At 72.6% G+C, this 227607-nt stretch carries 198 protein-coding genes, 4 tRNA genes, 3 pseudogenes and 1 riboswitch (1 of these 206 only partly in view); of the genes and pseudogenes, 124 read left to right on the top strand and 81 right to left on the bottom strand.

The window, feature by feature from the left end; all coding sequences use genetic code 11:
* Both ilvN and ilvC read left to right on the top strand, forming a co-directional pair.
* Window positions 1-133, top strand: partial view of an acetolactate synthase small subunit gene (gene ilvN, locus HTZ77_RS26455; RefSeq protein ID WP_175592387.1) — the 3' end only. It extends 392 nt beyond the left edge of the window; only the last 133 of its 525 coding nucleotides appear in the window; the start codon falls outside the window, past its left edge; it ends in the stop codon at window positions 131-133.
* A 23-nt stretch (window positions 134-156) separates the two neighbouring features.
* Window positions 157-1140: a ketol-acid reductoisomerase gene (ilvC, locus tag HTZ77_RS26450; RefSeq protein WP_328808791.1), complete on the top strand. Its 984-nt coding sequence runs from the start codon at window positions 157-159 to the stop codon at window positions 1138-1140.
* 104 nt (window positions 1141-1244) lie between these two features.
* On the opposite strand, the gene HTZ77_RS26445 is transcribed toward ilvC, so the two are convergent.
* The 3 genes from HTZ77_RS26445 to sigJ all read right to left on the bottom strand — a co-directional run bounded on the left by HTZ77_RS26445 (window position 1245) and on the right by sigJ (window position 4418).
* A complete protein-coding gene (locus tag HTZ77_RS26445) occupies window positions 1245-2180 on the bottom strand; it encodes an adenosine deaminase (RefSeq protein ID WP_175592385.1) in 936 nt (311 codons plus the stop codon).
* A gap of 706 nt (window positions 2181-2886) precedes the next feature.
* Entirely contained in the window at window positions 2887-3300 is a 414-nt protein-coding gene (locus HTZ77_RS26440; protein WP_175592384.1) for a hypothetical protein, read from the bottom strand.
* Between the two features lie 188 nt (window positions 3301-3488).
* On the bottom strand, window positions 3489-4418 hold the full coding sequence (gene sigJ / locus HTZ77_RS26435; protein ID WP_175592383.1) for an RNA polymerase sigma factor SigJ: 930 nt from the start codon (window positions 4416-4418) through the stop codon (window positions 3489-3491).
* Window positions 4419-4679: 261 nt separating this feature from the next.
* On the opposite strand from sigJ, the gene HTZ77_RS26430 reads away from it, so the two are divergent.
* Complete coding sequence (locus tag HTZ77_RS26430; protein ID WP_175592382.1) at window positions 4680-5861, top strand: NAD(P)/FAD-dependent oxidoreductase; 1182 nt, start codon at window positions 4680-4682, stop codon at window positions 5859-5861.
* Between the two features lie 298 nt (window positions 5862-6159).
* Here HTZ77_RS26430 and HTZ77_RS26425 read toward each other — a convergent pair whose 3' ends face one another.
* Both HTZ77_RS26425 and dacB read right to left on the bottom strand, forming a co-directional pair.
* On the bottom strand, window positions 6160-6978 hold the full coding sequence (locus HTZ77_RS26425; RefSeq protein ID WP_235995172.1) for a CAP domain-containing protein: 819 nt from the start codon (window positions 6976-6978) through the stop codon (window positions 6160-6162).
* A 236-nt stretch (window positions 6979-7214) separates the two neighbouring features.
* Window positions 7215-8756 (bottom strand): D-alanyl-D-alanine carboxypeptidase/D-alanyl-D-alanine endopeptidase, encoded by a 1542-nt coding sequence (dacB, locus tag HTZ77_RS26420; protein WP_175592380.1) that lies wholly within the window; start codon window positions 8754-8756, stop codon window positions 7215-7217.
* 194 nt (window positions 8757-8950) lie between these two features.
* Here dacB and HTZ77_RS26415 point away from each other — a divergent pair, with 194 nt between their 5' ends.
* From HTZ77_RS26415 to HTZ77_RS26395, 5 genes are all read left to right on the top strand, one after another.
* The gene (locus HTZ77_RS26415; protein WP_175592379.1) at window positions 8951-9277 is read left to right on the top strand and encodes a PadR family transcriptional regulator; all 327 of its coding nucleotides are present in this window, start codon (window positions 8951-8953) and stop codon (window positions 9275-9277) included.
* Entirely contained in the window at window positions 9274-9630 is a 357-nt protein-coding gene (locus HTZ77_RS26410; RefSeq protein WP_175592378.1) for a DUF1048 domain-containing protein, read from the top strand. The genes HTZ77_RS26415 and HTZ77_RS26410 overlap by 4 nt, the downstream gene beginning before the upstream one ends.
* Window position 9631: 1 nt before the next feature.
* A complete protein-coding gene (locus tag HTZ77_RS26405) occupies window positions 9632-9958 on the top strand; it encodes a DUF1048 domain-containing protein (RefSeq protein WP_175592377.1) in 327 nt (108 codons plus the stop codon).
* A 368-nt stretch (window positions 9959-10326) separates the two neighbouring features.
* Window positions 10327-11091, top strand: a complete 765-nt coding sequence (locus tag HTZ77_RS26400; protein ID WP_175592376.1) for an ABC transporter ATP-binding protein — start codon at window positions 10327-10329, stop codon at window positions 11089-11091.
* Between the two features lie 35 nt (window positions 11092-11126).
* Window positions 11127-11891: an ABC transporter permease gene (locus HTZ77_RS26395; protein ID WP_175592375.1), complete on the top strand. Its 765-nt coding sequence runs from the start codon at window positions 11127-11129 to the stop codon at window positions 11889-11891.
* A gap of 131 nt (window positions 11892-12022) precedes the next feature.
* On the opposite strand, the gene HTZ77_RS26390 is transcribed toward HTZ77_RS26395, so the two are convergent.
* Complete coding sequence (locus HTZ77_RS26390) at window positions 12023-12574, bottom strand: DUF1707 and FHA domain-containing protein (RefSeq protein WP_175592374.1); 552 nt, start codon at window positions 12572-12574, stop codon at window positions 12023-12025.
* Window positions 12575-12683: 109 nt separating this feature from the next.
* Between HTZ77_RS26390 and HTZ77_RS26385 the strand changes: the two genes are divergently transcribed.
* Genes HTZ77_RS26385 through HTZ77_RS26375 form a run of 3 tightly spaced genes read left to right on the top strand, consistent with a single transcriptional unit; the run spans window position 12684 to window position 16443 of the window.
* Window positions 12684-13196 carry a PadR family transcriptional regulator gene (locus HTZ77_RS26385; RefSeq protein WP_175592373.1) on the top strand — a complete coding sequence of 171 codons (513 nt, stop codon included), beginning with the start codon at window positions 12684-12686 and terminating at the stop codon, window positions 13194-13196.
* Window positions 13193-13873: an ABC transporter ATP-binding protein gene (locus HTZ77_RS26380; RefSeq protein ID WP_175592372.1), complete on the top strand. Its 681-nt coding sequence runs from the start codon at window positions 13193-13195 to the stop codon at window positions 13871-13873. The genes HTZ77_RS26385 and HTZ77_RS26380 overlap by 4 nt, the downstream gene beginning before the upstream one ends.
* On the top strand, window positions 13870-16443 hold the full coding sequence (locus HTZ77_RS26375) for an ABC transporter permease (protein ID WP_175592371.1): 2574 nt from the start codon (window positions 13870-13872) through the stop codon (window positions 16441-16443). The genes HTZ77_RS26380 and HTZ77_RS26375 overlap by 4 nt, the downstream gene beginning before the upstream one ends.
* Here the strand turns inward: HTZ77_RS26375 and HTZ77_RS26370 are convergent.
* Together HTZ77_RS26370 and HTZ77_RS26365 are read right to left on the bottom strand one after the other, a co-directional pair.
* Window positions 16403-17764, bottom strand: a complete 1362-nt coding sequence (locus tag HTZ77_RS26370; protein ID WP_175592370.1) for an MFS transporter — start codon at window positions 17762-17764, stop codon at window positions 16403-16405. The genes HTZ77_RS26375 and HTZ77_RS26370 overlap by 41 nt on opposite strands.
* Before the next feature lie 92 nt (window positions 17765-17856).
* Window positions 17857-18714 carry a hypothetical protein gene (locus tag HTZ77_RS26365; protein WP_175592369.1) on the bottom strand — a complete coding sequence of 286 codons (858 nt, stop codon included), beginning with the start codon at window positions 18712-18714 and terminating at the stop codon, window positions 17857-17859.
* Window positions 18715-18950: 236 nt separating this feature from the next.
* Between HTZ77_RS26365 and serA the strand changes: the two genes are divergently transcribed.
* Complete coding sequence (serA, locus tag HTZ77_RS26360; protein WP_175592368.1) at window positions 18951-20540, top strand: phosphoglycerate dehydrogenase; 1590 nt, start codon at window positions 18951-18953, stop codon at window positions 20538-20540.
* A 334-nt stretch (window positions 20541-20874) separates the two neighbouring features.
* Entirely contained in the window at window positions 20875-20997 is a 123-nt protein-coding gene (locus HTZ77_RS47660; RefSeq protein WP_268960127.1) for a hypothetical protein, read from the top strand.
* 38 nt (window positions 20998-21035) lie between these two features.
* Here HTZ77_RS47660 and HTZ77_RS26355 read toward each other — a convergent pair whose 3' ends face one another.
* Entirely contained in the window at window positions 21036-21851 is an 816-nt protein-coding gene (locus HTZ77_RS26355; protein ID WP_175592367.1) for a class I SAM-dependent methyltransferase, read from the bottom strand.
* Window positions 21852-21890: 39 nt separating this feature from the next.
* Window positions 21891-22574, bottom strand: coding sequence for a C40 family peptidase (locus HTZ77_RS47655; protein ID WP_175592366.1), 684 nt, complete (start codon window positions 22572-22574; stop codon window positions 21891-21893).
* Window position 22575: 1 nt separating this feature from the next.
* Window positions 22576-22720, bottom strand: a riboswitch (cyclic di-AMP (ydaO/yuaA leader).
* A gap of 99 nt (window positions 22721-22819) precedes the next feature.
* Between HTZ77_RS47655 and HTZ77_RS26345 the strand changes: the two genes are divergently transcribed.
* The 7 genes and pseudogenes from HTZ77_RS26345 to HTZ77_RS26320 all read left to right on the top strand — a co-directional run bounded on the left by HTZ77_RS26345 (window position 22820) and on the right by HTZ77_RS26320 (window position 29140).
* Entirely contained in the window at window positions 22820-23866 is a 1047-nt protein-coding gene (locus tag HTZ77_RS26345) for a 3-isopropylmalate dehydrogenase (protein ID WP_175592365.1), read from the top strand.
* Window positions 23867-24052: 186 nt separating this feature from the next.
* Complete coding sequence (locus tag HTZ77_RS26340) at window positions 24053-25150, top strand: branched-chain amino acid aminotransferase (protein WP_175592364.1); 1098 nt, start codon at window positions 24053-24055, stop codon at window positions 25148-25150.
* Window positions 25151-25298: 148 nt separating this feature from the next.
* Complete coding sequence (locus HTZ77_RS26335) at window positions 25299-25943, top strand: DsbA family protein (RefSeq protein WP_175592363.1); 645 nt, start codon at window positions 25299-25301, stop codon at window positions 25941-25943.
* A 183-nt stretch (window positions 25944-26126) separates the two neighbouring features.
* A complete protein-coding gene (gene cimA, locus HTZ77_RS26330) occupies window positions 26127-27704 on the top strand; it encodes a citramalate synthase (RefSeq protein ID WP_175592362.1) in 1578 nt (525 codons plus the stop codon).
* Window positions 27705-27913: 209 nt separating this feature from the next.
* Window positions 27914-28066 (top strand): annotated as a pseudogene (locus HTZ77_RS48790) (hypothetical protein); the annotation flags it as partial.
* Window positions 28067-28082: 16 nt separating this feature from the next.
* Window positions 28083-28649, top strand: a complete 567-nt coding sequence (locus HTZ77_RS26325) for a GmrSD restriction endonuclease domain-containing protein (RefSeq protein ID WP_407940558.1) — start codon at window positions 28083-28085, stop codon at window positions 28647-28649.
* Window positions 28646-29140, top strand: a complete 495-nt coding sequence (locus tag HTZ77_RS26320) for a HipA domain-containing protein (RefSeq protein ID WP_175592360.1) — start codon at window positions 28646-28648, stop codon at window positions 29138-29140. The genes HTZ77_RS26325 and HTZ77_RS26320 overlap by 4 nt, the downstream gene beginning before the upstream one ends.
* A gap of 25 nt (window positions 29141-29165) precedes the next feature.
* Here the strand turns inward: HTZ77_RS26320 and HTZ77_RS26315 are convergent, their stop codons facing one another.
* Window positions 29166-30818, bottom strand: a complete 1653-nt coding sequence (locus HTZ77_RS26315) for a heparinase II/III family protein (protein WP_328808775.1) — start codon at window positions 30816-30818, stop codon at window positions 29166-29168.
* A gap of 163 nt (window positions 30819-30981) precedes the next feature.
* Here HTZ77_RS26315 and HTZ77_RS26310 point away from each other — a divergent pair, with 163 nt between their 5' ends.
* Entirely contained in the window at window positions 30982-32391 is a 1410-nt protein-coding gene (locus tag HTZ77_RS26310) for a hypothetical protein (RefSeq protein ID WP_175592358.1), read from the top strand.
* 14 nt (window positions 32392-32405) lie between these two features.
* A complete protein-coding gene (locus tag HTZ77_RS26305) occupies window positions 32406-33002 on the top strand; it encodes an HD domain-containing protein (protein WP_175592357.1) in 597 nt (198 codons plus the stop codon).
* A 19-nt stretch (window positions 33003-33021) separates the two neighbouring features.
* Here HTZ77_RS26305 and HTZ77_RS26300 read toward each other — a convergent pair whose 3' ends face one another.
* The gene (locus tag HTZ77_RS26300; RefSeq protein WP_175592356.1) at window positions 33022-33387 is read right to left on the bottom strand and encodes an antibiotic biosynthesis monooxygenase family protein; all 366 of its coding nucleotides are present in this window, start codon (window positions 33385-33387) and stop codon (window positions 33022-33024) included.
* 123 nt (window positions 33388-33510) lie between these two features.
* On the opposite strand from HTZ77_RS26300, the gene HTZ77_RS26295 reads away from it, so the two are divergent.
* Together HTZ77_RS26295 and gltX are read left to right on the top strand one after the other, a co-directional pair.
* On the top strand, window positions 33511-34287 hold the full coding sequence (locus HTZ77_RS26295; protein WP_175592355.1) for a fumarylacetoacetate hydrolase family protein: 777 nt from the start codon (window positions 33511-33513) through the stop codon (window positions 34285-34287).
* Window positions 34280-35653, top strand: coding sequence for a glutamate--tRNA ligase (gene gltX / locus HTZ77_RS26290; RefSeq protein WP_175592354.1), 1374 nt, complete (start codon window positions 34280-34282; stop codon window positions 35651-35653). Before HTZ77_RS26295 ends, gltX begins: the two co-directional genes overlap by 8 nt.
* On the opposite strand, the gene HTZ77_RS26285 is transcribed toward gltX, so the two are convergent.
* Entirely contained in the window at window positions 35547-36818 is a 1272-nt protein-coding gene (locus HTZ77_RS26285) for an MATE family efflux transporter (protein WP_175592353.1), read from the bottom strand. The two genes, gltX and HTZ77_RS26285, sit on opposite strands and share 107 nt — an antisense overlap.
* 55 nt (window positions 36819-36873) lie before the next feature.
* On the opposite strand from HTZ77_RS26285, the gene HTZ77_RS26280 reads away from it, so the two are divergent.
* The gene (locus HTZ77_RS26280) at window positions 36874-37422 is read left to right on the top strand and encodes a PadR family transcriptional regulator (RefSeq protein WP_175592352.1); all 549 of its coding nucleotides are present in this window, start codon (window positions 36874-36876) and stop codon (window positions 37420-37422) included.
* Between the two features lie 34 nt (window positions 37423-37456).
* On the opposite strand, the gene HTZ77_RS26275 is transcribed toward HTZ77_RS26280, so the two are convergent.
* On the bottom strand, window positions 37457-39424 hold the full coding sequence (locus tag HTZ77_RS26275) for a M3 family metallopeptidase (protein WP_175592351.1): 1968 nt from the start codon (window positions 39422-39424) through the stop codon (window positions 37457-37459).
* A gap of 154 nt (window positions 39425-39578) precedes the next feature.
* Here HTZ77_RS26275 and HTZ77_RS26270 point away from each other — a divergent pair.
* Window positions 39579-39650 (top strand) — tRNA-Gln (locus tag HTZ77_RS26270).
* A 41-nt stretch (window positions 39651-39691) separates the two neighbouring features.
* Here HTZ77_RS26270 and HTZ77_RS26265 read toward each other — a convergent pair.
* The gene (locus HTZ77_RS26265; RefSeq protein WP_235995171.1) at window positions 39692-40561 is read right to left on the bottom strand and encodes an alpha/beta fold hydrolase; all 870 of its coding nucleotides are present in this window, start codon (window positions 40559-40561) and stop codon (window positions 39692-39694) included.
* Between the two features lie 218 nt (window positions 40562-40779).
* On the opposite strand from HTZ77_RS26265, the gene HTZ77_RS47650 reads away from it, so the two are divergent.
* Both HTZ77_RS47650 and HTZ77_RS26255 read left to right on the top strand, forming a co-directional pair.
* On the top strand, window positions 40780-42084 hold the full coding sequence (locus HTZ77_RS47650) for a sensor histidine kinase (protein WP_328808774.1): 1305 nt from the start codon (window positions 40780-40782) through the stop codon (window positions 42082-42084).
* Window positions 42081-42698, top strand: a complete 618-nt coding sequence (locus tag HTZ77_RS26255; RefSeq protein WP_175592349.1) for a response regulator — start codon at window positions 42081-42083, stop codon at window positions 42696-42698. Before HTZ77_RS47650 ends, HTZ77_RS26255 begins: the two co-directional genes overlap by 4 nt.
* 61 nt (window positions 42699-42759) lie before the next feature.
* Here HTZ77_RS26255 and HTZ77_RS26250 read toward each other — a convergent pair whose 3' ends face one another.
* Window positions 42760-43146, bottom strand: coding sequence for a tautomerase family protein (locus HTZ77_RS26250; RefSeq protein ID WP_175592348.1), 387 nt, complete (start codon window positions 43144-43146; stop codon window positions 42760-42762).
* 66 nt (window positions 43147-43212) lie between these two features.
* On the opposite strand from HTZ77_RS26250, the gene HTZ77_RS26245 reads away from it, so the two are divergent.
* The 4 genes from HTZ77_RS26245 to HTZ77_RS26230 all read left to right on the top strand — a co-directional run bounded on the left by HTZ77_RS26245 (window position 43213) and on the right by HTZ77_RS26230 (window position 44945).
* The gene (locus HTZ77_RS26245; RefSeq protein ID WP_205303534.1) at window positions 43213-43680 is read left to right on the top strand and encodes a MarR family winged helix-turn-helix transcriptional regulator; all 468 of its coding nucleotides are present in this window, start codon (window positions 43213-43215) and stop codon (window positions 43678-43680) included.
* 127 nt (window positions 43681-43807) lie between these two features.
* Window positions 43808-43883 (top strand) — tRNA-Glu (locus HTZ77_RS26240).
* Between the two features lie 20 nt (window positions 43884-43903).
* Window positions 43904-43976: transfer RNA gene (locus HTZ77_RS26235), tRNA-Glu, on the top strand.
* 117 nt (window positions 43977-44093) lie between these two features.
* Window positions 44094-44945, top strand: a complete 852-nt coding sequence (locus HTZ77_RS26230) for a hypothetical protein (RefSeq protein WP_328808773.1) — start codon at window positions 44094-44096, stop codon at window positions 44943-44945.
* Window positions 44946-45022: 77 nt separating this feature from the next.
* On the opposite strand, the gene HTZ77_RS26225 is transcribed toward HTZ77_RS26230, so the two are convergent.
* Window positions 45023-46756: a hypothetical protein gene (locus tag HTZ77_RS26225; protein ID WP_175592347.1), complete on the bottom strand. Its 1734-nt coding sequence runs from the start codon at window positions 46754-46756 to the stop codon at window positions 45023-45025.
* A 116-nt stretch (window positions 46757-46872) separates the two neighbouring features.
* The gene (locus HTZ77_RS26220; protein ID WP_175592346.1) at window positions 46873-47589 is read right to left on the bottom strand and encodes an IclR family transcriptional regulator; all 717 of its coding nucleotides are present in this window, start codon (window positions 47587-47589) and stop codon (window positions 46873-46875) included.
* A 122-nt stretch (window positions 47590-47711) separates the two neighbouring features.
* On the opposite strand from HTZ77_RS26220, the gene leuC reads away from it, so the two are divergent.
* The 4 genes from leuC (at window position 47712) to HTZ77_RS26200 (ending at window position 50388) form a co-directional block, all read left to right on the top strand.
* The gene (leuC, locus tag HTZ77_RS26215) at window positions 47712-49097 is read left to right on the top strand and encodes a 3-isopropylmalate dehydratase large subunit (RefSeq protein WP_175592590.1); all 1386 of its coding nucleotides are present in this window, start codon (window positions 47712-47714) and stop codon (window positions 49095-49097) included.
* Between the two features lie 73 nt (window positions 49098-49170).
* Window positions 49171-49758 (top strand): 3-isopropylmalate dehydratase small subunit, encoded by a 588-nt coding sequence (gene leuD / locus HTZ77_RS26210; protein ID WP_175592345.1) that lies wholly within the window; start codon window positions 49171-49173, stop codon window positions 49756-49758.
* Window positions 49737-49988, top strand: a complete 252-nt coding sequence (locus HTZ77_RS26205) for an SCO5555 family protein (protein WP_175592344.1) — start codon at window positions 49737-49739, stop codon at window positions 49986-49988. Before leuD ends, HTZ77_RS26205 begins: the two co-directional genes overlap by 22 nt.
* A gap of 100 nt (window positions 49989-50088) precedes the next feature.
* Window positions 50089-50388 (top strand): HU family DNA-binding protein, encoded by a 300-nt coding sequence (locus HTZ77_RS26200; RefSeq protein WP_175592343.1) that lies wholly within the window; start codon window positions 50089-50091, stop codon window positions 50386-50388.
* 104 nt (window positions 50389-50492) lie between these two features.
* On the opposite strand, the gene HTZ77_RS26195 is transcribed toward HTZ77_RS26200, so the two are convergent.
* A complete protein-coding gene (locus tag HTZ77_RS26195) occupies window positions 50493-50696 on the bottom strand; it encodes a hypothetical protein (protein WP_175592342.1) in 204 nt (67 codons plus the stop codon).
* Window positions 50697-50753: 57 nt separating this feature from the next.
* Here HTZ77_RS26195 and HTZ77_RS26190 point away from each other — a divergent pair, with 57 nt between their 5' ends.
* Window positions 50754-52007 (top strand): MFS transporter, encoded by a 1254-nt coding sequence (locus HTZ77_RS26190; protein WP_175592341.1) that lies wholly within the window; start codon window positions 50754-50756, stop codon window positions 52005-52007.
* On the opposite strand, the gene cofC is transcribed toward HTZ77_RS26190, so the two are convergent.
* Entirely contained in the window at window positions 51949-52581 is a 633-nt protein-coding gene (cofC, locus tag HTZ77_RS26185; RefSeq protein WP_175592340.1) for a 2-phospho-L-lactate guanylyltransferase, read from the bottom strand. The genes HTZ77_RS26190 and cofC overlap by 59 nt on opposite strands.
* An 82-nt stretch (window positions 52582-52663) precedes the next feature.
* On the opposite strand from cofC, the gene HTZ77_RS26180 reads away from it, so the two are divergent.
* The 3 genes from HTZ77_RS26180 to HTZ77_RS26170 all read left to right on the top strand — a co-directional run bounded on the left by HTZ77_RS26180 (window position 52664) and on the right by HTZ77_RS26170 (window position 55554).
* A complete protein-coding gene (locus HTZ77_RS26180; protein WP_175592339.1) occupies window positions 52664-53374 on the top strand; it encodes a lysophospholipid acyltransferase family protein in 711 nt (236 codons plus the stop codon).
* A gap of 5 nt (window positions 53375-53379) precedes the next feature.
* Window positions 53380-54390 carry an NAD(P)H-dependent glycerol-3-phosphate dehydrogenase gene (locus HTZ77_RS26175; RefSeq protein WP_205303607.1) on the top strand — a complete coding sequence of 337 codons (1011 nt, stop codon included), beginning with the start codon at window positions 53380-53382 and terminating at the stop codon, window positions 54388-54390.
* Between the two features lie 66 nt (window positions 54391-54456).
* Window positions 54457-55554 (top strand): D-alanine--D-alanine ligase family protein, encoded by a 1098-nt coding sequence (locus HTZ77_RS26170; RefSeq protein WP_175592337.1) that lies wholly within the window; start codon window positions 54457-54459, stop codon window positions 55552-55554.
* An 8-nt stretch (window positions 55555-55562) separates the two neighbouring features.
* Here HTZ77_RS26170 and HTZ77_RS26165 read toward each other — a convergent pair whose 3' ends face one another.
* Entirely contained in the window at window positions 55563-55985 is a 423-nt protein-coding gene (locus HTZ77_RS26165; RefSeq protein ID WP_175592336.1) for a DUF3515 domain-containing protein, read from the bottom strand.
* A 30-nt stretch (window positions 55986-56015) separates the two neighbouring features.
* Window positions 56016-56249, bottom strand: coding sequence for an Lrp/AsnC family transcriptional regulator (locus HTZ77_RS26160; RefSeq protein ID WP_175592335.1), 234 nt, complete (start codon window positions 56247-56249; stop codon window positions 56016-56018).
* A gap of 68 nt (window positions 56250-56317) precedes the next feature.
* Between HTZ77_RS26160 and HTZ77_RS26155 the strand changes: the two genes are divergently transcribed.
* The 3 genes from HTZ77_RS26155 (at window position 56318) to thiD (ending at window position 60299) form a co-directional block, all read left to right on the top strand.
* Window positions 56318-57271 carry a thiamine-phosphate kinase gene (locus tag HTZ77_RS26155; RefSeq protein ID WP_328808790.1) on the top strand — a complete coding sequence of 318 codons (954 nt, stop codon included), beginning with the start codon at window positions 56318-56320 and terminating at the stop codon, window positions 57269-57271.
* A gap of 126 nt (window positions 57272-57397) precedes the next feature.
* Entirely contained in the window at window positions 57398-59371 is a 1974-nt protein-coding gene (locus HTZ77_RS26150; RefSeq protein ID WP_175592333.1) for a hypothetical protein, read from the top strand.
* Window positions 59372-59504: 133 nt separating this feature from the next.
* Complete coding sequence (gene thiD / locus HTZ77_RS26145; RefSeq protein WP_175592332.1) at window positions 59505-60299, top strand: bifunctional hydroxymethylpyrimidine kinase/phosphomethylpyrimidine kinase; 795 nt, start codon at window positions 59505-59507, stop codon at window positions 60297-60299.
* Window positions 60300-60423: 124 nt separating this feature from the next.
* On the opposite strand, the gene rpmB is transcribed toward thiD, so the two are convergent.
* Window positions 60424-60609 (bottom strand): 50S ribosomal protein L28, encoded by a 186-nt coding sequence (rpmB, locus tag HTZ77_RS26140; RefSeq protein ID WP_175592331.1) that lies wholly within the window; start codon window positions 60607-60609, stop codon window positions 60424-60426.
* Window positions 60610-60809: 200 nt separating this feature from the next.
* On the opposite strand from rpmB, the gene HTZ77_RS26135 reads away from it, so the two are divergent.
* The 8 genes from HTZ77_RS26135 (at window position 60810) to mutM (ending at window position 69113) form a co-directional block, all read left to right on the top strand.
* Window positions 60810-62354, top strand: coding sequence for a DAK2 domain-containing protein (locus HTZ77_RS26135; protein ID WP_175592330.1), 1545 nt, complete (start codon window positions 60810-60812; stop codon window positions 62352-62354).
* 176 nt (window positions 62355-62530) lie between these two features.
* Complete coding sequence (gene recG, locus HTZ77_RS26130; RefSeq protein WP_175592329.1) at window positions 62531-64729, top strand: ATP-dependent DNA helicase RecG; 2199 nt, start codon at window positions 62531-62533, stop codon at window positions 64727-64729.
* 661 nt (window positions 64730-65390) lie between these two features.
* Complete coding sequence (gene rsmD / locus HTZ77_RS26125) at window positions 65391-65999, top strand: 16S rRNA (guanine(966)-N(2))-methyltransferase RsmD (RefSeq protein ID WP_175592328.1); 609 nt, start codon at window positions 65391-65393, stop codon at window positions 65997-65999.
* A 26-nt stretch (window positions 66000-66025) separates the two neighbouring features.
* Complete coding sequence (gene coaD, locus HTZ77_RS26120; RefSeq protein ID WP_175592327.1) at window positions 66026-66502, top strand: pantetheine-phosphate adenylyltransferase; 477 nt, start codon at window positions 66026-66028, stop codon at window positions 66500-66502.
* 71 nt (window positions 66503-66573) lie between these two features.
* Window positions 66574-67125, top strand: coding sequence for a YceD family protein (locus tag HTZ77_RS26115; protein WP_205303528.1), 552 nt, complete (start codon window positions 66574-66576; stop codon window positions 67123-67125).
* Between the two features lies 1 nt (window position 67126).
* Complete coding sequence (gene rpmF, locus HTZ77_RS26110) at window positions 67127-67306, top strand: 50S ribosomal protein L32 (protein WP_033409409.1); 180 nt, start codon at window positions 67127-67129, stop codon at window positions 67304-67306.
* A gap of 210 nt (window positions 67307-67516) precedes the next feature.
* Window positions 67517-68236 carry a ribonuclease III gene (gene rnc, locus HTZ77_RS26105; RefSeq protein WP_175592588.1) on the top strand — a complete coding sequence of 240 codons (720 nt, stop codon included), beginning with the start codon at window positions 67517-67519 and terminating at the stop codon, window positions 68234-68236.
* A 1-nt stretch (window position 68237) separates the two neighbouring features.
* The gene (gene mutM, locus HTZ77_RS26100) at window positions 68238-69113 is read left to right on the top strand and encodes a bifunctional DNA-formamidopyrimidine glycosylase/DNA-(apurinic or apyrimidinic site) lyase (RefSeq protein ID WP_175592326.1); all 876 of its coding nucleotides are present in this window, start codon (window positions 68238-68240) and stop codon (window positions 69111-69113) included.
* Here the strand turns inward: mutM and HTZ77_RS26095 are convergent.
* Window positions 69031-70212 carry an MFS transporter gene (locus HTZ77_RS26095; RefSeq protein ID WP_175592325.1) on the bottom strand — a complete coding sequence of 394 codons (1182 nt, stop codon included), beginning with the start codon at window positions 70210-70212 and terminating at the stop codon, window positions 69031-69033. The two genes, mutM and HTZ77_RS26095, sit on opposite strands and share 83 nt — an antisense overlap.
* 79 nt (window positions 70213-70291) lie before the next feature.
* Between HTZ77_RS26095 and HTZ77_RS26090 the strand changes: the two genes are divergently transcribed.
* The 7 genes from HTZ77_RS26090 to HTZ77_RS26060 all read left to right on the top strand — a co-directional run bounded on the left by HTZ77_RS26090 (window position 70292) and on the right by HTZ77_RS26060 (window position 80467).
* Complete coding sequence (locus HTZ77_RS26090) at window positions 70292-71197, top strand: LysR family transcriptional regulator (protein ID WP_175592324.1); 906 nt, start codon at window positions 70292-70294, stop codon at window positions 71195-71197.
* A 53-nt stretch (window positions 71198-71250) separates the two neighbouring features.
* Window positions 71251-71529 carry an acylphosphatase gene (locus HTZ77_RS26085; protein ID WP_175592323.1) on the top strand — a complete coding sequence of 93 codons (279 nt, stop codon included), beginning with the start codon at window positions 71251-71253 and terminating at the stop codon, window positions 71527-71529.
* Between the two features lie 190 nt (window positions 71530-71719).
* The gene (locus tag HTZ77_RS26080; RefSeq protein WP_055505123.1) at window positions 71720-71914 is read left to right on the top strand and encodes a hypothetical protein; all 195 of its coding nucleotides are present in this window, start codon (window positions 71720-71722) and stop codon (window positions 71912-71914) included.
* A 184-nt stretch (window positions 71915-72098) separates the two neighbouring features.
* Window positions 72099-75845, top strand: coding sequence for a chromosome segregation protein SMC (smc, locus tag HTZ77_RS26075; protein WP_175592322.1), 3747 nt, complete (start codon window positions 72099-72101; stop codon window positions 75843-75845).
* Window positions 75846-75923: 78 nt separating this feature from the next.
* Window positions 75924-77102: a signal recognition particle-docking protein FtsY gene (ftsY, locus tag HTZ77_RS26070; RefSeq protein WP_175592321.1), complete on the top strand. Its 1179-nt coding sequence runs from the start codon at window positions 75924-75926 to the stop codon at window positions 77100-77102.
* A gap of 341 nt (window positions 77103-77443) precedes the next feature.
* Window positions 77444-79168 (top strand): tetratricopeptide repeat protein, encoded by a 1725-nt coding sequence (locus HTZ77_RS26065; protein ID WP_175592320.1) that lies wholly within the window; start codon window positions 77444-77446, stop codon window positions 79166-79168.
* 3 nt (window positions 79169-79171) lie between these two features.
* Window positions 79172-80467 carry an MFS transporter gene (locus HTZ77_RS26060; protein WP_175592319.1) on the top strand — a complete coding sequence of 432 codons (1296 nt, stop codon included), beginning with the start codon at window positions 79172-79174 and terminating at the stop codon, window positions 80465-80467.
* Here HTZ77_RS26060 and HTZ77_RS26055 read toward each other — a convergent pair.
* From HTZ77_RS26055 to HTZ77_RS26045, 3 genes are read right to left on the bottom strand one after another with little or no spacing between them, the layout of a single operon-like run.
* Complete coding sequence (locus HTZ77_RS26055) at window positions 80403-81191, bottom strand: ABC transporter ATP-binding protein (protein WP_175592318.1); 789 nt, start codon at window positions 81189-81191, stop codon at window positions 80403-80405. The genes HTZ77_RS26060 and HTZ77_RS26055 overlap by 65 nt on opposite strands.
* A complete protein-coding gene (locus HTZ77_RS26050; RefSeq protein ID WP_328808772.1) occupies window positions 81188-82243 on the bottom strand; it encodes a FecCD family ABC transporter permease in 1056 nt (351 codons plus the stop codon). The genes HTZ77_RS26055 and HTZ77_RS26050 overlap by 4 nt, the downstream gene beginning before the upstream one ends.
* Window positions 82240-83274 (bottom strand): FecCD family ABC transporter permease, encoded by a 1035-nt coding sequence (locus HTZ77_RS26045; RefSeq protein WP_328808771.1) that lies wholly within the window; start codon window positions 83272-83274, stop codon window positions 82240-82242. Before HTZ77_RS26045 ends, HTZ77_RS26050 begins: the two co-directional genes overlap by 4 nt.
* A gap of 103 nt (window positions 83275-83377) precedes the next feature.
* Here HTZ77_RS26045 and HTZ77_RS26040 point away from each other — a divergent pair, with 103 nt between their 5' ends.
* A complete protein-coding gene (locus HTZ77_RS26040; protein ID WP_175592317.1) occupies window positions 83378-84370 on the top strand; it encodes an ABC transporter substrate-binding protein in 993 nt (330 codons plus the stop codon).
* A gap of 17 nt (window positions 84371-84387) precedes the next feature.
* Here the strand turns inward: HTZ77_RS26040 and HTZ77_RS26035 are convergent, their stop codons facing one another.
* Window positions 84388-85461: a PLP-dependent cysteine synthase family protein gene (locus HTZ77_RS26035; protein WP_175592316.1), complete on the bottom strand. Its 1074-nt coding sequence runs from the start codon at window positions 85459-85461 to the stop codon at window positions 84388-84390.
* Between the two features lie 240 nt (window positions 85462-85701).
* Here HTZ77_RS26035 and HTZ77_RS26030 point away from each other — a divergent pair, with 240 nt between their 5' ends.
* The gene (locus tag HTZ77_RS26030; protein ID WP_175592315.1) at window positions 85702-86289 is read left to right on the top strand and encodes a sigma-70 family RNA polymerase sigma factor; all 588 of its coding nucleotides are present in this window, start codon (window positions 85702-85704) and stop codon (window positions 86287-86289) included.
* Between the two features lie 4 nt (window positions 86290-86293).
* Here HTZ77_RS26030 and HTZ77_RS26025 read toward each other — a convergent pair whose 3' ends face one another.
* Both HTZ77_RS26025 and HTZ77_RS26020 read right to left on the bottom strand, forming a co-directional pair.
* Entirely contained in the window at window positions 86294-87253 is a 960-nt protein-coding gene (locus HTZ77_RS26025; RefSeq protein WP_175592314.1) for an anti-sigma factor RsbA family regulatory protein, read from the bottom strand.
* A gap of 90 nt (window positions 87254-87343) precedes the next feature.
* Window positions 87344-88192, bottom strand: a complete 849-nt coding sequence (locus tag HTZ77_RS26020) for a DMT family transporter (RefSeq protein WP_175592313.1) — start codon at window positions 88190-88192, stop codon at window positions 87344-87346.
* Window positions 88193-88282: 90 nt separating this feature from the next.
* Between HTZ77_RS26020 and HTZ77_RS26015 the strand changes: the two genes are divergently transcribed.
* The 5 genes from HTZ77_RS26015 (at window position 88283) to HTZ77_RS25995 (ending at window position 92433) form a co-directional block, all read left to right on the top strand.
* Window positions 88283-88858: a helix-turn-helix domain-containing protein gene (locus tag HTZ77_RS26015; protein WP_175592312.1), complete on the top strand. Its 576-nt coding sequence runs from the start codon at window positions 88283-88285 to the stop codon at window positions 88856-88858.
* 142 nt (window positions 88859-89000) lie between these two features.
* On the top strand, window positions 89001-89306 hold the full coding sequence (locus HTZ77_RS26010) for a hypothetical protein (RefSeq protein WP_175592311.1): 306 nt from the start codon (window positions 89001-89003) through the stop codon (window positions 89304-89306).
* Window positions 89278-90102, top strand: coding sequence for a polysaccharide deacetylase family protein (locus HTZ77_RS26005; protein ID WP_328808770.1), 825 nt, complete (start codon window positions 89278-89280; stop codon window positions 90100-90102). The genes HTZ77_RS26010 and HTZ77_RS26005 overlap by 29 nt, the downstream gene beginning before the upstream one ends.
* A 33-nt stretch (window positions 90103-90135) precedes the next feature.
* On the top strand, window positions 90136-90789 hold the full coding sequence (locus tag HTZ77_RS26000) for a DUF2461 domain-containing protein (RefSeq protein ID WP_175592309.1): 654 nt from the start codon (window positions 90136-90138) through the stop codon (window positions 90787-90789).
* Between the two features lie 159 nt (window positions 90790-90948).
* Window positions 90949-92433, top strand: coding sequence for a DUF2079 domain-containing protein (locus tag HTZ77_RS25995; RefSeq protein ID WP_175592308.1), 1485 nt, complete (start codon window positions 90949-90951; stop codon window positions 92431-92433).
* A gap of 99 nt (window positions 92434-92532) precedes the next feature.
* Here HTZ77_RS25995 and HTZ77_RS25990 read toward each other — a convergent pair whose 3' ends face one another.
* A complete protein-coding gene (locus tag HTZ77_RS25990) occupies window positions 92533-95073 on the bottom strand; it encodes a hypothetical protein (RefSeq protein ID WP_175592307.1) in 2541 nt (846 codons plus the stop codon).
* 199 nt (window positions 95074-95272) lie between these two features.
* Window positions 95273-97123 carry a translational GTPase TypA gene (gene typA / locus HTZ77_RS25985; protein WP_175592306.1) on the bottom strand — a complete coding sequence of 617 codons (1851 nt, stop codon included), beginning with the start codon at window positions 97121-97123 and terminating at the stop codon, window positions 95273-95275.
* A 231-nt stretch (window positions 97124-97354) separates the two neighbouring features.
* Between typA and HTZ77_RS25980 the strand changes: the two genes are divergently transcribed.
* Genes HTZ77_RS25980 through HTZ77_RS25965 form a run of 4 tightly spaced genes read left to right on the top strand, consistent with a single transcriptional unit; the run spans window position 97355 to window position 103042 of the window.
* Entirely contained in the window at window positions 97355-98107 is a 753-nt protein-coding gene (locus tag HTZ77_RS25980) for a hypothetical protein (protein WP_175592305.1), read from the top strand.
* A 52-nt stretch (window positions 98108-98159) separates the two neighbouring features.
* Window positions 98160-101843 carry a LuxR C-terminal-related transcriptional regulator gene (locus HTZ77_RS47645; protein WP_175592304.1) on the top strand — a complete coding sequence of 1228 codons (3684 nt, stop codon included), beginning with the start codon at window positions 98160-98162 and terminating at the stop codon, window positions 101841-101843.
* A gap of 55 nt (window positions 101844-101898) precedes the next feature.
* Window positions 101899-102270: an AMP-binding protein gene (locus HTZ77_RS25970; RefSeq protein ID WP_175592303.1), complete on the top strand. Its 372-nt coding sequence runs from the start codon at window positions 101899-101901 to the stop codon at window positions 102268-102270.
* 10 nt (window positions 102271-102280) lie between these two features.
* Entirely contained in the window at window positions 102281-103042 is a 762-nt protein-coding gene (locus HTZ77_RS25965; protein WP_235995170.1) for an alpha/beta hydrolase, read from the top strand.
* A gap of 376 nt (window positions 103043-103418) precedes the next feature.
* Here the strand turns inward: HTZ77_RS25965 and HTZ77_RS25960 are convergent, their stop codons facing one another.
* Both HTZ77_RS25960 and HTZ77_RS25955 read right to left on the bottom strand, forming a co-directional pair.
* The gene (locus HTZ77_RS25960) at window positions 103419-104852 is read right to left on the bottom strand and encodes an aldehyde dehydrogenase (protein WP_175592302.1); all 1434 of its coding nucleotides are present in this window, start codon (window positions 104850-104852) and stop codon (window positions 103419-103421) included.
* Between the two features lie 133 nt (window positions 104853-104985).
* On the bottom strand, window positions 104986-108012 hold the full coding sequence (locus HTZ77_RS25955; protein WP_328808769.1) for a M14 family metallopeptidase: 3027 nt from the start codon (window positions 108010-108012) through the stop codon (window positions 104986-104988).
* A gap of 213 nt (window positions 108013-108225) precedes the next feature.
* On the opposite strand from HTZ77_RS25955, the gene HTZ77_RS25950 reads away from it, so the two are divergent.
* Window positions 108226-109119: a hypothetical protein gene (locus HTZ77_RS25950; protein WP_205303582.1), complete on the top strand. Its 894-nt coding sequence runs from the start codon at window positions 108226-108228 to the stop codon at window positions 109117-109119.
* A gap of 66 nt (window positions 109120-109185) precedes the next feature.
* Here HTZ77_RS25950 and HTZ77_RS25945 read toward each other — a convergent pair.
* A pseudogene (locus HTZ77_RS25945) lies at window positions 109186-110090 on the bottom strand (family 1 glycosylhydrolase).
* Window positions 110091-110181: 91 nt separating this feature from the next.
* Here HTZ77_RS25945 and HTZ77_RS25940 point away from each other — a divergent pair.
* The gene (locus tag HTZ77_RS25940; protein ID WP_175592300.1) at window positions 110182-110820 is read left to right on the top strand and encodes a TetR/AcrR family transcriptional regulator; all 639 of its coding nucleotides are present in this window, start codon (window positions 110182-110184) and stop codon (window positions 110818-110820) included.
* A gap of 21 nt (window positions 110821-110841) precedes the next feature.
* On the opposite strand, the gene HTZ77_RS25935 is transcribed toward HTZ77_RS25940, so the two are convergent.
* Complete coding sequence (locus HTZ77_RS25935) at window positions 110842-111777, bottom strand: aldo/keto reductase (protein ID WP_205303526.1); 936 nt, start codon at window positions 111775-111777, stop codon at window positions 110842-110844.
* A gap of 90 nt (window positions 111778-111867) precedes the next feature.
* On the opposite strand from HTZ77_RS25935, the gene HTZ77_RS25930 reads away from it, so the two are divergent.
* Complete coding sequence (locus tag HTZ77_RS25930; protein ID WP_175592298.1) at window positions 111868-112227, top strand: MerR family transcriptional regulator; 360 nt, start codon at window positions 111868-111870, stop codon at window positions 112225-112227.
* A 60-nt stretch (window positions 112228-112287) separates the two neighbouring features.
* On the top strand, window positions 112288-113700 hold the full coding sequence (locus HTZ77_RS25925) for a penicillin-binding transpeptidase domain-containing protein (protein WP_235995169.1): 1413 nt from the start codon (window positions 112288-112290) through the stop codon (window positions 113698-113700).
* A 347-nt stretch (window positions 113701-114047) separates the two neighbouring features.
* On the opposite strand, the gene HTZ77_RS25920 is transcribed toward HTZ77_RS25925, so the two are convergent.
* The gene (locus HTZ77_RS25920) at window positions 114048-115184 is read right to left on the bottom strand and encodes an RNA-guided endonuclease InsQ/TnpB family protein (RefSeq protein ID WP_175592296.1); all 1137 of its coding nucleotides are present in this window, start codon (window positions 115182-115184) and stop codon (window positions 114048-114050) included.
* A gap of 90 nt (window positions 115185-115274) precedes the next feature.
* Window positions 115275-115568, bottom strand: a complete 294-nt coding sequence (locus HTZ77_RS25915; protein WP_175592295.1) for a hypothetical protein — start codon at window positions 115566-115568, stop codon at window positions 115275-115277.
* 216 nt (window positions 115569-115784) lie between these two features.
* Between HTZ77_RS25915 and HTZ77_RS25910 the strand changes: the two genes are divergently transcribed.
* The 3 genes from HTZ77_RS25910 to HTZ77_RS25900 all read left to right on the top strand — a co-directional run bounded on the left by HTZ77_RS25910 (window position 115785) and on the right by HTZ77_RS25900 (window position 118886).
* Window positions 115785-117080: an ABC transporter substrate-binding protein gene (locus tag HTZ77_RS25910; protein ID WP_328808768.1), complete on the top strand. Its 1296-nt coding sequence runs from the start codon at window positions 115785-115787 to the stop codon at window positions 117078-117080.
* A 70-nt stretch (window positions 117081-117150) separates the two neighbouring features.
* On the top strand, window positions 117151-118032 hold the full coding sequence (locus HTZ77_RS25905; protein WP_175592294.1) for a carbohydrate ABC transporter permease: 882 nt from the start codon (window positions 117151-117153) through the stop codon (window positions 118030-118032).
* Window positions 118029-118886 carry a carbohydrate ABC transporter permease gene (locus tag HTZ77_RS25900; protein WP_175592293.1) on the top strand — a complete coding sequence of 286 codons (858 nt, stop codon included), beginning with the start codon at window positions 118029-118031 and terminating at the stop codon, window positions 118884-118886. The genes HTZ77_RS25905 and HTZ77_RS25900 overlap by 4 nt, the downstream gene beginning before the upstream one ends.
* A 41-nt stretch (window positions 118887-118927) precedes the next feature.
* On the opposite strand, the gene HTZ77_RS25895 is transcribed toward HTZ77_RS25900, so the two are convergent.
* The 9 genes from HTZ77_RS25895 to HTZ77_RS25855 all read right to left on the bottom strand — a co-directional run bounded on the left by HTZ77_RS25895 (window position 118928) and on the right by HTZ77_RS25855 (window position 129126).
* Window positions 118928-119950: a 2-hydroxyacid dehydrogenase gene (locus HTZ77_RS25895; protein ID WP_175592292.1), complete on the bottom strand. Its 1023-nt coding sequence runs from the start codon at window positions 119948-119950 to the stop codon at window positions 118928-118930.
* Window positions 119947-120561 (bottom strand): histidine phosphatase family protein, encoded by a 615-nt coding sequence (locus tag HTZ77_RS25890; RefSeq protein ID WP_175592291.1) that lies wholly within the window; start codon window positions 120559-120561, stop codon window positions 119947-119949. The genes HTZ77_RS25895 and HTZ77_RS25890 overlap by 4 nt, the downstream gene beginning before the upstream one ends.
* Window positions 120558-122009, bottom strand: a complete 1452-nt coding sequence (locus HTZ77_RS25885) for an FGGY-family carbohydrate kinase (protein WP_175592290.1) — start codon at window positions 122007-122009, stop codon at window positions 120558-120560. Before HTZ77_RS25885 ends, HTZ77_RS25890 begins: the two co-directional genes overlap by 4 nt.
* Before the next feature lie 49 nt (window positions 122010-122058).
* A complete protein-coding gene (locus HTZ77_RS25880; protein ID WP_175592289.1) occupies window positions 122059-123546 on the bottom strand; it encodes an FGGY-family carbohydrate kinase in 1488 nt (495 codons plus the stop codon).
* Entirely contained in the window at window positions 123546-124772 is a 1227-nt protein-coding gene (locus tag HTZ77_RS25875) for a sugar ABC transporter permease (RefSeq protein WP_175592582.1), read from the bottom strand. Before HTZ77_RS25875 ends, HTZ77_RS25880 begins: the two co-directional genes overlap by 1 nt.
* A gap of 5 nt (window positions 124773-124777) precedes the next feature.
* Window positions 124778-125599, bottom strand: coding sequence for an ATP-binding cassette domain-containing protein (locus HTZ77_RS25870; RefSeq protein ID WP_205303520.1), 822 nt, complete (start codon window positions 125597-125599; stop codon window positions 124778-124780).
* 45 nt (window positions 125600-125644) lie between these two features.
* Window positions 125645-126730, bottom strand: a complete 1086-nt coding sequence (locus HTZ77_RS25865) for an ABC transporter substrate-binding protein (protein ID WP_175592288.1) — start codon at window positions 126728-126730, stop codon at window positions 125645-125647.
* Window positions 126731-127003: 273 nt separating this feature from the next.
* Window positions 127004-127963 (bottom strand): sugar-binding transcriptional regulator, encoded by a 960-nt coding sequence (locus HTZ77_RS25860; RefSeq protein WP_175592287.1) that lies wholly within the window; start codon window positions 127961-127963, stop codon window positions 127004-127006.
* Between the two features lie 182 nt (window positions 127964-128145).
* On the bottom strand, window positions 128146-129126 hold the full coding sequence (locus tag HTZ77_RS25855; RefSeq protein ID WP_328808767.1) for an ArsR/SmtB family transcription factor: 981 nt from the start codon (window positions 129124-129126) through the stop codon (window positions 128146-128148).
* A gap of 88 nt (window positions 129127-129214) precedes the next feature.
* Here HTZ77_RS25855 and HTZ77_RS25850 point away from each other — a divergent pair, with 88 nt between their 5' ends.
* Complete coding sequence (locus HTZ77_RS25850; RefSeq protein WP_328808766.1) at window positions 129215-130513, top strand: MFS transporter; 1299 nt, start codon at window positions 129215-129217, stop codon at window positions 130511-130513.
* Between the two features lie 51 nt (window positions 130514-130564).
* Here the strand turns inward: HTZ77_RS25850 and HTZ77_RS25845 are convergent, their stop codons facing one another.
* Window positions 130565-131545 carry a LacI family DNA-binding transcriptional regulator gene (locus tag HTZ77_RS25845; RefSeq protein ID WP_328808765.1) on the bottom strand — a complete coding sequence of 327 codons (981 nt, stop codon included), beginning with the start codon at window positions 131543-131545 and terminating at the stop codon, window positions 130565-130567.
* A gap of 127 nt (window positions 131546-131672) precedes the next feature.
* Here HTZ77_RS25845 and HTZ77_RS25840 point away from each other — a divergent pair, with 127 nt between their 5' ends.
* Window positions 131673-132356 (top strand): (2Fe-2S)-binding protein, encoded by a 684-nt coding sequence (locus HTZ77_RS25840; RefSeq protein ID WP_175592286.1) that lies wholly within the window; start codon window positions 131673-131675, stop codon window positions 132354-132356.
* A 52-nt stretch (window positions 132357-132408) separates the two neighbouring features.
* Here the strand turns inward: HTZ77_RS25840 and HTZ77_RS25835 are convergent, their stop codons facing one another.
* Window positions 132409-133071, bottom strand: a complete 663-nt coding sequence (locus HTZ77_RS25835; RefSeq protein WP_328808764.1) for a cysteine dioxygenase — start codon at window positions 133069-133071, stop codon at window positions 132409-132411.
* Window positions 133068-133952, bottom strand: coding sequence for an amidohydrolase family protein (locus HTZ77_RS25830; RefSeq protein WP_175592285.1), 885 nt, complete (start codon window positions 133950-133952; stop codon window positions 133068-133070). Before HTZ77_RS25830 ends, HTZ77_RS25835 begins: the two co-directional genes overlap by 4 nt.
* 181 nt (window positions 133953-134133) lie before the next feature.
* Between HTZ77_RS25830 and HTZ77_RS25825 the strand changes: the two genes are divergently transcribed.
* Entirely contained in the window at window positions 134134-135123 is a 990-nt protein-coding gene (locus tag HTZ77_RS25825; protein ID WP_175592284.1) for a LacI family DNA-binding transcriptional regulator, read from the top strand.
* Between the two features lie 23 nt (window positions 135124-135146).
* Here the strand turns inward: HTZ77_RS25825 and HTZ77_RS25820 are convergent, their stop codons facing one another.
* The 4 genes from HTZ77_RS25820 to HTZ77_RS25805 form a co-directional block, all read right to left on the bottom strand.
* A complete protein-coding gene (locus HTZ77_RS25820) occupies window positions 135147-135638 on the bottom strand; it encodes a hypothetical protein (protein WP_175592283.1) in 492 nt (163 codons plus the stop codon).
* 16 nt (window positions 135639-135654) lie between these two features.
* Window positions 135655-136458, bottom strand: a complete 804-nt coding sequence (locus HTZ77_RS25815; RefSeq protein ID WP_328808763.1) for an ArsR/SmtB family transcription factor — start codon at window positions 136456-136458, stop codon at window positions 135655-135657.
* Between the two features lie 119 nt (window positions 136459-136577).
* Window positions 136578-137501, bottom strand: a complete 924-nt coding sequence (locus HTZ77_RS25810) for an AbfB domain-containing protein (RefSeq protein WP_175592282.1) — start codon at window positions 137499-137501, stop codon at window positions 136578-136580.
* Window positions 137502-137599: 98 nt separating this feature from the next.
* Entirely contained in the window at window positions 137600-137911 is a 312-nt protein-coding gene (locus HTZ77_RS25805; RefSeq protein ID WP_175592281.1) for a hypothetical protein, read from the bottom strand.
* Between the two features lie 711 nt (window positions 137912-138622).
* Here HTZ77_RS25805 and HTZ77_RS25800 point away from each other — a divergent pair.
* From HTZ77_RS25800 to HTZ77_RS25795, 3 genes and pseudogenes are all read left to right on the top strand, one after another.
* Window positions 138623-139495, top strand: coding sequence for a hypothetical protein (locus HTZ77_RS25800; RefSeq protein WP_175592280.1), 873 nt, complete (start codon window positions 138623-138625; stop codon window positions 139493-139495).
* A gap of 289 nt (window positions 139496-139784) precedes the next feature.
* Window positions 139785-139829 (top strand): annotated as a pseudogene (locus tag HTZ77_RS48940) (hypothetical protein); the annotation flags it as partial.
* Between the two features lie 265 nt (window positions 139830-140094).
* A complete protein-coding gene (locus tag HTZ77_RS25795) occupies window positions 140095-140619 on the top strand; it encodes a recombinase family protein (RefSeq protein WP_328808762.1) in 525 nt (174 codons plus the stop codon).
* 167 nt (window positions 140620-140786) lie between these two features.
* Here HTZ77_RS25795 and HTZ77_RS25790 read toward each other — a convergent pair whose 3' ends face one another.
* The 11 genes from HTZ77_RS25790 to HTZ77_RS25740 form a co-directional block, all read right to left on the bottom strand.
* Entirely contained in the window at window positions 140787-144239 is a 3453-nt protein-coding gene (locus HTZ77_RS25790) for a tetratricopeptide repeat protein (RefSeq protein ID WP_175592279.1), read from the bottom strand.
* Complete coding sequence (locus tag HTZ77_RS25785; protein ID WP_175592278.1) at window positions 144236-144646, bottom strand: hypothetical protein; 411 nt, start codon at window positions 144644-144646, stop codon at window positions 144236-144238. Before HTZ77_RS25785 ends, HTZ77_RS25790 begins: the two co-directional genes overlap by 4 nt.
* A gap of 116 nt (window positions 144647-144762) precedes the next feature.
* A complete protein-coding gene (locus tag HTZ77_RS25780; RefSeq protein ID WP_205303516.1) occupies window positions 144763-145035 on the bottom strand; it encodes a hypothetical protein in 273 nt (90 codons plus the stop codon).
* Window positions 145036-145042: 7 nt separating this feature from the next.
* Window positions 145043-145759, bottom strand: coding sequence for a hypothetical protein (locus HTZ77_RS25775; protein WP_175592277.1), 717 nt, complete (start codon window positions 145757-145759; stop codon window positions 145043-145045).
* A 232-nt stretch (window positions 145760-145991) separates the two neighbouring features.
* Window positions 145992-146507: a helix-turn-helix domain-containing protein gene (locus HTZ77_RS47640; protein ID WP_175592276.1), complete on the bottom strand. Its 516-nt coding sequence runs from the start codon at window positions 146505-146507 to the stop codon at window positions 145992-145994.
* A gap of 301 nt (window positions 146508-146808) precedes the next feature.
* Window positions 146809-147765, bottom strand: coding sequence for an alginate lyase family protein (locus tag HTZ77_RS25765; protein ID WP_175592275.1), 957 nt, complete (start codon window positions 147763-147765; stop codon window positions 146809-146811).
* Between the two features lie 76 nt (window positions 147766-147841).
* On the bottom strand, window positions 147842-149971 hold the full coding sequence (locus HTZ77_RS25760) for a DEAD/DEAH box helicase (protein WP_175592274.1): 2130 nt from the start codon (window positions 149969-149971) through the stop codon (window positions 147842-147844).
* On the bottom strand, window positions 149968-150627 hold the full coding sequence (locus HTZ77_RS25755) for a class I SAM-dependent methyltransferase (RefSeq protein WP_235995167.1): 660 nt from the start codon (window positions 150625-150627) through the stop codon (window positions 149968-149970). Before HTZ77_RS25755 ends, HTZ77_RS25760 begins: the two co-directional genes overlap by 4 nt.
* Before the next feature lie 60 nt (window positions 150628-150687).
* Window positions 150688-150761: transfer RNA gene (locus HTZ77_RS25750), tRNA-Lys, on the bottom strand.
* Window positions 150762-150807: 46 nt separating this feature from the next.
* Window positions 150808-151731, bottom strand: a complete 924-nt coding sequence (locus HTZ77_RS25745) for a nucleoside hydrolase (RefSeq protein ID WP_175592272.1) — start codon at window positions 151729-151731, stop codon at window positions 150808-150810.
* Window positions 151732-152007: 276 nt separating this feature from the next.
* Window positions 152008-152400, bottom strand: a complete 393-nt coding sequence (locus HTZ77_RS25740) for an OsmC family protein (RefSeq protein ID WP_175592271.1) — start codon at window positions 152398-152400, stop codon at window positions 152008-152010.
* 52 nt (window positions 152401-152452) lie between these two features.
* Here HTZ77_RS25740 and HTZ77_RS25735 point away from each other — a divergent pair, with 52 nt between their 5' ends.
* Window positions 152453-153160, top strand: a complete 708-nt coding sequence (locus HTZ77_RS25735) for a ferredoxin reductase domain-containing protein (RefSeq protein ID WP_175592270.1) — start codon at window positions 152453-152455, stop codon at window positions 153158-153160.
* Window positions 153161-153237: 77 nt separating this feature from the next.
* Window positions 153238-154011: an FAD:protein FMN transferase gene (locus HTZ77_RS25730; RefSeq protein ID WP_175592269.1), complete on the top strand. Its 774-nt coding sequence runs from the start codon at window positions 153238-153240 to the stop codon at window positions 154009-154011.
* Window positions 154012-154051: 40 nt separating this feature from the next.
* On the opposite strand, the gene HTZ77_RS25725 is transcribed toward HTZ77_RS25730, so the two are convergent.
* Window positions 154052-154327 (bottom strand): hypothetical protein, encoded by a 276-nt coding sequence (locus HTZ77_RS25725; RefSeq protein ID WP_175592268.1) that lies wholly within the window; start codon window positions 154325-154327, stop codon window positions 154052-154054.
* Between the two features lie 153 nt (window positions 154328-154480).
* Between HTZ77_RS25725 and HTZ77_RS25720 the strand changes: the two genes are divergently transcribed.
* Together HTZ77_RS25720 and HTZ77_RS25715 are read left to right on the top strand one after the other, a co-directional pair.
* Window positions 154481-154861, top strand: a complete 381-nt coding sequence (locus HTZ77_RS25720) for a phage holin family protein (RefSeq protein ID WP_175592267.1) — start codon at window positions 154481-154483, stop codon at window positions 154859-154861.
* Between the two features lie 19 nt (window positions 154862-154880).
* On the top strand, window positions 154881-156254 hold the full coding sequence (locus HTZ77_RS25715; protein WP_205303513.1) for an aromatic amino acid ammonia-lyase: 1374 nt from the start codon (window positions 154881-154883) through the stop codon (window positions 156252-156254).
* An 18-nt stretch (window positions 156255-156272) separates the two neighbouring features.
* Here the strand turns inward: HTZ77_RS25715 and HTZ77_RS25710 are convergent, their stop codons facing one another.
* The gene (locus HTZ77_RS25710; protein WP_175592265.1) at window positions 156273-157106 is read right to left on the bottom strand and encodes an alpha/beta fold hydrolase; all 834 of its coding nucleotides are present in this window, start codon (window positions 157104-157106) and stop codon (window positions 156273-156275) included.
* A 72-nt stretch (window positions 157107-157178) separates the two neighbouring features.
* Here HTZ77_RS25710 and HTZ77_RS25705 point away from each other — a divergent pair, with 72 nt between their 5' ends.
* Entirely contained in the window at window positions 157179-157778 is a 600-nt protein-coding gene (locus tag HTZ77_RS25705; RefSeq protein WP_175592264.1) for a TetR/AcrR family transcriptional regulator, read from the top strand.
* Window positions 157779-157830: 52 nt separating this feature from the next.
* On the opposite strand, the gene HTZ77_RS25700 is transcribed toward HTZ77_RS25705, so the two are convergent.
* Complete coding sequence (locus tag HTZ77_RS25700) at window positions 157831-158424, bottom strand: NADAR family protein (RefSeq protein WP_175592263.1); 594 nt, start codon at window positions 158422-158424, stop codon at window positions 157831-157833.
* A gap of 123 nt (window positions 158425-158547) precedes the next feature.
* On the opposite strand from HTZ77_RS25700, the gene HTZ77_RS25695 reads away from it, so the two are divergent.
* Window positions 158548-159459: a phosphotransferase gene (locus HTZ77_RS25695; protein WP_175592262.1), complete on the top strand. Its 912-nt coding sequence runs from the start codon at window positions 158548-158550 to the stop codon at window positions 159457-159459.
* A 24-nt stretch (window positions 159460-159483) separates the two neighbouring features.
* Here the strand turns inward: HTZ77_RS25695 and HTZ77_RS25690 are convergent, their stop codons facing one another.
* A complete protein-coding gene (locus HTZ77_RS25690) occupies window positions 159484-160980 on the bottom strand; it encodes a glycoside hydrolase family 6 protein (RefSeq protein ID WP_175592261.1) in 1497 nt (498 codons plus the stop codon).
* A 202-nt stretch (window positions 160981-161182) separates the two neighbouring features.
* Here HTZ77_RS25690 and HTZ77_RS25685 point away from each other — a divergent pair, with 202 nt between their 5' ends.
* On the top strand, window positions 161183-162094 hold the full coding sequence (locus HTZ77_RS25685; RefSeq protein ID WP_175592260.1) for an SMP-30/gluconolactonase/LRE family protein: 912 nt from the start codon (window positions 161183-161185) through the stop codon (window positions 162092-162094).
* 15 nt (window positions 162095-162109) lie between these two features.
* On the opposite strand, the gene HTZ77_RS25680 is transcribed toward HTZ77_RS25685, so the two are convergent.
* Window positions 162110-165328: a GH92 family glycosyl hydrolase gene (locus HTZ77_RS25680; protein WP_175592259.1), complete on the bottom strand. Its 3219-nt coding sequence runs from the start codon at window positions 165326-165328 to the stop codon at window positions 162110-162112.
* A 193-nt stretch (window positions 165329-165521) separates the two neighbouring features.
* On the opposite strand from HTZ77_RS25680, the gene HTZ77_RS25675 reads away from it, so the two are divergent.
* The gene (locus HTZ77_RS25675) at window positions 165522-166964 is read left to right on the top strand and encodes an acyl-CoA carboxylase subunit beta (protein ID WP_175592258.1); all 1443 of its coding nucleotides are present in this window, start codon (window positions 165522-165524) and stop codon (window positions 166962-166964) included.
* A gap of 25 nt (window positions 166965-166989) precedes the next feature.
* On the top strand, window positions 166990-167214 hold the full coding sequence (locus HTZ77_RS25670) for a DUF5988 family protein (RefSeq protein ID WP_175592257.1): 225 nt from the start codon (window positions 166990-166992) through the stop codon (window positions 167212-167214).
* Between the two features lie 53 nt (window positions 167215-167267).
* On the opposite strand, the gene HTZ77_RS25665 is transcribed toward HTZ77_RS25670, so the two are convergent.
* Window positions 167268-170102 (bottom strand): helix-turn-helix transcriptional regulator, encoded by a 2835-nt coding sequence (locus HTZ77_RS25665; RefSeq protein ID WP_175592256.1) that lies wholly within the window; start codon window positions 170100-170102, stop codon window positions 167268-167270.
* Window positions 170103-170147: 45 nt separating this feature from the next.
* A complete protein-coding gene (locus HTZ77_RS25660) occupies window positions 170148-171968 on the bottom strand; it encodes a 2-isopropylmalate synthase (RefSeq protein WP_175592255.1) in 1821 nt (606 codons plus the stop codon).
* A gap of 343 nt (window positions 171969-172311) precedes the next feature.
* Between HTZ77_RS25660 and HTZ77_RS25655 the strand changes: the two genes are divergently transcribed.
* From HTZ77_RS25655 to HTZ77_RS25645, 3 genes are all read left to right on the top strand, one after another.
* A complete protein-coding gene (locus HTZ77_RS25655) occupies window positions 172312-173334 on the top strand; it encodes a UbiA family prenyltransferase (RefSeq protein ID WP_175592254.1) in 1023 nt (340 codons plus the stop codon).
* Window positions 173335-173758: 424 nt separating this feature from the next.
* Window positions 173759-174505: a sensor histidine kinase gene (locus HTZ77_RS47635; protein WP_175592253.1), complete on the top strand. Its 747-nt coding sequence runs from the start codon at window positions 173759-173761 to the stop codon at window positions 174503-174505.
* 19 nt (window positions 174506-174524) lie between these two features.
* Window positions 174525-175151, top strand: coding sequence for a response regulator transcription factor (locus HTZ77_RS25645; RefSeq protein WP_328808761.1), 627 nt, complete (start codon window positions 174525-174527; stop codon window positions 175149-175151).
* Here HTZ77_RS25645 and HTZ77_RS25640 read toward each other — a convergent pair.
* The gene (locus tag HTZ77_RS25640) at window positions 175127-176089 is read right to left on the bottom strand and encodes an aldo/keto reductase (protein ID WP_175592251.1); all 963 of its coding nucleotides are present in this window, start codon (window positions 176087-176089) and stop codon (window positions 175127-175129) included. The two genes, HTZ77_RS25645 and HTZ77_RS25640, sit on opposite strands and share 25 nt — an antisense overlap.
* 285 nt (window positions 176090-176374) lie before the next feature.
* Here HTZ77_RS25640 and HTZ77_RS25635 point away from each other — a divergent pair, with 285 nt between their 5' ends.
* Window positions 176375-177073, top strand: a complete 699-nt coding sequence (locus HTZ77_RS25635; protein ID WP_175592250.1) for a 4'-phosphopantetheinyl transferase family protein — start codon at window positions 176375-176377, stop codon at window positions 177071-177073.
* Complete coding sequence (locus HTZ77_RS25630; protein ID WP_175592249.1) at window positions 177070-177906, top strand: TIGR03621 family F420-dependent LLM class oxidoreductase; 837 nt, start codon at window positions 177070-177072, stop codon at window positions 177904-177906. The genes HTZ77_RS25635 and HTZ77_RS25630 overlap by 4 nt, the downstream gene beginning before the upstream one ends.
* Here HTZ77_RS25630 and HTZ77_RS48370 read toward each other — a convergent pair.
* Window positions 177887-179323, bottom strand: a complete 1437-nt coding sequence (locus HTZ77_RS48370) for an NDP-hexose 2,3-dehydratase family protein (RefSeq protein WP_328808760.1) — start codon at window positions 179321-179323, stop codon at window positions 177887-177889. The two genes, HTZ77_RS25630 and HTZ77_RS48370, sit on opposite strands and share 20 nt — an antisense overlap.
* Window positions 179324-179451: 128 nt before the next feature.
* On the opposite strand from HTZ77_RS48370, the gene HTZ77_RS25620 reads away from it, so the two are divergent.
* Genes HTZ77_RS25620 through HTZ77_RS25610 form a run of 3 tightly spaced genes read left to right on the top strand, consistent with a single transcriptional unit; the run spans window position 179452 to window position 181894 of the window.
* Complete coding sequence (locus HTZ77_RS25620) at window positions 179452-180048, top strand: DUF1707 SHOCT-like domain-containing protein (RefSeq protein WP_175592248.1); 597 nt, start codon at window positions 179452-179454, stop codon at window positions 180046-180048.
* Between the two features lie 26 nt (window positions 180049-180074).
* The gene (locus HTZ77_RS25615; protein WP_175592247.1) at window positions 180075-181298 is read left to right on the top strand and encodes a class I SAM-dependent methyltransferase; all 1224 of its coding nucleotides are present in this window, start codon (window positions 180075-180077) and stop codon (window positions 181296-181298) included.
* Between the two features lie 20 nt (window positions 181299-181318).
* The gene (locus tag HTZ77_RS25610; RefSeq protein WP_175592246.1) at window positions 181319-181894 is read left to right on the top strand and encodes a dTDP-4-dehydrorhamnose 3,5-epimerase family protein; all 576 of its coding nucleotides are present in this window, start codon (window positions 181319-181321) and stop codon (window positions 181892-181894) included.
* Between the two features lie 15 nt (window positions 181895-181909).
* Here HTZ77_RS25610 and HTZ77_RS25605 read toward each other — a convergent pair whose 3' ends face one another.
* On the bottom strand, window positions 181910-183016 hold the full coding sequence (locus HTZ77_RS25605) for a DegT/DnrJ/EryC1/StrS family aminotransferase (protein WP_175592245.1): 1107 nt from the start codon (window positions 183014-183016) through the stop codon (window positions 181910-181912).
* A gap of 173 nt (window positions 183017-183189) precedes the next feature.
* On the opposite strand from HTZ77_RS25605, the gene HTZ77_RS25600 reads away from it, so the two are divergent.
* Both HTZ77_RS25600 and HTZ77_RS25595 read left to right on the top strand, forming a co-directional pair.
* A complete protein-coding gene (locus tag HTZ77_RS25600) occupies window positions 183190-184395 on the top strand; it encodes a macrolide family glycosyltransferase (RefSeq protein WP_175592244.1) in 1206 nt (401 codons plus the stop codon).
* Window positions 184395-185897 (top strand): AfsR/SARP family transcriptional regulator, encoded by a 1503-nt coding sequence (locus HTZ77_RS25595; protein ID WP_175592243.1) that lies wholly within the window; start codon window positions 184395-184397, stop codon window positions 185895-185897. The genes HTZ77_RS25600 and HTZ77_RS25595 overlap by 1 nt, the downstream gene beginning before the upstream one ends.
* 325 nt (window positions 185898-186222) lie before the next feature.
* Here the strand turns inward: HTZ77_RS25595 and HTZ77_RS25590 are convergent, their stop codons facing one another.
* Window positions 186223-187881 carry an FAD-dependent oxidoreductase gene (locus HTZ77_RS25590; RefSeq protein ID WP_328808759.1) on the bottom strand — a complete coding sequence of 553 codons (1659 nt, stop codon included), beginning with the start codon at window positions 187879-187881 and terminating at the stop codon, window positions 186223-186225.
* Window positions 187882-188037: 156 nt separating this feature from the next.
* Here HTZ77_RS25590 and HTZ77_RS25585 point away from each other — a divergent pair, with 156 nt between their 5' ends.
* Genes HTZ77_RS25585 through HTZ77_RS25490 form a run of 20 tightly spaced genes read left to right on the top strand, consistent with a single transcriptional unit; the run spans window position 188038 to window position 206817 of the window.
* Window positions 188038-188790 carry a 3-oxoacyl-ACP reductase family protein gene (locus HTZ77_RS25585; RefSeq protein WP_235995165.1) on the top strand — a complete coding sequence of 251 codons (753 nt, stop codon included), beginning with the start codon at window positions 188038-188040 and terminating at the stop codon, window positions 188788-188790.
* Window positions 188791-188826: 36 nt separating this feature from the next.
* Window positions 188827-189111 carry an acyl carrier protein gene (locus tag HTZ77_RS25580; protein WP_175592241.1) on the top strand — a complete coding sequence of 95 codons (285 nt, stop codon included), beginning with the start codon at window positions 188827-188829 and terminating at the stop codon, window positions 189109-189111.
* Entirely contained in the window at window positions 189108-189629 is a 522-nt protein-coding gene (gene fabZ, locus HTZ77_RS25575) for a 3-hydroxyacyl-ACP dehydratase FabZ (protein WP_175592240.1), read from the top strand. The genes HTZ77_RS25580 and fabZ overlap by 4 nt, the downstream gene beginning before the upstream one ends.
* A gap of 2 nt (window positions 189630-189631) precedes the next feature.
* Window positions 189632-190696 (top strand): aminomethyltransferase family protein, encoded by a 1065-nt coding sequence (locus HTZ77_RS25570; RefSeq protein WP_175592239.1) that lies wholly within the window; start codon window positions 189632-189634, stop codon window positions 190694-190696.
* A 31-nt stretch (window positions 190697-190727) separates the two neighbouring features.
* Window positions 190728-193037 carry a beta-ketoacyl-[acyl-carrier-protein] synthase family protein gene (locus tag HTZ77_RS25565; protein WP_175592238.1) on the top strand — a complete coding sequence of 770 codons (2310 nt, stop codon included), beginning with the start codon at window positions 190728-190730 and terminating at the stop codon, window positions 193035-193037.
* A complete protein-coding gene (locus HTZ77_RS25560; protein ID WP_328808758.1) occupies window positions 193034-193867 on the top strand; it encodes a nitroreductase family protein in 834 nt (277 codons plus the stop codon). The genes HTZ77_RS25565 and HTZ77_RS25560 overlap by 4 nt, the downstream gene beginning before the upstream one ends.
* The gene (locus HTZ77_RS25555) at window positions 193864-195111 is read left to right on the top strand and encodes an FAD-dependent oxidoreductase (protein WP_328808757.1); all 1248 of its coding nucleotides are present in this window, start codon (window positions 193864-193866) and stop codon (window positions 195109-195111) included. Before HTZ77_RS25560 ends, HTZ77_RS25555 begins: the two co-directional genes overlap by 4 nt.
* Window positions 195108-195977, top strand: coding sequence for an alpha/beta fold hydrolase (locus HTZ77_RS25550; RefSeq protein WP_175592236.1), 870 nt, complete (start codon window positions 195108-195110; stop codon window positions 195975-195977). Before HTZ77_RS25555 ends, HTZ77_RS25550 begins: the two co-directional genes overlap by 4 nt.
* A 17-nt stretch (window positions 195978-195994) precedes the next feature.
* Entirely contained in the window at window positions 195995-196900 is a 906-nt protein-coding gene (locus HTZ77_RS25545) for an ACP S-malonyltransferase (protein WP_175592235.1), read from the top strand.
* A 28-nt stretch (window positions 196901-196928) separates the two neighbouring features.
* The gene (locus tag HTZ77_RS25540; RefSeq protein WP_175592234.1) at window positions 196929-197351 is read left to right on the top strand and encodes a phosphopantetheinyl transferase; all 423 of its coding nucleotides are present in this window, start codon (window positions 196929-196931) and stop codon (window positions 197349-197351) included.
* A gap of 1 nt (window position 197352) precedes the next feature.
* Window positions 197353-198237, top strand: coding sequence for an ester cyclase (locus HTZ77_RS25535; RefSeq protein WP_175592233.1), 885 nt, complete (start codon window positions 197353-197355; stop codon window positions 198235-198237).
* 32 nt (window positions 198238-198269) lie between these two features.
* Window positions 198270-199088, top strand: a complete 819-nt coding sequence (locus tag HTZ77_RS25530; RefSeq protein WP_175592232.1) for an alpha/beta fold hydrolase — start codon at window positions 198270-198272, stop codon at window positions 199086-199088.
* Window positions 199085-199615, top strand: a complete 531-nt coding sequence (locus tag HTZ77_RS25525; protein WP_175592231.1) for a 4'-phosphopantetheinyl transferase superfamily protein — start codon at window positions 199085-199087, stop codon at window positions 199613-199615. Before HTZ77_RS25530 ends, HTZ77_RS25525 begins: the two co-directional genes overlap by 4 nt.
* Window positions 199603-200640, top strand: coding sequence for a right-handed parallel beta-helix repeat-containing protein (locus tag HTZ77_RS25520; RefSeq protein ID WP_175592230.1), 1038 nt, complete (start codon window positions 199603-199605; stop codon window positions 200638-200640). Before HTZ77_RS25525 ends, HTZ77_RS25520 begins: the two co-directional genes overlap by 13 nt.
* Entirely contained in the window at window positions 200637-201614 is a 978-nt protein-coding gene (locus HTZ77_RS25515) for an ABC transporter ATP-binding protein (RefSeq protein WP_175592229.1), read from the top strand. The genes HTZ77_RS25520 and HTZ77_RS25515 overlap by 4 nt, the downstream gene beginning before the upstream one ends.
* 2 nt (window positions 201615-201616) lie before the next feature.
* The gene (locus HTZ77_RS25510; RefSeq protein ID WP_175592228.1) at window positions 201617-202795 is read left to right on the top strand and encodes an ABC transporter permease; all 1179 of its coding nucleotides are present in this window, start codon (window positions 201617-201619) and stop codon (window positions 202793-202795) included.
* A complete protein-coding gene (locus HTZ77_RS25505) occupies window positions 202792-203955 on the top strand; it encodes an ABC transporter permease (protein WP_175592227.1) in 1164 nt (387 codons plus the stop codon). Before HTZ77_RS25510 ends, HTZ77_RS25505 begins: the two co-directional genes overlap by 4 nt.
* A 5-nt stretch (window positions 203956-203960) precedes the next feature.
* Window positions 203961-204917: a dTDP-glucose 4,6-dehydratase gene (rfbB, locus tag HTZ77_RS25500; RefSeq protein WP_175592226.1), complete on the top strand. Its 957-nt coding sequence runs from the start codon at window positions 203961-203963 to the stop codon at window positions 204915-204917.
* Window positions 204914-205792, top strand: coding sequence for a glucose-1-phosphate thymidylyltransferase RfbA (gene rfbA / locus HTZ77_RS25495; RefSeq protein WP_175592225.1), 879 nt, complete (start codon window positions 204914-204916; stop codon window positions 205790-205792). Before rfbB ends, rfbA begins: the two co-directional genes overlap by 4 nt.
* 23 nt (window positions 205793-205815) lie before the next feature.
* A complete protein-coding gene (locus HTZ77_RS25490) occupies window positions 205816-206817 on the top strand; it encodes a hypothetical protein (protein WP_175592224.1) in 1002 nt (333 codons plus the stop codon).
* Window positions 206818-206840: 23 nt separating this feature from the next.
* On the opposite strand, the gene HTZ77_RS25485 is transcribed toward HTZ77_RS25490, so the two are convergent.
* The 3 genes from HTZ77_RS25485 to HTZ77_RS25475 are packed head-to-tail and all read right to left on the bottom strand — an operon-like array spanning window position 206841 to window position 210650.
* Window positions 206841-208010 carry a cysteine desulfurase family protein gene (locus tag HTZ77_RS25485; RefSeq protein ID WP_175592223.1) on the bottom strand — a complete coding sequence of 390 codons (1170 nt, stop codon included), beginning with the start codon at window positions 208008-208010 and terminating at the stop codon, window positions 206841-206843.
* Window positions 208011-208014: 4 nt separating this feature from the next.
* Window positions 208015-208917, bottom strand: coding sequence for an LPD16 domain-containing protein (locus HTZ77_RS25480; protein WP_175592222.1), 903 nt, complete (start codon window positions 208915-208917; stop codon window positions 208015-208017).
* Window positions 208914-210650, bottom strand: coding sequence for a condensation domain-containing protein (locus HTZ77_RS25475; RefSeq protein WP_328808789.1), 1737 nt, complete (start codon window positions 210648-210650; stop codon window positions 208914-208916). Before HTZ77_RS25475 ends, HTZ77_RS25480 begins: the two co-directional genes overlap by 4 nt.
* A 212-nt stretch (window positions 210651-210862) precedes the next feature.
* Between HTZ77_RS25475 and HTZ77_RS25470 the strand changes: the two genes are divergently transcribed.
* The gene (locus HTZ77_RS25470) at window positions 210863-211120 is read left to right on the top strand and encodes a phosphopantetheine-binding protein (RefSeq protein ID WP_205303496.1); all 258 of its coding nucleotides are present in this window, start codon (window positions 210863-210865) and stop codon (window positions 211118-211120) included.
* A 162-nt stretch (window positions 211121-211282) separates the two neighbouring features.
* On the opposite strand, the gene HTZ77_RS25465 is transcribed toward HTZ77_RS25470, so the two are convergent.
* Together HTZ77_RS25465 and HTZ77_RS25460 are read right to left on the bottom strand one after the other, a co-directional pair.
* A complete protein-coding gene (locus HTZ77_RS25465; RefSeq protein ID WP_175592219.1) occupies window positions 211283-212809 on the bottom strand; it encodes an amino acid adenylation domain-containing protein in 1527 nt (508 codons plus the stop codon).
* Window positions 212810-212880: 71 nt separating this feature from the next.
* Entirely contained in the window at window positions 212881-214245 is a 1365-nt protein-coding gene (locus tag HTZ77_RS25460; protein WP_175592218.1) for a condensation domain-containing protein, read from the bottom strand.
* 274 nt (window positions 214246-214519) lie between these two features.
* Here HTZ77_RS25460 and HTZ77_RS46595 point away from each other — a divergent pair, with 274 nt between their 5' ends.
* Window positions 214520-223750 (top strand): type I polyketide synthase, encoded by a 9231-nt coding sequence (locus tag HTZ77_RS46595; protein ID WP_235995163.1) that lies wholly within the window; start codon window positions 214520-214522, stop codon window positions 223748-223750.
* The coding region (locus HTZ77_RS25430; protein ID WP_175592217.1) for a type I polyketide synthase at window positions 223740-227607 on the top strand (3868 nt) is incomplete at its 3' end. The genes HTZ77_RS46595 and HTZ77_RS25430, both read left to right, overlap by 11 nt.

Here is a 227607-nt window from a genome sequence, read left to right as displayed (position 1 = left end):
GCTCGACGCCTTCGTGAAGGTGCTCGAGCCGTTCGGGATCAAGGAGCTCGTCCAGTCGGGCATGGTGGCCATCGGCCGCGGCGCCCGTTCCATCACCGACCGGTCCCTCAGGGCACTGGACCGTACCGCCTGAAAGGTTTTATGCAAGTGACCGAGATCTTCTACGACGACCAGGCCGACCTGTCGATCATCCAGGGGCGTCACGTGGCCGTGCTGGGGTACGGCAGCCAGGGCCACGCCCACGCGCTCTCCCTGCGTGACTCCGGCGTCGACGTGCGCGTCGGTCTTCCCGAGGGCTCCAAGAGCCGCGAGAAGGCGGAGAACGACGGCCTGCGCGTCCTCACCCCGTCGGAGGCGGTCGAGGAGGCCAACCTCACGATGATCCTGGCGCCGGACCACATCCAGCGCCACCTGTACGCCGAGCACGTCGCGCCCAACCTCGTCGAGGGTGACGCGCTGTTCTTCGGCCACGGCCTCAACATCCGCTACGGCCTCATCGAGGCGCCCGAGGGCGTCGACGTCTGCATGGTGGCCCCGAAGGGCCCCGGCCACCTCGTGCGCCGCCAGTTCGAGGCCGGCCGCGGCGTTCCGTGTCTCGTCGCCGTCGAGAAGGACGCCTCCGGCAAGGCGCTCGACCTCGCCCTGTCGTACGCCAAGGGCATCGGCGGCACCCGCGCCGGCGCGCTCAAGACGACCTTCACCGAGGAGACCGAGACCGACCTGTTCGGCGAGCAGGCCGTGCTGTGCGGCGGCGTGTCCGAGCTGATCAAGGCGGGCTTCGAGACCCTGATCGAGGCCGGCTACCAGCCGGAGGTCGCCTACTTCGAGTGCCTGCACGAGATGAAGCTCATCGTCGACCTCATGTACGAGGGCGGCATCTCCAAGATGTACTGGTCGGTGTCCGACACCGCCGAGTACGGCGGCTACACCCGCGGCCCGCGCGTCATCACCGACGAGACCCGTCAGGAGATGCGCCGCATCCTCGGGGAGATCCAGGACGGCACGTTCGCCCGGCAGCTCGTCGAGGAGTTCGACGGCGGCCAGAAGGAGTTCCAGCGCCACCGCGACGAGCTCGCGGACAACCCGATCGAGAAGACGGGCGCCAAGCTGCGCCCGATGATGAGCTGGCTGAAGGCCTAGCCCGCCGCCCGCCGGCGCGGGCCCCGCACGGGGTCCCGCGCCGGCGGACCCGCGTCCTCAGGCCGAGGGCCGGCGGACCCGCGTCCTCAGGGCGATCCGCGTTCTCAGGGTGAGGCGTCCACCGGCACGAACGACGCCTCGAACGAGTTGCGGGCGATCCGGTCGAGCTGCTCGTCCGTCATGCCCAGCTCGTCGCGCAGCGCCCGGTAGTTGTCCTCCACGTACCCGCCGAAATAGGCCGGGTCGTCGGAGTTGACCGTCACCATCAGCCCCTCGTCCAGCATCGCGGGCAGGATGTGGTCGCGCAGCGTGGGCACGACCCGCAGCCGCACGTTCGACAGCGGGCACACCGTCAGCGGGATCCGCTCCTCGCGCAGCCGCGCCACGAGCTCGGGGTCCTCCATCGAGCGGATGCCGTGGTCGACCCGCTCGACCTTGAGCACGTCCAGCGCCTCCCACACGTAGTCCGGGCCGCCCTCCTCACCGGCGTGGGCGACGCGCCGCAGCCCCTCGCCGGCGGCGATGTCGAACACCCGCCGGAACAGCGACGGCGGGTGCCCCACCTCCGCCGAGTCCAGCCCCACGCCGATGAACTGCTCGCGGAACGGCAGGGTCGCGCGCAGCACGGCCTCGGCCTCCTCGGCGCCCCGGTCGCGCAGGAAGCACAGGATGAGCGCGGACGACACCGGGCTGTCGCCGAGGGCCGCGCTCAGCCCGGAGAAGACCGCCTCCAGCGGGACGCCGCGCGTCAGGTGCGCCTGCGGGTCGAAGAAGATCTCCGCGTGGCGCACGCCCTGCTCCTCGGCGCGGCGCAGGTAGGCGGCGGCGAGGTCGTGGAAGTCCTGCTCGGTGCGGAGCACGGCCATGTTGTCGTAGTAGATGTCCAGGAACGACTGGAGGTCGGCGAAGTCGTAGCGGGCCCGGATCTCCTCGGTGTCGAAGGTGGGCAGCTCGACCCCGTTGCGCCGGGCGAGCTCGACGACGAGCTCCGGTTCGAGAGTGCCTTCGATGTGCAGGTGGAGTTCCGCTTTGGGCCGCATGGGACCGAGTAAACCGGACCGGGGGCCGCTGCGATATCGTGCGAACCTCCGAACTGTTGCCCTCTGACCTGCCCTAACATCAAATTTGGGGAATTCGGGGTGTTGCCGAACGCTCCCCAAGGCTCAAGGCTCCAAGGGCAAGGTCCTCGCGAAGGGGGCGCGCTTCGCGCGATTCGACGCTCAGGCGTGCTCCCCAGGGGGCTTCGCCCCCTTCGACCCCCAGGCGGTGGCCTGCCGGCCCCCGCACCCCCGCGACCCCGGCCGCTTACCGGAACCCCGACTCGGAGCGCACGGCGCATCCGGCCGGGAGGCCCATTCCGACACCCGAAGTGCCGAGCGGGCTTGGGGAGCAGTGCGGGGAACCCGTGGAAGGTGCATGGCCCATGGGTCGTGGTCCAGTCGGGCATCGACGGCCAGTCGGTCGCCGAGTACCTCTTCGGGGCGTCTTCGGGGCGTCGAGGGGCGGGAAGATCCGCCGAGAACCGTCGTCCTGTTTCGACGGTCGGCGTCCAGCGGGTGGTCAGGAGGTGTGATGAGGCTCAGGCATGGTGACGGTCGAGGTGTGCGGCGGAGCGGCCTCACCGGACGTGGATGAGTCGTCCGGGCGCGGCCGGCGGTGTCATCGGGAGACCGTGTCACGGTGTCATCGGGAGACCGTGCCATCGGTGGACGGTGCAGCGGGGGACCGTGTCATCGGTGGACGGTGTCAGCGGTGACGGGCGGCGGGACGGCGGACCGGGCACGGGTGCGCCGTGTGCCGGTTCGGGCAGCAGATCATGGCGATGCTCGCGAACCGCCCACCAGTCAGCCACTCGCCCCACACCACGTCCACCCCGCGCGGCAGCGCGTCGGCCGCACCGTCGAGCCGCGCCCGCAGCCCCACCCGGTCCGGCCGGGGGAGGGACCGCTCGACCCGGCGGTACTGGGCCGACAGCCACTCCAGCGCCGGGCCGGGCTCGTCGAAGGTGGCGGCGACGCGGGACGGGGGCCGGGCGAGCCAGTCTCCGGTCAGCATGGGCGGCAGGTCCGACGCGCCGAACTCGGGTGAGCCGGGCCGCCGTTCCTCCTCGCGTTCGCGGTCCTCGCCGTTGCCGATCCAGACATAGGCATGCCAGTGCACCGGCCACCCCCAACGGTCATGGCTCCCACCAGGGGTCATTCCCGTCCGGGCCGCTGATGTCCCATCTCTCCGATCTCTCCGAGGGACCGGCTCTGTCCGAGGGGCCGGCCGGACGATCGGCGAGGGGGCGCCGCTGATCGTGTGAGGCCCTTCCCGCGCAACCGCTCGGGCGCCACCCGCCGGTCCCGCTACGGCCTCACCGTCCACGACCGGAGCTTGTCGGGGTTGCGTACCACCCAGATGCGCGTGATCTGATCGCCTGCGATGTCGAACGCGTACACCGACACGGTGACGCCGTCCTGCTGGGCGATCAGGCCGGCCCGGCCGTTGACCGTACGCTCCAGGATCGTCAGGTCGCGGAACCTGTCCGCGAGATGGACCAGCGAGCGCACGATCCGCTCGACGCCGACGATCGGGTGGAGCACGGTCCCGACGACGCCGCCGCCGTCGGCGATCGCCGTGACGTCAGGGTCGAGGAGCCCGATGAGGGCGTTGATGTCATGGGCTTCCCAGGCCCGCTTGAAGTCCCTGACGATGCCGGCCTGCCGGGACGCCGGAGCCGCGGGAGCCCGCGACTCGCGCACACGGCGGCGGGCCGAGGAGGCGAGCTGGCGACATGCCTCCGGGGAACGGCCGACGATCTCGGCCACCTCGGCGAAGGAGTAGCGGAAGACGTCGTGCAGGATGAACGCGACGCGCTCGGCCGGGGTCATCGCGTCGAGCACGACGAGGAAGGCCATGTTGACCGACTCGTCGAGGGTGACGCGGTCGGCCGGGTCGACGCCGGGCCGCCCGGTGATCCACTCCGTCGGGTCGGGCAGCGGCTCGGGGATCCACGGGCCCACGTAGGTCTCCCGCCGGGCCCGTGCCGAGGAGAGCACGTTGAGGCATATGCGGCTGGCGACCTTGGTCAGCCAGGCGCCGGGAGACACGATGGCCTCCTGCTCCTGCGGCGACATGGCGTACCAGCGGACGTAGGTCTCCTGGACGACATCCTCGGCCTCGGCCAGGGAGCCGAGGAGCCGGTAGGCGAGATTGATGAGCTGGCGCCGCTCGCTCATGATCACGTTCAGCGCGGGATCGAGCGGGCCGCCTCCCGGCTCGGACTGCGTCGTCATGGTGTCGTCGACTCCCTCGGTCGTGTCGGCTCTCCCCCCTCCGACAAGACAGTGCGGCGAACTGTGAGGTCGACGCTTCGCCTCACATTCGGCGGTGCTGTCTTGTCGGATACGCGAGACACCGTCCAGCACGCAGGCAGCCACTCCTGACGGGCATGCGGATCGCCGTCGAGAACCCGCGCCCGCCACTTCGAGACGACGACGGAACCCGTCGGGTCGTGAGCCTCGAACGCCTGCTGCGATCGAGAAGGAAGACCTCTCATGTCCACGACCGGACACCACACCCCCCATAAGATCGTCGTCATCGGCGGCGGTTACGCCGGAACCCTCGCGGCCAACCATCTGCGGATGCGCGCCGACGTCGACATCACCCTGGTCAATCCGCGCCCGGAGTTCGTCGAGCGGGTGCGGCTGCACCAGTTCGTGGCCGGCACCCGCGACGCCACGGTGGACTACGGCACGCTGCTGGGTGAGGGCATCCACCTGGTGGTCGACAGCGCCACGCGCATCGACACCGCCACCCGCACGGTGGAGCTGGCGTCGGGCCGTGCCCTGGACTACGACTACGTCATCTACGCGGTCGGCAGCACCGCGGCGACACCGTCATCGGTGCCCGGCGCGGCCGAGTTCGCGTTGGACCTCGCGGAGTTCGAGCCCGCGCGGCGGCTGCGCGCCAGGCTGGCCGAGCTGCCCTCCGAGGCGGCGGTCACCGTGGTCGGCGGCGGGTTGACCGGCATCGAGACGGCCGCCGAACTGGCCGAACAAGGACGCGCGGTCACACTGGTGTGCGGCCGGACCCTCGCGCCGTCCTTCGGCGCCCCCGCTCGCCGGTCCATGACCACGTGGCTGACCCGGCACGGCGCCACCGTGATCGAGGCGGCCGTGGTGACCGAGGTCCGGCCGGACGCGGTCGTCTTCGCCGACGGTTCGGTGCGCGCGAGCGCGCTGACCATCTGGGCGGCGGGGTTCGGCGTGCCGGAGTTGGCGGCCGCCAGCGGGCTGCGGACCGACGCGCTCGGCCGCCTGCTCACCGACGAGACGCTGACCAGCATCGACGACGACCACGTCGTCGCGGCCGGGGACGCCGCCGCACCGTCGGGCCGGCCGCTGCGGATGAGCTGCTACGCCGCCGGACCGCTCGGGGCGCAGGCCGCCGACACCGTGCTGAGCCGCATCGCGGGGACCGAACCGGCGGTGATCGACCTGGCTTTCACAGGGGCGTGTGTCAGCCTCGGCCGGCGCACCGGCATCCGGCAGCTCGCCCGCAAGGACGACACCGCCGTGAAGGCCTACGTCGGCGGCCGGGTGGGCGCGGCGATCAAGGAGTTCACCACCAACTTCGCGGTGACGAGGATCCGCCGTGAGGCCCGCAAGCCGGGGTCCGTCCTCTACGTCAAGGGCGGCCCGCGGCTGGAGCAGCCGGCCTCCGTTGCCCGGCCTTGAGCGGTGAGGGTCATGCCGCCGAGTGTGCGGAGGAGCCCGCGCCCCCCGTACGCCTCTTGAGGCTCGGCACGAGGCGAAGCGCGCTTCCTGCGGGAAAGGGCGGGCCCGGCCGCGAGTCCGTGTGCGGGGGAGTCGCGGCCGGGCCCGCCGGGGAGGGGAGCGCCGTGGCGGGCGGTGGGAACCGGCGCGGTGACGCGCTCGGTGGAGGCCAGGCGCTCCCTGGCTCGGCGACCCGACGGTCGATCCGTCGATTCGGCGGGGGAAAGATCGGTGGAGGAAAGAGGCGGCGGGAGAGGCGTCAGTGGGCGGCGAAGTCCTGGGTCCAGTACGGGCCCTTCGCCGCGTGCCCGACGCCGATGTGGGTGAACGAGCAGTTCATGATGTTGGCCCGGTGCCCGGGGCTGTCGAGCCAGCCCTGGACGACCTGGGCGGCGGTCCGCTGTCCCATGGCGATGTTCTCGCCCCACGTCCGGATGGGGGTGAAACCGGCCGCCCGGATGCGGTCGCCGGGGTCGGTCCCGTCCGGGGCGGTGTGGTCGAAGAACCCTTGGGCGACCATGGCGGCCGAGTGGCGCTCGGCGGCGAGGTGGAGCTTGGGGTCGTGCGTGAGGGGGCGGCAGCCGTTCCCGGCCCTGGCCTTGTTGGTCAGGGCGACCACCGCGTCCTCGACGGTGGAGGCGCCGCCGGTGGTGGGCGGGGTCACGCGGGCGCAGGACAGGCCGACCGTACGGGAGCGGCTGGTCCGGCCGCTCTCCTCGACGGCGAGGACGTAGTAGCGGGCCGGCGTGCGGACGCAGCGCAGACCGGCCGTGATCGTGCCGTTGGCGAGGACGCGCGAGCCGCTCTTGACGACGCGGTCGAGGCCGGGCGTGACCTTGGTGATCCGTACCCGGAGGCGGGTGCGGTCGCCGCAGCCGGACCTGGTGGCCGTGCCCCGGATCATGCCCTTGGCGTCGAGGAGCGGCTTGGCGGCCACGACGCGGCAGGCGGCCGAACCGGAGGCGCCGGCCGCTCCGGCGGCGCCGGAGGAGACGGCGGTGTCCGCCGTGGCCGGGACGGGGAAGCTCAATGCCGCCAGACTTCCGAGGCAGGCCAATGCCTGGAGTGGTCTGCGCATGATGTCCTCCGATGGGGGGTTAGACACTGCGTCGAACCCGCATTCTGGTGGGTGCGCATCAGGCATGTCAGGAAAAGCGAGACCATACCTGGAGCTCCAGGTGTCCCAATCGTGATCGAAAGCTGTGCGACCTCGGTAAACCTCTGTGCCTGACGAAGCGTCGGGAAACGCCTCAGCCCGAGCCCCGTCCACGCGGAGGGCTCGGGCTGAGCGTCTGGGCTACGGACCGGGCCGGGTCAGCACTCGGCGGGCTTGAGCCAGGAGCACTCGAGGTCCGGGGTGTCCGTCGCGGCCTGGCGGAGCTGCGGGGCGGCGTCCACCGTGGCGGTGCGGGAGAACTGCGCCAGGCGAATGGCGATCTTGTCCTCGATGTCCTTCGGCGAGCCGGACAGGAACTGGTTCAGCATGATCGAGAAGATCAGCGGCTCGCCCTCGGCGCTGGTGACGTACCCCGACAGCGACGTCACGCCGGTCAGCGAGCCCGTCTTGGCGTGGACGTTGCCGGCGGCCGGCGTGTTGCGCATCCGGCTGCGCAGCGTGCCGCCGACGAAGCGCTCGGCGTTGCCGGCGATGGGCAGGGCCTCGTACCAGGTCTTGAACCACGGCTTGCCGCGCACGGCGGTCAGGAGCTGCGCGATCGAGCCCGGCGAGAAGCCGTCGCGGCGCGACAGGCCGGAGCCGTCCCGCATGTTGATCACCTGCACGCCGTTCGCCTTGGCGAAGTCCGTGGCCACCTTGAGGCCGGCCGCCCAGGTGCCCTGGCCGGAGACCTTGCGGCCCATCGCCTTGGTGAGGATCTCGGCGTGGATGTTGTTGCTCAGCTTCAGGAACGGCACCAGCAGCTCGCTCAGCGGCATCGACTCGTGCTTGGCCAGCTCGGCCGCCCCGGACGGGGCGGCGCCGGTCGTGGTCGGGCCGAGCACGCGCACGCCGTGCTTGTCCAGCGCCTTGCGGAACAGCGAGGAGGCGTAGGCGGTCGCGTCGTCCACGGCCACCCACTCCTGGTACGGGTCGGCCACGGTGCCGGTGATGACGACGGTCCGGCTGTTGTGCTGGCGTTCGATGAGCACGTCGGTGGACGAGCCGACCGTCGCCTTGTTGACGATCTTCAGGTAGTCGGTCTCGGGGGTGGTCGAGACCTTGACCTTGTCGCCGTCGGCCGCCACCGAGACGATCACCGAGCCGGCGTCGTAGTCGCGGTCGGGCGCGGCGGTCAGCGCCGAGATGGGCGCCGCGTAGTACGCCGTCTCGTCGTCCCAGGCCCAGTCGCTGCCGAGCCGGGTGGAGTCGAACCAGGTGTCGTCCGCGACCAGCTTGCCCGTGACGAGCTTGATGCCCGCCGCGGCGACCTTGGCGGCCAGCGCGTCGTAGTCCTCGGCCAGCATGGTCGGGTCGCCGGTGCCGCGCAGCACCAGGTCGCCGGTCAGCGCCGAGCCGATCTTGCGGCCGGCGGACAGGACCGTGGTGGGGAAGCGGTAGTCGAGGCCGAGCGTCTCGGCGGCGGCGGCCGAGGTGAAGAGCTTGGTGTTGGAGGCCGGGATCAACTGCTTGCCGGCGTCGGTGGAGTAGAGCTCCTCGCCGGTGGCGGCGCTCTTGACGACCACGCCGGCCCGGGCGATGGTGAGCCGCGAGTCGGAGAGGATCTTGTTGATGTCCTGGGTCAGGTCGGCCACGCCGGCCGACGGTTCGAGCGCGATCGCGGAGGTGGAGGGGCTGGACGCCCACGCGACGGCCGCGACGAGCGCGCCCGCGACGAGGGAGGCTGAGGTGCGCCGCATGGAGTCTCCAAAGAGCTGGGGGTCTCGCCCTGGATCATGGGGCAGCGCGTACGCGGTGTAATCCGCAAATATCCGTATCTTTCGCCGTTCCGGCGAGCGTCATGGAACACGGAGATCAGGCGCTGGCCCACTACTCGGTGGTGCTGTATAGTGGTACTCGGTACTACAAAGTACCTAGATCGAAGAGGACCACGATGCACGACCTGACGGAGATGCTGAAGGGCACGCTTGAGGGCTGCGTGCTGGAGATCATCGGCGGCGAGGAGACCTACGGCTACGCCATCACGCGTCGGCTGAACGAGCTCGGCTTCGTCGACGTCGTCGAAGGGACGGTTTACACCATCCTGCTGCGGCTGGAGAAGAACGGGCTCGTCCAGGTGACGAAACGACCGTCCGGGGTGGGGCCGCCGCGCAAGTTCTACGCCCTCAACGACGCCGGGCGCGAAGAACTCACAACGTTCTGGGCGAAATGGGAGTACCTCTCATCGCGGATCAACAACCTCAGGGAGGGCGGGAGATGAAGTTCTGGGAGACCATGACGGGCAGCGATCTCACCAGGGAATGGAAGGCGTTCGAGGCGCGGGCCGAGGCGTTGCCGGCCGACCACCGGGCGGCGTGGGAGGAGATCAAGGGACACCTTTCCCTCTACGCGGACTTCACGGGCCGGAACCTGATGCCGATTCTCGACAATGCTCTGGCGCTGCTCGAGGAGACGGCATCCGACGGGCAGAGCATTCGCGAGGTGCTGGGTGACGACATCAAGGGCTTCTGCGCGGCGCTGGCCGGCGGAGAAGGGGCCCGGGGCTATCGCGACCGCTGGCGCGAGCAGTTGAACAGGAACGTGGCGAAGAAGCTGGGCCGGCTGGGAGGCTGACGTGGGCATCCGAGACATCATCGAGGGCAAGAAGCAGTGGCGGGCGCACGTGGCGCGGGTCAAGGCGCTTCCGCCGGACTACCAGATCGTCTACAAGGAGATGCAGAAGTACCTCTTCAAGGTCGGACCGATCGACCTGGTCGACGGGTCGCTGCTCACGGGCATCCTCGAATTCTTCGAGGAGGGCGTCGCGGCCGGCAGGGGAGTCCTGGACCTCACCGGCGATGACGTCGCCGCCTTCTGCGACGGCCTGATCAAGGACTCGCGCACCTACGCGGACGTCTACCAGGAGTCCGTCAGCGGGAAGCCCGGCACGGCCGGGAAGTGACACCCGCCGACCGGTGCCGGCGGAGAAGAGCACCGGATCCCCGACCGTCGACAGCCTTCTCACCCGCCCCCACCTGGCCCAGCCCGCACTCTTGAGGCGACCTGCCGCGACGCCGGCGAGGGCCACGTGCAGGTACGAACCCCGATCCGCGAGGTGAGCAGCCTGCCGCGGTGTCGCGTCGGCGGCCGTGTCAGTACGGCGACAGGCCGGTATCAGCGCTTCCGGCGATGGTGGACGCCATGAACAGCTCACCCGGCCCCACCCGCTCAAGCCTCCGCTAGCACCGGGCCCGCGAACGCAACCCCCTCACCAGCGCCGTCGCCCGCGCTGCCGGCGACACCACCCCCACCACAGGACAGGACAGAGTGATGACGACCCAGCAAGCCCCGGCGATCCAGGTGCACGGCCTGGAGAAGTCGTACAAGGAACTGCACGTGCTGCGCGGCGTGGACTTCGAGGTGGCGCGGGGCAGCATCTTCGCCCTGCTCGGCTCCAACGGAGCGGGCAAGACCACTGCCGTGAAGATCCTGTCCACGCTGCTCAAGGCCGACGCGGGCACGGCCCGCGTGAACGGCTTCGACGTCGCCACGCAGGCCGCGAACGTGCGTGAGTCGATCAGCCTCACCGGGCAGTTCGCCGCCGTGGACGAGATCCTCAGCGGGCGGGAGAACCTGGTGCTGGTCGCCCGGCTGCGGCACCTCAAGAACCCAGGAAAGATCGCCGACGACCTGCTGGAGCGGTTCTCGCTGACCGACGCGGGCGGCCGGAAGGCGGCGACGTACTCGGGAGGCATGCGCCGCCGCCTCGACATCGCGATGAGCCTGATCGGCGATCCGCCGATCATCTTCCTCGACGAGCCGACGACCGGGCTCGACCCCCAGGCCCGCATCGAGGTGTGGCAGGCCGTCAGGGAGCTCGCCGACCAGGGCACGACGGTGCTGCTCACCACGCAGTACCTGGACGAGGCCGAACAGCTCGCCGACCGGATCGCGATCCTGCACGAGGGCCGGATCATCGTCAACGGCACCCTGGCCGAGCTCAAGCAACTGCTCCCGCCCGCCAAGGTCGAGTACGTCGAGAAGCAGCCGACCCTCGAGGACGTCTTCCTCACCCTCGTCGGCACCAAGGCATGACGAACACCGAAGCCACGAAGACCCAAGGAACAGCGATGAGCAAGCACTTCTTCGGCGACACCACCGTCCTGCTGGGACGGTCCCTGCGCCACATCACGCGCAGCCCGGACACCATCATCACGACCGCGATCATGCCGATCGCCATGATGCTGATGTTCGTCTACGTGTTCGGCGGCGCGATCAGAACAGGGTCGGACTCCTCGTACGTGAACTACATGCTGCCCGGCATCCTGCTCATCACGGTCGCCTCGGGCATCGCCTACACCGCGTACCGGCTGTTCATGGACATGAAGGGCGGCATCTTCGAGCGCTTCCAGTCGATGCCGACCGCGCGGTCGTCGGTGCTGTGGGCGCACGTGCTGACCTCGCTGGTCGCCAACCTGATCTCGCTGGTGGTCGTGACGCTCGTGGCCCTGCTCATGGGCTTCCGCTCGGGAGCGGGAGTGTCGGCCTGGCTCGCGGTCGCGGGCATCCTGATCCTGTTCACCCTGGCGCTGACCTGGATCGCCGTCATCCCCGGCCTGTCCGCCAAGACCATGGAAGGCGCGAGCGCGTTCTCCTACCCGCTCATCTTCCTGCCCTTCCTCAGCTCGGCGTTCGTGCCCACCGCCACCATGCCCGGCCCGGTGCGCTTCTTCGCCGAGAACCAGCCGGTGACCTCCATCGTCAACGCCATCCGCGCCCTGTTCACCGGGACGCCGGTCGGCACCGACATCTGGATCGCCCTCGCGTGGTGCGTCGGCATCCTCGTCGTCGCGTACGCCTTCGCCATGAGGACCTACCGCCGCAAGATCTCCTAGGTCGGCCGCATGCCTGCGCGTCAGGCCGGCTTCCCCTTCCCCAGCGGTCACCAGGACCGGCTGGTCACCGGTGACGACCGGGGCCGGTCGGTCCTGAACTGTTTCCGGGGGCCGCGGAAAGAGCCCCCCGGTCAGGTGGAGGGCTGCCCCGAGCTGAGCAGGAAGCCGCAGTCGCCGAACGAGATCTCGTCGCCCGACTTGACCCGGGCCGGCCCCACGAGCCGCCAGCCGTTGAGCCGCGTGCCGTTGAGCGAGCCGAGGTCGACCAGCATCCAGCCGCCGCCCTCCTCGCGCCGCAGCTCGGCGTGGACGCGCGAGACGGTGAGGTCGGACAGGACGAGGTCGCACGCCGCTCCCCGGCCCACCACGTAACGGACGCGATCGTCGTCGGGCAGCGCCAGCCGGGGCAGGCGCGGCCGGCGCCAGGCGGCGCGCAGGCCGGTGGTGAAGTCGGAGGCCGAGGCCACCACGTCGGTCACGCGCTGCCGGAACGTCCTGCGCCGCGGCAGGTCGGCCACCAGACGGTCGAGCTCGTCGCGATTGCGGGCACGCAAAGCCTGGTCCACCCGGCCCACGAAGGTGTCGTGGGAGATGCGGCCCTCCACGGCCCGGTCGCGGAGCTCGCCGATCGCGCGATCACGTTCTCCGTCGGAGGCGCGAAACGGAGGATGCGTCGAGCTCATGCCCCGAGTATCGGGCCAGTGCGCGTTCTCTGTCCAGAAACCGCGCATTCCGCGGCTGTTCCGGCGTTCGGCTTGCCGTGACCATACTCAGTATGCATACTCAGTATCCATGTCGATCAGACACGGGCTCCTCGCGCTGCTGAGCAAGGGGCCGCGGTACGGATATCAGCTCCGGGTGGAATTCGAGGCGTCGACGGGGGCGACCTGGCCGCTCAACATCGGCCAGGTCTACACGACGCTCTCCCGGATGGAACGCGACTCCCTGGTCGCCCCTGGCGGCACCGACGACCAGGGACGGGCGGTCTACACGATCACCGAGGCCGGCCGGGAGGAACTGGGGCGATGGTTCAGCACCCCCGTCGACCAGGCCGGCCGGCCTCGGGACGAGCTGGCCATCAAGCTGGCCATGGCCGTCGCCATGGGGAGCGTGGACGTCCAGGCGGTCATCCTGGCGCAGCGCATGGCCGCGATGCGGACGCTGCAGGACCTCACGCGGGCCAAGCGGACCGCGTCGGGCGGGCTCGCCGAACGGCTCGTCCTCGATTCGTTGATCTTCAAGGCCGAGGCGGAACAGCGCTGGCTGGACCACTGCGAGGCCGTTCTCAGGGAGAAGCACTCATGACTGTGGTGAAGCTGCGGGACGTGACACGCGTCCACGGCGATGTACACGCCCTGAAGGGGGTGAGCCTTGACGTCGCGCGCGGCGAGCTGGTCGCCGTGATGGGACCGTCCGGCTCGGGCAAGTCCACGCTGCTGAACGTGGCGGGCGGCCTCGACCGCCCCACCTCGGGCAGCGTGACCATCGGCGGCACGGACCTGGCCGCCGTCAAGGACCTGGCGGCGCTGCGCCGCCGCGAGGTCGGTTTCGTCTTCCAGGACCTCAACCTCATCCCGTCGCTCACGGCGGCCGAGAACGTGATGCTGCCCCGGGAGCTCGACGGGGTGCGCGCGGGCCGGGCGCGGACCGAGGCGCTGGAGGCCCTGACCGAGGTCGGGGTGCGGGAGATCGCCGACCGCTTCCCCGAGGAGCTGTCCGGGGGGCAGCGGCAGCGGGTCGCCATCGCGCGGGCGCTGGCGGGGGAGCGCCGGCTGCTGCTGGCCGACGAGCCGACCGGCGCGCTCGACACGGCGACCGGCGACGAGATCATGCGGCTGCTGCGCGAGCGCTGCGACGCGGGCGGGGCGGTGCTGCTCGTCACCCACGAGCCCCGGTACGCGGCCTGGGCCGACCGGGTCGTCTACCTGCGCGACGGCGAGATCGTGGACGCCGCAGCCGTCCGGCTGGAGAGCGCCCGATGAGCGCGTTCACCGCCGCGCTGCGCGTCTCCCGCAGGGACGCGCGACGCTTCAAGGGGCGCAGTGCCCTGATCGTGGTGATGATCGGCTTACCGGTGCTCGTCTTCACCGCCCTGTTCACCGGCTACCGCACGCTGCAGGTGAGCCCGCTCGAAGGGCTGACGACCCGGATCGGCGCGGCCGACGCGCGGATCTCCGCCGTGGGGTCCACGGACTTCCCCATCCGCCAGGACTTCTCCGGTGACGCCTGGACGCCCGGCGACACGGCGGGCGCGGAGCAGCGCGAGCCGCAGCAGCGGACGACGGACAAGCTCCGCGCCTTCCTCGGCGGCGCCCGGCTGGTTCCGTTCCGGGACACCAACGTGGAGGCGCGCCTGGCCGACGGCTACGAGCGGATGCTCCTGCTCGAGGGGGATCTGCGCGATCCGCTCGCGCGGGGGATCCGCCGGCTCACGGAGGGCAGGTTCGCCGCCACGCGGGACGAGATCGTCGTCGCCCCGGCACTCGCGGACGCGGGCGTGCGCGTGGGCGACACCCTCAAGGTCACCCGGTGGGACCGCCCCCGAAAAGTCGTCGGCATCGCCGAGAACCCCAACAGGCCCGGCGACATGGAGCTCATCAGCCTTCCCGGCTCGGTCCTGCTCAAGGACAACGCCCCCAACTTCTGGCTCGCCGACACGCCCGCCCCGCTCCAGTGGGACGACGTGCGCAGGCTGAACGCCGTGGGGCTGATGGTCTCGTCCCGCGCCGTCATCGAGGCCGGCGAAACTCCCGGTGATTCCTACCTCCGGGACGAGCGGCTGCAGAACGACACTCTGCTCTGGGTCGCCACCATCGTGATCATCGTCGTCATGGAGACCGTCCTGCTGGCCGGGCCGGCCTTCGCGGTGGGCCTGCGGCGGCGCAGGCGCGAGCTGGCCGTGATCGCGGCCCAGGGCGGGTCGGCCGCCCATCTCAGGGCGATCGTGCTGGCCGACGGCCTGGTGCTGGGCGGTGCCGCCACCGTGCTCGGCGTCCCGCTCGGCGTCGGCGGCGCCTGGCTGGCCGCGCCCTACGTCGCGCGGTCGGGAACGCCCCTCGGGCCGCTGGACGTGCCGTGGGGGCAGGTGCTCGGGGTCGCCGCGCTGGGCCTGGTCAGCGGTCTCGTCGCGGCCGTGGTGCCGGCGGTGCAGGCCGCGCGGCAGAGCCCGGTCCAGGTGCTGTCGGGCCGGGAGGGCGAGGTGGGGGAGATCCGCGCCCGCGGCGGCCGGCCCGTCCTGGGTCTCGTGCTGGTGCTGCTCGGCCTGGGGGCGACGGCGGCGGCGCTGCTCGTGACGCACGAGCGCCGGCTCGCGATCGTGATGGCGTCGGTGCTGGTGGTGCTCGGCCTGGTCGCGCTGATGCCGCGGCTGGTCCGGTTCATGGGACGGCTGGCCCCCGGACTGCCCCTGCCGGCCCGGCTGTCGGTGCGTGACGCCGTACGCCACCGCACGCGCACGGCCTCGGCCGCGGCGGCGGTCATGGCGGCCACCATGGCGGCGGTCGCGGTGGGAGTCGGTGTCACCAGCGCCAACGCGACCGACGAGGCGCGCTACCAGCCTCTCATGCCCGTCGGAACCACGCGGGTGAGCACCTTCGACGGGATCGACGACGCGGCCTGGGCCAAGGTCCGGGACGCCCTCAACCGGAAGCTCCCCGGCGTGGAGCTGATCCCCGGGCAGGCGGTGGTCGGCGTCGAGCGGCTCGCACTGACGGCGGACTTCCGGCAACGGGTGTGCCGGGAGGCGGTGTGTCCCGGTGGACGAGTGATGATCGGGGACGAGCGGCTGCTCGCCTTCCAGCAGGGGCGGCACGACACAGGCGCGGCGTCGGCCTTCGCGGAGGGGAAGGCCGTGGTCTTCGACGGAAGGCTCCTGCGCGACGGCGTGCTGGAGATCGAGGTGCCCCTGAAGATGGACTCGGAACGCGTCAAGCGGATCCGGGTGCCGGCCGTGGTGGCACGGGGCGCCGACGCGCGGCAGGGCGGCGCCGTCGTCCCTTCGGCGGTGTTCACCAAGGAGGGCTACAAGCTGGTCGAGCACGAGCTGTACCTCCGGTATCGCCCGGCCGACGAGGAACGGTTCGAGCAGGATCTGCTGGCGGTGGACATGCGCGTGAACGCGCAGGTTGAGCTCGGCCACGTCGACAGAGACACGGAGATGCTCGTGGCCGCCCTCGCCCTGACCGCGCTCCTGGTGCTCGGCGGCACCTTCGCCGCCACCGGGCTCGCGGCGGCCGACATGCGGCGCGACCTCGACACGCTGTCGGCCGTCGGCGGCGCGCGGCGGACGCGGCGGCTCGTCGTGGCGGCCCAGGCCGCTTTCGTCGCGGGGGTGGGGACCCTCGTGGGGCTGGTGGCGGGTCTGGTCACCGGGATCGCGCTGGCCTTCGCCATGAACTCCGCCTTCGTCATGGCCGGCATGGCGGGATCCACCGTGATCGCGGCCCCGTGGCCCTACCTCGCCGCGATCGTGCTCGGGCTGCCGCTACTGGCCGCGCTGGTGGCGGGCGGGTTCACCCGGACGCGCTGGACGCCGGCGCGCCGCCTGGCCTGAGCCGGTACTTCAGCGTCACCAGCACCGCCAGGAACAGCACCAGCGCCGGGACCGCGGTCTCCCCGAGGAGGACCGCGGTCACGGCGCCGTCCGGCTGCGCCACCGGCCGGCCGGCGTCCGACTCCACGAAGCCGCCCAGCGTCAGCACCGCGCCGAAGATCAACGCCCCGAACGAGCTGACCCCGCTCTCGATCGCCGTCCACAGCCCGGTGAACACCCCGGCCCGCCGCCTGCCCGTCGTCTCGGCGTCCACGGCGATCACGTCGGCGAGCATCGAGAACTCCAGGAGCTGGACGCCCGCGTAGCCGAGGCCCACGACCAGCAGCATCGCGTGCGCGTACCCGGAGCCGAACAGCGGCGTGGCGAGGTTCGCCAGCGTGCCGCCGCCGAACAGCAGCCCGGCAAGGATCATCGCGCCGCGCTTGTCGTAGCGCTTGGCCAGCCACACCCAGGCCGGCATGGTCAGCAGCATCGGTCCCACGAACACCGCGAACAGCGTGCTCGTCATCTTCGGGTCGTCCAGGATGTACGCCGCGAAGTACGGCGCCCCGGCCAGCAGCATGCTGACCGCCATCATCTGCAGGCAGCTCAGCGCGAGCAGCCAGACGAACGCCGAGTTGCCCCGGGCCGCGGCGAACTGCTCGCGCAGGCTGCCCGAGTCCGGCTCGGGCGCGCCGGTCATGGGGGCGCGGGCCGTGCCGAAGAACGAGCCGAGCATCGAGGCCAGCAGCACCGACGCGACGGTCACCGCCATGAGCCGGTAGCTGTCCAGGGTGCCGGCGGGCCCGTCGCTGTTGACGATCGCGGGCGCGACGATGCCGCTGAGCACGGTGGCGCCTCCGACGAAGACCATCCGCCACTGCAGCAGCGAGGTCCGCTCGTGGTAGTCGCCGGTCATCTCGGCGGGCATCGCCTTGTACGGCACCTCGAACAGCGCGTACCCGGTGGCGGCGGCCATGAAGCAGGCCCCGACGTACAGGGCGGCCGGCGCGCCGGTCAGCGGCGGCCCGGCGAAGACCAGGACGAACGCGACCGGCAGTGTGCAGGCTCCGGCCAGCAGCCATGGCCGCCGGGGGCCGAGCCGCGAGGTGGTGCGGTCCGACCAGCGGCCGACGAGGGGGTTGATCACCAGGTCCCACACCTTGGGGGCGGCGACCACCGCACCGGCCAGCCACGCGGGCACGGCCAGGAAGTTCGTCATGTAGTACAGCAGCAGCAGGCCGGGCACGGCGTTGAACGTGGCCGTGCAGAACGACCCGACGCCATACCCGAGGCGCACGCCCCTGGACACGGTGGGGACGCCGGTGGGCGTTGCGATCATGCCCCTCATCTAAACCGAGCGAGGGCTTGTTCGGTAGGGCCCACTTTCGCCTCCCGGGCGCGCACTTTCGCCCCCGGGGTGCGTACGTCCGGCTAGTCGATGACGTTCGCGCACACCACGTGCGCGCCGATCTCGATCATGCGGCGCTCGCTGCGCGCGTCGGCCACCCGCGCCATGAGGATCGGCGCCCCGCTGGCCGCGAACTGCGGCAGCCGGGCGCGCACCCCGCGGTGCAGGTCGCGCACCACGTCCTCGGCCGCCGACATGTGCACCTTGACGTGCAGCATGATGCCGGGGACGCCCGAGGCGGTGCGGGCCTCGGAGATCCAGACGTGGTGGACCAGCGGGAAGTCCGCCAGCAGGTGCGCGATGGCCCGCCGCAGGGCGGGCAGGATCGGGTGCGTGCAGCGCCGGTAGCCCGGATCGACCTGCTGCATCGGGCCCGACAGGTGCGGGCGCGGCGCGGGGATCCACGGCATGGGCGGGGACTCGGGGGCCGGCGGGGCCACCTGGGCCAGCGCGGGCGCGCCGCGCGACACCATGGCCATGGCGCCGGTCGCGTAGGCGGCGGGGGCGGCGCCCGACAGGACGGGCGTCGGCCCGCTGCGCGTCGCGGTCAGGAACCGTTGCAGGTCGTCGATCGGCACGGCGGCCGCGGCGGGGCCGGCCGCGTCGATGACGATCTCACGCACGCCCGTGACGCGCTGGATGTCGAGGATGGTGTCGGCGTCGCAGGCCGACAGGGAATGGCAGCCGCGGTGCCGGGCGTAGGTGCCCGGGCCGGTATAACCGAGCAGAACCCGGTCGCCGGCCTGCGTGGTACCCAGGACGACGGACCGGTCGGGCCGCACGGCCACCAGTACTCCGCCGTCGGCCAGGGCCGCGAGCAGGCGGTGCGGGGTGCCGTGCTGGGCGAGCACGTCGGCAAGCGCAGGATTCCCGATGCTCATATGACGAACCATAGGTAGTGGGCCACGGCTTATCAGGCTAATGGCGAAGAAAACTCCTGAGCAAGACAAAGATGGGCGCGACGTGGATGACCTTGGCGCGGGGCGGGTAGGACGGCGCCCGTCTCACATTCCGGGTCCCTCGTGAACGCGTTCACAAGCGCGGATAGACTCTGGGGGACTCCGAGGGGCTCGCCGACGTGCCCCTCCAGCCCGCCGCTCGCCGTAAGGATCCACCCGTGACAAAGCCTGTCGTCCTGGTCGCAGAGGAGTTGTCCGAGGCCGGCCTCGCCGTGCTCGGCGCCGACTTCGAGGTCCGCCACACCGACGGCGCCGACCGCTCCCAGCTTCTGCCCGCGCTCGCGGACGTGGACGCGCTGATCGTCCGCTCCGCCACCCAGGTGGACGCCGAGGCGATCGCCGCCGCGCCCAAGCTGCGTGTGGTGGCCCGCGCCGGTGTGGGCCTCGACAACGTCGACGTCGAGGCGGCCACCAAGGCCGGCGTGATGGTCGTCAACGCGCCCACCTCCAACATCACCAGCGCCGCCGAGCAGACCGTCGCCCTCATCCTGGCCAGCGCCCGCAACACGGCCCAGGCCCACGCCGCGCTCAAGAACGGCGAGTGGAAGCGGTCCAAGTACACCGGTGTCGAGCTCGACGAGAAGGTCATCGGCATCCTCGGCCTCGGCAAGATCGGCCAGCTCGTGGCGCAGCGCCTCCAGCCGTTCGGCGTCGAGCTGATCGCCTACGACCCCTACCTGCCGCCGGCCCGCGCCGCGCAGATGGGCGTCAAGCTGCTGAGCCTCGAAGAGGTCATCAAGCAGGCCGACTTCCTCACGGTCCACCTGCCCAAGTCCAAGGAGACCCTCGGCCTCATCGGCGACAAGGAGCTGCACGAGGTCAAGCCGTCGGTGCGGATCATCAACGTGGCCCGCGGCGGCATCGTGGACGAGGCGGCGCTCTACTCCGCGATCAAGGAGGGCCGCGTCGCGGGCGCCGGCCTCGACGTCTTCGCCAAGGAGCCCTGCACCGACAGCCCGCTGTTCGAGCTGGACCAGGTCGTCGTGACGCCGCACCTCGGCGCCTCCACGCACGAGGCCCAGGAGAAGGCCGGCACCCAGGTGGCGCGCAGCGTGAAGCTGGCGCTGGCGGGCGAGTTCGTGCCCGACGCGGTCAACGTCCAGGGCGGCGCGGTCGCCGAGGACGTCAAGCCGGGCCTGCCGCTCGCCGAGAAGCTCGGCCGCGTCTTCACCGCGCTGGCCGGCGAGGTGGCCACCAAGCTCGACATCGAGGTGCGCGGCGAGATCGCCGCGCAGGACGTGCGGGTGCTGGAGCTGGCCGCGCTCAAGGGCGTCTTCACCGACGTGGTCGAGGACTCCGTGACGTACGTCAACGCGCCGCTGCTGGCCAAGGACCGCGGCGTCACGGTCGAGCTGGTGACCAGCTCCGACAGCCCCGACTGGCGCAACGTGGTGACCGTGCGCGGTGTGCTGGCCGACGGCCGGCAGGTCTCCGTGTCCGGCACGCTGTCCGGCCCGCGGCAGATCACGAAGATCGTCGAGGTCAACGGCTACGAGATGGAGATCGAGCCGACCGAGCACCTGTCGTTCTTCACCTACACCGACCGGCCCGGTGTCGTCGGCGTCGTCGGCCGCCTCCTCGGCGAGCACGGCATCAACATCGCCTCGATGCAGGTGGCCCGGGACGTCAAGGGCGGCAAGGCGCTCATCGCGCTGACCGTCGACTCGGCCATCCCGGCCGACGTGATCGAGCAGATCATCGCCGAGATCGGCGCCGACAGCGGCCGCTCGGTCGACCTCGACGGCTGACCTTCCGCGCCGGACCAGACGGCCGCCGCCGGACCTCGTGTCCGGCGGCGGCCGTTTTTCGTCTCACGATGCGAGATATTAGGACGTCCAACGAGACAGCCCGGTGACCGGAAGGTACATTGGCTGTCAATGCGCCAGGTTCTCGTACTCATTACCTGCCGCGGCGGGGCCTGTTAGGGCAGGCCGGCGACCCGCCGCGGTGCGTGGCGTCGCGTCGGCCGTCAGTCCCATCGCCCGGTCCGTGATCCGGACCGTGCGCCGCAGGCCCGGGTCGGGTTCGCGACCGGGGTCCGGCCTCCGTCCGTACGACGCCCCGCGAAATGAGATGAGTCACATGTATGAGATGTATGCCTGGAACGGCGCCGAAGAGCACGACGACGAGGCGACCGAGGCCCTGCAGACCGCGCTGGACCGCCGCGACAACGGCGGCGCCCCGCTGACCGCCGACTTCAGCTGACCTGAACGCCCGGCCGGGGACCGCCGCACGGTCTCCGGTCAGAAGGCCAGCCGGTAGAAGACGGCCATGTTCCGCAGGGTGCGCGACACCCTGGCCAGCGCGGCCGACAGCCGGTGCGACAGTGACAGCTCGGCGAACCCCTCCATGTCGAACGCGCTGAGCACGGTCACGCACCGGAGCCGGGGACTGATCGACAGCAGGTCCCCGGGGCCCTCGATGCCCCAGCGCATCGTCGCGCCGGCCTTGCGCACGGGCCGGTTGACCACCTGGAGCGCGATGCCGCGACGGTTGAGGGCGTCGAAGACGAACTGGCCGGAGGGGAACCCCTCGGCGACGGCCCGCACGAGCGCGCGCCCCTCCTCCCTGCCGAGGTAGTAGAGCAGCCCCTCGGCCACGACCAGCACCGGCCGGTCGCGCGGAACCTGCTCCAGCCAGCCGAGATCGGTCACCGACGTGCCGATCGTGGTGCAGCCGGGCGGTTCGGGGTAGAGCCGCCGGCGCAGCTCGACGACGTCGGGATAGTCGACGTCGTACCACCGCACGCCGGCGGGCGGCCCGAGCCGGTGGACCCGGGTGTCGAGGCCGCAGCCGAGGTGCAGCACGGTCGCCTCGGGTGTCGTGGCGAGGAAGTCCCGCGCCCAGTCGTCGATGAGGCGCGCCCGCAGCGCCACAGAGGCGGCCGTGCGCGGGCCCACGCCGACGCGGCGGAAGTCGTGGTCGATCCTGGAGACGGTCTCGGCGGCCATGGTGTCGCCGAGGATCGGCCGGGGCGAGCGGGCGTCCAGCACCCGGCCGTACAGGGTGGCGAGCAGGGTCGCCTTCTCCTCGCTGAGATGCACCTTTTCGGCAGCCATACGGATCACGCTACGCCCGCGCCGCCGTGCGGGCGGGGGTTACAGGATCGAGGCGATGGGCATGGCCGGAGCGGGCTCCTCGGTCGCCGCCTTCCTGGCGGCCCAGACCTTGACGCCCTTCGGGTCGGGGCGGACGGCGCCGACGAAGGAGGAGCGGCGCCAGGACGACAGGCGCTCGACCTTGACGACGTCGCCGGTGTGCGGGGAGTGGACCATGTACCCGGGCTTGGAGATCATCCCGACGTGTCCGAGGCCATGGAAGAAGACGAGGTCACCGGGCTTGAGGTTCTTCCAGGAGATCTTCCGGGAGAACGCGTTGTACTGCTGCGCCGCGGTGCGCGGGAGGGTGATGCCGGCGTGCTGGTAGGCGCGCAGCATCAGGCCGGAGCAGTCGTAGCCGGCGGGGGAGGCGCCGCCCCAGACGTACGGGGTGCCGCGCTTGTCGAGGGCGTACTTGAGCGCCCGTTTCCAGGCGGGGAGGGGGGTCTTCTTGTCGCGGGCGGCCTTGACGTCCGCGCCGGTGAGGGTGACGACCGGCGAAGTCAGCCGGGCGGTGGAGGTGTCCTCCTGGGAGCTTCCGGGGACGGAGGAGGAGACGTTCTGGAACGTTCCAGAGAGGGGGAACTGGGGAGTGCTGGGTCGCGTGGAGGCGAGGGAGACACCGGTCGGGGCGGCTACGGCGATCCCGGCAGCGACGGCGGCGAGCATGGCGAAGCGAGACACGAAGGTCCTTCCATACGGCCTACCGGGTTAGCTGACGGGCTCGGGCCTGGAAGCGGCCCTACGGCGGTGACATGCCGATTCGCCCCATGAGGGGAATGGGTCCCCGGCTCCACGCAACCGCTGCGTGGATTCGGCCCGAGGGACTCTAACGAAACGGTCAAAACAGCGCAATCCCCCTCAAAACGGTTGTCCGATCAGTGAGATGGTGTGTTCGGCAGTCGAGACGACCCGGTAAGGTACCGGCCATGGATTCGCGCGACATTCGCCTGGCAGTGATCCCCGGTGACGGCATCGGCATCGAGGTCGTGACAGAGGCGCTCAAGGTGCTCGAAGCCGTCGGCACGAAGATCGAGACCACTCACTACGATCTCGGCGCCGCGCGCTACCACCGCACCGGCGAGACCCTGCCCGACTCCGTCCTGGAGGAGCTGCGCGGCTACGACGCGATCCTGCTCGGTGCGGTCGGCGACCCCAGTGTCCCGCCGGGCATCCTGGAGCGCGACCTGCTGCTGCGCCTGCGCTTCGTCTTCGACCACTACGTCAACCTGCGCCCGGTCAAGCTCTACCCGGGCGTCGAGACGCCGCTGGCCGACACCCGCCCCGAGGACATCGACATGATCGTGATCCGCGAGGGCACCGAGGGCCTCTACGCGGGCACGGGCGGCGTCATGCGCGCCGGCACCCCGCACGAGATCGCCACGCAGGAGTCGCTCAACACCGCCCACGGCGTCGAGCGCGTGGTGCGCTACGCCTTCGCCAAGGCGCAGTCAAGGCCGCGCAAGAAGCTCACCCTCGTCCACAAGACCAACGTGCTGGCCTACGCCGGAGACCTCTGGCAGCGCACGGTCAACCGGGTGGCCGAGGAGTTCCCCGAGGTCACCACCGACTACGCGCACATCGACGCGGCGTCGATGTACTTCGTCAGCCAGCCCGAGCGCTTTGACGTGATCGTCACCGACAACCTCTTCGGCGACATCATCACCGACCTCGGCGCGGCCATCGCGGGCGGCATCGGCCTGGCCGCCAGCGGCAACATCAACCCCGAGCGCACCGCGCCCAGCATGTTCGAGCCGGTCCACGGCAGCGCGCCCGACATCGCGGGCCAGGGCAAGGCCGACCCGACCGCCACGATCCTGTCCGCCGCCATGCTCCTCGACCACCTCGGCCGGCACGCCGAGGCCGCCAGGATCGAGCAGGCCGTCTCCGAGGACATCGTGGAGCGGCTGAGCGGGTGGGCGAGCCGGACGACTCACGAGATCGGTGACGACATCACCGCGCGAGTATCGAGCTAGGGCCGCCCTAGCTCCACCAGCGCCTGGCGGTCCGAACAGGGACCCGCCGGGCGCTTTTCGCATGTTCGGGGGCATAACAACCCCGCTGCCCCCTTGCCATCCCAAATAGCGAGACAATAGGAAGTACGGACTGCCGTCGCGCAGTGCCGCCGGCATCACCCAGTCGTAGAGAGAAGGACCATCGTCATGACCATCGCTCAGAAGCTCAGCTTCGACGTGCAGCTGTCCGACCATGCGCGCACCGCGGCGGAGCGCGAGCAGGTGCTGGCGAACCCCGGTTTCGGTCAGATCTTCACCGACCACCTGGTCTCCATCGACTACACCGAGGGCCAGGGCTGGCACGACGCGCGCCTGGCGCCGTACGAGCCGCTCACCCTCGACCCCGCCACGGCGGTCTTCCACTACGCGCAGGAGCTGTTCGAGGGCCTGAAGGCGTACCGGCAGACCAACGGCTCGGTCGTGACGTTCCGCCCGTACGCCAACGCCGCCCGCTTCAACCAGTCGGCGGCGCGCATGGCGATGCCGGAGCTGCCCGAGGAGACGTTCGTCGAGTCGCTGGAGCAGCTCGTGCAGGCCGACCGCGAGTGGGTGCCGACCACCGAGGGGCACAGCCTCTACCTGCGCCCGTTCATGATCGCCACCCAGGTGGGGCTGGGCGTCAACTACCCGTCGCGCACCTACAAGTACATGGTGATCGCCTCGCCGGCGGCCTCGTACTTCACCGGGGGCGTCAAGCCCGTCTCGGTGTGGCTGTCCACCGAGTACACCCGCGCCGCGCCCGGCGGCACGGGCTTCGCCAAGTGCGGCGGCAACTACGCCGCCGCCTTCGTCGCCCAGCGCCAGGCCGTCGAGAACGGCTGCGACCAGGTGGTGTGGCTCGACGCGGCGCAGCACGCGTACGTCGAGGAGATGGGCGGGATGAACCTGTTCTTCGTCATCGGCGGCAAGCTCGTCACCCCCGCGCTGACCGGCACGCTGCTGCCCGGCATCACCCGCGACTCGATCCTCGCGCTGGCCGACGACCTCGGCCTGGAGGCCGAGGAGCGCCTGGTCAGCGTCGAGGAGTGGGCGGACGGCTGCGCGTCCGGCGAGATCACGGAGGTCTTCGCCTGCGGCACGGCCGCGGTGGTCACCCCGGTCGGCTCGGTCAAGGGCGCCGACCGGTCCTGGACGATCGGCGACGGCACGCCCGGCCCGGTCACCATGCGGGTGCGCGAGGAGCTGCTCGGCATCCAGTACGGCGCCCGTACCGACCTGCACGGCTGGATCCACAAGGTCCTCTAGCCAGGTCACCGCGCGACCGGCCCGCTCCGCCCCGGGCCGGTCGCGTTGCGTGCGCACCCTGGCGGTGGAGCCGCCCTTGACGCCCGATTCAGGGGTTTCTCAGGTGATTCCGGTAAGGTCGCGGCGACCGGATCGAGGGACGGGGCGAATGACGAAGAGGGTGGCGGCCGTGCTGGCCGCCTTGGCGGTGCTGGCCGCGCTCGTGGTGCTGCAGACCGTGGCGGGCGACGGGTCGTCGCGGGGGGTGCGGCTGCTGCGGCAGCCCGACGGCAGCATGGTGCTCGCCGACACCGGCGCCAGCGCGCCGGTGCTGGACCTGTACGAGGACTTCGACTGCCCGGTCTGCAAGGACCTGCACACGCGGGTGGACGCCACGATCCGCCGCCTGGCCGCGGCGGGCAAGGTCAAGGTCGTCTACCACCCGGTCACGATCTTCCAGGACGAGCCCATGCACTCGAACTCCGTGCGCGCCGCCGCCGCGGCCCGCTGCGTCCCGGAGGACAACTGGCTCGCCTTCCGCGACGAGCTCTACGGCATGCAGCCCGCCCCCCACGGCGTGGCCTCCGGCTTCACGCTGGAGGAGCTGGCCAGGGCGGCCCGTCAGGCGGGCGCGTCGGTCGACCAGTGCGTCACCTCCCAGACGTACGCCGAGGACCACCTGAAGCAGAGCGCCAGAATCCGGCTTGAGGGCACCCCCACGGTCGTGCTCGACGGGCAGTTGCTCGGCGCCGAGGCGTTCGACCCGAAGGCCCTGGAAGCGGCCATCACCGGGGGCTCCGGCGTCACGGTGTGACGCCGGGTGTCCATACCCTGAGACCGATGTGCCGAATGGTGAGTCGGTATGGCAGACTGCTGAGCACCATGTTCTACGGTCTGCTCATTATCGGCAGGCGCGCTGGCTGACACAGGGACATAGCCAGCGCGCAGACCTCTCACGTCCGTGAGGGGTCTTTTTGTTTTCCAGGGAGAGGACACCATGGCCGACGACCGGTTCCACGTCTATGACACGACGCTGCGTGACGGCGCACAGCAGGAGGGGCTCAACCTCACCGTCGCTGACAAGCTCGCCGTCGCGCGCCATCTGGACGGACTGGGCGTCGGTTTCATCGAAGGGGGCTGGCCGGGCGCCAACCCCAAGGACACAGAGTTCTTCCGGCGGGCTCGGACCGAGCTCGACCTGAAGCACGCGCAGCTAGCCGCGTTCGGCGCGACCCGCCGGGCCGGTGTGAAGGCAGCCGACGACCCTTTGGTGGCCGCTCTGCGCGAATCCGGCGCGCCGGTCGTGACCCTTGTCGCCAAGAGCCACGACCGGCACGTGGAGCTGGCCCTCCGCACGACCCTCGAGGAGAACCTCGCGATGATCCGCGACACGGTCTCCCACCTTCGTGCGGAGGGACAGCGAGTCTTCCTGGACGCCGAGCACTTCTTCGACGGCTACACGTCCAACCCAGCGTACGCCCTGGAGGTGCTCAGGACCGCCGCCGAGGCGGGCGCCGACGTCGTCGCCCTGTGCGACACGAACGGCGGCATGCTCCCCGACGAGCTGGCCGACGTGGTCCACGCGGCCGCGCAGACCGGGGCCCGCGTCGGCATCCACTGCCACGACGACACCGGCTGCGCGGTCGCCAACACCCTGGCCGCGGTCAAGGCCGGCGCCACTCACGTGCAGGGCTGCGCCAACGGCTACGGCGAGCGCTCCGGCAACGCCAACCTGTTCACCGTGGTCGCCAACCTCCAGCTCAAGCGCGGCTTCGACCTCGTGCCGCCGCAGGCGCTGGCCGACATGACCCGCATCGCCCACGCGATCACCGAGGTCACCAACGTCACGCCCAACTCCCACGCCCCGTACGTCGGCGCGTCGGCGTTCGCCCACAAGGCCGGCCTGCACGCCAGCGCCATCAAGGTCGACCCCAACCTCTACCAGCACATCGACCCCGCCCAGGTGGGCAACGACATGCGCATGCTGGTCTCCGACATGGCGGGCCGCGCCTCGGTCGAGCTGAAGGGCCGCGAGCTGGGCTACGAGCTGACCCCCGAGCACACGAAGACCCTGGTCGAGCGGGTCAAGGATCTGGAGTCCCAGGGCTTCACCTTCGAGGCGGCCGACGCCTCCTTCGAGCTGCTGCTGCGCGACACCGTCCACGGCGAGCGGCGCCGCCACTTCGAGGTGGAGTCCTGGCGGGTGATCGTCGAGCGGACCAAGGGCGGCGAGCTGGTCAGCGAGGCCACAGTCAAGCTGCACGCCAAGGGCGAGCGCATCGTCGCCACGGGCGAGGGCAACGGCCCCGTCAACGCGATGGACAAGGCGGTGCGGCTCGGGCTGGAGAAGCTCTACCCCGAGCTGGCCAAGCTGGAGCTCATCGACTACAAGGTGCGCATCCTGGAGGGAACGCACGGCACGGGCGCGGTCATCCGGGTGCTCATCACCTCCAGCGACGACACGGCCGAGTGGGCCACGGTCGGCGTCGCCGAGAACATCATCGACGCCTCCTGGCAGGCGCTGGAGCAGGCGGTCACCTACGGCCTGCTGCGCGCGGGCCGCGAGACCGGCTGACACGAGAAGGACCCCAGGAGCCCTCGGAGCGTCGGGGGACAAGGGCATGGTCCTCCGCAGGGGGGCGCTTCGCGCCATGGGGCTCCGGGCAGCGCCCTGGGGGGGCAAGCCCCCACACCCCCGTCTGGGGGTCTTCCGACCCCCAGGCCCCCGGTCGTAAGCCTTTGGGTGGTGGTCAAGAGGCATAGGGTGGGGCGGAAGAGGAGGTCATGGTGGCTGCGGTGACTCGACCTAAAGTCGACAGTATCTCGCTGGGTGACTTGGTGGAATTCACTCTTAATGGCCGGATAAGAGTGCCTACGTTCCAGCGCTCATATCGGTGGGAACGGAGTGATGTCACGCAACTGTTCGACAGCCTCCTCCGCGGCTATCCCAAACGTGCTGGTCTGGCAGCGTCCCGCTGCGGCGGGGACGGTGCACATCGGTCATCTGACGATCGATGCGCATGCAGTCGGAGACGCCTATTGGGTGGTGGACGGCCAGCAACGGATCACCAGCCTGGTGGGTGCGCTCACGGCCACAGGCGACACCGTTGACCCACGGTTCCGGATATATTTTGACCTGGCTCGTCATCAATTCATCTCGCTGCCGCGTCGATATCAGCCGGGAGACGATCAGCTGCCCATGTCTCTCGTATTGGATACAGCCAGAACCAATGCGTGGATCCGGGCACGGGTTCATCTGAACGACGAGCAGATCGCATTGGCGGATCAGGTCGTCGCCGCGGTCCGGGACTACAAGATCCCCATGTACATAGTCGCCGGGGAGGATGATCGCGCGTTGCGCGACATCTTCGACCGGATGAACACCTTTGGTAAGCCGCTGAAAAGCGCAGAGGTGTTCAACGCGCTGCATTCGATCGCGGGAGAGCAGAAGCCCGGAGATCTGCGCATGCTCGGTGCGAGCGTGCAGACCTTCGGGTTCGGCGAGATTTCGCGCAGGTGAGGGAGGTCGCCGTCGCCTCCAAATACGAAAAGGCGACCTACGCCGGGCTTGCTCGGTTCATCAATGCGGTGTGCTCGGACGACGTGGAAGAGTATGTGCGGAGGCTGACCGCGATCGTGGTCATGGGCAACCTCGACGCGCATCTCAAGAACTGGACCGTGCGATACCCGGATGGCATCACCGCACGGCTCTCCCCAGCCTATGACTTCGTCTCGGTGTCGGCCTACGACGAGTTCCGCACCGAGGAACTGGCGTTTCCGGTGAATGGCGGCAGGGTGGCGAGGCTCATCACCTTGGACAATTTCCGGCACCTGGCCCGGCGCGCAGGACTGGAACCCGACCACGTCACAGATGTTGTCGTGCGCACTGTGGAGGCGCTGCTTGATGCGTGGCCGCAGGTGAGGGCCGGATCCGCCACTCCCGCCTTCGTCGCCGCCCACATCGACCAGCGCCTGAAGTCGCTCCCCCTGGTCGTGGAAGCGAGACGGTGACGTACCGCTTCCACGAGTACCGTCGTCAGAGCAGGCCGGCCGAGAAGGACACGCCCTCGACCTTGACCTTGCCGCCCGAGCACGACACCTTCGGGTCGTCCGTGCCCGGCACGATCACCGTCAGCAGCGACGCGGCGTCGGGCGACACGACGACGGCCGTCGGCAGCTTGGACAGGTACGTCGGCGACACCCAGCCCAGCTTCCCGCCGCGCTCCACCTTCTGGCCGCCCACCGGACGGCAGGAGGGACCGAACTGGAGCAGCGTCACCCGGAACTTGCCGTCGCCCAGCACCACCCGGCCACCCTCGTTCGAGACGACCTTGAGGGACGGGGCGAACCGCCACAGGTTGCGCACCTTCTTGCCGCCCGCCGCCGTGTCGAGCACCGCCATCAGGTCGTCGCCGTGGTTGACGAGCACCGACCGGGTGCGGGCCGTCCCGTACGCCTTGTCGGTCAGGCGGAACGCCTGCCGGTCGGCGCCGATCACCGACTTGGTCAGCTTGCTGGCCGTGCGCGGCCGGAAGCGCTGCCCGACGACCGTGGGGACGTTGTGCGCCTCGGGGGAGAGCGTCCAGTAGCGGTAGGCGCTCTTCTCGTAGGAGTGGAAGCCGGCGTCCATGAGGATGTCGCGGCCGTGCGCGTAGTACGTCACGCCCAGGTGGTCCTCGTGGCCGTGGAACTTCAGGCCGGGGCCGAACCTGATCGAGTAGTACGCGGAGTCCGGCTTGTTCCAGGCGGTCCGGCCGTAGACGTAGCCGGCCCGGTAGACCTTGACCTCCTGCTTGGGCGTGCCGGTCTCCACCCGCGGCTCGGTCTCGGCGCTGCCGTCGCCGAGGGGGGCCATGTAGCCGTTGGGCATGGTGGAGTGGGCGATGAAGTCCTTCAGGGCGTCGGCCCGCTCGGAGATCTCGCCCGGCACCTTGCGCCCGCAGTCCTTCATGTTGGCGATGGCCACCTGGAGCCGGCCGTACACGTAGACGGCGTAGCGCGGGGCCTGCTCCATGAGCGCGCCCTGGGAGTCCACGTCGAGTTTGACGGTGCCGGTCAGGCGCCTGGAGGCCAGGTTCGCCCAGTCGGAGCGGCCGTAGCGGCAGCCGATGCCCATGAGCGCGATGTCCTGGTCCATCCCGTGGTTGTGGCCCTTCTTGTAGAGCCTCGGGTCGGCCAGCAGCCGGGCGTGGTCGGCCAGGCTGTCCTTCAGCCAGGCGTCCTTGACGTGCATGCTCAGGCAGACGAGCGCCTGCGAGCGCAGGGAGACGGGGTGGTCCTTCCAGGCGTACGACGGGGTGCCGGCGGCGCCGCGCCGGTTGCCCGCCACCCAGTCCTTGGTGATCTCCTTGGCCCGGTCGAGGTAGCGCTCGTCGCCGCTGTTCTCGTAGGCCACGACGAGCGTGCCCATCCAGCGCAGCGACTGGAAGACGAACTCCCACGAGCGGTTCCGGTACGGGCTGGCGGCCCAGTTGATCTTGCTGCCGAGCTTGTACGGCGGCAGGCCGACCAGGGAGATCTCGCCCCGCATGACCTCGTCGGCCGTCGGCGTCGCGGGCAGCCAGTCGCCCTGGCACTGGGAGGTCCGCTTGACCTTCTCCGTCCCGTCCGCGGGCGTGTCGGCGTGCGCTGCACCTGCCAGCCCGCACAGGAGGAGCAGGGAGGTGAGGGGGATCGCGAGGCGGCGCACGCCGGTTTCCTTCCGGACCATGAAATGGGGGGCGGAACATGCTGTCCGAATCGCGATCAACCGGTCAAGTCGGGCGATAGACCGGGTGTCAGATCGTTAGCGGCCCGATAGCTATTCGCCCTTTGTATCCTGTTTGCTCGCCGGGAGGCTGAGGAGGCCGCTGATGTCGTTGGTACGCGCGCACGGGGCGTTCCTCCTTGCCGTGCTCGCCGGGGTCGTCCTGCGCGGCCTCGCTCTCTTCGGCTACCGGCCGGCGATCTGGTTCTGGGCCGACTCCTTCGCCTACCTCAACGCCGCGCTCGACCCGCGCCCGCTGGAGTCGCGCACGTCCGGCTACTCGTTCTTCCTGTGGGCGCTGCGCCCGCTGTCGAGCGTCGAGGCCGTCGTGGTCGTGCAGCACCTGCTCGGCCTCGGCATCGGCGTCATGGTGTACGCGCTGCTGCGGCGCCGCCTGCCCGGCTGGGCCGCGGCCCTGTTCGCCCTGCCGGTGCTCGTCGACGCGTACCAGATCCAGCTCGAACACATGATCATGGCTGATCTGCTGTTCGTGTTCCTGGTCATGGCCGCGGTGACCCTGGTCCTGTGGCGGCCCCGTCCCTCGGCGGGTACGGCCGCCGCGGCCGGTGTCCTGCTGGCCGCCGCCACCGTCACCCGCACGATCGGGCTTCCGGTGATCGCCGTGGTCGCGGTCGCGCTGCTGCTGCGCCGTACCGGCTGGCGCGCCGTCGCCGCGCTCGCGGTGGCCGCCGCGATCCCGCTCGCCGGTTACGCCTCGTGGTTCGCCTCCGTCCACGGCACGTTCGCGCTGAGCCGCGGCAGTACGTTCCTGTGGGCGCGCACGCTGACCTTCGCCGACTGCGCGCGCATCCGGCCGGACCTGCCGCAGCTCTGCCCGAAGGAGCCGCTGGGGCAGCGCCGGCAGCCGCCGGAGTACATCTGGGACGCCGATTCGCCGATCACCACGATCAAGGGCGGCAACGCCGCGCGCGACGAGGGCGCGGGCCGCTTCGCCCGGCAGGCCATCCTCGCCCAGCCGCTCGACTTCCTCGCCGCGGGGCTCGCCGACTCGGCGCACATCTTCAGCTGGGAGCGCTGGGTGTACCCGGTGGACGGGCCGCAGAGCGCCTACTCCTTCCCCGAGCGCATCCCGCCGTTCAGGGACGTGCCCGCCTCCAAGGACCGCACCGCCGCCGAGATCACCACCGACTACCAGGGCGCCTCCGGCCAGAGCGCGGTCGTCGAGCCGTACGCGGGCCTGATCCGCTCCTACCAGGGCTGGGGCTTCCTGCGGGGGCCGCTGCTCGGGGCGCTCCTGCTGGTGGGCCTGGCCGGGGTCGTGGTCAGGTGGCGGTCGCTGGGCGGCGACGTGCTGCTGCCGTGGGCGGCCTCGGTGACGCTGCTCCTGCTGCCCGTGCTCATCGCCGCCTTCGACCACCGGTACGTGCTGCCCGGCGTGCCGCTCGCCTGCCTCGCGGCGGGGCTGGCGGTCGCCCGCCGGACGCCGCGCGCCGACTCCGGCGACGCCGCGCCGTCCCGCTCGGACGCCGCCCAGCCCGCCGGCCGTACCCGTTGAGTCATGATGGCCCCATGAAGCTGAACGACCTGGTGATCCCCGACACCGCCGCCTGTCGCGGCGCGCTGGAGGTGGCGGCCAGATACCACACGCCCTCGCTGCTGAACCACTCCGTCCGGGCCTACCTGTGGGCCGCCGCCTACGCCAGGAAGCAGGGCATCGGCTTCGACGCGGAGCTGCTCTACGTGTCGGCCATGCTCCACGATCTCGGGCTGACCGCCGAGTTCGACAGCCACACCGTGCCGTTCGAGGAGGCGGGCGGGCACGTGGCCTGGGCGTTCTGCGCGGGCGCCGGCTGGTCGCGCGAGCGCAGGCAGCGCGCCCTCGAAGTGATCGTCCGGCACATGTGGGACGAGGTGTCCCTGGAGGACGATCCCGAGGGGCACCTGCTGGAGCTGTCCACGGGCATGGACATCTCGGGCCGGCGCACGGAGCTGATCCCGCCCGGCCTGCGGGAGGAGGTCCTGGCCCGCCACCCGCGCCTGGACATCGCCAAGGAGTTCGCCGCCTGCATCGCCGAGCAGGGCGAGCGCAAGCCGTCCAGCCTGGCGGGCGGGTTCGTCCGGTCGGGGATCGCGGAGCGCGTCGCCCGCAATCCCCTCGACGCCTGACGGCCCCGGGACGCCTCGGTCAGGACTTCGGGCCGGCGCTCTGCACGACCTCGAAGGACCACACCTCCGAGCCCGAGGCGGCCGGCCCCTGTCCGTGGCCGTGCCCCTGTCCCTGCTCCTGCCCGCCGGCGCGGCCCGCGTCGGCGGCGGCCTGGGCGTGGCCGCGCTGGAACGCCATGCCCTTCTGCCAGTTCTGGAAGTCCTCCTCGCTGCGCCAGCGCGTGTAGACGAGATAGCGGTCGGTGCCCTCGACCGGCCGCAGCAGCTCGAACCACTCGAAGCCGTCGGACGACTCGACCATCCCCGCCCGGTTGGAGAACCGGCGCTCCAGTTCCTCCCGCATCTCGGCGGGAACCGTCAGCACATTGATCTTCACGACGGACAACGCGACCCCTCTCGCGGCAGCTCACCGCACCGGGTGCCCCGTCGCGACCCGGTGCCGTTGCCAGGCTAACCCGCCGCACCTCCGGGGGGCGGACCGGCTCGGCGGCGGCGATAGCCTTGTCGGGTGCGTATAGCGAGGTTCTCCACAGGCGAAGGCGTCACGTTCGGCGTGGTCGAGGGCGGACCGGGCGAGGAGTTCGTCTCCGCCATCACCGGTCACCCGTTCGGCGAGGTCCAGTTCACCGGCGAGCGATACCCGCTGTCCCAGGTGAAGCTGCTGGCCCCCATGCTGCCGAGCAAGGTGGTGGCCATCGGCCGCAACTACGCCGAGCACGCCCGCGAGCTGGGCAACGAGGTGCCCGACGAGCCGCTGATCTTCATGAAGCCGTCCACCTCCGTCATCGGCCACGGCGAGGCCATCGCCTACCCCACCTCGCTGTCCCACCGGGTCGACTACGAGGGCGAGCTGGCCGTGGTCATCGGACGGCTGTGCCGCGAGGTCCCGGTCGAGCGGGTCAAGGACGTCATCTTCGGCTACACCTGCGCCAACGACGTGACGGCCCGCGACCTGCAGAAGCGCGACGTGCAGTTCACCCGCGCCAAGAGCTTCGACACGTTCTGCCCGCTGGGCCCGTGGATCCGCACCGACCTCGACCCGAGCGACCTCGCGCTCACCACGACGGTCAACGGCGAGGTGCGCCAGAGCGGCCGCACCAGCCAGCTCATCCACGACATCCCCGCGCTCGTCGCCTACGTCAGCGCGGTCATGACCCTGATCCCCGGCGACGTGATCCTGACCGGCACCCCGGCGGGCGTCGGCCCGGTCGAGATCGGCGACGAGGTCAGCGTCGGCATCGAAGGCATCGGCACTCTGACGAACAAGGTGGTCGCTCGTGACTGATCTACGGGTACGGTTCGCGCCGTCCCCCACCGGCATGTTCCACGTGGGCGGCGCCCGTACGGCGCTGTTCAACTGGGCGCTGGCCGAGCAGGCCGGCGGCCGGTTCGTGCTGCGCGTCGAGGACACCGACGCCACCCGCAACCGGCCCGAGTGGACCGAGGGCATCATCTCGGCGCTCGACTGGATCGGCATCAACGGCACCAACCCGGCGTTCGAGGGCCCCTACTTCCAGTCGGCCTACGAGCCGCAGCACCGCGAGGCCGTGGCCAAGCTGCTGGCCGACGGTAAGGCGTACTACTGCGACTGCACCCGCGAGCAGCTCGTCGCCCGCACCGGCTCCGAGCACCGCGGCTACGACGGCCACTGCCGCGAGCGCGGCCTGACCGAGGGCGCGGTCCGCTTCCGCACCCCCGACGAGGGCGTCACGGTGGTCGACGACCTGATCCGCGGCCGGGTGGAGTTCCCCAACGACGCCCAGGAGGACTTCGTCATCGCCCGCACCGACGGCTCGCCCCTCTACGTGCTGGCCAACGCGGTCGACGACATCACCCAGGCCATCACCCACGTGGTGCGCGGCGAGGAGCACCTGGGCAACGCGGCCAAGCAGGAGCTCCTGTGGCCGGCGCTCGGCGCGACGCCGCCGGTGTGGGCGCACCTGCCGGTCATCGTCAACGAGCAGCGCAAGAAGCTGTCCAAGCGGCGCGACAAGGTGGCGCTGGAGGACTACCGCGAGGAGGGTTACCTGGCCGAGGCCATGGTCAACTACCTCATGCTGCTCGGCTGGGGCCCTGGCGACGACCGCGAGATCATGCCGTGGTCGGAGATGGTGCCGCTGTTCCGGCTGGAGGACGTCAACAGCTCCAGCGCGTTCTTCGACGAGAAGAAGCTGCGCGCCTTCAACGGCGAGTACATCCGGGCGCTGCCGATCCACGTCTTCGAGGAGCGCTGCTCGCCGTACCTCGACGCCGACTGGGACCGCGAGACCTTCAGCAAGGTCGCGGCGCTCGCCCAGACGCGCATCACGGTGCTGTCGGAGATCCGGCAGAACGTCGACTTCCTCTTCCTCGACCAGCCGGTGTTCGACCAGGCGTCCTGGGACAAGGCCATGAAGAACGCCCCGGTCGAGATCCTCACCGGCTACCTGGAGCGCCTCGACTCCGTGAGCTGGGACCCCGAGTCGCTGAAGGAGGCGCTGGAGGAGGTGGGCGCCGCCCACGGCCTCAAGCTGGGCAAGGCGCAGGCCCCCGTCCGCGTGGCGGTCACCGGCCGGACGGTCGGTCTGCCGCTGTTCGAGTCGATCGAGGTGCTCGGCCGCGAGCGGAGCCAGGAGCGGCTGCGCGCGGCGCTAGCGCGCCTGCGAGGCTGACGGCCGCCCCGGCGGCCATCGCCAGCCACACCCCGGTGACGCCGGCGTGCGCGCTCAGCGCGTACGCCAGCGGCACCTGCACGGCGAACCCGGCCAGCGTGGCGGCCAGCAGCCGGCCGCCCCTGCCGCTCGCCTGGAGCACCCCGCCGACGGCGATGAGCCCGCCGAAGGGCACCAGGTAGAGCGTCATCCAGCGCAGGAAGCTCACGGCGGGCTCCGGGTCCGCCGTGAAGAGCGCGGCGACGGGCGCCGCCACGGCGTTCACCGCGAGCGCCACGGCCGCGCCGGCGCCCAGGCCGAGCAGGAGCGGCGAGCCGGCCGGCTCGGAGCGCGCGGTGCGGATCATCGCGGCCTGCCGCAGCGCGTAGAACACCATGACGCCGGCCAGCATGATCTTCTGCCCGATGCCGTAGCCGGCCAGCTCCCGCGTGCCGAACCCGGCCACCAGGTCCACCAGCGCCATGCCCACGGCCGAGCGGGCGAGGAAGTCGCCGGACATCGGCAGCCCGGTCCGCACCACGTCCCACGCGGCCGCCCCGGTGCCGGCGGCGTCCCCGTCGGCGGACGGCGCCCGGGTGAGGCGGCGCGCGGTCGCCAGCGCCACGACCAGGGTCAGCAGCCGGGCCGCCACGGTCGCCAGTGCGGCCCCCTGCACGCCCAGGTCCAGCCCGTAGATGAACAACGGGTCCAGCGCGACCACCAGCACGTTGCAGAGGATGGCGTGCCGCATCGGCCGACGGGTGTCCCCGCGGCCCTTGAGGATGCCGTCCACGACGGTCTGGGCGAAGTACACGGGCAGGCCGCCGAGCGAGATCAGGAAGAAGCCGGCCGTGAGCCGCCAGTCGTCGGTGAACAGCGCGGCCAGCGGCTCGCGCAGCAGTACGCCCGGCACCGCGATCGCGACCGACAGGACCGCCCACAGCGCCCAGCCGGCGCGGACGACGGGCGCGACGGGCGCGTGCCCGTCACGGCGGCCGACCAGCACCGTGACGCCCGTCGGGATCGCCAGGAACAGGCCGTAGGCCAGGTACTCGACGGTGGTGCCCACGGTCACGGCGGCGACCGCGGCCTCGCCCAGCCCGGAGACCCAGAGCAGGTCGATCAGCCCCACCGCCACGACCGCCGTCAGCAGCTCCACGTATACGGGGATCGCCAGCCGGATCATCACATACCTCGATTCGTTGTATATCGATTAGAGGTATAGCGGTACGATGCGGCCCATGGCAAGCGGCGGCGACCTGGCCCTGACGATCCTGGGCTTCCTGAACGAGCGGCCGATGCACGGCTACGAGCTCAAGGCGCGCATCGCGGCGCTCTCCGGCCACCTGCGCCCCGTCAGCGACGGCGCCCTCTACCCGGCCATCTCACGGCTCGAATCGGCGGGCCTGGTCGAGCGGCACGAGGAGGCGGGCGCGGCGGCGGCGCGCCGGTACGTGCTCACCCTCACCCCGGCCGGCCGTGAGGAGCTGCTCGACCGTCTCCGCCGCCCCGCCGACCTCCAGATCAGCGACCAGGCGCGGTTCTTCGTCCTGCTGACGTTCCTGTCGGCGCTGCCGGACCCGGCCGACCGCGCCGCGGTGCTCCGGCGCCGCCTCGACTTCCTGGAGGCGCCGGCCGGCTTCTTCTACGAGGGCGGGCGGCCGGTGCGCGCGGAGGAGGAGCCCGACCCGTACCGGAAGGGGATGCTGCTGGTCGCGCGGGCCATGAGCCGGGCGGAGAAGGAGTGGCTGCGCGAGCGCCTCGCCGGCCTGCCGAGCCCGGCCGCGTGAGGACCCCGCCCCGCGGGGCGGGGTCCTGGACCGGTCAGACCAGGCCGCGGCGCTTCAGCAGCGGCTCGATGGACGCCTCACGGCCGCGGAACTCGCGGAAGGCCGTCAGCGGGTCGGTGGCGCCGCCCCTCGACAGCAGCGTGCGCCGGAAGTGGTCGCCGTTCTCGCGCCGGAGCCCGCCGTTCTCCTTGAACCACTCGACGCTCTCCGCGTCCAGCACCTCGCTCCAGATGTAGGAGTAGTAGCCGGCGCTGTAGCCGCCCGAGAAGATGTGCGCGAAGTAGTTGGTCCGGTAACGCGGCCGGACCGGCGGGAAGGCGATCCCGGCCGCCTCCAGGGCCGCCTGCTCGAACGCCTCGGCGTCCGCCACCTCCTGGCCCGGCTCCAGCTTGTGCCAGGCCCAGTCGAGCAGCGTGGCCGCGAGGTACTCCACGGTCATGAAGCCCTGGTTGAACTGCTCGGCCGCCTTCATCTTCTCGACCAGCTCGGCCGGCATCGGCTCGCCCGTCTCGTGGTGGCGCGCGTAGTTGGCCAGCACCTCCGGCCAGGTGATCCACATCTCGTTGACCTGCGACGGGTACTCGACGAAGTCGCGCGGCACGCTGGTGCCGGAGACGCGCGGGAAGCGCACCTCCGAGAACAGCCCGTGCAGGGCGTGCCCGAACTCGTGGAAGGCCGTGTTGACCTCGTCGTAGGTCAGCAGCGTCGGGCCCGAGGCGGGCTTGGTGACGTTGAGGTTGTTGACCACGACCGGCTTCTCGCCGAACAGCAGCGACTGGTCGACCAGGTTGTTCATCCAGGCGCCGCCGCGCTTGCCCTCGCGGGCGTACGGGTCGAGCGCGAACAGGCCGAGGGTGCTGCCGTCCTCGTTGAACACCTCGAAGATCCGCACGTCCTCGTGGTAGCCGCGCAGCTCCGGACGCTCGGCGAAGGTGATGCCGTACAGCAGGGTCGCCGCGTGGAAGACGCCGTCGCGGTAGACGCGGTCGAGCTCGAAGTACGGCCGCATCGCGCTCGCGTCGAGGTCGTAGCGGGCCTGGCGGACCTTCTCGGAGTAGAAGGACCAGTCCCACGGCTCGATCGGGAACCCGGCCTGCTCGGCCAGCGCCTCGGCCTCCTTGCGGGCGTTGCGTACGGCCGGGCCGACGAGCTGCCCGAGCATCTCCTCGACCGCGTCGACGGTCTTGGCGGTCTGGTCGGCCACCGAGTACGCGGCGTGGTTCGGGAAGCCCAGCAGCCGGGCCCGCTCGGCGCGCAGCGTCGCCATGCGGACCGCCAGCTCGAAGTTGCGCGGCGCCCGCTCGACGCTCAGCGTGTAGAGCCGGCGGCGCACGTCGCGGTCGGTGAGCTGGGCCAGACCCGGCTGGTTGGTGAAGTTCAGCAGCGGCAGGACGTACTGGCCGTCGCGGCGCAGCGACGCGATCCGCTCCTCGTCGAACCCGTCGAGCTCCTTGGGGTCGTCCACCACGAGCGCGGAGTCGGTGGAGGCGCGCATGAGGTTCTGGGCGAACTCGGTGGACAGCCGCGCCAGCTCCTCGTTGAGCTCCCTGAGCCGCTCCTGCTCGGTCTCGGACAGGTCGGCGCCGGCCCGGACGAAGTCCTCGCGGTACTTCTCCAGCAGCCACGCCTCCTCGGGGTCCTCGGTGGCGACCTGCTTGACGCGGGCCCACAGGGCGCGGTTGAGGCGGATGGCGTCGCTGTGCTTCGTCAGCTCGGGGGAGATCCGCTTCTCGATCTCCATGATCCCCTCGGTCGAGGCGGACGCGGCGACGGTGGAGAACGCCGTGGCCGTCCGGGCGAGCAGCCGCCCGGAGCGTTCGAGCGCGGCGATCGTGTCGTCGAACGTCGGCGGCTCGGCGCTTCCGGCGATCGCGTCGACCTCGGCCAGTTGCTCGGCCATTCCCCGCTCGAACGCGGGCAGGTAGTGCTCCTCGCGGATGTCCGCGAAAGGCGGCAACTGGTACGGCAGGGAACTAGGGGCGAACAAGGGGTTCTCGGCCAACGCTCGGGCTCCTCCACATGGTGTTTTGTCCCCCTCAGCTTGGCACGGGGAGGGGCCCGCCGGGCCGCCCGGGGCAATCGTTTTGGTCTTCGCCTCAAGCTGGGCTATTCTTTCGGACGTCGCCGAACGCGCCCCACGGGGCTCGCGGAAGCGGTGGGGTATGGTGTAATTGGCAGCACGACTGATTCTGGTTCAGTTAGTCTAGGTTCGAGTCCTGGTACCCCAGCAGTGAGCAGCGGATGTCTCGGAAACCGAGGCGTCCGTTTTTCATTTCGCCAGCCGATCGAGAATGTCGCTGATCTGCCGGTAAGCCGCCGCCGTCGGCGCGTGGGTAGCCTCCACCGTGTGCACGTCGAACGGATTGCCCGGGGTCGCCGCGTCGGCCTCCCTGATCATCCGGTCCTGCAGCGCCGGCGGGATCGTCCGGTCCCGCGCGTGCCTGATGTAGGTGCGCGGCACCCGTCCCCACGCCTGCGCGCGGCCACGCGCGTCACCGCCCGACACCAGCAGGCTCTCATCGGGCAGCAGCCCGTTCACCAGCGCCAGGAACTCCCCGTCGCTCGCGTCGGCCATGTACGCCTCCTTGGCCGCGTCCAGGAACACCGGGTCGGCCGAGCGCCAGTTGACCCGGATCGCGCCGATCTCCCGCGGGTCGCCGACCAGCGCGCCCAGCACGCTGGAGGCCAGGCTGCCCTCCGCCTCGGGGGTCCCCAGGTACTCCGCCGGCGAGCGCAGCGCGGTGCAGCAGAACGCGGCGTCGTACACGAGCCGGTCGATCAGGTCGGGCACCTCGTCGGCGGCCCTCGTGACGGTCGCGCCGCCCAGGCTTCCGCCCACCAGGATCACCGGGCCGTGCTCCGCGGCGCGGCGCACGACGTTCACGGTGGCCTCGACGTGGTCGTCCAGCGTCACGGCCGACACGGGGGAGGGCAGGGCGGCCAGCGCGGCCAGGTCCTGGGGCGCCTGGTAGGCCCGGTGGAACTGCTCGGCGGCGCCGTGGCCGGGAAGGTCGACGCCGACCGTCCGGTGGCCGCGCAGGGTCAGCTCGGGGTCCTGCGAGGCGGTCCCGTTCGCGCCCGTCACGAAGACGAACGTGGTGACCCGGCGCGGCCGGGCGGTCTCGGTCTGTTCGCTCATGTGACGATGCTCCCCGGGGGCGGAGGGGGCGTACATCGCCCGGGCGGCTCGTCGTCCGGTGGAGGCCGGGCATCCACCGATCGGCTGACCCTGACCCGTACGGACGGGGCGGGCTCGTGAAGATGTCAGGGCTCGCGAGGGCGGCCGGGCGCCTGAGAGGGACCGCATCGAGCGGATCCGCGGGAGAAGGGCCGGAGGGCCGCGAGCGCCTCGTGCACGTGACGATCGCCTACGGCCTGCTCGTCGTCTCCACGGTGGCCGCCGCGCTCACCGGGGACTCCGGGGCCGGCGCGACCACGGGACACGGCGCGGGCGGCTCGCGCAACGTCGTGCTCGCGGTGGCGCCCTGGCTCGCCTCGGTGCCCTGGCCGGTCGCGGCGGGGCTGACGGCCCTCTGGCTGACGCCGCTCCCGTGGTCGCACGCGCGCCGCCACGACCTGCCCGCGCTCGCCGCCGCGCACTACGCCGGCTTCCTCGCCCTCGCCGGGATCCTGGCCGCGCACCACCCGGCCTTCACCCTGCTCGCCTCCGCCGGCTATCCGCTGGCCGTCGCCCTGCTGCCCACCCGGCTGGTCATCGCCGGGATGACGCTCACGGCCGCCGTCATCGTCGCCGCCCAGGCCGGGGCGCGCGACCCCGCCGGGCTGCTCACCGTGATCGCCGGCATCGCCGTCCCGCTGGTGGCCGCCGGCTGGTACGTCAGCGCCGAGAGCGACCGGCGCCGCCGCCTCATCGGCGAGCTGCGCGCCGCCCTGGCCGACAACGCCGACCTGCACGCCCGGCTGCTCGGCCAGGCCAGGCACGCGGGCGTGCTCGACGAGCGGCACCGGGTCGCGGGCGAGATCCACGACACGGTCGCCCAGGACCTCGTCGCGTTGATCGGGCAGCTCGACGCCGCCGGCCGCGCCGACCTGGCCGGTCATGACGCCGACCGCCGGCGCCGCCTCGCTCACGCGTCCGAGCTGGCCCGGCGCGGTCTGAGCGAGACGCGCCGGGCGGTGAGCGCGCTGCGCCCCGGGCCGCTGGAGGACTCCCGGCTGCCCGACGCCCTCGGCCGCATGGCGGACGACTGGAACCGCGGGGCGCGCGCCGGGCTGACGTTCGAGCTGACCGGCACGCCGGTGGCGCTGGCCGCCGGTGTGGAGGACACCCTCCTGCGCGTGGCCCAGGAGGCCCTGGCCAACGTCGCCAAGCACGCCGACGCCACCAGAACGGTCCTGACGCTCTCGTACGAGGACGACACGGTCCTGCTGGACGTCCGAGACGACGGGACCGGTTTCGACCCGCAGGCGGTCACTGACGGCTTCGGGCTGGACGGGATGAGGCGGCGGGTGCGGGGAGTCGGCGGCACGCTGGAGATCGAGTCGGAACCGGGAGGGGGCACGGCCGTCGCGGCGACCGTCCCGGCCCTGCCCGCACGCATGGACGACGAAGCGGGCCAGCCCGTACGCACGGGGCACGAAGCGGGCCGCCCGGCGCGCACGGGACACGAAGCGGGAGGGGAGGCGTGGAGCGAGGCATGAGGCTGCTCCTGGTGGACGACCACCCGATCGTGCGCGACGGCCTGCGCGCGGCGCTGGACGCGGAGCCGGACCTGGAGGTCGTGGGGGAGGCGTCCGACGGGGCCGGGGCGGTCAGGCTGGCGGCCGAGCTGACCCCGGACCTCGTCCTCCTGGACCTGCGCATGCCCGGCATGGACGGCGTCACCGCCATCCGCGAGCTGCGGGCGCTCGGCCCGGCGGCGCCGCGGGTGCTGGTGCTGACCACGTTCGACACGGACGTGCTGACCGCGCTGGAGGCGGGCGCGGCGGGCTACCTGCTCAAGGACGCCCCGGCGCACGAGCTGGTGCGCGCGGTCCGCGCCGCCGTACGCGGCGAGACGGTCCTCGCGCCCGCCGTCGTGGGCCGCCTGGCCGAGCAGGTGCGCAAGCCCGCGCGGGGCGCGCTGAGCCCGCGTGAGCTGGAGGTGCTGCGGCTGGTGGCGGGCGGGGCGACCAACCAGCAGGCCGCCGCGCGGCTGTTCATCAGCCAGGCCAGCGTCAAGACCCACCTCCTGCACGTCTACGCCAAGCTCGACGTCCACGACCGCGCGGCCGCCGTGGCGGAGGCCTACCGCCGCGGCCTGCTGACCGGCTAGCCGCGCTCCGCGAACGTCACGGTCTGCTGACCGGCCGGCCGCGCTTCGCGCACGTCGCCGGCTAGCCGTCGACGATCACGCCTCCGACGGCGGTCCGGCCGGCCGGGGTGGCGACCAGCTCGACCGTGATCGTGTCGCGCAGGTGCGCGCCGAGGACGCCGGCGACGGCGCCGGTGACGGTTCGCACGAGCCGGGCGACGAGCTCCTCGCTGTCCGGACGGGTGAACGCCGCCTCGCGGATGCCGAACATGATCGCGGGCGGCGCCTCCTCGACCGGCTCGCCTCCCAGGCCCCACCGTCCGGCGGGCACGCCGTCGAGGTGGATCACCACGACGTCGCGCGCCCACTCGCCGTACACCTCGACCACCGCCTCGGTCAGCGCGGCGATGAGGGCCGTTTCCTTCCCCCCGAGCTGCGGCTCCAGGACCCGGACCGTCAGATGTGGCATCGTGGACCCTCTGTTCGTTTGTCATCAAATTAGCTTTGACATCAAAGATAATCGGAGAGGAGCTCCATGGTCAACGACGCGGACGGCATGACCACCGACCAGGCCGTGCGGTCGATGCTGCTGCTGATGCCCAGGATCGTCGGGCGGGCCAAGCGGCTGCCCGTCCCCGAGGCGCTGCGGACGCTCGACCTCGCGCCCCGCCACCTGTCGCTGCTGGCCTACCTGCAGTACGACGGCCCGCTCACGGTGAGCGGGCTGTCGGAGCGCCTGGAGATCGCTCCGACGACCGTCAGCCTCATGGTGGGCGACCTGTCGCGCCGCGGCGTCCTGACGCGGCAGGAGGACGACGCCGACCGGCGGCGACGGGTCGTGGCGATCGCGCCGCGGTACGTCGAGCCGATCCGCGAGTGGCTGGCGGGCAGCGCGCTGGCCTGGGACGAGGTCCTGGCCGACCTCACGCCGGCCGAACGCGCCACGATCGTTTGGACGATGCGGGCCTTCGAGGCCGCTCTGGGCAGGCGGACGCACGGCTGACCGTCACGACCGCGCCACGATCTACCGCCCCGCTCCATGCGCCTGATCGCGGTTTGGTTGTGGTCTCGGAGGTGCGGTAGAGTTACGTCCGTCGCCGGGGCAGCCCGGCGGATTGCTTGTGGGACGCGGTCCCGTCGTCTAGTGGCCCAGGACGCCGCCCTCTCAAGGCGGTAGCGCCGGTTCGAATCCGGTCGGGACTACCACAGTCACACAAGTCAACGAAGGTCCCGTCGTCTAGTGGCCCAGGACGCCGCCCTCTCAAGGCGGTAGCGCCGGTTCGAATCCGGTCGGGACTACGTCTTCTCTCACAACGCCCCGTGCGCCTCCGCGCCGGGGCGTTTTTCGTGTTCTCGTTCGATCCGGCTTTGCGAATTCCCGTCACAATCCGTACTCAACTGATAACGTACGGCGATGTGCCATCCATCATCCATGACACGCTGAACGGGCTCTTCAGAGGCCGCCCGGCGTTCGCCGTTGAGATCCTTCAGCGGCTCTACGACCCCGACCTCTCGACGGACACCTATGTCGAGGTCACCACGGGAGAGTTCAACGACCGGCACTCCCGTGACTGCTACGCCGACACGGTGATCACATTGGGGCCCCCGAGGGATCCCGAGCTGGCCGTCGTCATCGAGGTCCAGCTTGAGCCCGTCGAGACGAAGCGGATCGCCTGGGCTCGATACGCTGCCTCCCTGTGGCTGCGGCTCGACTGCCCGGTCGTGGTGCTCGTCGTGTGCCCGACGGACAAGGTAGGGGCCTGGGCCGCCGCGCCGATCGTCACGAAGCTGCCGGGGTACTCGTTGACGCCCCTCGTCATGGGGCCGGACCAGGTGCCGGCCATCACCGACCCCGTCGAAGCCGCCGCATGCATGGAACTGGCCACAGTGTCCGTGATGCTCCACGGCCAGAGCCGCCCCGTCGTGGAGGCGTTCGTCGTCGCGTTGGCAGAGGTCGGCGGCGAACACGCTCCGCAGTACTATGAATACGCTTATGACCTCGCCTCTGTGGGCGTGAAGCAGAACCTGGAGGAGATCATGTCGTCAACGGCGTGGCCGGTCTACAGTCCCTTCGCTCGTGAGCACTTCGGCAAGGGTAAGGCGGAGGGCGAGATCGAGGCCCTGATCACCTTTCTGGAGGCGCGCGGCCTCACCCTGACCGAGCAGGCCAGGCTGCGGATCGCCGGCTGCACCGATCTCGCCCAGATCCAGGAGTGGATCCGTCGGGCCGCCACCGCCGACTCCCTCGACGACGTCCTCGCTCCCTAGGCAGGACCACAGACCGAGAACCGCTGTGCCCCGAGCCGCGAAAGGCGGTCACGGGGCACAGCGGCGCAAGCGGACGGCTACTGGTGCGAGCGGGCCTTGAACAGCGCCCGGCGGGCCGCCTTGGCGACCTGCTTGTCCGGGTGCACCTGGGAGATCAGGTCCAGCAGCTCCTCCACGTGAGCGTGCGGGATCTTCCAGATCACCTCCAGCAGGTTGTTGAGCAGGTCCGGGCCGATGTCGCGCAGGCTGCTGACGAACTCCGAGCGGCCCAGCCCGGCGGAGATGGTCCACATGTCCAGGATCAGCCAGTGGGTGTCGTCCTGGGTCGGCTCGGGCGCCCCCTCGACCCCGAGCTGGCTCAGGTGCGTGGCCGCGTACGGGCGCAGCGACGGCTCCTTCAGCGCCGCCTGCCAGGCCGGTACGGCCTCCTCGCCGAGCGTGCCCACCACGCTGGCGGCCTGGACGCGGATGAGCGCGTCGCTCTCGTCCTCGGCCGCCGCCTCCAGCAGCTCCTCGGCCGCCCGGCCCGGCTCGCGCAGCCGCATCCAGGCGGCGAACTCGGCGTCGGCCTCCTCCTCCGGCAGCTCGGCGCTGAGCGCGAGCAGCTCGTGGGCGCTCATCGACTCGATGGCGGGCCGCGCGTCGATCTCGATGTCGGCGTCGTCCACGAGGTGGATGACGCCCTCGGTGCCGAGCGCCGTCAGGCTGAGCGTCCCGCCGGCCCCCTGTGCCTCGTCGAGGGTGACCATGCCGTAGCCGGTGAGCCACTCGACGGCCGGGGCCAGCGGGTCGCCGGCGGCCTCCCACGCGTCGGAGCCGAGCTCGTCGAGGTCGGCGGCGGCGTCGGCGAGCTCCTGGCGCAGGCCGTCGAGCTCACGCGAGCCGCCGGCCAGCAGCAGCCGCACCAGCACGCCGCGGGTGAGCCCCGCGAGGGCCATGGTCAGGTCGTCGTCGGGCAGCTCCGGGTCGCCGTAGTCGATCGAGTGGAGGCCGAGCATCCAGGCGTCGAGCACGTCCTCGTCGTCGCCGAACGGCCACTCGGACGTGTCGTCCTGCACGGCCACCGTGTTGCCCTCGCCCGGCTCCAGGAACTCCAGGTCGACGGCGAGGTTCCAGACGTTCCAGAGCTGGGGCACGGCCTCGGCGAGGGAGCCCTCGGTCTCCGGCCTGGGCAGGCCGGCGGCGGCCAGCGCCTCCTCCACCTCGGCGTCGGACAGCAGGGTGTCCTCGCCGACGCGGCGGCCGGAGCCGACCCACACGGCCAGGTCGCGGGCCTTGGCGATCAGCGGCACCTCGCGGGCGGCGGCGGCCAGCTCGGCGTCCGGCCGCAGCCGGATCGTGGGCAGGTCGGCGAGCTCGTCCGCGAACGGCTCGAAGTCGCCCAGATCGCTGGTCTCCTCCTCCTCGTCCTCGTCGTCGCCCTCGGCGTCGTCGAGGAGCTCCTCCATCAGCTCGACGAACTCGTCCTCGACGTCGTCGAGCTCCTCCCGCAGGCCGTCCAGGGAGTCGGAGCCCTTGGTCAGCCTCCCGGTCTGGGAGAGGAAGGTGAGGTACGCGTCCACGGCCGGCAGCATGCCGTCGGCGGCGGAGTCCGGGTCCTCCACGACCTTCGGCATGCGGTCCAGGAGCAGGTTACGCAGGTCGGCGCGCTTCCACGTGCCGAGGTCGCTGGAGAAGGCGAGACGGTGCCACAGGGCGGCGGGCCCGACGAGCTCGGGGTCGCTGTCGGGCGCGTTGACCCGCGCCCACAGGATGAACTCTTCGAGCAGCGGTCGCAGCTCAGTGGCGGCTACCTCGATGCGATCTGTCACGCACTCAGGCTAGTGCGCCGACGGCGCACTCGGCCCCCCAAATCCGTGCTTTTGCCGATCATGACGTGCGGCGCTTCATGATCACGACAGCGGCCGGGCCGCCACGCCCATCCTGATCATGACGAGCGGCGCATCGATTCGGTGATCCGCTCGGCGGCGGCCATCACCGGTACGGCGTGCAGGCGTCCGGGCGCCCGCGTGAGCCGCTCGATGGGGCCCGACACCGACACCGCGGCGATGACCTTGCCGCCGCTGCCCCGGATGGGCGCCGACACGCTCGCCACGCCCTGCTCCCGCTCGCCCACGCTGTGGGCCCAGCCGCGGCGGCGCACCGACGCGAGCGTCGCGGCGGTGAACTTGGCGCCGCGCAACCCGCGGTGCAGCCGGTCGGGCTCCTCCCAGGCCAGCAGGATCTGCGCCGCCGAACCCGCCCCCATGGGCAGCGCCGATCCCACCGGTACGGTGTCACGCAGGCCGCTCGCGCGTTCCGCCGCGGCCACGCACACGCGCTCGTCACCCTGGCGGCGATAGAGCTGCGCGCTCTCACCCGTCAGGTCGCGCAACTGCATCAGCACCGGCGCGGCCACCGCGAGCAGCCGGTCCTCGCCGGCGGCCGTGGACAACTCCGAGAGCCGCGGACCCAGGACGAACCTGCCCTGTGTGTCACGGCTCACAATGCGGTGGTGTTCGAGGGCGACCGCGAGCCGATGCGCGGTGGGGCGGGCCAATCCGGTGGCCTGAACGAGCTGGGCCAGCGAGGCCGGGCCGGCTTCGAGGGCATTGAGCACCAGAACGGCCTTGTCGAGTACTCCGACTCCGCTAGAGTTGTCCATAGACCGATACTGCCGTCTCGACATATGAGAAAGCAAGTCGGAGGCGAAGCTACACACCGCGACTGAGCCGCGATGCGGAGCATCGCCGGCAAGCAGCAGTCGTGGAAAAGCAGGAGGAGATCATGGGCCGCACACTGGCGGAGAAGGTCTGGGAGCAGCACGTCGTGCGCCGCGCCGACGGCGAGCCCGACCTGCTCTACATCGACCTGCACCTCATCCACGAGGTGACCAGCCCGCAGGCGTTCGACGGGCTCCGGCTCGCCGGCCGTGAGGTGCGCAGGCCCGACCTCACCATCGCGACCGAGGACCACAACGTCCCGACCGTGCTCGGCCCCATCGCCGACCCGGTCTCCAAGACCCAGGTCGAGACGCTGCGCAAGAACGCCGCCGAGTTCGGCATCCGGCTGCACCCCATGGGCGACGCCGGCCAGGGCGTGGTGCACATCATCGGCCCGCAGTTCGGCCTGACCCAGCCGGGCATGACCATCGTCTGCGGCGACTCCCACACCTCCACGCACGGCGCGTTCGGCGGCATCGCGTTCGGCATCGGCACCTCCGAGGTCGAGCACGTGCTGGCCACGCAGACCCTGCCCGCCTACCGGCCGAAGACCATGGCCATCGAGGTCTCGGGCGAGCTGCCCGCGGGCGTCACCGCCAAGGACCTCATCCTGGCCATCATCGCCAAGATCGGCACCGGCGGCGGCCAGGGCTACATCGTCGAGTACCGCGGCGAGGCCATCCGCAAGCTCTCCATGGAGGGCCGGATGACGGTGTGCAACATGTCGATCGAGGCCGGCGCCCGGGCGGGCCTGATCGCCCCGGACGAGACCACGTTCGCCTACCTCAAGGGCCGCCCGCACGCGCCCTCCGGCGAGCTGTGGGACCAGGCGGTCGAGTACTGGACGTCGCTGCGCACCGACGACGACGCCGTCTTCGACAAGGTCGTCGAGATCGACGCCGCCACGCTCACCCCGTACGTCACGTGGGGCACCAACCCCGGCCAGGGCCTGCCGCTGGGCGCGTCGGTGCCCGACCCGGCGAGCTTCGCCGACCCGATCGAGCGCTCCGCCGCCGAGCGCGCCCTGGAGTACATGGGCCTGACCGCCGGCACCCCGCTGCGCGAGATCGAGGTCGACACCGTCTTCGTCGGCTCCTGCACCAACGGCCGCATCGAGGACCTCCGCTCGGCCGCCGAGATCCTGCGCGGCCGGCAGGTGAAGACGCGCACGCTCATCGTGCCCGGCTCGATGCTGGTCAAGCTGCAGGCCGAGCAGGAGGGGCTGCACGAGGTGTTCAAGGCCGCCGGCGCCGAGTGGCGCGAGGCCGGCTGCTCCATGTGCCTCGGCATGAACCCCGACACGCTCCAGCCGGGCGAGCGCAGCGCCTCGACCTCCAACCGCAACTTCGAGGGCCGCCAGGGCAAGGGTGGCCGCACCCACCTGGTGTCGCCGCAGGTCGCCGCCGCGACCGCCGTCACCGGCCACCTGACCGCTCCCGCGGACCTCTAGCGCGGTCACGGTCAGGCGGCCAGGCCACCTGACCGACGTGCTTCCGTCTGCCGACCTCTAGGAGATCCCGACCATGGACGCGTTCGTCACCCACACCGGTACGGCGGTGCCGCTGCGCCGCAGCAACGTCGACACCGACCAGATCATCCCGGCCGTCTGGCTCAAGCAGGTCAGCCGCACCGGCTTCGAGAAGGGCCTGTTCTCCGCCTGGCGCGAGGACCCCGGCTTCGTCCTCAACGACCCGGCCTACCAGGGCGCCTCGATCCTGGTCTCCGGACCCGACTTCGGCACCGGCTCATCGCGCGAGCACGCCGTCTGGGCGCTGCAGCAGTACGGTTTCCGCGTGGTGATCGCCGCCCGGTTCGGCGACATCTTCCGCAACAACTCCACCAAGATGGGCCTGCTGCCGGTCATCCTGCCGGCCGAGAAGGTCGAGGCGCTGCAGGCCGCCGCCGAGGCCGACCCGTCGCTGCAGGTGACGGTCGATCTGGAGGGCCGCGAGGTCCGCTGGGCCGGCGAGGTCGTCGGCTTCGAGATCGACGACTACACCCGCTGGCGGCTCATGGAGGGCCTCGACGACATCGGCCTGACCCTGCGGCACGCCGACGACGTCGCGGCGTACGAGAATGAGCGGCAGCCGTGGCTGCCGACGACCGTCTAGACGACGACGAGCTGGCGCGGCGGCTGCGCGAGGCGCACCGCCGCGTCAGCGCCGTGCTCACCGGGCTTCCCGCCGACGAGAAAGAGCGGCTGGCGCGGCGATATCTGACGATCTGCGACCTCGCCAAGCGCGATCCGGCACGGGCGGCGGCCCGTCTGGATCTTCTCCTGGCCTCCCTGGACGGCGATCTCGACACGCCACGCGCACCCGAAAGCACGCCGGGTGATTGAGTTCGCCCGCAATCCGGCCTAGTTTCGGGAGAGTAAGGGGTTTCTACGTCGAACTTCGTTAGCTGGAACCCCGAGCCGTAACGGGGGGAGCACAACTTACATGAACAAGCGAGAGCTCGTCGATGCCATCGTAGAGCGCGTCGGCGACCGGAAGACGGCGACCGAAGCGGTCAACGCGATCATCGACGTCGTCCAGAAGGCCGTGGCCGGCGGAGACAAGGTCTCGATCACCGGTTTCGGTGCGTTCGAGATGGTCCACAAGCCGGCCCGCTCGGCCAGGAACCCGTCGACCGGCGCGGAGATCAAGGTCGCCGAGAGCTGGGGGCCGAAGTTCCGGCCTGGTTCGGACTTCAAGGAGCTGGTGAACGCCGGCGGCAAGAAGGCCGCGAAGAAGAAGTAACGACGTCGCACCCGCCCGGTCCCCGTCTCGGGGGCCGGGCGCTTCGCGTTTGCGGGGACTGCGCGGTCGCGGGGGCTGCGCGGTCGCGGGGGCCCGGCGGCGGATCACTCCGGCACGGGGAACGTGGACAGCGTCACGTAGCTGATCTCCCCGTCCGTCATCGCCAGCCGCACCCGCTGCCCCGAGCGCAGCAGCAGCAGCGGGCCCGCGTCGAAGGCGTGGGCGCCGAAGGACAGCACGGTCCCGTCGTCCAGGAAGACCGTGCCGGAGCGGGTGACCTCGTCGAAGGTGCGCACCGTGGCCTGCACGCGCACCAGCCTAATCCGTTTGCCATCGGGAAGCGGAACCCCCGAGGATCGCTACTTATGCGTTCGAACCCCGACTTCCGGCGCTTCGTCTGGGCGAACGGCGTGACCCAGATGGGCACGCAGGTCACCATCGTCGCGCTCCCCCTGGCCGCCGTCCTCGCGCTGGACGCCGGAGCGCTGGAGCTCGGCCTGCTCTCGGCAGCCCAGATGGTCGCCTTCCTGCTCGTGGGCCTGCCCGCGGGCGTCTGGGTGGACCGGGTCCGCCGGCTGCCCGTCCTCGTCTGGTCCGACCTGGTACGCGGCCTGGCGCTCGTCACGGTGCCGCTCGCGGCCTGGGCGGGCGTGCTGACCCTTCCACAGCTCTACGCCGTGGCGCTGATCCTGGGGTTCGGCACCGTGTTCTTCGACGTGGCCCACATGAGCCTGCTGCCCGCCGTCGTGCCCGAGGACCGGCTCGAACGCGGCAACAGCGCCCTGGAGGTCACCCGCAACGTCTCGCTCCTCGCCGGCCCGGGCGTCGGCGGCTGGCTGGTCAACCTGCTCACCGCGCCCGTCGCCCTGCTCGCCGACTCCGTCAGCTATCTCGCCTCCGCGCTGCTCCTGTCCCGCGTACGAGCCGAGGAACGCCCCCCGGAGGCCGCGGAGCGGCCGTCACGGCACGGGCTGCGGCGGGAGATGGCCGAGGGCCTGGCCTTCGTCGTCCGGGAGCCGGTGCTGCGCCGCGTCGCCGTCGTCGGGGCGCTCGTCATGGCCGCCAACAGCGTCTGCGCGGTCGGCTTCCCGCTCTACCTGGTCAAGGAGCTGAAGATCGGCCCCGGCGCGTACGGGCTGCTGCTGTCGGCCTCCGCCTGCGGCGCGCTGGCCGGCGCGGCGCTGGTGCCCCGGCTGACCGCCCGCTTCGGCACGGGCGCCACCCTGTACGGCTCGGCGGCGCTGGCCACCGTGGTCTACCTGCCCGCGCTGGCCACCGGCCCCGGCTGGCGCCTGGCGTTCCTGCCCGCGGCGGGGGCGCTGTTCGGCGCGGCGAGCTCGGTGTTCGGCGTCACCCAGCTCAGCCACCGCCAGCGGGTCACCCCCGCGCACCTCCTGGGCCGCGTCAACGCCGCCATGCGCTTCGTCATGTGGGGCGCGTTCCCGCTGGGCGGGCTGCTCGGCGGAGCGCTGGGGGAGCGGACGGGCGGCTACGCGGTGTTCGCCGTGGGCGTCGCCGCGCTCGGCCTCTCCCACCTGGCGGTCGTCACCGCGCCCCGCATCAGGACGGCCACAGCTCCGCCACCACGGCCGCGGTGTGCCGACCGAGACCCAGCCTGACGGCGGCGCGCAGGTCGTCGGGGGTGTCGACGTCGCGGCGGACCGAGTCGATGCCGTCCAGGCACAGCTCCTTGGCGCCGACCGCCAGGTGCTTGGCCCGCGACTCGCCGCCGAAGCGGGGCGTGAACGGCTGCCCCGGCCGTACCCCGTAGAAGGTGGTGCCCACGTCGAGCGCGTCGGGCACGAACGCCTGGTCGAACTCCGCCGCCGCGGCCAGCGCCACGGCCAGCTCGGCGGGCCGCAGCGCGGGCAGGTCGGCCTGGAGGGCGCCCACGGGGTCGCCGGGGGCCAGCCGTACGGCGTGGGCCGCCCCGGTGCGCAGCGCGGTGTTGAGCCCGCGGTCGGGGTCGTGCACCACGTCCGCGCCCAGCGCGGCGAGCGGCCCGGCGGCGGCGGGGTCGGCGGTCACGACGACCACCCGCGCCACGGCCGGGCACTCCAGCGCCGCCGACACCGTGTCGCAGGCCACGGCGACGGCCAGCCGCGTGCGGTGCGGGCCGGTCGCGGCGGCCATCCGGGTCTTCGCGGCGACCAGTGTCTTCACCGGGATGACCAGTGACCAGCGGTTGCTCATAGGGTTAAGCATCGCGCCTCGACATCCCGCGCGGCCAACCGGGAGACTTGGGGCGCACACCACGTTCGGGATGGAGGAGAGCATGAGGCGCCTCACGCGGCCGTCGCGTTTCTGGGAGTCCCTGGCCGTGGTGATCGTGAAGCCACTGTCGCGGCTCCTGATCAGCCGCGACTGGCGCCACGGGGAGCGGATCCCCCGCCAGGGCGGGGTGATCATCGCCGCCAACCACCTGTCGTGGACCGACCCCGTGCTGTTGTCGCACTTCCTGTACGACCAGGGGCGCTGGCCGGTCATCCTGGCCAAGGCGGGCCTGTTCCGGGTGCCGGTGCTCGGTCACGCCGTGCGCTCGCTGTGCGCGATCCCCGTCGAGCGGGCCAGCAGCGAGGCCGTCCGTTCGCTGCAGGTGTCGTCGCAGCGGCTGCGCGACGGCGGCGCGATCCTCTTCTACCCCGAGGGCACCTGCACGCGTGACCCCGACCTGTGGCCGATGGTCGGCAAGACCGGCGCCGCCCGGCTCGCGCTGGAGAGCGGCGCCCCCGTGATCCCGGTCGCCCACTGGGGCGCGCATGAGCTGCTGCCGTACGGGGAGAAGAAGCCCAGGCTCTTCCCGCGCAAGACGTTCCGGGTGTCGGTGGGGCCGCCGGTCGACCTGTCCGGATACGCCGGCCAGCCGGCGCAGGGGCAGGTGCTGCGCCAGGCGACCGCCGACATCATGGCGGCGATCACCGTGCAGCTCGCCGAGCTGCGCGGCGAGAAGGCACCCGAGACTCCCTACGATCCGGCCGGGCGGTGACGACGATGACGAAGGCGGCGGTGTTCGGCACCGGTTCGTGGGGCACCACGTTCGCGATGATCCTGGCCGAGGCCGGCAACGAGACCACGCTGTGGGGGCGCCGGCCGGAGCTGGTCGAGGCGATCGACCGCACCCACACCAACCTCGACTACCTGCCGGGCGTGGCGCTGCCCGCCTCGCTGCGGGCGACGACCGACCCGGCCGAGGCGCTGCGCGGCGCCGACTTCGTGGTGCTCGCCGTGCCGTCGCAGACGCTGCGCGCCAACCTGGCCGCCTGGCGCGAGCACATCCCGCCGGACGCCGTCCTGGTCAGCCTGATGAAGGGCATCGAGCTGGGCACGACCAAGCGGATGAGCGAGGTCATCCGCGAGGTGGCGAACGTCCCCGAGGAGCGGGTGGCGGTCGTGTCCGGCCCCAACCTGGCCAAGGAGATCGCCCAGCGCCAGCCCGCGGCCGCCGTCGTGGCGTGCACCGACGAGGCCGTGGCCGAGCGGCTGCAGAAGGCCTGCCACCTGCCGCCGTGGTTCCGCCCGTACACCAACCACGACGTGGTGGGCGTGGAGCTGGGCGGCGCGGTCAAGAACGTCATCGCCCTGGCCGTCGGCGTCTCCGCGGGCATGGGCATGGGCGACAACGTGGGCGCCATGCTGATGACCAGGGGCCTGGCCGAGATCTCGCGCCTGGGGGCGGCGCTCGGGGCCGACCCGCACACCTTCGCCGGGCTGGCCGGCATGGGCGACCTCGTGGCGACCTGCACCTCGCCGCTGTCGCGCAACCGCACCTTCGGCGAGCGCCTGGGCCGCGGCATGACCCTGGAGGAGGTCGTCGCGGCGACCAAGCAGACCGCCGAGGGCGTCAAGTCGTGCGAGTCGGTGCTGGAGCTGGCCAGGAAGCACGACGTCGAGATGCCGATCACCGAGGTCGTCGTGGGCGTCGTCCACGACGGCATGTCGCCCAGCGAGGCGGGCATGCTTCTGATGTCCCGTTCACCCAAGCCTGAGCGGTATGGGGTCTGACCATTACGGACATCACCGGCGTGCTTGGCTCGCTGTGGTGGGAACACGCCGGTAGATTCGGACGTCATGAGCAAGCCACGCGTCGCCGTCGTTTTCGGGGGTCGCAATTCCGAGCACGCCGTCTCCCTCATGGGGGCGGGCAGCGTGCTGGAGGCGATCGACAAGGACAAGTACGAGGTGGTCCCCATCGGGATCGCCCAGGACGGCAGGTGGGTGCTCGCCGCGGCCGACCAGCGGTTCGCCATCGAGGAGGGTGAGCTGCCCAGCGTCGACACCTCCGGCGCCGCGCTGGCGCTGCCGCCCGGTCAGGGCTCGATCGTGGCCTACGACCCGGGCAGCATCCCGGTCGAGCTGGGCGCGGTGGACGTGGTGTTCCCGGTGATGCACGGGCCGTTCGCCGAGGACGGCACCATCCAGGGGCTGCTGGAGATGGCCGGCGTGCGCTACGTCGGCTCCGGGGTGCTGGCCAGCGCCGTCGGCATGGACAAGGCGTACATGAAGACCGTCATGGCGGCGGCCGGGCTGCCGATCGGGCGCTACCTGGTGGTGCGCGACCGCGACTGGCGGCTCGACCGCGAGCGGGTGCTGAAGGAGGCCGAGGAGCAGCTCGGCTGGCCGGTGTTCGTCAAGCCGGCCCGGGCCGGCTCGTCCCAGGGCATCTCCAAGGCGTACGACCGGGCGACGCTCGCCGAGGCGGTCGAGGAGGCCCGGCGGCACGACCCCAAGGTGCTGATCGAGGCGGCGGTGACGGGACGCGAGGTCGAGTGCGCGGTGCTCGAGTCGCTCGGCGACGAGCCGCCGCGGGCCTCGCGGCCCGGCGAGGTGAAGGTCGAGGGCGGCCAGGAGTTCTTCGACTTCGAGGCCAAGTACTACCCCGACCAGATGTCGCTGACCGTGCCCGCCGACCTGCCCGGCGAGGTGGCGGAGGAGCTGCGGGCGATGGCCGTGCGGGCGTTCGAGGCGCTGGAGTGCGAAGGGCTCTCGCGGGTGGACTTCTTCTACACGCCCGAGGGCCGGATCGTCTTCAACGAGATCAACACGATGCCCGGGTTCACGTCGCTGTCGGTGGCGCCGCAACTGTGGGCCGCGTCGGGGATGAGCTATCCGGAGCTGGTGGACCATCTGGTCCAGCTGGCCCTGCACCGACCGGCCGGGCTGCGCTGAGCAGGGGACTACTTGGGCGTGACCTGGCTGATCGGGCCCGAGAGGTCGGCGAGCACCTGGGGCGCCACGTGCGTTCCGGCGATCGTCGCCTCCACGTACAACGGGGCCGCGACGGCGGTGAAGAGCGTGGGCTTGTCGGGGTCGGCGAACCAGCCGACCCCGTCGATCTCCTGGAGCTGGTCGGTCGGCGCCATCCGGGCCGGCCGCGGCACCCCGCACCGCAGCGCGATCTCCCCGTCGCCCCAGACGGCCACGTACGGCGACTCGGGCACGGACGTGCCGCGTCCGGCGCCGTCCAGCGTGCGGGGCAGCAGCCCGGACAGCCGCTGACAGGCCGTGGCCGCCTCGCCCTGCGGGGCGGGCGGCTCGACCTGGACGGCGCCGCACGCGGCGAGCGTGAGCAGCAGCAGCGAAAGGGCGGCGGCACGCATGGACGGCGAGTTCTCCCGGAAAGATCTACCTCAGATGTGCACGATCGGGCATGTCAGGGTCCGCGTGATCCCCTCGACGCCCTGGATCTGGGCCACGACGAGTTTGCCCAGTTCGTCGACGTTGCGGGCCTCCGCCCGCACGATCACATCGTACGGTCCCGTCACGTCCTCGGCCTGCGTGACCCCGGGGATGCCGGAGATCTCCGCTGCCACGCTCGCCGCCTTGCCGACTTCGGTCTGAATAAGGATGTAGGCCTGCACCATTACGTCCTCCCGGGCGATTGGATCACGCCGAAGGGCCACCGTACCCTGTGTGGGTCAGGAGGTGTGTCATCAGAGTCGGAGATCTCGGCGAATTCGGAGCGGTAAGTCGTATTTCCGGACGTCTGCCGCAAGGAGCCAGTGTTCTGCTCGGACCGGGCGACGATGCCGCCATGGTGAGTGCGCCGGACGGGCGCGTCGTGGTGTCAACGGACCTCTTGCTCGAGGGTAGGCACTTTCGCCGCGATTGGTCCAGCGGCTACGACGTGGGCCGCAAGGCCGCGGCGCAGAACCTCGCCGACATCGCCGCCATGGGCGCCGTTCCGACGTCTCTGGTGGTCGGGCTGGGCATGCCGGCGGATCTGCCGGTCGGCTGGCTCGACGCGCTGACCGACGGGTTCCGCGACGAGTGCGCGGTCGTGGGGGCGAGCGTGGTCGGCGGCGACATCGCACGCAGCGACCTGGTGGTGCTCGGCGTGACGGCCCTGGGCGACCTGGGTGGGCGGCCCCCCGTGACCCGGTCGGGGGCGCGTCCCGGCCAGGTGGTGGCCGTGGCGGGGCGGCTGGGGCACGCCGCGGCGGGCCTGGCCCTGCTGGAGGCCGGCCGGCACGTCCCGCGTGACGCGGGGCCGCTGTTCGAGGCGGTGGAGGCGCACCGGCGGCCGTGCCCGCCGTACGCGTGCGGGCCGGAGGCGGCGCGGCTGGGCGCCACCGCGATGCTCGACGTCAGCGACGGGCTCCTGCAGGACCTGGGGCACCTGGCGCGGGCCGGCGGGGTGCGGGTGGAGCTGGACCCGGGCGCCCTCACGGTGGGTGAGCCGGTGGCCGCCGCCGCCAAGGAGCTCGGGGCCGATCCCGTCGACTGGGTGCTCACGGGCGGTGAGGATCACGCGCTCGCGGCCGTGTTCCCGGCCGACGTGGAGTTGGGGGACGCCTGGCAGGTCGTGGGGGCCGTCGTGGAGGGCGAGGGCGTGGCCGTGCGGGGCCGTGACGTGGGTCGCGGCGGCTGGGATCACTTTCAGTAACGAGATGTCCCGATTTGCAGGAAAATTTCCCACTATGAGATGTGACTCACGGGAATGCTGGGACAAAGTCGTAGCGAAGGTGTTATGAAGATTGGCGGCCATCGTAACCGGCAAGAAAGGGCTGCCATGGGCCGCCACACAGGTGGAGCCGACGACGCGAGCGAACGGGGGAACGGCACGTCCGACGATTCTCACGACGAGGACTTCGGGCTCGCCGACCGCGCCGCGCAGTGGGCCGCCGCGCCGGATCCGACCAGCAGGAGTTCCTTCTGGGACTCCGATGACGAGCGGGCCGAGCAGCCCGGCTGGCCGGAGCTGCCGGACCAGGCGGGCGTGACGGGCCAGTGGGCGCCGATGCCCCAGCGGGACCCCGGTGCGGCCGTCCGCCCGCCGGAGAAGTCCCCGTTCGAGACCACAGGTGCCTTCCAGCCGCCGCCCTCGCGGGCCCGCGCCGGCTCCGGGCCGGCCGTGGAGCAGCCGTTCGAGACGACCGGCGCCTTCGCGCGCCCTCCGCACTGGGACGAGCCCGGGCAGGGCGGCGAGATCGGCGACAGCACCCAGACCTTCGGCATGCCGCAGGACTTCGGCGGCGACGGCCCCGCGGGGCCGAACGCCTTCGGGGCCTCCGGTCCACGTCCCGCGGGCGGAGACGGGCCCTCGGGCCCGCACGCGTTCGGCGGTGAGAGCCCCTCGGGGCCGCCGGTGTCCGGCGGTGACGGACCTTCCGGCACGCGCGTCTTCAGCGGGAGGGGCGCCCCCATCCGCCGCGCGTTCGAGGACGGCAGGCCCTCCTCGACCCCGGGCTTCGTGAGCGACGACCCGTACGGCGGCGATCGGCCGTCCGGTCCCCAGGGCTTCGGCGACGACGGGCCCTCGGGGCCCCACGCCTTCGGCTCGGCCGAGACCCACGTGTTCGGCGAGCGGCCGCAGGCGTTCGGACCCGCCGAGCCCCAGGCGTTCGGTGACGGGCCGCAGGGGCGCGGCGGCGACGCCACGCAGATGTTCGGCCTCGACGGCGCCGCCGCCGAGCAGACCCGGGCCCAGTCCCCGGAGGCGCCGCCGGAGCCGGGCGACATCAAGGTGTTCGGCACCCCGACCATGGTCGACGCCCAGGCCCCCGCGTGGGCGGAAGGCGCCGACAACGGCTTCCTGGGCTCCGGCTGGTCGGGCGGCGACGAGCCCGGCGGCGACCGGGACGGCGGGAGCGACGACGACCCCGCACCGCGCCGCCGCGGGCGCCGCAAGCCCCCGTCCGACGACGCCGACCCGTACGCCGACCCGCCGGCCAGGAACCGGGGCCGTCTCGCGCTGCTCTCGGTGGCCGCCGTCGCCGTCGTGCTCGGCGGCACCGTGGCGGGCGTGAAGCTGATGAGCGGATCGTCGCAGCCGTCCGGCTGCCCCGCCGACGGCTGCGCCGCCGTACAGGCGACGAACCAGCCCGGCCCGCAGGGCTCCCAGCCCGCCACGGAGGAGACCGAGGAGCCGACGGAGGAGGAGAGCGGGGAAGCGTCGCCGACGGACGAGCCCACGGCCGAGAAGACGCAGACCGCCGGCACGCCGGGCCCGCAGACCACGACGAACGTCCGCGCCCCGCGCCGCTCCGCCACGCCCGAGCCGAAGCCGAGCAAGACCAAGAAGGCGGCCAAGCCCACCCAGGAGCCGCTGCCGACTCCCACCGAGGAGACCGCGCTGGAGACCCCGTCCGAGGAGCCCAGCACGATCACGGTCACCCAGCCCGCCGACAACGCGACGGGCAACCCCGTGCCCACCGCGACCGAGACGACGGGTCCCAGCGGGGGCGGTTCGGTGAGCGTCGGCTTCGACGTGGTCCGCCAGCGGCTCACCGGCTACACGGCCCACCTCGACGTGGTCAACTCCTCGCCGCAGGCGATCAAGTCGCTCACCGTGTCGGTGCCGGTGAAGGGGCGGGTGCTGAACCTGACGGGCGCCGAGTACACGCAGGACGGCGATCTGCTGATCATCGACCTGCCGGACACGCTGGCGGAGGGCGACTCGACCGAGATCACCTTCACGGCGACCGGCCGCGCCGCCGAGCCGGAGAACTGCGGTCTCGTGGGCGGCGACTGCGCCGTCGGCTAGCGCCTCGGGGGCGGGCGCCGATCACGGCGCCCGCCCGCGCCAGGGTTGAACGCCCCGCCCGCACGATGGTTGAAGGCGCCCGCCCGCACGACGGGGGAAGGCGCCCGCCCGCGCGCGATGGTTGGATGGGGGCATGACCGCTACGACCCCTCCGCGTGTGCTGACCGTCGCCGGATCCGACTCCGGCGGCGGGGCGGGCATCCAGGCCGACCTCAAGACCATGCTGGCCCTGGGCGTCCACGGCATGAGCGTGATCGCCGCCGTGACGGCGCAGAACTCCCTCGGCGTCCAGGGCTACTGGGAGCTGCCCGCCGAGGCCGTTCGCGCCCAGCTCGACTCCGTGCTCGGCGACATCGGCGCGCAGGCGGTCAAGACGGGCATGCTGGCCTCGCCCGAGCTGGTCGAGACCGTGGCCGAGAGGCTCGGCGCGTACGAGGCGCCGGTCGTGGTCGATCCGGTGGGCGTCTCCAAGCACGGCGACTCGCTGCTCGCGCCCGAGGCCGTCGACACGGTGCGCACGCGGCTGCTGCCGGTCGCCACCGTCGTCACCCCCAACCTGTGGGAGGTCGAGCAGCTCACCTCGGTCAAGGTCGAGGACGAGGACGACCTGCGGCGGGCCGCCGACGCGATCCTGGAGCTCGGGCCCGCCTGGGCGCTCGTCAAGGGCGGCCACCTGCCGGGCGAGCCGGTGGACCTGCTGACCGACGGCACGCGTGAGTACCGCTTCACCGCCGAGCGGCTCGACAACCGCCACACCCACGGCACCGGCTGCACGCTCGCCTCGGCGATCGCCTCCCACCTGGCGATGGGCGAGGACGTGCCGGGCGCGGTGGGCAAGGCCAAGGAGTACGTCACGGGCGCGATCCGGCGCGGCTTCCCGCTCGGCGACGGCATCGGCCCGGTCGACCACGCCTGGCAGTGGCGCTGACCGGCCTCACCGGCCCCCGGGCGCGCGGCATGACGGCTCGCCCGGGCATGACGCATGATGCGTCCGGGCATGACGAAGGCCCGCCGCTCGGCCGGGAGCGGCGGGCCTGTCGAAAGGCGCGAAGCTAGCGGGAGACCTTGCCCGCCTTGATGCACGAGGTGCACACGTTCATCTTCTTCGGCGTGCCGCCGACGACCGCGCGAACCGTCTGGATGTTGGGGTTCCAACGACGACGGGTGCGGCGGTGCGAGTGGGACACGTTGTTGCCGAAGATCGGGCCCTTGCGGCAGACATCGCAGACGGAAGCCACGGTATCGCTCCTTAAAACAGTCGATGTAGCCCTGTCCGCTGATGCTTGTCGGGCGGAGGGCATGCCGGGACAACCGGCCAGCCAGACGAGGATATCCGATCCGCGCCACCAGGTGCGAACTCGCGCCACTGGACGAGGACGGATGCGGCGATATCCTCCTTCTTTAACCGTAGCGCACTCGAGAGGGCGGAGCGTCGCGTATGGAGGTTCTCGACCCGCCCCGTGTACGCCGCTGGGCCCGTCTGGCCGCGGACGCGCTGGGCAGGTCGCGGGCGGAGATCGACGCGCTCAACGTCTTCCCCGTCGCCGACGGCGACACCGGCACGAACCTCCACCTGACCATGCTGGCCGCCGCCGAGGCCGTCGAGGCGCTCCCCGACGACGTGGACCGCGCGGTCGTCTGGCAGACGCTCTCGTACGGGGCGCTCGTCGGCGCGCGCGGCAACTCCGGCGTCATCGTCAGCCAGGCCCTGCGTGGCCTGGCCGAGGTGCTGAAAGACGGCTCCGACCTGCGCGCCGGCCTGGACAGGGCCGCCTCGCTGGCCCGGGACGCGGTCGCGCGGCCCGTGGACGGCACGGTGCTGAGCGTGCTCGCCGCCGCGGCGGGGGCCGTGCGGGACACGGACGGCGACCTGGCCGCCGTCGCGCGGCGGGCGGCGCGCGAGGCCCGTGCCGCGCTCCGCCGCACCCCCGAGCAGCTCGACGTGCTGGCCCGCAGCGGCGTCGTGGACGCGGGCGGCGCCGGGCTGGCGATCATCCTGGAGTCGCTGGCGACCGCGGTGACCGGCGACTCCGGCGAGCGTTACGAGGTCCCCGCGCCGACGTCGCGCGTCTCGCCGATGACCGAGGTGGGCGCGGGCTACGAGGTGATGTACCTGCTGGACGCCGACGACGCCGCCGTGGCCAAGCTGCGCGAGGAGCTCGACGCGATGGGCGACTCGCTCGTGGTCGTCGGCGGCGACGGCCTGTGGAACGTCCACGTCCACGTGGACGAGGCTGGTCCCGCGGTGGAGGCGGCGCTGCGGGTCGGGCGGCCGTACCGGATCAAGATCACTTATCTCGCCGGGCGGACCCACCGCGGCGACGCGGGCCGGGGCGTGGTGGCCGTCGCCGCGGGCGACGGAATCGCGGCGCTGTTCGAGGAGTGCGGCGCGGTGGTGGTACGGCGGGAGCCGGGCACCCGCCCGTCGCTGCCCGCGATGCTGGCCGCGATCAGGCAGGCGGGCGGCGAGGTCGCCGTGCTGCCGAACGACGAGGGCGCCGAGGCGGTCGCCACCGCCGCCGCGGAGATCGCCAGGGAGGACGGCGTCGTGGTCAGCGTGCTGCCGACCCGGGCGACCGTGCAGGGGCTGGCGGCGCTGGCCGTCCACGACCCGCTGCGCCGCTTCGACGACGACGTGGTGGCCATGACCGGGGCGGCCGGGCACACCCGCCACGGACACCTGGTGGTCGCCCGCAGCGAGGGCGTCACGAGCGTGGGCGTGTGCCGGCCGGGCGACGTGCTGGGGCTGATCGACGGCGACGTGGCCGTGATCGGCCGCGAGCTGGGAGAGGTGGCCGTCGCGGTCGTGGACCGGATGGTGGCGGGCGGCGGCGAGATGGTCACGCTCGTGACCGGCGCGGACGCGCCGGGGAAGCTGGCGGAGGAGGTGGGCGGGCGGCTGCGCGCCACCCGGCCCGACGTGGATCTCGTCGTGTACGCGGGGGAGCAGGGCGGCTACCCGCTCCTCATCGGCGTGGAGTGACCCGTACCCGCTCCTCGTCGGCGTGGAGCGCCCCCTACCCGCTTCTCATCGGCGTGGAACGACCCGGCGGCGGCCTTCGCCGGCCCGGCCGCGATCCCCGTGCCACGCGACCCGACGGCGCCTCCCGGGGCCGTGGCATGGGTTCCTGTCGGTCTCAGGCGGTAGAACATAGTGCCGTGAGCCGATTCGACGAGCCCCTGGCCAAGGCGCTCGACCCGAAGACCGCCAAGCTGCTGCACAGCGTGCTGGGCCTGGAGACGGTCGGCGACCTGCTGCGCCACTATCCCCGCCGCTACGCCGAGCGCGGCGAGCTGACCGCGCTCGACGCGCTGGAGGTCGACGAGCACGTCACCGTGGTCGGCGAGGTGAGCCGGCTCATGCGCAAGCCCATGCGCAACCGCGGCGGCACCTGGCTGGAGGTCGAGGTCGTCGACGCCGCCCGTAACAAGATCTACCTGTCGTTCTTCGGCAAGGGCTCCCACGTCGCCGAGTCCCGGCTCAAGCCGGGCAAGCGCGGCATGTTCGCCGGCAAGGTCGGCCTGTTCGGCTCGCGGACCCACCCGCGCTGGCAGCTCACGCACCCCGAGTTCGAGCTGTTCGAGGAGAACGAGGCCGGCGCCGAGGAGTTCTCCGCCGCGCCCGTGCCGATCTACCCCGCGGGCAAGGACCTGACCCCGTGGGTGATCAGGCGCGCCATCGGGGTCGTGCTCGACACGCTCGGCCCGCTGGCCGACCCGCTGCCCGCCGGCCTGCGCGCCCGCCACGGCCTGCGCGACCTGGACGAGGCGCTGGAGGCGATCCACCGGCCGAAGGACTTCGGCGACGTGCAGCGGGCCCGCGACCGGCTCAAGTTCGACGAGGCGTTCGTGCTCCAGGCCGTGCTGCTCCAGCGCAGGCAGGCGGCGACCGCCTGGCCCGCCAAGGCGCGCCCGCGCCGCGACGACGGCATCCTGCGCGAGTTCGACGCGCGGCTGCCGTTCACGCTCACGGAGGGGCAGGCCGCGGTCGGCGAGGAGGTCGCGGCCGACCTGGCCCGCGAGCACCCCATGCACCGGCTGCTGCAGGGCGAGGTCGGCGCGGGCAAGACCGTGGTCGCCCTGCGCGCCATGCTCCAGGTGGTCGACGCGGGCGGCCAGGCCGTCCTGCTCGCGCCCACCGAGGTGCTCGCCCAGCAGCACCACCGCTCGATCACCGCGATGCTGGGCGACCTCGCGCAGGGCGGCATGTTCGGCGGCACGGCGGTCACGCTGCTCACCGGCTCCATGGGGGCCGCCGCCCGCCGCGCGGCGCTGCTCGACGCGGCCTCGGGCACGGCCGGCGTCGTCGTGGGCACCCACGCCCTGCTCCAGGAGCACGTCCAGTTCGCCGACCTCGGGCTGGTGGTGGTCGACGAGCAGCACCGCTTCGGCGTGGAGCAGCGCGACGCGCTGCGCGAGAAGGCGGGCGGCGGGCGGCCGCACGTGCTCGTCATGACCGCCACCCCGATCCCGCGCACGGTCGCCATGACGGTCTTCGGCGACCTGGAGGTCTCCACGCTGTCGCAGCTCCCGTCCGGGCGCGCCCCCATCACCACCCACGTGGTGCCCGCCGCCGACAAGCCCCACTACCTGGAACGCACGTGGGAGCGGGTGCGTGAGGAGGTCGCCCTGGGCCGGCAGGCGTACATCGTCTGCCCGCGCATCGGCGACCTCGAGGGCGACGAGGGCGACCTGGAGGGCGGGGCCGGACAGGCCGGCGAGGGGGCGTCGGGGGAGGAGCGGCGGCCGCCGCTGGCCGTCCTCGACGTCGCGCAGCTCCTCTCCGAGGGGCCGTTCCACGACCTGCGGCTCGGCGTCCTGCACGGCAAGCTGCCGCCGGAGGAGAAGGACGCGGTCATGCGGGCGTTCAGCCGGGGAGAGCTGGACGTGCTGGTGGCGACGACGGTGATCGAGGTCGGCGTCGACGTGCCCAACTCCTCCGTCATGATCATCATGGACGCCGACCGGTTCGGGGTCTCGCAGCTCCACCAGCTCCGCGGCCGGGTCGGCCGGGGCGGGCTGCCGGGGCTGTGCCTGCTGGTGTCCGACTTCCCGGAGGGCACGCCCGCGCGGGCGCGGCTCGACGCGGTGGCCGCCACCCTCGACGGGTTCGAGCTGTCGAGGGTCGACCTGGAGCAGCGGCGGGAGGGCGACGTGCTCGGCGCCGCGCAGTCGGGGCGGCGCTCGTCGCTCAAGCTGCTCCAGCTCCTGCGTGACGAGGACGTGATCGAGGCCGCCCGCGAGGAGGCGGCGGGGCTGCTGGCCGACGACCCGGAGCTGAAAGAGCACGAGGCCCTGCGTGCCGAGATCGACCGGCTGCTGGCCGACGAGCGCGCCGAGTACCTGGAGAAGACGTAGCCGCGTCCCTCTGCGACGAGACGCGCCCGGCCCGTCCCCCCGCGCCGTGCGACATCCGGGGTGCGGGCCCGAGCGCGGCCCCCCGCGCTGGGGGCCTGGCGTGGGACGCCCGGATGCGGAGGCGGGTGAAGGGCCCCGACTGGGCTGGAGCGCCAGGGAAGCCGCAGGAGCTCTGGGGCGCGCGCTCGAAGGCCGGAAGGCGATGGAGCCGAGAGGCCGACCAAGGCCGGAAGTCCGGGAGCGGCCGGACAGCAGAAGGCCGAGAAGGGCCGGCAACGGGCAGGCCCGGGGTGGCGGAAGGCCGGGGGCCGGACAGCGGAAGGCCGAAGGTGGCAGGCAAAGGGAAGGCGCGGGTGGCGGAAGGCCGGGTGGCTGGAAAACGGAAGGCCGGGGGTGGCCGGGAAAAGGTGTTGGGCCCAGCCGCGGGGACGGCCTCCCCCCGAATGCCGTCCCCGGCTGGGCCCACCCCTCGGGTCAGGTGCCGAGGGAACCGGCGTGCGGAAGGGCTCACGACCACGCCGGTCGGCCTTCTACTGGGTCACCTCGAAGGCCGCAGCACCCATCATGCGTGGCCGGTGGGGGCATGTGAATCACCCTTGCGTTCTCGAGGCCGACACTTGTCCACTCTTGACCTGCGCCGACGTGCGCGAGAATGGCTCACATGACTCGGATCATCGCGGGGAGCGCGGGCGGGCGACGTCTGGCGGTCCCGCCGGGGCGCGGCACGAGACCGACCAGCGACAGAGCTCGCGAAGGCATCCTCTTGACGCTCGACTCCCTGCACGGCGTGCGGGGCGCCCGGGTGATGGACCTGTACGCCGGGTCGGGGGCCGTCGGGCTGGAGGCGCTGTCGCGAGGAGCCGAACGCGCGGTGCTCGTCGAGTCCGACCCCAAGGCCGTCCGGGTGATCAGGGCGAACGTGCGGGAGCTCGGCCTCACCGGCGCGCACGTCGTGGCGGACAAGGTCGAGCGGTTCCTGAGCCGGCCGGCAGAGGACGCCCCGGGGCAGGGTGGCCAAACTCACACCGGGGGGCCGGAGCCGTACGACATCGTATTCGCCGACCCGCCGTACGCGGTGTCCGACGAGGAGGTCGCGCGCGTCCTGGAGCTGCTGCGCGATCACGGATGGCTGGCCGGGGACGCGTTGGTGGCGTTCGAGAGGGAGACCCGGGGAAAGGCCCTGGTATGGCCGGATGGTTACGTTGAGGAGAGGGTTCGCCGTTATGGCGAAGCGTCCGTTTGGTACGGTCGCGCCGCCGGTAATCCGTAGACCTGCCCCATGACCAGGGAGGCGTCTTGCGCCGCGTTGTCTGCCCGGGGTCCTTCGACCCCATCACCAACGGCCACCTCGACATCATCGCCCGGTCCGCCCGGCTGTACGACGAGGTGACCGTGGCCGTGCTCATCAACCTGGAGAAGAGCAGCCTCTTCACGGTCGACGAGCGGATCGAGATCCTGCAGGCCGTGACCAAGGACTTCCCGAACGTCAAGGTGCGGAAGTTCCACGGGCTCCTCGTCGACTTCTGCAAGCAGAACGACATCCCCGCCATCGTCAAGGGCATCCGCGTGGTCAGCGACTTCGACTACGAGCTGCAGATGGCCCAGCTCAACTACCGGCTGTCCGGCGTCGAGACGCTGTTCATGCCGACCAACCCCGAGTACTCGTTCCTGTCGTCGAGCCGGGTCAAGGAGATCGCGCGGTACGGTGGGGACGTGTCCGGGCTGGTCCCCGACATGGTCCACAAGCTGCTCGTCGAGCGGCTCAGGGGCTGACCGCCACCTGGTATCCTTTCATTTCGGCCTTGTACGACGGCGACAGTTCCGCCATGCCTAGCGAGAGCAGGATGACTCAGCACCTCGACCCCCGCTCGCCTTGGGTGATCTCCACCCACGACCTGGGAAAGCGGCCGGGCACGATGCGGCAGATGAGCCTCACTCTCCCGGCTCCGGCAGATCTCGGCGTCGACATGATCGGTGTCCGCAAGGACGCCGAAGTCGAGCTGGAACTCCGGTTCGAAGCAGTGATGGAAGGCGTGCTCGTGTCGGGCACGGCGCAGGCCCCGCTGACCGGGGAGTGCGCTCGGTGTCTCGACCCGTTGTCCTCGGACATCGAGGTCGATCTGCAGGAGCTGTTCTTCTACTCCGACGAGGACGCCTCCGAGGACGACTCGCTGCTCGACGGGGAGCTGCTCGACCTCGAGCCGACGTTCCGCGACGCGGTGGTGCTCGCACTGCCGTTGAGCCCGGTCTGCCGTGACGACTGCCCGGGGCTCTGCACCGAGTGCGGGATCAAGCTGGCCGAGGCCGGAGCGGATCACCGGCACGAGAAGATCGACGCTCGCTGGGCGTCGTTGCAAGGTCTGGTTTCCGAGAACGATAACGATCAGGAGAAGTGACGTGGCCGTCCCGAAGCGAAAGATGTCGCGGAGCAACACCCGCGCCCGTCGCTCCCAGTGGAAGACGACTGCTGTCGCCCTGGTGAGCTGCCCGCAGTGCCGTTCGCCCAAGCAGCCGCACATCGCGTGCCCCACCTGCGGCACCTACAACCGTCGTCAGGTCATCGAGCCGTCCGCCTGATCTCGCAGTTGACGTGATGCCGACCGGGTGCCATTGTGCCCCGGTCGGCGTGAACGTCTCAGTCGCGTGCGGCGGCGGCTCGCCCGCGGTCGTGGTGGACGCCGGGGCTCTGTACCCCCGACGCCCACCACGTTTTCGGGCATCCTCCGCAGCCGTCGCGCCAGGTGAAGGTGTCCGAGGAGGAAACCCGTGGGCGCAGGTCCCAAGCCGGTGGCCGTGGAGGTCGCCAGAGCAGAGCTGGAGCGAGTGCTGTCGATCAGCCTCGATCCCGACATTCTCGAGCGGGCGCTGACGCACCGCTCCTACGCGTACGAGAACGGCGGCCTGCCCACCAACGAGCGCCTGGAGTTCCTCGGCGACTCGGTGCTGGGCCTGGTGGTCACCGACACCCTCTACCGCAACCACCCCGACCTGCCCGAGGGCCAGCTGGCCAAGCTGCGGGCCGCGGTGGTCAACATGCGCGCCCTGGCCGACGTCGCCCGCGGCCTCGGCCTCGGCCGGTTCCTGCGGCTCGGCAGGGGCGAGGAGGGCACCGGCGGGCGTGACAAGTCGTCGATCCTGGCCGACACCCTGGAGGCGCTGATCGGCGCCGTCTACGTCGACAAGGGCCTCGACGAGGCGTTCCGCGTGGTCCATCTGCTCTTCGACCCGCTGATCGTCCGCTCGGCCTCGCTCGGCGCCGGGCTGGACTGGAAGACCTCCCTGCAGGAGCTCACCGCCTCCGAGGCGCTCGGCGTGCCCGAGTACCACGTCGAGGAGAGCGGGCCCGACCACGCCAAGTCGTTCACCGCCGAGGTGCGCGTGGGCGGCGAGTCCTACGGCTCGGGCAACGGGCGCAGCAAGAAGGAGGCCGAGCAGCAGGCGGCCGAGGCGGCCTGGACCCGCATCCGGGCCCGCCGCGAGCAGCGCGAGAGCCAGCCGGCGGGCTAGGGTGCCTGAGCTGCCGGAGGTCGAGGTCGTCCGGCGCGGCCTCGCGCAGTGGGTCGCCGGGCGCGAGATCGCCGCGGCCGAGGTGCTGCACCCGCGGGCGGTGCGCCGGCACGTGCCGGGCGCCGAGGAGTTCGCCGCGCGGCTGAAGGGCCGGGTGCTGCTGTCCGCCGAGCGGCGCGGCAAGTACCTGTGGATGCCCCTGTCGGGCGCCGAGGAGGCGCTCATGGCCCATCTGGGCATGAGCGGGCAGCTCCTCGTCGTGGATCCGGACTCCCCGCTGGAGAAGCACCTGCGCCTCCGGCTCGCCTTCACCGACGGCGGTCCCGAGCTGCGCTTCGTCGACCAGCGCACGTTCGGCCACGTCATGCTGACGCCGATGGAGGGCGGCGTGCCCGCGCCGATCTCGCACATCGCCCCCGACCCGTTCGAGGAGGCGTTCGACGACGACCGGTTCGCCGCCGCCCTGCGCCGCAAGCGCACCGAGGTCAAGCGGGCCCTGCTCGACCAGAGCCTGATCAGCGGCGTCGGCAACATCTACGCCGACGAGGCGCTGTGGCTGGCCCGGCTGCACTGGGCGCACCCCACGCAGTCGCTCACCCGGCCGAAGATCGCCGAGTTGCTCGCCGGGGTCCGCGAGGTCATGGCGGCCGCGCTGCGCCAGGGCGGCACGTCGTTCGACAGCCTGTACGTCAACGTCAACGGCGAGAGCGGCTACTTCGAGCGCTCCCTGGAGGTGTACGGCCGCCGCGACCTGCCCTGCTCGCGCTGCGGCAGCGCCATCATCCGCGACGCGTTCATGAACCGTTCGTCGTTCTCCTGCCCGCGATGCCAGCGACGGCCGCGGCAGCCAGCGACAGCCCCGCGCCGAGCCACATGACGGCGGGGGCCGACGCCCCGTCCACCACCCGCCCGCCGGCGAACGCGCCGAGCGAGATGGCCGCGTTGAAGACCGCGGTCAGCATGGCCATGCCCGCCTCACCGCCGCCGGCCCGGACGATCCACATCTGCAGGGTCACCGACACGCCCCCGTAAGCCACGCCCCAGAGCACGAGCAGGGCCGTCGCCGTGCCGATCGAGCCGGGCGCGGCGGCGAGGACCGCGGTCGCGACCCCGATGAGCAGGGCGAGCGTCACGAGCACGCCCCGGGGGCGCCGGGCCGCCCGCGCGCCGGCCGCGAAGTTGCCCGCTACACCGGCGACGCCGTACCCGAGCAGGACGGCGCTCACGGCCGTGGCGCCCGCGCCCGCCGCCTGCTCCAGGAACGGCCGGACGTAGGTGTAGGCCGCGAAGTGGCCGGTCACCACGAGGGCGGTCACGACGAGCACCACCCTGAGCGGACCCGTGCGCCACACCCGCCACAGGTCCGACACGCGCGCGGCCCGCTCGGCGGGCAGAGCCGGCAGCAGCCGGGCCAGCGCGACGCACAGGAGCACGGCGAGCAGCGCGACGGCCGCGAACGCCGCCCGCCAGCCCGCGACCGAGGAGACGAGCGTCCCGGCGGGCACGCCCAGCACGGACGCCACCGCGATGCCCGACGCGATCGTCGCCGCGGCCCTGCCGACCAGCGGTTCCGGCACCAGCCGCACCGCCAGGCCCACCGCGAACGCCCAGAACCCGCCGATGCTCACCCCCGTCAGCACCCGCGCCGCCAGCATGATCGGGTAGACCGGCGCCAGCGCCGCCAGCAGGTTGGCGGCGGCGAGCAGCGCCATCAGTCCGCACAGCACCAGGCGGCGGTCCAGGCGCCGCGCGGCCAGCGTGATCAGCGGCGCGGCGACGGCGGCGACGAGGCCGGGGGCGGTCATCATCAGGCCGGCCGTGCCGTCAGAGACGCCCAGGTCGGCGCCGATCGGGGTCAGCAGGCCGACGGGCAGCATCTCGCTGGTGACAATGGTGAAGGTGCCCGCCGCGACGGCGGCCACGGCGAGGGGGCGCGCCGTCTTCACGGGGGCGGGATGGGAGACAGTGGTGGTCATGACCCAAGCCTTCGACCCTGGCGCCGGGGGAACAATGACGGGACGCTCAGGCAAGGTTTAGCTGGACTAAGGGGTGAGGATGGAGTTCAGGGAACTGGAGTGCTTCGTGGTGCTCAGTGAGGAGCTTCACTTCGCGCGGGCCGCCGACCGGCTGTACCTGTCGCCGGGCCGGGTCAGCCAGCTCGTACGGGCGCTGGAGACGCGGATCGGCGCCCGGCTGTTCGACCGGACCAGCAGACGGGTGCGGCTGACGCCGCTCGGCGAGCGTTTCCTCGCGGACCTGCGACCGGCGTACGACGGGCTGCGCGACGCGGTGGACCGGGCCAGGGCGGCGGCCCGCCAGGTGACGGGCGTGCTGCGCGTCGGCTTCCTCGGCACGCCGACCGACCTCGTCACCGCGTCCGTACGGGCCTTCGAGGCGCTGTACCCCTCGTGCGAGGTGCGGCTGGTGGAGGTGCCGCTGTCCGACCCGTTCGGGCGGCTGCGCGCGGGGCTGGTGGACGTGACGTTCACGCTGCTGCCGGTGGACGAGCCGGACCTGGAGACGGGGGCCGGCCTGAACCGGGTGCCGGTCAGCCTGGGCCTGCCCGCCGGCCACCCGCTCGCGGACCGGCGCGCCGTGGACGCGGAGGAGCTGGCCGGGCTGCCGCTGATCGAGCCGGGCGGCCCCGCGCCGCGGGCCTGGCGCGAGCTGGTCGCGCCCGAGCGCACCCCGGCGGGCCGGCCCATCCGGCGAGGAGGTACGGTCGCCACCAGCCAGGAGGGCATCACGCTGGTCGCGCTCGGCCGCGGCGGCATGCTGTTCTGCACGCCGACGGCGGCCTACCACGAGCGCCGGGACGTGGTGTTCGTGCCGGTGACGGGCCTGCCGGCGTCGGTGCTCGGGCTGGCGTGGCCGCGGGCGGGGGCGACGGCCGCGGTACGCGCCTTCGCCGAGGCGGCCGCGGGCGTGGCGGGTCCGGAGGCGTGCCGCCAGGTGGCGTGACGTGTGCCGCGCGTGCGCCGGGCGGCCGGTGAGGTGTCGGGGAGGGGTGGAGCGTGGAGGAGAGCGTACGGCTGACCGCCTGGGTCAGGGGACGCGTGCAGGGCGTCGGCTTCCGCTGGTGGACCAGGGCACGGGCGCTGGAGCTCGGCCTGGCCGGCTGGGCGCGCAACACGGACGACGGGCGTGTCGAGGTGGTCGCCGAGGGGCCGCGCGAGGCGTGCGTCAAGCTGCTGGAGTTGCTGCGGGGTTGCGACACGCCGGGAAGAGTCGATGGAGTAGTGGAGAGGTGGAGTGAAGTCCGAGGTGGTTTGGGGGGTTTCAGGGAGCGGTAGCCGCTTTCGCTAAACCGCCCAAATGGGGTATAGTTATATGCCGGGAGTGCCCCGCGAGGGGCGTGGCGGTCCGTTCGACTTGACCGCCCACACTGCCGGTGCGACTCTTGTTAAGTACCACGCGCACCCCTCCCGCGGAATATGAAGTGCGCGAACCAGTCTGGTCACTCAGCGTGGAGGACCCTTTACCATGGCGAAGGCTCTACTCGGCCACGTCGGTGGTCCTGACCCTCGAATGGTCTCGGAGATGCGGCGTCTGCAGCAGCGGATCCGTGACCTGGAGGCAGAACTCATCCGACTTCAGGCTCAGAATGACGCTCTTGCGGCGCAAACCCGCGATGAGGCGCTCAGCCGCATGCAGGAGCGCGAGCCGGCACTCACCTGAGAGTGATCGGAACGCAAGATTGAGGGACGTCTCGGCGAGGCGTCCCTTGTTATTTGCCCTCATTCGGAATGTCTTGACACCCTCTTTCCGGCTTCCCGCGATGACGCCACCGTGGTGGCCAGCGACGGGGCGCGCGGACCAGTAGGCTTTCCCGAAGTCCGTTCAGGGAGAAGGGGGCCGGCACTTGCATTTGAAGACCCTCACCCTGCGCGGCTTCAAGTCCTTCGCCTCCGCCACCGCCCTGCGCTTCGAGCCGGGCATCACCTGCGTGGTCGGTCCCAACGGCTCGGGCAAGTCCAACGTCGTCGACGCCCTGGCCTGGGTCATGGGCGAGCACAGCGCCAAGTCGCTGCGCGGCGGCAAGATGGAGGACGTCATCTTCGCCGGCACCTCGTCCCGGCCCCCGCTGGGCCGCGCCGAGGTCACGCTCACCATCGACAACACCGACGGCGCGCTGCCGATCGACTACACCGAGGTGACGATCAGCCGGCTGATGTTCCGGTCCGGGCAGAGCGAGTACGCCATCAACGGCGACACCTGCCGGCTGCTCGACATCCAGGAGCTGCTGTCCGACTCGGGCATCGGCCGCGAGATGCACGTCATCGTCGGTCAGGGCCAGCTCGACGCCGTGCTGCACGCGGGCCCCGAGGACCGCCGGGCGTTCATCGAGGAGGCCGCGGGCGTCCTGAAGCACCGCAAGCGCAAGGAGAAGGCGCTGCGCAAGCTCGACGCGATGCAGGCCAACCTGACCCGCGTCCAGGACCTCGCCACCGAGCTGCGCCGCCAGCTCAAGCCGCTGGGCCGCCAGGCCGAGATCGCCCGCAAGGCCGCGGTGATCCAGGCCGACCTGCGCGACGCGCGGCTGCGGCTGCTGGCCGACGACATGGGCATCCTGCGCGCCACCCTGGAACGCGAGGCGGCCGACGAGGCCGCCGTCCTCGCCCGGCGCGCCCAGGTCGAGACCGAGCTGGCCGAGGGTCAGCAGCGCGAGGCCGCCCTGGAGACCGCCGAGGCCGAGGCCCAGCCGCGGCTGAGCGCCGCCCAGCAGACCTGGTTCCGGCTGTCGTCGCTGCGCGAACGCCTGACCGGCCTGGAGCAGCTCGCCGCCGAGCGCCACCGGCACGCCCTCGACGCCGCCTCCATCGAGCGCCGCGGCCGCGACCCCGAGGACCTCGAACGCGAGGCCGGCGACATGCGTGAGCGCGAGCTGGTGCTGCGCGCCGAGCTGGAGGCCGCGCAGGAGCTCCTCGACGGCGCGGCCGAGCGGCGCGCCGAGACCGAGACCGAGCTGGCCGCGGAGGAGCGGCGGCTCGCGATGGCCGCCCGCGCCGCCGCCGACCGCCGCGAGGGCCTGGCCCGGCTGCGCGGCCAGGTCGACTCCGTGCGCAGCAGGTCGCGCGCGGCCGAGGAGGAGATCGGCCGCCTGACCAAGGCGGTCGCCGACGCGACCGAGCGCGAGCGGCGCGCCCTCGACGACCTGGAGGAGCGGCGCAGCGAGGAGCCCGCCGCCGACCCGGCGCTGGCCGAGGAGCTGTCCACCGCGCAGGCGGTGGTCGAGGAGGCGCGCGCCGCGGCGGAGGAGGCCAGGGCCGGCGTCGAGCAGGCGCGGGCGGCGCTCGGCGGTCCGCGTGAAACGCTCCAGGCCGCCAAGGCGCGGGTCGGCACGGCCCGCGCCGCCGACCAGGAGGCCCAGCGGGCCGTGGCCGCGCTGCGCGCCCGCGCCGAGGCGCTGGAGCTGGGGCTTTCCCGGGGCGCCGACGGCGGCGCGGCGCTGATGGAGACGGGCCTGTCCGGGGTGCTGGGGCCGCTGGCGGCCTCGCTCCAGGTCACGCCGGGCGCCGAGGCGGCCGTCGCGGCCGTGCTCGGACCGGTGGCCGAGGCCGTCGCGGTCGAGTCGGTGGGCACGGCCGTGGAGGCGCTCGAACTGCTCCGCCTCAAGGAGGCCGGCCAGGCCACCCTCCTCGTGACAGGCTCCGCGAACGGCACGGCAGGGTCGCCCGAGGACATGGCGGGGGCTTCCGGTGGCGGCTCCATCGGGGTCGTCGGCGGCGTGGCGGAGCGTGGGGCGGCGCCCGAGGGCGGGGAGTGGGCGGCCGACCTGGTCGGCGTGCCCGCACCGCTGAAGGCGGCCGTCGCGCGCGTGCTCGACGGCGTCGTCGTCGTCAACGACCTGGCCGCCGCGCGCCGCCTCGCCGAGGCGCACCCCGAGCTTCGCGCCGTCACCAGGGGAGGCGATCTGGTCGCCGCGCACCTGGCCAGCGGCGGCTCCGAGGGCGGCACGTCCGTCCTGCAGGTGCGCGCGGCGCTCGACGACGCCCTCGCCGACCTGGAGGAGGCCGAGGCGCGCGCCGGGCGGACCGCCGCCGGCCTCGACGAGGCGCTGGCCGCCGAGCAGGAGGCGCAGGCGGCCGTGGAGGCGGCCCAGGCGGCCGTCACCGAGGCCCAGAGCGCCGCCGACACCGCCCAGGCCGCCGTGAGCGCCGCCCAGGGCACGCTGGACCAGGTCAGGGCCCGCCAGCGCGAGGCCGACCAGCGCGGCGCCGACGCCGCCCGCCGCCTCGCGCAGCTCGAAGCCGCCGCCAAGGCCGCCCACGACGAGGCCGAGCGGCTGGCGCGCAGCGTCACGGCCGCCGAGGAGGCCCGGGCCGAGGGCCTGGAGGAGCTGGCCGAGCTGGAGATGCGCTTCGCCGAGGCCGAGTACGCCCAGGAGCTGGAGACCGAGCCCACCACCGACGCCCGTGACGAGCTGGCCGCCGCCTGCCAGGCGGCCCGCCAGCGGGAGATGGAGGCGGGCCTGCAGGTCCGCACCGCCGAGGAGCGTGTCAAGGGCATCGAGGGCCGCGCCGACGGCCTGCTGAGGGCCGCGCAGCGGGAGCGCCAGGAACGCGCCCAGGCGGCCGCCCAGCGCGCCCGGCGGCGCCGTCAGGCGGCCGTGGCCGAGGCCGTCACCCGGGGCGCGAAGCAGGTGCTGACCGCCCTGAGCGCGTCCGTCGAGCTGGCCGCGCGCGAGCGCGACGACGCCGACCTCGCCCGCGTCGCCGTCGACGCCGAGCTCAAGCAGGTGCGCCTGCGGGTGCGCGAGCTCACGGGAGAGCTGGACAAGCTGGTCAACCGGGCCCACGGCAGCGAGGTGGCCCGCACCGAGCAGCGGCTGCGCCTGGAGCAGATGGAGCAGCGGGCCATGGACGAGTTCGGCGTCGAGACCGAGACGCTGATCGCCGAGTACGGGCCCGACGCTCCGGTGCCGGGCGAGCCGCCCGTGCCGTACGTGCGGGAGGAGCAGGAGAAGCGGGCCCGCGCGGCCGAGCGGCAGATGCAGCAGCTCGGCAAGGTCAACCCACTGGCGCTGGAGGAGTTCGCGGCGCTGGAGGAGCGGCACGCGTTCCTCAACTCCCAGCTCGAAGACCTCAAGAAGACGCGGCGCGACCTGCTGACCGTGGTCAAGGAGGTCGACGACCGGGTGCAGCAGATGTTCGCCTCCGCCTACGAGGACGTGGCGCGGGAGTTCGACCAGGTCTTCGGCCGGGTCTTCCCGGGCGGCGAGGGCCGGCTGGTGCTCACCGACCCCGAGGACATGCTGACCACCGGCATCGAGGTGGAGGCCAGGCCGCCGGGCAAGAAGGTCAAGCGGCTGTCGCTGCTGTCGGGCGGCGAGCGGTCGCTGACCGCGGTGGCGTTCCTGGTGTCGATCTTCAAGGCGCGGCCGTCGCCGTTCTACGTCATGGACGAGGTCGAGGCGGCGCTCGACGACACCAACACGCAGCGGCTGCTCACGCTGTTCGAGGAGCTGCGACAGAGCTCACAGCTCATCGTCATCACCCACAACAAGCGCACGATGGAGATCGCCGACGCCCTCTACGGCGTGTCGATGCGCGGTGACGGCGTGACCCAGGTGGTCAGCCAGCGCCTGCGCGAGCGCGAGCCCGCCTGAGGCGCGAGCCCCACCTGACGCGCCCGCCGCGCCGCCCTGGGCATGAGCACGACAGTCGATCTGGAAAACTGACATCTTGTGGATGGTTACCTCGGCGTCATAGTCATCGTGGTCGTCGTCGCCCTGCTGGCGGCGGGCGGCCTCTTCCTGCTCTTCAGGCCGGGCGGCAAGTCCGCGCCGCCGGTCGAGCCGCCCGAGACGGCGCCCCTCCCGCAGGAGGAGAAGGAGCGCCCGAAGACGGGGGCCGAGGAGGGCGAAGGAGCGACCACCACGCTCCCCCCGCCGGTCAAGCCGGCCGAGCCGATGGTCGTCAAGCCCGAGGTGGAGGTCCCGCTCCCGTCCGCGGGCCGGATGGTGCGGCTGCGGTCCCGGCTGGCCCGCTCGCAGAGCGCGCTCGGCCGCGGCCTGCTCGACCTGCTCTCCCGCGACCGCCTCGACGACGAGGTGTGGGACGAGGTCGAGGAGCTGCTGATCAAGGCCGACGTCGGCGTGGCGCCCACCCAGGCGATCGTCGAGGAGCTGCGCACCAAGGTCAAGGTGCTCGGCAGCCGCACCCCCGAAGAGGTGCGCGCGCTGCTGCGCGAGCAGCTCCTCATCCAGGTCAACCCCGACCTCGACCGCACCCTGCACGTCCAGCCGCACGGCGAGCGGGCCGCGGTGGTGCTGGTCGTCGGCGTCAACGGCACCGGCAAGACCACCACCACCGGCAAGCTCGCCCGCGTCCTCGTCGGCGACGGCAAGAAGGTCGTGCTCGGCGCGGCCGACACGTTCCGCGCGGCGGCGGCCGACCAGCTCCAGACCTGGGGCGAGCGCGTCGGCGCCGAGACCGTGCGCGGCCCGGAGGGCGGCGACCCGGCCTCGGTGGCCTTCGACGCCGTCTCCAAGGGCATCGAGGACAAGGCCGACGTGGTCATCGTCGACACGGCCGGCCGGCTGCACACCAAGACGGGCCTGATGGACGAGCTGGGCAAGGTCAAGCGGGTCATCGAGAAGAAGGCCACCGTCGACGAGGTGCTGCTCGTCCTCGACGCGACCACGGGCCAGAACGGCATGCGCCAGGCCCAGGTGTTCGGCGAGGTGGTCAACATCACCGGCATCGCGCTGACCAAGCTCGACGGCACGGCCAAGGGCGGCATCGTCATCTCGGTCCAGCGGGAGCTGGGGGTTCCGGTCAAGCTGGCCGGTCTCGGCGAGGGGGCCGACGACCTGGCGCCCTTCGATCCCGAGGTCTTCGTGGACGCGATTATCGGGGAATAACGGCCGCATTATTTTCGGATACGGCCATTCCTGTTATGGCTATTTCCGAAAATTGGACAGGAAATTTTACTTACCCGGAAAAGCCTTGATCGCCCACATCGGCATGTGTTCACATGAACCGGTCATCCGAGAGATCGCCCCGCGACGGTTCGCGCCGGTCTCGTCATGCTGGTACACGAGAGGCACCCCGATGAAGAAGGTCGTCGTCCACAAGCCTGGAACCGTGAAGCCCTCCGGTGCGGCCGCTCCGCGGCACGTGGGCTGATTCCCGCCCGGTCGGCGTCCCGTGAAGGGACGCCGGCCGCAGCGCGACCGGAGACGGATCACGGAAGAAGGTTCGGGTGGAATCCATCGTCCTGGACGCCGACCGCAGGCTCCACGGCCCCTACACGTTCGCGGCCGCGCTGCTGGACCGCCTCGTCCCCGAGGCGCTGCTGGACCGCCCCGTCCCGGGGGCGCTGCTGGACCGCCCCGTCCCGGGGGCACCGGGCCGCGGGCCCGACCTCGTCGCCGCGTACGACATCGAGATCGGAGTCGCGGCGCCGCAGCTGAGCATTCCCCGGCGCAGGCGCTCCCTGGCCGAGACGCTGCCGAGGGCGCAGCGCATCCTCATCCCCGGCGCCCGCCGCACCTTGAGGATCGCGAACGGTCTGGCCGAGTTCGTCCGCGACCATCTGACCCGCACCCGTCCCCTGACCGTCACCGTCGACAACCTCGACGAGGCCGATCCCACCGACGCCGAGCTGGTCGAGGTGCTGCGCAGGCGGGTGGACCCCGGCCTGCTGCGGATCGTCCCCGGCCGGTCCGCGCCGTCGGGCGGCCCGGTCGACGCCGACTTCGACCGCTTCCGCGACGAGGGCTTCCATCACGCCATGGCCGAGGCCGGCCTGGAGGCGCTGCGCGGCATGACGTACGAGGGCGACCCGGACGGCTGGCGGACCCTGGTGCAGCGCGTGGGCGGCTCGCTGGAGGCCGTCGAGCGGGAGGACGAGGCCCGTGCCCTGTACGACCGGGCCCGCCGCCTGACCGTCGACCCCAAGCACCGCGCCACGATCGCGTACGCCACGGCCATGCTGCTGGTGCGCCACCACGACCTCGCCCGGCGCGACCCGGAGGAGGCCCTGTCCTGGGCCAACGAGGCCGTCACGATCACCTCGCTGCTGCCGGACCCCCGCGAGCGGGCCTTCCACCTGGGCTTCGACCTCAACGGCAAGGCCCTGGTCGAGGTGCGCAGGGGCAACCTGGACAACGCCCTCGACCTGGTGCGCGAGGCCATCGACCTGGCCGAGGAGCACCTGGCCGGCACGCACCCGATCCACCGGCTCGTGCTGTACGCCAACCGCGCCCAGCTCCTGGCCGCCACCGGCCGCACGCAGGAGGCGCTGGCCGACTACGCGATCGCCATCGGCGCCGACCCGGGCTACCCCGACTACTACCTCGACCGCGGCACCCTGCTGCACAAGCTGGGCCGCCACGAGGACGCGCGGGCCGACTTCGAGGCCGCGATCCGCCTCAGCCCCCCGTTCCCCGAGGCGTACTACAACCGCGCGGAGATCCGGTACACGACCGGCGACCTCGACGGCGCGCTCGCCGACCTCGACCACACGCTCGACCTCGACCCGCGCTTCGCCCCGGCGTACGTGAACCGGGCCGGGCTGCTGGCCGCGGCGGGCGAGCACGCCGCGGCCCGGCGCGACGCGGAGCGCGGGCTCGCCCTCGACCCGCGCAGCCCGCACCTCAGGTGCGTGCTCGGCCAGGTGGAGGCGGCCGAGGGGCGGCGGGCGGAGGCCGTGGCCGCGTTCGACGCCGCCCTGGAGCTCGACCCGGACCTGGTGGCGGCCTGGGCGGGCCGGGCCGCCGCGGCCTACGAGGAGGGCGACCACGCCGCCGCCCTGTCCGACCTCACGCGGGCGCTGAAGCTGGAGGAGACGGCCGAGCTGCTGTTCAACCGGCATCTGGTGCACAACGCGGCGGGCCGGCCGGACGAGGCGCGCCAGGACCTCCTGCGGGCCGCGCGGCTGGCTCCAAGAGACCCCGACATCCGGCGGGCGCTCGCGGAGGCGTGAGTCGTGGGCCGGTCCTACTGGCTCCTGCTGACCGGGTTCCTGGCCTCGTCGCTGGGCACGTGGATCTACCGCCTGGCGCTGCCGCTCCTGGTCTACGACCTCACGGGGTCGCCCCTCGGGACCGGCCTGGTCTACGTCATGGAGTACGTGCCGTACCTGCTGCTGGGGATGGTCGGCGGGGTGCTGGCGGACCGGTACGACCGGCGGCGGCTGCTGGTGCTGGGCGACACGGCGTCCGCGGTCGTCACGCTGGTGCTCGCCGCGATGGTGGCCCTGGGCGTGGGGCGGCTGTGGCCGATCTACCTGGTGGCGCTGCTGCTGGCGTCGGTCGATCCGCTCTACCAGCCGGCGTTCCGGGCGCTGGTGCCGTCCCTGGTGCCGGCGGAGCGGCTGCCGCAGGCCAACGCGCGGGTCCACATCGGCGAGCACGCGGTGAGCATGGCGGGGCCGATGGCGGGCGGGGCACTGGTGGTGGCGTTCGGCTACCAGGTCGCGGTGTACGTGGACGCCGGGTCGTTCCTGCTGTCGGCGCTGATGATCGCCCTCATCGGCGGGCGCCTCACCGTGAAGGGGGGCGCGCGGAAGGGGGCGACGGCGGACGCGGGGGAGAGGCGGAAGCGATGGTCGATGGCGGCCGACCTGCGGGAGGGGCTGCGGTTCCTCCTGCGCGGCGACCGGGCCGTGCTCACGACCGCGATCATGTCGTCCGCCTGCAACTTCGGCGTGTGGCTGCTGCTGGCCGACCTCGTCTACTACCTCAGCTCCTACCACGGGTTCACGCCGGGCCAGATCGGCGTCGTCTACGCCTTCCAGGGGGCGGGCGCGGTGGCCGGGGCGCTGCTGGGCGGGTGGCTGATCCGGGTGTGGCCACCGGGACGGATCATGACCTGGTCGCTGGTGGCCGGCGGGGCGTCGATGCTGCTCATGACCGTCGCCCGGGGCCCGGTCCCGATCGGGCTGGCGTGGACGGGGCAGTTCTCGGCGGCGGGGACGATGATCGTGGCCACGGCGACCGTACGGCAGCGGCTCATCCCCGACCACCTGCTCGGCCGGGTCCTGGGCACGGCCCGGATGATCGCCTTCGCGTCCATCCCGCTGGCGGCGCTGGCGTCGGGGTTGTTCGAGGCGGCGGCGCGCGACGCCTACGCGATCATGATGTTCGCCGGCCTGAGCTGGGCGGTCATCGCCGTCGCGGTGGCCCGCTCGCCCCTGCGGCGGCTGACCGTCGAGGACGTCAGGGGCGGGACAGCGGCCGGATCGGCACCACCATCGGAGTCCCCGCCACGGGATCGGCGATGACCTTGGCGTCCAGCTCGAACACCTCGCGCATCAGCTCCTCGGTCAGCACCTCGTGCGGGCTGCCCGCGGCCACCACGCGGCCGCCGCGCATGGCCACCAGCCGGTCGGCGTACCGGGCCGCGAGGTTGAGGTCGTGCAGGACCATCACGATGGTCCTGCCCGCCTCCTGATGCAGGTTCCGGACGAGCTCCAGCACCTCCACCTGGTGGGCCAGGTCCAGGAACGTGGTGGGCTCGTCGAGCAGCAGCAGGTCGGTGCCCTGGGCGAGCGCCATCGAGATCCAGGCCCGCTGCCGCTGGCCGCCCGACAGCTCGTCCAGGGGGCGCTCGGCCAGGTCGGCCAGGCCCGTCATCTCCAGGGCGAGGGCCACCGCGCCCTCGTCGTCGGACGACCACTGCCGGTACCACGTCTGGTGCGGATGCCTGCCCCGCGCGACCAGGTCGGCCACGGTCAGCCCCTCGGGCGCGGTGGGCGCCTGCGGCAGCACGCCGAGCACCTTGGCCACCTCGCGCGTCGGCATGCCGTCGATGCGCTTGCCGTCGAGCAGCACCTCGCCGCCGCGCGGCTTGAGCAGCCGGCCGAGGGCGCGCAGCAGCGTCGACTTGCCGCACCCGTTGGGCCCGATGATCGTGGTCACCGTGCCCGCCTCGATGCCGAGGTCGAGCCCGTCGACGACGATCCGGTCGCCGTAGCCCAGCGTGACACCGGCGGCCTGGAGCCTCATGAGCGTGCCCTCCAGATGAGGTGGATCAGGTACGGCGCGCCGAGCACCGCGGTGACGATGCCCACGGGCAGCTCGATCGGGGAGAACGCGGTGCGCGCGATCAGGTCGGCCCCGGTCGCGAGGACGGCGCCGGTGACGGCCGACGACAGCAGCGGCGGCTGGGCGCAGCGCACCACGCGCAGCGCGATCTGCGGCGCGGCGAGGGCCACGAACGCGATCGGCCCGGCCGAGGCCGTCGCCACGGCCGCCAGCAGCACGGCGGCGAGCAGCATGAGCGCCCGCGCCAGGTTGACCCGGACGCCGAGGGCGGTGACGGTGTCGTCGCCGTAGCGCAGCGCGTCGAGCGAGCGGGTGCCGAGCAGGGTCAGCGGGACGAGCACGGCCAGGGCCAGCCCGACCGGTACGACGTGCTCCCAGCCACGGCCGTTGAGCGAGCCGCTGATCCACACCATGGCGCGGCCGGTGTCGTTGACGTCGCCGACGGTCAGCAGCCAGAACTTCACGTTGGTGAACACGGCCGCCACGCCGATGCCGACGAGCACCAGCCGGTAGCCGTCGAGGCCGCGCCGCCAGGCCAGCGCGTACACGATCGCGGCCCCGGCCAGGCCGCCGAGCAGCGCGAGCGCGGGGATGCCGAGGGCGGAGAACAGGCCGCTGACGCCGCCGTACGCGCTGCCGCTCATGACGACGCCGGCCACCACGGTCACCGACGCGCCGGTGGTGACGCCGAGGATCTCCGGGCTGGCCAGCGGGTTGCGGGCGATGGACTGGATGATCGCGCCCGACAGGGCGAGCGCGGCGCCGACGAGCGCGCCGGTCAGCGCGCGCGGCAGCCGCAGCTCCATCACCACGAAGTGCTCGGGCACGGACGGGTCGAACGTGGCGCGCACGACGTCGGCCAGCCCGAGGGGCAGGTCGCCGAGGCGCATGTTCAGGGCCATCAGCAGGGCCAGTGCCAGCAGGCCGCCCACGGTGACGGCGACGCCGCGCGGCCGCACCCGCCAGGACAGGCCCGCCACGCGCAGCGGGACAGAGGCACGAGTCGTCGTCACAGCCGCACCGGCTTCCTGCGGCGGACGAGCGCCACGAAGAACGGGGCGCCGATCAGCGCCAGCACCACGCCGACCTCCAGCTCGCCGGGAGGGGCGACGACGCGGCCGATCACGTCCGCGACCAGCAGCAGCGCCGCGCCGATCAGCCCGGAGTACGGCAGCAGCCAGCGGTGGTCGGTGCCGGACAGCGGGCGGGCCAGGTGCGGCACCACGAGCCCGACGAACGCGAGCGACCCGCAGGAGGCCACCGCCGCCCCGGTGAGCAGGGTGACGGCGGTGACGCCCACACCGCGGGTGAGGGCGATGTTCTGGCCGAGGCTGCGGGCCACGTCCTCGCCGAGGGACAGCGCGTTCAGGCCGGGCGCGTTGACCAGCGCCAGCACCAGCCCGACCACGATGAACGGCAGCACCTGCCAGACCACGTCCGGGCCCCGGCCGGCGACGGAGCCGGCCTGCCAGAACCGGAAGACGTCCATGGCCTGCTCGTCCAGCAGCACGAGCGCGGAGGTCAGGGCGTACAGGAAGGCGCTGACGGCGGTGCCGGCCAGCGCGAGCGTGACCGGCGTGGGCCCGCCCCGCCCGCCGACCATGCCGAGCGCGAACACGGCCACGCTGGCGACCAGCGCGCCCGCCAGGCCGAACCAGATGTAGGCGAGCAGGCTCTGGGTGCCGAGCAGGATGATCGAGGCGACCATCGCGAACGCGGCGCCCTGGGTGACGCCGAGCAGGCCCGGGTCGGCCAGCGGGTTGCGGGTGTGGCCCTGCATGAGCGCCCCGGCCACGCCGAGCGCGAGCCCGGCCAGCACGCCGAGGGCGGTCCTGGGCACGCGCAGCGAGCGGATGACGATGTCGTTCTCGGTGCCGGTGGGCGCGGTGAGCGCCGTCCACGCGTCGGCGAGGGGCACGGCCTTGGCGCCGATCGTGACGCTCAGCACCACCGCGACGCACACGGCCGCGAGCAGGGCGGCGAGCACGAGGCCGCGGCGCCGGCGGATGCCGTGGAGGCGCGGCGCGACGGCGGTTGCGCTCACGTGGTCCCCTTCCGGCAGTTGCCCGTCCCGCTGAAGTATGCCAGCTTAGGCAGGGCTAACCTAAATAAGGGTTGCCTAACTTTTTACCCGGGAAGGGGTTTCGATGAGACGGTTGCGCGCGGTGGTGGCCGCGATGCTGGTGGCGGGGCTCGCCGCCGCCTGTGGTGCGGGCGGCACGGGGTCCACGGCCGCCGGCTCCTCGGAGACGAGCCAGGCGGGCAAGCCGTTCCGCACCGTCAAGCACGCGATGGGCGAGACGAAGATCCCGGCGCAGCCCAAGCGGGTCGTCGCCCTCGACCAGAGCTTCGTCGACGCGGTCCTGACGCTGGAGACCCCGGTCGTCGGCTACACCACCTACCGCTCCATCGAGACCAAGCTGCCCGACTACCTCGGCACGGTCGCCGGCCAGTACGGCAAGGAGGCCGTCCCGGTCGGCACGCTGGAGCAGCCCAGCCTGGAGAAGATCCTGGCGCTCAAGCCGGACCTGATCGTCTCGGCCAAGGTGCGCCACGGGGACCTCTACGACAAGCTCTCCAAGATCGCGCCGACCGTCTTCAGCGAGACCACCGGGGCCATCTGGAAGGACAACGTCCGCCTCATGGGCCAGGCGCTCGGCAAGGAGGAGCTCGCCGAGACCAGGGTCAAGGAGTACGAGGCCCGCGCCGCGAAGATCGGGGAGGAGATCAAGACCAAGGAGGGCGGGAAGCTGCCCACCGTCTCGATCGTCCGCTTCGCCGGCGAGCCGACGGCCCGCCTGTACGTCGAGAAGTCCTACTCCGGCATCGTCCTGAAGGACGTCGGCTTCCCGCGCCCGCAGGGCCAGCCCACGGTCACCGACTCGATCGTGGTCGACGTCAGCCAGGAGCGCATCGCCGACCTCGACGCCGAGCACATCTTCGTGGCCACCTACGGCGACCCCGAGGCGACGAAGTACAAGGACAAGTTCGTCGCCAACCCGCTGTGGGGCAAGCTCAAGGGCGACAAGCACGAGGTCAGCGACCAGACGTGGATGACCGCGGTCGGCATCCAGGGCGCCCACGCGATGCTGGACGACCTGGCCGGGTTCTTCTCCGTCGACCCGGCCAGGGCGGCCTGAGGGGTCCGATCCCCGGGTCAGCTCGCCAGGAAGCCGCGCAGGTCGTCCAGGTGCGGGTGGATGTCCAGCCCCTGGGCGGCCAGCCAGGCCGGCTCGCAGTACGTGCCCCGGTACCGCTCGCCGCCGTCGCAGATGAGGGTCACGATGCTGCCCCGCTCGCCGGCGGCGCGCATCTCCCGGATCAGCTCGACGCAGGCGGCCACGTTGGTGCCGGTCGAGCCGCCGACGTCGCGGCCGGTCACCTCGCGCACCCAGTGCATGGCCGCGATCGAGCGGGCGTCCGGCACGGCCAGCATGCGGTCGATCACCGACGGCTGGAACGACGGCTCCACCCGGGGCCGGCCGATGCCCTCGATCCGCGAGCCGCGCGCGGTGACCGAGGCGTCGCCCGACACCCAGGACGGGTAGAAGGCCGAGCCCTCCGGGTCGGCCACGGCCAGGCGGGTGGAGTGGCGCCGGTAGCGGATGTAGCGGCCGATCGTGGACGACGTGCCGCCGGTGCCGGCGCCGACGACGACCCAGGCGGGCACGGGGTGCGGCTCCATCGCCATCTGGGCGAAGATGGACTCGGCGATGTTGTTGTTGCCGCGCCAGTCCGTGGCCCGCTCGGCGTAGGTGAACTGGTCCATGAAGTGGCCGCCGGTCTCGGCGGCCAGGCGGCGCGACTCGTCGTAGATCGTCGTGGGGTCGTCGACGAGGTGGCACTTGCCGCCGTGGAACTCGATGAGGTGACACTTCTCCGGCGAGGTCGAGGCCGGCATCACCGCGATGAACGGCAGGCCGAGCAGCCGGGCGAAGTACGCCTCGCTCACCGCCGTCGATCCGCTGGACGCCTCGACGATCGTCGTGTCGGGGCCGATCCAGCCGTTGGCCAGGCCGTACAGGAAGAGCGAGCGGGCCAGGCGGTGCTTGAGTGAACCGGTGGGGTGCACCGACTCGTCTTTCAAGTAGAGGTTTACCCCCCACTGCGGGGGCAGCGGAAAGACATGAAGGTGCGTGTCACAACTCCGGTTGGCGTCGGCCTCCACTGTGCGGATGGCCTCCGCCACCCAGTGGCGCGTCCTCGTGTCGTGACGATCCACAAAATCCATGTGCATACGCTATCTCATGTGACTCCGGCCACTTTTTCCGCAGAATTGGGTGGATAGTGTTATGGTACTGAGACAAGTCCAGCCGTGGACGTGATAACGCACGCCGCGAGCAGATGGACTTTCACCTCTCTGACCAGGCGTAACCGTTAACGCGGCCCTTACGTGGGTGTTGACACCATGGATTTGCTGCGGGCCGACCTGTGCCGAGATGGGATAGCGCTAGGGGGAAACTTGATCACTATGACCGAAGAGCAGCGTCAGGACTGGTTCGAGCGCGATGTCGTGCCCGTGACGTCGCAGCTGTTCGCCTCCGCCATGCGCCTGACCCGTAACACCGCCGACGCCGAGGACCTCGTGCAGGAGACGGTGGCCAAGGCGTACACGTCCTACCACCAGTTCCGCGAGGGCACCAACCTCAAGGCGTGGCTGCACCGCATCCTCACCAACAACTTCATCAACGACTACCGCAAGCGGCAGCGCTCGCCCAAGCTCTCGGCGGCCGAGGAGATCGAGGACTGGCAGCTGCACGCCGCCGAGTCGCACTCCTCGACCGGGCTGAAGTCCGCCGAGACCGAGGCGCTGGAGCGGCTGCCCGACAACGTGGTGATGAACGCGCTGCGTTCCCTGCCCGAGGACTTCCGCGTGGCCGTGTACCTGGCCGACGTCGAGGGGTTCGCGTACAAGGAGATCGCCGAGCGGATGGGCACCCCCATCGGCACCGTGATGTCCCGCCTCCACCGGGGCCGCCGCCAGCTCCGGACCATGCTGGAGCCGTACGCCGTGGAAGAGGGCGCCTTCCGTCCTCCGGCCCAGCGCACGGCGGCCTGATCCCTCACCCCGTCCCCTGCCGCCCGCCCAGGCGCATGTGGAGCCGCACGCGCAGCGTCCCGTCATCCGTGCGCAGCTCCACCAGGTCGCAGAGCTGGCGGCTGATCCAGAGCCCGTATCCTCGCGAGGATTCGGGCTCCGGCGGTATGTAGCCCGGAAGCGGGTCCTCCAGCGCTCCGCCCGGGTCGGCGAGCTCGCAGATCAGCTCCCGCCCGTTCACCCACATCGTGATCGTGCCGTGCCCGGCGCCGTGCTCGACGCTGTTGGCCGCGATCTCCGACACGCTCAGCACCAGCGACGCGGCCAGGTCGCGGTCCATCCCGGCCGCCCGCGCGTAGTCGCCGACCGTGTGCCGCAGCCGCCGCAGCTCCGGCGCGGTGAACCGCACCGACTCCACCTGCCCGCTCGGGCCGGGCAGCGGCTGGTCGTCGCCGGTCAGCACCAGCTCGTGCGGCTCGACGAAGCCCGGGCTGGGCGTCTCGCCGTACGGGCCGAGCAGGTACGGGTGGGTGAGCGGGACGTGCGCCCGGGCCTCCTCCGGCACGCCGTGCGGGCCGTAGAGGCAGAGCAGCTCGGCCGCCGCGCCGCCGAGCGCCGCGTTGATCACCGACTCGTAGCGGATCCACTCGCGCATCTCGCGCTCGGCGCGCCCGGCCCAGGGCGGCTCGCCGATCACCAGGGTGCGCCGGCCCAGGGTGTACTCGTGATGGGCCGCGAGCGCGCGGTGCGGGTGGGCGTACCAGGAGCCGTGGGCGCGGCTGTCGAGGCGGCCCGCGTCGTCGCCGAGTGCCTCCTGTAACAGGGCGAGCCGGGCGGGGGTGACGACCGCCAGCACCCGCCTGCCCTCACGCAGCGCGCCGCGCACGCGCGGCAGGAGCAGCCGCAGGAAGTCCTCGTCCGAGTCGTACGGCACCGCGACATGCCTGAGCGACTCACCGTCGGGTCGTGCCCGGTCAGGGCGCACGGCCGAAACGTAGCAAGCGCTTGCCACCTGTGCAACGGCCCAGGCCACGCGGGGGTCGGAAGTGTCATGCCGCCGGTGTCCCGGCCCCCGTCACCCGGCGGAGGAGGCGAAGGCGATGAGGGAGACCGCCGCGAGGGCGCAGGTCACGCCGGTCACCTGGATGGGGCGCAGCCGCTCCCCGAGCACCTGCCGGGCCAGCAGCAGCGTGCTGGCCGGGTAGAGCGCGACCAGCACCGCCACCAGGCTGACCAGCCCCTGCCGCTGGGCGAGCAGGTAGAGCACGTTGGCCAGCATGTCGAGCACGCCCGCGGCGGCGATCACGCGCCACGCGCCGCTCCCCGGCCGCAGCGCGCGCCGCGTGGCCAGGGCGAGCAGGGCCACGGCCGCCACCGACGACAGGCGGGCGCCCATGAGCGGCCACAGCCCCGAGTCGTCCGGCGCCAGGTCGAGCAGCACGAAGAACCCGCCGAACCCCGTGCCGGCGGCCAGCGCCGTCAGCACCGAGCCCCGGGAACCGCCGCGCCGCGCCGGCGACCGGTCCTGGCTGACGAGCAGGACCGAGCCGAGCGCCAGCACGACGCCGGCCATGGCCAGCGCCTGTGGGCGCTCGCCCTTGGCCAGCCCCCACAGCACCGGCAGCGCCGCCGAGGTGACCGCGGCGACCGGCGCGACCACCGACATCACGCCGGTGGCCAGCGCCCGGTAGAACAGCACGAGCCCGCCCGCGCCCGCCAGGCCCGCCGCGAGGCCCCACAGCAGCGCCGGGCCGCTCGCCAGGCCGGGCAGCAGCGGCAGCATCCCGGCGATCAGCGCCAGGCCGGCGAGCTGCGAGAGCACCACGACCGCCAGGACCGGCGATCGCCGGGTGGCCAGCCCGCCGAAGAAGTCGGCCGTGCCGTACACCACGGCGCACGCGGTCGCCAGGATCACCGCAGTCATGTGTTCTCACCGTCCAGTCCATTGTGTTGCACTCCCAGTACAACACATAAGGTGCACCAGACTGCAAATCGATATCACTACACTGCACTCATGGAAGATCCGGAGACGATCACGCAGGCCATCGCCAACAACGTGCGCGCCCAGCGCTCGCACCGGGGCCTGACCCTCGACGCGCTGGCCGCCCGTTCCGGCGTCAGCAGGGGCATGCTCGTGCAGGTCGAGCAGGGGCGGACCAACCCCAGCGTCTCGACGCTCACCCGGATCGCCTCCGCCCTCGGCGTCACCGTGGCGCGCCTCGTCGAGGTCTCCGACGTGCCGACGGTGCGGATCGTCGAGGAGGCCGACGTGGTGACGTTCGACCAGGGTGACGTGCGGGCCCGGCTGCTGGTCGGCGCGGACGAGCCGATGATCCTGGAGCTGTGGGACTGGCGGCTGGCCCCCGGCCGTCACCACGACGGCGACGCCCATCCGCCCGGCACCCGCGAGATGGTCACCGTGCTGGAGGGCGAGATGACCCTCACCGTGTACGGCCGGAGCCACCTGGTCCGGGCCGGCGCGGCCGTCCTGTTCACCGCCGACCGCCCGCACCGGTACGCGAACCTGGGCCACGCGGAGCTCCGGCTGATCATGGTGGTGGCCGAGCCGCGCGAGGCTCCCGACCACTGATCGGCCCCGGCCGTCCCGATGACGCCGAACGGCCTCCTCGTCACGCTGCGGAGCTGCATGATGACGACATGTCATTGTCGGCTGTGAGCCGTGGGTGGGTACATCCCTGTGTGTGCGTCCGATCGCCGGCAGGGGGTGACGCGTGACCGAGGCCCGCGCGGCGACGGAGCGGCTCCGGGCCGAGCTGCGCGTGCTCGGCGTCACGACCGCGTACGAGATGGGCGACGACGTCACGCTGCCCGTCTGGATCGGCCTGGTCGTCCGCTACCGGGACGGGTTTTACCGATGGCAGGAAGGACCGGTCAAACGTCGGCATTTGGGTACGGATGCGGTCGGATGTGCCATAAGGGTGGCGCGTCGCTTCACAGAACTCCAGGCTGATGTCCCACTGTGGTGGGATGACCTGGTCAAACAGTCGCGTGGGAACCTGGCGCAGGACTACCCGTGACCTGACCGTGGCCGTGCTGCTCACGGCGACGACGGCGACGCTGGCGGCGGGGTGCGGCACCACGTCCACGACGCCCGCCGCCGCCCCGCGCCCGCCCGTCGTCGCCGACCCCGGCGTGCTCGCCCGCCGCCTGGCCGCCGTCCAGCCCGACTGGCCCGCCCGCCGCGTGGTCGACTGCAAGCGGCGCAAGTGCGTCGCGCTCACCTTCGACGACGGGCCAGGCGAGTACACCGGTAGGCTGCTCGACATGCTGCGCGAGCGGCACGTGCGGGCCACGTTCTTCGTGCTCGGCGAGATGGTGGCCGCCGACCACGCCGGGTTCACCCGCCGCATGGTGGAGGACGGGCACGAGCTCGGCAACCACACGTGGAGCCACCCGCCGCTGACCGCCATGTCCGACGAGCGGCTCAGGAGCGAGCTGGCCGACACCGAGGCCATCGTGCAACGCACCACCGGAGTGCGCATGCGGCTCATGCGGCCGCCGTACGGGGCGACGGACGCCCGCGTCGCCGACCAGGCCCGCCTGGAGGGGCTGGCGCAGATCCTGTGGAGCGTCGACACCCTCGACTGGCGCGACCGCGACCCCGCGATCGTGGCGCGGCGCGCCGGCGCCGCCGCCCCCGGCTCGATCGTGCTCATGCACGACATCCACCCGACCAGCGTCGAGGCGGTGCCCCGGGTGCTCGACACGCTGGCGAGGAAGGGCTACCGCTTCGTCACGGTGTCGGAGCTGTACGGCAGGGCGCCGCTGCCGGGCCGGACGTACACCGGCGCCGAGAACCCGAAGGAGCGGTGAGGGGTTGTCGGTGGGGCATGGCAGGCTGGCCCCATGGGTTTCACCGGCTTCCCCGACGAGGCGTTCGTCTTCTACGAGGGCCTTGAGGCGGACAACACGAAGACGTACTTCACCCGGCACCGCCATCTCTACGAGGAGGCGGTGCGGGCGCCCATGCTCGCGCTCACCGACGAGCTGGCCGCCGAGTTCGGGCAGGCCCATCTGTTCCGGCCGCACCGCGACGTCCGTTTCGCCAAGGACAAGTCGCCGTACAAGACCCACCAGGGCGCCTTCGTCGACCGCATGCCGGGCATCGGGCTGTACGTCCAGATCGGCGCCGACGGGCTGTTCACGGCGGGCGGCTGCTACACGCAGGCGCCCGACCAGATCGCCCGCTACCGCGCGGCGGTCGCCGAGGACCTGTCGGGCGAGCCGCTGGAGGCCGTGGTCGCCTCGCTGCGCGCGGCCGGCTACGAGCAGGGCGGCGACCGGCTGAAGACCCGGCCCCGCGACTATCCGCCCGACCATCCGCGCATCGACCTGCTCCGCCACCGCTCGCTGCACGCCGGCCGCCGCTTCCCGCCGGAGCCGTGGATCCACACGAAGGAGGTCGTGGAGCGGGTGCGCGAGGGCTGGCGGGCGTACGCGCCGCTGGTCGACTGGCTGGCCACGCACGTACGGGGGAGCGAGCTGCCGCGCCGCCGCTGACCGGGCCCGCCACCGTCGCGGGGGCGGGATGATGAGGGATGTCAGAATCCGTCACGACTTGTCGGACTTCTCGGAGAGGTGGCGGCGTCCGGTGGCATGGGGACGGGGCGGCGTGACGGTGACGAGCGGCGGCGTCAGGCGGCGGGGGAGCGGGGCGGCGTGACGGCGACGGGTGGCGGCGTCCGGGCGGGGGAGCGGCGGGATCAGCGGGATCGGCGGATCCTGGCGGCGATCACCGTTGTGGCGGCCCTGCTGTACGGCGCGGTCTCGTTCGTGCGGTTCGCGGGGTTCCGGGCCGGGGCGTACGACCTGGTGATCTTCGACCAGGCGGTCCGGTCCTACTCGCGGCTCGGCCTGCCGGTGGCCGTGATCAAGGGGGTCCACAACGACTTCGGGCCCGGGTTCACCGTGCTCGGCGACCACTGGTCGCCCGTCCTGGCCGTGCTCGCGCCCCTCTACTGGATCCATGACGGCCCCGCCACGCTGCTCGTCGCGCAGGCCGTGCTGCTGGCGGCGGCGGCCGTGCCGCTGTGGGTGTTCACCCGGCGCGCCCTCGGCGTCCGCGCCGCGCACCTCGTGGCTGTCGCGTACGCGCTGTCGTGGCCGGTCGTGGAGACGGCGGCGTTCGACTTCCACGAGGCCGCGTTCGCGCCCCTGCTCACCGGCCTGCTGCTCGAACGGTGGCAGGCCGGGCGGCGCGCCCACGTCGTGCTCGCCGCCCTGGCGCTGCTGTGCGTCAAGGAGGACATGGGGCTGCTCGTCGCCGGGTTCGGGGTGGTGCTGCTCGGCCGGCGCGGGTGGCGGGCGCTGGGCGCGGCCCTGGTGGCCGGCGGGCTCGCGGCCACGTGGCTGGCCTCGCAGGTGCTGATCCCGCTGTTCGGGGGACGGGCCGACTACTACTGGGCGTACGGCGCGCTGGGGGCGGACGCGGGGGCCGCCGCCCGCACCGCGGTCACCGACCCGCTGGCCGTGGTGGCGCAGCTCGGCAGCCCGCCCGTGAAGCTGCTCACGCTGGGCCTGCTGCTCGGCGTGACGCTGCTGGCGGCGCTGGGGTCGCCGATCCTGCTCATGGCGGCGCCCCTGCTGGCCGAGCGGATGCTGGCCAGTTCCTTCCCCAACTGGTGGGTGCCGGAGTACCACTACAACGCGTTCGTCGTGGTCGTCGTCCTCGCGGCCGGGGTGGACGGGATCCGTCGCCTGCGCGACCGCCTGGAGGCGCGACGGGCGCCCTGGGGCGCGCGGGTGGCGCGGGTGTGGGCGGTCGGCGTGATGGCGTTCGCGGTCGCGACCGTGCCGTTCTTCGCGCTGGCCGACCTGGCCGACCCCGCCTCTTACCGGCGTGACGCGCGGGAGAGCGCCGCCGCAGCCGCCGTGGCCGCCGTGCCGGACGGGGCGCTGGTCGAGGCCGCCAACAACCTCGCCCCCGCGCTGTCCGGCCGCGCCACCGTGCTGCTGTGGGACCGCACCCCGCGCCGGGCGCCGTGGGTGGTCGCCGTGGTGGACCGCCGCACGTTCCCGTTCCCGGACGTGGAGGAGCAGCGGGCCCGCGTGCGGACGCTGCTCCAGCAGGGCTACCGGGTGCGGTTCTCCCAGGCCGGCTACGTGGTGCTCTCCTCGGGGACGGGTCAGCCCGCGGCGGGTTAGGTGCCGCCGTCATCGGGGACAGGCCGGGCCAGGTGGTGCCGTTCTCGGGGGCAGGTCGGGCCAGGTGGTGCCGTTCTCGGGGCCAGGTCGGCCCGGGCGCTACTTGGACGTCGAGGTGGTGGTGACCTGCTCGTCGCCCTGGAGGATGCGGTCCACCGTCTGCCCGGCCGCCGAGGTGGCGGCCGCGGTGACCGCCGCGATGATCACCGCGAGCAGCGGCGTGGCCAGGCTGCGGACGCTGCGGATGTTGCGCACCCGCGCCCACGGCTCCCCGGCCAGGTGCATGAGCCGCCACTCCCAGTACAGCCCGAGCCCGATGCAGACCAGCGCCACCTCGCCGCCCACGATCGCCACCACCTGCACCTTGTCCAGCCCGCCGATGTCCGGCTCGACCAGCGCCGACAGGTAGCCGGACAGCTCGGTGGCCAGGGCGGCGGCCATGAGGTAGAGGGCCTTGGTCATGGGCTGGGTGCCGCGGATGCGGGGGTAGAAGTACCCGAACAGGAACCCGAAGGCGGGCAGCGCCAGCAGGTAGCGCGTGTCGAACACGAAGCTGCTCAGGTCCACCCCGTTGGGCCGGCCGTACAGGAACGCGAACGGCAGGCTCAGCAGGAGGCTGACCACGAAGCCGTACATGCCGTTCACCCACGGCGGGCATCCCGCGGCGGTGGCGAAGGCGGTCTCCGGGTCGCGTCCGTGCAGGCGCAGCGCCTCCTCCAGGGACTGCCGCCGCTCGTCGAAGTCGTCCATCGTCATCTCGCCCGCGCCGATCTTGCCCCGGCCGATGCGGTACAGCTCCTGCTCGGAGATCAGCAGCAGCCGCTTGTGCAGCGCGGCCCTGATCAGCTCGCGGTGCTCGTCGGCGGAGGTGGGCTCGACCACCGACGGGTGCGGGGTGACGAGCAGCCAGCGCGCCGCGAGCCAGGCGACGATCGAGGTGATCGACAGCAGCGGCAGCGGCACGTCGCTGTCGGCGATCGTGATGCTGCCGCGCGGCGTCAGGTACAGCACCATCAGCCCGGAGATCATCGTGCCCTCGGCCGCCGGCAGGCTGATCGCCTGGATCGCGCCGCCGAAGCGGCGCAGCCGCAGCACCAGCAGCCCGAACCCGAGCAGCAGCAGGCCGAGCACGCCCCGCATCAGCGGGCTCAGCGGCAGGTCGCCCAGCTTGGGCTCCACGCCCGGCGTGGCGAGGGGCAGGCTCCACGACCCGGCGTCCAGCCACTCGGTCGGCCAGCCCTGCACCAGGAAGCTCGCGACCACGGCCACCACGACCGCCCGTCTCGACCACTGCCGCGTGGCCACGGCGACCGCGGCGATGGGGATGAGCGCCCAGCCCAGCGACAGCACGAGCCGTACGCTGTCGGGCGGGTAGACGCCTTCGGCCAGCGCCCGGGCCCACAGCGCGAGCGCCAGCAGGGCGAGCGCCGACCCGGCGGCGAACGCGGCCAGCCGTACCGCCACCATGCGGATGCCGAGGTCGGCGCTGAAGCCCACGGCGGAGCCGGCGGCAGCCAGCGCCGCGATGGCGGCGCCCGTCAGCAGCGTGCGGCCCGGCAGCTGCTCGTGCAGCCACGACCATGACAGCATGCCCACGCTCAGCAGCACGCCGAGGCCCGTCACGCCCAGCACCTCGCGCACCGTCCACGGCGGGCTCGTCGGCAGGACCCGCCCGGCGTGCCAGACGGCCAGCGCCGGCACCGCCCCGAACAGGATCACGTACGCGAACGGCGTGAACTCCTTGACCACGAGCGGGATCAGCAGGGTCGGCGCGGCCAGCGCCAGGCCGATGGCGAACTCGCGGTTGACCGTCTGCCGCCACCAGGCCAGGCCCATGGCCCGCAGGACGTACCAGGCGAGCACCACCGCGGTGCCGATGCCGAGCGCGGTCGCCCACGAGAAGTCGTCCTCCTCCTCGCGGTCGGGGAACCCGTAGGAGTCCTGGGCCAGGGTCACGCTCACCGGGTAGTACCCGACGGCGAACTCCAGCCGCTCCGGATCCTCCCGCGACGGCCGCACGCCCTGCACGCGCAGCGGCGTCCACTCGCCGGGGAACACGGTGACCGCGCGCCGCAGCACGATCAGCGGCCGGCCCGTGGGCGTGCGGAAGGCCAGCTCCATCAGCTCGCCGGGCTGGAGCTGGCGCAGCATCGTCACCCGGAACTCGACCGTGGTGTGCCCGGCGGAGGTGGTCAGGACGGGCGCGAGCCGCTTCGTCGGGGCCAGGACGGCGCCGAGCACCTTGATCGCGCCGAACCCGTCGTCGGTGAAGCGCTGGATGCCGCCGGGGAACTCGCTGCCCTGCCGCAGCGTCGCGGCCAGCTCGTCGGCGGCGCGCATCCGCAGCCGGTGCGTGATCGTCACCTTGACCTGGCTCTGCCGCTCGTCGATGCGCCCGGCGGGCACGCCGGTCAGGTCGGCGCGGCCCGCCCGGCCCAGCACGACCTCGGTGGTGGCCTCACGCTCGGCCGCGAACTCGCCCGCGGTGCGCCCGGCCGTCAGCTCCCACGTGTCGGGGACCTCGGGGCCCGCCGGACGCGTGGGCGCGACGACCGGCCGGGCCGCCACGACGCACCAGAGGATCGCCGCCAGCGAGACCATGGCCAGCCCGAACGCGACGACGATCCGGAGCTTCCCCACAGTCTGGATGATCCACGGGCAGGGCCGGATGTTCTCCGCAGTGGGGTAACGGTGTGGTCACACCTGTCCGAACAGCCGGAGAACCCGGCTGTCAGGACGCGGGTGCGGGCCCTGCCGACCGGCCGGACGCGTCCACGTCCGGCCAGGTCACGGCGTCAGTTGCGGTCCGCCGACGCCGGGCGGCGCCTCTGGTGGGGCGTCAGGCGCGCTTGGCGCGGGCGGCGGCGCGGCCGCGGGTGGCGGCGTCGAGGACGACCTTGCGGATGCGCACCGCGTCGGGCGTGATCTCCACGCACTCGTCCTCGCGGATGAACTCCAGGGCCTGCTCCAGCGACAGCACGCGCGGCGGGATCACCTTCTCGGTCTCCTCGCTGGTGGAGGAGCGCATGTTGGTGAGCTTCTTCTCCTTGGTGATGTTGACGTCCATGTCGTCGGACCGGGAGTTCTCGCCGACGATCATGCCCTCGTACACCTCGGTGGTGGGCGAGACGAACAGCGTGCCGCGCTCCTGGAGGTTGAGCATGGCGAACGCGGTGACCGGGCCGGAGCGGTCGGCCACCAGCGAGCCGTTGTTACGGGTGCGCAGCTCGCCGAACCACGGCTCGTAGGAGTCGAACACGTGGTGGACCAGGCCGGTGCCGCGCGTCTCGGTGAGGAACTCGGTGCGGAAGCCGATCAGGCCGCGCGCCGGGACCACGAACTCCATGCGGATCCAGCCGGTGCCGTGGTTGGTCATGTGCTCCATGCGGCCCTTGCGGACGGCCAGGAGCTGGGTGACCGCGCCGAGGTACTCCTCCGGGCAGTCGACGGTCAGCCGCTCGACCGGCTCGTGGACCTTGCCGTCGATGTCCTTGGTGACCACCTGCGGCTTGCCCACGGTCAGCTCGTAGCCCTCGCGGCGCATCTGCTCGACCAGGATGGCCAGCGCCAGCTCGCCGCGGCCCTGCACCTCCCAGGCGTCGGGGCGGTCGGTCGGCAGCACGCGCAGCGACACGTTGCCGACGAGCTCCTTCTCCAGGCGGTCCTTGACCATGCGCGCGGTGACCTTGGCGCCCTTGACCTTGCCGACCAGCGGCGAGGTGTTGGTGCCGATGGTCATCGAGATGGCCGGCTCGTCGACCGTGATCAGCGGCAGCGGGCGCGGGTCGTCGGGGTCGGCCAGCGTCTCGCCGATCATGATCTCGGGGATGCCCGCGATGGCGATGATGTCGCCGGGGCCCGCCTCCTCGGCCGGCTTGCGCTCCAGCGCCTCCGTCATCAGCAGCTCGGTGATCTTGACGCGCTGGATGGAGCCGTCGGTGCGGCACCAGGCCACCTGCTGGCCCTTGCGCATCACGCCCTGGTGGATGCGGCACAGCGCGATCCGGCCGAGGTAGGAGGAGGCGTCGAGGTTGGTGACGTGGGCCTGCAGCGGGGCGCTCGGGTCGTAGGTCGGGGCCGGGATCGTCGACTTGATGATGTCGAACAGCGGCTCCAGGTCGCCGGAGTCGGGCATGCCGCCGTCCTCGGGACGGTTGAGCGAGGCCCGGCCGGCCTTGGCCGAGGCGTAGACGATCGGGAAGTCGATCTGCTCCTCGGTCGCGTCGAGGTCCATGAAGAGCTCGTAGACCTCGTCGACGACCTCCTTGATGCGCGCGTCGGGCCGGTCGACCTTGTTGATGCACAGGATGACCGGCATCTTGGCCGACAGCGCCTTGCGCAGCACGAAGCGCGTCTGCGGCAGCGGACCCTCCGAGGCGTCCACGAGCAGCACGACCCCGTCGACCATCGACAGACCGCGCTCGACCTCGCCGCCGAAGTCGGCGTGGCCCGGGGTGTCGATGATGTTGATGGTCATGCCGCCGTGCTGGACCGCGGTGTTCTTGGCGAGAATGGTGATGCCCTTCTCGCGCTCGAGGTCGTTGGAGTCCATGACGCGGTCGTCGACGTCCTGGTTGGCGCGGAAGGCCCCGGACTGCCAGAGCATGGCGTCGACCAGCGTGGTCTTGCCATGGTCGACGTGCGCGATGATCGCGATGTTCCGCAGGTCGTCGCGGCTGTTCAAGGGCATGATGACGTCTCGCTCTGTGTCGGTGGGGGCCGCCGCGCGATGTCGCGGCTCAGTCAAGTCTAGTTGATCCCTGGTCATGGCACGTGCGGACGCCCTGCCGAGGACGTAAGACGCCATCATGGACGAACCTGGGCAGGCCCGGCGCGTGACGGGCGCCGTCGGCCAGAGGTACATAGCGGGATGCACAATTGTGCGCATGCCTCAGCCGTCTGGGGTCCCTACATTGTCGCCATGACCTGGACGGAACTGGTTATGGGGGCCGCGGCCGAGCACGACGGCGACCCGACGATGACCGACGTCCGCACGGGCGAGGTGCTGGCCCGCAGCGTGTTCGCGCGCCGCGTCGCGCGCGTGGCGGGCGGACTGCGCGCCCGCGGACTCCGCTACGGCGAGCTGGTGCTGATCGACCTGCCGGTCGGCATCGAGCTGGCCGTCGCGGTCCACTCCGTCGTCTGGGCGGGCGGCGTGGCGGCGCTCCACCTGCGCGGACCCGCCCGGATGATGATCGCCCAGCGCCTGCACGGCCCGGTCAGGGGCGACGTGGAGCACGTCTTCACCATGGAGCCGTCACCGGGCGCGCAGCCGTTCACCGACCTGGAGGGCGAGCGCACGGTCGACTTCGGGCCGCTGTGCGGCCCCGCGCTGGTCCTGTACAGCGGGCGGACGCTGCGGCTGGAGGAGCTGACCGGCCACCTGCGCGAGATCGACGAGGAGTTGCTGCTGGAGGAGTGGGACACCGTGCTCGCCGCGGTGAGCGACGAGCCCGACCCGTTCAAGGGGCTGTGGGTGGTGGACATCGCGATGACCGCGGGCTCCAGCGTGGTGATCGCGCAGGATCCGTCGGTCCTCGGCTGCCGCATCCTGATCGCCGAGCACGCCGTCTCGGTCACGATCGCCTCTCCCGACCTGGCCCGCAAGCTCTCCGCAGATCCGGACCTACACGTTCTGGACGAAAGAGCGATCGTGAGGTCCCTCGGCCTCTGAGAAGTGCGACACTGTGGGAAAGTGTGATCGTTCCGTGACGCAGGGTGACCACATGCCGCAGCCCCCCATGCACAACCTTCCCGCCGAGCCCAACCGATTCGTCGGTCGCGAACGCGACCTCGACGACCTGTGCGCGCTGCTCGGCGCCGTACGCGCTCACGGTGGCCCGGGCGGCGTACGCGCTCATGGGGGCCCGGGCGGCGTACGCGCTCATGGGGGCCCCTCGGCGGCGGGGCCCGTGGGCACGGGGGCCGGCGGGGCGCTTCCGGTGCCGCGTCAGGCCGGCGGCGACCGTCACGGGCGGCGCGATGTGCCGGAACAGGGGGACGCGGTCGACCGGCTCGCGTTCGACCGGGGCGTGCCGGAAGAAGACGGGGTGGACCACCGGCGCGGGGAAGGGGCCGGCTGGGCGCGACTGGTGACGCTGTGCGGGGTGGGCGGCATCGGCAAGACCCGGCTGGCGCTGCGGGTGGCCGCCCGGCTCGTGGCGAGCCGCCCCGGAGGGGTCTGGCTGGTCGAGCTGGCCCGGGTCACCCGGCCCGAGCTGGTCGAGGGCGAGATCGCCAGGGTGCTGGGCGTGCGCGAGGAGCCCGGCCGTCCGCTGCTCGACACCGTGACCGCCCGGCTGGGCGACACGCGCTGCCTGCTGGTGCTCGACAACTGTGAGCACCTGATCGACGCGTGCGCCCGCGTCAGTGCCGAGCTGGTGGCCTCGTGCCGGCACGTGGGGATCCTGGCGACCAGCCGCGAGCCGCTCCGCATCACGGGGGAGATCGTCTGGCGGGTGCCACCCCTCGACCTGCCTCCGGCCGACGCCCTCCTCTCCCGCGTCCCGGCCTCGCCCCCGCCGGCCGTCGCCCACGCGGCCTCTCTCTCACCGGCGCTGGCCGCCGCGGCCTCCGCCTCATCCGTCCTCGGCAGGCTCATCGCGGGTCCCGCGGGGCCGGGGGCGGACATCACGTCGAACGACGCCCTGGCACCAGGCGCCACGCCGAACGACGCTCTGTCTCGAAGCGCCACGTCCGCGGACGCCCGGTCACACGGCGCCACGTTCGCGGACGCTCTGCTGGAGGGCGCTCTGGCGGAAGGGGCTCCGTCCGAGCAGGACGCGTTCTCCGGGTGGGACGCCGTCCCCGCCGGGGTCGTCCTGTCCGGGGTCGGCTCCAGCGATGAGGCGTCCCCGGCGGGGATCCTTCGTCCTGAGGGAGACGGGCCGCCGGAAGGGATGCCCTCGTTCGGGCTCGACGAGCCTTGGGCCGGGCAGGACGAGATCGGCCCGCTCCGGGCCGGGGCGTGCGCGAGTGGCCTGGAGGATGCCCCGCGGGCGGTGAGAAGCGCCTGCGACGCCGAGGCCGTGCGGTTGTTCCGGGAGCGGGCCGCGGCCGCCGGGGCCCGGCTCGGCCTGGAGAGCCTGCCCGACGTGGTGCGGCTCTGCCGGGCCCTCGACGGCCTCCCGCTCGCGCTGGAGCTGGCCGCCGCCCGTACGAGCCTGCTCACCCCCGGGCAGATCGCCGACCGCATCGACGACCGCTTCTCCCTGCTGACCACCGGCGGACGCACCGCCCCCGAACGGCAGCGCACGCTGCTGGCCACGATCGAGTGGAGCCACGACCTGCTGTCGCCGCGCGAGCAGGTGCTGCTGCGGCGGCTGTCGGTGTTCGCCGGAGCGTTCGACCTGGAGCTGGCCGAACGGGTGTGCGCGCAGCCGCCCATCTCCGAGCCCGAGATCCTCGACCTGCTCGGCGGGCTGGTCGACAAGTCGCTGGTGCTGCGCGACGACGGCCGGGGCCGCTACCGCCTGCTGGAGACCATCAAGAGGTTCGCGGCGGGCCGGCTGCGCGAGGCGGGTGAGCGCGAGGTGGTGCGCGCACGCCACCTCGAGGTGCTGTGCGGGCTGCAGGAACGCCACTTCTTCGAGGAACTGGTCGAGCCGCGCCTGCCGTGGGCGCGGCGGCGGGCCGCCCTCGACGCCGGACGGGCCCTGGCCGACGACCAGCGGGCGGCGCTCGACTGGGCGATCGAGTCGGGCGACGCGCGGCGCGGGCTGTGGCTGTGCTTCCACAGCACGAGCCTGCTGCCCGTCAGCGGCCCCACCGAGGTCGTCGGCTGGGTGGAACGGCTGCTCGCCCTCGACCTGGGCGAGGTGCCGGACGAGCAGGTCGCGCGGGCCAAGGCATATCTCGCCTACGGTCTGGAGGCCCGCGACGAGCTGGTCCGGGCGCTGGAGCTGGTCACGGAGAGCATGGGGCGGCTCGGCGACGCGGGGCCGTTCCCGGTGGGCGTGATGCACAGCCTGTGCGTCATGGTGCTGCTGCGCCTGGGACGGCCGGACGACGCGCTGAGTTACGCCCAGGAGGGGCTGGCGCTGGCCCGTGCGGCCGCCGACCCGTGGAACGAGGCGGCCGCCCTGGCCGGTCTGTCCGCGGTCGCGCTGGTCCGCGGCCGGTTGCGCGAGGCGCAGCGCCACGGCGAGGAGGCGTTCCTGCGGGCCCGCGAGCACGGCCACCGCTGGATCATGGCCCGTACGGCGGCGCAGCTCGGCGCGGTGGCCGAGGCGCGCGGCGACCTGGTGACGGCCATGACCCACTACGAGAGGGCCGTGCCGTGGCTGCGGGAGCTGGGCTGCGGGCCGAGCAGCGGGGTCGATCTGTCCCGGTGTCTGGCCAGGATCGGCCGGGTGGCGGCCATGCTGGGCGAGTACGACGTGGCGCGGGAGCGGCTGGCGGCGAGCCTGACGCTCAGCACGCGGGCCGGCGAGCGCCGAGGGGTGGCCCGCTGCCTGGTGGGGCTCTCGGTGCTGGCCGAGGCCGAAGGCGACCTGGAGGGCGCGGTGCTGGCCGCCGCGGCGGCCGCCACGCTGCGCGCCGCGATCCGCCAGCGCTCCACCGGCACCCGGGTCGAGGAACTGCTCACCCGGGCGGGGGCCAGGTTGGGCGAGGGCCGTACCGCCGGGTTGTGGGCGGGGGGCCGGGAGGCCGATCCCCTCGACGTCGCCGCACTCGTCCTCGCGGGCCGGGGAGAAGCGCCACGGTCGGGGATGAGAAGGGTCCGGTCCGCCGGCTCGGCGGACGGGATCGAAGTGATCGACCCAGGTGTGGCAGACGTCGCGGCTGAGGGCGATCCTGTGACCGGTGAGGTGGTGGCCGACGCCGCGGGGATGCCCGGGGTTCCAGGAGGCTGGAGCGCGACGGGGTCCGAAGCGGCCGGGGTGCCGGTCGTGGCCGCACCTGGCGCGGCGAGGCTGTCGATCGCGGCGGCGCCTGGCACGGCCAGGGCGCCGGTCGCGACGGTTCCGGCGGGACCGGGCGGACCGGGTGGGATGGGCGGATCGAGTGGGCGCGGCGGGCCGGGAGGACAGAGTGGCGGACCCGGCGGGCCCGGCAGAGTGGGCGGTGGGCCGGGCGGGCGCGGTGGGCCGGGCGGACTGGGCGGTGGACCGGGTGGATCGGGTGGATCGGGTGGGGGGGACGGCGGGTCGGGCGCGTTGGGTGGGGTGGGCGGGTCAGTGGGGCCGGTGTCCGTCGCGCAGGTCCGGCGGATGCTGCTGACCGCCCGCGAGCAGGAGATCGCCGCGCTGCTCACCCGTGGCCTGTCCAACCGGGCCATCGCCGCGGAGCTGGTGATCAGTCCCGCGACCGTGGCCCGGCACATCGCCAACATCATGGACAAACTCGGCTACAGCTCGCGGGCGCAGATCGCGGTCTGGGCGACCCGGCACCTGGGCACTTCTGCATAGCGATCTGCATAATCCTCCTCATGCACGGCCGGCGGCCGGCACCTACCGTGGCGGCATGGAGGAGCGCATCGTCATGGTCGACTGGGGCACCGGCGTCGGCCTGACCGAGGAGCAGCTCGACGAGCGGTCGGCCGCGGCCTCCGTGCAGTTGCGGCGCCGGGGCGTGCGCGCGGGCGACACGGTGGTCATCTGCCTGCCGGTGGGGCCCGACCTGCTGGTGGCGACCGACGCGGTGATCGCCGCAGGGGGAGTGGCCTGGCCGGTGCCGGTCGAGCTCGACCCGTGGCAGTTGCGCCGGCGCATCCTCGCCAGCCGCGCCCGTGTCATGATCTCCGATCTGCCGCAGGCCATGGACGCCGCCGACGGCTCCCACGTGCGGATGGTGGTCAGCGTGGCCGACCTGGGGAGCGACGGCGGCGGGTCGTAGGCTCGGCCTCATGCCGCTCGCGCCCCACTTCCCCGTCATGCTCCGCACCGAGGACGGCGTCCGCATCGACGCCGCCCACACGCCTCCCGCCGCCGGAGCGGGCGACGAGGTCGGGATCGTGGTGGCGCACGGGTTCACCGGGTCGTGGCGGGATCGCACGGCGCGGCGCATCGTCCACGTGCTGAGCGGCTACGGCGGCGTGATCGCCTTCGACTTCCGCGGCCACGGGCGCTCCGGAGGCGAGACGACGGTCGGTGACCTGGAGATCCTCGACGTGGAGGCCGCGGTCCGGCACGCCCGGGTGGTCGGCTACCGGAGGATCGCGCTGGTGGGCTTCTCGATGGGCGCGTCGGTCGCGGTGCGCCACGCGGGGCTGCGCGGTGGCGTGGGAGCCGTGGTCTCGGTGAGCGGCCCGGCCCGGTGGTACTACCGGGGCACCAAGCCGATGCGCCAGGTCCACTGGGCCATCGAGCGGCCCCTGGGCCGGTGGGCGGCGCGCGTGGCCAAGCGCACGCGGATCGCCCGGGGCCAGTGGGACCCGATCCCGATGCCGCCGTACGAGGCCGCCGCGCTCATCGCGCCGACGCCGCTGCTGGTCGTCCACGGCGACGCTGACGCGTTCTTCCCGCTGGAGCACGCCCATCAGCTCCACGACGGCGCGCGCGAGCCCAAGGAGCTCTGGATCGAGCCCGGGTACGGTCACGCGGAGTCCGCGGCGACCCCCGAACTCATCCATCGAATCGGAAAGTGGATCACAACGAACCTTTCGTGAGTAATACGCGTCTACCTAGAGCGGATGGAAGAAATCCGCCGGGAGAAAGTCCTTGGGGAAGGAAACCGCCTTAGGCGGGGTCCGTAGGACATACTTCTTGTATCCGGGCGGTTGCTCACAGTGATCCACATCCAGTGGCTCGCAAGCGTGGACATTTCTGTGGTTGGTCCAGCCGCAGAGCCACGGTGCGCACCTCTGGTGGCCTCCGTTCAGGAGGCCTCCACAGGTTGCTGTATGCACCTATGGTGGCTCGCGTTCAGCGAGCCTCCACAGGTAGCTGCGTGAGCAGCACCTAGCGTTGCGGGGGCGCGCTGGGTGCTCGCCGATCCCGGTGGGGCTCCGGCACTGCGGTGCCGGGGCCCCACTGCTCAGGCCCTCAGCCCAGCCGCATGATCGACTTGTGCTCCAGGTAGCCGGTCAGTCCCTCCGGGCCCATCTCGCGCCCGACGCCGCTCGACTTGTAGCCGCCGAAGGGCGCGTTGGGCTCCAGGGTGAAGCAGTTCACCCCGTACGTGCCGGTGCGCACCTGGCGGGCGACGTCCATGCCGTGCTCGGTGTCGGCCGTCCAGACCGAGCCGGCCAGGCCGTAGTCGCTGTCGTTGGCGATGCGGATCGCGTCGGCCTCGTCCTCGTACGGGATGACCGACAGGACCGGCCCGAAGATCTCCTCGCGGGCGATCCGCATGTCGTTGCTCACCCCGGCGAAGAGGGTGGGCGCGACGTACCAGCCGCGGTCGTACGGCCGGTCGAGCCCGCCGACGACCAGTTTGGCGCCCTCGTCCATGCCGATCTTGATGTAGCCCTCGACGCGGTCCTGCTGACGCCGGGCGACCAGGGGGCCGATGCCGGTGGCCGGGTCGGCGGGGTCGCCGACCTGCTGCCCGGACACCATGCCGGCCACGGCCTCGACGACCTCGTCGTAGCGGTTGCGCGAGGCCAGGATGCGGGTCTGCGCCACGCACGCCTGGCCGCTGATGAGCAGGGAGGCGATCCCCAGCATGCCCATGCTGGAGGCCAGGTCGGCGTCGTCGAGGATGATGGCCGCCGACTTGCCGCCGAGCTCCAGGCTGACCCGCTTGAGCTGCTCGCCGCAGATGGAGGCGATGCGGCGGCCGGCGGCGGTCGAGCCGGTGAAGGCGACCTTGTCCACGTCGGGGTGGGAGACCAGGTGCTCGCCCGCCTCGCGGCCCGCGGCCACGATGTTCAGCACCCCGGCCGGGACCCCCGCCTCCAGCGCCATCTCGGCCAGCGGGTAGGCGTCGAGCGGCGTCTCCGGCGCGGGCTTGAGCACGACCGTGCAGCCCGCCAGGAGCGCGGGCGCGATCTTCGTCATGGCGACGAGCTGCGGGACGTTCCACGGCACGACGGCCGCCACCACGCCCACCGGCTCGCGGCGCACGGTCGTCGGGCCGAACATGCCGGGCCGCTGCTCCTCCTGGGCGAACGTGCGGCCCAGCTCGGCGTAGAACTGGAGCGTGCCGAGCGGCTGGGGCACCTGCGCGAGGTGGGAGAAGGTGATGGGGCAGCCCATCTCCTCGGTGATCAGCTCGGCCATCTCGTTCTGCCGGGCCGCGTAGATCTCGGCCAGCCGGCCGAGGACCTCGGCGCGCTCGGCGAAGGTCATGCGCGGCCAGGGGCCGCGGTCGAACGCCTCGCGCGCCGCGGCGACCGCGCGGTCCATGTCGGCGGCCGTGCCGTCGGGCACGCGGCCCACGACCTCCTCGGTGTGCGGGGAGATCACGTCGATCGTTCCGGTGCCCGCTGGGGCCACCCACTCGCCTCCGATGAACAGCGTGTCGTGCTGGCGCATGTCGTGAGCCTCCTGCTTGACCGGATGCTTGGTTGGGAAAAGGGGGTGCCCAAGCCGACCGAACCATGTTCTGTGCGCGGGCGCAAGAGGGGTGCGGCGCCGCCGCCGCACCCCTCCGTGACGCCTCGTCAGGTCAGCGCGGAGCGCCGATCAGGTGCTTCAGCGACCGCTTGACCACGTCGGTCCGCTCGGCCTGCGTGGACAGGCTCTCCACGCCGAAGCCGAGGTAGACGGTGTCCTTCGTGGTGATGCCGCCGCCCTCCTCGAACACCTGGTCCGTGCGGAACCAGTTGTTGATCGAGGGGGACGAGCCCTCCGGCGGGCCGGCGACCGTCCAGCCGCCGAGGTCGCTCTCGAACGACGTCTGCTCGGCCGCCGCGCCGTCGAGCGTGAGGGTGAAGTCGTCGAGGAAGACGCCGGCGCCCTGGGTGCCCCAGTCGCTGATGTACGAGATCGACAGCTCGACCTTCTTGCCCGCGTACGGCGTCAGGTCGATCTTCCACTGCTGCCAGCCCGACGAGTTGCCCGTGGCCGCATGCCACGCGCCGGAGGTGCCGGTCGGCTCGCACTTCGGGCCCTGGTAGCGCTGGGTGAACGGGTGGATGGAGCGCCAGCCCGCGCCGCCGCTCGGCGGGGCGCAGCTGCTGCCGGTGGACTGGCTCGTGTGGCCGTTGGCGTCGGGCAGCGTGGTCCAGTCGTCCTGCCCGGCCGTGTGGGCCTCGACGGTCAGGAAGTCCCAGCCGGGCTCCGTGTCGTAGGAGGTCCAGAACGACAGCTCGCCCGACGTCTTCCCGGTCAGGTCCACGGTCTTGGTCAGCCGCTTCCAGGAGACGTCCGCGATGCCGCTGTAGGCGTCCCAGGAGCCCGTGTGCGGGTCGAACGGCCCGCCGGGCCGCGCCCACTTCAGCGGCGCCGAGCTCGCGAACAGCGGGAACCGGTCGGCGGGCAGGATCGCCGAGGTGGCCACGAATGAGTTCGTGTGACTGGGCGCCAGCGTGCCCGTGAAGCCGTCGAACGTCCCGGCCACGCCCCTGAGGCCGAACGGCGTGCCGGTGTTCTGGTCGGCGCCCGCGTCGTCGAAGAACACGTACGCGCCCAGGTAGTACTGCTGGAAGTCGTTGAACACCTGGATGCACGGCGGGTCGTTCGGCGTGGTGCACTCCGGCTGCGCGGGCTGGTCCGGCTGGTAGTAGTACGAGCCGTTGGCGTTGGCCGCGTACGACGGGTACTTGCCGGCGTGCAGCAGCTTGCCGCCCTCGTTGAGGTAGTCGCGCACGGCCAGCTCGGTGTCCACGCCGCCCTTGGAGGTGGTGCCGGGCGTCTGGCCGACGCTGCGCGGGATGACGTCGTCGCCCGTCTCCCAGAGCACGGCCTTGTAGTGGCTGAGCACGCCGAGCGGGTGCGGAGCCCTGCGCCCCAGCTTGTCCATGTCGTACACGTCCGAGCTGTAGCCGGCCTCCTCCAGCGCCTTGACGTACGTGGCGGCGTACTTGGCCTCGGTCGCGCCCTGCACCGGGCTGATGCCGGTGACGTCCTCGGTGGCCAGCACCAGCACGTCGCCGCCGATGTCGGAGGCCACCTTGTACGTGAAGTCCGCGCTCCTCCTGCCGAGGGCGGTGAACCAGACCTTCACGCTGTCGCCGGGTTTCGTGCCGGTGATCCTGGCCCGCAGCCGGTGGTAGTAGCGGTCGTATCCCTTGCCGTACCGCTCGCCGCCCTTCCACTCGCCGGTGAGCGTCACCTTGGCGCGGCCGCCGTTGACCTGGTAGTTGAGCAGGACGGGACCTAGCCTGCGCTTGGCGTTGACCTGGACCACCTGGTCACGGCCGTAACTGGTGTCGAACGGGTCGAGCACGAAGTCGGGCGTGGTGTTGCCCAGGTGGCTGACCGGCTCGACCGGGTTGACGGCCGACTTCGCCACGTCGAGCGCGAACGGCAGGTTCTTGTCGAACTCCGCCTGCACCAGCGCCTCGTCGTCGGGGAAGACGAAGCCGCAGCCGTCGCAGCCCTCGTCCAGCTCGGGGGTCCAGGACAGCGTGCCGTAGCGGGAGTGCGCCTGGTCGTTGGTGTCGCCGTTCGTGGTGTACAGCTCGGCGCCGAGGTCGGGGTCGAAGCCCGGGACGGCCGGTCTGGCGTCGTCGCCGGACAGCGCCTCGTAGATCGGGTTGTCGGCCGTCTCCGTCGCGATCTGGAAACCGATCGGGTAGAGCAGCAGCGGGCCGAAGGAGTGGTAGTTGAGCTGCATCTCGAAGCCGACGCGCCTGAGCAGGCCGTCCATGGCCTTCGTCTCCGGCTCGCTGGCCGGTCCGGTGCCGCGGTAGGTCTCGCTGCTCGGGATGGAGGAGGAGCCCTCCTCGTCGTAGTGGAAGTTCGTGGGGAAGTTGCGGTTGGGGTCCACGCCGTCCCCGGTGGTGATCCTGCCGTCGCCGTTGTTGTCGCGCAGGTTCTTGCGCCACAGGCGGTTGCCCTCGGTGAAGGTGAAGTCGTAGCCGTCGGGGTTGGCCACGGGCACGAACCACAGCTCGGTCCGGTCCAGCAGGCTCCTGAGCGACGCCTTGTTGGCCACCACGTACTTCAGCAGCCGCATGTCCACCTCGGTGGCGATCCACTCGCGGGCGTGCTGGGTGGCCGAGTACAACGTCGAGGGCTTGAGCCCGTCGGGCAGCGTCCTGGCCAGCGTGCTCACCTTGACGGCCAGGATGTCCTGGCCCTTGAGCGACCGGCCGATGGACTGGATCTTGACGATGTCCTTGTTGGCGGCGGCGATGGCCTTGAGCTGGTCGGCGATGCCGCCGGGCTCGGAGTAGGACTTCCAGACGGTGTAGCCCCCGGCGGCCTGCGCGCGGGCCGCCTCCAGCTGGGTGCGGCCCTGCGGGTCGCGGACGGGCTCCGGCTTGAGCCCCAGCTTGCGCAGGCCCGCCAGCTCCTCCTGGGCCGCGGTGAGCTCGATGTGCTCCTTGCCCGACGCGGCCTTCTGCTGGACGACGTCGAAGCCCTTCTCCCTGAGGCTCTGGGCGGTTCCGGGCGGACTGTCGAGCTGGTAGAGCTCGATGCGGTCCGCCGGGGGTAACGGGTCCACCTGCGCCCGGGCCTCCAGGGCCACGAGGGAGGTGCCCAGGCCGAGGAGTGCGGCCACGAGTGCGGCTGAGGTTCGAGACACGGCGTGCCCTTCGTCGGAGACGAATTCCTCGCCATCTCAAACCGGGGCTGAGCTCCCGACAAGACCCAAATCTTTATCCCGCCCTTAGAACCGACAAACCGTGATTTATCGCGATATAGGTCGCCAAAGGTGTGCCGGTTCGGTCGTTCAGGTGACAGTCATCAAGATCATCTTCTATAGTTTCGGACCGTCTATGAGGGGAGGACAGGCGTGATGGTCGGTCGCGTCGCCCTGTTGGCCGTCCTTCTCTCCGGCCTGCTCTTACTCCCCCTGCCGCAGGCCGCGACGGCCGCCCCCAACCCCGCCGAGCTTCGCAAACTCACCAAGCAGGCGCAGGAGCTGAACCAGCGCTACCGCGGCCAGATCCAGAGCCTGGAGGAGATCAAGCTCCAGGTGAGCAGGGCCGTCAAGACCTCGGGCGCCCTGAAGGCCCGGCTCGCCCGCGCCAGGGCGGACGTGGCCGCGATCGCCCGCAACACGTACGTCATGGGCCCCCTCGACGGCGTCGGGCTGCTGGGCTACGACGGCGACCCGTCGACGGCGCTCGCCCAGGCGGCGAACATGAGCTACATCGCCGCGGAGCGCGCCGGCCGGGTCCGCCAGGTCGAGAAGCTCATCGAGGACGCCAAGAAGGCCGAGGTCGCGGCCGACGACAAGGTGGACAAGCTCAAGCGCGAGATCAAGGTGATGCAGGGCAAGCGCCGCGACATCGAGCGCCTGCTCGCCAAGTACGGCTTCCAGCAGCCCGGCGGCGCCGAGGGCCTCACGCCGCGCATGATCGCGGTCCGGGCCGCCATCATGGCGAACTTCCCCATGCCGTACGGGGTCGGCTGCCTGCGCCCCGGCGACCCGGGCGAGCACGGCAAGGGCCGGGCCTGCGACTTCATGATGTCCAGCGGCGGCCGCGCCGCCAGCGGGGCCGACGAGGAGCGCGGCGACGCGCTGGCGGAGTGGCTGATCCAGAACGGGTCGAAGATCGGCGTCATGTACATCATCTGGAAGCAGCGCTACTACGACATCCGGTCGGGCGGCGGCTGGGACCCCATGTCCGACCGGGGCGGCGTCACCGCCAACCACTACGACCACGTCCACGTGTCGGTCTTCTGACCGGGCCGCCGGCGACGGGCGGCGCGGGGGCGGGGCCTCGCCGGACGGCCCCGCCGTGAGGTGCCGCTACGTCCGGAGCGCGGCGGCGATGTGGTCCCGGTACCAGCCGTACGACGCCTTCGGGGTGCGCTCGCCGGTGGCGAAGTCGACGTGGACCAGGCCGAAGCGCTGGTGGTACCCCTCGGCCCACTCGAAGTTGTCCAGCAGCGACCAGACGAAGTAGCCCCGCACGTCCACGCCCTCCTCGCGGGCCTGCTCCAGGGCGGCGACGTGGTCGCGGAGGTAGGCGACGCGCCCCTGGTCGTCCACGCCGTCCGGGGTCAGCTCGTCGGGCTGGGAGCAGCCGTTCTCCGTGACGTACACCGGAGGCAGCGCTCGCCCGTACCGCTCGCGCAGCCCGGTGAGCAGCTCGCGCAGCCCGTCGGGCACGACCGGCCAGCCGAAGGCGGTGGTCGGGTACCCGGTGTCGCCGGCGTCCGTGAACGGCAGGACGTCGTCGGCCGCGGCGGCGGCCAGGTCCTCCTCGGACCCCGAGGCGGGCCAGACGGGCGTGCAGTTGTTGGTGATCAGCACCCCGCGCGCCCCCGCCGCCCGCAGCGCCTGCGCGGCCAGGCCGTGGCCGAGGAGCTGGTGGTGGGCCACGGTCAGCGCGGCGTGACGTCGGCCTCCAGCAGCCCGTCCACCAGCCGCTCGTAGAAGTCGAGGCCCTTGGGGTTGACCGCGCCGGACCCCTAGGGCAGGACGCGGGTCCAGGCGATCGAGAAGCGATAGGCGTTGACGCCCAGGCCCGACATGAGCGCCACGTCCTCGCGCCACCGGTGGTAGTGGTCGCAGGCCACGTCACCCGTGTGGCCGTCGCGGACGCGGCCCGGCTCGTGGACGAACGTGTCCCAGACGGACGTGCCTCGGCCGTCCTCGGCGACGGCTCCTTCGATCTGGTAGGCGGCCGTGGCCGTGCCCCACGGGAACATCGCGGCGTCTCAGTGTTATACGAGTGAGGCTCATGTTAACTGACGGCAAAGCGAGATCCTCTACCTGCCGGTAATGAGCCAGGATGGGGGCATGACCAGTACCTTGCGGCGCCGTCCCGCCCAACGCCGCAGCCTTGAGCGGGTCGAGCGCATGCTCGACGAGTGCGCCGTGCTGCTCGACGAGGTCGGTTACGAGGCACTCACGACCAAGGAGGTCGCGCGCCGGGCCGAGGTGCCGATCGGCACGTTCTACCAGTTCTTCCCCGACAAGCAGGGGCTCGTGCGCGCGCTGGCCCGGCGCAACCTCGACGCGTTCCTGCGCCGGATCACCGAGCGGCTCGCGCACACGACCGTCGACCACTGGACCGACCTGATCGACCTGGCCATCGACGAGTTCGTGGTCATGAAGCGGACAACGCCCGGGTTCGGGGTGGTCGACTTCGGCGAGGTGCTGGTGTCGCCCGGCGGCCCGGCCCTGGAGGGCACCAACCGGATGCTCGACTCGGCGCTGGAGAACAACGCGATCGTCGCCGACCGGCTGCGGACCCTCGCGCGCGAGCGGCTGGGCGCCCCCGCGGGCGAGGGCTTCGACCGCGCCCTGCTCGTGGCGGTGGAGGCCACGGACGCGGTGCTCAAGCTGGCGTTCCGCATGGACCCGGCCGGCGACGCCGGCATGATCGCCGAGTGCAAGCTGCTCGTCCGCCGCTACCTCTCCGACCACCTGCCCTGACCCGCCCCGGGGCGGGTGCGGCTAGCAGGCGGCGTCGAGCCGGGCGCGGACGTCGTCGTCCAGCTTGACCTCCGCCGCCCCGATCGCCTCGTCGAGCTGGGCGGCCGTGGACACCCCGACGATCGGCACGTGCCCGTCGGCCGTCAGCCAGGCCAGCACCACCTGGTTGACGGTCACGCCCAGCTCCGCCGCCACCTCGCGCAGCGTGGCCAGCCGCCGGTCCGTGCCGGGGTGGTCGTAGCTCTCCGGCAGCGGCCGGTCCGGGCGGGTGTAGCGGCCGGACATGAGCGTGTTGTACGCCCACAGCGTCAGGTCCGGCTCCGAGCGCACGTAGTCCAGCATGTCGTCGGTGGCGAGCTGGTGGCCGCCCTCCGCCAGCCGCGTGAACGGGCGCGGCCGCAGGTAGGTGTGGCGGAGCTGCGCGTACGTGCAGCGGACCCAGCCGTGCGCGGCCGACATGGCGCGCGCCCGCTCCAGCCGCCAGGCCGGCATGTTGCTGGCGCCCAGCTCGCGGATCAGGCCCCGCGCGGCCAGCTCGCCGAACGCCCCGAGCGTCTCCTCCAGCGGCACGGACCGGTCCTCGATGTGCGACCAGTACAGGTCGATCCGGTCGGTGCGCAGGCGGCGCAGACTGCCCTCGACGCCCCGCGCGACGGCCGCCGCCGACAGCCCTTCGGCCGAGTCCAGCGTGGTGTCACCCGGCACCGTGGGCCGGGCGCCCACCTTCGTGCTCACGAAGACCTCGTCACGGTTGCCGCGGGCCGCCATCCACGCGCCCAGCGTCAGCTCGCTCTCGTCACCCGTGCGGCCCTCCATCCAGAACGGGTAGTTGTTGGACGTGTCCAGCATCCGCCCGCCCGCCTCGAAGAAGCGGTCGAGCAGCGCGAAGGAGTCCTCCTCGCTGACCGCGGTGCCGAACGGGATGGTGCCGAGCACGAGGTTCAGTCCAGTCGTCATGGTCATGACTGTCCGGCCTGGAGTGCGCTCCATGTCAAGCGGGGGCTGGAGCTTGACCTGGAGTCGGCTCCAGGTGAGATCCTGGGCCGCGTGACCGTCTACACGCCGGCCGAAGCGGTCGAGGAGACCGGCTTCACCCTCGACACCCTGCGCTACTACGAGAAGATCGGCCTCCTGGAGCCCGTCGAACGCAACGCGGCCGGTCAGCGCCGCTTCAGCGAGGAGGACCTGAGCTGGCTCGGCATGATCCGCTGCCTGCGCGACACGGGCATGCCGATCGCCGAGATGCTGCGCTTCGCCGAGCTGGTGCGGGCGGGCGAGCACACGATCGCCGACCGCATCCGGGTCCTGGAGGAGCACGACCGCCGCGTGCAGGCGCAGATCGCCAACCTCGCCGAACGCCAGCGCTACATCAACCACAAGATTTCCTACTACCGCAGCGTCCTCTAGCCCGCCCTTGGGGCCGTGGCTGCTAGACCAGAAGCCATGGCCGGGCCCGGGGCGAGACGCATGAACATCCCGCTGCGGCGCGCCAGCCTGGCCTGCGCCGCGCTGCTGTTCTCGCTGCTGGCCAACCTCACCTATCTGCAGGCGTTCGGGCGGAGCGACCTGGAGGGCGACCCGCGCGACCAGCGGGTGCTGCTCGCCAAGCTCGGCCGGCCCCGCGGCGACATCATCACCCACGAGGGCGCGGTCGTCGCCACCAGCCGCCGCGCGGACGCCGAGCCGTACGGTCACCTGCGGGTCTATCCGTACGGCGAGATGTACGCGCACGTCACCGGCCACGTGTCGCTCCGGCGGGCCACCGGCGTCGAGAGGGCGCGCGACGCCGTCCTGTCGGGCAGCGACCCGAAGGTGCGCATGCGGGCCCTGGTCGAGGATCGCGCCTACGGGGGCGCCGACGTCCGGCTGACGATCAGGGAGCCGGTGCAGCGGGCCGCGTACGAGGCGCTGGAGGCCACGGGCCGGCCGGGCGCCGCGGTGGCGCTCGACCCGGCGACCGGCGCGGTCCTCGCGCTGGTCAGCTACCCGTCCTACGACCCGGCCGCCTACGCGCCCGGCGACCCGACCGAGGAGGCCGCCACGGACCGGCGGCTGCGCGGCGACCCGCGCCGGCCGCTGCTCGACCGGGCCCTGCACCGCGCCTACCCGCCGGGGGCCGTCTTCGAGCTGGTCACCACGGCGGCCGCGCTCGGCTCGGGGGAGTACACGGTCGCCTCGCGGGTCGGCGCGCCGGCCCGGCTGCCGCTGCCGGGGCCGCCCGCCTTCCTGACCGCCGCGGCCGGGCGGCCCTGCGGCGACGGGCGGCCGCCGCTGGCCTACGCCTTCCAGCTCTCCTGCGACACCGCGCTCGCCAACCTCGGCCTCCAGCTCGGCCCGGACCTGCTGCGCGACCAGGCGGAGGCGTTCGGCTTCAACGCCGACGACCTCGCGCTCCCGCTCCAGGCCAGGACCGGCACGTACCCGGGCGACCTCGACCAGTCGCGCGCGGCGCTGTCGGCGATCGGCCGCGACGAGGTCCGGGCGAGCCCGCTGATGCTCGCCATGCTGTCGGCGGCGGTGGCCAACGGGGGGCTGCTGATGCGGCCCTACCTGGTGGAGGAGGTGCGGCTGCCGGACGGGTCCACCACGGACCGCGCCGAACCGGCGCCGTACCGGACGGCCATGCCGCCGCAGCCGGCGGGGCAGCTCGCGGCCCTGATGACGACGACCACGGTGCCGGGCGGCCCGGCGGCCGGGGTGGCGCTGCCGGGGATGGAGGTGGCGGCCAAGACGACGACGTCGGGCCACGGCCCGTCGGCCTGCACGGCCTTCGCCCCGGCGGACGCGCCGGAGGTGGCGGTGGGGGTGGTGCTGGAGTCCACCACACCGTCCGCGGCCGCCCCCCTTGCCCGCGCCATCCTCCGCGCCGCGCTGCCGTAGAGCTCTTCTTCTTGTGATTCTTCCTTCACGGCACAGCCAACTGCTTTTTCTTCCTTCACGGCACAGCCAACTGCTTTTTCTTTCTTTACGGCACAGCCAAGGTCACGCGCACGCGCCGACGTCGGCCGGGCTCTGTCATGGCCGGTCGTGAGGGCTCACGGGGTGCTCGCCGTGACGACGCGCACTCTTGGCCGGAGACCGTGGTTACGCCGAGGGGGAGGAGTGCCCATCGTGATGTTTTGACGCGCTCCCTGGCCTGAAGGCGGGGGATCCAGTCCGCGCCGCACGTGCGGCACCTCTGTGGCTTCCTGTTTCAACGGATCTTGCCCTCCGCTAAGCGGCGGGTCTTACAGTCCTCCGCAGGCGTTTAGGCTGTCCGCCCGCCCGGCGGCCAGAATGTTGATCGCCGCGTTCACATCGCGGTCGTGCACGGCCCCGCACAGGCAGGCCCACGACCGCACGTCGAGCGGCATCGCCTCGGCCAGCGCCCCGCAGGCCGAGCATAACTTCGAGGAGGGGAACCAGCGATCCACACGCACGAGGGTGCGGCCGTACCGTTTGGCCTTGCTTTCAAGCATGCCGGTGAACATCGCCCAGCCCGCATCGTGCACGGACTTCGCCAGCCGAGTGCGGGCCAGACCCCTGACGCACAAGTCCTCCATGACCACCGTTTGATTCTCACGGATGATCTGCGTGGAGAGCTTGTGCGTGAAGTCGCGGCGGGCGTCGGCCACCCGGGCGTGTGCGCGGGCCACCTTCACCCGGGCCTTGCTCCGGTTGTTGCTGCCCTTGGTCGTGCGGCTGAGAGCTTTTTGTGCCTTCTTCAGCTTCTTCTCCGCGCGGCGTAGGAAACGCGGAGAGCCGATCTTCCGCCCGTCCGACAGCACCGCGAAACGCGTGAGGCCCAGGTCTATGCCGACCTCGCCGGTCGTCTGCGGCAGCGGGGCAGCGGCGGTCTCGACCACAAACGATGCGAAGTAGCGCCCGGCCGCGTCCTTGATGACCGTCACCGAGGATGGTTCGGACGGCAGAGGCCGCGACCAGCGTACTGGCACGTCCCCGATCTTCGGTAGGCGCAGCTTGCCACCCGTCGTGACGGCGAACCGGGCGTTCCTGGTGAACCTAATCGCTTGCCGGGAGTCCTTCCTCGACCGGAACCGAGGGGCGGCCATCTTCGGCCCTTTGCGCTTGCCGGACAGGGAGGCGAAAAAGTTGCGGTAGGCGGTGTTCAGGTCCGCCAGCGCCTGCTGCAACACCACCGCAGACACCTCGCACAGCCAGGCGCGTTCCGGGGCCTTCTTCGCCTGCGTGATGACGCGCTTAGACAGGTCGCCGTCCGAGACATACGGCAGGCCGTTGATATGTGCTTCGCGTCGCATGCGCAGCCCGTCGTTGAAGACCGTCCGCGCGCATCCGAACGTCCGAGCCAGCGCGACGTGCTGACTGGCGGTCGGGTAGAGGCGGAAGGTGTACCGGAGCAGCACACCATGATCCTTCCGTTGGTCTATGCCCGAAGGCAGGAACATCGGGACTGGCAGCTACTGCGTTTTTGTTGTGCGCACCTACTCGGTTCGTTACTGAGTTCTCGGCAGCAACCGCTCGGGGGTGGGGCCCTGCTCGAACAGCGCTGTCAGGACTCCCGTGGTGGCCAGCAGCCCGAACGCCGTGAAGACGCCGCCGAGGATCTGCAGGATCATCGTGACCGTCGTGTCGCGCGGGCTGGCCCGCCACGCCATGGCCAGGGCCTGGCGGACGAGGGAGGGTAACCGGCGGGCGATCGTGAGAAAGCCCACCTGGTTCATGGTGTCGGAGTGGGCGTACCAGTCGGCGGTGGAGACCTCACCGAGTTCCAGGGGCTCGTCCGGCATGAAGGGAGTGTGCCCGCGGGCGCCGACACTTTCCCCTCCGGGCGCCAGGCCGGTGAATCGCGTCACGTTCCTCATGGTCCGGATGGGTATGCGGAGCTGTTACCACGCACGCCTTGACGGCTCGGAGGCCGAAGTGGGTTGATTCCTTCTGACAACGTTGTCAATCAGACGGCGTCGTCGACACGCGTTCTCGGGGGATTCTCGAAGGGACGGTGCATGATGCGACGTAGGTGGACGGCCACCGTCGCGATCACTTTGGCGAGCGTGCTCACCCTGGCGGCCTGTGGCGGCGGGGGCAAGGGGGCGCAGCCCTCCTCAGGAGGGGGTGACGCCAAGAAGCAGGTCGAGGTGTTCTCCTGGTGGACAGGCCCGGGAGAGGCCGACGGACTCAAGGCGATGCGGCAGATCTTCGAGCAGAAGAACCCGTCGTACACGTTCTTCGACGCGGCGGTCGCGGGCGGCTCCGGCGACAAGGCCAAGGCGCTGCTGCAGTCGAAGCTCCAGGCGGACACCCCGCCCGACACCTTCCAGGGCCACGCCGGCGCCGAGCTGCAGGGCTACATCAAGGCCGGTGACCTGGAGGACCTCAACTTCCTCTACGACGAGCTGAAGCTGCGCGACGTGTTCCCGGCGCAGCTCGTCGACCAGATCAGCGTCCAGGGCAAGGTCTACTCGGTGCCGGTGAACATCCACCGGTCGAACGTCCTGTGGTTCAACCCGTCGGTGCTGAAGGAGGCCGGCATCGCGGGCGCGCCCAGGACGCTGGAGGAGTTCGTCGCCGACCTGGGCAAGGTCAAGGCCAAGGGCAAGATCCCGCTGTCGATCGGCTCCGAGTGGACGGTGACCCACCTGCTGGAGAGCGTCCTGCTCGGCTCGCTCGGCACGGACGCCTACAACGCGCTGTTCAAGCCGGGCGCCGACTGGAGCTCCCCGCAGGTCACCAAGGCCCTGGAGACCTTCAAGACGGTCATGTCGTACGCGGGCGACCCGCAGGACGACTGGCAGCCCGCGGCCAAGCAGGTGGCCGACGGCGAGGCCGCGTTCAACATCATGGGCGACTGGGCGTACGGCTACTTCCACAACCCGCCGGACGGCGGCCTGGGCAAGACCTCGAAGACCGACTTCGACTGGGCGCCCTCGCCCGGCACCGAGGGCACCTACCTGTGGCTGTCCGACAGCTTCACCCTGCCCAAGGGCGCCAAGAACCGTGACGGGGCCGTCGCCTGGCTCAAGGTCGCGGCCGGCAAGGAGGGGCAGGACGCCTTCAACCCGAAGAAGGGCTCCATCCCGGCCCGCAAGGACGCCGACCAGTCGCTCTACACCGACTACCTGGCCGACGCCCTGAAGGACTGGTCGAGCGACAAGCTCGCCGGCTCGATCCAGCACGGCGTGTCCGTGAACCAGCCCTGGCTGGCGGCGATCACGGAGGCGGTCGGCCTGTTCATCGGCAGCAAGGACGTGGCCGCGCTGCAGAAGGCGCTGGCCGACGCCGCCAAGGCGAACGCCCAGTGAGCCGCGGGCACGGCGGGCGCCGGTCGGGTGCCCGCCGCGGCCCCCGGATGACGTTCTGGAGGGATTCGCCGTGAGGCGGGCACGCACCTGGCTGCCGGGCCTGCTCCTGGTCGCGCCGTCGATCGTGGCGATCGGCGTGTTCGTGTACGGGATGCTGGGCTGGAACTTCCGGCTGGCCATGACGGACAAGCACGACGAGGTGTCCGAGGGGACGTTCGTCGGGCTGGACAACTTCGTCGGCATCTGGGACCAGCCCAGGTGGCACCTGTCGGTCGATCACGCGATCATGTTCACGGTCGTGTTCGTGCTGGGCGCGCTGGTGCTCGGCTGGTTCCTCGCCTTCCTCATGGAGAAGGGCATCCGCGGGGAGGGCACGTTCCGGGCGATCTACCTGTTCCCGATGGCCATCTCGTTCGTCGCCACCGGCATCGTGTGGCGGTGGCTGATGAACTCGGGCATGGGGGAGCGGGCGGTCGGGCTGAACCGGCTGTTCGACGCGATCGGGCTGCCGCAGTGGCAGTGGTTCCGCGATCCCGACTGGGGCATGGCCGCGATGGCGTTACCAGCAATCTGGCAAATGTCGGGATATGTCATGGCGTTGTTCCTGGCGGGCTTCCGGGGCGTCCCCGAGGAGCTGCGCGAGGCGGCGCGGGTGGACGGATGCGGCGAGTGGGGCGTCTACCGGCACGTGGTGCTGCCGCTGCTGCGCCCGGTGACGCTCTCGGCGCTGATCATCCTCGGCCACATCTCGCTCAAGGTGTTCGACCTCATCGTGGCGGTCTCCGGCAAGCAGATCATCACGGACGTGCCGGCGGTGTTCATGTGGGTGGCGGTCTTCGACTCCCACGACCCGGCCAAGGGCGCCACCATCGCCTCGTACATCGTGCTGAGCGTCGCGATCTTCGTCATCCCGTACCTGATCTGGTCCGTGCGCAAGGAGAGGCGCTCATGACGGCGGTCGCCCCGCGGGGGCGGGTGTTCACCGGGGTGCGGCTGGTGATCCTGGTCGCGTTCGTGGTGGTCTTCCTGATCCCCGTGTACGTCCTGCTGGTCACCAGCTTCAAGCCGCTCACCGAGGCCGACCCCGGCCAGGCGTGGAACCTGCCGGTCACCTGGACCGCGGAGGCGTGGCGGGTCGCCTGGGAGAAGCTGGCGCCGGGCCTGTGGAACAGCGTGCTGCTGGCCGTCCCCGGGTCGCTGCTGTCGTGCGCCCTCGGGTCGATGAACGGCTACGTGCTGTCCAAGTGGCGCTTCCCGGGCGCGGACGTGCTGTTCACGCTGTTCCTGTTCGGCATGTTCATCCCGTACCAGGGCGTGATGATCCCGCTGGTGCAGCTCCTCGTCGGCCTGAACGAGCTGACCGGGCTGCAGGGCGTCTTCTACGGCGGCATCCCGGGCCTCGTGCTCGCGCACGTGGTGTACGGCATCCCGATCTGCACGCTGATCTTCCGCAACTACTACGTCACGATCCCCGACGAGCTGATCGAGGCGTCGCGGGTGGACGGCGCCGGCATGCTGCGGACGTACTGGTCCGTGGTGCTCCCGGTCTCCGCGCCGGCCATCGCCGTGGTGGTCATCTGGCAGTTCACGTCGCTGTGGAACGACTTCCTGTTCGCGGTGTTCCTCACGGGGCCGCAGAGCTGGCCGGCCACGGTGATGCTGAACAACATCGCGGGCGCGCAGGCCACGCCGTACAGCCAGCAGATGGCCGCGGCGATCCTGTCGTCCATCCCCACCATGCTCATCTACGTGCTGCTGGGCCGCTTCTTCATGCGCGGCCTCATGGCGGGGGCGCTCAAGGGCTGACCGTGTCCCCGCTGCCGGGAAGGAGCGGGGACACCGGGCCGTCAGGACGTGGCGAACGACGGGTTGGCGCAGTGGGCCAGGGGCTCGCCGCGCACGTAGCGGGCCACGTCGGCCGCCACGATCCGGGCCGCCTTGATCGCGGTCTCCTTGCTGGCGCCCGCCAGGTGCGGCGTCATCACCAGGTTGGGCGTGGTCAGCAGGCGCGACCCGGCCGGGATCGGCTCCTCGGGGAAGACGTCCAGGGCCGCGCCGAACAGGTGGCCGGAGTCCAGCGCGTCGCACAGGGCGTCGTAGTCGAGCAGCGCCCCCCGGGCGCAGTTGACCAGCACCGACCCGGCGGGCATCAGTGCGATCTGCGCCGCGCCGATCATGCCGGTGGTCTCGGGCGTGGCCCGCGCGTGCAGGGACACGAAGCGGGAGCGCGACAGCAGCTCCGCCAGCTCCACCTTGCCGGGCACGTCGTCCACGTACGGGTCGTACACCAGCACCTCGGCGCCGAACCCCGCCAGCATGCGGCTCACGCGCCGCCCGATCGCGCCGTAGCCGACCAGGCCGACCGTGCTGCCGTCCAGCTCCGGCCCGACCATGTCGTAGCGGTAGTAGTCGCCCCGCCACACGCCCCCGGCCAGGTCGGCGTGCGTCTGCGGGACCCGGCGCGTGGCCGCGAGCAGCAGGGCCAGCGTGTGCTCGGCCGTGGCCACGGCGTTGCGGCCGGGCGCGAACGTGACGGCCACGCCCGCCTCGGTGGCGGCCTCCAGGTTGGCGTTGACGGGGCCGCCGCGGCTGACGCTGAACAGCCGCAGGGCGGGGCTCGCGTCGAGCACGCGCCGGGTCAGCGGCGCCATCTGCGTGACGCACACCTCCACGTCCCGCAATGCCCCGATCAGCTCGTCCTCCACGTCGGAGGCCTCTTTCACCTCACCCACCGGGCCGAACGGGACGACCGGCCACGGCAGCGTCAGCTCCCGGATGTCCAGGTCGCCGGGCACCTCGCGCTTGAGCGCGTCGATGAGCAGGCTGTTCTTGACGAAGTGGTCGCCCGCGGCGAGGACTCGGATGGTCAACGGTCGGCTCCAATCGGAGAGTTGAACTGCAGCATGGCGACCTGCCCGTCCCGCAGGCGCAGCTCCGTGACGGCGCAGTTGCCCAGGCTCGGGAACAGCCGGCGGTAGGAGCCGAGCGGCACCCCGATGAGCCGGCACAGGGCGAGCCTGATGGCGGTCGTGTGGGCCACCACCAGCACCCGGCCGTCCGGCTGCGCGGCGCGGACGTCCTCCAGCGCGGCGACGAAGCGGTCGGCCACGGCGGCCGGGTCCTCGCCGCCGGGCAGCGGGTGCGCGGCAGGGTCGGCCTCGAACGCGGCGCGTGCCTCGGGGAAGCGCTCGTGCATCTCGGCCGAGGTCAGGCCGTCACCCTGGCCGAAGTCGATCTCGCGCAGCCGCTCGTCCACGCGCAGCTCCACCCCGGCGGCCGCGGCGCTGGGCGTGGCGGTGATCACCGCCCGGCTGAGCGTCGAGGCCCAGACGCCGGTGAGCCCGGCGGTGGCGGCCCAGGCGGCCAGCTCGCCGGCCTGCTCGCGGCCGCGCGGGGTCAGCGCGACGTCGCTGAGTCCGGCGTAGCGGTTCTCGGCGTGCCAGACGGTCTCGCCGTGACGCACCAGAACGAGCCGAGTCAATGGGTGCTCCTCTTGCGGGCGTGGGCGGCGGCCGTGGCGGGCAGCCAGCCGCGGGACTCCAGTTCGCCGACGAAGCGCAGGTAGTGCTCGCGCAGGTCGTCGCCGCCGTCGGGGTGGACGATCTCGCGGGTGCGGACCATCCCGTCCGTCGCGCCGGGTCCGGCGGCCAGGGCCGCCATGCCGAGCGCGGGCTCGGCGTTCTCCCGCAGGGTCACGGGACGGCCGAGGACGCTCGCGCGCAGCCGGTTCCAGTAGGCGCTCCTCGTGGCGCCGCCGGTCAGGATGATCTCGCCGTCGACGGGGGCGCCGAGCAGGTCGAGGTAGTCGAAGCAGAGCCGCTCGACGTACGCGGCGCCGCGCAGGATCGCGGCGTAGCGGTCGGCGTCGTCGGTCACCTCGCCGAGCGTGAAGCCCTCCGCCTCCGGCGCGGCGAACGGGAACCGCTCGCCGCGCGAGACCAGCGGGTAGATGGTCGCGGCCGGCTCCCTGCCGCCGGGGCCGAAGCGGCGGGCGGCCTCGGCGGCGAGCGCGTCGAGGTCGCGGCCGGGCAGGTCGCGCGCCAGGACCCCGGCGCCGGTGCTGGACGCGCCGCCGGGCAGCCAGGAGCCGTCGGGCGCCCGGTGGGAGTAGACGACGCCGAGCGGGTCGTGGACCAGCTCGGGGGTGACGCCCTTGAGGACGAGCGTGGTGCCCATCACGGAGTTCCAGCTTCCCGGCCGCAGGGCGCCGGCGCCGAGCTGGGCGGCGCAGCCGTCGGTGGTGCCGGCGACGATCGGCGTGCCCTCCGGGATGCCGGTCTCCTCGGCGGCCTGGGCGCACACCTGCCCGATCACGGTGCCCGGCCGTACGACCGGGGGCAGCATCGCGGCGGGGACGCCCAGCGCGTCGAGCACGTCGTGCGGCCAGCGCTCCTCGACGAGGTCCACGCCGGTCTTCAGCGCGTTGCTCAGGTCGGTGGCGACCTCGCGGCCGGCCAGGCGGCGGTTGACGAAGTCGCTCTGGTGGGACAGCCGCGAGCCCTCGGGGGCGTCGCGCAGCAACCACAGCAGCTTGGGCAGCGCCCAGGTGGCCTGCATGCGCCGGTAGCCGAGCTTCTCCCACACGTGGGCGCCCGCCGCGTTGACCCGGTCCACCTGGCCGGCGGCGCGGCGGTCGTCGTACATGAGGCCGGGCGTCAGCGGGCGGCCCGCCCGGTCGGCGAGCAGGATGGTGCCGGAGGTGGCGTCCACGGCCACGCCGCTGACCCGCTCGGGCGGCACGCCGTCCAGCGCCTCGCGGGTGGCCGCGGCCAGCTCCTGCCACCACTGCTCGGGGTCCTGCTCGTGCCGGGGCCCGTCGCGGCGGCTGGTCAGCGACCGGCCGGCCGCGCCGAGCACCTGTCCGTCGGCGGCCACGGCCATCGCCCGCACGCTCTGCGTTCCGAGGTCGACGCCGATCCACACGCTCATGCCGTGCTCCCCGTCCTGCCCGTCATGTCCGTCGTGGGGTGCGCCACCGTCATGCGCCGCCCCCCGTGCGGGCGCGCATCTCGGCCAGCAGCGGCCACGATCCCGCGGTGGTCTCGCGCAGGGCGAGGAAGTCCTTGTACGCGGTGCGGTACGCGCCCGGTTCGGGGCGCACGGCGTCGCGCAGCCGTACGTGCCGGTCGGCGGCGGCCTCGATGTCCGAGGCGGCGCCGGTGGCGGCCAGGCCGACGAGGAACGCGCCCCGGGCGCCCACCTCGGAGTCGGCCGAGCGGAGCACGGGCACGCCGGTGACGTCGGCGATCATCCGCACCCACAGGTCGCTGGCCGAGCCGCCGCCGCACACCCGCAGCTCGCGGGCCGGCGCGCCGGAGGCGGCCAGGCAGTCCTGGACGACCAGCGTCAGCCCCTCCAGCACGGCCCGCGCCAGGTGCTCGCGGCCGTGCTCGAACGACATGCCCAGGAACGCGCCCCGGGCCAGCGGGTCGGAGAACGGCGCCCGCTCGCCGGCCGGCGAGAAGTACGGCAGGAACGCCAGCCCGGACGCGCCCGGCGGCGCTGCGGCGGCCAGCTCGCCGAGCTCGGCGGGGCCGGCCAGGCCCAGCATGCGGCACGCCCACTGCAGCACCTCGGTCCCGGCGAAGGTGGGGAAGGCCCGCAGGTAGCCGCCCGGGACGGCGATGGTGATGCCCACGGCCGGGCCGTCCAGCTCGGGCTCGGCGACGATCGTCTCGGTGCACAGCGTGGTGCCGAGGATGCTGCACGCCTGCCCGGCCCGCACGGCCCCCGCGCCGATCGCGGTGGAGACGATGTCGTACGGGGCCATCACGACCGGGGTGCCGGCCGGCAGCCCGAGCGCGCCGGCCGCCTCGGCGGTCAGGCCGGCCACGCGGTGCTCGTCGTCGCGCAGCTCCGGCAGCAGCCGCTCCGCCCACTCCAGCTCGAACAGCCGCAGCAGGTCGGGGGAGTAGGAACGCGCCCGCAGGTCGAGGAACGGGGCGGAGGCGTCCGACTCGTCGGCCGCGAGCTCGCCGGTCATGCGGGAGAAGATCCACCCGCCGCAGGTCAGGAGCGCGGCCGAGCCGGTGATCCGGTCCGGGTCGTGCTCGTTCAGCCAGGTCAGGATGGCGTGCGGCAGCCCGGAGGCCGCCGACGAGCCGTTGCCGCGGAAGGCGCGTTCGGCCAGGCCGGAGCGGTTCCAGCGGTCCACCACGGCGACGGCGCGGGCGTCGTTCCACAGGATCGCCGGGCCGGTCGGACGGCCGTCGCGGTCGACGAGCCAGGCGCCGTCGCCCTGCGCGGTGAGGGCGACGAAGCCGACCGGCCCGTCCACCTGGGACGCGACCTCGCGCACGGTGTGCGCGACCGCGTCCCAGACGTCGTCCATGTCCTGCTCGGCGTGGCCCGGCAGGGGCCGGGACACGCGGGTCTCGCGCCGGGCCACCGCGACCTCGGCGCCCTCCTCGTCGTAGCCGACCGCCTTGATCACCGTGGTGCCGGCGTCGACGCAGATGACGGCCATCAGGCCCTTCCGTGAGAGGTGCGCGACTTGCGCGCCACCGAGTCGACCACCACGGCCAGCAGCAGCACCACGCCCGTCACCACGAACCGGATCGAGGAGTCGAGGTTGAGCAGGGTCAGGCCGCTGGAGATGGACTGGATGACGATGATGCCGAGCAGCGCGCCGAAGGCGGTGCCGCGCCCGCCGAACAGGCTCGTCCCGCCGATGACCGCGGCGGCGATGGCGTTGAGGTTGACGTCGCCGGTGCCGCTGCTCTGGTTGGCCGCGGCCAGCCGGGCGGCGGCCAGGATGCCGCCCACCGCGGCGAACGTCGAGCAGAGCACGAACACCGAGGTGTAGACGGCCCTGACGTTGATGCCGGCCCGCCGGGCCGCCTCGACGTTGCCGCCGACCGCGTAGACCGACCGGCCCCACTTCGTCCGGGACAGGAAGTAGTGCATGATCAGGACGAGGGCGACGAAGAAGACGAACATCCAGCCCACGCCGCGCGTCTGGCCGAGGTACCAGACCACGAACAGCAGCACGACGAGCAGCGCCGCGCTCCGCAGCGCCAGCACGGGCACGCCCCTGGCCGACAGCCCGGCGCGCTGACGCTCGCGGGCGTGCAGGTAGCCGCTGACGAACAGCCCGCCCGCCGCGAGCACCGCGAACGTGTACGACAGCCACGCGGGCACGAAGTCGAGCTGGGCGAAGGCCACCAGCCCGGAGTCGAACGGCAGGTTGATCGACCCCTTGGTGCCCAGCACGTAGAGCTGGAGACCGAGGAAGGCGAGCAGGCCGGCCAGGGTGATGACGAAGCTCGGCACCCCGAAGCGGTTGTAGAGCTGCGCGTACACCCAGCCGATCACCGCGCCCATGATCACGGAGGCGGCGATGGCCAGCCACACCGGCAGCCCCTGCCCGACGAACAGGACCGCGAGCACCGCCGCCGACAGGCCGCTGACCGAGCCGACCGACAGGTCGATCTCGCCGACGAGCAGGACGCACACGATGCCGAGCGCGATGACGCCGACCGCGGCCGACTCCAGCGTGAGGTTGACCAGGTTGGCGCTGGACAGGAACACCGGGTTGAGGATCTGCAGGACGGTCCAGATCACGATCAGGCCGACCACGACGGGGATCACGCCCAGGTCGCCGCCACGGGCGCGCTCCACCACGTCGGTGATCGCGCCGCGCAGCCCCTCGCGGCTCTGCAGCCGCTCGTCCTGGCGATCGGTGGTGACCATGCTGTTCACGACGAGAGCCCTTCCTTGCTGCGCGCCTGCCGCTGGGACACCACGTTGTCGGTGGCGCCGGTGATGGCGGCGATGATGTCCTCGGTGGAGACGTCCGCGACGTCGAAGACACCGTTGTTGCGGCCGAGCCGGAGCACGGCCACGGTGTCGGCCACGGCCTTCACGTCGGCCATGTTGTGGCTGATCATGATGACGCCGAGCCCGTTCTCGCGGAGCCGCTCGACGAGGTTGAGCACCTCGGCCGTCTGGGCGACGCCCAGGGCGGCCGTGGGCTCGTCGAGGATGATGACCTTCGGGTCGCCGAGCAGCGAGCGCGCGATGGCGACCGTCTGACGCTGGCCGCCGGACAGCGACGCCACCGGCACGCGCACGCTGGGGATCTTCGCGGAGAGCTGCCGCAGCAGCTCCCACGAGCGGGTCTCCATCGCCACGTCGTTGAGCCGGAGAGGGCGCACCTCCTGGCCCAGGAACAGGTTCTGGATCACGTTGAGGTTCTCGCACAGGGCGAGGTCCTGGAAGACGGTGGCGATGCCCAGCTTGTGCGCCGCCGCCGGCGTCGGGATGTGCACCTCGCGCGACTCGAACGTGATCGTGCCCGAGTCCGGCGGGTGGACCCCCGACAGGATCTTGACCAGGGTGGACTTGCCGGCGCCGTTGTCGCCGACCACGGCCACGACCTGGCCGGCGGCCACGTCGAGCTCCACGTCCGTCAGCGCCGCGACGGCGCCGAAGGTCTTGCGGATCCCGCGCAGCGACAGGACGCTCTCGGCGCGCGGGGCGTCCGCCTGCTGGCTGTCTGCTTGCCGGATGGAGGACAAGGGGTCTCCTGTCGGTCTACTCGATGCCGAGCCGTACGAGGTGGGCTACTTGATGCCCAGCTCGGTGCAGCCCTTGGCGTACGCACCTGTACACACGTCCGACGCCTTCATGATCCCGCTCTGGAACAGCACCTCGTTGATGTTCTGCCGGGTCACGACCGTGGGCACGAACAGCTCGGACGGGGTGTTGTAGAGGGTCGTCTTGCCGGCCGGCTTCTCGCCCTTCATGAACTGGAAGGCGACGTTCGCCGACGCCTCGGCCACGATCTTGATGGGCTTGGAGATGGTGTTGAACTGGTCGCCGGCGATGATCCGCTGGGCGGCGGCCACCTCGGCGTCGTTGCCCGTGACCGGCGGCACCTTCACGCCCGCGGCCTTGAACGCGGCGATCGCGCCGCCGCCGGTGCCGTCGTTGGCGGCCACCACGCCCGCGATCTGGTCGCCGAAGCGGGTGATCTGGCCGCTGACCCAGGTCTGCGCCTTCTCGGGCTGCCAGTCGGGGGTGTCGTACTCGGCGAGCAGCTTGAAGCCGCTCGGGTCGATCGCGCTGTGGATGCCCTTCTTGATCAGGCCGGCCGCGGCGTCCGTGGGGGAGCCGTTGACCTCCAGGAGCCCGCCCTTGGCGTTCTCCTGCTTGAGGTGGTCCACCAGCGACTGGGCGATCATCGCGCCGATCTTCTCGTTGTCGAACGAGACGTAGTAGTCGGCGGGGGTGGCCGGGATGGGCCGGTCGTAGGCGATGACCGGCACCTTCTGGGACTGCGCCGTCTTGACGATCGTGGCCGCGGCGGCGGAGTCGACGGGGTCGATCACGAGGGCCTTGACGCCCTGTGCGAGGGCGGAGTTGGCCTGCTGCTGCTGCTTGGCGGCGTCGGAGTCGGCGTTCTGGTAGATGACCGTGCAGCTCGGGCAGAGCTGCTTCATCTTGGCCTCGAACAGCGGCTTGTCGGCCAGCTCGTACCGGGTGGAGGCCAGGTCCGGCATGAGGAAGGCCACCTTGGCGTTCTCCACGCCGCCGCCACCTGAGCCGGTGCCGCCGTTGGTGGAGCCCGAGCCGCAGGCGGTCAGGGAGACGCTCGCGGCGATTGCCGCCGCGGCGAGCGCGGAGGTCCGGATCTTGGCTCTGTTCACGGGTCGCTTCCTCACTTGCTAGGTCCTCGCGGAGCCGGTCGGGTCGGGATCCCGGCCACGCACGGAGCGCTCACGGTCGGCGCCGTGCTGTGGTGCGTTTCACGCTAGCGCGACCTCGGAATATTTGTCCAGCAAAAGTGTTCACGGTATTTCCATGCGTTTGACCTGCGGTTCACCTAGGAAGGTCGGCTGAGGGCATGGCAAGGCGCGCGCATGGCAAGGCACGGAGGCGTGCCTTGACGCGCGCGTCGAGGGCAGGAAGGGAACCGTGGATCAGCGGGTGGCGGCGAGCAGGCTCTCGGCGGTGAGGGCGTCGGTGACGAGCTGGTTGAAGTACCCGCCCTTGGCGCCGGCGACGATCGAGACGACCTTCTCGGGGCCGGCCGCCACCGCGATCGAGAACGGGATGCGGCGCAGCTCCTCCAGGCCGGTGGCGACCAGCCGCTCGCTGCCGGGGAAGCCCACCGTCTCGCCGTCGCGGTCGTAGAAGCGGGAGCAGACGTCGCCCACGGCCTGGCGCAGGCTGTCGGCGTAGCGGGGCACGAAGGCGGGCGTGACCTGCCGCATCAGCGGGGGCGAGCCCACGCCGACGATCGCGCACTTGGCGTGCGCCCACAGGTCCATGACCCGCCGGACCGACGGCTCGTGCTGGAGCGAGGCGAACAGCTCGGGACCCGGCAGCGCGGGCGCGTAGAGGTAGCTGGGCATGCCGCCGACCCGCTCGGCGAGCAGCCGGGTGGTCTCGTTGGTCTGGAACCAGGGCTGCGGGTCCTCCTGGCCGCCCACGGCCGGCGCGATCGTCACGCCGGGGAAGTGGCCCAGGCTCTCGCGCGCGCACTCGTACACCGTGCTGCCGGAGGAGACGAGCACGGTGTCGCCGGCCGTCAGCCCGACGCCCGCCAGCGCCCTGGCGAGCCCGGGGGCCAGCCACGGGCCCAGCGCCGGGCCGCTGACCTTGGGGACCAGGTAGACGCGCTGGAGCCGCAGGGCCTCGGCCAGCTCGGCGGCCAGCGGGCCCTCCTCCAGGGTCGCGGGGCGGTGGACGCGGATCTCGACGATGCCGTGGCGGCGCGCCTCGGTGAGCAGGCGGCTCACGGTCGCCCTGCTGACGCCCAGCCGCTTGGCGATGTCGGCCTGGGTCGCGTCCTCCAGGTAGTACTGGGAGGCGGCCGCGTACATCAGCTCCTGAGGGAACCTGGTCTGGGCCTCCGGTGCGACGTCGGCGGCATTCATGCGCGCGGTCCCCCTGGGTGCGAGATCAACTGCGAGATCAGGTGCGTGAACACGTGTGCAGAACGGATGCGCACCGACTATACCTCCGCACACTCCGAGAAAAGGCTAGCGAGCCCCGGACCTCGGCGTGACCGGCACCTGCGAACCCTGAGGACGGCCTCAGCAACGCGACGGGCACGGGGTCAGGGAAGCGACCCCGCGACGAGCGCGTCTCCCAGGGGCGTGCGCGTGTAGAGGACCGAGCGGCCGGAGCGCGTTCCGGTCACCAGACCCGTGCCGCGCAGGGCCGCGAGATGCCCGCCCGTGGTCCCGACGCTCTGCTCCAGCAGGGCCGCGAGGTGCGTGGTCGTCGCGGGCACGGCCAGCTCGGCCAGGATGCGCGCGCGGCTGCGCCCGACCAGCGCCGCGAGCCCCGCGTCGGCCGGCCGCGGCTCCACCGCCACGCCCCTCGCCGGATAGATCAGCGCGTACGGCCACGCCTCCTCCAGGTAGGCGCCCACGTTGCCGGTGAACACCGACGGCAGGAACAGCAGCCCGCGCCCGCCGAGCCGGTGCCGCTCGTCGGCGCCGCTCCTCATCTCGATCTCGATGCGGCCCTCGCGCCAGCGCACCTGCGAGCTGAGGTCGCCGAGCGCCGCGGCCCAGCCGTACGTGGCCAGCCGCCCGGCCCGCTGGATCACGTCCCGTTCCAGCGCCGCGTGGAAGCGCGGCCAGGAGCGGGAGACGATCTCCCGCCACAGGGCCTCGAAGGCGTCCGCCAGCGCCCGCACCACCTCGGGGCCGAGCAGCAGCTCCCGCACCCACGCGGGCACCGGCGGCCGGCCGGCCAGCACCGCCGTGATCTCCGCGTGGGCCTGCGCGACCGGCGTGGTGCGCATCGCGGCGAGCTCCGTCTCGAACGGCACGCTCATCCCGGCGGGCGGCGGGGCGACGAAGTCGACGTTGTCGCCCCGGTTGCCGGTGATCGCGGCCGTGGCGCGCAGCGCGGGGCAGGCGCGTTCGAGCTCCAGGTACGGCCCGCGCCACCGCTCCACCCAGCGCCGGTGCGGTCCCGCCGCCACCCGGCCGGACAGGACCCACTGGGCGTGCATGGTCTCGATCAGCGGCGAGATGGCGAACCGGCTGGCGGCCACGTCCTGGGGCGTGACCTCGATGGTGAACACCTTTCGGTTATATCCGAAACGTTCGCCCGGGATCGTCCCTGGTCGCCACCATCGGGACGGTGAAGAGACGTGTGAAGACGGGGGTGCTGTGAGCGGGCGTGGGGCGACGTTCAAGGAGGTGTTCGCGGTCCGGGAGTTCCGGGTCCTGTTCGGGAGCTTCGCGCTGATGATCGTGGGCGACGCGGTCAAGATGCTGGCGCTGTCGGTGCTGGTGTACGCGCAGACCGGGTCGCCGGGGCTGTCGGCCGCCGCGTACATGGTGGGGTGGCTGCCCTACATCCTCGGCGGGCTGTTCCTGCTGTCGCTGGCCGACCGGCTGCCCGCCCGGGGGCTCATGGTGGCCGGCGAGGTGGTGCGGGTGGCGGTGTGCCTGGCGCTCGCGTACGGCGGGCTGCCGGTGTGGGCGATGCTCGCGCTGGTGCTGCTGACGGGGCTGTTCTCGCCGGTGTTCGGCGCGGCGCGCAACGCGATGCTGCCCGACGTGCTGCCGGGGGACGCGTTCGTGCTGGCCCGCTCGCTCATGGGGGTGACCTCGGCGGCGGCGCAGATCGCGGGGCTGTCGCTCGGGGGAGCGTTCCTCGCGGCCACGGGCCCGGAGGGGGCGCTGGGGGTCACGGCGGTGCTGGCGGCGGTGGCCGCGGTGGTGCTGCGGCTGGGCCTGCCCCAGCGGCCTGCCCGGAACGTGACGTCCGCCGTCCGGAGCGAGCGCGGTGCCGGGGCGGTGCGCTCCACCGTGCGCGTGAACGGGCTGCTGGTGCGGGACCGGCGGGTGCGCGGGCTGCTGCTGGCGAGCTGGCTGCCGCCCGCGTGCCTGGCCGGCGCCGAGGCGATGATCGTGCCCTACCTCGGCGGGCAGGGCCGGGCCGGCGCGGTGCTGGCGGTGGCGGCCGTGGGCATGGCGGCCGGGGAGTTCGCGGTCGGCCGGTTCGCGGGGCCAGGGCTGCGGGAGCGGCTGTCGCTGCCGCTGGCCGTGCTCCTCGGGCTGCCGTGGCTGGGCTTCCTCGCCGGGCCGGGCGCGGGCTGGGCGGCGGCGCTCGCCGCGCTCGCCACCGCCGGGCTGGCCTACCAGCTCGGGTTGCAGCGCCGGTCCCTGGAGGCCGTGCCGGAGGGGGTGCGCGGGCAGGCGTACGGGCTGCTGTCGGCGGGGCTGATGACCGGCCAGGCGGTGGGCGCGGCCCTGGTGGGGGCGCTCGGCGAGACGTTCGGGCCGAGGGTGGCGATCGCCGCGGCGGGCGCGACCGGCATCGCGGCCGCCCTGGCGCTCATTCCGGTCTTCCGGTCCGGGCGCGAGGAGCCCGGGGAGGCTCCCACGGGGGACGCCACGCAGGGGGTGACGGAGGCCGGTGCGGAAGCTGTCGCGGACGGTGCTTCGGGGCCCGCGCACTAGGTGCCGCAGACTGTGTCGCGGAGGACGTCGGCGGGGCAGGGGATGGGGAGGTCACGGAGGGAGTTCGCCCGAGCCGCGGGGGATGAGGCGTACCGGGAGCGTGACGTGGCGCGACGGGGCGTCGTCGCCCGACAGGCGCCGGAACAGCAGCTCCGCCGCGATCCGGCCCATCCCCGCCGGGTCCTGCGCCACCACCGTCACGCCCGGCGCCAGCAGGTCGGCCAGCTCGAAGTCGTCGAACCCGGCCAGCGCCATCCGCCGCCCCTCCAGGGCCCGCAGCGCCGTCACCGTGACGCGGCCGTTGCCCGTGAACAGCGCCGTCGGCGGCCGGTCCAGCAGCAGCATGCGCTCCAGGTCGGCCCGTACCGAACCGGGCGTGGGCGTCCGCATCGCGACCAGCCGCTCGTCGTACAGGTGGCCCATCGCGGAGCGGTAGCCGTGCAGCCGCCGCGCGGCCGTGAAGATCGACGGGTCGTCGCCGAGGAAGGCGATCCTGCGGTGCCCGTGCGCGAGCAGGTGCCGGGTCGCCAGCTCCGCGCCGCCCGCGTTGTCGCACAGCACGGTGTCCACGTCGAGCCCCGGCTCCGGCGGCCGGTCCGCGAACACCGCCGGTGTGCCCGCCTCCAGCTCCTGGCGCAGGTACGAGTGGTCGTGCCCGGCCGGGACCATGATGAGCCCGTCCACCCGGCGCGCGCAGAACGTGCGCACCAGCTCGCGCTCCCGCGCCGGGTCCTCGCTCGACGAGGCGCTCAGCAGCAGGCAGCCCTCGCCGATGACGACGTCCTCGACGGCCCGGCCGAGCGCCGAGTAGAAGGGGTCGGCGAGGTCCTCGATGACCAGGCCGACCGTGGACGTGCGGCCCGCGCGGAGCACCCGGGCGCTCTCGTTGCGGCTGTAGCCGAGGCGGTCGATGGCCTCGCGCACCCGTGCGGCCGTGGCCGGGTGGACGCCGGGCTCGTCGTTCACCACCCGGGACACGGTCTTGAGCGCCACCCCGGCGGCCGAGGCCACGTCCTTCATCGTCGGTCTCACGCCAGGATCATGTCCCATGCCGGTGAGGCAGACAACGTTGTCACCCAGGATGCCGGGTTGACCTTGACGAGCGGACCCCTGATACCTTAGGTAAGGCTTACCTATTGATTCCGGGAGTGTGGGCGGCGTGGTGGCGACCGAGGTGCGCGACGTGACCGGGGTGCTGGAACGCCTCGCGACCGAGCGGAGCGGGGTGATCGGCGTGCCTCCGGGGCTCGTCGTCACGCCCGACGCGACGTGGACGCCCGCGACCGAGCTGCTGCGCCAGCCGTACACGCTGCTGGGAGAGCTCGTCGACCAGACGGCGGCCCGCTGGAACGCCCCCCGCCACGTCGGCGCGGCGCTGTTCTGGAAGACCTACGGCTACTGGCACACGCTGCCGATGGCGCTGGCCTGGGCGCTCGGCGGGCCGATCCCGGTCATGCCGCTCGCCGAGACGTACTTCAAGGTCTCCGAGGCCGGGGTGACGATCGGCGCGTCCCGGGTGCGCTGGGGCTCCGGGCCGGAGGCGATCCGCGAGGCGCTGGAGGAGTCGCAGGCGCCGCTGGTGCGGGTCCTCAGCGGGATGGCCAAGGTCGGGGAGCGCACGCTGTGGGGCTCGACCGCCGAGGCGTTCGCCCACCCGCTGACCCTCATCGAGCCCGGCGACTACATGGCGCTGCTGCGCGAGATCGGGCGGCCGGTCGACGGGCTCGTCGAGCCGGCCGGCGACGCGTACTTCCGCAGGACCTGCTGCCTGTGGGTGACCCTACCGGACGTGGAGCCCTGCGGAAGCTGCTGCGTACTGAAGCCGCGCCCCGGATCCGCCTGATCCGCCCGACCCTTCTGACCCGGCCGATCCGCCTGGTCCGGGGCGCCCGGCGTCAGGCGACGGCCTCGTCGGCGAGCGCGGCGGCCCCGTCGGACCTGGCGACGGCCTCGTCCGCCGGCGGCGCCATGTCGTCGAGGGGGCGCAGCTCGTCGGCGTAGCTGACCGAGACGCGGCGCATCACGCCGGTCCCGTCGATCGAGTACTGCCCGAGCCGCCACAGCGGCGGCGAGTAGGCGTGGATCGAGACGCTGCCGTGCGTGGCGCCGGTCAGCCGGTGGATGTGGTCCGGCCCGAACGAGAACGAGCGCCCCTCCGGCACCACCGTCTCCAGGTGCTCGCCGCCGATGCGCGGGTTGCACTCCAGCAGCGCGCCCCGCACCACGTGGACCGCGCCGGACGACACGTCGTGGTCGTGCCAGCCCGTGTCGTCCTCCGGACGCCAGCACAGCAGCCACACGTCCACGTACGCGTCCCGGTACAGCGAGGCGTAGTGCCGTCCGCCGTCCTCGGGGAAGTCCACCTCGTGCTCCCACTGGTCGGGGCTGGCGGCCAGTGTGTCGACCAGTGTGCGCAACTCGCGCCGGTCGAGCGCGCGCTCGGGCAGGTCGGCGCAGACACCCCCGTCCTGGGTCTGGCGCGCGTTGCCGTGGTCGATGTCCGGGTTGCCGGGTGCGGCGGCGACCGGGCCGATGGTCGATTCGGTGCCCTCGTTCACGTACGAGTCTCCTTTCTGGCGAGCAGACGACGGGGGTTGGTGACCCGGATGGCGTGCGCGGCGGCCTCGCCGAGGCCCGGGTCGGGTGCGGTGGCGTAGGGGGCGTCGGAGCCGTTGACGACGACGTCGACGCCGAGCTCGCGGACGATCGCGTCGATCGCGCGCGGGCCGTACGAGGAGGTCTCCACGAAGAAGCCGGGATCGACCCGGCCGCGACCGCCGCCGCCCCGGGCGATCAGCCGCTCGGAGTGGAGCGGCGCCAGACCGGCCAGCAGCGCGAAGCACACGCGCAGGCCGGGGTGGCGCGGGCGGACGACCGCGTGGAAGTAGTGCCAGGCCGTGTGCATCTGCTGCACGTACGGCACGACCGCCGGCCACCACGACGGCGCCTCGGCCGGCTGCGGCGCCTCGCCGGCGCGTGGCGGGGCGGCCGGGCCCGGGTGGACGAACAGGGGCAGGTCGCGGTCGGTGAGGACCTTCAGGAGGCGGTCGTCGGGCAGCGCCGTGGCGGGGATCTGCAGCCCGGCGAACCCCCGGTCGAGGTCGCGCGCCAGCCGCTCGGGGTCGGGGTCGCTGTGGCAGGTGGCTGCCCACGCGCCGTACGGCTCGCCGAGTCCGAGCGCGCCCTCGTGGTAGGCGTCGATCAGCGGCCAGGACTCCTCGGGCGGCAGGAACTCGATGCCGAGCGGGCTCGACAGCGACACCAGCGCGAGGTCGAGCCCCGTGGTGTCGCGGGGGCCGTGGTCGGCCGGGTTCACCTCGTACGGGGGTTCGCCGTCGAGGTGGAGGGTCCAGCCGTCCAGGTGGGGAGGGGTCGTGCGGGCGCGCAGCGCCTCGATGAACTCACGCGTCCACAGATGCTGGTGCACGTCCACGGCCACGGCTGATCGCCTCCTCCCTGCATTTCCTACTGATAATATAGGTTACTGATCGCATGTTGTGTGACGAAGGGGGTGAATCGCTTCAGTGATACGGTTCAGTGAACCGCTTCACCTCGCTGCTGTCAACGGGTGTTCGTCAGCGATACGGGTTTCTGTCGGCGGCACCCAATAGGCTGATCCAATGCCCCGGAAGAGAGCGACGATCCGGGAAGTGGCCAAGGCGACCGGTCTGTCGCCCGCGGCCGTTTCCTACGCGCTGCGCGGCCTGCAGGTCTCGGAGGAGACCATGGAGCGGGTGCGCGCGGCGGCGGCAGAGCTCGGCTACGAGGCCGACCCCATCGCCCGCGCCCTGGCCAGCGGGCGTACCGGCATGATCGGGCTGCTGTGCGGCTCCCTGGAGGACCTCTGGCAGCAGTCGCTCGCCGTCGGCATCAGCCGGGGTCTGCGGGAGAAGGACCGCTACGCCCTCATCCTCGACGCCGTCGGCGACCCGGCCCGCGAGCGCGCGCTCGCCCAGCAACTACGCGACCAGCGGGTCGACGGCATGATCGTGCAGCCGCTCGACCCGGCGGCGGCGTTCTGGCCGGAGCTGTGCGAGTCCGTGCCCGTCGTGGCGATCGGCGACTCGCTGGCCGGCACGGCGGCCGAGGTCGTCTTCGACAACCGCAGCGGTGTCACGCTGGCCCTGGAGCATCTGCGCGAGCTGGGCCACCGCCGGATCGCGGTGCTGACCCCGACCCGCCCCAGCACGCCCGACCGGCCCGCCGACGTCCACGTGACGGCCGAGGCCGAGCGGCTCGGGCTCGACATGGAGGTGTTGACCGCCGCCCACGGCCTGACCGCCGCCACCGAGGCCGCGCACCGCGCGCTGCGCCCGGGCGGTCCCACGGCGGTGTTCTGCTTCTCCGACTCGATCGCGTACGGCGTCTACGCGGCGGCGCAGGAGCTCGGCCTGTCGATCCCCGGCGACGTCTCGGTCATGGGCTACGACGACCACCCGATGTCCGGGCTGCTCACGCCGGGGCTGAGCACCGTCGACTGGAACATCGACGGCATCGTGAAGGCGGCGGTCCGGCTGGTGTCGGCCGCCGCCGACGGGGGCGCCCGGCGCCGCCGGGTCGTCCAGCGGCCGACGCTCAAGGAGCGCGGCTCGGTCCGCGACCTGGGCTGACAGCCCAGGTCGCGGACGGGCGGTCAGGCTCCGTCCCCCAGGAGGGCCAGGAGCTGTTCGGTGTGGCCCGGCAGCTCGACCTCCGCCAGGCCCGTGACGAGGTCCCGCAGCGGCACGGGCTGATCGACCAGGACCGTGCCGTTGGACAGGAGCAGCGTGGGCACCGGAGTGCCGAGTTCGGCCTCGCCGAGCGCCGGTCCGCCGAGCGCGCACAGGGCCTCGCCCTGGCGGCGGACGCGGTCCCGGAGGCCCGCGCCGCCACCGCTCAGCGCGATGACGCGGCCGATGGTCCACGTGTCGAGCGCCATGCGGTTGTCGTACGTCGTGTTGGCCCCCGAGGCCACGGAGGCGGCGGCGGCGATGGTGGCGGAGGTGACGAGGGCGACGTGCGCCAGGATCTGGTCGGCGTCCCACTCGCCCGGCGGCGGGCCGGGGCTCGGGTCGCCGGAGCCGGCCACCGTGGCGGCGGCGTCGAGCAGGGCGCCGTAGGCGTCCCGCAGGGGGGTGGTGTCCATGGGTCCTCCTCCTGGTTCAGTGGTGCGCGGGGGACATGTCCCACGGCGCCTGGGGGAGGACCTCGCCGGTCTCCAGCAACGACTTGAGGTTCGCGCACACGGCCGGCCATCCGTGCGAGATGCCGCCGAACATCTCCATGTTGGCGAGGTTCTCGTGGGTCACGGTGAGGCGGACGATGTCGTGGTGCGGTTCGACGAGGAAGGTGACGACCGACGGCTCCCTCGGTGACTCGGGGGCGTCCTCGAAGGTGATGACCAGCCGTGTCGGAGGCTCCGCCTCGATCACCTTGCCGACGACGTCGACGGCGCCCGATCCGTCGACGCGGCGGTGCTCCCAGGTCGAGCCCGGCTGCCAGTCCGAGACGTTGGCGTGCCCCCAGTAGCGCGCCGTCAGGTCCGCGTCGGTCAGGGCGTGCCACACCTGCTCCGGGTTCGCGCGGATGTAGGTGACGTAGACGTAGGTCGGTACGGATGCGGGTCCGTCGGTCATGGCGTACTCCTCTGCCTGGTTCTTGATGGCGCTGAGGGCCCGCAGGCGGGGCCGGTCGAATCCGGAGATCCAGCGCTCCTCGATCTCGTGGATGGGCATCGGGTTGAGGTAGTGGAGCCGTTCCCGTCCGCGCCGCACGACGGTCACGAGGCCGGCCCGCTCCAGGATGTCGAGATGCTGCGTCGCCGACTGGCGCGCCATGTCCAGGCGCTCGCACAGCTCGCGCAGCGTCTGGCCGTTGTGCTCGCGCAGCCGGTCGAGCAGGAGCCGTCTGGTGGGATCGGCCAGCGCTCTGAAGACCGGGTCCATGTCACTCGCTTCGTGGCTCACACCTCGATTATGCAGGTATATGCCTGCATAAAGTCAACCGTGCGGCCCTGACGTGCGCCTCCAGGGCGTGGAGGCGCACGTCATGGGCCGTCGGTGTGACTCAGGGAGCAGCGGGACGATCAGGGAGCGGTGGGGCGGAAGGTGCTGTCGGCGCGGAAGGCGGAGGTGTCCTGGTCCTTGTCGAGCCAGAGCTGGTGGTGGCGGTGCCGGACGAACCGGCCCGGGTAGTTGGCCGACTCCAGCCGCAGCCGCCCGGTCCCCGCCGCCCGGGCGTGGAAGGTGGCGTCGCGCTCGAACAGCGTCGTCCCGTCGTCGCCGTCGAAGCGCAGCCGGAAGTCCCTGTGCCGCAGGTAGCGCCCGTCCCCGTCCACGAACGAGAACCCCTCGGCGTCGGCCAGGCCCGGCACGACCCGCAGCGTCACCGCCTCGCCCAGGACGGCCGGCGCGCCGGAGGCGCCGATCCCCTCCTCCGGGAAGTTGACCGACAGCAGCCGCCGGGACGTGCCCGCCTGGAGGAGGGCGCCGCCGGCGGCGGGGGCGGCGCGGGTGTAGAGGAGCGTGCCGAAGCCGAGCTGGTCGAACCCGCCGCTGTTGGGCCCGTAGTCGCCGCCGCCGCCCTCGGCGCGCACCCGCTCTGCGTACGCCTTGGTGTACGGCACCGCCAGGCCCCGGCGGTTGGCGTAGTGGTTGTACAGCAGCTCCCACACCGGCCGGTCCTGGCCCCGGGAGGCGTCGGAGATCACGGTCTGCTCACGGCGGGCGCAGTTCTGGCCGGTGCCCCAGGTGTAGGTGGAGAACGGCACGCTCTGGCCGAGGTTGTACCTCGCGACGTACTCGGCGGCCTTCATGATCCGGTTGTCGGCGTACCCGTAGAGGTCGAGCCCCTGGTTCCAGGCCAGATTTCGCGCAGTTCTTGTCCGATGAGCAGGCTGCGCGGTTCGCCTCGTTTCAGGGGCCGCCTTCGCGTGCTCATAGCCGGGGTCACGGTCACGGTTGCCCTCGATGCCCACCCCCGAGTTGAGGGTGCCCGCGGTCTCGGACACTACGGGCACCCTCAACCTGGCAGACCCGGCCGATGTGGAGAAGGCCGCCGAGCGCGCCAGCATTGCGTCATGCAGGCATAGCAGCGGCCGCCGCGACGCTATTCGTCCACGTGCACGAAGCCGATCCAGTTGATGTACCACTCGTTGTCCTTGGCTCGGGCGGGGGTTAGCGCGGAGCCGTCGCTCCACCGCACGTAAACCCGAAAGCCGTCGGGCTTGGGGAAGTAGACGGCGCTGGGGCCGACCAATGCCCACTGTTCGGACTTGCCGCCGATGGAGGTGAAGTAGAAGGGGGTGGTCGGGAACCGTGCGTCGCTAGTGTCGACGTCGATGTAGATGCCGTGGCCACCGTTATAGGGTTTCCACCCTTCTCCGCGAGTAGTTGCGCCGGCACGAATGCGTTGGGCCATGAGAAGTCCTCTCAGCAAGAGATGTCGTAACGCTAAGTACCCTATCCGCCACTCAGTGTAACCATTGGAGATTTATGGCCTCTTTGCGGGGCAGACCCAGAACGCCAAGGCGGCAGGGTGGCCCAGCGGCAGGGCTGCCGCCGGGCCGAGCCGGGCGGCCCTGGATAGGCGCGACGCAGACCAGGCGGGACAGGGTCAGCGGAGCGGTCATCATGAGCCATCCACAGGACCGCCGGGGCGCCCTGGCCACCGTTGAGCGACTGACAGCGGTCGAGGAGCCCGCGGTGCACGACTGGAACGGCGGTTATACGCAAGGTGTAGCCCGTGCCGCGTCGTACGGTCACTCCCTGGTCGAGCGCGGCCCGCTCGACGTCGTCCAGTCCAGCGGCGTGGAGGAAGCCGGCGACTTTACGCAGGTTCACAAATGCGCGCCGAGCGCTTGGCCCATCGCATCGCCAGGAGTCTCCCCAGCCCGGGGCCGGGAAATGAAACTTGATCGCATTCTGCCGTTACAAATTCATGAAGCTGCAATGACCAGAAATGGACATACAGTTGGGTATCCACTGTGCACAGCCCGAATCTCTCATCTCTAGAGGATCCAGGTGGACAAGCCACTTCACGACGTTGCTGGCCTGAGGGCAACTTCATGGCGTCAGCGCGCTCTTGCCTATATTGCAGAACTACAGCATCAACTCGACGCCCTTAGCTGCGATGTCATCGAAGACGGGAGCTAGCCAGCATCTGTCTGCAGCACGTGAAGCCGCTGCATCCCTTCGTGGACCGATAGCTGGACTTTTTGGCTACGCCACTGAACGAACGTGGGCCAACATTCACAAGGCGGAGGCTGCCTTGCTCCGACTGCTCCCTCCCGAGGAGCTCGCCTGGTGGGGAAACGATATCCTTGCCCGCGCCGAAATGCATCTGCCTCCATCCGATCCACGAAGGATCAAACTGAAAGAGCGTCTGGGCTCGGACGGCAAACTCAACGCAGGAGATCGCTATCTGGCTATAAGCGTCCTGCAGGCAGCCAATATCGCTGATCAGCTAGAGAAGGCCAGAGTTCGCAGCTTCCGAAATATAATCACCATCACCACGGCGGTCCTCACCCTAATAGCTCTGACCCTTGGCGTAATAGGACTTGCTGATCCCACCCTCATAAAGCTTTGCTTCAATGACCCCCAGACAGGGCCGGCGTGCCCCATCGGGAGCAGGCCAGTCAAGTGGGATATTCTAATAGTGGAATTGATGGGCCTATCCGCAGCAGCCCTGGTAGGCGCCATTGGCCTTCGACTCATTTACGGAACATCCACACCCTTCACACTTCCGATAGTTCTAGCTTTTCTCAAACTTCCGGCTGGGGCCATATCAGCTGTTATAGGGCTGCTGTTGATTCAAGGCCGCTTCATACCAGGGCTGAGCAATCTCGACACTAGTGCTCAGATCCTTGGCTGGGCTGCAGTATTTGGTGCAGCGCAACAGGCGATCACCAGATTGGTTGATGCCCAAGGACAGAAGATTCTTAGCAGCGTTGGAGATCCTGCGCCCGAGCCTCCAACAGCTAGCCCGGTAAAAGTGACTACATAGCTCCATGGCCTGGCTCGGCAGATCGGTCAGATGGCTGAGCTGTTCATCGGTTCTTTGTCGATGCGGCCGCAGGGCTGCGCGCCGGTTTCGTCCTCACAGTGGGGGATGAAGCACGCCCGTCAGGCGCGCAAGCTCGTCCGCGACCAGTTCGCGCAGGTCGCCATTCGCAAAACTCCTCGCAGAACTGGAGGGTTGTGCGAGGAGGTTCTGCGAGAATCGGCGGGTGGAGCTGACACCGGAGGAGGCCGCCGCGGCGGTCGAGCGGTTTGACTGCCCGAGTTGCGAGGTGATGGCCCCCTCTCCGTGCCGGACACGGGGTGGGAAGGTCGCCTCCAAGTACCACACCGCGCGCTTCATCCTGGTGCCCGCGCTGCGCGAGCTGCTGGAGGTGGCGGTTCCGGCCGGTCGCCGCCCGGGTGCGCGCTGGCAGGCGCTGGCCCCGGTGGCGGCCGCCGAGGTCGCTTCGTCCGCCCCGGCGATCCGGATCGGATACGCGCGCTGTTCGACCAAGGACCAGGAGCTGGACAGCCAGCTGTTGGCGTTGCGCGCTGGCCGGGTGCACGCGGATCTTCGCCGAGAAGATCTCCACGCGGATCAAGGTGCGGCCCGAGCTGGATGCCGCGCTGGCGTTGTGTCGGGATATCAAGTCGGCCGCACCCGGCCAGACGGTCGTCTTCACCGTGCACGAGCTGAAGCGGCCCGCGCGCAACGCCGCCGAGCTGATGGCGCTGGCCGGCGGGCTACAGGCGGCCGGGATCCAACTGGAGCTGCTGACCGGCCCATTGACCGGCGTCTACGACCCGAACGGGCTAGGCGCGATGCTGTTCGCCGTCCTGGCCGTCTCCGCCCAACTCGACCGCGACTACATCCGCGACAAAACCCTGGAGGGACAGCACGCGGCCGCCGCACGCGGCCATCACGGCGGCCGCCCGAAGGTCATCGACGACGACATGCTTACCCTCGCCCAGGCGCTGAGAGCCAAGGGCATCCCGATTCCCGAGATCGCCGCCAAGCTGAAGATCACCACAGGGAAGAACGCCGGCCGGGCGCCGTCGGTCGCCTCGCTATATCGCGCGCTGGCCGATGCCGGCCAGTGCAGCATCTCGCCGGACACGTCCGGCTGAGGCTCGAGACCCGCGGAGCCAGGGGCGAGTCAGGCGCGGGGGCGCGGGCTGTGGGTTGACGGCCTGGGCGACGGCGTAGTGCAAACCCATCGCAGCTACTGCGGCGATCGCGTCCGAGTTCCTGGGTTGAGTAATTGCAGCGCTCAGGCCTTGGTGGCGGGCAGCGGTTACTTCATCTCATCGGGGACGTCCTCGCCGGTGACCTTGCGAAACTCCTCGCTCACCCCGTCGACGTCTGCGACATAGGCGTGATGAAGCAGATCGGCGACGCGGTAGAGGATGCCTTGCGCGTACTCGGGCAGATGCTCCCCGGCGATGAACGCCTCAACCAGGGGGGCAATCGCCTCACGGAACCGGGCTCCGTCGACCAGCACCTTCCCAAATGCGGTGAGGCTCTGAATGTAGTCAGGTAGGTAGGCGTCGCGGTTGAGTTCGACCAGCTCGCCGTACAAGCGGACGGCTTCCGCAATGACCGTCACCGCCTCATCGCGCTGCCCGGTCTCGGCCAGCAGGTGCGCGTGGTTGTTCAACGAGGCGGCCAGGTTGGGCAGGTAGGCAGCGCGGTTGAGCTCGACCAACTCCCTATGCATGCGGACGGCTTCCCCGCAGACCATCACCGCCTCATCTCGTGCCCGTCGCCGAAACTTTCCCCGCCACCATGACCGCCACCCTGTCCCTGCTCGCCGTCCAGGGCGCTGCCTGGTCTCGGCCAGCAGGGCGGCGTGGTTGCTCAACGAGCCGGCCAGGTCGGGTAGGTAGGCGTCGCGGTTGAGTTCGACCAGCTCGCGGCGCAGGCGGACGGTTTCCTCGCTGATCGGTACGGCCTCGCGTCGCTGTCCGGTCTCGGCCAGATGGGCGGCGTGGTTGTTCAACGAGGTGGCCAGATTGGGTAGGTAGGCGTCGCGGTTGAGCTCGACCAACTCCCTATGCAGGCGGAGGACTTCCTCGCTGACCGTCACCGCCTCATCGCGCTGCCCGGTCTCGGCCAGCCGCAGAGAGTGGTTGTTCAACGAGGTGGCCAGATTGGGTAGGTAGGCGTCGCGGTTGAGCTCGACCAGCTCGCGGCGCAGGCAGACGGCTTCCTCGCTGATCAGCACCGCCTCATCGCGCTGCCCGGTCTCGGCCAGCGCCAGAGAGTGGTTGTTCAACGAGGCGGCCAGGTCGGGCAGGTAGGCAGCGCGGTTGAGCTCCGCCAGCTCGCGGCGCAGGCAGACGGCTTCCTCGCTGATCAGCACCGCCTCATCGCGCTGCCCGGTCTCGGCCAGCAGGGCGGCGTGGCTGTTCAACGAGGCGGCCAGGCCGGGCAGGTAGGCATCCGGGTTGAGCTCGGCCAACTCCCTTTCCAGGCGGACGGCTTCCGCAATGATCGGCACCGCCTCATCGCGCTGCCCGGTCTCGGCCAGCCGCTTCGCGTGGCTGTACAAGGACACGGCCAGGTCGGGCAGGTAGGCAGCGCGGTTGAGCTCCGCCAGCTCGCGGCGCAGGCAGACGGCTTCCGCACTGATCGGCACCGCCTCGCGTCGCTGCCCCGTCTCAGCCAGCAGGTTCGCCCGGTTGTTCAACGACACGGCCAGGCCGGGCAGGTAGGCATCCGGGTTGAGCTCGGCCAACTCCCTATGCATGTGGACGGCTTCCGCAATGATCGGCACCGCCTCATCGCGCTGCCCGGTCTCGGCCAGCAGGGCGGCGTGGCTGTTCAACGAGGCGGCCAGGCCGGGCAGGTAGGCATCCGGGTTGAGCTCGGCCAACTCCCTATGCATGCGGACGGCTTCCGCAATGATCGGCATCGCCTCATCGCGCTGCCCGGCCTCGGCCTGCAGGTTCGCCTGGTTGTTCAACGAGGTGGCCAGGTCGGGTAGGTAGGCGTCGCGGTTGAACTCGGCCAGTCGGCGCCATCTCCGGGTCGCCTCCTGGCCTTCGGCCAAGGCGCGGATATGCAGACCGGCGTTAGACAGGTGGCGCGCCAGCTTGTGGTGAATGTAGGCGCGAGCAACAGGGTCGGCATCGGGCAGTCGATACTCGGCCAGCCGGACGGCGAGCGCGGCGATCCCGATGTCCAGGTCGATGTGCCGGTGGCCGGGCAGGATCGCTTCGATCTTCTCCAGCAGCGCCGGGTCGATGTCGTCCAGGCGGGCCAGCCTCGCCAGCGCGGCACCTCCTGCGTGCAGGGCCAGTTCGGGGCGGGCGGTAAGTAGCGGATACAGCTGCCGTTGGGCCAGGTGCGGCCAGCGGCGGGAGGCTTCGATCAAGGTGATCAACCCATGTCGGATCCACACCGGCACGCGACCGCTGCCGGCACCTGGCTCGCTTGCTTCACCTGGTGCGGTCAGTAGCCGGGCGGGAGCGAGTGCGGCCCAGGAATCGGCCGGGAAATCGTGGGAATGGCGGGGTGTGGACAGAGCGAGAAAGTCTTCTCCTAGCCGGTCGGGATACAGCGGTTCCAGCACTGTAATCTCGCCGTCTCCTGCAACAGGCGGCGCAGATTGAGCCGTGCCGAAGGTCTCGGAGGGCGGGTAGCACACGGCGTGATCTTTTAGGAGTTGCCCGGGGTGTTCGCGCGACTCGATCGCGGCACCTTCCACAGCCGCCAGGCCGTCGGCATGCCCGAGGCGGCCGGTCAGCGTGGCGGTGTAGACGAGCTGACCCATCGCGTCCGGTGAAGTCGCCAGCGGCTTCTCTCGGCGATCGTGCAGCGCCTCCCAGTGGTCTCGCTCGCGGGCCAGCAGCACCTGCGACACCTCTACGGGGTCGGAGGGCGGTCCCTGGCCGCTGCCGGCGGTCAGGACCGCGGCCAGGGCTGCCATTTGTACGGTCAGCACCAGGCTGTAGGCCTCGTGCCACTCCAACGCCTCCGGCGGGTCGACCTGGCGCGCGTCCGGCCGCTCCAGCAGGTCGGCGAACCGGTCGCGGGCCGCGGCGAACAGGCCCTGGCGGGTGATGCCCGCCTCGCTCTCCAATGGCTTCAGCTCGCGCGAGGTCGCCGTTACGTGCAGGTCACGCTTGATACGGCCGCGCAGGCTCTGCCACCAGGTGCCGGAGGGGCGGGCCAGCAACAGCACCCGCACCGGCAGCCGCCCCCCGATCAGCGTGTCGCCCAGCAGGGTCAGTAGATCGCCGGTGTCCCACCGCTCGGCATAGTCCACCACGACCAGCACCCCGGCCGCCCGCTCAAAGTCCGGGACGGCGAAGGCCTTGGGGGCAGAGCGGTCACGCCGGTGGTGGGCCGACAGCACCACCCACCCCTCGCCCTGCCACACCTCGGCCACCCGGCCGGCCAGCCGGGTCTTGCCCTGCCCACCCGGCCCGTGAATCAGCTCGACCGCGACCCCCTCGCGCCCGGCCACCCTTGCCCCTGCCCTGTCCCGCCACGCGTGTAGTTCCCCCAGCAAGGCGTCACGGCCTGTGAAGTCGACCACCGCGTTGGCCGCCCGCAGCAGATCACTCGGCTGCTCCCAGTCCTGCGCCTTAGCCGGCGGAGGCGCAGGGGAGGGCCATGACGCCCACCGGTACGGCTCCCCATCCTTGTAGATGATCTGGTTGCCAGCGGCTTGGAAGACCTGGGCCAGCCCCGTGGCGTGCGCCTGTTGGCTCACCCGTTTCAAGCCGCGTTTGGCGCTCACCGCTTGTTGATGTCGCGGCCGGCCTGATACGACCGGCCACTCTCGGTGGTCTTCGCCCGCTGCCGTACCCGGGGCTGCTTCCGCCCGTCCGGGCTGGCGCTGCTCGCCGGGTCGTCAGGTGCCGAAGACGGCTTGGCCTGTCGCTCGTTGATGTCGCCGCCGGCCTGATAGACCTCGCCGTTCCCGCCGACCTCGGCCTCCTGGTCCACGTCGACGTCGACGGCACGACGGTCAGCGATCAGCCCATACAGCGCGACCGCTAGGCCGGCCAGGGCGACAAACAAGCCGAACACGCTGGCCAGCTTGTCGGCGTCGTCCAAGCCGACTCGCCACAGGTAGATACCCAGCCCTGCCAGGGCCGCCAAGGCGACCAGGCTGCCGGTCCAGATTAGTACGCGCCTGCGCATATCGGCATGATGGACCTCATCACAAGATCACACAACGCGCATGTGTGCTAACGCATCGAAAACGCCTGTTCACCCGAAACCGGTCGCCTCCCGAGCACCAACCCCAGGCGATGGGTTCAGGCAGGCTTTCTTGCGATGATCGGGAGCCGGGCATCCATGTTCAGCCTGACCTCGCCGTAGGGGCGCACGTGCTGCCAGAACAGCGGGGTCAGGCCGCGCCGGTCGGCCGGGGTGAGCAGGCCCGCCCACTGCTGGTCGGCGAGCACGTCCTGCAGCCGAAAGGTGGCCGTGGCCCCGCGACGTCCGACGACGAACATGTGGTCGTCCATGGTGCGCTCGCGAGGGGCTGCGTGCCGGGTCAGGCATGCCTCGATCGCCGAACTCCTCATAGCACCATCAACGATCGCACTCCCGCGCCGTGTCCACACCTGGTGCGCGAGAACCATCTGAATTGCGCGCGGCGCGTTCGGCCCGAGCACGCGCCCGGGCGCGAGCCAGCGACATCACACGCTGGCTCGCTTCCTTCTCACCGCGCTCCGCGTCCTGAGCCTGCACCTGCTGCACCAGCACGTGCATCTCGCGCTCGACGGCCGCACGCGCGATCGCCTCCTCCGCCGCCGCATCCGCCACCCGCTGCCGGCGAGTCCGCTCCTGCTCGCGCTCGCGCATCGCCGCGGCGGCGATCTGCGCCTCCCGCTCCTGGCGGCGCCGCTCCACCTCCGCACGGGCCCGCCTGAACGCCTCGTTCGGCCCCTCCGGCTGCCGCACCGCGACAGGCGCAGGAGCCAGAGCCTCCTCACGGCTCATTCGGGGCGCGGGCGCCACCAGCTCGACGCCGGCCGCGGCCGCCCTCGCCTCCCATTCACGCCTGCGCGCAGCCTGCTCCGCCCGCTGTTCGGCCAAAGCCGCCGCCACTCGCTGCGAGCGCGACGGCAGGACCTCGCCGTCCTCGTCGAGCCACGCCGACAGGCGATGCCGGACCCAGCCCGGGACATGCCGCAGCTCGCTGGTCGACGACCACGCGTAGGTCCACACGCTGTCATCCGCCCGCACGTCGAGGGCGTGCAGCACGTCAGCGACCGTCCATCCCGCCTCGAAGAAGGGCTTCAGCATCCACCGCAGATACCAGGCCGTCATCCGGCGCAGCGGCAGCGACTCCTGGCGAAGCCGCTCGCAGGCCCGGAGTCGATCTCGTTTGGTCCTCGCCGTCGCGTGCAGGGTCCAGGCAGGCGAAATGCGGGAATGATCACGAGAGGAAGGACCTGCCTCGCGTGTGCGCGTGGGACTTCTTGTTTCTCTCCTCAGGAGAGAAACGGAAGGGGGTTCACTTGTGCTGTCGTGCAGGTCAGCAGGTTGATCGTTCTTCGGTTTCGCGGGGGCGCCGAGGCGCGCACAGCACCCAGACCGCCGCCCTGTTGCCGTAACCGTCGTCGTCCAGGCCCGCTTTCGTGCCCTTGCGATAGCGGACGGTGGTGCCCTCTTCGACGACGCCGAGCCAGCCGCGTTCTCTGAGCCAGCGGACCCAGCGCTTCACGGTCGCCTTGCCCAGGCCGGTCCGCTCCATGATCTTCGCGACTGTCGGCCGCGAGCACATCGTCCTCCAGTCGGCCGCCCAGCAGATCACGTTCGCAATCCGAACGAGATTGGAGTAGCCGTCCACGCGCAGGTCCAGGACCTCCAGGTCCTCCTTCAGCGCACGCAGCCACTCCTTCTGCGCGCCGGCTCGGCGCATCCCGCGCGGCACCGCCGCCGCGATGAGCGCCCTCGAAGGCCGCATTGCAAGATCCGACGTGTTCGACACGCCGGTGAACACGGTCCAGCGAACGCCGTTTTGGCGCTGCTGGCCGGGCGTTTTAGGCACGGGTGTCCGACACGCCACGGTTCCTGATTCCGGGCATGCTGGCATGACCCCGTGGCCGCCAGCTATCATGGCGAAGCCTCTACTTCCTGAAAGAGGTCATACAAAGAGCCGACGAGGCACCAGCCAGGCGCCGGGTCGGTGAATAAGCCGGACGATCCTCCTTGTCGCTCAGCTCACTAGGCGGCCAAACCAAGGGAGAGCTGAGGAACGTAGTGGATCGCTCGTCCTGAGAAACGCCCCGCCCTGCGGGGCTTTCTTACTGTCTGGGGGTTGTCTCCTTCATCGCGTGCTGGCCACTGGTCTAGGCAGCCGCCATCTCGTCGTTGCGGTCGAGCGGGAGTGCCTCCTGGGCATGGGTCTCGACCTTCTTGTTGGGCTTGAGGGCTGCGGCGAGGATGCGCTCCACCGTCGCGGCGAATTCGGCGATGGTGCCGAGCAGGCCGACGCCCATCATGGTGTGCCCCTGGTCGCGCCCGCTCTCCTGCCACTGGGCGAGCCCGCCGGGGTGCAGGAACGGGATCGCGTTCATGATCGACCCGTTGCCCTTGCCGTTCCTGACGTAGTCCACGGCCCGGTCGAACATCGCCCGGTCGTCGCAGAAGACGCCGATCGCCATGATCGAGGCGATGGCGCACAGATCCCAGTTGGCCCAGTAGTTGGTGATGCAGGCGCCGTTGTGCCGGGTCAGGAAGCTCTCGTTCAGGGGGTGGAAGACGGTGCGGAGCATGGTCCGGAACCGCTCCGCCTCGAACCCGGGACAGCCGCGCATCAGCTCGGCGGCGTTGGCGAACTGGTAACCGTAGATGCCGGCGGCGAGGAACCGGTCGGCGTTGCCGGTGATCGTCCTGAGCGTGGCCGACCAGGCGTTGAGGATGGCGCTCGCGGTGTCGGCGTGCGCCCTGTCGCCGCTGACGCGCCAGCGCAGCGCGTTCTGGTAGGCCGCGTGGACGTCGTTGTAGAGCTGCGGATAGTTCTGCCCGTCGCCGCCGCGCACCACGGTCGCCAGCGGACGCGGCTTCCAGGTGCTCCTCGAACGCCCGTTGGCCACCAGCTTGTCCCACCCGGCCTTGTACGGCTGCGCCCCGGCCCGCACGGCCGCCGCGATCCGGTCGAAGTCGGCCTGGGTGTGCAGCAGGCCCGGATGCCTGAACGGCGCCGCCGCCCGCTCCCCGGCCCACGCCCGGCCGCCCAGCGCGGGCAGCGCGGCCACCCCCGCCGCCGCCTTCAACAGGTCACGCCGGCTGGTCTGGAGACCCATGTCAGTCCTTTCGTCAAGACGAGACTCAAGACGAGCTCTCGGTCAGGAGACGGGCCGGGACCGCCGGCATAACGTTTCAGAGCGCGAGACGGCGCTGTTCTTCCTCCACGATCTGCCGGGCCAGCGCCTGCTCGGAGATGTCGACCGCGTCGGCGGTGGACTCGGCCAGGTCGCTGCGCCGGGCGTAGGCGTCGAACAGCTCCGCCTTGGCGCCCAGGAGGTCGAGCATGCGCTGGTCGACGGCGTCCACGGACAGCAGACGATGCACCTGCACCGTGCGTACCTGACCCATCCGATGCGCCCGGGCCACCGCCTGGTTCTCCATGCTCGGCTTCACCTGCGGCTCACACATGATGACCACCGAGGCGGCCTGGAGGTTGAGTCCCACCCCGCCCGCCTGGATCTGGCTGAGCAGGACCGCGTGCCCCCTGGCCCGGGAGAACGCGTCCACTTCCTGCTGGCGACGCGCCGGCGTCAGGGCGCCGGAGATCGGGCCGTGGGCGCGACCGTCCAGCGCCGTCCGCACGACACCGAGGACATCGCGGAAGTAGGAGAAGACGATCACCTTGAGCCCGTTGGCCTGAGCGTCCGCCACCAGTTCCAGCAGCCGCTTGAGCTTGGCGGAGGTGTCGGGGCGGGCGTAGGCGGCGCGCCGCATGGCCATGAAGTTGCCCTCCGCGACGGCCTGACGGTAGGCGGCGAGGTCGGCGCCGCTGAACTCCACCCACTCCTCCACGTCGACCCGGCCGGGCAGCTCCCGCAACACGTCCTGCTGGTTGCGACGCAGGTACACGGGCGCGACGGCCCGGCGGAAGGCGTGCGCCCCGGCCACCACGTCGCTGCCGCGCAGCTCCGCGGCCAGGCCGGGCTGCAGGTACGCGACCAGCGTGCGGAACTCCTCCACCCGGTTCTCCATCGGCGTGCCGGTCAGGAACAGCACCCGTTCGGTGCGCCGGCACCACGCGGCGACCGCCTCGGCCCGCCTGGTTCGCGGATTCTTGACGTAGTGCGCCTCGTCCACCACCAGGAGGCCGACCTCCGTCACCGGGAGGCGGTGCAGGCCGTCCAGGGTCGCCACGGCGACCCCGCCCCGCCGTACCCACTCCTCGCGAGCCGCGTCGCGGCCGGGGCCGTGGAGGGGATGGACGGCCAGGGTGCTGCGCGATTCGATCTCCCGCACCCAGTTGACGAGCACGCTCGTCGGGCACACCACGAGAAAGTGCGTGGCCCCGCGCGCCTTCAGATGGGCCAGAACGGCGATGGCCTCGACGGACTTCCCCAGGCCCATCTCGTCCCCGAGGATCACCCGGTGCTGGGCCAGGGCGAAACGGGCGCCGAAGGACTGGTAGCCGCGCAACGACACCCGCCGGTGGGTGTCGTCGAGGTCCTGCGCGCCGACCTTCGCGAGCAGATCGTCGGGCAGGACTCCTTCGTCGGCCGCGACCGGTTCGCCCGCCACCTCCGCGAGCAGGCCGTAGTACTCCGCCGATCGGTGCTCGAAGTCCGACCACGCCTCGAACTCCGACGCCGCGGGCCGCAGCAGGTCCGCGGTCGCCTGGGCGAGCAGCAGCCTGGTCTCGCGCGCGTCGCCGAGCAGATCCGCGAGCGACGCCAGCGCGCTCTGGGCCTGTCCGCGCCGCTCACCGCCCGCGAACAGCATCCGCAGCCTGCTGCGCGCCGGTCTCGCCTCCTGCAGCAGCCGGTCGAGGCGCGTGTCCAGCGTCCGCGCCGCCTCCAGGGCGCGGGCCAGCTCGGGGCCGACGTTCACCAGCCGGTGCAGGGCGATCACGAGCTCGCCGCCGTGCCGGTCCTGGTGCTCGATGTCCAGCCGGATGCCGACCGCCTGCTCGACGGCCGTGGCGATCTGGCGGGCCGCCGCGTGCACCTGGGCCGCGGTCTGCGCCCCGATCCCCGGCAGCAACTGCAGCCGGTACGGCGTGGCGTCCAGGACCTGCAGCACCGTCGCGTACCCGGAGCGCTCCAGCGTGCCGATCCGTAACCGGCCGCCGGTGACGTCCTTGATCCGGCTGACCGGGATCGAGGCCAGCTCGGTCCGGGACAGGTCGGCCCGCACGTCCGCCAGCGCCCGCCGCACCGCCCGCAGGGCCTCGGCGTGCTCCCCGAGCAGCGCCCGGGCGTCGCCGAGAAGGAGACCGGCGTCCGCGCACAGCGCCCTGGCCTGTGCGGCGGTGAAGGAAGGCGTCATGCGGCCAGGCCCGCGTAGTGCGAGTCGACCGCGGGCTGTCCCGTGTAGTTGGGGCCGGCTCGGTCATCGGCGCCGACGAAGGTGAAGGGCAGCCCGGCCTCCCGCCGGCCCGCGCAGCGGATCCGCTTCGTTCGCGCGTCGTAGTCGAGGCCGGCGGCCCTCAGCGCGTGGGTCAGGCGCGCTCCGGCGGGCGCGCCGTTGTCGCGGCGGATGCTCCGGGCGTCGAAGTTGGCCACGAACAGCCCGTCCGCGGTCAGCCACCCCGCCGCTCGGGCGATCACGCCGAGCTTGTCGCCCACGTAGTGCAGCCCGTGTACGGACGTGATCAGGTCGAAGGACCCCGCCGGCTCCCAGGCGGTCACCGACGCGGTGGTCAGCCGGAGTCGTGGCGGGCGCGACGGGCCGGCGAAGAAGTCCACGAGATCCACGCCGACGATCTCCAGCTCGCCCGCGACGGCATGCGCGGCCTCGAAGAGCGCGAGGCCGGTGCCGCAGCACAGGTCGAGCCATCTGGCGCCGGGCCGCGAGGTCAGGAAGGCGGCGATGTCCAGGCCGAGCTCCCGGTCGTAGCCGCGGAGCCGGCGCTCGCGATTCATCCGGTTGTTGGCCACCACGGCCGAGCGCTCGAGCGCCTCGTGGTCGAGGAGAGGGGGCAACCGAGCCTCCGACATGAAGAAGACCCCAGCCCGAATCTCACGAGCTGGGGTCTTCTGCTGTGCGCCGCCAGGGACTCGAACCCCGGACCCGCTGATTAAGAGTCAGCTGCTCTGACCAACTGAGCTAGCGGCGCCCGCAACAGGTGTAACTGTAGCAGCCGCCGCGCACCACCCGCACACTCAACCGAGGCGGGAGGCCAGCCGGGTGTACGCGTCCAGCATCACGTCCCAGAACCTGTTCACGTCCAGGGACGTCGCGACCAGGGCGTTCGCGCCTCGATCGGCCACCTTGAAGTCCGTCACGGTCATCCCGGAGGTGTAGAGGCCGGCGGTCTCCACCCGGACCACGGCCGGGACGCAGGTGAACAGCGACGGGTCCAGGACGTAGGCGACCGCGCAGGCGTCGTGGATGGCGGGACCGCCCTCGGCCGTGACCACGCCGTACGACGTGGCGGCCGGCACGAGGAGGTCGGAGAGCCGGCCCAGGGGGCGCATGCGCTCCAGGACGTCCGTGGTGACCAGGGCGGTCAGCGTGACGTCCAGGCCGAACATCTTCACGGTCCAGCCCGCGCCGAACACGATCGCCGCGGCCTCCGGGTCGGCGAGCATGTTGAACTCGGCCGCCGGGTTGGTGTTGCCCCGCGTGTACGAGCCGCCCATGATCACGAAGTCGCGGGCCCACTCCACGACGCGCGGCTCCTTGCGCACCGCCAGGGCGATGTTCGTCAGCGGGCCGATGGCCACGAGCGTGATCTCGCCGGGGGCGGCGCGCAGGGTGTCGATGATGAAGTCCACCGCGTGACCGTCCTCGGCCGGGCGGGTGGCGGGGGGAAGCACGGCGTCGCCGAGGCCGGAGCTGCCGTGGACGGTGGCGGCGCGCACGTCGTGCCGCAGCAGCGCCCCTGGGCTGCCCGCGACGACCGGCACCTCCCCGAGGTCGAGGAACTCCCGCAGGGCCAGCGCGTTGGCGGTGGTGAGGGAGAGGTCCACGTTCCCGCCGACCGTGGTGATGCCGGCGATCTCCAGGGACGGAGAGCCGGCGGCCAGGGCCAGAGCCAGGGCGTCGTCGATGCCGGGATCACAGTCGATGAGGAGTTTTGTCACGGATGCACCTTATGGGGCAGGCCGGTGACGAGAGATCCCGGGCATGAGTCGGGGCCGGGCAGTTCCCCCAAACCTGCCCGGCCCCGATCGAAGGCGGTCCAGGCCGACGCTTCCCCCAAAACGCCGGCGGTCCCGCACTGCGGACCACGGTCCCCCTCCGCGTCCGCTCGGTAAAGGCTCTTCCGGCCAGTCGGCGTACCTTCTGACCTGCCTCGACACTACCGAGAGGAATGCAACGGACGCGTCATAACGGGGTCGAATATCGGCCTAATACGGCTATGAAAGCTCCAACCGGACCTCCGTTCCCTCCTGCAGGGAACGGCTGACCGTGCAGTACTTCTCGTGCACCCGCTCCGCCACGGCTCGGTAAACCGCGTCGGCCTCCTCCGACGGCAGCTCGACGTCGTAGGTGATCGTCACCGGCCCGAGGAGGTTCGGCTGGACCTTCTCCGACTCGACCGTCATCGCCAGCCGCACCAGCCGGTGTCCCCGCTGGGCCGTGAGCGGCTCCACGGTGACGATGTTGCAGCCGCCGACCGCGGCCAGCAACAGCTCGACCGGCGTGAAGACACCGTCCTCGTCGCCGCCGCCCATCCGGACCTCGGCGCCGCGGGCGTTCGTCGCCCTGAATCCGCCGTCTTCGGTCCGCTCAACACGCACGTTAGCCATGATTTAGACCCTACTCAGACACCTCTCATGTTCGGCACGCATCGTTGATCCCATGGTTGGTAAGGCGAAGACGGATCAGTGGCCCATCCTGTTCTGGTGCGGGGTCGCCGTGGCGGAGTTCGGGGCGATCCAGCCGGGTCTGGGGTTCCCGTGGCGTCCGACGGCCTACGCGATGGCCGGTCTGCTGGTGGCCCTGGGACTGCTCGCGGTCAAGGCCGCGGACCTGGTCCGGTCCGAGACGGCCCGGCAGCGGCTGCGGCTCGCGACGTACCTGGCCGGCGTGCTGGTGCCGGTCCACCAGCTCAGCTCCACCGCGTACGTGACGCCGCTCAGCCGCACCGGCTCCCTCATCCTGTACGGCATGGCGGCCGTGATGGCCGTCTGGCACCACGCCACGCCGCCGCCGGCCAAGGGCGTGCTGGTGGTGGCCTCCGGCCTCGGCACCGCCCGCCTGCGGGCCCTGCTCGCCGAGCGGGCCGAGCGCGCCGACGACACCGTGGTCATCTACCGCGCCGAGCGGATGACCGACGAGCTGCGCGCCCTCCAGGACGAGTACGGGCTGACCCTGGTCGTCGGCGACGAGCACGACCCCCGCGCCAAGGAGCGGGTCAGCGCCTCGGGACTGCGGCGGCAGGTGCCCGACATCGGCGCCCGCAGGGTGGTCGTGGCGGGCCCGCGTCCCTTCCAGCGGTACGTGCGCGGCGCGCTGTCCCGCCTGGCCGTCCCCGGGGCGCGCATCCGTACGGCCCAGACGATCTGACCCGCCAACGGATCACTTAGGGCGGCATTACGCCCCATGTGGGACGGTGGCAGCCGGATGGCGAGCAAGGAGGCAAGGTGACGACTTTTCCCGGTGGCACCCGTGTCGAGATGATCGCCGGCATTCCGGTCAGCGTGGACATCAGGACCCCGCTGCCCGTACGGGAGCTCACCCCCCTCCTCGACAACGCGTTCGCCTGGCTGCGCTGGGTGGAGACCACGTTCCACCCCTCGCGCGAGGACAGCCAGATCGGCCGCCTGAACCGCGGCCAGACCATCGAGCAGGTGCCCGAGCTGATCGAGGTGCTGCACCGCTGCGACGAGCTGAGCGAGGCCACCGGCGGCTGGTTCGAGGCCCGCCGCGACGGCGTCGTCGACCCGTCGGGCTACATCAAGGGCTGGGCGCTGGAGCGGCTCTCGCGCGCCCTGGCCAACACCGGCGCGGGCGACCATCGCATCGACGCGGGCGACGACATCAGGCTGCGCGGCTCGGCCGCCCCCGGCCGTCCCTGGGAGGTCGGCATCCGCGACCCGCGCACCGGCCTGGTGCGCGCGGTGGTGGCCGCGCACGACCTCGGCATCGCCACCTCGGGAGGCTCGCCGGTCGTCGATCCCCGAACGGGACGGCGGCGCACCGGTGTCGACGCGGTCACCGTGATCGGCCCCGACCTGGGCGTCGCCGACGCCTACGCCACCGCCATGTACGCGATGGGCCCCGTCCGCGCCCGGCGCTTCGCCGCCGAGACCGCGGTGCGGAGCCCGTACCAGAGCATGATCATCGAGGGGGACGGGCAGGAGTACGCGACGCCCGGCTTCGCCGCGCACGTCGCGCAGCCCAGCCTGGCCGGATAGCCGGCCGGGCGCCCGCGCCCGGAAGGCGCGGGCGGCCCGGCTAGGCGTCCGGGTGCTTGGTCAGGTATTCGATGTAGATGGGACGCAGCGCGTCCCCCAGCTCACCCTCACCCGCCGCCAGGGCGTCACTGAGCAGGGCCGAGACGCGGCTCAGGTCGGCGGCCGTCTCCTCCTCGTTGCCCGTGCTCGCCTCCGCGGCCGGGATGACCTTCAGCAGGTTCCACAGGAACCCCAGGTCCCCATGGCGCACGGCGTATCGGACGGCGCGATCGTGCAGCTCGCTCGCGGGCAACGACTCCAGGCCCTCGGTGTTCATCTCATCTCCTCCCTCGGGCCCTCCTTCCCTCTGCGAGCAGCCGATAACGGGCGCACCGGCCACCGCGCGACGACGCGTCGTGATCGCCGGGCGCGTAGGGTCGAAGCACGTCGGCCTACCGGGGCGCCTGCCGGAATGGGAGGATCTTCCAGCGTGAAGTTCATCATCAGGACCCTGGCGGCCGCGGTCGCCCTGTGGGTCGCCATCCAGTTCCTGGACGGCATCCAGATCACCACCGCCAAGTACACCCCCCAGTACTGGGGCACGCTGCTCATCGTGGCGCTGATCTTCGGTCTCATCAACGCCATCGTGAAGCCGATCGTCAAGACCCTCGGCTGCGCGATCATCGTCCTCACGCTGGGCGTGTTCCTGCTCGTCATCAACGCGGCCATGCTGCTGCTGACGAGCTGGATCGCCGGGCAGCTCGACATCCCGTTCCACGTGGACGACTTCTACCCCTCCGCCTTCTGGGGCGCGATCATCATCAGCGTCGTGAGCTGGATCCTCGGGCTCATCCTCCCGGACGGCGACTGACCTCGTGGAGCGCGCTCCCGTGATCCTCGACGGAGCCGGGCTGAGCTGCGGCGACGTCCACGCGGTCGCGCACGGCCGCGCGGAGGTCGCCGTCGGCCCGGCCGACCGGGCGCGCGCCGCGTGGGCCGCCGCCCGGGAGCTGACCGGGCCGGTGTACGGCCGGGCCACGGGCGTCGGCGCGAACAAGGACGTGGCGGTCGAGCACGGCGGCCACGACCTGCTGCGCAGCCACGCCTGCGGAGCCGGCCCGCTCGTCGCGCCCGAGCGGGCCAGGGCCATGCTGGCCGTCCGGCTCAACCAGCTCCTGGCGGGCGGGTCGGGGGTGGACCCGGCGGTGCTGCCGGTGCTGGCGTACGCGGTCAACGCCGGGTTCACGCCGCCGGTGCGCACGTACGGGGCCATCGGCACCGGCGACCTGACGGCCCTGGCGACGACGGCGCTGTGCCTGCTCGGCGAGCTGCCCTGGCACGGCCCTGAACAGGGCACCGGCCAGGATGCCGAGCAGGGCTTCCAGCAGGGCTTCCAGCAGGGTGAGGCGGGGGCGGCGCCGGTGTTCGCGCTCGCGCCCGAGGACGCGTTGCCGTTCATCAGCTCGGGCGCCGCCACCCTGGCCGACGCCGCCCTCGCCTGCCATCGCCTGCGCGAGCTGCTCGACGCGGCGGTCGGCGTCGCCGCCCTGTCGTTCGCGGCGGCCGGCGCCTCGGCGGAGCCGCTGGCCGCGGCCGTCCAGGAGGCCCGCCCGCACCCGGGGCAGGCTGCCGTCGCCGAGCGCCTGCGCGCGCTGCACGCCCCCGGGCCGTCCGCGCGCGTCCAGGATTCGTACGGCTACCGCGCGTTCGCCCAGGTCCACGGGGCCGCACTGGACGCCCTCGGCCGGGCCGAGCGTGCCGTCGAGACCGACCTGAACGCCGCCACCGAGAACCCCCTCGTCTCCGGATCCCTCGCCTGGCACAACGGCAACTTCCACTCGGCGCCCGTCGCCCTGGCCCTCGACGCGCTGCGCGCCGCCCTGGTGCAGACGGCGCAGCTCGGCGCGGCGCGGCTGGCCACGCTGATGGACCCGGCGTACACGGGCGGGCTGCCGTTCCTGGCCGACCGTCCCGGGGCGTCGGGGGCGATGATCCTGGAGTACGTCGCCCAGGACGCCCTGGCCGAGCTGCGCCACCTGGCCGGCCCGGTGACGACCGGCACGGCGGTGATCTCCCTGGGCACCGAGGACCACGCGGGGTTCGCCACCCAGGCGGCCCGGCAGGCGCTGCGCTGCGTGGAGCCGTACGAGATCGTGCTGGCCTGCGAGCGCGTCGCCGCGACCCGGGCCCTGGACGGCCCCGCCCCGGACCGCCCGCTGACCGGCGACCTCGACGCGGCCCTGTCCGTCCTCCGCGCCCCCTGACGTGAAGGGGGAAGGAGCTCACTCCTCCAGGAAGTCGCGCAGGGCCTTCACCAGCGCCTCCGGGCGGTCCTCCGGGATGAGGGTGTAGCTGTCGGCGATCTCGACCAGCCGCGCGTCCGGGAACAGCTCCGCCAGCCCGCGGCCGTGCGCGCGCGGCATCAGCCGGTCCTCGGCCGCCCAGACCACCAGCACCGGCCGGTCGAAGCCGCGCATCCGCTCCGCCCAGTCGAGCAGCACCTCCTTGGCCGGCGTGGACCGGATGTAGGCGGCCAGGTCGCGGCGGATCGCCGGATCGGTCGCGGCCGGCCGGAACCAGCCGTCCATCACCTCGTCCGCGACCGGCCGCTTGCTCATCCATCCCCAGCCGCCGGGGGCGCGGCGCATCGCGCGCAGGCGCAGCGCCTTCATGGTCAGCCAGAGCCCGCCGGGGATCCGCGCGGCGGCGGCGATGGTCCGGCCCGGCAGCCCCGGCGGGTAGTTGTCGAACGCCTCGCACGCCGTCAGCACCAGGCGGCCCACCCGCTCGGCCCGGCCCTCGGAGACGAGCACCTGCGCGCCGCCCCAGTCGTTGAGGACGAGGGTCACCTCGCGCAGGCCGAGCCGTTCCAGGAACTCGCCCACGAGGAGCGCGAGGCCGCGCAGCGACAGATCGGCGCCGGGCCGCATCGGCCGCCGGTGGCTGCCCAGCGGCAGGGTGGGCAGCACGCACCGGTATTCGCCCGCCAGCTCCGGGACGACCTTGCGCCACACCGTGGAGTCGATGGTCAGTCCGTGCAGGAAGACGACGACGGGCAGGTCGCCGCCGGTGTCCGTGTACTCGATCACTCCCGCGCTCAGCTCGATCTCCGGCACGTCCGCCTCCGCTCGTCGGGGTCCCCGCGATGATCGTTCTTGATAGATCGCTCTAGCGATAGAGTAACGACCATGAACGCGGGGCCCGCGACGGGGAGACCGTCCACCAAGGAGCGCATCGTGACCGCCGGCGCCGAGCTGTTCCGCCGGCAGGGCTACACCGGCACCGGCCTGAAGCAGATCGTGGCCGAGGCCGAGGCGCCGTTCGGCTCGGTCTACCACTTCTTCCCCGGCGGGAAGGAGCAGCTCGGGGCGGAGGTGGTGCGCACCTCCGGAGCCGCGTACGGCCGGCTGTTCACCGCCGCCATGGAGACCGCGCCCGACCCGGTCACGGGCGTCCGCGACTTCTTCACGGGTGCGGCGCACACGCTGGTGGAGACCGGCTACGCCGACGCCTGCCCGATCGCCACCCTCGCGCTGGAGGTGGCGAGCACGAACGAGCCGCTGCGCCAGGCCACCGCCGAGGTCTTCACCGGGTGGATCGCGCTCGGCACGGCCGCGTTCGCGAAGGCGGGGGCGGGGGAGCGGGAGGCGCGCGAGCTGACGATCGCGCTGCTGTCGGCGCTGGAGGGCGCGTTCGTGCTCGCCAGGGCGCTGCGCAGCACCGAGCCTCTGGAGGTCGCCGGGGAGTCGGTCGCCGCGCGGGCGTCGGCGCTGCTCGCCGCGCCGTGACCGGGCAGGGGCGACGTCTCGCCGTGACCGGGCAAGCGTGGCGCCTGGCCGGTCAGGCGTCCGCGGCGGGGGTGTCGGCGGCGGGGGTGTCGGCGAGGGCGTCGCGGACGGTCATCAGGGCGAAGCCCAGCAGGTTGGTGCCCCGCCACGTCGACGGGGACGCCGCGCGCTCGTCGCCGGCCGTCAGGCCGATGCCCCACACCCGGTCGTTCGGCGCCGCCTCCACCAGGACGCGGCCGGCCGTGCCCGCCAGGAAGCGCCGCAGGTCGTCGTGCTGCCCGAACTTGGCGAGGTTGCCCTGGACCACGATGGCGAAGCGGCGGGCGTTCCACCGCTCCTCGTCGAAGTGCCGCACCGTCCGGCCGAGCTTCTTGGCCTCGCCCGGGTGACCCGCGGCGAGGATCGCCTCCGCCGCCTCGTCGTCGCCGAACAGCCACGCCTTGTGGGCCATCATGTAGTGCTCGGCCGAGGCGAACGTGTGCCCGCCGGAGGTGAAGGTGACCGGCCACCACTGCGACAGGCAGCCGGGGCCGACGCCGCCGTCGCGGGCCGGGCGGTGGCCCCAGAAGTAGAGGTAGCGCAGGGCGCGGCCGGCCTGCTCGGCGGCGACGGCCTCGTCGAGGGTGCGGGGGAGGGGACCGGACATGGCCCACACCGTGACACATCCGCGCGCCGGTGGTCGAGCCGATATCCGGCCGGACGGGACGAGCCCGTGCCGCCGGTGGAAATGCGCTGGCGGGCGGCGGACGGGGTCTGGTTGCGTGGAGGCATGGGGACGACGACGCGGCGGAGCTGGAAGGAGCTGCCCGCCGGGCTGCGGCGCGAGGTGGCGCGGCGGCTCGGGGGCGAGATCCGGGGGTTCGGCGACCGGCCGGGCGGGTTCTCGTACGGCGTGCTGGGCGTGGCCGAGTTCGGCGAAGGCGCAGGCGAGAACGGCGGCGGGCAGGTGTTCGTCAAGGCGGTGCCGAGCGAGGACGGGGACGGCTACCGGGAGGAGGCGGTCGTCGCGCGGGCCCTGCCCGTCACCGTGCCGAGTCCTCGGCTCCGCTTCGCGGTGGAGCGGGACGGCTGGGTGCTGCTCTGCTTCGGCGTCGCGCCGGGCCGGCCGCCGCACGAGCCGTGGCTGCGGCACGAGCTGGACGCGGCGCTGGACGCCCTCACCCTGTGCGTACGGGAGCTGACGCCGTCCCCTCTCACGGAGCTGCCCACGGTCGCCGGGCGGATGGCCGGGCGGTGCGAGACGTGGCGGTCGCTGGAGGCGGCCGGCGTCACCGGTGACACGCTGCTCCACTTCGACCTGCGCCACGACAACGTCCTCGTCGCGCCCGACGGCGTCGCCAGGGTCGTGGACTGGGGCCGGGCGTGCCTGGGGCCGGGCTGGGTGGACCTGGTGTGCCTGCTGCTCCTGTCACGGGCGGACGGCGTGGACCTGGAGGAGACGTTCCTGGCGCATCCCCTGGGGAGGGGCGCGCCGCCCGGCGCGGTGGACGCGTTCCTGGTGGCGCTGGCCGATTACTGGACGCGCACGGCCGCGCTGCCGGGGCCCGCGCACGCCCCGCACCTCCGGGACCGCCGTGAGCGGTCACGCGCGGCCACGATCGGCTGGCTGCGCCGGAGGTGGGGCACGAGAGGCGCCCGCCCGTCAGGGGCGGGCGCCTCGAAAAGGGGGCGCTCGTCGTGAGGCGAGCCCGAGCCCGGGAGGGCGTCAGGTGCCGTCGATGAGGCGGACGGCGATGGCCGGGCTGAACTGGCCGGCCGGGACGCCGGACGCGATGCCGCAGTTGCCGTCCGAGTCGCCGGGCACCTTCACCCACAGCAGCATCTCGGCCGCCCCGCCGGCCTGGGCCGGGACGCCGAGCTTGCGGCCGGCCGGGTTGCACCACTCGCCGTTGGAGCCGTTGCCGTTGCGGCTGGTGTCGATGACGAACGTGGCGGTGCCGCCGAGCGCGGAGTCGACGGCCTTGGCGTAGGTCGCCGACTCGCTGGTGGTGTAGTAGTTCGAGACGTTCACCGAGAAGCCGCGGATGTTGCGCACGCCCGCGCTGGTCAGGCGCGTGGCCATGGTGCCCGCCGCGACCCAGCCGGAGTTGCCGCCGTCGAGGTAGGCCCACGTGTTGGTGGCCTTGTCGCGGAACTGCTGCGTGGCGTACGTGAGCATGCGGTTGCGCTCCTGGACGGCCGCGTCGCTCATGCAGTTGAAGTCGCCCAGGCTGTCGGGCTCGATGACGACGACCGCGGGACGGCTGCCGATGCCCGAGGCGAACGCGGAGATCCACGTCTTGTACGCGGCCTCGCTCCCGGCGCCGCCGCCGGAGTGGCCGCCGCAGGCGTCACGCCCGGGGATGTTGTAGGCCACGAGGACGGGCAGCTTGCCGGCCTTGTCGGCGGCGGCCACGTAGGAGGAGACGGCCGAGCCGATGTCGCTGTTCCAGTTGCCGAACCAGCGGGCGATCGGCTTGGAGGAGATGGCGGAGCGGATGCGGGCGGCGCGGGAGTCGCCGGAGTTGTTGCGCACCCAGGTGGCCGGGTTGGAGTCGGGGTCCACGTAGAAGCCGTCGGTCTGGGCGAGCGGACCGGAGCCGGGCTTCGGGGTGGTCGTGGCCGTCGTGGTGGGCGTCGGCTTGGGAGTGGCGGTCGGCTTCGGGGTGCTCGTCGGCCTGGGGGTCGCGGTCGGCGTGGGAGCCGGGGTGGAGGAGGACGCCTCGGTCAGGGAGACGTTGTCCACGGAGAAGGTGAAGCCGGCGTTGCCGCCGAGCTGGAAGGACACCTGCCCGCCGGTCGTGGCCAGGGTCGAGGTGAAGGGGAAGCTGTAACGCTTGCTCGTGGTGCCGAGCGAGAAGGTCTTGGTGAGCGTCCGCGTGTACGGCGAGGCGGCGAGCTGCACGGTGGTGACGGCGCTGACCGGGGCCGAGGCGGAGGCGTCGAAGGAGAGCGTGTAGGCCTTGCCCTTGGCCAGGGTGATGGCGTTCTGGCCGACCATGGCGTCCCAGGCGTTGGCGGTGCCGCCGGTCACCTTGACCTGGAGCCTGCCGCCGCTGACGGCCATCGAGGTGTCGGCGGAGTTCCACCAGGGCGTGGTGCCGCCGGCGAAGGTGCCGTTGACCACGAGCTCGGCCGCCGCGGAGGCGGGGGTGGCGGCGGCGGCCGTGGCCACCGTCGCGGCCGAGGCGGTGATCGCCAGCACGCGGGTTAACAACCGCATCTATTCGTCCTTTCGGGCGATGCAATAACGGAGATCCAACTATCACAGGAGATCAATGATCATGTGACGAAATGTCGGAACATTGGTCAGGATCGCGTAGCTGGGGGCGGGCCGCACGTCAGGGGTATATACGCTGGCCAGTAGGGGTTCATGCGACTCGGGTGGGTTGGTAGGAAGAATCGACCTTGAGGAGGTTCCGCGCATGGATCTCGTACCGCTCGAACTCGAAGCGCTGGACGCCCGGGTCGCCGCCCTCGGCGGCGACCGATGGCTCGAACGCCTCCACCGGGGCACCCGCTGGGCCGAGGGCCCCGTCTACTTCCCCGCCGGCCGCTTCCTGGTCTGGAGCGACATCCCGAACGACCGCATGCTGCGCTGGGACGAGCTGACCGGCGCCGTCGGGCCGTTCCGGGAGCCGGCCGGCTACACCAACGGCAACACCCTCGACCGCGAGGGCCGGCTGGTCTCCTGCGAGCACGGCGCCCGCCGCGTGACCAGGACCGAGCACGACGGCCGGATCACGGTGCTCGCCGACCGGTGGGAGGGCAGGAGGCTCAACAGCCCCAACGACGTGGTGGTGCGCTCCGACGGCTCCGTCTGGTTCACCGACCCGCCGTACGGGATCCTCGGCCACTACGAGGGGCACCGCGCCGAGCAGGAGATCGACGGCTGCCACGTCTACCGGATCGACCCGGTGACCGGCGGGACGCGCGTCGTGGCCGACGACTTCGCCCGGCCGAACGGGCTCGCGTTCTCCCTGGACGAGAGCCGCCTCTACATCGCCGACACCGAGCGCAACCACGTGCGCGTCTTCGAGGTCCACGACGACGGCGGCCTGTCGGGCGGCAAGGTGTTCGCCGAGCACACCGGCAGAGGCGGTTTCGACGGGCTGCGGCTCGACGAGGAGGGCCGCGTGTGGGCGGCCGTCGGCGCGGCGCTGCACTGCTACCACCCCGACGGCGCGCTCCTCGGCCGGATGATCCTGCCGGAGGAGGCCTCCAACCTCGTCTTCGGCGGCCCCAAGCGCAACCGGCTGTTCGTGACGGCCACGACGTCCGTCTACTCGATGCTGCTGAACGTCAGAGGAGCCCGCCCGGTGTGGGCGGGCTCCTGACCGGGCTTCTCGGAATCAGGCGAACGCCCAGGCGAACAGGTGCAGCTCCCCGTCCTCGGGCGTGGAGAACGTCACGCTCCTGACCGTCTTGGCCGGGTCGAGCGCGATCGGCTGCGCCGCGAACACGTGCGTGCCGATCGGCTGCAACGCCCACGAGCCCCAGAAGAGCCGGAACGGCGCGCTGGCCACGATCTCGTTGCCGAACGCGGGCTGCGCCCCGCCGAAGTCCAGGATCCACTCGCTGAACCCGAGCTTCCCGGTGCCGGTCGAGCCGTCGGTGTAGGTGATCGTCACCTCCGTCTCGGGCCACCCGTTGACCCCCGCGCCGAGGAAGGCCAGCTTGGTGGCCCCGGCGGGCGCGGCCATCTCGATGGGCTGGGTGCCGGGCCGCAGGTTGTCCACCTGGCCGGGCCTGCGGTTGGGCCAGGTGAAGGAGAAGCCCTTCCAGGCGACCGTGGCGCCCGGCTTGAGGCCGGCGTCGGACAGCGAGTGCGCCGGGTAGCTGAAGCCCGGCCCGTCGATGTTGGCCTCGTCGGGCCCGGCGGCGTCGCCGATGCCGGCGTTGTTGTGGTACCAGGCGATCGTGCCGCGCTTGGCCACGTTGAGCCGCGTGCTCGCGGTCAGGTCGCCCACGGCGACGGGCACGGTCACCAGGTCCAGCCCCGTGCCGGCGGCCACGGAGATCCGCACCTTCACCGCCGCGCGGCCGCCGGCCGGCACGCTGAGCGTCCCGCTCGCCGGTGACACCGTGATGCCGGCGGGCGGCTTGGCCTGCCAGGTCACCGTGGCCGCCGCGCCGAGCGACTGGACCGACAGCTCCGCGTCCACCGCGCCGCCGGGCTCGACGGGCGCGGCGCCGGGGGTGAGACCGGCGAGGTACGGCTTGGAGCCCTGGCCGAACGACGGGGGCGCGTTGCGCGGGTCGGCGCCGAACGCCGGGTTGGGCGACGCGCCGAGCGTGAAGTCGAGCCGCCCGCCCTGGGTCGCGAACGACTCGGGCAGCCACGCCCTGCTCGTCGCGAAGCCGTTCACGCGCAGCGTCTGGATGTAGCGGTTGGCCGCGTTGGGGGCGCTGACGACGATGTCGCCGGCCGGCCGGGAGACCGTGACCTTGTCGAACAGCGGCGTGCTGACCAGCAGCTCGGCCCGGCCGGGGATGGCCGGGAACAGGCCCATGGCCGACCACACGTACCAGGCGCCCATGGTGCCGAGGTCGTCGTTGCCGACGAGCCCGTCGGGGCCGGACTTGAACAGCTCCTGCTGCACCCGGCGCACCAGGTTCTGCGTCTTGTACGGTTGCCCCGCCCACGCGTACAGCCACGGCGACTGCAGGGCGATCTCGTTGCCCAGGTAGGCGTACGGCTCGCGCGGTCCCGCGTTCAGCTTCTTGAAGTACTCGTCGAGCCGGGGGACGACCTTGCCCAGGCCGCCCATCGCGGCGAACAGTCCCTGCGGGTTGTGCGGCACCATCCAGTGGTACTGGGCGCCGTTGCCCTCCATGTAGACGTCCGGCGCGGCCGGGTCGAAGGGCGCGGTGAACGATCCGTCGCCCGTGCGCGGCTGGATCCACCCGTTGCCCGGGTTGTACAGGTTCTGCCACGACTGGGCGCGCTTCATGAACTCCGTGGCCGTCGTCTGGTCGCCGAGCCGGCCGGCGAGCTGCGCGATCCCGAAGTCGGCGACGGCGTACTCCAGCGTGGACGACGGGTCGGACGGCACGTAGCCCTTGGCCATGTAGTCGGCGTTGCCGGGCCGCTCGTCGTACTGCGCCTCGGGGTGGCCGATGTCCTTCGCGCCGACGCGGCGGGCGGCCTCGGCCATCGCCTTCAGCGCCGGGCCCGCGTCGAAGTCGCGGGCGCCGAAGGCGTACATGGTGGACAGGATGCTGTGGTACGGGTCGCCGACCATGACGCCGGTGACGGCCGTCTGGTGCGACCAGCGGTCCCAGACGTTGCCGATCGCCTGGGCGTTGTCGTACATCGACTGCGCGATGTCGGCGGCCACGTCGGGCGCGAGCAGCGCGAGGAGCTGCGCCTCGGAACGGTAGATGTCCCAGCCGGAGAACGTCGCGTACTGGTGGTGCCCGGCCCGCACGGTCCTCGGCTTGCCGTCGAAGCCGGTGTAGGTGCCGTCCACGTCCTCGAAGACGTACGGCTGGAGCAGCGCGTGGTACAGGTTGCTGTAGAACGTGCGCCGCTGGTCCTCGGTGCCGCCGGCGATCCGCACCTGGCCGAGCCGCTTGTCCCAGACGGCCGTGGCGTCCTGGCGCACCTGGTCGAGGGTCTTGGCGCCGATCTCCTTGCCGAGGTTGGCCCGCGCGCCGTCGATGCTCACGTACGACAGGCCGACGCGCATCTGCACCGGCCTGGCCGGGTCGAACTCCAGGTACGCCCCGGAGCCGGGCCCGTCGACGGTGACGTCCTCACCGGTGACCAGGTCGGCCCGGGCGCGGGCCTTCGAGGCGTCGTCCGTGGTCTGCGTGCCCGGCCGCACCTCGTCGTTCTTCCACGTGCCGTAGCCGGTGAACGGCTGGTCGAAGGTGGCGTGGAAGTACACCTTGTAGCGCAGGGGCGGGCCGCAGAAGCCGCCGGTCTTGATCCAGCCCTCGACCGTGTTCTGGCCGACGCGGGTCTCGCCGTCGTCCACGCCGTTGATGGAGCCGCTGGTGTTGAGCAGCAGCGTGGCGGGCTTGCCCGCCGGGAAGGCGAAGCGGGCGACGCCGGCGCGGGCGCTGACCGACAGCTCGGTGGAGATGCCGGTGTCGAGCGTGCTGCTGTAGAAGCCGGGCGCGGCCTTCTCGTTCTCGTGCTTGTACGTCTGGACGTAGTCCATGCCGTGCGTGGCGGGGGAGCGGCCGATCTTCCCGGAGAAGGGCATGACGGGGAAGTCCTGCGCGCCGTTGCAACCGGGCCCGGAGATGTGCGTCATCGAGAAGCCGCGCAGCCGGTTGTCCTCGTACCGGTAGCCGCCTCCGGCGCTCTCCACGGTGTCGGGGCTCCACTGCATCATGCCGAACGGCAGGACGGCGCCGGGGAACGTCATGCCGCCGCCTCCGCCGTGACCGAAATCGAGCGCCGCCTCCTTCGTGCCGTGGAACACGTTGACCAGCTCCACCGGGCTGATCACGCTGCCCGTGTCGTCGGTGGCGACGGCGCGCGGCGGGGCGCCGGGCGGCAACGCCAAGGCGGCGAGCAGGACGGTGACAGTGGATACGGATAAGGACCACGGGGACATGCGGGCCTCCAAAAGGCGGTTTGCTGCATCGAAACGCCGGTCGTCGGAGGCGGTCAACGAGCAGAAACGACGGCCAGAGCCTGCCAGTGGCGCGGGCCGCCGCAGGCCCGAATAGGGGTTGGCGCGGCCCCGGGGCCGTTGGCACATTCGCAGAAGGTCCCTGTGCCGCACACCAGCCGGAGGAGTTCCCGCGATGACTGTCTCGCCCCCGGTCCCGATCGGCGACTCCGCAGACTCCCTGCTCGACGGCCGGGCGCCCGAGGTACGGCTGGGACGGCTGCTCGACCCGGGCTCGGCCGTGCCGCTCCACGACGACGACGGCAGCGGCGTCCAGGCCGTGCACGGGCTGATCGACGGGCTGCCGGTCGTGGCCTACTGCACGGACGCCCGGCTGATGGGCGGCTCGCTCGGCGCGGCGGGGGCGCGGCGCGTCGTCGAGGCCATCGACACGGCCGTCCTGCACGGCTGCCCGGTGATCGGCCTGTGGCACTCGGGCGGTGCCCGGCTCGCCGACGGGGTCGAGTCGATGGACGGCGTGGGCCGGATGTTCGCCGCGATGACGCTGGCCTCGGGCGTGGTGCCGCAGATCTCGGTCGTGCTCGGCCCCGCGGCCGGAGCCGCCGCCTACGGGCCCGCCCTCACCGACGTCGTCATCATGGCCAGGGACGCCCGGGTCTTCGTGACCGGGCCGGACATCGTGCGCAGCGTCACCGGCGAGGTGATCGACATGGCCGGGCTCGGCGGCCCGGACACCCATGGCCCGAGGTCGGGCGTCGCGCACGTCACGGTCGCGGACGAGGAGGAGGCGTACGCGCGGGCGCGCCGCCTGGCCGGGTTCTTCAGCCGGCCGGGCACGTTCGACCTGACCGCCCCGGCCTCGCCCCTTCCCGATCCGCGGGGGCTGCTGCCGGAGTCGCCGCGCCGCGCGTACGACGTGCGCCCGCTCGTCCACGCCCTGCTCGACCGCGACGCCGGCGGGCCCGTCTTCGAGGAGCTCCAGCCGCGCTGGGCGGCCAACGTCCTGACCGGGCTCGGCCGGCTCGCCGGCCGGACCGTCGGCGTGCTGGCCAACAACCCCATCCGCAAGGGCGGCTGTCTCGACTCGCTGTCGGCCGAGAAGAGCGCCCGGTTCGTGCGCATGTGCGACTCCCACGGCGTCCCGCTCGTCGTGCTGGTGGACGTCCCCGGCTACCTGCCGGGCGTCGACCAGGAGTGGGGCGGCGTCGTGCGGCGCGGCGCCAAGCTGCTGCACGCCTTCGCCGAGTCCGTCGTGCCCCGCGTCACGCTGATCACCCGCAAGGCGTACGGGGGCGCCTACATCGCGATGAACTCCCGCTCGCTCGGCGCGACCGCGGTCTTCGCCTGGCCGGACGCCGAGGTGGCGGTCATGGGCGCCGAGTCGGCCGTCGGCGTGCTGCACCGCAAGCGGCTCGCGGCGGCGCCGGAGCACGAGCGCGAGGCGCTGCGCGCCGTCCTCACCGAGGAGCACCGCCGGATCGCGGGCGGCGTGGAGCGGGCGACGGCGCTGGGCGTGGTCGACGAGGTCATCGCGCCGGAGACCACGCGCCTGCGGCTCGCCGAGGCGCTGGCGCGCGCGCCGCGGGCCCGGGGGCGCCACTCCAACATCCCCTTGTGAACCCTGCCGTCCACCAGGAGGCACCATGTCACCCACCGTGTCCCAAGAGATCACCGCCGTCCTCGTCGGCGGGCCCGAGCACCTGCCGGTGGACCGGCGCGTCCAGCGGGTCAGCGCCGGCACAGACACGCTCAAGCTGCCGCACGGCGCCGGCTACGAGCACTTCCGGCACCACGGCGAGAGCACCACGGTCGACGGCGCCGACGCCCTGGTCTTCCAGTGGGTCATGCACACCGCCATCGCCGAATGACGCACGCGCCGGGGCCCCGCCGGGTGACCTCTCCCGGCGGGGCCCCGGTGTGTTCAGGCCTGGCGGCTCATCAGGTCGGCCGGCAGCTCGGTGCGGCGAGTGACGTTGAGCTTGCGGTAGATCCGCGTCAGGTGCTGCTCCACCGTGCTGACCGTGATGAACAGCTTGCCGGAGATCTCCCGGTTGGAGTAGCCGTCGGCCGCCAGCGCGGCGACCCGCCGCTCGGCGTCGCTGAGCACGGGCCGCAGCCCGACCGGCTCGGCCTCGCCCCCTTCGCCGTCCTCGCCGGGCGCGAGGTCCGGGTCGAGGACCGTGATCTGGCACTCGTCGGCCAGGGCGCGCGCCCGCCGTCCCACCATCCACGCGCGCCGGAACTCGCCCATCGCCCGGTACGCCTCCGTGAGGTCACCGAGCGTCCTGGCCAGCTCGTACCGGTCGCCGCTCGACTGGAGCAGCTCGGCCGACTGGCGCAGCACCATGACCCGGTGGCGCGGCTCGCCGGTGGCGGCCAGCAGCCGGAGCCCGGCCCCGTGGACCCGGGCGCAGCGGCGGTCGCAGCGGGCGAGCTGGTCCTCGACCAGCAGCCGCGCCTCCTCCGTCTCCTCCAGCCGGACCAGCGCCTCGGCCACGTCCAGCCGCCACGCGATGAACCCCGGCGTGTCCAGCCCCCACGCCCGCATGAGCTCGCCGCACAGCCGCAGGTCGCGCAGCGCCTGCCGGGGCTGGCCGGCCATCAGGTGGAAGCGGCCCCGGCCGTACAGGTAGTGCAGGCCGAAGCGCGTCTCCAGCATCGCCTCCGGAACCGGCCGGTCGGCCTGGGGCAGGAACTCCTCGAAGCGGCCCATGGCCGCGCCGGCCAGCAGCAGGCTGCCGAGCGGCCCGCCGACGGCCACCCCCCAGCTCGCCGGCGGGATGATCTCCAGGGCGCGGCGCGCGTCGTCCACCGCGCCCGCGAGGTCGCCCCGCCGCAGGTGGATCTCCGCGCGGATCGCCGACAGCCGCGCCTGGCGGCTGGGGGCGTGGCGGGAGGCGGCCTCGGCGATGAACGCGTCGCACCACGGCGCGGCCCGGTCCGCCCGGCCCGTGTAGGTGAGGGTGAGCAGCGCGCTCTCGACCGTGTCCATGGACATCTCGTCCAGGCGGCAGCCGCGCAGCACCCGCTCGGCGGTGGCCGCCGGCTCGTCGGGGCACTCGCCGGCCAGCGCGCGGGCCAGCGCCCCCGCCGACTCCAGGCGGCGGCCCACGGTGAGCGAGTGCGCCGCGCCGCTGGCCTGCTCCTCGCTGAGCACGGGCAGGTGCGACAGGAACGACGGGTAGCTGCTGCGGAACCAGGCCCGCGCCGCCGCCAGCTCGGCCACCGTCTCGCGGTCCGGCTCCCCGAGCTCGGCGAGGCGGGCGAGGACGTCCTTGGCGTCGGCGTCGTGCCCGTGCCACAACAGCGCCTTGGCCAGCACCACGGCGTCGCCGCCGCCCAGGTTGCCGTTGCGCAGGGCGGTGGTCAGCTCGGCGAGGTGACCCGCGGGGGTGCTCGGGTTGATGCGCCACTTGGCGCGCACCAGCGTGGTGGTGATCCGGGCGCGGCGCCGCTCGTCGGCGCACGCCTGCCAGGCCAGCTTGAGGTACTCGATGGCGGGCTCCACGTCACCGTCGCGCAGCGCCTGCTCGGCGGCCTCCTCCAGCACGGGCAGCGCCCACGGCTGGCCGGCGTGGCCGGCCTGGAGGAGGTGCTCGGCCACGACCGCCACGGGGGCGCCGTCGTGGTAGGCCAGCTCGGCGGCGCCGCGGTGCAGCCGGGCGCGCTCGGCGCCGTCCAGCCCGGTCAGCACCACGGTCCGCGCCGCCTCGTGACGGAACCGGCCGCCGTCGAGCAGCCCGGCCCCGGCCAGCGCCTGCTCGGCCCGCGCCGCGTCGGCCCGCTCGCAGGGCCGGTCCTGGTCGCCCGCGTGCAGCCGGCCTCCGTGCGGCCGGTCCGGCCGGCCCTCGTGCGGCCGGTCCTGGTCGCCGTCGTCCGTGCCGGTGCGGCCGAGCAGGCGGGCCGCCGCGGACGTGGTGCCCGCGACGGCCAGCGCGCGGGCCATGAGCAGCGCCTCCGGCCCGGCGCGGTGCAGGCAGGCGACCACGGCCTCGCCGTACCGCTCGCCCGGGGCGCCGCTCTCCTGGAGGTCCTCCAGCGCCGCGTCCACGAGGAGCCGGTTGCCGCCGCTCACCTCGTGGCAGCGCGCCGCGTACCGGGCCGCCGCCTCCTCCCCGGCCAGCAGCGTCACCCGCTCGGCCACGCCCTGCTGCGAGAGGTGGCCGAGCCGCACCTGCCGGCAGTGCGGCTGGCCGAGCACCTCGGTGTGCAGGAGGTTCGGCGGGTGCCCCTGGTGGCCGGGCGTGCCGAGGAGCAGCATGATCCGCGCGTACTTCACCCGGCGCGCCAGGTACGCCAGGCAGAGCTGCGAGGCGCGGTCGGCGAGGTGCATGTCGTCCACCGCGACGACCAGCGGGCAGCGCTCCGCCAGCTCCAGCAGGACCGTGCAGAGCGCGTCCACGATCTGGACGTCCACGTGCTCGATCGCGTCGGCGCGCGGGTCGCTCGCGAGGTGCGTGCGCGCGCCCTCGTGCAGCAGGCTCAGCATGGTCGCCCGGTGCTCCTCGGTCATCGGCGCGTTGTGCAGGAGCTGCGCCAGCACTCCGAGGGGCAGGTCGCGCTCGGCGCGCGAGCCCATGGCGCTCAGCGGGAGCGCGCCGTGCTCGAACGCCTCGTCGGCGAAGCCGTACAGCAGGCGGCTCTTGCCGGTGGCGATGGCGCCCGTGACCACGGCGATCCGCCCGCGGCCGGCCACCGCCTCCTCCAGCAGACCGTGCAGCAGGGACATCGCCCGCCGCTCGTCGTCCACGGCCATGATGGCCCTCCTCGGGTGTCGTCGGTGGTGGGTGGCCCGTGCCGGTCAGTGGCCCGCGTGCTCCAGGGGGCGCCGCCGGGCGGAGCACCCCGTACGGCCGGAGGCCGCCGGGTGCTGCTGCGCCGCGAAGGCGTGATCATGGAAGGCGCCGTCCGGGACGGCGTGGCCTTCCGCGGCGGCGACCAGCCGGGCGCACGCGGCGCGGACCGCGGCGTACGCGGCGGCGGGCACGTCGCGGCCGATGCCGGCGCCCCACGCCGCGGCCTGGCCCGTCCCGCACTCGGCGTAGATCACGACCTCGTCCGGCGACCGTCCGCCCAGCGCCGGCCGGTCGGGCGTCATCCGGCGGTCGTCCAGCGCCGGCGCGGTGCGGTGGACCGCGCGGACGTCGATGCCCCACGGCGCGAGCACCGCCCCGATCGTGCGGACCGCGTCCGCGCGCGCCCCGCTGACCTCGAACCCGCCGTCGACGTACAGCGTCGCGGTCACGGGCGCGCCGCCGGCCGGCAGCGGCTCGGCCGGGTCGCCGCGGTGGAGGTACTCCTCCTCGAACAGCGCGCCGATCCGGCTCGGCGACAGCTCGCCGCCCTCCGCGTCGGTCCGCGCCTGGACGCGCCCCGCCAGGTCGGCCTGCAGGCCGCGGGGCAGGTTCAGGCCGTGCCAGGCGCTCATCACGTACGCCACGCCGCCCTTGCCGGACTGGCTGTTGATCCGTACCACCGCCTCGTACGTGCGGCCCACGTCGGCCGGGTCCACCGGCAGGTACGGCACCCGCCAGGGCAGGTCGGCGGCGGCCACGCCCTGACCGGCGGCGCGGCGTTCGAGGTCCTCGAAGCCCTTGTTGATGGCGTCCTGGTGCGAGCCGGAGAAGGCGGTGTAGACGAGGTCGCCGCCGTAGGGGTGGCGCGGGTGGACGGGGAGCTGGTTGCACAGCTCGACGGTGCGCCGGACGGCGTTGATGTCGGAGAAGTCGATGCCCGGGTCGACGCCGTGGGAGTACAGGTTCATGCCGAGCGTGACCAGGCAGACGTTGCCCGCCCGCTCGCCGTTGCCGAACAGGCAGCCCTCGATCCGCTCGGCGCCGGCGAGCAGGGCCAGCTCGGCGGAGGCGACGCCGGTGCCGCGGTCGTTGTGCGGGTGGATCGACAGGCACACGTGCTCGCGGTGCGACAGGTGCCGGCCGAGCCACTCGATCTGGTCGGCGAAGACGTTCGGCAGGGAGCGTTCGACCGTGGTCGGGAAGTTGAGGATGATGCCGCGCCCCGGTCCGGGCCGCCAGACGTCCATGACCGCCTCGCAGACCTCCAGCGAGAAGTCCAGCTCGGTCTCGTTGAACAGCTCGGGGGAGTACTGGTAGCCGAGGTCGCAGTCGGGCAGCGTCCGCTCGGCGTGCTCCATCATCACCCGCGTGGCCCGTACCGCGAGCTCCTTGCAGCCGGTCCGGTCGAGGTCGAAGACCACCTCGCGGAACAGCGGCGACGTCGCGTTGTAGATGTGGATCGTGGCGCGCGGCGCGCCCCTGAGGCAGTCGAGGGTGGCCCGGATCAGCTCCTCGCGGGCCTGGGTGAGCACGGTGATCCGCACGTCGTCCGGGATGCGGTCCTGCTCGATGAGCTGCCGGACGAAGTCGTGGTCGTCCTGGCTGGCCACGGGGAAGCCGACCTCGATCTCCTTGTAGCCCATGGACACGAGGAGGTCGAACATCACGAGCTTGCGCTCGGGGCTCATCGGCCGGGCCAGCGACTGGTTGCCGTCGCGCAGGTCGGTGGACAGCCAGCGCGGCGGCGAGGTGATGCGCCGGCTCGGCCAGGTGCGGTCGGTGAGGTCGAGGGGGGTGAATCCGGTATAGCGTTCGGCACCCTGCATCGTCGGATTTCCTTTCCGGGGACACGGCTTCGCCAGGAGGATCACAACGGTGGAATCGCGGCGCGGTCAGCGGGTCTTCCGCTTTCGCCGGCCCCGGGGCTAGAGTGCAAATTCCGCAATACTAGGGTGTGAACAAACGGTTCCGCTGGGGAGGGCCGGTCATAATCTCGGTGCGATGGCCCTGAAGCTATAGGGGTCGCCCGGGCCCGGCAAGACGGTGAACCAGGAGTTCAGGGGCGGATATCCAGGGGGAGTACGACCGGGTATCGAAAGGCGCAGCCCCGCTACACCTTTTGGGTTACTCCCTTAACCGGGCCCCGTTCCTGGGGTCACAATCCGGGCTATGGCCGCTTCCTGGACATCCTCGGCCCCTCGTTCCCTCCTCTTTCTCGCCGCCGTCCGCGTGCCGCTGCTGTGCGTCGCCGAGGCCCGCCCGGGGGTGCTCGCCGTGTCGGCGCTGCGCTACCTGGCGGGGGTGGCGCTCATGCTGCCCGCCGTGCCGGACCCCGATCCGCTGAAGGTGGTGCAGGGCGGACTCGCGTGGGTCCTGTCCATCTTCGCCGTCTACCTGTTCAACGGTGTCACGGACGTGGCCGAGGACCGGATCAACGGGTCCGGCCGGCCGATCGCGCGCGGGGAGCTCGCCCCGCGGACCGCCGGAGTGGTGGCCGCGACGGCCGGGGCGGCGTCGCTCGCGGTGACCGCGGGCCTGCCGCACGTCATGACGTGGATCATCGTGGCGAACCTCGTGCTGGGCTTCCTGTACTCGGGGCCGCCGTGGCCGCTGAAGGACAGCTGCGGCGGCACGGTCGCGGTGCTGTGCCTGTCGGGGCTGCTGTCGTACCTGGCGGGAGCCGTGGTGGCGGACTCGGCCACAATCGGACTCGGGGCGGGCTCGGCTGGGGTCGGGCCGGCGGTGGGGCCGGCCTTGATTCGGCTGGTCGTGTTCGCCGGGGCGGCCACGTGCTGGATGGTGCTCGTGGGGGTGCCGGCCAAGGATCTGTCGGACATCCCGGGTGACACGGCGGCGGGACGGCGTACGCTCGGGGTGCTCCTCGGCGAGCGGCGTTCGCGTCAGGTGATGGCGGCCGCGGCGCTCGGCGTGCTGGGGGCGTTCGGGCTCGCGGTGGCGCTCCTGAGGGTGCCGCTGACGGCGGTGGTCGCGGTCATGGCGGGCGGGGTCGTGGCCGTGATGCTGGCCGGAAGGATGACCGGAACTGATGGCGGAACTGACGCCGGAACACTTGCTGCCGGAAAGCGTACAGGTAGTGCCGGTCGTGGCGTCCGCCGCCGCCCTTACCGGGCATTCATGTTAACGCAGCATCTACTACACATTACCCCTCTTCTGACTAATATATGGCCATAAGTGTTGCATTAGTGTGCCCGCTGCGCGATGCTAGGCTCACTCGTGCACTCCCCATGGCGGAGGGTGGACCTTGGACGCGGCACACGGGGCGGCGGAGGATCCGGCGAGATTCGTCGAAGCATGTCGCGAAGAAGTTCTGACGGAATTCGAAAGCGCACTCAGGAGCAGCGGAAACGCGCTCTTCGCCGATTCCGTCGCGCGCGGTCAGGCTCTGTCCACGGCCCGTTACGTTCTGGACGACGTCGCCGCTACGCTGCGCGCAGGAAAGATACAGATAAGTAGTCTTTCCAAATTACATGCCTGGGAGGTCGGGAACGCCCGGGCGGCGGCCGGCGTCCATCCCAGAACCTCACTTGAGGCAGGCTCACTTTTCTTCAGGATAGCGCTTTCGCACCTGACGCGACATATCCTCGCCGAAACCGGCGTGTGCGCCGAGAGTTTCCTGCTGGCCGCGACCGGTCTGGAGGCGAGCCTGTCGCGCCGCATCCGTGAGGCCGCCGACACCTACAACGGCTTCCTGCTCAACCAGGTGCATGAGGCCCAGGAGGCCGAGCGCCGCCGGATCGCCCGCGAGTTGCACGACCGCATCGGCCACGGCACGAGCGTCGCCCACCAGCAGCTCGCCCTGTCGGAGGCGTACCGGGCGACCGACCCCGCCAGGGCCTCCGCCAAGATCGTGGTGGTGCAGCAGGCCATCCAGGAGACCATGGACAACCTGCGCCAGATGACCTCCGAGCTGCACCCGCAGACCCCGGTGAAGAACCTGGAGAAGTCGCTGCTGGACTTCCTGGAGGCGGTCGGCGACGACTCGGTCTCCATCGCGTTCGACGTCAACGGCGACGAGTCGTGGGTCGAGCCGCGCGTGCTCGACGAGGCGTTCCTCATTCTGCGCGAGACCGTGCGCAACGCGCTCACCCACGGCGACCCGACGATGATCCTGCTCAAGGTGGACATCGCCCCGCACGCCCTCATCGCGTCGGCCCGCGACAACGGGCGGGGCTTCGACCCGGCGAACGCCCGCGAACGCGGCGGCGTGGGCCTCACCTCCATGCGCGAGCGCGCGGAGCTGCTCGGCGGTACGGTGGCGGTCTCCAGCGAGCCCGGCGGCGGATGCCTCGTCGAGCTGTACATCCCACTCAGAGGACAGGCCGGTGGACCGGACGACGCCTAACCCCATCTCCGTCGCCTTGGTGGACGACCACACCCTGTTCAGGGAGGGCCTGCGCGAGATCCTGGAGTCCTTCGGCGGCATGGACGTCGTGGGCGAGGCCGGCGACTCCGGCTCGGCGATCGCCCTGGTCGAGGACACCGAGCCGGACGTGGTGCTGCTCGACGTGGAGATCCCCGGGGACGAGGTCACCGAGACCGTGGCCCGGATCCGGAAGCTGTCGCCCGAGACCCGGATCATCATCCTCAGCATGTACGACGGACCGCAGCTCCTCACCCGGCTGCTCGCCGCCGGCATCCGGGGCTACCTGCACAAGAGCGTCCACCGGGACGAGCTGATCGCGGCCGTGCGCAGCGTGTACGAGGACCAGTCGAGGCTGGTGCTCGCGGTCTCGCGCAGCAGCCTGGCCCACGTGGAGGCGCCGGCCAACGGGGTGCTGTCGGAGAAGGAGCTGGAGGTGCTCCAGCTCGCCGCGCAGGCGCTCAGCAACAGCCAGATCGCCCGCCGGCTGGGCCTGGCCGAGGCCACCGTGAAGCGGCACATGCGCAACATCTTCCTGAAGCTGAACGCGGTCTCGCGCATCGACGCGGTCAACAAGGCCCTGGCCGGCTCGCTCATCCTGCCTCAGACCAGGGGCGACGGCGACTGATTCCAGTCGTCGAGCGGGAAGACGCCGGCCAGCTTGTCGCGCACCTCGGGCGGCAGCTCGACCGCCGCGGCGGCGAGGTTCATCTCCAGGTGGACCTGGCTGCGCGTGCTCGGCACCGGCACCGTGTGCTCGCCCTGGGCGAGCAGCCAGGCCAGCGCGAGCCGCCCGGCGCTGAGGTCGAGCTGGGCGGCCGCGGCCTCCAGCGCCTGGAGCCCGGCGCAGTGGCGGCCCTGCTCGGGCCCGAAGCGGGGGTCGTCGCGGCGCCAGTCGCCCGCCTCGAACCGGGCGTCCACCCGGACCCGGCCGGTGAGGAAGCCCCGCCCGAGCGGGCGCGCGGCCACCAGCGCGATGCCCAGCTCGCGCGCCGCGGCGACCAGGCCGGGGTCGGCGTAGCGGCCCCACACCGAGTACTCGACGCCCAGGGCGGTCACCGGGTGGACGGCGTGGGCCTCGCGAAGCTGCCGCAGCGTGGCGTTGGTCAGCCCGATGTACCGGATCTTCCCGGCCCGTACCAGCTCGGCCAGGCGGCCCATGCTCTCCTCGACCGGCGCGCGGCCGTCACGGCAGTGCAGGTAGTACAGGTCGACGCACTCGGCATCGAGCCGTTCGAGCGAGGCGTCGCAGTCGCGTTCCAGCGCGCCGGGGTCGTCGTCGTAGAGCACCCGGCCGTCGGGCCCCAGGGCGCGCACGCCGCCGCGGGTGCTCACCACCACCTCGTCCGACCGGCCGGCCAGGGCCCGGCCGATCAGCCGCTCGACCCGGCCCTGCGCGTAGAAGGCGGAGGTGTCGAGCAGGGTCACCCCCGCGTCGAGCGCCCGGCGGACCAGCCGGTCGGCATCGCCCTCGTGCGCCCTGCCGTAGGCGCCGGCCAGGGCGAGCGAGCCCAGCCCGATGGCGGAGACGACCGGCCCCGTCCGGCCCAACCTCGTGTAACGCACCGAAATCCCTCCGTGCGCCTTTCCCGATCGCCGGCTCCGATCGGGAACCGGGAAATCGGGGAACGAATGCAGGTCTTGCGCGGGAGACCAGGCGCGGCTGTCGATTAGCGAGCTTCAGGTGTTACCCAATAGTAGGGGAAGCTCCGGCGTGCGCAACGCCCAATACCCCTATTGAACCCCTTAATAACCAGCATGGACCCATAAAGAGTTTTGTTGGTCTTTTGGGCTATTAGCCGCATTGGCTACTGTGCGAGTGTTCCGTGCGGACGGTGGTCAGGAGGTCGTGTGATCGAGAAGATCCTGCCGGCGACCGTCAAGGCATTCGAGGCCTTCAACGACCCGCCCGAGGCCGCCCTCTTCCCCGAGGAGGCCGAGCTGGTGCGCCGTGCCGCCGACAAGCGCCGCCGCGAGTTCACCACGGCCCGCCACTGCGCCCGCAAGGCCATGGAGCGGCTCGGCGTGCGCCCGGTCCCGGTGCTCAGCGGCCCGTACGGCGAGCCCTGCTGGCCGCACGGCACCACCGGCAGCATCACCCACTGCGCCGGCTACCGGGCCGCGGCCGTCGGCGTCTACCCCGCGCTCATCGGCATCGACGCCGAGCCGGACGCCCCGCTGCCGCCCGGCGTCCTGGAGGCCGTCTCCGTGCCCAAGGAGCGCGACATGGTCCGCCGCCTCGCCGAGCGGCACCCGGGCACGTCCTGGGACCGCCTGCTGTTCAGCACGAAGGAGGCCGTCTACAAGGCGTGGTTCCCCCTCGCCGGGCGATGGCTGGACTTCCAGGACGCCGCCGTCACCGTGGACCCGCTGCGCGGCACGTTCACCGCGCACCTCATGGTCTCGGGGCCGCGCTGGCAGGGGGAGCGGCTGACCGGCTTCACCGGGCGCTGGACGGCCGGCCGGGGCCTGCTGCTCACCGCCATCGCCGTGGCCGGGACGCCCCGGCCCGCGGCCGCCGGCGCCCACCGGGCGGGGGCGCGGCCATGAGGTTCGGGGTGGTGCTCATCAGCGAGGGCGGCACGCGCGCCCAGTGGACGGCCACGTGCCGCCGCGCCGAGGCCCTCGGCTACGACGTCATCGCCGTGCCCGACCATCTCAACCTGATGGCGCCGTTCCCCACCGCCCTGCTCGCCGCCGAGGTCACCGAGCGGCCGGTCATCGGCACGTACGTGCTCAACGCCTCCTTCCACCGGCCCGCACTGCTCGCCCGGGAGGTGGCCACCATGGACCTGCTCATGGACGGCCGGCTGGAGCTGGGGCTCGGCACCGGGTACGTGCGGGAGGAGTTCGCGGCGGCCGGCCTGCCGTTCGGCGCCGGCCACCGCGTACGGGCCCTGGAGCGGCTGGTCGGCGAGCTGGACGGGCTCCTGGGCGGCCGGATGCCGCCGCTCATGGTCGGCGGCCACGGCGACCGCGTGCTGCGCCTGGCCGCCCGGCGCGCGGAGATCGTCAGCTTCACCGGCGCCCCGTTCCGCCCCGAGTACGGCAGGACGGCCCTCGTGGACGCGCGCGAGCTGACCCGGCGGGTGGCCTTCGCCCGGCGCGAGGCCGGGCCGCGCGCCGCCGACCTGGAGCTGAACGTCCTGTCCAAGGCGACCGTGCTCACCCGCGACCGGCGGGCCGGCGTGGAGAGCCTGCGCCGCTACGCCCCCGACCTGACCACCGAGCAGCTCCTGGACGTCCCCATGCTGTTCGCCGGCACCCCCGAGGACATCGCCGAGCAGGTGCGCCGGCACGAGAAGACGTTCGGCTTCACCTACTTCACGGTCATGGAGCCCGCCATGGACGACTTCGGCAAGGTCATCGAACTGCTGCGGTGAGCATCCGCGGCCGCGACGGCACGCCGTACGCGGGGCCCCAGGCCAGGCCGTGCAGGCAGGCCGTCAGGCTGCGGGCCTCCACGTTGAGGTAGTAGCTGTGCCGCAGCAGATCGTCGATCTGGTGCAGCGCGAGCCAGCGGAACCCCGGGTGGCCCGGCAGCGGGTCGTCGTCCGTCTCGACCACGACGTAGCGGTTGCGGGCGTGGTGGAACCGGCCGCCCTCCTCCGACAGGACGGTGTCGAAGCGCACCCGCCCCGGCGCCGCGCCGGCCAGGGCGTCCAGCACGAGGTCCACGAGCGGCGGGCGGGCCGCCGGCGGCAGGTGGTCGTAGTTGCCCGGCGTGCACTGCACGGTCGGCGCCAGCTCCACCACGTCGGTGTAGCCGGGATCCACGCGCGCCCGCACGAGCGCGTGCACGACCCCGCCGATCCGGCGGACCAGGAACGCCACCAGGCCCGTGCCCACCGGCGCGAGCATCGGCTGCGACCAGCCGGACACCTCACGCCCGCGCGCCTCGACCCGCACCCCGATCACGTCGAAGAAGCGGCCCGACTCGTGCGAGATGCGCCCGCCCGAGCGGCGCCAGCCGCGCACCCGGTCGAGGGGCACCAGCGTGGCGCGCACGTCGGCCGTGGAGCGGACCCCGCTGAGCCAGCTCAGGATCTCGCCCAGCTCGTGGCGGGCCCCGCGCGAGGCGTCGCGGGAGCGGGCCACCGCCGCCGCGAAGGCGCCGGCGGGCTCCGCGCCACGCTGGGACGGCAGGCAGGACAGCACGGTCCGCGCGTCCATGTTCACCCGGTCCGGCACCGCCAGCAGGCCGTACACCCGCGCGAGCGGCAGCCACCGGAACCCCTCGGCGGCCGGCACGCGCTCCGCGACCTCCACCACCATGTTGCGGTTGCGCTTGCGGTAGAACCACGCGCCCTGCTCCGACTGGCGCGTGTCGGCGAGCACCCGGCCGCGCGGCTCGCGGAAGAACTCCAGGTACGGCACCGCCCGCCCCTGGTGGACCCGCGTGTAGTTGCTCCGCGTGGCCTGCACCGTGGGCGAGACCTGGGGGCCGTCGGGATTGCCGGGCTCGTTCTTGGCCTGCATGAGCACGTACGGCACTCCGTCCACCCGCTTGAGCAGGATGCCCAGGATGCCGGTCTCGGGCTGGTTGATGATGGGCTGCGTCCAGGCCGGCACCGGCTCGCCGGGCCGGCGGACGTCGAGCCCCTCGACGGTGAAGAAGCCGCCGCTGTCGTGCCGCAGGTTGCCGGTCGCCGGGTCCGTGTGCCAGCCGGGCAGCTCCTCCAGCGGCAGCCGCGTCACCTCCATGGAGGTGTGCCCGGCGACCTCCTGGAGCCAGTCGTGAACGTCGATGATGGCAGGCTCCTCACCCCGGGTCCTGTCGTCCGAGGCCGAAGCTGTCACGCCCCGCGGCACCCCTCAACCCCTGGCCGCCCCGCCCGCCACCCCAGCCGCCCGCCGGGCCCGGGAAGCCCGGCAGGATAGGGGTTCTGCGGTGGGCGGGCCCTTCGTAGCCTTCTAGGGTGGACGCCATGACCGATCATCGGGACGTGCGAGCCAGTGACCAGGACCGCGAACGCGTGGCGGAGGCGCTGCGGGTGGCGGTGAGCGAGGGACGGATCACGCTGGACGAGCTGAACGAGCGGATCGACCTGACCTACCGGGCGCGCACACTCGGCGAGCTCGACGAGGTCGTGGCCGACCTGCCGAGGGACGGATCGCTGCCCGCGGTCCTCACCGCGGCCCCCGTCCAGGGCTTACCCGGGCCCGCCGAGCTCCAGCTCCACACGGGCAGCGGCAAGGTCGCGCAGGTGGGCCGCTGGGCGGTGCCCCGGCACATCAGCGCGAAGGCGGGCAGGTGGGGCACGGTGCGGATCGACTTCACCCTCGCCGACTGCCCGCACCGCGAGGTCCATCTCGACGTGGAGATCACCTCCTGGTTCGGCGACATCGTGGTCGCGGTCCCGCGGGGCTGGCAGGTCCGTGACGAGCAGGTCGTCCGCCGGTGGATGGGCGCCGTCCACAACCGTCCCCCGGCGCCGCTCGCGCCGGACGGCGTCACCGTACGGCTCACGGGCTACGTGCAGACCGGAGACGTCTGGGTGAGGTACCGCCGGCCGGTCACCTGAGCCGGCCGCAAGCTGAGGAGGAACGCATGGCGTGCCGGATCTGTTCGGGCCGTCTCCACCAGTTCGCCGACTTCGGGAGCCAGCCGGTCTCGGACGCCTTCGTCACCCCCGGTGACCCGGCGGAGGAGTACTTCTTCCGCCTGGCCGTGGGCGTCTGCGAGAGCTGCTCCATGGTGCAGCTCCTCGAAGAGGTGCCCCGCGAGCGCATGTTCCACGAGGGCTACCCCTACCTGTCGTCCGGCTCGGCCGTGATGCGCGAGCACTTCTGGAGCCTCGCCGAGCGCTTCCTCGCCACCGAGCTGGCCGGCGACGACCCGTTCGTCGTCGAACTCGGCTGCAACGACGGCACCATGCTCCAGCGCGTGGCCGAGGCCGGGGTGCGGCACCTCGGCGTCGAGCCGTCGGGCGGCGTCGCCGACCTCGCCGCCGCCAAGGGCGTGCGGGTGCGCAAGGACTTCTTCGAGGCCACCACGGCCGCCGCCATCCGGGACGAGGACGGGCCCGCCGACGTCGTCTACGCGGCCAACACCCTCTGTCACATCCCGTACATGGACTCCATCCTCAGCGGGGTCGCCGCGCTGCTGCGTCCCGGCGGCGTGTTCGTCTTCGAGGACCCCTACCTCGGCGACATCGTCGAGCGCGCCTCCTACGACCAGATCTACGACGAGCACTTCTACTTCTTCTCCGCCCGCTCGGTGCGCGGCATGGCCCGGCGGCACGGGTTCGAGCTGGTCGACGTCGAGCGGCTGCCCGTCCACGGCGGCGAGGTCCGCTACACCCTCGCCCGGCAGGGGGAGCGGACGCCCGCCCCCGCCGTGGCCGAACTGCTCGCCGCCGAGGACGCCGCCGGGATCAGCGACCTGGCCACGCTGCGGGCCTTCGCCGAGCGCGTGGCGCGCGGCCGCGACGAGCTGGTGGCGCTGCTCACCCGCCTGCGCGACGAAGGCGCCCGCGTGTACGGCTACGGCGCCACGGCCAAGAGCGCCACCGTGCTCAACTACTGCGGCATCGGCCCCGACCTCGTCTCGTTCGTGTCCGACACCACCCCCGCCAAGCAGGGCCGGCTCACGCCCGGCTCGCACATCCCCGTGCGCGGCCCCGAGGCGTTCGCCGATCCCTACCCCGACTACGCGCTGCTGTTCGCCTGGAACCACGCCGACGAGATCATGGCCAAGGAGGAGGCGTTCCGTGAGGCGGGCGGCGCCTGGATCCTCTACGTGCCCGAGGTCCGGCTGGTCCGGGACCGATGAGGAACCTGACGAGCCCGGCCATGAGGCATCGGCGGCTGGCGGTGGAGGGGGCGGTCGAGTTCGCCCCCGAGGTGTTCCACGACGAGCGGGGCGACTTCGCCTCGCCGTACCAGGAGCACGTCTTCGCCGCCGCCGTCGGCCGCCCGCTCTTCCCCGTCGCGCAGGTCAGCCGCAACGTGTCGCGGCGCGGCGTCGTGCGGGGCGTGCACTACACGCTGGTGCCGCCCGGCACCGCCAAGTACGTCCACTGCCCGGCGGGCCGGGTCCTCGACATGGTCGTGGACCTGCGCGTCGGCTCGCCCACGTTCGCCCGGTGGGAGGCGGTCGAGCTGGCCGCCGACACCGCCCGCGCCGTCTACGTCCCGCCCGGGGTGGGCCACGCGTTCGCGGCCCTGGAGGACGGCTCGGTGGTCTGCTACCTGCTGTCGCGCGAGTACCGCAAGGAGCACGAGCTGACCCTGTCGGTGTTCGACGAGGAGCTCGGGCTGCGGCTGCCGGCCGGGTTCGGGCCGCCGGTGCTGTCGGAGCGGGACAGGCAGGCCCCCACGCTCGCCGAGGCGGCGGCGCGGGGGCTGCTGCCGGAATACACCCGCTGAGCGGGCCGGGTGGCGTCAGTGGCGCAGGACCTCGCGCAGGGCGTCGATGACCTTGTCCTGGACGCCCCGCGGCAGCGACGGGTACATCGGCAGCGAGAAGATCTGCCCGGCCAGCTCCTCGGTCACCGGCAGGCTGCCCCGGCCGTAGCCGAGGTGGGCGAAGCCCGACATGGTGTGCACCGGCCACGGATAGCTGATGTTGAGGTGGATGTCATACGCCTGGAGCGCCTCGATGATCTCGTCGCGGCGCGGGTGGCGGACCACGTACACGTAGTAGACGTGCGTGTTGCCCGCGGCGGTGGCCGGGAGCACGAGCCCGGTGCCGGCCAGGCCCTCCGCGTAGCGGGCGGCCACGGCCCGGCGGTCCTCGACGTAGCGGTCGAGGCGGGTCAACTTGCGGCGCAGGATCTCCGCCTGCACCTCGTCCAGCCGCGCGTTGTGGCCGGGGGTCTCCACGACGTAGTAGGTGCGCTCCATGCCGTAGTAGCGCAGCCGCCGCAGGTTCGCCTCCACCTCGTCGTCCGAGGTGATCGTCGCGCCGCCGTCGCCGTACGCGCCGAGCACCTTCGTCGGGTAGAAGGAGAAGGCCGCCGCCCGGCCCATCGACCCGGCGGGCCGGCCGTGGTGCAGCGCGCCGTGCGCCTGCGCGCAGTCCTCCAGGATCGCCAGGCCGCGCTCCTGCGCCAGCCGTTCCAGCGGGGCCATGTCCACGCACTGGCCGTACAGGTGGACCGGCAGCAGGCAGCGGGTGCGCGGCGTGACGGCGGCCTCCACGGCCGCCACGTCCATCAGGTACGTGGCCGGATCGACGTCCACGAACACCGGCGTCGCGCCCACGGCGTCGATGGCGACCACGGTCGGCGCCGCCGTGTTGGACACCGTCACCACCTCGTCGCCGGGCCCCACCCCGAGCGCCTGCAGGCCCAGCTTGACGGCGTTGGTGCCGTTGTCCACCCCGACGCAGTGGCGCACGCCGTGGCGGGCGGCGAACTCCTCCTCGAAGCGGCGCACGCTCTCGCCGAGGACGAGCCGGCCCGAGCGGAACACGGTCTCGACCGCGTCCATGATGTCGTCACGTTCGGCGGCGTATTCCGGCAGATAATCCCAGACGCGCGTGGGCATCGACTCTCCTTCTCCCGGGGTCGGGCCCAGGATAAACAGCGCCCTCCGGGGCGGAGGAACCCCTAGAAAAGGGGTGCGGATGAGGGGGCGGCTAGGGGTGACGCGGCTCGCCGGGGGTCATTTAGTTTTGCGAAGGAGAAAGACCTCACGCGCACCAAGCCGAGAGAATTCACATGACACGGCATTATCTCTTCATGTGTCAGCCCGACCACGGTCATGTCATTCCGAGCCTCGCCGTGGTCGCCGAATTGGTTCGCAGAGGGCACAGGGTCACGTACCTCACGGGGGGCGGCATGGCGCCGCTGGTGGAGGAGACGGGCGCCGGCCTGCTCTGCTATGACTCGCTCTACGCGGGGGCCGACCTGCGGGCGCTGGAGAGCGACCCGCTGGCCCTCGTCTCCCTGTTCCTCGACGAGAGCCGCGCGATGCTCGACGCGGCCGACCAGTACCTCGCCGACCACCCGGACCTGCGCCCCGACCTGGTCGTCTACGACCTGACGGTGCTGCACGCCGGGCGCGTGCTGGCCCGCAAGCTCGGGGTGCCGGCCACGCAGCTCATCCCGATCTTCGCCTCCAACGAGCAGTACTCCTTCCTCGGGTCCGTCTACGCCGGTCGCGACGCCGACCCCGGCATGCCCGCCTGGGTGGACGACATGCTGGCCAGGACCCGCGCCCTGGCCGCCGGCCACGGCGTCGAGGCCGACCCCGCCGAGCTGTGGTGGGAGGTCCAGGACTCCAACCTGGTCAGTCTGCCGCGCTCGTTCCAGCCGGCCGGCGACACCTTCGACGAGCGGTTCGCGTTCGTCGGGCCCTGTCTGGGGGAGCGGGGCTTCCTGTCCGGCTGGGAGCCGCCGGACGACGGGCTGCCGATCGCGCTGCTGACCTTCGGCACGGTCGCGGCGGGCCGGCCCGAGCTGTTCCGCACCTGCGTGCGGGCGTTCGCCGAGCTGCCCTGGCGCGGCGTCGTCACCCTGCCCCCGGGCATGGACCCCGGCTACCTGGGGCCGCTGCCGCCCACGATGGAGGTGCGCCGCTGGGTGTCGCACGTGAGCGTGCTGCGGCACGCCACGGTCGCGGTCACCCACGGCGGCCTGGGCACCGCCATGGAGGCCCTGTACTGGGGCTGCCCCATGGTGGTCGTCCCGGCCACCCCGATCGACCGGGTGGCCGCGCGCCGCGTCGAGGAGCTGGGCGTCGGCCGGGCCCTCGACCCCGAGGCGCTCACTCCCGAGCGGCTCGTCGAGGCGGTCCTCGCCGTCGCGGGCGACGAACGCGTACGGCGCCGGGCCCAGGCCATACGCGGCGACATCCGGCGGGCGGGCGGCACCACGCGGGCCGCCGACCTGCTCGAAGGCCGCCTGACGGAGGTGATGGCCTGATGGGCGCGCCGTCGTTCGAGTTCCGGGTGCTGGGGCCGCTCACGGTGCTCAAGGAGGGCGCCGAGCTGCCCATGAGCGCCCACCGGGAGCTGGCCATCCTGGCCTGCCTGCTGCTCAACGCCAACCGGGTGATGAGCGTCGAGCGCCTGATCGAGGCGGTCTGGGCCGGGTCGGCGCCGCGCAGCGCCTGGCGGCAGGTCGCCATCTGCGTCTCCCGGCTGCGTCGCACCCTCGGCGCCGGGGTGATCGAGACCTCCAGCCCCGGCTACCTGCTGCGGGCCGCCCCGGACAGCATCGACTGGGTCAGGTTCAAGGCGCTGGTGGCGCAGGCGCGCGGCCACGCCGCCTCCGGGCTGCGCGAGCAGGCCGTCCAGGTGCTGCGCGAGGCGCTCGCGCTGTGGCAGGGCAACCCGTTCGAGGACATCCGGGGGCTGCGCTACGACGTGGCCAGGATGGCCGAGTCGCGGCTGGAGGCCCTGGAGACGTGCCTGGAGCTGGAGATCGAGCTCGGCCGGCACCACCAGGTGATCCCCGAGCTGCTGGCCCTGGTCGCCGAGTCGCCGTTCCGCGAACGCGTGCGCGCCCAGCTCATGCTGGCCCAGTACCGGGCCGGCCGCCGCGCCGAGGCGCTGCGCACCTACCAGGAGACCCGCCGCTACCTGCTGGACCAGATCGGCCTGGAGCCGGGCCCGGCGCTGCGGCGGCTGCACGAGCAGATCCTGCGGGACGAGTCCGCGCTGATGCGGCCCCCCGCGCACCGGACCGTGCCCGGGCAGGTCGTGCCGTGCCAGCTCCCGCCGCAGGTGCTGCCGTTCGTGGGGCGCGAGGAGGAGCTGGAGGCGATGAACGCCGCCCTGCGGCCCGACCCGGAGGTCGCCGTCCCGGGGGTGACGGTCCTGAGCGGGCCGGCCGGCGTGGGCAAGAGCACGCTGGCGCTGCGCTGGGCGCACAGCCGGATCGACTGGTTCCCCGACGGGCAGCTCTACGCCGACATGGCCGAGCTGACCGCGGCGGACGGCGGTGGCCGAGGGGCCGCCGGGGCGGGCGGCGACCGAGGCGACGGCGGCGGGCTGGACGCGGTGCTGGACCGCTTCCTGCGCGCGCTCGGCGTGGCCGCGGCCGACATCCCGGCCGGGCGCGCCGAGAAGCTCGCGCTCTACCGGAGCTGCACGGCCCGGCGGCGGCTGCTCGTGGTCCTGGACGGCGTCCGCGACGGCGACCAGGCGCGGGCGCTGCTGCCCGGAGGCGCCGGCTGCCGGGTGGTCATCACCAGCACGGACCCGCTCGACGACCTGGTCGCCCGGCAGGGTGCGCACCGGGAGTTCCTGCGGCCCCTGCCGGAGGCCGAGGCGCGGGAGCTGGCCGACCTGCTGGTGGACACGGCGGTCGGGGCGCAGGCGGTGTCCGACCTGGTGGCGACCTCCTGCGGGAGCCCCCTGTCGCTGCGGCTCGGCGCGGCCCGTCTCCAGTCCCGCCGCCCTGCCCGCAGCGGGTACGGCTGAGATCGCACGAGGCAGAGGGGTGCGCCGCCGTCTCGTGACGGGGCGCGCCCCTGCCACGCGTCACGTCCCACCGGGCGTCACGTCTCGCCACGTCGCACGTCCACGTGCCCCCGGGTCGGCTCACGTCCCGCCACGCGGCGTCTCATCCTCCGCCACGCCTCACGGGGCCCGCCCACTTCGCGCCCCACCACGTCCCCCATATCCCCACCTCGGCCCGCCACACGCGACGCCTGCTCGCCCACCTGCCTGCTCGGCCGCGCGGCGCGGTCAGGGGGCGGCGGGTGCGGCGCCCGCAGCAGGGCATCGCGAGGTGGCGGCCGGGGTGTCAGGCCGAGGGACGGGGCGGCGGGGGTGCGAGTGGGGACGAGATGGCGGGGGTGCGGGACAGGACGGCGGTGAGGGCGGCCGACAGGGCGTCGGCGGAGGCGGGGCCGACGGCGTGACGCCAGCCGACGTGCCCGTCCGGCCGCACCAGCACCGCCCCGCCGCTCTCCAGGCCGTACTCCTTGGCCCACGTCGGAGAGGCGAACGCACAGTCATCCCCGCCGGAGGCGTCCGTGGCGACGATCTCCACCGCCGCCACCGGGACGCCCGCGCGCGCGGACGCCTCCTCCGCCGCGGCCGGCCAGCCGGCGCCGGACGCGGCCAGCAGCGTGAAGCCCGGCCCCAGCAGGTCGAGCGTCGAGACGGGCCCGGACGGACCCGACAGCCAGACGTGCGGCGCCCGGTGTCCCGGCCGGGCCGTCGGCACGTACGTGCGGTAGGGGTCCTCGGGCGCCGGGGCGGGCGTGCCGTCCGGCACCACGGCCGCCGAGTCGTAGTGGAAGCCCAGCACCAGCCCCTCCGAGCTGCGCCGCCCCGCCTGCTGCTCGATGGCCTCCCGCATCGACAGCCGCCCTTCCATCATCTGGAAGGTGATGAACGCGTTGTGCAGGCTCTCGTCCACGGTGCGGGCCCCGACCGGGCGGCGCTCGGGCTCGTACGTGTCGAGCAGGGCGGGCAGGGCGGTGCCGCGCAGCACGGCGGCGAGCTTCCAGGCCAGGTTGTGGGCGTCCTGGATGCCGCAGTTCATGCCGAAACCGCCCTGCGGGGTCGCCACGTGCGCGGCGTCCCCGGCCAGGAACACCCGCCCCGAGCGGAACGAGGCCGCCACCATGGCCTGCTGCAGCCACGGCATCACGCCGAGGATGGTGACCGGCAGGTCCGGGACGCCGACGGCCCCGCGCACGGCGGCCAGGCAGACCTCCTCGGTGAAGTCGGCCGGGCTGCCGCCCTCCTCGGGCTCGTAGCCGGTCTGCACCATCCAGCGCCGCCGGTGGTCGACGGCCTCCACCGCGCACGGCGGGTCGGTGAGGAAGGACAGCGCGGCCCGCCGGTCCGGGGGCAGGAAGCCCAGGTCGGCCTCGAACATGATGCTGATCATGTGGCCGAGCGGCGGCGGGCCCTCGGTGGCGATGCCCAGCTCCTCCCGGATGCCGCTGCGGCTGCCGTCCGCCGCCACCAGGTACGCGCAGCGCACCAGCGTCTCGCCGGACGCCTCCGACACGACCGCCTCGACGCCGTCCGGCGTCTGCCGGAACCCGGTCATGGCGGCGCCGTACCTGACCTCGACGCCCGGCCGCGACTCCGCCCGGCGGCGCAGGATGACCTCCAAAAGGTCCTGCGAGCACAGGAACATGTAGGTGGGACTCTGGGGAGCGTCCCGGCGCAGCGCGGCGGCCGACCTGACGAAGTCGTCCGCGCTCAGCGAGCTGCCGACGCCCACCGCGAGGAACTCCTCGCGCGGCATGCCGGCGCGCTCCACCTCCTCCTGGATCCCCCAGGCGCGGAAGATCTCCATCGTCCTCGTGGTGACGAGGCGGGCCTTCGGAAAAATTGACGTGCCCTCATGTTTTTCGACGAGCAGCGTCGATATTCCGTGCCGGGACAGCTCGATGGCCGTGGAGAGGCCGACCGGGCCGCCCCCGACAATCAACACGTCCACGTCCATCATTTTCATGGTTGTCAGCGTCATTCATCGCCATTGTTCTGGTCAATGCGCGGATAACCGGGTGATACAGGCGTGATGTCGGGGCTTAGTAGCTTACTGACTGAAGATCCGGATAAGCCGATCCGCGATTGTCTCAATTCCTGGAGACGGATGATGCTTTTCGCAGAGGGCTCCGTGGCCGTGGTGACGGGCGGCTCGCGCGGCATCGGCCGGGCCTGCGCGCTGGACCTGGCCCGCGAGGGCGCCCACGTGGTGGTCAACTACTCCCGCTCCGAGAGCGACGCCAAGGACGTCGTGTCCCGGATCGAGGAGGAGGGCGGCAGCGCGAGCGCCGTGCAGGCCGACGTGACCGACGAGGAGTCCGTACGGCGGCTCTTCCGCGGCGTGCGGTCCGACCACGGCCGGCTCGACGTCCTCGTGACGAGCGCCGGCATCACCCTGGACCGCTACCTCCTCACGATGAGCCTCGACCAGTTCCGCGCCCCGGTCGACACCAACCTCATCGGCACGTTCCTCGCCTGCCGCGAGGGGCTCAAGCTCATGCAGCACCAGCGCCGCGGCGCGATCGTGACCCTGTCGTCCTCCAGCGGGCTCGACGGGGGATTCCCCGGCCAGACCAACTACGTGGCGTCCAAGGGCGCGATCATCGCCTTCACCCACGCGCTGTCCAACGAGGCGGCGCCGCACGGTGTGCGGGCCAACGTCGTGGCGCCCGGGTTCGTCGCCACCGACATGACCCGCAAGGTGCCCTCGGACATCAAGAAGCAGTACGAGTCGCGCATCATGCTCGGCCGGATGGGCCGCCCCGAGGAGATCGCGTCGATCGTGAGCTTCCTCGCCTCCGACAAGGCGTCGTACATGTCCGGCTCCGTGGTGGTCGCCCACGGCGGCGGCCTCGGCTGAGCCGTCCCCCCTTCCCCCCGGTTCAAGGAGGACCAGATGACGATCGACGAGCTGCGCGCGCGGGCCGCCGAGCGGCAGCAGACCTGCAGCCAGATCAAGAAGATGATCGTGTCGCGGCTGGACCTGGAGATCGACCCCGACTGGATCACCGACGACCAGCCGCTGTTCGGCCGCGGCCTCGAACTCGACAGCCTCGACGTGCTGGAGCTGTACGTCGCGATCGAGGCGGAGTTCGGCGTCGCGCTCTACGACAGCGAGATGGCGGTCTTCGGGTCGGTGTCGCGGCTGGCCGAAGAGGTCAACCCGGCGCTGCGGGCATGACCCTCGCCGAGGCACCGCCCGCGGGCGGGCAGGTCAGCGGGCCCACGAGCGAGGCGGTCAGCGGGCCGGTCAGCGGACTGACCCACGACCAGGTCCGCGCCGTCCTGCCGCACCGCTGGCCGATGCTGCTGCTCGACCGGGTCGGCAAGGTCGAGCCCGGCGTCAAGGGAACGGCCGTCAAGAACGTCTCCGGCACCGAGCTGTGGTTCCAGGGCCACTTCCCGGGCGAGGCCGTCCTGCCCGGCATCGTGATCACCGAGGCGCTGGCCCAGCTCGCGGGCGTGGTCTTCGCCCTGGCCGGGGCCAGCGAGATCAGCTACCTGGCGGGTGTCAGGTCGATGCGGTTCCGCCGCCCCGTCGTCCCCGGCGACCAGCTCACGCTGACGGCCGAGCGGACCGGCGGCGGGGCCGGCTTCGCCGAGTACCGGGTGTCGGCCCGGGTGGACGGCCAGGTCGCCGCCGAAGGAAACCTGACGATCGCCGACCCGGCCCGTCAACGTCCCGTGCGAAAGGTGTGAACATGGCAAGCGTCCTCGCGTCCGCGCATCCCCAGGAGACCGTCTACGGTCAGGTCGGCGACGCCACCGTCCCGCTGCGCTTCTCCTCCCTCGACGAGGAGTACAAGGTCCTCCGGGAGCGCGCCGCGGTCCTCGACCTCGGCGGCCACGGCCTCATCGAGATCACCGGCCCGGACGCCGTGGCCTTCGCCCAGCGCGTCCTCGCCCGCGACGTCGAGTACCTGACGTCCGACCGCTGCATGATGACCCTCCTCCTCGACGCCGACGGCCAGGTCGTGGACCAGGTCCTCGCTTTCGGCCGCGAGGACGGCATCCTGCTGGAGAGCTCCTGCGGCGCCGGCGCGCGCCTGCTCGCGCACCTCCGGGCCAACAACGACGAGGGCGTCGAGATCGCCGACCGCTCGGGCGACCTCACCGTCCTCGGCCTGGAGGGCCCGTACGCCTGGGGCGTCGTCGGCCGGCTCATCGACGGCGAGCTGGCGTCGCTGCCCTTCGAGTCGGTCGTGGACACCACCTGGAACGGCGCCGACATCGTCTTCGCCAGGACCGGCTTCACCGGCGAGTACGGCTACCAGATGATCGTGCCCATCGAGCACGCCGCCGACCTCTGGCGTCAGTCGCTGGAGCACGCCCAGGCCGCCGGGCAGGAGGCGCTGGAGCTGGCCATGCTGGAGGTGCGCCAGCCGATCCCCCGCCACGAGGTCACCGAGGGCGCCACGGTCGTCGAGATCGGCGCCAACTGGCTGGTCGACGTCACCAAGGACGAGTTCGTCGGCCGCGAGGCGGTGCTGGCGGCGTTCGAGGCCGGCGGCGGGCGGCGCACGGTCGGCTTCTCCGGCGGCGACGGCGTGCCCGCGCCCGGCACCCGCGTCTGGGTGAACGGCCAGGACATCGGCGAGGTCGTCCACGCCGTGCACAGCGTCGGCCTCGGGGCCACGCTCGGCCTCGCCCGGGTGGACCACGACCTGGCCGCCGCCGGTCTGGAGCTCACCGTCGGCGGGACCGAGGTGACCACGCTGACCAGCCCGTACATCGTGCCCAAGAGCTGGAGCATCCCGATCATCTGATCGGGATGCTGCGCTGAGAAGGAGACAAAGCATGGCGCTGCGGCCCGTCGTCGTCACCGGCCTGGGCATCATCTGCGCGGCCGGCCGCGACCCAGCCGAGTTCTGGCAGCGGCTCACCACAGGTCAGGGCGGACTCACGCCGGTCGAGGACGAGGCGTTCGCCGTGTTCACGGCCCGGCACGCGGGCCAGGTGCCCGACGAGTGGATCACCGGTCAGCTCCCCGGCTCCGACGCCGCCCTCGACCGCACGGCCCGGCTCGCGCTCGTCGCGGCCCGCCAGGCGGTCGAGATGGCCGGTCTGACGGCCTCCGGGGTGGGGGCCGAGCGGTTCGGGATCATCCTCGGCAAGTGCCAGGCCACACCCGACGCGGCCGGCCGGTACCAGCCGATGCACCGCACCCAGGACGTGGTCGCCGAGCGGCTCGGCCTGCGCGGGCCGCGCATCCTGGTGTCCACCGCCTGCGCCGCCGGGGGCAACGCCGTCGGCCTGGCCAAGGACAAGATCCTCACCGGTGAGGCCGACGCCGTCCTCGCCGGCGGGGTGGACCCGCTGCTGTTCGGCACGTACGCGGGCTTCGCCGGACTCCAGGCGCTCAGCACCGGCCCGTGCCGCCCCTACAGCCACTCCGACGGCCTGAACCTCGGCGAGGGCGCCGCGTTCCTGCTGCTGGAACCGCTGGAACTGGCGCTGGCCCGGGGCGCGGTCCCGCTGGCCGAGGTCGCGGGCTACGGCCTGTCGGCCGACGCCTACCACGCGACCGCCCCCGACCCCACCGGACGCGGCGGCGCCAGCGCCGTGCGGCGGGCGCTCGCCGACGCCGGTCTCACGCCCGGCGACGTCCAGTACGTCAGCGGGCACGGCACCGGCACCCCCGCCAACGACGCCATGGAGGCCAAGGTCATGCGCCTGGTCTTCGGCGAGCGGGCCGGCCAGGTGCCGACCAGCAGCATCAAGTCGTTCGTCGGCCACACGCTGGGCGCCGCCGGAGCCGTCGAGGCGGTGGCGAGCGTGCTGGCGCTGCGGCACGCGACGGCCCCGCCCACCATCGGCTTCGACGAGGACGGCCAGGGCCGGGCCGGCGACCTGGACTTCGTGCCCAACGTGGCCAGGCCGATGCCCATCGGCACCGTCGTGTCCAACAACTACGCCTTCGGCGGCAACAACGTCTCCCTGGTGCTGACCACGCCCGGCGAGCCCCGGCCGTACGAGGAGCTGCCCCGCCGCGAAGCGGTGATCACCGGGCTCGGGCCCGTCACCGGGGCCGGCACCGGCGTCGCCGAGCTCACCGAGGCCGTCCTGGCCGGGCGGCACGGCGCCGGGTGGGCCCCGTCGCTGGAGGGACGGACGTTCGCGCCGCGCTCGCTGTGGCGGCACATGAACCACCTGTCGCGCCTGGCCATCGCCGCCTCCCGGCTGGCCTGGGAGGACGCGGGGCTGAAGCTGCCGCGCAAGGACCTCGACGACGTCGCGCTGATCTTCGCCACCGGCGCCGGATCGGCCGAGAGCACCGGCGGCTTCGACGAGAGCATCGCGGTCAACCCGAACAAGCCGGCCGTGCTCAGCTTCTCCAACGTCGTGCTCAACGCCACCGGCGGCGCCGTCTGCCAGACGCTGGGACTGCGCGGGCCGACCACCACCATCTGCAACGGCGGCGCCTCGGCCTCCATCGCGCTGGACTGCGCCCTGGAGCTCATCCGGTCGGGCAAGGCGGAGGTGGTGCTCGTGGTGGCCGCCGACGAGACGACCGGCACGGCCGCCCTGGACACCGACGACCTTCCGGTGCCGTCGCCGTACGACTCCGGGGCCGGAGGGGCGGTGCGCGGGTCGGCGGCGGTGGCGTTCGTCGTCGAGTCGGCCGAGCACTGCGCCGCCCGCGACGGCAGGCCGTACGCCGTGGTGCTGGACACGGGCCACGCGAGCGGCCACGCCGGCTCTGACGCCGACGCCGACGCCGACGCCGTGGCACGCAGCATCGCCCGCGTCTCCGGCGGCGCGTCCGGTCCGGTCGCCGGGCTGGTGGTCGGCGCGGCGGACGGGACGGCCGGGGACGGCGCTGAGGCAGCGGCGGTGCTCGCCGGCGCGCCCGGCGCGCGGCTGACCGCCTCCACCGCGCTGGCCGGTGACTGCCAGGCCGCCTCCGGCGCGCTCAACATCGCCCTCGCCGCGCTCGCCGTCCGCGACGGCGTCGCGCCCGCGCTGACCGGCCTCGCCGCCCCGCGCGCCGGCGACCTCGCCGCGTACGTGACCAAACCCGGCCTCGACGGGCCCGTGGAGCGGGCGCTCGCGCTCACCGCCGCGCCCGGCTCGGTGCGCGGCGCCGTCCTCCTGGGGGCGCTGTGAGCACCCGGGCGCGTGCGGCGAGCACCACGCCGAGAGCGCCGGGCGCCACGCCGAGAGCGCCGGGCGCCACGCCGGGAGCGCCGGGCACCGTGCCGGCGGCGTCGGGCGCCACGCCGTTCGACGTCGCCGAGACCGACCGGCTGCTGACCACCACACGCTCCGTGCGCCGCCGCCTCGACGTCGAGCGGCCCGTGCCCCGCGAGGTGGTGGAGGAGGCGCTGGAGGTGGCCGTCCAGGCGCCCACGGCCAACAACCACCAGAACTGGCGGTGGCTCGTCATCAGCGACGCCGCCGTCAAGCAGGAGCTGGCCGAGATGATCCAGTCCTCCTGGACGTTCCACCGCAACGACATGTGGACCAACGCCGGCCGTCGCCGCAACGACGCCGGGGCGCGCCGCAACTACGCCTCCGCGCTGGCGCTCACCGAGACGATCGCGCGGGTCCCGATCCTCGTCATCCCGTGCGTCCTCGGCCGCCCGCCGGACATCACGGCCATCAACGAGGCGTGGAGCAGGCGCATGGCCGACAAGGTGCCCGAGGATCCGGGCCACCTGGTGCGGCACGGCGAGACCCGCGCCAGCATCTTCTACGGCTCGATCTTCCCGGCCATCTGGTCCTTCCAGCTCGCGCTGCGCAGCCGCGGGCTCGGCAGCACGATCACCTGCCTGCACGTACCGCACGAGCGGCAGGTCGCGCGGATGCTCGGCATCCCCACCGGGGTGACCCAGGTGTGCATGATCCCCGTCGCGTACACCGTGGGCACCGACTTCCGCCCCGCAGAGCGCTACAGCGCCAAGGAACGCACCTACTGGGAGAGGTGGGGGACGTGACCGTACGACCCGAGCAGCCCGACGTCGTCATCGTCGGAGGCGGCATCTCCGGGGCGTCCGCGGCGTGCATGCTGGCCGCCGGCGGGCTCTCGGTGGTGCTGCTGGAGAAGCAGGACGCCTACAAGGACCTCGTGCGCGGCGAGTGGCTCGCGCCCTGGGGCATCAGGGAGGCCCAGCGCCTGGGCGTCTACGACTGCTTCTCGGCCGGCGGCGCCTGGGAGATCCGCGAGTGGATGACCTGGGACGAGGCCGTGACCGACGACGAGGTCGAGGCCGTGGACATGACCAGGTTCATCCCCGGCATCGGCGGGCCGATGTCGTTTCCGCACCACCAGGTGTGCGAGCTGATGGCCGAGCAGGCCGTGGCGAGCGGCGCGCGGCTGGTGATGGACGCCTCCCGCATCGGCGTCACCGCCGGGACGCGGCCCGTCGTCACCTACCAGACCCCCGAGGGCGCCCACGAGCTGCGGCCGCGCATCGTGCTCGGCGCCACCGGCCGCGGCAACACCGTCGGCCGCCAGATCGGCGTCACCATGCGCAACTCCATGCACCACTGGGGCGGCGGCATGATGGTCGAGGGCATGGAGGGCTGGCCGCCCGACGTGCAGGCCATGGGCACCGAGGGCGACGTCATGTTCATGGTGTTCCCCCAGGGCTACGGCCGGGCCCGCCTCTACCTGAACTTCCCCACGGTCAACAAGCACCGCTACCGGGGGCCGGGCGGCGTCGAGCGGTTCCTCGCCGCGTTCGAGCTGAACTGCCTGCCCGACCGCGGCAAGGCCGTCACCGAGGCCACGCCCGCCGGACCGCTGTCGGTGTGGCCGTCCGTGTCGAGCGTTCCCGAGGGGCCGCCGCTGGTCGAGGGTGTCGTCCTCATCGGCGACGAGGCCGGCAACGCCGACACCGTCCTCGGCACCGGCCTGTCGTGCGCGATGCGCGACTCGCGGACCGTCTGCGAGATCCTGCTCGCCTCCGACGACTGGTCGCCCGAGGCGTTCGCCCCGTACGTCAAGGAGCGCGACTTCCGCCTGGAACGCCTCGACTTCGGCGCCTCCATCATCAGCAGGCTGCACGTCGAGTTCGGGCCCGCGGCCGTCGAGCGGCGCCGCCGCGTGCGCAGGCTGATGGCCAAGAACTTCGCCGCCCAGGTGACGGGGCTGCTCAACATGGTGGCCCCGGAGGACGTACCCGAGTTCGGCTTCAGCGAGTTCTTCGCTGAGCGGTTGTTCAGGGAGACGGCATGACCCAGAAGAGAACGGTTCACGTCAACGGCGTCGACATCGCCTACGTCGACGAGGGCGAGGGCGACCCCGTCATCCTGCTGCACGGCTTCCCCGACTCCTCCTACCTGTGGCGCCACCAGATCCCGGCGCTCGTCGAGGGCGGGTTCCGGGTCATCGCGCCCGACATGCGCGGGTTCGGCGACTCCGGCAAGCCGCAGGAGATCGAGGCGTACGGCATGCAGACGATCGTCAACGACGTCGTCGCCCTCACCATGCAGCTCGGGATCAAGCGCCCGCACATCGTCGGCCACGACTGGGGCGCGGCCATCGCCTGGATGTACGCCTTCCTCATGCCGCGCCGGCTGGACCACCTGGTCGTGCTGTCGGTCGGGCACCCCGGCGTCTTCGCCACCCCCTCGATCGAGCAGCGGGCGGCGTCCTGGTACATGCTCTTCTACCAGTTCCCCGGGGTCAGCGAGGAGCTGCTGCGCCGCAACGGCTGGCGGCTGTTCAAGGAGATCATGGGCCGCGACGGCGACTACGACCGGTACCTGCGCGACCTGGCCCGGCCCGGCGCGCTGACCGCCGGCCTCAACTGGTACCGCGCCAACCGCTCGCCCGCCTCCGAGCTGCGCCCCGCCCGCCCGTTCCCGCCGGTGCTCGCGCCGACGCTCGGCATCTGGGGCGCCGGCGACAAGGCGCTGCTGGAGGAGGGCATGTCCGGCTCCGGCAAGTTCGTCAAGGGGCCCTGGCGTTACGAGCGGGTCGAGGACGCCGGCCACTGGCTCCCGCTCGACGCGCCCGACGAGGTCAACAAGCTGCTGCTCGGCTTCCTCGGCACGGAGCGCCCCGCCCACGAGGAGCGGCGCCCCCGGCGCCGGTTGTAGCTGAAGGGATGGACGTCATGCTGGGCTATCTCTTCCCCGGCCAGGGGACGGTCCGGGTCGGCATGGGCGCCTGGCTGCGCCGCCGCCCGGCCGCGCGCGAGCGGCTGGAGGAGGTGGACGCGCTGCTGTCGCGGCCCATCTCGCCGCTGTGCGCGCGCGGGCCGCTGGACCGGCTGGTCGCCACCGAGCACGCGCAGATCGCCGTCACGGCCTGCAACCTCGCGGCGCTGGCCGTCCTGGAGGAGGAGGGGTACGAGCCCGAGATCGTCGCCGGGCACAGCGTCGGCGAGCTGACGGCGCTGCACGCGGCGGGCGTCCTGGGGCTGGCCGACACGGTGCGCCTCGTCGAGACCCGGTCGCGGCTCATGGCCTCGGTGGGCGTCATCGGCGGGATGCGGGCCGTGATGGGACTCCCGGTGGAGGACGTCGAGGCCCTGGCGGAGGCCGCCTCGGCGCCCGGCGAGCCGCTGGTCGTCGGGCTGGAGAACGCGCCGGGGCACGTCGTGGTCTCGGGCGCCCTCCCGGCGCTCGACCGGCTCACGGCGATGGCCATCGCTGCCAGCAAGATCGTGCCGCTGTCGGTGGGCAACGCCTTCCACTCACCGCTCATGGAGCCCGCGGTGGCGGGGTGGGCGGCGGCGGTGGCGGCCGTGCCCATGCTGGAGCCCCTGGTGCCCGTCGTCCCGAACGTCACGGGCGAGCCCACCATGGACGTCGCCACGCTGCGGGAGGCGCTGGTCGCGCAGCTCACGGGGCGGGTCCGGTGGACGCGCACGGTCGCGGCGGTGGACGCGGTGGCCTCGGGCGTGGAGGTCGGGGACAGCAAGGTGCTCACCGGGCTGTCGCGGCGGGCCGAGGCGCGCTGCCTCAGCATGGCCGACCCCGCCACCCTGCGCCGCCTGGCCAAGGCGGTGGCGGCGTGACGCGCGACGCGAGCGGGGAGGCCGGCGAGTGAACCGGTGGGGGAGTGCGCTGGTCTGCTTCGCGGGACTCACGCGGCCGCAGCAACTCGTCGGCGGGATGCGGCTGGAGGAGGTCTACACGGCCGCCGAACGCGTCCGCTCCGCGGCGGGTGCGAGCGTGCAGCACTGGGCGGGCCGGCTGGCGGGCAAGCGCGCGGTCCTGCGCCTGCTCGGGCTGCCGCCCACGGCCGAACGCCTCGGCCAGGTGGAGGTGCTGCCCCGGCCCACCGCGTCCTGCCGCGCCACGGCCGCCTGCCGCGACGGCCACCCTCCCGCCGTACGCCTGGCGCCGCCGCTGGCCGAGCTGGTACGGCCCGGCAGCCGCGTCCGCGTCTCCGTCAGCCACACGGACGGACGCGCGCTGGCCGTGGCCGTCTGCTCCACCCGCCTCCCCGAGGACGAGGAGACCTGACATGCCCGAGACCCGGCAGGACACGAAGACGGCGCACGAGGACGTGCGGAAGGCGGCCGAGGAGCTGCTCGAAGCGTGGCGGGCCGGGGACGCCCAGGCCGTGGCCGCGTCGGTGGACACCTTCGAGGACCCCGACTCCGGCGGGGCGCTGGCCGGCGCGGCGCTGGCCGAGCACGCCGCCCGCACGATGGCCCGCTTCCGCAACGCGCGCTTCACCGTGGACCGCGTGACCGGCGACGCCGACGCCGCCACCGTCTCCTGGGCCCTGGTGGCCGACCACCGCGAGTCCTACCTCGGCATGCCCGCCACCGGAGGCACGGCCACCGTGCACGGCACCGACCTGGTCACCCGCGACGCGCGCGGCGTCCACGTGCGCCGTGGCTTCGACCGGCTGGCGCTGGCCGAGGCGCTCGGGTACACCGCCCGGTTCGTGCCCGGCGCTGACGAGGCCCGCGAGTTCGGCGTCAGCGCCCGCGCCGCGACCGGCCGCACCGACCGGCCGGGCGCGCTCGTGCTGACCTGGCTGGAGATCCGCGACGACGCGGAGGCCGCCGACGTGGACCTGCTCAGCGTGGAGATCGTCAAGTCGCTGCGGTCCTCGAAGGGGTTCCTGGGCGTGACCACGTTCGACATCGGCGCCCGCAAGTTCACGCTGAGCGCCTTCGACCGGCCCGAGTCGCTGCGGGCGGTCCACGCCCGGCCGCACCAGCGGGCCATGCGCCGCTTCTTCAAGGGCGGACTGTGCACACGGGTGCACACCAGCGTCTGGTACCCCGCCACGATCCGCGACTACGCCCGCTGCCCGGACTGCGGGACGGTCGTGGCGGCGGGCAAGGACGCGGCCTGCGCGTGCGGGTGGACGCCGGAGGACGCGTCCACGCTGTGATCCCTCCTCGCGAGAACACGGGAGCCTGAAAGATGATCGACTTCACCGCCGAGCACAACCTCGGCGACAGGACCGGCGGACCCGGCGGGGACGCCTCCGGAGGCGGACGGCCGGCTGTGGCGTTCATGTCCGCCCTGTTCGCCGGTGGGTGGATCTGGGAGCACCCGTACCGGCGCCTGGAGGTGGCCGGATGGCCGGTGCTGCGTACCCATGAGGCGATCTGCGCCCTGGACCGGCAGGTGGCCGGGTCGATCGAGCAGCTCGGCGACGCGCTGCTGCGCGCCTGCGACGCCGCCGGCGTGCAGGACGTCATCGTCTGCGCCAACTCCCTCGGCGGCCTGGTCGCCATCGACCTCGCCGGCCGCCACCCCGACCGGGTGCGCGGGATCGCGGTCAGCGGCGCGCCGGGCCTCACCGCCGACCCCGACGTCGGGCTCAGCTTCGACCGGCGGGGCAGCGTCCGCCCGTTCGGCGACGAGTTCGGGGAGCGGATGGTGGCCGCGCTGTTCCACAGCGGCCGCAGCTTCTTCTCGGACGAGCGGATGAGCGAGGTCGGCGAGATGCTGCGCCGGCCCGAGTCCATGGTGAGCATGGCGCGCAGCATCAAGGCCACCCGCCGCTACGCGGTCCGGCCCGCCCTGGACAAGGTGCGCTGCCCGTCCCTGTACGTCTGGGGGCGGCACGACCGGATGACCCCCGTGGACCCGTGGCTGGAGCTCCTGGCCGACTACCCGGACAACGAGGTGCTGGTGGTCGAGCAGAGCGGGCACATCCCGATGGTCGAACGGGCCGAGGAGTACACCGGCGTCCTGGAGTCCTTCGTGACGCGCTGCGCGGGCGCCCTGGCATGAGCACCGGCACCGCCGCCGTGGCGGCCTTCCCTGTCACGCCGGACGACGCCGGCGGGCCCGCCGTCCTCCTCGGCGTGGACGTCGTCGAGGCGGCGCGGCTGGCACGGGCCGTCGAGCGGGGCGGTGCGGCGTTCGCCCGGCACGTCACGACCGAGGCCGAGCGCGGGCTCACCTCCGAGGCGACGGCGTTCTCCGTCAAGGAGTGCCTGATCAAGGCGGTCGGCGGCCGGGCGCCGGGGTTCGGCTGGCACGACTTCGAGGCGGTGACCGCGGCTCCGCCCGCGTGGGCGGGCCGCCTGCTGGACGAGGCCGCCGCCGAGCTGGCCGCCTCCACCGGGGCGGTGCTGGACGGGAGCGCCGCGTACGCGCTCCACGGCGCCTCCCACGACGCCGCCCTGAAGCGGCTACGCCCCCCGGGAGACGCGGCCGTCGCCGGGGCGGCCCGATGGGGGAGCGACGGCGGGCTGTTCGTGGCGCTGGCGATCGTGTACGTCGACAGGAAGGAAAGTGCCCGATGTCCCAGGTGAAGACGGTACGACCGGGGGAGTCGATCCAGCGGGCGCTGGACGAGGCCGGTCCCGGAGCGAGCATCGTGCTGACGGAGGGCACGTACACCGAGAGCGTCTGGATCCGGCACGGCGGCGTGTCGCTGACCGGCGCCGGCCCCGGCCGGACCGTGCTGACCCCCGGCGACGGAGCCGCGGCCGACGTGCCCCGGCTGCACGACGCCTCCGAGGGCGTCGTCAGCGGCATCACCGTCCACGGCGACGCCGTCGCGAACGTCAGGATCGAGGCGCTGACCGTGACCGGCTTCTCCGGCGCCGGGATCTACGCCCACTCCGTCGCCGGGGTGAGCGTGCGCGACGTGGAGGCCCGCGGCAACGCCGTCTGGGGCGTCTACCTGCGCGAGTCCAGCGGCTGCGAGGTGAGCGGCTGCCGCGCCTCCGGCAGCCAGTACGGCGGCGTCGCGCTCAGCTTCTGCCCCGACTCGGACGGCCTGATCGCCGGCAACGAGACGTCCGCCAACGCCTTCGGCGTCTTCGTCGACAACTCCTCCGGCGCCCGGGTGGTGCGCAACGCCTGCCACGGCAACGCGATCGGCATGCTCCTGCTCAACCAGGTGTACGAGGGCGAGCCCGCGGGCGGCGTCCGGGACTGCCTGGTGGCGGGCAACGACCTGCACGGCAACGGCCTGGCCGCCGGGGCCGAGCCCGACGGGCTGGGCGCGGCCGGGCCGCCCATCTCCGGCGTCGGCCTCGCGCTCATCGGGACGCACCGGGTCGCCGTCGTGGACAACCACATCCACGACAACCACCCGAGCGGCGAGTCGGTCATGGGCGCCGGCTTCGTCATCGGCTCCTCCAAGGACTGGGGCGGCGACGACGCCCTGGACAACCACGTCCTGTGGAACCGGATCACCGGCAACACCCCGCTGGACTTCCAGCTCGGCGCCGACCTGACCCGGCAGACCTGCGCCGGGAACGTGGCCGGCAAGGGCGACCCGGCCGAGCTGCTGGACCGGGACGACGCCTCCGGGGGGTGGCGCCGATGACCGCCCTGGAGACGGCCTCCGCCCCCGCGACGACGGCCACCCCGGCCCTCGCCTGCCGGGGCCTGAGCAAGCGCTACGGCGACGTCGTCGCCGTCGAGGACGTCGGGTTCGCCATCGCGCCCGGCCAGGCGTACGGCCTGCTCGGCCCCAACGGCGCCGGCAAGACCACCACGATCTCCATGCTCGTCGGCCTGCTGCGCCCCGACTCCGGCACCGTGCTGGTCGGCGGCACGGACCTGGCGGCCGACCCGACCCGCGCCAAGGCGAAGATCGGGTACGTCCCCCAGGAGATCGCCCTCTACCCCGAGCTGACCGGACGCGAGAACCTGCGCTTCTTCGGCCGCCTGTTCGGCCTGCCGCGCCGCCGCCTGGCCGCGCGCATCGACGAGGTGCTCGACCTCATCGGCCTCACCGACCGGGCCGACACCAAGCTCGGCACGTACTCCGGAGGCATGAAGCGCCGCATCAACATCGGCGCCGCGCTGCTGCACCGACCCGAGGTGCTGATCCTGGACGAGCCGACCGTCGGCGTGGACCCGCAGAGCCGCAAGGCCATCCTCGACGGCGTCGAGCGCCTGGTCGAGGAGGGCATGGCGCTGCTGTACACCTCCCACTACATGGAGGAGATCGAGCGGGTCTGCGAGCGCGCCGCGATCATCGACCACGGGCGGATCATCGCCGACGGCACCCGCCGCGAGCTGGTCTCCCTGGTCGGCACCGCCGACAAGGTCGAGCTGGTCCTCGACGGCGACGTGGAGACGGCCTTCGCCAAGCTGCGCGCCGTCGAGGGCGTGGTGGAGGCGGCCCGGACGGGCGCCTCGTCGGTACGGCTGATCGCCGAGGGCGGCAGGTACCTGCTGCCCGCCCTCATCACCGCGGTGGACGGCAGCGCCACCGTCACGGCCACCCAGGTCATCGAGCCCGACCTGGAGGCCACGTTCCTGCACCTCACCGGCAGCACGTTGAGGGACTGACCATGTGGCGGGCCCTGTGGACGGTGAGCGCGCTGGAACTGCGCGCGCGGCTGCGCGACGGCACGGCGATCGTCATCGCCCTGATCGTCCCGGTGACGCTGGCGACCCTGTTCGGCCTCGCCCTGGGCGGCGACGACCCGCCGCTGAAGGCGACGGTCGGCTTCGTGGACCTCGACGGCGGCGAGTTCCCGGCCAGCGTCCGGCGCGAGGTGATGGCCGCCAAGGAGCTGAAGGGCTCCGTGACGCTGCGCGACCTGCCGAGCAGGGAGCAGGCGGGCCGGGAGCTGGAGTCGGGCGCCATCGGCTCGGCGATCGTCTTCCCGGCCGGGTTCAGCGCGAGCGTCGGCGCCGGCAAGGGCGGCGACGTGGCGGTCCTGAAGACGCCCGAGTCGCCGCTCGCGGGCGTGGTGGCGAGCGCCATCGTGGACCGCATCTCCGCCGTGGTCGACGCCCGCACCCTGGCCGTACGGGCCGTGCTGCGCGCGGGCGTGCCCGGCGACCAGGTCAAGGAGCTGGTGGAGCGCAACGGCGCGGCCGGCCCGGCGATCGGCCTGGCCGACGACCCGCTGGCCGGCGGCAAGATCGACCTGTCGGTCTACTACGGCTCCGGCATGGCGGCGCTGTTCGCGTTCTTCGTGGTGGGCGCCTCGTTCCGGGGGCTGCTGACCGAGCGGAAGCTCGGCACGCTCGACCGGATCCGCGCCGCCCCGGTCGCGGCCTGGGTGCCCGTCGCGGGCAAGGCCGCCGTCGGGTTCGCGCTGGCCGTCGCCGGGGCCCTGCTCAACTGGGGCGCCTCGGTGCTCATCTTCGGCTCCACCTGGGGCGACCCGGCGGCCGTGACCGTGGTGCTGGTCGCGCACGTGCTGGCCGCCGCCGCGATCACCATGCTGGTCACCAGCCGGGTCAGGACCGACGCCCAGGCCGACGGCGTGATCATGGTCGTGTCGTTCGTGGCGGCGTTCTTCGGCGGCAGCCTGGTGCCGGTCTACAACCTGCCCGGCCCGCTCCAGACGGTCGCACTGCTCACCCCGAACGGCTGGACGTCCAAGGCGCTGACCGAGCTGGCCGGCTCGGGCGCCGGGCTCGCGGCGGTGGCGCTGCCGGTGGGCGTCCTGTGCGCCATCGCGCTGACGGCGGGCGGCCTCGCCGTCCTCGGCTTCCGGAAGGGACTGCTGCTATGACGACCACCGGGCTGCGCCCGCGCCCCGTGCTCGCGCTCGTGGCCGCGAACCTGCGCCGCCACACCCGCGACCGCGTCGGCCTGTTCTTCATGGTCGTCATGCCGTTCGTCTCCATCGTCTTCGTCGGCATGGCGCTCGGCGGCGGCACGACGGGCTCCTCCCGGCTGCCGGTCGGCGTGGTCGCCGAGGGATCCGGCCCTGTGACCACCGCCCTGCTGGCCGAGCTGCGCCGCCACCCCGACCTGGAGGTCACGACGATGACCTCGGCCGCCGAGCTGCGCTCCGGCGTGCGGGAGGGCTCGCTCGCTGCGGGCCTGGTCATCCCGTCCGGCTCCACCCGGCTCGACCTCGTCGTCACCGAGACCAACGGCAGCGGCATGGCCGCGCGCAGCGCCATCGACGTCGCCGTGAGCAAGGTCGCGGCCGTCGAGGAGGCCACGCGCGCCGCCCGCACCGCGGGCGTCACCCCCGAGCAGGCCGCCCTGTACGTACGGCAGGCGCAGGCCGAGTCCGGCCGCGTCGCCGTGAAGGACACCTCCACCTCGGCCGGCGACCCGCGCGGCTTCGCCTACACCGCCCCCGCGAACCTGCTGCTGTTCACCTTCATCAACTCCATGGCCGTGGCCGCCGCGCTGGTCGAGAGCCGCCGGCTCGGCATGCTCCAGCGGGCGCTGACCGCCCCCGTCCGGCACCGGTCGGTGCTGCTCGGCGAGGCGCTGAGCCGCCTCCTCGTCGCCCTCGCCCAGGCCGCGCTCATCATGGCGGTCAGCGCGCTCGCTTTCGGCGTCCACTGGGGCGACCCGCTCGGGGTGGCGGCCGTCGTCGGGACGTTCGCGCTGGTCTCCACCGGGGCGGCGATCCTCGTCGGCACGCTGCTGCGCACCCCCGACCAGGCCCCGGCCATCGGGCCGCCGCTCGGCGTCGTGCTCGGCATGCTGGGCGGCTGCCTGTGGCCGCGCGAGTCGTCCGGCGACGTGCTCAACGCCGTCGGCCACCTGTTCCCGCACGCCTGGGGCATGGACGCGCTGCTGAAGCTGGCCGTGCCCGGCACGGGCATCGGCGCGGTGCTGCCGCAGCTCGGGGTGCTCGCCGCGATGGCCGCCCTGCTGCTGGGCGCCTCCCTGGTCCTGTTCGGCCGCCGCACCCGGGCCCTGGGGTGAGCGCCATGCGGATCCTCGTCACCGGCGCCGCCGGGTTCATCGGCTCGGCGTACGTCCGGAACCTGCTCGGCGGCGCCTACCCCGGCTGGGACGACGCCGAGGTGACCGTGCTCGACGCCCTCACCTACGCCGGCGACGTCGCCAACCTGGAGCCGGTGCTGCTCCACCGGCGGCTGACGTTCGTCCGGGGGGACATCGCCGACCCCGGCCTGGTGTCGCGGCTCATGCCCGGCCACGACCTCGTCGTCAACTTCGCGGCCGAGAGCCACGTGGACCGTTCGATCGCCGCCGCCGACCGGTTCGTGCGCACCAACGTGGCGGGCGTCGAGACGCTGCTGCGGGCCGCGCTCGACGCGGGCGTGCCCACGTTCGTCCAGGTCTCCACCGACGAGGTGTACGGCTCGATCGACGCCGGCTCCTGGGCCGAGGACAGCCCGCTCCGGCCGAACTCCCCGTACGCCGCCTCGAAGGCCGCCGGCGACCTCATGGCCCTCGCCCACGCCCGCACCCACGGCATGGACGTGCGCGTCACCCGCTGCGGCAACACCTACGGGCCCCGCCAGTACCCCGAGAAGATCATCCCGCTGTTCGTCACGAACCTGCTGGCCGGCCGGCCCGTCCCCCTGTACGGCGACGGCGGCAACGCACGCGAGTGGATCCACGTGGACGACCACTGCCGCGGCGTCCACCAGGTCGTCGAGAAGGGCGTGGCCGGCGAGGTGTACCACATCGGCGGCGGCACGGAGCTGACCAACCGCGAGCTGACCGCGATGCTGCTGCGCGCCTGCGGCGCCGGCCCCGACCTCGTCCGGCACGTCGCCGACCGGCCCGGGCACGACCGCCGCTACTCCCTGGACGACTCCAAGCTGCGCGGCCTCGGCTACCGCCCGCTGGTGCCCTTCGAGGAGGGGCTGGCCGAGACCGTCGCGTGGTACCGCACCAGACACGAGGGGGACACATGAAGGGCATCCTGCTGGCCGGCGGCCGGGGCACGCGCCTGCTGCCCACGACGCTGGCGGTCTCCAAGCAACTGCTGCCGGTCAACGACAAGCCGCTCATCTACTTCCCGCTCTCGGTGCTGATGCTGGCCGAGATCCGCGACATCCTGGTCGTCACCACGCCGGAGGACGTGCCGCAGATCCGCCGCCTGCTGGGCGACGGCTCCCGGCTCGGCCTGCGCATCACCTACACCGAGCAGCCGGAGCCGAACGGCATCGCCGAGGCGCTCGTGCTCGGCGCCGACCACATCGGCGACGACCCGGTGGCGCTCATCCTCGGCGACAACGTCTTCCACGGCTACTCCTTCCAGGAGATCCTGCGGCAGGAATGCCGTGACATCGACGGCTGCGTCCTGTTCGGCTACCCGGTGCGCGACCCCGAGAGGTACGGCATCGCCGAGACCGACGCGCGCGGCCGGCTGCTGTCCGTCGAGGAGAAGCCCGCGGCGCCCCGCTCCAACCGGGCGGTCGTCGGGTTCTACCTCTACGACAACGACGTCGTCGACATCGCCAAGAACCTCTCGCCGTCGGCGCGGGGCGAGCTGGAGATCACCGACGTCAACCGCGCCTATCTGGAGCGGGGCAAGGCCAAGCTGGTCGACCTCGGCCGCGGCTTCGCCTGGCTCGACGCGGGCACCCCGGAGGCGCTTCTCCAGGCCGGGCAGTACGTCCAGCTCCTGGAGCAGCGGCAGGGCGTGCGGATCGCGTGCCTGGAGGAGATCGCCCTCCGGATGGGCTACATCGACGCCGAGACCTGCCACCGGCTCGGCGTCGAACTGGAGAAATCGGCCTACGGCCAGTACGTGATCTCCGTGGCGGAGCAGTTCGCCGCCCGGTGACTCGTGAGCAAGGAGGCAAGTCCATGACCATGACGGCACTGTTCCCAGGACGTACGCCGGCCGGCGGCGACCATGTGACAGACGTGTACCGCTACGCCTCCCGCAAGGGCGCGATCGAGTCGGTCGAGGCGGCCGCCGAGGACCTCGGCCTGGCCGTGCGCGAGGTGAGCGCGGCGGTGGAGCACCTGGTGGAGAGCCGGCTGCTGCGGGTGGACGACAGCGCGGGCCTGCGGTTCGTACCCGTGGACCCGGAGCTGGCCGCCGCCTCGCTGGTGTCGTCCGTCGAGCGGGAGATCTACCACCGGCGCGAGCTGATCGACCAGATCCGGGAGCGGATCGGCACCTTCCAGCCCGACTACATCGCGGCGGAGGCGTCCACGGGCCCGCGCGCCGTGGACTACCTGGTGGGCTCCATGGAGGTGCGCGGCTTCCTGAAGACCGCCAGCGACGCCTGCCGCGACGAGGTGCTGGTGCTGCAGGCGAGCGGCGGCGTGACCGGCGACCTGTCGGAGACGTTCCTCGCCCTGCTGGCCAGGGGAGTGGTGGTGCGCATCATCTGCCAGCACCGCAACCGCGGCGACGTGTCCACCCGCATGCGGATGAAGCGGCTCACCGACGCCGGCGCGGTCGTCTACACGCTGAGCCACATCCCGCGCTCGGCGGTGGTGTTCGACCGCTCGCTGGTCGTCATGTTCGGCTCGGGCGGCGAGGAGGCGAACGTCGCGCGGGTCCGCGACCACGGCATCGCGCAGTTCTTCCTCGACCTGTTCAACCACCTGTGGGAGATGGCCACGCCCCTGGAGGGCATCGAGTTCGGCTACGCCGACGTGGCCGACGACCTCCAGCAGTCCATCGCCGCGCTGATGGCCAAGGGCTACACCGACGAGGTCGTGGCCAGGAAGCTCGGCATGTCGGTGCGGAGCTGCCGCCGGCACATCGCCACGCTGATGCGCGACCTGGACGCCACCAGCAGGTTCCAGGCGGGGGTGGCGGCGGCCAGGAGCTTCCTGCGCAACGCCGGCTGACCGCCACCCCCGCCCCCACGACGTCAGACGACCTGGTGGCCGCGCATCGCGACGGCCACCCCGGCCAGCCCCCGGGCGCGCTCGACGACCGTCTCCACGCCGGTCACCAGGTCCTCGAACGACATCCGCGGGTCCAGGCAGATCCGCACGGAGCTGTTGGCGTCCTCCGCGTCCACCCCGATGGCGGTCAGCACGTACGAGGGCTCCTGCGAGCCGGAGTTGCAGGCCGACCCGGTGGACAGCGCCACCGTGGTCAGGCTGGAGACCAGGCTCTCGCCGCGTACCCCCGGCAGGACGACGTTGAGCACGTGCGGCACGCCGCCCCGCGGGTCGCCGTTCAGGCGCACGCCCGGGATGCCGGCGGCGAGGATGTCCAGCGCCGTCGCGCGCAGCTCGCGCACCCGCCGCAGGTCCGCCTCGGCCCGCGCCAGCGCCAGCTCCGCCGCCTTGCCCAAGCCCACCACCAGGTGCGTCGGGACGGTGCCGCTGCGCAGCTCGTACTGCCCGCCGCCGAACATGACCGGCCGCAGCCGGTGCCGGATCTCCGGCCGCACGTACAGGGCGCCGACGCCCTTCGGGCCGCGCAGCTTGTGCGCCGACAGCGACAGCAGGTCGATCTCCGCCCCCCGCACGTCGATCGGCACCCGCCCGGCCGCCTGCGCCGCGTCCACGTGCAGCAGCGCGCCCACGTCGTGGCAGAGCGCGGCCATCGCGTGGACCGGCTGCACGGTGCCGATCTCGCTGTTCACCCAGGCGGCCGTGGCCACCCGCGTGTGCAGGTCGAGCAGCCCGTCGAGGTGGACCAGGTCCACCTGGCCGTCCCGGCCCACCCGCACCGTCCGCGCGTCCACGCCGCGCGCCGCGAGGGCGCGGCCGACCGCCAGCGACGACTTGTGGTCGGTCGGGCAGAACACCCCGTTGACCGGCGCCCTGTCCTCGTGGCCGAACGCGCCGAGCAGCGCGATGTTGTTGCTCTCGGTCGCGCCGGAGGTGAACAGCACCGCGTCCGGGTCGGCCCCGATCAGCCGAGCCACCGACTCGGCCGCCGCGTCCACGGCCCGGCGGGCCCGCTTGCCCAGCACGTGCGGCGACGACGGGTTGCCGAACTCCTCGCGCAGGTACGGCAGCATCGCGTCCAGCACCTCGTCGTCGACGCGGGTGGTGGCGCAGGCGTCCAGGTAGATGACCTTCATGGCGTCAGCTCCTGAGGGTGCTGACGGTGACGAGCTTGGCGTAGATGTCGTCGGTGGACATCTCGCCGCTGCCGCCCGGGTCGGCGATCACCACGCGCATGTCCGGCAGGCCGTACAGGTTGAGCGCGATGTCCACGCCGGTCTGGACCGGCATCAGGCACTCGCCCGGCGCGAAGATCAGCAGGTTGCGGTAGCCGGCCTTGTGCACCTCCGACACCATCTCGGTGATCTCGCCCGCGCAGCCGGTGATGCCGCAACTGATCAGCGTGCGGTAGTTGCCGTCGGCGTCCACGAACGCCACCTCGGCGTCGCGCCGCCCCGTGTCATCGCCGGAGTCGAGGTAGCGCTTCTCCAGCAGGCCCTGCTTGACGAAGCGGTCGGCGGCCTTCTGGAAGCGGTACTTCAGCCACGTCTCGGGGAACGCGAGCTGGTGCTTGCGGCTCGGCAGCACCAGCTCGGCCGGCAGGCCGTAGTCGCACAGCGCCTTCTCGTACGAGGTGGGCAGCGTGGTGAAGCCCTCGAAGAACTCGGCCCGCAGCTCGCCGGCCGGGCGGTCGTGGGCCGGCACGTACTGCCAGTCGTTGATCAGCAGGAGCAGCCGGCCGGAGACGCCCGCCTCGGCGTACTCACCGAGCAGGTCGAGCGACAGCTCCCACGTGTAGCCGGGGAAGATGCCGACGCGGCCGGCGACGCGGCGGCGCATGGTCTCGTCCTTCTGCTCCTCGACGACGCCCGGCACGAGCCGGCCGGTCGCCTCGTCCTCGAACAGCATGAAGTGGCCGCCCATGACGACCAGGTCGCCGAGGCCGGAGGCGGGCAGCTCGCGGGCGATCGCGTCGCGGAGCTCCTGCTCCGAGGCGACCAGCCGGTGGGTCTTGGTCACTCGGTCGGTGACGGCGTGGTTCATGATGGCTTCACTCCGAGTCGCATGAGATCTGATGGACGGTGGTGGTCCGCGAGCGGCCGGGTCGGGACGAGCCGGCCGGCGAGGACGCCCAGCGGGACCGGCCCGGCGAGCTGCCGGAGGGTCAGGCCCTCCCAGCCGCGCTCGCGGAGCTCGGCCAGCACCCGGGGGATGCGCAGGGCGCGGCCTCCGGCGATGGTGTAGCTGTCGGAGAGGTCGAGACGGGGCAGCCCGTTGACGAGCCGGACGGCGGCGGAGAGGGTCCGGGCGGCCTCCTCACCGACGCCGCCGTCCCACGCGGGCAGCGGACCGGTCATGGGGCGGCCGGTGCGTGCGGGGCGCGCGGGCGGGTCGGGCAGGGCGGCCAGCCGGGCCACGTCGCCGAGGCGCGGGCCGCCGCCCTCCGGGTCGGCGTCGCAGGCGAGGATCAGGGCCTCGTGGCCGCGCAGGAACGCCTCCACGGCCGCCGCGTCCATCACCGCCGAGGCCGCCTGGAGGGACACGGCGACCGCGTCGCGCCACTCGTCCACCCGCAGGTACGCCTCGGACCCGGCGTGCGCCCACGCCTCCGGGACCGGATGCCAGGTGAAGGCGGTCCGCCGGCCCCCGTAGTCCTTGGAGCGCTGCTTGATGAAGTTGACCTCCGGCCCGAGCCGCACCTCACGGCCGCGCCGCGACCCCTCGCGGGACACCAGCTCGACCACCTCGTCGTACGGCAGGTAGGAGTGCTCCTTGGCGCGCGCGAAGGCGGCGGCCACCCGGCCGAGCAGGTCGCCGAACGTGGGGTCGCCGGAGCAGTCCACGCGCGCCAGCGTCGGCGAGAACATGCAGGTCAGGACGTCCGGGTACGGGTGCGACTCGCGGTTGCTGACGAAGGACAGGTGGCTCACCGACTCCAGGCCGGTGTAGGCGGCGGTCAGCGCGGTGTGGGCGGCCAGGTGGACCAGCGACGGCCACACGCCGTGCCGGGCGGCGATCCGGCGGGTCGCGTCCAGCAGGGCGGGGGAGGTCAGCGACGCGTGCCGGGCCGGCGGCCCGCCCGGTCCGCCGGGGCCGCCCAGCCCGTCTGGCCCGTCCGGCCCGTTTTCTCGGCGGCGGGCGGCGTAGGGGTCCGTGGGCAGCGCGGCGACCTCCTCCTGCCAGTACGCGATCGACCGGGCGGCGACCACCGTCGCGTCGGCCGACGTCTCGTGGCGGGCCAGGTCGGACGGCTGGTGGCGCACCGGCATGACCGTGGCGGGGCGGCGGGCGGCCAGGGCGGCGCCCTGCGTGCGCAGCTCCCGCTTCAGCTCCCCGAGCGTCCACACGTCCACGGCCAGGTGGTTGAGCACCAGCACGACCCGCTTGGCCACGCCACCGGAGGTGATGACGGCCGCGCGGATCGGCCACTCGCCGGCCAGATCGAACGGCCGGGTGCTCAGGTCCTCGACCACCTCGGCGGGCGCGGGCGTGCCGTCCCGCTCCACGGTGACCTCACGCAGCTTCAGGGCGCCCGGCGGGTGGATCCGCTGCACAGGCCCGGTGCCGGGCTCGCCGGCGTCCAGGTGGTACGTGGTGCGCAGCGTCTCGTGCCGCCGTACCAGGTGGGTGAGCATCGCCTGGCAGTGGGCGGGCGTGACACCGGCCGGCACATCGAGGGTGAGGACGATGTGCGTCTCGTGCTGGTGTCCGGGCGGGAGCTGGTGGACGCGCAACCAGATGTAGCGCTGCCCCCAGCACAGGTTCGCGGTTTTCACAGCGGACAACTCGGCCTCCACCGCCGGCGATTGTCGGACTACCGAATAAATCGAGGATTGGCTTTTCCCGGGACCGTGACAAGCGGGCCGCGCTGGCAGCTTGGACGTGCGACAACCTGCCAGCGTGCTCTTTCCCGGCCGCCTTGACCGGGGCCGCGCCATTCCCGGAGTCTTTGTACGAATGGATTTTTCTGGCAGATTGGCGGATGACGATGTCTGAAATTCCGAGCCAGTTCCAGAGCCTTCTGCGCGCGCACCTGCCGTACGCGGACTCGGCGGAGCTGTCCGCGCGGGACGAGCTCGCCGGTCTCGGCCTCGACTCGATGGGCGTCGTGCGGCTGCTGGTCGACATCGAGAACGGCTACGCGGTCGAGCTGCCCGACGACCTCCTCGACGAGTCGACGTTCGCGACGGTCGGCTCGCTCTGGCAGGCGCTCGTCACGCTTCCGGCGTTCCCGCCGGTCCGATGAGGCCGCTCGAAGGGCGGGGGCCGGTCACCGGCCCCCGCCCTTCGCGTGTCATCAGGGGCCCGCACCCTTCGCGTGAGATCGGGGGCCCGCGCCCTTCGCGTGTGATCGGGGGCCGCGCTCTTCGCGTGTGATCGGGGGCCCGCCCGGCCCGCGGCGGGTGGGTCAGGTACGCAGCGTCGTGGCCAGCGCGCGGCGGTCCACCTTGCCGTTGGCGTTCAGCGGCAGCTCGCCCAGCACGCTCACCGAGCGCGGCACCATGTAGCCCGGCAGGACCTCCGCCACGCCCTTGACCAGCGCCACCGGGTCGAGGTCCGTGCCCGTGCAGGCCGCCTCCAGCTCCAGCTCGCCGTCCGCCCCGGGCAGCGCCAGCACGACCGCCTCGACCACGCCCGGCCTGGCGCGCAGGGCCGCCTCCACCTCGCCCAGCTCCACCCGGTGCCCCGACACCTTGACCTGCTGGTCCAGCCGTCCCAGGTGGACGAGGACGCCGTCGCGCCACGCGACCCGGTCGCCGGTGCGGTACCACAGGTCGTCCGGCATGACCCCGGCCGCCTCTGCGGGCACGGCCCGCTCGCCGTCGAAGGCGACGAAACGCCCCTCGTTGACCGCCGGGTCCGCGTACCCGGGGAAGCGCTGGACGCCGCGCAGGCACAGCTCGCCCTCCGCCGCCGGCCGCCCGTCCGCGTCCAGCACGGCGTGCCGCACCCCCGGGTACGGCAGGCCGATCGGCACGGTGCCGTTGGGCGTCCGCGGCCAGCGGGCCCGGTCCGCGGGCAGGCGGTACTCGGTGCAGGAGATGGTCAGCTCGGTCGGCCCGTACAGGTTCTCCAGCACGCTGCCCGGAGCGGCCGCCCGCCACGCGTCGGCCTGCCGCAGCGTCAGCGGCTCGCCGCAGAACAGGCTCCAGCGCAGCGACGGCATCGAGCCGGGGGCCAGCCGGCGCAGGCGCAGGGCGAGCGAGACCACCGACGGCACCGAGAACCAGTGCGTCAGCCGCTCCCTGGCCACGAACGCCACCGGTTTGAGCAGGTCGTACCGGCTCGGCACGACCAGCGTGGCCCCGCCGCCCCAGGTGGCGAACATGTCGAACACCGACAGGTCGAAGGTCAGGTCGAACGTCTGTGACGTCCGGTCGCCCGGGCCCAGCCCGTAGCGGGGGACGACGTGCGACAGATACGCGCTGACCGAGCGGTGACGCAGCGGGACGCCCTTGGGCGTGCCCGTCGAGCCCGAGGTGAACAGCACGTAGGCCAGGCCGTCCACCCCGTCCGGCGGCGTCAGCGGCTCCGCCCGGTCGCCGCCGAGGTCGTCCAGAGCGACGGCGAGCACCGGCGAGGGGAAGGGCGGCAGCGGCGCGCGGGCGGCGTCGGCCAGGACGACGTCCAGGCCGGCGGCCCCGGCGACGGCCAGGTTGCGCGCCTGCGGCATGGCGGGGTTGAGGGGGACCGCCGTGGCGCCGATCCGCTGGACGGCCAGGTAGCCGGCGTAGGCCAGGGTGTCGCGCGCCGCGTACAGGCCGACCCGCGCAGGCCGCCGGCCGGGGCAGGCCCCGAGGATCCGCGCGGCCAGGCGGGCGGCCAGGTCGTCCAGCTCGGCGTAGGTGTGGCGGGCGCCGCCCGCCTCCAGCGCCACCCGGTCGCCGAAGCGCGCCACGGAGCCGGCGAACCACTGGTGAAGGGTGCGTTCCACAGGTGTCTCCAAGCTTGGCCGTGTCTCCAGGTGGCCGTGGCGGTCACGAGGACGGGCCGGGGCCGTGGCGGTCACGAGGGCGGGTCGGGGAGGTCGCGGGGGAAGAGCGACGGCGGCAGGTCGCGGCCGGACCCCTCCCAGAGGTCGGCCAGGCGGCGGTCCGGGTCGGTGACCGCGAGCTGCGCGCCCAGCGCGAGCGTCCGCATGATGTCCGTCATCGCCTCGGCGGGCAGCACCTCGGGGTCCGCCAGCATGAGCACGCTGGTACGGCCGCCCTGCACCGCCACCCGCACCCGGAACGCCTGCCCGTACTGCTGCGCCAGCGGCGTCCAGGCCAGCTCCGCCGGGGTCTGGTCGGCCGGGTCCGAGGGCCGGCGGTCCACCTGGATGTAGTTGAACCAGGCCCGGAACAGGTGGTTGACCCAGCAGTCGTGCCCGGGGTCGGCCTCTGCCTCCGCCGAGGCGATCTCGGCGATCCGGTCGAAGTCGTAGCAGGAGTACCGGTACGCCCGCGCGCCCGCCCAGTGCAGCCGCCTGATGTGCTCGGCCAGCGTGGCGCCGGGATCGACGGCGGTGACGAACGGGATGAGCTGGTTCATCGTGCCCACGTTGTGCTGGTCCTCCTGGGCGAACCGGTTGGAGGACATCAGGCTCATCGTCACCCGGTCGGTGCCCAGGTGGCGGGCCAGCCCGGCGGCCACGAACGCCATCACCACGGCCGGCGCGGTGACCCCGTGCCGGCGCCCCGCCTCGGCCGCCAGCCCGCCGAGGCGCCGCGAGTGCAGCGTCAGCTCCAGCCGGTTGCGCTTCACCCGGGACGGCAGCGTGGGCAGCCCGTCCATCAGGCCCTGGGCCAGCACGTCCCGCCAGTAGCGCTCGGAGCTCTCCTGCCGGGGCCGCCAGGACTCCTCGCGCTGGCGCCGCGCCAGCTCGCGCGGCGTCAGACCCGTCGCGGCGGTGGCGCCGGGGTCGGCCACCAGCGCCTTGAACTGGTCCTGGAGGTGGTGGATCGACCACAGGTCGAGGATGAGGTGGGAGAAGGCCAGACTGATGTACAGCGGGGCGCCGCCGGAGCTCACCAGCCGGGCCCGCCAGTTCAGGTCGCCGCTCATCGCGAACGGCTCGGCCACCAGCTCCGCCTTCGTCTGCTCGTGCTCGCCCGGGTCGGTGACGACCCGGTCCACCAGCTCGACCGGCAGGCTCACCGCGTCGTGGATCACCTGAACCGGCCGGTCCCCGCGCGGGTGGTAGGTGGTCCGCAGCGCCTCGTGCCGGTCCACCAGCCGCCCGAGAGCCGTCGCGACCTGCTCGTTCGTCAGGCCGCGCAGGTCCCACGTCGTGGCCAGGTTGGCCTCGTGCAGCCAGTCCTCCGGATACCGCTCGATCTCCCGCCAGCTGAAGAGCTGGCCGTTGCTGAGAGGTGCCTCGACGGACATGTGGTCTCCTCCCGGCGGTTTTCTCCGTCCGTAATTCATTGCGTGCGCGAACGCCCGGGGTCAAGGCCGCGGGCGGTGGCCGGCGCTGGCCACTAATGGCGGCCACAAGGTGCCAGTCGGCGACCGTGTCCCCGAAATGGAGCGCCGCCTTAGTGTCTTATCGACAACTATGCGGGAGCCGCTGAACCAAATGCCGCGGAGCATTTCTCCGGGCCGTCCGAATAAACCGGCGGCGCCATTGCGAATGGCGCCCGAGGCTTGAGGTGGCGCATTGATGGCTGGTGAGTCGACACAGCGGGCGGGGACCGGCGGGCCGGACGCGATCGCCGTCGTCGGCATGGCGTGCCGGCTGCCGCGGGCCGCCGGTCCGGCGGAGTTCTGGCGGCTGCTGCGCGACGGCGTGGACGCGGTCACCGAGGCCCCCGAGGACCGCTGGCCCGGCTCGGCTCACCGGCGGGGCGGGTTCCTGTCGTCCGTGGACGGCTTCGACGCCGCGTTCTTCGGCATCTCCCCGAACGAGGCCGCCGCCATGGACCCGCACCAGCGCCTGGTCCTGGAGCTGGCCTGGGAGGCGCTGGAGAACGCCCGCGTCGTCCCGACCGGCCTGCGCGGCAGCGCCGCCGGCGTCTTCCTGGGCGCCATCTCGAACGACCACGCCGCCCTCCAGGCCCGGCTCGGCGCGGACGAGCGCGGCCGGCACGCGTACGTGGGCGCCAACCGCGCCATGATCGCCAACCGGGTGTCCTACTTCCTCGGCCTGCGCGGCCCCAGCCTCACCCTCGACACCGGTCAGTCGTCGTCGCTGGTCGCCGTGGAGATGGCCTGCGAGAGCCTGCGCCGCGGCGAGACCGCCCTCGCCCTGGCCGGCGGCGTCAACCTCAACCTGCTCGCCGACACCACCGACGCCATCGCCGGGCTCGGCGCGCTCTCGCCCGACGGCCGCTGCCACGTCCTCGACCGCCGCGCCAACGGCTACGTGCGGGGCGAGGGCGGCGGGCTGGTCGTGCTCAAGCGGCTGTCCGACGCGCTCGCCGACGGCGACGCCGTCCATGCCGTGATCCTCGGCGGCGCCGTCAACAACGACGGCGGCGGCGAGGGCCTGACCGTGCCCAGCCGGGACGCCCAGGAGGAGGTCATCCGCCTGGCCTGCGCGCGGGCCGGGGTGGACCCCGCCGAGGTGCGGTACGTCGAGCTGCACGGTACCGGCACCAAGGTGGGCGACGCCGTGGAGGCCGCCGCCCTCGGGGCCGCCTACGGGGCCTCCCGTCCGGCGGACGACCCGCTGCTGGTCGGCTCCGCCAAGACCAACATCGGCCACCTGGAGGGCGCGGCGGGGATCGCCGGGCTGCTCAAGGTGGTGCTCGCGCTCCGGCACCGCGCGGTGCCGGCCAGCCTGCACTTCGAGGCGCCGCCGCCGGAGATCCCCCTGCCGGAGCTGCGGCTGGAGGTCGTGGGCGCGCGGCGCGACTGGCCGGAGGACGGGCGGGCCGCGGTGGCGGGGGTCAGCTCGTTCGGCATGGGCGGCACCAACTGCCACCTTCTTCTTACGGAGGCGCCGGGGTCTTCCGATGTCGGACGGCCGTCCGCCTCCGTCTCGTCCATCACCGACCTGTGCGCGCCCACCGCCCCTGCCGGCCCCGACCCCTTCGGCGCCCCCCGGACACCTGACCGTGACAAGAGCGCGGCCGATGACGTGGAGGCGGGAGAGGCGGCGCCGTGGGTGGTGTCGGCGCGGGACCAGGCCGCCCTGCGCGAGCAGGCCCGCCGCCTCCTGCCCCTGGCCGAGGACGCGGCCGTCGCCCCGGGCGATGTCGCCATGAGCCTGGTACGCGGCAGGGCCGTCTTCGAGCGGCGCGCCGTCGTCCTCGGGTCCGACCGCGCCACGCGCCTGGCCGGGCTGCGCGCCCTGGCCGCCGGCCAGCCGCACGACGACGTCGTCGTCGGCACCGCCTCCCCGAGCTTCGGAACCAGCGCCTCCCCGAGCCTTGGAACGGGCGCCTCCCCGAGCCTCGGAGCGGACGTCTCCCCGAGTCTCACAACGGGCGCTACCCCGGACACCAGAATGGGCGCCTCCCCGGGCAACAGCGCGGTCGGCCGGGTGGGGTTCGTGTTCCCCGGGCAGGGCTCGCAGTGGGCCGGCATGGCCCGGGGGCTCCTCACCTCGTCCCCCGCCTTCGCCACCCGCCTGGCCGAATGTGCCGGGGCGCTGGCCCCCTTCACCGGCTACTCCCTCATGGACGTCCTCCAGGAGACCCCCGGCGCCCCTGGCCTGGACCGCGTGGACGTGGTGCAGCCCGCCCTGTGGGCCGTCATGGTGTCCCTGGCCGAGGTCTGGCGTTCCCACGGCGTGGAGCCCGGCCTGGTGATCGGCCATTCGCAGGGCGAGATCGCGGCGGCCACGGTCATCGGCGCCCTCAGCCTGGAGGACGGCGCCCGCGTCGTCGCCCTGCGTAGCCGCGCCATCGCCGGCATCACCGGCCACGGCGGCATGATGTCGGTCGCCGCGCCCCTGGACGTCGTGGAGGGGGCGATCGCCGAGGCGGCGGTCCCGGTGTCGGTGGCCGCCGTCAACGGCCCCCGCTCGGTGGTGGTCTCCGGACCGGGCGACGCCCTCGCGGTGCTCGCCGACCGGCTCTCCGAGCATCGCCCCAAGCTCGTCCCCGTCGACTACGCCTCCCACTCCGAGGAGGTCGAGGGCGTACGCGACGAGGTGCTCGCGGCCCTCGCCCCGGTACGGCCGGTGAGCGTCGCCACGACCTTCGTCTCCACGTTGACGGGCGAGCCGATGGACACGGCCGGGCTCGACGCCGGCTACTGGTACCGCAGCCTGCGCCACCAGGTGCGCTTCGCCCAGGCGGTGGAGGCGGCGCTGGAGGCCGGCTGCGAGCTGCTCGTGGAGTGCAGTCCGCACCCCGTGCTGGTGACCGGCGCCGAGGAGACGGCCGAGGCCGCCGGACGGGACGTGGCGGTCACCGGGACCCTGCGGCGCGGCGAGGGCGGGCCGGAACGGGTGCTGCGGTCGCTGGCGCAGGCGTACGCGCAGGGCGCCCCCGTGGACTGGTCGGGCCCGTGCGTCACGCCGGGCGCGCGGCCGATCGACCTGCCGACGTACCCGTTCCAGCGCAAGCCCTACGGCCCGTACACCGACCCCGGGCGCATCGCCCCCCGCACCCGAGCGGACCGCCCACGGCCGGACCGCACTCGAGCGGACCGCACCCGGGCGGACCGCACACAAGCCGACGGCGCCGACGTCGCGCCCGCGCCCTCCGGGGTGGCGGCGGCCGGTGGCATGAGCCGGGCCGAGGTGCGGGACCTGGTGCTGGGCGCCGCCGCCCGCGTGCTCGGCCACCGGGACGCCGCCGGGATCGAGGCGGGCAGGACGTTCAAGGACCTCGGGTTCGACTCGGTGGCGACCGTGGAGCTGCGCGACCGGCTGCGCGCCTCGACCGGGCTGAAGCTCCCGGCGGGCGTGCTGTTCGGCCACCCCACCCCGGAACGCCTCACCGACCACCTCCACACCCTCCTCGCGGCCGAAGGCACCGGACGCGCCCCGCTCACCGTCGAGAGCCCCGCCGACACCTCCGACGACGACCACCGCGAGCAGCACGACCACGACCACGACCACGATGACCGCTACCGCGACCACGACCACGACGACCACGACCGCGTCCACGGCGACGACGACCTGATCGCCGTCGTCGGGATGGGCTGCCGCTACCCCGGCGGCGTGGCCTCGCCCGACGACCTGTGGCGGCTGGTCAGCAGCGGCACCGACGCCATCGGCGACTTCCCCGCCAACCGCGGCTGGGACCTCGGCGCGCTGTTCGCCACCGGCCCCGACCGGTCCGGCACCAGCGACACCCGGCAGGGCGGCTTCGTGCACGACGCCGACCGGTTCGACGCCGCGTTCTTCGGCATCAGCCCCCGCGAGGCGCTGGCCATGGACCCGCAGCAGCGCCTGCTCCTGGAGATCTGCTGGGAGACCGTCGAACGCGCCGGGCTCGACCCGGCCGCGCTGCGCGGCTCGGCGACCGGCGTGTTCGTCGGCGCGATGGCCCCCGACTACGGCCCCCGCCTCGACCAGCCCGACAGCGCCGCCGAGGGCCACCTGCTGACCGGCACCGCGCTCAGCGTCGTCTCCGGCCGCATCTCGTACCTGCTGGGCCTGCGCGGCCCGGCCCTCACGACCGACACCGCCTGCTCCTCCTCCCTCGTCTCGATCGTCCTCGCGGTGCAGGCGCTGCGGCGCGGCGACTGCACGCTGGCGCTGGCCGGCGGGGCGACGGTGATGTCGCGGCCCGGCATGTTCGTGGAGTTCAGCAGGCAGGGCGGGCTGTCGCCGGACGGCCGATGCAAGGCGTTCTCGTCGGCCGCCGACGGCACCGGCTGGTCCGAGGGCGCGGGGATGGTGCTCCTGGAGCGGCTGTCCGACGCCCGCCGCCACGGACACCCGGTCCTCGCCGTGATCAGGGGCGGCGCGGTCAACCAGGACGGCGCGAGCAACGGCCTGACCGCACCGAACGGCCAGGCGCAGCAGGACGTCATCCGGCTCGCCCTGGCCGACGCCCGCCTCACCGCGGCCGACGTGGACGTGGTCGAGGCGCACGGCACGGGCACCAGGCTGGGCGACTCCATCGAGGCCGAGTCGCTGATCGCCGCGTACGGCTCGGCCCGCGAGCCCGCCGCGCCCGTCTGGCTCGGGTCGCTGAAGTCGAACATCGGCCACACCCAGGCCGCGGCCGGCGTCGGCGGCGTGATCAAGATGGTCAAGGCCCTGGAGCACCGGACGCTGCCGCGCACGCTGCACGTGGAGGAGCCGACCCCGCACGTCGACTGGGACGCTTCCGGCGTGCGGCTGCTGACCGAGCCCGTCGAGCTGACCGGTTCCGTCGAGCCGCCCGGCGAGGCGGCGGGGTCCGGCGCCGGGCCGGTACGGGCAGGGGTGTCCAGTTTCGGCATCAGTGGCACGAACGCGCACCTCATCCTGGAGAGCGCCCCTGACGCCGCCGCATCGGCCGAGAACCGGTCGCCCAAGGACCGGTCGGTCGAGAGCCGGTCGGTCGGGAGTCGGTCGGTCGGGAACCGGGCGGTCGAGGGCGGGCCGGTCGGAGACGGGGCGGAGGCGGGCGTGGCCGTCGTGGACGGGCCGTTCTCCGAGGACGGACAGGCGCCGGGTGAGGCGCTGGTGTGGGCGTTCTCGGCCAGGAGCGAGTCCGCGCTGCGCGCGCAGGCCGTACGGCTGCGCGATCACGCCACCCACGCCGATGAGGCGGAGCTGGGCGCGGCCGGGTGCGCGCTGGCCAGGCGGACCGGGTTCGCGCACCGCGCCGTGGTCGTCGCCCGCGACCGCGACGAGCTGGCCGCCGCCCTGGACGCGCTCGCCGCGGGCGCCCCGCACGCCGCGCTCACCACCGGCACGGCCCTCGACGATCCCCGGCCGGTGTTCGTCTTCCCCGGTCAGGGCTCCCAGTGGGCCGGCATGGCCGTGGACCTGCTCGACACCGACCCCCGCTTCCGTGACCGGCTGGAGCGCTGCGACCGGGCGCTCGCCCCGCACACCGGCTGGTCCGTCGTGGACGTGCTGCGCGGCGCGGACGGCGCGCCCCCGTTGGAGGGGACGGACGTCATCCAGCCCGTGCTGTTCGCCGTCATGGTGTCGCTGGCGGAGCTGTGGCGCTCGTACGGCGTGGCGCCGGCCGCCGTGCTCGGCCACTCCCAGGGCGAGATCACCGCGGCGTGCGTCGCCGGCGTGCTGTCCGTGGAGGACGCCGCCCGGATGGTCGTGCTGCGCAGCCGGGCGCTCGTCCGGCTCGGCGACCGCGGCGGCATGCTGGCCGTCTCCCTGCCCGCCGAGCGGGTCGCGGAGCTGCTGGAGCCGTGGAACGGCCGGCTGTGGCCCGCCGTGCACAGCGGCCCGGCCAGCTCGGTGGTCGGCGGCGACGCGGACGCGCTGGAGGAGTTCGCCGCCGCCGTTCCCGACGGCGTCCGGGCGCGCCGCGTCGCGATCGGCTACGCCGCCCACACCCCGCACATCGAGGAGCTGCGCGAGGAACTGCTGACCAAGCTCGCGGACGTGCGCCCCGGCCCCGCCGGGACGGCCTTCTGCTCCTCGTACGCGGGGGACTTCGTCGACCCGGCCACCCTGACCGCCGAGTACTGGTTCGCCGGCCTGCGCAACCCCGTGCTCTTCCGGCAGGCCGTCGAGACGGTCGCCGGTTCCGGCACGACCCTGTTCGTCGAGACCAGCCCGCACCCCACGCTGGTCGGCCACATCGAGGACACGCTGGCCGCGGCCGGCCTGCCCGGCGGCGCCACCGGCACCCTGCGGCGCGGCGACGGCGGCCGGGAGCGGCTGCTGAGGGCGCTCGGCCAGGCGTGGGTGCTCGGCGTGGCCCTCGACTGGACGGCCGCGCTCGGTCCCGCGCCCCGCCGCGACCTGGGCCTGCCCACGTACCCGTTCGAACGCCAGAGGTTCTGGCTCGACCCCGCCGCCGCGGGCTCCTCGGCGGCCTCCCGTCACCCGCTGCTGGACACGGCCGTGCCGCTGGCGGCCGACGACGGCTTCCTGCTGGCCGGACGGCTGTCGCGGGCCGCCGTCCCGTGGCTGGCCGACCACGCCGTGGACGGGGGCGTGCTGCTGCCGGGCACCGCGTTCGTGGAGCTGGCCCTGGAGGCCGCCGCCACGGCCGGGTGCGAGACGGTCGAGGACCTGACGCTGGAGGCCCCGCTGTACCTGCCGGAGGCGGGCGCGTTCCAGACGCAGGTCTCGGTGGGCGGCCCGGACGCCGGCGGGCGGCGCGCGCTGGCCGTCCACGCCCGCCCGGCCGACGACCCGGACGCCCCCTGGACCCGCCACGCCACCGGCCTCCTGGCCCCGTCCGGCGCCGGCGACCCGGCCGCCGCCAACGGCTCGGCTTCCGTCAACGGCTCGGCTTCCGCGAACGGCTCGGCTGCCGCCGGTGGTCCGGCCGGTCCTTCCGCCGCGTCCGCGCCGCTCACGGTCTGGCCGCCCGAGGCCGAGCCGGTGGACCTCGACGACCTGTACGGCCGGCTGGCCGAGCGCGGCTACGACTACGGGCCCGCGTTCCAGGGGCTGCGCGCCGCCTGGCGGAGCGATCGCGTCGCGTACGTCGAGGTGGAGCTGCCCGAGCACGTGGCCGACGGCGCGGACCGCTACACGCTGCACCCCGCGCTCCTCGACGCCGCCCTGCACCTGGTGGTGCTGGAACGCGCGGACGACCCGGCGACCGTGCTGCTGCCGTTCGCCTGGGACGGGATCCGCGCGAGCGCCGGGGGAGCGGGCGCGCTGCGCGTGCGCATCACCGACGGCGACGGCGACACGATCGCCCTGGCCGCGTACGACGGGGACGGGCGGCCGGTCGCGGAGGCTCGCGGGCTGACGCTGCGCCGGGTGCCGCGCACCGGCGACGCCGCCCGTGCCGGCATCGGCGCCGCCTCCTACGTCCTCGACTGGAGCCCCGCGCAGCCCGCCCCGGCGGACCCGGCCGGGCAGCGGTGGGCCGTGGTCGGCTTCGACGAGCTGGCCGACGAGATCGACGCCGAGCTGGCGGCGGCCGGGATCGGCGCGCCCCGCTACTACGACCTCGCCTCCGTGGCCGACATGAGCACGGGGGAGATCCCCGGACTCGTGCTCGCCCCCTGCCGCGGGGACGCCGCCGACCTGCCGTACTCCGCGCACGACACCCTGCACCAGGTGCTCGACCTCGTGCAGGGCTGGCTCGGCGACGAGCGGTACGCGGGGTCGCGGCTGGTGTTCGTCACCCGGCCCGGCGACCCGACGGGGGCCGCGGTGTGGGGGCTCGTGCGGTCGGCGCAGTCGGAGCACCCGGGACGGTTCGCGCTCGCCGAGCTGCCGGAGGGCTTCACCGGGTGGGAGACGCTGGCGGGCGGCATCGCGGCGGGGGAGACCCAGCTCGCGGCCGGGCAGGACGGCGGGCTGCTGGCCCCCCGCCTGGTCCGCAGCGGCCACGGGGTGGCTCAGGGCGCAGGCGTGGCTCGCGGCGCAGGCCCGGCGGCCGAGGAGGAGGGCTCCGCACACGAGGCGGACAGCACGCGTGGCGCGGGAGCGGGTGACGGCGTAGCCCACACGTTGGCCGCGGGCAGCGTGCTGGTGACCGGGGGCACCGGCGGGCTGGGCGCGCTCGTGGCGCGGCGGCTGGTGGAGCGGCACGGCGTGCGCGAGCTGGTCCTCGCCTCCCGTCGCGGCCCCGACGCCCCGGACGCCGGCGCGCTGGCCGAAGAGCTGACCGCCATCGGGGCGAGCGTCCGGGTCGTGGCCTGCGACGTGTCCGACCACCGCGCGCTGGCCGCCCTGCTGGAGGGGATCCCGTCCCTGAGCGGCGTGGTCCACACCGCCGGGGTGCTGGAGGACGCGGTCGTGGAGGGCCTGTCGGCGCAGCGCCTGGACGCGGCCCTGGCGCCCAAGGCGGACGCCGCCTGGCACCTGCACGAGCTGACCCGCGACCGGCCGCTGTCGGCGTTCGTGCTGTTCTCGTCCGTCGCGGGCCTGCTCGGCAACCCCGGCCAGGGCAACTACGCCGCCGCCAACGCCTTCCTCGACGCGCTCGCCCTGCACCGCCGTGACCTCGGCCTGCCGGCCGTGTCCATCGCCTGGGGCCTCTGGGACAAAGGCGGCATGGCGGGCGCTCTCGGCGGCGCCGACGTGGCCCGCCTGGCCCGGGGCGGCATCGCGCCGCTGACCGTGGACGAGGGCCTCGACCTGTTCGACGCCGCGCTGGAAGGCGCCGAGCCGCTGGTCGTGGCGGCCCGCTGGGACCGCGCCGGGCTGCGCGACCGGGCCGAGGCGGGCGACCTGCCGCCCGTGCTGCGCGGGCTGGTGCGGACGCCCCGGCGTACCGTCCGGAACGGCCCGGCCGCGCGACCGGGCACGCCCGCACAGGGGCCCGGGCTCGCCGAGCGCCTGGCCGCCCTGGCCGAGCCGGAGGCCCGCGCCCACCTCACCGCGCTGGTGCGCTCGCACGTCGCGACCGTCCTCGCGCACAGCAGCCCCGAGCAGGTGGACGTGGAGCGCGCGTTCAACGAGCTGGGCTTCGACTCGCTGACCGCCGTGGACCTGCGCAACCGGCTCAACGCCGAGACCGGGCTGCGGCTCCCGGCGACCCTCGTCTTCGACCATCCGACCGTCACCGCGCTGGCCGGTTACCTCTACCGAACCCTCGCGCCCGACACCCCGTCGCCCGAGGACGCCCTCCGGACGGCGGTGGACCAGGCCGAGTCGGTGCTGCTGGCCGCCAACGGCGGCGCGGACGCGCTGCGCGGCCAGCTCGTCGCCATCCTGCAGAGCGCGCTCGGCCGCCTCGGAGCCGTTCCGGCCGCCGCGCCCGCCGCCACGCCGAGCCGGCCGGGCGGTGCCGCCGAGGAGATCGTCTCCGCCTCCGACGAGGAGATCTTCGCCTTGATCGACAACCGGGCCATGACGGCCCCCCTGAAGCCCGTGGTGGAAAGGCCTGGCCATGGCGAGTGAGGACAAGCTCCGCGCGTACCTGAAGCGAGTCACCGTCGAGCTGGCGGAGACCCGCCGGCGGCTGGCGGAGGACGTGGGCCGCCGGCACGAGCCGGTGGCGATCGTCGGCATGGCCTGCCGGTATCCCGGCGGCGTGACCGGCCCCGACGACCTGTGGGACCTGGTCGCCTCCGGCCGCGACGCGATCAGCGAGTTCCCGGCGGACCGCGGCTGGGACACCGACCTGTACGACCCGGACCCGGACGCGGCCGGCAAGTCGTACACGCGGCACGGCGGCTTCCTGGAGGGGGCGGCCGACTTCGACGCCGCGTTCTTCGGGATGAGCCCGCGCGCCGCGCTCGGCACCGACCCGCAGCACCGGCTGTTCCTGGAGTCGTGCTGGGAGGCGCTGGAGCACGCCGGGATCGACCCGACGACGCTGCGCGGCTCCCGCACCGGCGTGTACGCGGGCAACATGTACAACGACTACTCCTCCCGCTTCGTCCACGGCTCGATCCCCGCCTCGGTCGAGGGCACGCTGCTGTCCTCCAGCACGCCGAGCGTCATGTCGGGCCGCGTCTCGTACACCCTGGGCCTGGAGGGGCCGTCGCTGACCGTCGACACGGCCTGCTCGTCCTCGCTGGTGACCCTGCACCTGGCCGTGCGCGCGCTGCGGCAGGAGGAGTGCGCGCTGGCGCTGGCGGGCGGCGTCACGCTGCTGGTGTCGCCGGACGCGTTCGTGGAGTTCTGCCGCCAGGGCGCGCTGTCGCCGGACGGGCGGTGCAAGTCGTTCTCCTCGGCCGCCGACGGGGCGGCCTGGTCGGAGGGCGTCGGGGTGCTCGTCCTGGAGCGGCTGTCCGACGCCCGCCGCAACGGGCACCGCGTGCTCGCGCTCATCCGGGGCTCGGCGATCAACCAGGACGGCGCGAGCAACGGCATGACCGCCCCCAGCGGGCCGGCGCAGGAGCGGGTCATCGAGCAGGCGCTGGCGGACGCGCGGCTCGGCGCGGACGAGGTGGACGTCGTGGAGGCGCACGGCACGGGCACCAAGCTGGGCGACCCGATCGAGGCGCAGGCCCTGCTCGCCACGTACGGCCGGGCGCACGACGGCGACCGGCCGCTCTGGCTGGGATCCGTCAAGTCGAACATCGGCCACACCCAGGCTGCGGCCGGCGTCGCCGGGGTGATCAAGATGGTCAAGGCGCTCGAACACGACGCGCTGCCGCCCACCCTGCACGTCCAGGAGCCCACGCCGCACGCCGACTGGGACTCCGGCGGCATCCGGCTCCTCACCGCGGGCCGCGCGTGGCCGCGCGGCGAGCGTCCGCGCCGCGCGGCCGTCTCCAGCTTCGGCATCAGCGGCACGAACGCGCACGCCATCATCGAGGAGTACGTCCCCGAGCCGGCCGCCGCCTCGACCACCGAGCCCGCCCCAGCCTCCGAGCCCGACCCCGCCTCCGAGCCGGCCCTCGCCGCCGAGCCCGCGTCCGCTTCCGGGACGCCGCTCGCGTGGGTGGTCAGCGCGCACAGCGCCGCCGCCCTGCGCGGTCAGGCCGCCCGCCTGCACGCCCATCTCACGAGCTCCCGCGGCCCGGCCCGTCCCGGCGAGGACGGGGCCCCGGGCGCACCGGCCGCCCCCGACCCGGCGGACGTGGCGCACTCCCTCGCCACCACCCGCGCCCGCTTCCCGCACCGCGCCGTCGTCCTCGGCCGCGACGCCGGCGACCTGACCGCCGCCCTCGGCGCGTACGCCCGCCAGGAGCCCGCCCCCGCGGTGATCGAGGGCGTCGCACCGGAGCACGCCCGCGCCGCCTTCCTGTTCACCGGCCAGGGCGGCCAGCGGCCCGGCATGGGCAGGGAGCTGGCCGAGACCTCACCGGTGTTCGCCGCGGCCCTGGAGGAGGCGTGGGCGGCGCTCGACCCGTACCTCGACCGGCCGCTGCGCGAGGTGATGTGGGCGGCGCCCGGCACCTCCGAGGCCGCGCTGCTCGACGAGACCGCCTACACCCAGCCCGCGCTGTTCGCCTTCGAGGTGGCCGCGTTCCGGCTGCTGGAGTCGCTGGGCCTCGCGCCCTCGGCGGTCGCGGGGCACTCGGTCGGCGAGTTCGCCGCCGCCCACGCCGCGGGCCTGTGGTCGCTGGCCGACGCCGCCCGCCTGATCGCGGCCCGCGGCCGGCTGATGCAGCAGCTCACCACGCCCGGCGCGATGGTCGCCGTGGCGGCGGGCGAGGAGGAGGTCCGGCCCTCCCTCGCCGGGCTGGAGCACCTGGTCTCGGTGGCGGCCGTCAACGGGCCCGGCAGCGTGGTCCTGTCGGGCGACGCCGACGCCTGCCTCGCCGTGGCCGGCCGCTGGCGGGAGCTCGGTCGCCGCACCCGCCGCCTGCCCGTCAGCCACGCCTTCCACTCGCCGCTCATGGAACCGGTGCTCGACGCGTTCGCCGCGGAGCTGGCGGCCGTGCGGTTCGGCGAGCCGCGCCTGGCCTACGCCACCGGGCTCACCGGACTGGCCGACACCCGCTGGACCTCGCCCGGCTACTGGCTGGAGCAGATCCGGCTGCCCGTGATGTTCCAGAACCTGGTGGAGAGGCTGGAGGGCGAGGGGATCGGCGTCCTCGTCGAGGTCGGGCCGAAGGCGGTGCTGTCCGGCATGGCGCACGACTGCGTCACCCGCGACGACGCCGTGATCGTGCCGCTGCACCGGCGGGACGCGCCGGAGCCGGACGCCCTCGCCGCCTGCCTGGCCGGGGTCTGGGTCGCCGGACTGCCGGTCGACTGGCCCGCGCTGTTCCGTCGCGGCACCCGTACGGACCTGCCCACGTACGCCTTCGACAAGCGGCGCTACTGGTTGAGCCCGCCGGCCCGCGCCGCCGCCCTGTCCGAGGCGCTGCCCTCGGCGGGCCTGGCCGAGGCCGGGCACCCGCTGCTGGGCGCGGTGGTGGACCTGGCGGAGGAGGGACCGACCGTGCTCACCGGCCGGCTGTCCGTGGCCGCCGCGCCGTGGCTGGCCGACCACCGGGTGGCCGGGACGGTCGTCCTGCCCGGGGCCGCCATGGCAGACATGGTCCTGGAGGCCGGCGCGCGGACCGGCTGCGAGCTGGTCGAGGAGCTGATGTTCGAGGCGCCGCTGGTGCTGCCCGAGCGCGGCGGGGTCACGGTGCAGGTGGTCGTCGAGCGCCCCGACGCCTCCGGCTCCCGGCCGGTGCGGCTCCACTCCCGGTCGGCCGACGACCCCGAGGCGGGCTGGACCCGGCACCTGTCCGGCACGATCGGCGTCGCCGCCGCCGTGCCCGACCCCGCCTCGTGGGCGGCCGCGTGGCCGCCTGCCGGTGCGGTGCCGGTGGAGGTTGAGGGTGGTTATGAGCGGTTGGCGGAGCGGGGTTACGAGTACGGTCCGGCGTTCCAGGGGTTGCGGGGGTTGTGGCGGCGCGGGGACGAGTTGTTCGCCGAGGTGACGGCGCCGGAGGGCGTCGAGGTCGCGGGGTACGGGATCCATCCGGCGCTGTTCGACGCGATGTTCCATCCGCTGGTGGTGGCGGCGCCGGAGGGCGAGCTGCGGCTGCCGTTCGAGCTGCGCGGCGCGCGCCTGCACGCGGCCGGCGCCACGGACCTGCGGGTGCGGGTGCGGGCGATCGGCTCGGACGGGTGCGAGGTCGAGGCGGCCGACGTGTCGGCGCGGCCGGTGTTCTCGCTCGGCTCCCTGCGCGTGCGGCCCGTGCCGTTGAGCGCGCTGGCGGGGCCGTCCGCCGTCTCGGTGTCGTACGGGGTGGAGTGGGTGGAGGTCGCGGCCGGTGGCGTCGCGGGTGTGGGGGCGCCGTCGGTGGTGTGGTGCGTGTCAGAGGAGTCGGACGTGCCGTCGTCGGTGCGGGTGTTGACGGGCC

It is taken from the genome of Nonomuraea montanisoli, from assembly GCF_013363975.1.
GTDB classification, from domain to species: Bacteria; Actinomycetota; Actinomycetes; order Streptosporangiales; family Streptosporangiaceae; genus Nonomuraea; species Nonomuraea montanisoli.
Note: the sequence above shows the minus strand (reverse complement) of the source record. Positions and strands in the feature narration are given on the sequence as shown.

Excerpts from the sequence above, each read along its gene's own strand:
- HTZ77_RS26445 (WP_175592385.1), bottom strand. The coding sequence starts at position 2,180 with ATGCGGCCCAAAGCGGAACTCCACCTGCACATCGAAGGCACTCTCGAA.
- sigJ (WP_175592383.1), bottom strand. The coding sequence starts at position 4,418 with ATGACGACGCAGTCCGAGCCGGGAGGCGGCCCGCTCGATCCCGCGCTG.
- HTZ77_RS26430 (WP_175592382.1), top strand. The coding sequence starts at position 4,680 with ATGTCCACGACCGGACACCACACCCCCCATAAGATCGTCGTCATCGGC.
- HTZ77_RS26425 (WP_235995172.1), bottom strand. The coding sequence starts at position 6,978 with ATGCGCAGACCACTCCAGGCATTGGCCTGCCTCGGAAGTCTGGCGGCA.
- dacB (WP_175592380.1), bottom strand. The coding sequence starts at position 8,756 with ATGCGGCGCACCTCAGCCTCCCTCGTCGCGGGCGCGCTCGTCGCGGCC.
- HTZ77_RS26415 (WP_175592379.1), top strand. The coding sequence starts at position 8,951 with ATGCACGACCTGACGGAGATGCTGAAGGGCACGCTTGAGGGCTGCGTG.
- HTZ77_RS26410 (WP_175592378.1), top strand. The coding sequence starts at position 9,274 with ATGAAGTTCTGGGAGACCATGACGGGCAGCGATCTCACCAGGGAATGG.
- HTZ77_RS26400 (WP_175592376.1), top strand. The coding sequence starts at position 10,327 with ATGACGACCCAGCAAGCCCCGGCGATCCAGGTGCACGGCCTGGAGAAG.
- HTZ77_RS26395 (WP_175592375.1), top strand. The coding sequence starts at position 11,127 with ATGAGCAAGCACTTCTTCGGCGACACCACCGTCCTGCTGGGACGGTCC.
- HTZ77_RS26390 (WP_175592374.1), bottom strand. The coding sequence starts at position 12,574 with ATGAGCTCGACGCATCCTCCGTTTCGCGCCTCCGACGGAGAACGTGAT.
- HTZ77_RS26385 (WP_175592373.1), top strand. The coding sequence starts at position 12,684 with ATGTCGATCAGACACGGGCTCCTCGCGCTGCTGAGCAAGGGGCCGCGG.
- HTZ77_RS26380 (WP_175592372.1), top strand. The coding sequence starts at position 13,193 with ATGACTGTGGTGAAGCTGCGGGACGTGACACGCGTCCACGGCGATGTA.
- HTZ77_RS26375 (WP_175592371.1), top strand. The coding sequence starts at position 13,870 with ATGAGCGCGTTCACCGCCGCGCTGCGCGTCTCCCGCAGGGACGCGCGA.
- HTZ77_RS26370 (WP_175592370.1), bottom strand. The coding sequence starts at position 17,764 with ATGATCGCAACGCCCACCGGCGTCCCCACCGTGTCCAGGGGCGTGCGC.
- HTZ77_RS26365 (WP_175592369.1), bottom strand. The coding sequence starts at position 18,714 with ATGAGCATCGGGAATCCTGCGCTTGCCGACGTGCTCGCCCAGCACGGC.
- HTZ77_RS47660 (WP_268960127.1), top strand. The coding sequence starts at position 20,875 with ATGTATGAGATGTATGCCTGGAACGGCGCCGAAGAGCACGACGACGAG.
- HTZ77_RS26355 (WP_175592367.1), bottom strand. The coding sequence starts at position 21,851 with ATGGCTGCCGAAAAGGTGCATCTCAGCGAGGAGAAGGCGACCCTGCTC.
- HTZ77_RS26345 (WP_175592365.1), top strand. The coding sequence starts at position 22,820 with ATGGATTCGCGCGACATTCGCCTGGCAGTGATCCCCGGTGACGGCATC.
- HTZ77_RS26340 (WP_175592364.1), top strand. The coding sequence starts at position 24,053 with ATGACCATCGCTCAGAAGCTCAGCTTCGACGTGCAGCTGTCCGACCAT.
- HTZ77_RS26335 (WP_175592363.1), top strand. The coding sequence starts at position 25,299 with ATGACGAAGAGGGTGGCGGCCGTGCTGGCCGCCTTGGCGGTGCTGGCC.
- cimA (WP_175592362.1), top strand. The coding sequence starts at position 26,127 with ATGGCCGACGACCGGTTCCACGTCTATGACACGACGCTGCGTGACGGC.
- HTZ77_RS26310 (WP_175592358.1), top strand. The coding sequence starts at position 30,982 with ATGTCGTTGGTACGCGCGCACGGGGCGTTCCTCCTTGCCGTGCTCGCC.
- HTZ77_RS26305 (WP_175592357.1), top strand. The coding sequence starts at position 32,406 with ATGAAGCTGAACGACCTGGTGATCCCCGACACCGCCGCCTGTCGCGGC.
- HTZ77_RS26285 (WP_175592353.1), bottom strand. The coding sequence starts at position 36,818 with ATGATCCGGCTGGCGATCCCCGTATACGTGGAGCTGCTGACGGCGGTC.
- HTZ77_RS26280 (WP_175592352.1), top strand. The coding sequence starts at position 36,874 with ATGGCAAGCGGCGGCGACCTGGCCCTGACGATCCTGGGCTTCCTGAAC.
- HTZ77_RS26265 (WP_235995171.1), bottom strand. The coding sequence starts at position 40,561 with ATGAGCGAACAGACCGAGACCGCCCGGCCGCGCCGGGTCACCACGTTC.
- HTZ77_RS26255 (WP_175592349.1), top strand. The coding sequence starts at position 42,081 with ATGAGGCTGCTCCTGGTGGACGACCACCCGATCGTGCGCGACGGCCTG.
- HTZ77_RS26250 (WP_175592348.1), bottom strand. The coding sequence starts at position 43,146 with ATGCCACATCTGACGGTCCGGGTCCTGGAGCCGCAGCTCGGGGGGAAG.
- HTZ77_RS26245 (WP_205303534.1), top strand. The coding sequence starts at position 43,213 with ATGGTCAACGACGCGGACGGCATGACCACCGACCAGGCCGTGCGGTCG.
- HTZ77_RS26220 (WP_175592346.1), bottom strand. The coding sequence starts at position 47,589 with ATGGACAACTCTAGCGGAGTCGGAGTACTCGACAAGGCCGTTCTGGTG.
- leuC (WP_175592590.1), top strand. The coding sequence starts at position 47,712 with ATGGGCCGCACACTGGCGGAGAAGGTCTGGGAGCAGCACGTCGTGCGC.
- leuD (WP_175592345.1), top strand. The coding sequence starts at position 49,171 with ATGGACGCGTTCGTCACCCACACCGGTACGGCGGTGCCGCTGCGCCGC.
- HTZ77_RS26200 (WP_175592343.1), top strand. The coding sequence starts at position 50,089 with ATGAACAAGCGAGAGCTCGTCGATGCCATCGTAGAGCGCGTCGGCGAC.
- HTZ77_RS26190 (WP_175592341.1), top strand. The coding sequence starts at position 50,754 with ATGCGTTCGAACCCCGACTTCCGGCGCTTCGTCTGGGCGAACGGCGTG.
- cofC (WP_175592340.1), bottom strand. The coding sequence starts at position 52,581 with ATGAGCAACCGCTGGTCACTGGTCATCCCGGTGAAGACACTGGTCGCC.
- HTZ77_RS26180 (WP_175592339.1), top strand. The coding sequence starts at position 52,664 with ATGAGGCGCCTCACGCGGCCGTCGCGTTTCTGGGAGTCCCTGGCCGTG.
- HTZ77_RS26175 (WP_205303607.1), top strand. The coding sequence starts at position 53,380 with ATGACGAAGGCGGCGGTGTTCGGCACCGGTTCGTGGGGCACCACGTTC.
- HTZ77_RS26170 (WP_175592337.1), top strand. The coding sequence starts at position 54,457 with ATGAGCAAGCCACGCGTCGCCGTCGTTTTCGGGGGTCGCAATTCCGAG.
- HTZ77_RS26165 (WP_175592336.1), bottom strand. The coding sequence starts at position 55,985 with ATGCGTGCCGCCGCCCTTTCGCTGCTGCTGCTCACGCTCGCCGCGTGC.
- HTZ77_RS26160 (WP_175592335.1), bottom strand. The coding sequence starts at position 56,249 with ATGGTGCAGGCCTACATCCTTATTCAGACCGAAGTCGGCAAGGCGGCG.
- HTZ77_RS26150 (WP_175592333.1), top strand. The coding sequence starts at position 57,398 with ATGGGCCGCCACACAGGTGGAGCCGACGACGCGAGCGAACGGGGGAAC.
- thiD (WP_175592332.1), top strand. The coding sequence starts at position 59,505 with ATGACCGCTACGACCCCTCCGCGTGTGCTGACCGTCGCCGGATCCGAC.
- HTZ77_RS26135 (WP_175592330.1), top strand. The coding sequence starts at position 60,810 with ATGGAGGTTCTCGACCCGCCCCGTGTACGCCGCTGGGCCCGTCTGGCC.
- rsmD (WP_175592328.1), top strand. The coding sequence starts at position 65,391 with ATGACTCGGATCATCGCGGGGAGCGCGGGCGGGCGACGTCTGGCGGTC.
- HTZ77_RS26115 (WP_205303528.1), top strand. The coding sequence starts at position 66,574 with ATGACTCAGCACCTCGACCCCCGCTCGCCTTGGGTGATCTCCACCCAC.
- HTZ77_RS26095 (WP_175592325.1), bottom strand. The coding sequence starts at position 70,212 with ATGACCACCACTGTCTCCCATCCCGCCCCCGTGAAGACGGCGCGCCCC.
- HTZ77_RS26090 (WP_175592324.1), top strand. The coding sequence starts at position 70,292 with ATGGAGTTCAGGGAACTGGAGTGCTTCGTGGTGCTCAGTGAGGAGCTT.
- HTZ77_RS26080 (WP_055505123.1), top strand. The coding sequence starts at position 71,720 with ATGGCGAAGGCTCTACTCGGCCACGTCGGTGGTCCTGACCCTCGAATG.
- HTZ77_RS26055 (WP_175592318.1), bottom strand. The coding sequence starts at position 81,191 with ATGAGGCTCCAGGCCGCCGGTGTCACGCTGGGCTACGGCGACCGGATC.
- HTZ77_RS26040 (WP_175592317.1), top strand. The coding sequence starts at position 83,378 with ATGAGACGGTTGCGCGCGGTGGTGGCCGCGATGCTGGTGGCGGGGCTC.
- HTZ77_RS26035 (WP_175592316.1), bottom strand. The coding sequence starts at position 85,461 with ATGGATTTTGTGGATCGTCACGACACGAGGACGCGCCACTGGGTGGCG.
- HTZ77_RS26030 (WP_175592315.1), top strand. The coding sequence starts at position 85,702 with ATGACCGAAGAGCAGCGTCAGGACTGGTTCGAGCGCGATGTCGTGCCC.
- HTZ77_RS26020 (WP_175592313.1), bottom strand. The coding sequence starts at position 88,192 with ATGACTGCGGTGATCCTGGCGACCGCGTGCGCCGTGGTGTACGGCACG.
- HTZ77_RS26015 (WP_175592312.1), top strand. The coding sequence starts at position 88,283 with ATGGAAGATCCGGAGACGATCACGCAGGCCATCGCCAACAACGTGCGC.
- HTZ77_RS26000 (WP_175592309.1), top strand. The coding sequence starts at position 90,136 with ATGGGTTTCACCGGCTTCCCCGACGAGGCGTTCGTCTTCTACGAGGGC.
- typA (WP_175592306.1), bottom strand. The coding sequence starts at position 97,123 with ATGCCCTTGAACAGCCGCGACGACCTGCGGAACATCGCGATCATCGCG.
- HTZ77_RS25980 (WP_175592305.1), top strand. The coding sequence starts at position 97,355 with ATGACCTGGACGGAACTGGTTATGGGGGCCGCGGCCGAGCACGACGGC.
- HTZ77_RS47645 (WP_175592304.1), top strand. The coding sequence starts at position 98,160 with ATGCCGCAGCCCCCCATGCACAACCTTCCCGCCGAGCCCAACCGATTC.
- HTZ77_RS25970 (WP_175592303.1), top strand. The coding sequence starts at position 101,899 with ATGGAGGAGCGCATCGTCATGGTCGACTGGGGCACCGGCGTCGGCCTG.
- HTZ77_RS25965 (WP_235995170.1), top strand. The coding sequence starts at position 102,281 with ATGCCGCTCGCGCCCCACTTCCCCGTCATGCTCCGCACCGAGGACGGC.
- HTZ77_RS25960 (WP_175592302.1), bottom strand. The coding sequence starts at position 104,852 with ATGCGCCAGCACGACACGCTGTTCATCGGAGGCGAGTGGGTGGCCCCA.
- HTZ77_RS25950 (WP_205303582.1), top strand. The coding sequence starts at position 108,226 with ATGGTCGGTCGCGTCGCCCTGTTGGCCGTCCTTCTCTCCGGCCTGCTC.
- HTZ77_RS25940 (WP_175592300.1), top strand. The coding sequence starts at position 110,182 with ATGACCAGTACCTTGCGGCGCCGTCCCGCCCAACGCCGCAGCCTTGAG.
- HTZ77_RS25935 (WP_205303526.1), bottom strand. The coding sequence starts at position 111,777 with ATGACGACTGGACTGAACCTCGTGCTCGGCACCATCCCGTTCGGCACC.
- HTZ77_RS25925 (WP_235995169.1), top strand. The coding sequence starts at position 112,288 with ATGAACATCCCGCTGCGGCGCGCCAGCCTGGCCTGCGCCGCGCTGCTG.
- HTZ77_RS25915 (WP_175592295.1), bottom strand. The coding sequence starts at position 115,568 with ATGCCGGACGAGCCCCTGGAACTCGGTGAGGTCTCCACCGCCGACTGG.
- HTZ77_RS25910 (WP_328808768.1), top strand. The coding sequence starts at position 115,785 with ATGATGCGACGTAGGTGGACGGCCACCGTCGCGATCACTTTGGCGAGC.
- HTZ77_RS25900 (WP_175592293.1), top strand. The coding sequence starts at position 118,029 with ATGACGGCGGTCGCCCCGCGGGGGCGGGTGTTCACCGGGGTGCGGCTG.
- HTZ77_RS25885 (WP_175592290.1), bottom strand. The coding sequence starts at position 122,009 with ATGAGCGTGTGGATCGGCGTCGACCTCGGAACGCAGAGCGTGCGGGCG.
- HTZ77_RS25880 (WP_175592289.1), bottom strand. The coding sequence starts at position 123,546 with ATGGCCGTCATCTGCGTCGACGCCGGCACCACGGTGATCAAGGCGGTC.
- HTZ77_RS25875 (WP_175592582.1), bottom strand. The coding sequence starts at position 124,772 with ATGGTCACCACCGATCGCCAGGACGAGCGGCTGCAGAGCCGCGAGGGG.
- HTZ77_RS25860 (WP_175592287.1), bottom strand. The coding sequence starts at position 127,963 with ATGAATGCCGCCGACGTCGCACCGGAGGCCCAGACCAGGTTCCCTCAG.
- HTZ77_RS25825 (WP_175592284.1), top strand. The coding sequence starts at position 134,134 with ATGCCCCGGAAGAGAGCGACGATCCGGGAAGTGGCCAAGGCGACCGGT.
- HTZ77_RS25820 (WP_175592283.1), bottom strand. The coding sequence starts at position 135,638 with ATGGACACCACCCCCCTGCGGGACGCCTACGGCGCCCTGCTCGACGCC.
- HTZ77_RS25805 (WP_175592281.1), bottom strand. The coding sequence starts at position 137,911 with ATGGCCCAACGCATTCGTGCCGGCGCAACTACTCGCGGAGAAGGGTGG.
- HTZ77_RS25800 (WP_175592280.1), top strand. The coding sequence starts at position 138,623 with ATGTCATCGAAGACGGGAGCTAGCCAGCATCTGTCTGCAGCACGTGAA.
- HTZ77_RS25785 (WP_175592278.1), bottom strand. The coding sequence starts at position 144,646 with ATGCGCAGGCGCGTACTAATCTGGACCGGCAGCCTGGTCGCCTTGGCG.
- HTZ77_RS25780 (WP_205303516.1), bottom strand. The coding sequence starts at position 145,035 with ATGAGGAGTTCGGCGATCGAGGCATGCCTGACCCGGCACGCAGCCCCT.
- HTZ77_RS25775 (WP_175592277.1), bottom strand. The coding sequence starts at position 145,759 with ATGCTGAAGCCCTTCTTCGAGGCGGGATGGACGGTCGCTGACGTGCTG.
- HTZ77_RS25765 (WP_175592275.1), bottom strand. The coding sequence starts at position 147,765 with ATGGGTCTCCAGACCAGCCGGCGTGACCTGTTGAAGGCGGCGGCGGGG.
- HTZ77_RS25760 (WP_175592274.1), bottom strand. The coding sequence starts at position 149,971 with ATGACGCCTTCCTTCACCGCCGCACAGGCCAGGGCGCTGTGCGCGGAC.
- HTZ77_RS25740 (WP_175592271.1), bottom strand. The coding sequence starts at position 152,400 with ATGGCTAACGTGCGTGTTGAGCGGACCGAAGACGGCGGATTCAGGGCG.
- HTZ77_RS25735 (WP_175592270.1), top strand. The coding sequence starts at position 152,453 with ATGGTTGGTAAGGCGAAGACGGATCAGTGGCCCATCCTGTTCTGGTGC.
- HTZ77_RS25725 (WP_175592268.1), bottom strand. The coding sequence starts at position 154,327 with ATGAACACCGAGGGCCTGGAGTCGTTGCCCGCGAGCGAGCTGCACGAT.
- HTZ77_RS25705 (WP_175592264.1), top strand. The coding sequence starts at position 157,179 with ATGAACGCGGGGCCCGCGACGGGGAGACCGTCCACCAAGGAGCGCATC.
- HTZ77_RS25700 (WP_175592263.1), bottom strand. The coding sequence starts at position 158,424 with ATGTCCGGTCCCCTCCCCCGCACCCTCGACGAGGCCGTCGCCGCCGAG.
- HTZ77_RS25695 (WP_175592262.1), top strand. The coding sequence starts at position 158,548 with ATGGGGACGACGACGCGGCGGAGCTGGAAGGAGCTGCCCGCCGGGCTG.
- HTZ77_RS25690 (WP_175592261.1), bottom strand. The coding sequence starts at position 160,980 with ATGCGGTTGTTAACCCGCGTGCTGGCGATCACCGCCTCGGCCGCGACG.
- HTZ77_RS25685 (WP_175592260.1), top strand. The coding sequence starts at position 161,183 with ATGGATCTCGTACCGCTCGAACTCGAAGCGCTGGACGCCCGGGTCGCC.
- HTZ77_RS25680 (WP_175592259.1), bottom strand. The coding sequence starts at position 165,328 with ATGTCCCCGTGGTCCTTATCCGTATCCACTGTCACCGTCCTGCTCGCC.
- HTZ77_RS25675 (WP_175592258.1), top strand. The coding sequence starts at position 165,522 with ATGACTGTCTCGCCCCCGGTCCCGATCGGCGACTCCGCAGACTCCCTG.
- HTZ77_RS25670 (WP_175592257.1), top strand. The coding sequence starts at position 166,990 with ATGTCACCCACCGTGTCCCAAGAGATCACCGCCGTCCTCGTCGGCGGG.
- HTZ77_RS25665 (WP_175592256.1), bottom strand. The coding sequence starts at position 170,102 with ATGGCCGTGGACGACGAGCGGCGGGCGATGTCCCTGCTGCACGGTCTG.
- HTZ77_RS25660 (WP_175592255.1), bottom strand. The coding sequence starts at position 171,968 with ATGCAGGGTGCCGAACGCTATACCGGATTCACCCCCCTCGACCTCACC.
- HTZ77_RS25655 (WP_175592254.1), top strand. The coding sequence starts at position 172,312 with ATGGCCGCTTCCTGGACATCCTCGGCCCCTCGTTCCCTCCTCTTTCTC.
- HTZ77_RS25630 (WP_175592249.1), top strand. The coding sequence starts at position 177,070 with ATGAGGTTCGGGGTGGTGCTCATCAGCGAGGGCGGCACGCGCGCCCAG.
- HTZ77_RS25620 (WP_175592248.1), top strand. The coding sequence starts at position 179,452 with ATGACCGATCATCGGGACGTGCGAGCCAGTGACCAGGACCGCGAACGC.
- HTZ77_RS25615 (WP_175592247.1), top strand. The coding sequence starts at position 180,075 with ATGGCGTGCCGGATCTGTTCGGGCCGTCTCCACCAGTTCGCCGACTTC.
- HTZ77_RS25610 (WP_175592246.1), top strand. The coding sequence starts at position 181,319 with ATGAGGCATCGGCGGCTGGCGGTGGAGGGGGCGGTCGAGTTCGCCCCC.
- HTZ77_RS25605 (WP_175592245.1), bottom strand. The coding sequence starts at position 183,016 with ATGCCCACGCGCGTCTGGGATTATCTGCCGGAATACGCCGCCGAACGT.
- HTZ77_RS25600 (WP_175592244.1), top strand. The coding sequence starts at position 183,190 with ATGACACGGCATTATCTCTTCATGTGTCAGCCCGACCACGGTCATGTC.
- HTZ77_RS25595 (WP_175592243.1), top strand. The coding sequence starts at position 184,395 with ATGGGCGCGCCGTCGTTCGAGTTCCGGGTGCTGGGGCCGCTCACGGTG.
- HTZ77_RS25585 (WP_235995165.1), top strand. The coding sequence starts at position 188,038 with ATGATGCTTTTCGCAGAGGGCTCCGTGGCCGTGGTGACGGGCGGCTCG.
- HTZ77_RS25580 (WP_175592241.1), top strand. The coding sequence starts at position 188,827 with ATGACGATCGACGAGCTGCGCGCGCGGGCCGCCGAGCGGCAGCAGACC.
- fabZ (WP_175592240.1), top strand. The coding sequence starts at position 189,108 with ATGACCCTCGCCGAGGCACCGCCCGCGGGCGGGCAGGTCAGCGGGCCC.
- HTZ77_RS25570 (WP_175592239.1), top strand. The coding sequence starts at position 189,632 with ATGGCAAGCGTCCTCGCGTCCGCGCATCCCCAGGAGACCGTCTACGGT.
- HTZ77_RS25565 (WP_175592238.1), top strand. The coding sequence starts at position 190,728 with ATGGCGCTGCGGCCCGTCGTCGTCACCGGCCTGGGCATCATCTGCGCG.
- HTZ77_RS25550 (WP_175592236.1), top strand. The coding sequence starts at position 195,108 with ATGACCCAGAAGAGAACGGTTCACGTCAACGGCGTCGACATCGCCTAC.
- HTZ77_RS25545 (WP_175592235.1), top strand. The coding sequence starts at position 195,995 with ATGCTGGGCTATCTCTTCCCCGGCCAGGGGACGGTCCGGGTCGGCATG.
- HTZ77_RS25535 (WP_175592233.1), top strand. The coding sequence starts at position 197,353 with ATGCCCGAGACCCGGCAGGACACGAAGACGGCGCACGAGGACGTGCGG.
- HTZ77_RS25530 (WP_175592232.1), top strand. The coding sequence starts at position 198,270 with ATGATCGACTTCACCGCCGAGCACAACCTCGGCGACAGGACCGGCGGA.
- HTZ77_RS25525 (WP_175592231.1), top strand. The coding sequence starts at position 199,085 with ATGAGCACCGGCACCGCCGCCGTGGCGGCCTTCCCTGTCACGCCGGAC.
- HTZ77_RS25520 (WP_175592230.1), top strand. The coding sequence starts at position 199,603 with ATGTCCCAGGTGAAGACGGTACGACCGGGGGAGTCGATCCAGCGGGCG.
- HTZ77_RS25515 (WP_175592229.1), top strand. The coding sequence starts at position 200,637 with ATGACCGCCCTGGAGACGGCCTCCGCCCCCGCGACGACGGCCACCCCG.
- HTZ77_RS25510 (WP_175592228.1), top strand. The coding sequence starts at position 201,617 with ATGTGGCGGGCCCTGTGGACGGTGAGCGCGCTGGAACTGCGCGCGCGG.
- HTZ77_RS25505 (WP_175592227.1), top strand. The coding sequence starts at position 202,792 with ATGACGACCACCGGGCTGCGCCCGCGCCCCGTGCTCGCGCTCGTGGCC.
- rfbB (WP_175592226.1), top strand. The coding sequence starts at position 203,961 with ATGCGGATCCTCGTCACCGGCGCCGCCGGGTTCATCGGCTCGGCGTAC.
- rfbA (WP_175592225.1), top strand. The coding sequence starts at position 204,914 with ATGAAGGGCATCCTGCTGGCCGGCGGCCGGGGCACGCGCCTGCTGCCC.
- HTZ77_RS25490 (WP_175592224.1), top strand. The coding sequence starts at position 205,816 with ATGACCATGACGGCACTGTTCCCAGGACGTACGCCGGCCGGCGGCGAC.
- HTZ77_RS25485 (WP_175592223.1), bottom strand. The coding sequence starts at position 208,010 with ATGAAGGTCATCTACCTGGACGCCTGCGCCACCACCCGCGTCGACGAC.
- HTZ77_RS25480 (WP_175592222.1), bottom strand. The coding sequence starts at position 208,917 with ATGAACCACGCCGTCACCGACCGAGTGACCAAGACCCACCGGCTGGTC.
- HTZ77_RS25470 (WP_205303496.1), top strand. The coding sequence starts at position 210,863 with ATGTCTGAAATTCCGAGCCAGTTCCAGAGCCTTCTGCGCGCGCACCTG.
- HTZ77_RS25460 (WP_175592218.1), bottom strand. The coding sequence starts at position 214,245 with ATGTCCGTCGAGGCACCTCTCAGCAACGGCCAGCTCTTCAGCTGGCGG.
- HTZ77_RS46595 (WP_235995163.1), top strand. The coding sequence starts at position 214,520 with ATGGCTGGTGAGTCGACACAGCGGGCGGGGACCGGCGGGCCGGACGCG.